A 225,664-nucleotide genomic window follows, 5' to 3' on the forward strand; every position below is an offset into this window, starting at 1 on the left:
GGCGGAGGCGGGGGGGAGGTACGGCGGCGTGGACGTGCTGCTGAACAACGCCGGGCTTTACCTCATAATGCCCCTGGCCGACATCACAGTCGAGGACTGGAACAACCTGATGGCCGTCAACGTCACCGGCGTCTTCCTCGGCATGAAGCACTGCGCTCCGGTGATGGCCGAGCGCGGCGGGGGCTCTATCATCAACCTCTCGTCGGTGGCGGGACTGATGGGTGTCGCCGGGCACGCTCTTTACGGCGCTTCCAAGGGGGCGGTGAGGATCATGACCAAGGACGTGGCGATGGAGTACGCCCGCGCCCAGGTGAGGGTCAACTCCGTCCACCCCGGCTACATCCACACCGGCATGGCCGAGTACGGGGCCGAGACCGCGGGCACGACCATCGAGGAGCTCGGGCGGCAGATGTACCCTTTGGGCAGGATCGGGGAACCCGAGGACGTGGCGAACACGGTACTCTTCCTCGCCTCCGATGAGTCGAAGTACACCACCGGCGCAGAGTTCGTCGTAGACGGCGGGGGATCCGCGGGTGTGGTCGTTGGGGAGTAGCGGAGGCGCAAGGGGGGCCACCGGGTTCTCCCTCGCCGCCGTTGCATCTTTTACCGAGCTCCTGTCCTCCGTGGGTAGAATCGTCACCGTGAATCGGTCGGCGAGTCCCACCGGCGGGGTGGTAGGTCCGCCCTCCACGCTTCGTAAGGAGGCAAGGATGAAATTTCGGGGACGGCTCTTGTCGGGAACGGTCGCCACCGCCGCTCTCCTCGTGGCTTCGGCGGGCCGGGCGCACGCCCACGAGAAGTGGTTCGTGGGGGAGGCGGACGGCGGGCTGCGCCTGGACCTCCTCTTTCGGCCGCTGCCCCTGACGCTCGTCGGGGCGGTGCTTCTCGCGACGCTTGTGGGCGGGCTCCTGTGGAAGACACGGGGGAGGGGCTTCTTGCCGGGACCCGAGGCGTTCGGAGCTACCGACGGGGGGCGGAGTGTGCTCTACGGGCTGGTGCCCCTGATCCTCGGCATCCACGTCGCTGTGCCCCTTCTGGTCAACGGCGTGCAGGGGACGCTCTTCTCGCCGGACAACGTCATGCCGGGCGTATGGGGGAACTTTCTCGGCCTCGCGGAGACCGGCATCGCCCTCGCCCTCTTCTACGGCGGCCTGACGCGGGTGGCGGCTGCGGCGCTCGGCCTGCTGTGGTTCTTCGGCATCTTCCTGGTGGGATTGGAGCCGATGCTGGAGAACGTACTTTACCTGGGCTTCGCAGCCTTCTTCCTGCTGGCCGGACGCGGCCCCCTCTCGGTGGACCGTCTTCTCTTCCCGCGTTTGGAGCCGCGGGCGGAGCTCTCGCGCTACGCCGTACCCGCCGTGCGGATAGGAGTCGGCCTGAGCCTCGCCATCGTCGCCTTCACCGAGAAGTTCGCGAACATCCCGCTCGGGCTGACCTTCCTTGAGGAGTACCCGCTCAACTTCACGGGCGCTTTGGGCGTGCCGCTTTCTGATGAGGTGTTCGTGCTGTGCGCCGGGGCCGTGGAGCTGCTGGTGGGACTGTGGATCGCGCTTGGGATCTTCGTGCGCGAGATCGTCGTCGTCGCATGGTTCCCGATAAACCTGACGCTCACACTCTTCGCCTGGGAGGAGCTGATCGGCCACCTGCCCATCTACGGCGTGATGGCGGTGCTGCTAATTTGGGCGACCGGGCCGAAGAACATCTCCCTATGGACGAAGGGCATGCGCGAGCGGCTGCTGCCGCTCGACCCGTCGACGGGGGACGACGAACGCTAGGCGACCGGGACCGGCTTCGCTCCTACTTGCGCCCGCCTGGTGGTATGGGCCGGAAGTGAGAACCGGCCGGGCTCGCCCTCTCGTTGTACCGAAGGAGGCTCGTCCGTGGGCGGGAAACCACCCCGTGTCCCAGAACGCTGCCTACCGTTTACCGGCCTGGTTCGAGGTCCACCGAGTAGAGGGTGGCACCCGAGGAGTCTTTGAGCCGGACGGTCATGACGCCGGTATCTCCGGCGATGGTGGCCGATCCGCCCGGTCCCGTGAAGACCCGTCCGCGTCGGCCACCCGTTCTGATATGCTCGCGGCCGTAGGCAAATGAGGTACTGCGTGCCGTCCTCCCACGCCCCCGGCGCGGCGTGAGATTACAGTTGGGCAGGCGCGCTGTTCCGGCGCGGAAACATACTTCGATGAACACGCGCTTCGCGAAACGCTCACTTCTGATGAAGAGGCTGCCTACGTCGTGCGGGTTGACCGTGAGACGCAGCACGGTAATCGTTCAGGCTACCGGCGTGCACTCCGCGAGTGAGTGGCAGCGGCTCGGGACGCTGCCGACCCAGACTCCTCGCCCTCGCAGTAGAGAGTAGGAACGTAGGCGGGTACCATGCCCGTAACGAAGTTACACCATAGCTATTGCGTTGTTACGCGTGCGTCTGGGTTAGCAGAGGGGACCCGTTTACCTCTCCCCCAATAGGCCCGACGCACCAGTTTGGGGAAGTCGGCCCAGCTCATCTCTGTGTCGTACAAAGCGCTCCTATCTCCTGCGTCCTCTCCCGCCGCCGATCTTAACGCGTTTGGGGTTGAGGGCGACGTACACGTGGCCGTCCTCCACCTTCACATCGTGCTTCGGTACGGGTCTGAGAGCGGGCAGGCTCTTGGCTTCGCCGATCCTCACGTCGAATAGGGCGCCGTGGCGGGGGCATTTGATCCGGTCCCCCTCCAACCCACCCTCGCTAAGGTACGCGAACTGGTGGGTGCAGATGTCCTCGAAGGCGTGGAACTCGCCCCCCACGTTGCACAGCGCCACGGGCCTCTCCTCCACGCGGTACTGCTTGACCTCGCCTGGGGAGACCTCGTCTACGCCCGCTATCTTGTGGAACTGAGCCATCGCCTCGTCGAGCCTCCCACTTCCTGTTCGAAACCCGGGCCGATCTCGGTCCGCGTCGTCCGGTCAGACTTCTGCTAGGATAATATTACCAAATCAGTAATAGACAAGTACGCCCGTTCCGGCGGCAGGTCGGCCCCGTGCCGAGCTCGGAGTCGGTGGAGGATCGGGCACGGAACGCGGGCGAGATCTCCAAGGAAGGCCACCGGTGAACCAAATGCAGTTGGCATTCAACGTCGCGCTGATCGTTTCGGTCGCGATCTTCGTGGGGCTCTTGGGGGCCCTGATCTGGGCGATACGGCCCTACAAGAACTTCGAGCGGGGGGTCGCCACCCTGGTCTGGGCCTTCCCCGCGAGCGTCCTAGTGACGATGGTCCTGGTGTACCTGGATACACCCTACATCTTCCTCTCGCTCTTCGGCGGCCCCGGCCTCTCCGCCCTGATCGCGCCCCCCGCGCGTTCGAGGGCGTGGTGCGTCCTGGGAGGCGTTCTGCTGGCTCTCTCCGTCTTCATCACGCTGGTCACCACCGGCGTCCTGGAGGTGCCGGAGAGGTAGTCGTCGGAGACTCTGTCCCACGGCGAGGGCGAGGTCCGCTCAAACCGTGTGGTCCGAGAACCCCGCGGTCTCCCCGTCGGGCATGATCAGCGCGCGGCGGACGGCCTCGGCGCACCGCCCGGTAGCATCCGGACGGAGCGGGTCCGACAGCGCGACCTCACTCGCGCGGATTCTCTCCTCATGGAACTCGCGGCCGAGTTCGCGCAAGAGCACGCGCGCGGCGGCCTGGCCCATATCGCAAAGCGGGTCGGGAGCATCCGGGGCCGCGCTGAAGTAGACCACGCACCCTCCACCGCCCCCGCGCATGATCGGAAGCGCGGCCGTGACCGCGTACAGAAAGCCCTTGACGTTCACGTCCACCGAACGCTCGAAGGCCTCCACGTCAAGGCTCGCCAGCGGCGGAGCGGAAGCCCGGGCCATGAACAGCAGTGCGTCCAGGCCGCCGAACCCCTCCACCGCGGCCTCCATCAGGTGGTCCAGGTGGTGGCGCTTGGCTAGGTGGGTTCCGACGACCAGAGCCCGCCCCCCGGAGTCGGTTATCTCCTTCTCCAGCGCTTCCAGCCTGTCCCGACTGCGCCCTCCCAGCACCAGGTTCGCGCCCTCGTGGCCCAGCATCCTTGCCGTGGCGGCCCCAAAGTGGCCCGTGGCCCCGAGGACAACGGCGGTCTTGCCGGCCAGATCCCCACCTCCGACCATCGCGGGGTGTTCCGTCGCTCGACGAGCATCGTCTACTGCCACAGGGTCCTCCTTCTCGTCTCTCGCCGGTGGTCTCCGGGACGCACCCGTCGGCCTCCGGCCCGCTTGAGCCGGAGGACAGTGAGGGGAAGGGCAGACGTCACGAGAACGGCGCTCGCCACGCACCACTGACAGATGGCCCGGATCACGAAGAGTTCCAGCCAGGTCAGATAGGCGCTGAACAGGGTGCCGATCAGGGCGACGAACAGACCGAAGAGCACCGCCCGCTCGCCCCTCGTCGCGGCCGAGAGCAGCAGCCCGGCATAGGCGAGCAGGCCGAGGGCGGCGACGGGGACACCCAGTATCTCGGAGTAGCGGCTCGTCTGGACCGTCTCGCAACCGCTACCGTCGCCGACGCAGACGGGCACGGTCCCCCGCAGGTGACCCCACGTGAGGTAGGCGCTGATCAGGATGCCTGCCAACGCGAGCAGGGCGAGCAGGACCCGGAGGCCGCGCTCGCCCACTAGCCCTTCACCTCCTCGATGGCCTTCTCGATCTCCTCCATCGGCACCGCTCCTCTCAGCTTCCTCTCGCCCTCGGGGCCGGAGATCACCAGTGTCGGCGTGCTGTTTACGCCGTCCTCGTTCGCCTTCGTCTGGACGGCGTTCAGTTCCTCCTCGACTAAGTCCTCGCCCCGCGCCTCGTCCCACTCGCTCACGTCGAGATCCTGCGTCTCCTCCGCCAGGTTCGTCAGGAACTCCTCGGTGGCGTAGCCGCTGTTCTCCGCGCCCTGGTTCTGAAAGAGAAGGAAAGCGTACTGCCAGTAGCGGTCCTGCTCCCCGGCGGCGATGGCCGCCCGGGCGGTGGATACCGAGTCGGGGCCGAGGAAGGCGAGCGTCTCGGAGACGAGCTTCGCCTCCCCGGGCTCCACGTGGCGCTCGACCACCTCCGGCAACGTCTCGCGCGCGAACTGGGCGCACGCGGGGCACTGGAAGTCCTCGTAGAGCCGGATGGTCACCGGCGCGTCCTCCTCGCCGAGCCTCGTCCCGTCCTGCGGGATGCCCGCGAAGACGTCCTGAGAGCCGCCTCCGCCCCCCAACTGGCTGAGGACCACCATAAGCCCGGCCACGACGACCGCGACCACGACCATGCCGACCGCGAGCCGCGTAGTTCCTCTCTGCATCATCGATACCTCTCTCCGGAAACTCCTCTTCACGCCGGGGCAACCGTCGATCCACGCAGACACCGACAAACAAGCCCCGGAAAACCTGCCGACCCGTCTAGGTCCGGGGCGGCTCGAGCTCCGGAGAGAGATAGACCTCGGCGGGCTTCCGATCGGAGGCGAAGCGGCGCCGAATGCGCCCGGCGAACGCCGGCGCGGCCGGGATCGCCCTGACCAACGCGACGACCATCCCGGCAGGCAGCTCGCTGGAAGCCGGGACGTGAGCCTGCGAGAAGTGCGGGCACCCGGGCTCGCCGCAGGAACCCGTGGCCTCCAGGTACGGGTAGAGAGCAGCGAACGCGAGTACGAGCGCCGCGAGCGCCCCCAGAAGCGCTCGACGCAGGCTCGCGCAGGACGCCCAGATCTTTCCTCTCGACTCGCTGCTCAACGCGGTGTCCGCCCTCTTGGTGCGTCCGCTCTCCGTACTCTACTCCGATGGGGTCCTCGTCGCGCCACCGGAGGTGCTCACCGGCCCCCTCTCCCACTCGCCCATCTTCCCGCCGAAGAAGCCTCCGAGGAGGTTGAGGACGAGGAGTGCGAGGCTCGCCAGCAAAGCGCCGCCGGCGAACCCGAGCGTTACGGAGGGGAACGGAATCCCCCCTTCGACCAGGAAGAGCCCGGCGGTGGCCAGGAGGATGGCCGAGACCACCGCCACGGCGACCACCACGAAGAGGAACCCGAGGATCGCCACCATCACGCCGTGCAACCCACCGGAGGCGCGCGCTCTCCTGCCTGCCACGTAGCCGCCCGCGAAGTGGGCCAGGAAACCGGAGATCAGCGAGATCGTCACGACCCCGGTCGTGGGGTTCGCGGCGTCCAGCGCTTCTCCACCGAACAGCAGAATATGGGCCGCCTCGAAGAGGAGATTGAGCAAGATGCCCGTCACGATCGCGGCGGCCCACCCCACGATCACGGCCCTCCAATCCATCTTCTCCGACACCCTGCGGAACATGGGCTTACCTCCCGAAGCTCATTCGACGCGCCGGCTCTGCTCCACCCCGGGAGTCGTCTTCCCCGACTTCCGCGCCCTCTCGCGGGTCAGGGTCGCCTGGGGGTTGGAGCTGCGGTACTGGACGGGGCTGCGGCGCAGGTAGCCTAAAGGTACGCTCCAGGCATGCACCAGGCTGGAGAAGGGCCAAAGGGCGAAGAGTAAGAAGGCCGAGAGGGTGTGAAGCTGGAAAATCAGGGGCGCCTCGACCATCAGCTCGGGCTGCGGGGAGAAATAGAGGAGGCTGCGGAACCAGGGGCCGATGGTGTCCCGGTACTCGAACTCCTCCTGTAGCTCGTACTGGCTGACGTACACTCGGTAACCGATGGTGGCGGCCATACCCAGCAGGATCACCACCAACAGCAAGGCATCCGTCACGAACTTGATCGTCTCCGTGTTGCTCCTGATGCGCCCGATAAACCAGCGGCGGAGATTCAGCAGCAGGATGTCGATCAGGGCGACGACCCCGACCACCGAACCGGCCCACAGCGAGAGCAGATGGTAGTCGTGGTCCGAGACCCCCATCGCTCTGTAGACCTCTATGGGTACGAGCAGGCCCATGACGTGACCGCCGAAGACGAAGAGCAGCCCCCAGTGGAGGAGTAAGACGCCCCACATCAGTATCCGCCGCTCCAGGATCTGGCTGGACTTCGGCGTCCAGCCGTACTGGTCGTAGCGGTAACGGTAGACGTGCCCCAAGACGAAGGTCATCAGGGAGAGGTACGGGAAGATTACCCACAGGAACTGCTCCCAGAGGTTCAATGCTTCCTCCCGTGGAAGGTGACGTTGCTACCGGGGGAGCTACCGGCCAGGGTCCCACCCGCGGGCGAGTCGGCCGCGTAAGGTTCGAGACCGACGGTCTCCTGTGGCGGCCCCTGCACGATGAGCTTCCGCATCTCCATGACGGTCTCCTCGTCGAGCTCCGGCAGGAAGAAGCAGAGCGCCTCGAGGAGATGCGCGCAGGGGCTCCGGTCATGGTGCAGGGACCGACGGATCACCTCTATGGCCCCCCGGTGCCCGGCGAGCATCGTCAGCCCCTCCTCCGGGGCAACGGCGGCGAACTCCAGCACGAGCGGGAGGTAGTCGGGAAGCTCGGTCGTGTCGAGCGGGTAGCCGGCCCTCTCGTAGGCGGCCTTCATGTCCGCGAGGACCTGGCCGCACGCCCTCTGGTCGCCGTAGCGGTAGTAGCTCAGGTACAAACAACCCCGCCGGTTGAAATCGAAGGTGGCTGTGTACCTCTCCTGCAAACGCTGCGGGGACTCATTCTGCCAGTAAGCGAGGAACTCGATCATGGCGTTCCTGGCGGGGGAGTCCGGCAGCTCGCGCACGGCCCCGACCACCTCTTCGCGGGCTTCGAGTATGGCGGCGTCAGGGTAGCGCAGCAGGATGGAGAGCAGCTTGAAGATCACGCTCCAGCCCCCCTGGGCTTGAGGTGAAAGGACTGGAAGTCCTTTTTGCTCTTGATCGTGACACTGGTCGTTTGCGCTTGCCCGCCGACCTCCCTGGCCTTCTTCTCAAGCTCCACCTCCTTCTTGCTCTTGAACGTTACGTTGGGCGCCTGCACCCGCCCGCCGACCTTCTCGAGCTCCGCCTTCATCGCGTAGAAGGCTTCGTTGCGGCCTCCGCCGTTGGTACCGTGCCCGTCCGTGGCGGGCTCCGCGCAGCTTCCGGGGCCGCCGGCGAAGTCGAGGCCGCAGGAACCCTGCTGCTCGTCGAGCTCGTGGGCGAGTTCCTTGTGGGCCAGCGGGATGACGTAGCGGTCCTCGTACTTGGCGATGGCGAGCAGGCGGTACATGTCCTCGATCTCCCGCGGCGTCATGCCGACGGAGGCGGCGATGTCAGCCTCGGACGCGCCGGAGATGTTCTTCTCGCGCATGTAGCCGCGCATCGCGGCGAGCCGCTTGAGGACGTGCCGGACCACCTCCTCGTCGCCGGCGGAGAGCAGGTTAGCGAGGTACTGGATCGGTATCCTCAAATCGTCTATCGCCGGAAAGACGTCGTCGGGGTCGGCCTCAGAGCCCTCGCCCTCGACGAAGCCCATCACCGGCGAGAGCGGCGGCACGTACCAGACCATCGGGAGGGTACGGAACTCCGGGTGCAGCGGCAGCGCGATCCCCCACTCTATCGCCAGCGGGTAGATCGGGGACCGCTGCGCGGCCTCGATCCAGTCGTCCGGTATCCCGTCGAAGCGCGCCTGCTCGACCACCGCCGGATCCTTCGGATCCAGGAACACCGACCGCTGCGCCTCCAGGAGGTCTTTGTCGTCGGGCACGGAGGCGGCCTCTTCTACCCGGTCGGCGTCGTAGAGGACGAGCCCGATGTAGCGCAGACGTCCGACGCAAGTCTCAGAGCAGATGGTCGGCTGGCCAGCCTCGATGCGCGGGTAGCAGAGTGTGCACTTCTCGGCCTTGCCAGAGTCCCAATTGAAGTAGACCTTCTTGTAAGGGCAGCCGGAAACGCAGTAACGCCACCCCCGGCACTGCTCCTGGTCCACGAGCACGATGCCGTCCTCCTCGCGCTTGTACATCGCTCCGGAGGGGCACGACGCCACACAGGACGGGTTGAGGCAGTGCTCGCAGATGCGCGGCAGGTACGCCATGAAGACCTTCTCGTACTCGAAGCGAACCGATTCCTCCAGCTCGCCCCGGATGTTCGGGTCGAAGCGGGCGGTTTCGGGGGCGCCGGCGAGGTCGTCCTCCCAGTTGGGTCCCCACTCGAGCTCCATCGGCTCGCCGGAGAGCTGCGAGATGGGCTGCGCGACGGGCTGGTGCTCCGAGAGCTTCGCCTTGGTGAGGGTCTCGTAGTCGTAGGTCCACGGCTCGTAGAAGTCGTCTATGGAGGGGAGGTCGGGGTTGTAGAAGAGGTTGGCGAGTTTACGGAGCTTGCCGCCGGCCTTGAGCTCGAGCTTGCCGTTCTTGCCTAGAGTCCAGCCGCCCTTCCACTTCTCCTGGTCTTCCCACTGCTTCGGGTAGCCGACGCCTGGCTTGGTCTCGACGTCGTTCCACCACATGTACTCGGCGCCCTCGCGGTTGGTCCAGACGTTCTTGCACGTCACGCTGCACGTGTGGCAGCCGATACATTTGTCCAGGTTCATCACCATGGCGATCTGCGCTTTTATGCGCACTAGTACTCGACCTCCTTCAGGCGCTTGCGGATCACGGTCAGCTCGTCGCGCTGCGACCCCGTGGGACCGTAGTAGTTGAAGCCGTAGGAGAGCTGGGCGTAGCCCCCGATCATGTGCGTCGGCTTGACGTAGATCTTGGTGAGCGAGTTCTCCGTGCCGCCGCGCGTTCCGGATAGCTCCGTCAGCGGCACGTTCAGGTGCCGGTCCTGGGAGTGGTACATGATCGAGGTCCCCTCCGGGATGCGATGGGAGACGACGGCCCTAGCCGAGACTACCCCGTTCCGATTGAAAGCCTCCAGCCAGTCGTTGTCCTTGACACCTATCTTCTCCGCGTCGCGGTCGCTGATCCAGATGACCGGTCCGCCCCTAAACAGGGTGAGCATCCTCAGGTTGTCCTGGAACTCGGAGTGGATGGACCACTTGGAGTGCGGCGTGAGGTACTTGAGGACGACCTCGGAGCGGCCCTCCTCGCCCGAGGTGAGGTCGCCGAGGTGCTTGGCGAGCCTGAGGGGCGGACGGTAGATCGGCAACCCTTCGCCGTACTCGAGCATCCACTCGTGGTCCACGTAGAACTGTTGCCGCCCAGTGAGCGTGCGCCACGGGATCGACCGGTCTACGTTGATGGTGAACGGGGAGTAGCGGCGCGTGCGGCTCTCGGTGCCCGACCACTCGGGGGAGGCGATCACCTTGCGCGGCTGGGTCGTGATGTCGGCGAAGGTGATGAGCTCCTCGCCCCGCTCCTCGGAGAGGTCGGCCAACTTCACGCCGGTGCGCTTCTCCATCTGCTTGAAGCCCTCGACCGAGAGCCGGCCGTTGGTCGTCCCGGAGAGAGCAAGTATCGCCTCGCAGACCTGATCCGCACGCGCGATGGACGGACGTCCGTCCCCGGCGCCGCCACGAACGGTCCCGTTCTTCTTTCCGAGGTACTCGATCTCCGGCACGGGCTTCCACAGGTTGCCCTTGGCCCCGATGCCAACTTCCTCGATCGCAGGGCCCAGAGCTTTCATCTTCTCGGCGATGGCCCCGTAGTCGCGTTCGATCACAACCAGTTTCGGCATCGTCTTGCCGGGGATGGGCTCGCACTCGCCCTTCTTCCAGTCGAGCACCCTCCCCGAGGGCTGGGCCAGCTCGTCGGGGCTGTCGTGCATCAGGGGTACGGCGAGCAGGTCTTTCCTGACCCCCAGGTGCTTCTTCCCGAGTTTGGAGAACGCTTCGGCAACGTAGTTGAAGATGTCCCAGTCGCTCTTGGCCTCCCAGGGAGGCGTTATCGCGGGGTTGAATGGGTGGACGAACGGGTGCATGTCCGTGGAGGAGATATCGTGCTTCTCGTACCAGGTCGCGGTCGGCAGGACTATGTCCGAGTACAGTGACGACCCGTTCTTGCGGAAGTCTATCGTCGTTAGCAGGTCTAGCTTGCCCTCCGGCGCCTCCTCCCGCCAGACTACCTCTTCCGGACGCATCCCTTCGGGCATCTCTTCGCTGCGCACCGCCGCGTCGGGCACGCCGAGGAGGTGCTTGAGGAAGAACTCGTGGCCCTTGGCCGACGACCCCAGCAGGTTCGAGCGCCACAGGGTCAGCACGCGCGGGAAGTTCTCCGGCGCGTCCGGGTCCTCGGCGGCGAAGCGCAAGCGACCCGCCTTCAGCTCCCGGACGACGTACTCCTTCACGTCGATCCCCTCGCGCTCGGCCTCGGCCGTGATCTCCAGCGGGTTGCGGTTGAAACCGGGGAAGGACGGCAGCCAACCAAGCCGGGCCGCCAGGGCGTTGCAGTCGGCGAAGTGCTTGCCGGCCAGCTTCCCCTTGCCAAGAGTGGTGACCAACTCGTCGGCCGCGAACGTCTCGTAGCGCCACTGGTTCGTGGCCAGGTACCAGAGAGGGGTGCCGGCCATGTGGCGGGTGGGCCTCGCCCAGTCGAAGGCGAAGGCTATCGTGGACCAGCCGGTTATGGGCCGCACCTTCTCCTGGCCGACGTAGTGCGCCCAGCCGCCGCCGTTCTTGCCCTGGCAGCCGCATAACAGGACCAACGTGAGCATGGCGCGGTAGATCTGGTCGGAGTGGTACCAGTGGTTCGTCCCGGCGCCCATGATGATCATGGACCGCCCCTCCGTCCGCTCGGCGTTGCGGGCGAACTCGCGCGCGATGCGTACGGTCCTTCCGGCGTCCACCCCGGTGACCTCTTCTTGCCAGGCCGGCGTGTAGGGTTCGGGATCGTCGTACCCCTCGGGCCACGCGCCCGGCAACCCCTCCCGTCCCACGCCAAACTGGGCGAGGAGCAAGTCGAAGACGGTCGTGACGAGGTGCCCGCCGACGCGCCTCACCGGCACCCCGCGCCTGAGCACGCCGCCGCTCTCCGTCTCACCCTCGTCGAAGCGCGGGAGGTCCAGCTCCACGAGCTCGTCGTGCCTTCCCAGCAAGCTAAGAGCGGGCTCTACCGCGCCGAGCTCCAGGTTCCACCGACCCTCGCCTTCGGCGCCGTACTTGAAGCCCATCGAGCCGTCCGGCACGACGGGCTCGCCCGTCTTCGCGTCGATAAGGGCGGTCTTCCACTCGGCGTTCTCGGAGGTCTCGCCGAGGTCGGCCGCGTGCAGAAAGCGGTCGGTGACGTAAGCGCCATCGCGCTCGCGCAGGGTGACGAGCATCGGCAGGTCCGTGTACTTCTTTGCGTAGTCCACGAAATATGGGACCTGGCGGTCGACGTAGAATTCCTTGAGGATGACGTGGCCCATCGCCATCGCCAGGGCGCCGTCGGTGCCGGGTTGGACCGGGAGCCAGTGGTCGGCGAACTTGGTGTGATCCGAGTAGTCCGGGCTCACGACCACCGTCTTCTGGCCGTTGTAGCGGGCCTCGGTCATGAAGTGGGCGTCGGGGGTGCGGGTGATGGGGACGTTCGAACCCCACATCATCAGGTACGAGGCGTTCCACCAGTCGGCCGACTCGGGCACGTCGGTCTGGTCGCCCCAGATCTGGGGCGAGCTGGGCGGCAGGTCCGCGTACCAGTCGTAGAAGCTCGGGATTATCCCCCCGATCAAGGACATGAAGCGCGAGCCGCCAGAGTAGGAGACCATGCTCATCGCCGGGATCGGCGAGAAGCCGATGACACGATCCGGTCCGTACTTCTTTATCGTGTACACGTGCGCGGCGGCCATGATCTCCGCGACCTCCGGCCACGAGACGCGTACGAGCCCACCCTTGCCCCTGACGGACTTGTATGCCCTCGCCTTCTCCGGATCCTCGACTATGGAGGCCCATGCTTCCACGGGATCACCGGTCTGTGAGAGCGCCTCGCGGTACAGCTCCATCAGGACACCCCGGACGTAGGGGTACTTTATGCGGATCGGGGAGTAGGTGTACCAGGAGAAGGACGCGCCCCTCGGGCACCCACGCGGCTCGTACTCGGGCATGTCGGGGCCATTGGACGGGTAGTCGGTCTGCTGGGACTCCCAGGTGATGATGCCGTCCTTGACGTAGACCTTCCACGAGCACGAGCCCGTGCAGTTCACGCCGTGGGTGGAGCGCACGATCTTGTCGTGCTGCCACCGCTGGCGGTAGGCGTGCTCCCACTCCCTATCGCGGGCGTTGATCTCGCTGTGACCGTCGCCGTGCTTCTCCCCCCTGCGGAAGTACTGCAAATTCCTCAGCAGGGGGTTGGTGGTCTTCCCCACTACCTCACTCTCCCTTCCGTAGCCGCGCCTCCGCTGGCCGGCCTCCTCGTGACGTACAACAGATTGACCAGTAGACACCCGACGGCGAAGAGTGCCAGCAGAACAAAGCCTATGGCGTAGGAGCCGGTCGCGTCTCGCACCACGCCGAGGACCAGAGGCGGGAAGAATCCGCCCAGTCCGCCGGCCGCCCCGACGACGCCCGTGACCGCGCCGGTCTTGCCCGGGTAGTACTCGGCCACCAGCTTGAAGACGGCCCCGTTCCCGAGCCCGAAGAGTACCGCGCTAGTGAGGGCGCCTATCGTGAACAGGACTATGCCGGGCTCGAAGCTGAGGATGAAGGCCATAAGGGGGAGAATGGCAAAGCTGATCATGAGGGTACGCGGGCCTCCGATGCGGTCGGCGAGCCAGCCGCCCACCGGACGCGCCAGCACCGCCAGCACCACGAACCCGGCGGCCCGCAGCCCCGCGCCGGTCTGGGTGTACCCGAAGAGGTCGACCAGGAGCTTGGGCAGGTAGATGCCCATGGCCACGAACCCGCCGAAGGTAAGAAAGTAGAAGAGGCTCAACACCCAGGGCATCGCCTCTTGCCGAAACAACGCGACGCCCGCCGCAAGAGACGGCCTCGGTCCCGTGGAAGGCGCATCCCGGCCCACCACCCAGAAGATGACCGCCATGATGATCAGCGGGACGATGAACACCCAGAACGCCCACTGCCAGCCGTAAAAGGCTGCTATCGCCGGGGCGGTGTACGCGGCGATGGCGGTCCCGATAGTGCCGATACCGTAGATCCCCAAAGCCAGTCCCTGCATGTGCGGTGGGAACCACTTGGAGACGAAGGGAACCCCGACGGCGAATGAGCTACCGGCCAATCCCAGGAAAAAGCCCCAGAAGAGCAACCCTGCAAAAGAGCCGCCCAAGATGCCGACAAAGAGCACCGGCACGATCAGAATGAGCATCAGCACGGGGAAGACCATCCGCCCACCGAACCGGTCCGTAAGCAATCCCATCGGGATGCGAAACAGCGCCCCCAACAGCATCGGCGTCGCGATGACGACGCTGATCTGGGTGCTCGACAGCCGGTACAGCTCCTGAAACTGCGGCGCCAACGGCGCTACGAGCCCCCACACCGAGAAGCACAACGCGAAGGCCAGGGTGGAGAGGACCAGCGCCCGGTATGCTCCGGGCCGCACCTCGTCCGTCCCGCCTATGGTTTCCCGAAGGTTCGTCCCCGCCATGTCTACCTCCGCGCTCCGTCCGTGCTCACCGTCACCTCGCCCGATCCTGGCGGTTCGCTCCCAGGTCCCGCTCCCAAAATCCTTATGATCCCGAAAGGAGCCCGTCCCGACGACGTCAAAATGGACCGTTCGACAGGTCAAATTTGACCAAGCGATCCCCGAGCATTACCCGGCCAGCAGGCCCGTCTTCCGGGCTTCGGCGAGTACCTCTATCTGCGAGTGCATCCCAAACGCTCGCAACAGGCCCCGGACGTGGCCGCGGACGGTGGCCTCCGCGATGCCCAGTTCTCGACCCACGGCTCTGGCGGACATGCCTTCGGAAAGCAGCCTCAGCACCTCCAACTGACGGGAGGTGAGCTCCGGCGTGTTCCCGGCCGTGTCGAAAGCATCCCCGTTGGACCCTCGGACCAGAGCCCGGGCCATCTCCAGCGCATCGTGCATCCGTTGGGAATCGCGCAGCAGGTTGATCAGGTACGGCCCCTCTTCGGCGTCCACGTTCAGCACCGTGACGCTCACCCATCGCTTCTTGCCCGTGGGAGAGCACAGGCGCACTTCGTGAGAAGGAACCGACTGCCCGGCCCGGGCCAACCTCATCGCGGAGCACCCACAGTGGCAGAAGGGCGTACCGTCCTCCCTCTCGCCCGCCACTGTCTCGTGGAGAGGTTTGCCCACCACCTCCGCGCCAGCGAGCCCTGTGAGAAACTCGGTCCGGGGATCCCAGTAGACGACGCGATGGTCGGGCCCAACCACGAACACCGCGTCGTCCGTGCGGGCCCCGGCAAGAGCCTCGACCGCCGCGGGAAGTCCATTCCCACAGTTACCCGCCATCATCCCTGACCGTTCACGGCGAGCACCACGAGGACCACGCTGACGAGAAGGTCCAGCATCGAGACCCGGAAAGACGTCCTCTGTAGTAAACGTCTCTGTCCGGCCAGCGAGCGGACCTCCTCGGCGTCGGACGCCTCACGCTCGGCCTCCGCGAGCCTTCTCAGACGCCGCCCGAAATACGCCCCGTGCGCCGCGACGAGCCCGAAGAGCAACACGAGCAGGACGTACTCGGCGTAGAGCACGGTCCCGAAACCTCCGAGCGCGCCGTCCAGAACGGCGAAGACGAGCAGCAGCGCCAGGTTGGCCGTCCCCACCCTGGCGTACTGACGCCCGATGGCCGACCTTACCCCCACCCGCTCGGCCTCGCCCCACTTCATCGCCTTCAGGGCCGGCGAGACGACGGTCGTCGTGAACACCACTCCGCCGAGCCAGACCCCGGCGAGTAGAACGTGAAGCGTGTGAACGATCGCGTCCAAATACCGACCTCCTCTACACAGCACCTTCTCCGAACACAGAAAATATTACCATTATAGTAATAGTATATCCAGAGGCGGTTGTGGAGAGAGACACAACCCGGTGAGAGATGCTGGGCCGACGCCGGACCTTCGGGTAGAAGAGATTTCGGGAGACGTTTGACGCGGATCACTAACCCAGGTCACATCCGCGGCCCAAAACCCTTGATCGAGCAACGCTTACTATAGTAGTAATAGTAATCTGACAGGGATCTTCGTAGGAGGTAGTGATGCGCATCATCGAGCCTGAGAGCGGGACCACCCGCGCCGCTCCGGTAGAAGGTGGCCCCACGGTAGAGGTGCTGGTCGGTGGGGACGGTGCGGAGAGCGGCAATCTGGCCGCGGCGCGCGTGACGGTACCACCTGGTGGGAGGATGCCGGAGCACGACCACGGGGAGTCCGAGGCGCTCATGATCGTACAGAGCGGACGGGTAGTGATCCGGGAGGGTGGGCGCGAGGAGACGCTCGCGCCGGGGAAGATGGCCTCGATCGGGATCGGCGAGAGGGTAAGCCTCGAGAATCCCTCCTCTTCGGAGCCGGCCTCCCTTCTGGCCTTCTTCGCGCCGCCGGCATTCGCCAGGACTTTCGGGGCGTGGCCGTCGGCGTAGCGGACTTCCCGAGCGCGAAACCCCGAGCGCGGGGTCTTGAACGCGGGAAGGGACTCTATGCCCGGGCCTCCTCCTGACCCCCGGAGGGGCCGGCCCTCGATGCGGTCCGTGAGACGAACTCCGAGAGCGTCTGGGCCTCGAGATAGTCCAGGATGGCCTCCTGCCCCTCCTCCCAGGCCCCGTGCATGGCGCAGGGTGCTCCCTCGCCGCAGGCCCTGTCCTGCATAATGCACTTGGTGACCTCGAAGGGACCCTCCATCGCCACCACGGCGTCCCTCAGCGTTATCTCCTCGGGCGAGCGGGCCAGTCGCGAGCCCCCGCCCCGCCCCTCCTGACTCGCCACCAGCCCGGCGCGCGAGAGCCCGGCCAAAACGCGGGCCAGCAGGCGGCGCGGAATCTTCGCCTCGGCGGAGATGGTGTCGGCGGTCGCCATCTCCCCGATCTGCGCCAGGTAGACCAGCGCTCTCAAACCGTAGCGCCCCTCGCTGCTAAGCTCCAGCCTCAAGGCCCACGCTCCTTTCGGACGGTCTTTCCAATCCGTTCGCTTAACTGTTACCATTTAAGTATAGATTATGCCATTCCGGAGGACACTCGGCATTCGTCATTGACGCCCGATCTCCGCCAGCCTCTCGGGATCCAGCAGGACGATGCGTCCTCCCTCCATCTCCAGGATTCCCTTCTTGCGCAAGCCGATCACCGCGGCGGTTACCGACTCGCGGGTAGAGGCGACCATCGTCGCCAGGTCGCCGCGGGTGAGCCGGAGCCCGATTGCGACCCCGACATCGGTCGTCTCTCCGAACTTCCGGCCCAGGATCGGCAGCAGCTTCGCCAGCCGGACTTCGGTCCTGCGGGGCAAGAGACACCCCAACAACTCCTCATACTCGACCAGCCTCGTTTCCAGGAGCGTCGCCATCTCAAGCGCCACCTCCGGCCGCCGGCGTATCGCACGCTCCACCAATGCCCCGGGTACCTTGATCGCCTCACAGTCGGTTACGGCCCCCGCCGAGAACCGGCTCTTACGCCCGTCGGCGAACGCCGAGAAGCCGAAACACTCCCATGGCCCAAGCAACAGAAAGGTGGCGTCCTTGCTCCCTACGTAACCCGCGTAGCCGACGAAGAGTTTCGCGACACCTCCAGTGAGCACGTAGAGCGTCCTTCCCGCATCGTCCCCACGGTAGATCTCCTCCCCGCCATCGTAGGACCGACGCACGAGCGGCGTCCCCGTCTCGCGCAGCGCCGCCAGCAGCCTGCGACACCCTCGCCCCTCCGGCGCGGCGTATTCTCCAAGCGCCACCGCAGCCCCCGAAAGCCTCATCATCGGCACCGATCCGCTCCCGTCCCACTTTCTCCTTATCCTTCTACTATGACGATTTTTGTAATATTATAACGGTCGATCGAGTAACTCACCGTCTGCGCCGGCAGACCGACGGAAGGAGAAGGCAGATGTCGACCCGTCCCCACCCCGAGTCCGAGCGGCCACTGCATGGTCCGCTCCAGAGCTTCGATCTGGAACAGGAGGTCGCCCGTCTGCGGGCCGAGAAGGCCTGGCGGGATGGCAAGCGAAACGCCATAACCCTGCGTAAAGGCGAGGGCATGAACGTGGTGCTTCTGGTCATGAAGGCCGGCGACAGGCTCGAGGAGCACGCCGCGCCCGGTCCCTTCAGCCTGAGCGTCCGGGAGGGGCGCGTACGCTTTGCGACGGGTGAGGAGACAGTCGAGGCCGGGCCCGGAGTTCTGCTTACATGCGACACCGGGGTACGGCACACGGTAGAGGCGCTCGACGACGCGGTGTGCCTGCTCACCGTCGCGGGATGACGTTCTGGGGCAGAAGCCTCCGCAGAGGTAGAGTGTTTCGATCCGTACATCGGGAGGGTTCATGAACATCACTTCCGAGACGCTTCTGGAAGACCTCCTGGAACGCTACCCGGCGGCGAGGGTGGTGCTCTCCCGCTAGGGTCTCGACGCCTACGAGGAGGCCGATCCCCCGCGCAAATCGGTCGCGCGGTTCGCTGCGGGCAGGAGCATACCGGTCGAGCGGCTCCTCGAGGAGCTGAACCGTGTCGTGGACATCTCTCGGCAGGAGCCTCCCCCCTCGAGCTTCCTCTCTCTGCTGGAGACGCACGAGTGGCTGGACGAGCACTTTCTCCTGCACCAGGAGGCACTCCTCGCGCAGGATCTGCTCCTCGCGCTCCAGATCCTGGAGAAGGTCGAAGAGGGACAGAGGGAGCACATAAGGGTGGAAGAAGAGATATTACTGCCCGTCTACGCCCGGGCAGGGCAAATCCCGGGCGGAAACCCCGAGTTCTACATAAACGAGCACCGGAAGATGCTCACGATCCTCGACGGCTTCAAGGAGACCCTGCCTCGCCTCATCGAGAAGAGCCCGGGCGAGCGGCGGCGAGAGATCATCGAGCTGTTCGACCAGGGCTATTGGTTCAAGCGACTCCTCGAGCACCACGACAACAGGGAGGAGAACATCCTCTACCCGGTGCTCGATGGGGTGACGAGCGAGGAGGAGCGCGAGGAGCTCCTGGAGAAGTGCTTCCCCGAGTAAGAGCGCCGACCGAGCTCCAGATAAGAACCCGGGAGGATGCAGGACCTCGGGTCTCCCCACCGCGCCTTGGGGACAGCGTCCGTCGCTCTGCTCCGTGCGAATCAGGACCGAACCAGACCGGCCATCCCTCGAGCTCGTTGGCCATCTTCCAGAACAGGCACTCCATCCGGCAGCTTGTAATGAAGTTCTCTTCCATCCTTGCCCGCTCGCTCGGCCAAGCCGTCGGGGCACCTCGCGAACTCGCGGCAGATGTCCCCGACCACCGGGTCGGCGTGGAATTCGATCCACTCTTTGAACGGATGAGACTCCTCGGGCTTGACGTCGTCTTTCAACCTGAGCCCGATCTCCCGGTACGTCAGCGGGCAGGGGTATAGGGCGCAGAGCAGCTCGCCCAGGGTGCCGCTGTGGGCCGAGTAGAGCGTGTGCCGGGTATAGTTGCGGGCGGTGGGAGCAAGCTCGTCGGCACGCTCCAACTCCTCCATCGGGTATAAGGTGCCCGAGTGATTCATCGTGGGGCACCGCAAGACGCCGACGGGCAGGCCGAAGGGCGCGAGTCCTTCGCGCCCCCGTAAGCCTTACAAGAGAAAGAACCTACCTGCGGGTACCTAGAGGGCGTTATAAACTTGGGCCAAAACCCCATAGGAATGCGGGTTTCAGGGTCGGGCTATGGTCCTTGCGATCCACGTTTTCCGCATTCCTAAGCTGTTCTTGATTGGGTTCATGACACCCTCTAGATACCCGAATGCGGCCCGATCATTGTCATGGTCACAATCGCGTGCTCAGTACCCGCGGCGCCTGAGTAGCACCCCGCCAGCCACGAGCAGGGCGCCGGCGAGAAGCCCCAAAAGCGCCGGGACGCCGGTGTCCGGCAAAATCAGTCGCTTGATGTAGTCTATGACTTCCTGCATGACTTCCCGCAGCTCGGGGTAGTCGCGGGTTGCCGGGTAGATTACCAATTGGGTCCACAGCATCGCGATGCTGAGCGTCAGCCCGAACAGCACGGCAGAGACAATGAGTCCGGCAACGGCGAGTCCGGGCCTGCGGTCCTTCCGGCTAAGACCGATGCAGGCGAGCAGGCCACCTCCCGCTGCCAGGACGGTCGGGACGACGCCCACGACCGGGAGCAAGAGCAGGAACGGGGCGGTCACGAACGCTCCGGTCGCGAGGCCGAGGGAGGCGATGCCGTAGCCGTTCCAAGACCGGTCCGTAGGCCGAGGTATCGGTCCCGGGTCGGCGTCAGGCACCGGCGAGGGTGAGGTCGTTGGCGTGCCCTCAGGCTGAGATACGTTGGACATGGTTGCTCCTTCCGATGATCGGATCGTCGACGCGCTGAGCGCGGGTTGCTGCGGCGATCGCTGGTCACACACGGGTGTTCACGCGCGGATGTCGAGGCGGTTCAGGATCGCTGATGTGCCAGCCACAATCGCGACCGTCAGCGCCGCGGACACGAGCACGAAGAACAGCACGCTGTCGGGTGTGATCGCGTATACGTCGAAGCTCGTCCCCTCGCCTGATACGAGGATAGTGCCGAGCTGCGTGGCCTGGGTAAGGACGGCGTAGGGCAGCACGGACGACACGGCCTTGATGCCGACCAGGAGCGCCATCGTCGAGACGCCAGTGACGACGAGTGCGATCGCGACGGGTGCGGCGAAGGAACGGAAGAAGGTGGAGAGGGCCGATTGCAGTGCAGCGACGGGTATGCACGCCACAATGACGACGGCGCTGCTGAGCCAGTACTGCGCGGGCAGCATCCCGGGCAGCCCGAAGGCGAGCTTGCCGAGGGCGATCACGACCGTGACGAATACGAGCTGCATCGCCGCGGCGAGCAGGGAGATGGCCGCGACCTTGCCGATGACGACCTGTACGGTGGAGACCGGACGGCTCATGAGGGCGTTCCAGTTGCCGTTCTTGTGCTCGACGCGCCAGACGAGGGAGGCGAGGATGGCGATGCCGACGGGCAAGATCGCCATGCCGTAGAACCCGATCGATCTGGGCCAGAGGGTGTGCCAGCCGTCGGCGAACTCGCCTTCTCCGGCGAAAGTGCTCATCGCACCGGCGAACACCATGATGACGGGCAGGAGCACGACGACGGCCCAGCTCATGGAACGCTTGAGCTTGAGGAACTCGGAGTAGATGGAACCCATGGGTCAGGCCTCCTGACGGTCGAATCGGCTGGTGACGAACAGGAACAGGACACTGCCGACGACGGCGAGAGCCAGGACGCTCGGATATGGCAGATCAAGGTAGACCAACTCCATCCCCACGTAATCCGCCGGCATGGCAAGCGCGTAATAACCCCAGGGCGTCAGATGGGAGAGCCAGTCAGGAAAAGCCTGTCCGAAGGTGCCGAAGAAGATGCCGACCACACCGATTCCGAGGCACACGAGCTGGTTCTCGATCTTGGCGGACAGCAGAATGTGGAATGCGAGCACTACAAGGTTGATGACGACTGCGGAGGCGGTGTATCCCAACCAGTGTTCGAGGGGAAAGGGGGACGTGATTCCCGCCAGAAGTCCGAAAGCGATCAGTATGAGGCTTTGAAGGATTGTGGCGGCGACGACAAGCGTGCCGAGGGCAAGGAACTTTGCCCGGCAGAGGCGCCCGGAGGTCACGCCCGAGGTGGCCGACAGTAGCCAGCCGTTGCCAAGATGTTCCATCTCAACCTGCCGGCTGGCCAATACCGCCAGGAGGACGGGTGCGATCAAGGCCACCGCGAAGCCGTCCAACAGGAGCTTCCACGCAAAGCCGTCCGGGTCGTCCAGGCGGGAGAACAGGCCCGAACCAGATGCCTGAAATGCTGTGAGACCGGCCACACCGAATAGCAATAGGCCCACGACCAGCCAGACGCGCAGACGCCTCATCTTGGCGAACTCGTTGATGATGACTTTCGCGTTCACAGTCCGCCGCCTTCGGTGAGATCCATGAACACCTTCTCGAGCGACTGCTGATCACGTCGTACTTCGTAGATACCGATCCCGGCGCCGACGAGGGTCGAGACGACTCGGGCGGTTGCCTCGTTTCCCAACCCTGGGAGTCGCACTGCCCGGTCATCGAGGCTGCTGTCGAGCTCGCGTTCGAGCAGTCCGTGCGCTCGTCGCGGGTCGGAGCAGTCGATGAGCAGGTCGGGGATGGATCGGGCAAAGAGCTCGTCACGTGTGCCCTGGAAGATCATCCGCCCGTTGCTGAGGATGCCCAGCACGGTGGCGGTCTTGTCGATCTCGCCAAGCAGATGGCTGGAGACCATCACCGTGACCCCGTCGTCGGCCAGGCGCCAGAGAAGTTCGCGGATCTCCTCGATGCCGGCCGGGTCGAGCCCGTTCGTCGGCTCGTCGAGGATCAGCAGCCGGGGTTCGCGGGCCAGGGCCATCGCGATCCCCAGCCGCTGCTTCATCCCCATCGAGTAATTGCGGACCTGCTTATCGAGATGGTCCTGCAACCGCACCGTGCGCACCGCGCGGGCGACCTGCCCGTCATCGAGACCGAGCAGACGCTGCACCAGGCGCATGTTCTCCCGTCCGGTAAGGTGCCCGTAACCGGGTGGGGATTCGATGAGCGAGCCGATCTTCCCCAGCAGCTCCCGCCTCGTCGCGCGAGTCATCGGACGCCCCATGACCCGGACCTCGCCGCTCGTGGGCCGGACCAGGGACAGGAGCATCTTCATGGTGGTGGACTTACCCGACCCGTTCGGACCCAGGAAGCCGTACACGCATCCTTGAGGGATGCGCAGGTTCAGATTCTCCACGACGTTGCGTTTGCCGTACCGCTTGCTGAGTCCATCGGTGGCGACGATGTAGTTTGTGTCATCCATGGTCTCGATATTAGTAGCGTTAGCAGCGCAAATCGTCTTCCTTAATGCAGATCTTTCGCGTCTTACCTGAGATAGACGAATCGGCGCGTGTACGCCTCAGGGACTACGCCTCAGGGACTACGCCTCAGGGACGACCCGTCCGGGCGTGGAAGCCGCGAGACGCGCCCGGTATGTGCCGGAGCCGACCGTCGTCGCTCAGCGGTCGCCGGCCTCGACCAGGCCGGTCTCGTAGGCGAGGACGACGGCCTGGACCCGGTCGCGGAGGCCGAGCTTGGCCAGTATCCGGCCCACGTGCGTCTTGACGGTGCCCTCCGATAAGACCAGCTCCCGGGCGATCTCCGCGTTCGACAATCCCCGGGCCACCAGCCGCAGCACCTCGTGCTCCCGCGGCGTCAGCTCCTCGAGCCGGTGCCCTTCCGGGACGGGGCGCCGTTCGCGCGCGACGGGCGGGTCGCTCGCGAAGCGGTCCAAAAGACGGCGCGTGGTGCTGGGCGCGACGACCGCATCGCCGAGGTGCACGTGGGTGATCGCCGAGACCAGGTCGTTTAGGGGCGCGTCTTTGACGAGAAAACCGCTCGCGCCGACCCGGAGCGCGTCGTAGGCGTATTCGTCGAGGTCGAAGGTCGTCAGGATCAGCACTCGCGGGCCGTCACCGGCGCAGATCCGCCGCGTCGCCTCCACCCCGCTCATCCGCGGCATCCGGACGTCCATGAGCACTACGTCCGCCCGCACCGTCTCCAGCAGCTCCAGCGCGGTGTCGCCATCGTCGGCCTCACCGACGACCTCGATCTCCGGGCGGGATTCGAGGATCATCCGGAAGCCCGCCCGGATCATCTCCTGGTCGTCGACCAGCACGACGCGAATAGTCAATCTCCACCTCCGATCGGCAACGTCGCCACCACCTCGAACCCTCCGCCCGGCCGGGGACCGGTCCGAAGCTTCCCGCCGTAGGCGGCGACCCGTTCGCGCATCCCCACGAGCCCATGACCGCCACCCGGCTCGCTGCCGGGACGGGCACCCGGGCCCTGCCCATCGTCGGTGACCCGCACCTCCAGCGAGTCGCCCCCGTAGCGCAACCGCACCGCAACCTTGCTGAGCAACGGACCGGCATGCTTCCTCGCGTTGGTCAACGCTTCCTGGATCACCCGATACACCACGAGATCCACGCCGGCAGACACCTCGACGGGTTCTCCCCGCAACGTCATCTCCACGGGGAGCCCGGAGGTCCTCGACTCCTCGATCAAGCGCCCCAGTTGCGCGATGCCCGGCGAGGGTGCGCGCGATCCCGGCTCTCCGTCCCGCAGGACGTCGAGCATCCGCCGCATCTCCGCCAGCGCGTCCCTGCCGGTATCGCGCACCGTCAGCATCGCCTGCTCCGCACGTTCCGGCTCACTGTGCACCTTCAACGACGCACCTTCCGCCATGACCACAACCACGCTCAGGCTGTGAGAGACGATATCGTGGATCTCGCGGGCGATCCGGGCACGCTCCGCTGCGGCCACGATCCGCGCCTGACTCTCTTGCTCGCGCTCCAACTGGCGTGCGCGCTCCTTCAACCCGTCCACGTAGTCACGGCGGATGCGGACCGTCGTGCCCCACGTCCATGCCGTGACGACCACAAGAACCAGCAGGCCCAGATCGCTGGGCGACAAGTAGTACTCCTCCAGCCGCGGCCCCACCGCGAGCAGCACCCAGAGCACCACCGCGGCGGCCGCGGGCGCCGAGATCGGCCACTGGAAACGCACGGCGACGTTGTAGAGAGCAAACGCCAACATGATGTCGGCCGGGATAAAGCCCACGCCCAGCACCAACTGCAACCAGGCCGTAAGGAGGATGATCCCGAACACAGGAAGCGGATGACGCTGGCGAAGAACATACGGCGCGCACAAGCCGACCGCAACGACGGTACCCGTGCCGGGCCACAACCCGTCGGGGACATACCTGACCTGGATCGGCAGGTTGTAGGCGAACACGGCCAGGGCCACGACCACATCGACGAGCCACGGGCGCTCCCGCAGCCAGGAACTCGAAGCCCCCTTCAACCCCGGTCCGACGTCCGTGACCCCCTCGTCGCGCTGTTCACCCGTTCGTGCCGTGCCCCTCATCCGTCACGAGTTTACCGTCGATGGACCGCGGCAACCGGAGAAGCGCTGCTCGCCATCGTCCCCCCTCGGCCCGCGGTCGCTTCCCCGCGGACCGAGAAGTACGCCACAACCGGGCTTACGCGGCCGGGCTATGTCCCGCTATGCGTCCCAGACATTACGGGTCGGTCTGCTCTGGGGTTCTCGTACTGTTACCGGAACCGCGTTCTGGCCCTTAACTGGGGGCGAATAGCGCATTATCGAAAGTGGTGCCGTAGATTCACGGGATATAACGACGATTATCGGAACCAGATCCAAGGTCGTCGGAATTTACCCGTTCACTATCCGTACCCCGGCCTGCGCTCCCGCTTCTCATGTCAGGCCAGTCGTGCGTCCGGCCCCATCTCGACGTTACCCTTGAGAGCGTTCGATACAGGACAGAGTTTCTCGGCCTCCTCTGCCATCTTCCGAAACTCCTCGGCGCCCAAACCCGGCACCGCGCCCCTGCCTTCCAGATCCGCGGTCGTGATCCCGACCTCCTCTCCGTCCAGGACACACGTTGCGCCCACCGCGGGCCGCTCGGGGTCGCTGCCCTTTTCGGACAAGGTGAGGGAGAGCGCCATCGCGTAGCAAGAGGCGTGAGCCGCCGCCACGAGCTCTTCGGGAGAGGTCTTGCCATCCGACCGCTCGACGCAGGAGGCCCAGGTCACCGGCGAGCCCCGAAGAATCCCGTTGCTTCCGAGCGATAGCGGCCCTCCGCCATCCGCGAGACTACCTTCCCACTCAACTCGGACCCTGCGCTCCACGTTGGAGATGCCTCATCCTCCCTTTCTGCCGTGCCTTCTTCCGGTGCACGATGTGGTCGGTAAACACTCTTTACCGAACCTTCCTCTGGAGCGTAGCCTGACGACGCTTCACATCTTCAGAAGGCCGTGACCAAGGGTCCGACGGACATGATGATGAAGAGGAGTATCATGATCGTGATTACTATCGCCACGAAGGTATTCCCGCTCATCGGACCGCACCTTTCAAAACTCGGCTTTGCGCGCATCGCTCTCGTTTCTCTCAGTAGCAAGAAGAACTCAGGAGAACGGGAAGGTGGCGAGAATCTTCGCCACCTTCTTTCCCTCTACTCGAAGTAGTTGGCGGCCTTGGCGATGTAGCTCTCCTGGTCGTCCGGGACCTCGTCCTCGGGGTAGATCGCCTCGACCGGACACTCCGGCTCGCAGGCGCCGCAGTCGATGCACTCCTCGGGGTTGATCATGAACTGATCGCCTGCGTCGTAGATGCAATCGACCGGGCACACCTCCACGCACGACTGGTCCTTCGTGCCGATGCACGGCTCCGTGATTACGTAGGTCACGCTTTCTCCTCTCTCGGAACGCCTCCAGCAACTATTACTAATTTTGTAATTTTAACTGTACCCTACCCCACCGATGCCCGAAAGCCGATGTTGACCGACGTCACATACGCGCGTGATCCCGTACCTCGCGGCTCGTAGTCCTCGTGCCTGCTAACGGCCGAAGAAGAGCTTGGCGGCCGGGCTCATCATCTCCGGGCTCCACATGGGGTCGAAGGTGAGCTGTACGTTGACCGTCTCGACGCCCTCCACGGTAAGGGCCTCGGCCTCGACCTGGGCCTGGAGCTGGTCCCCTACCGGGCACATCGGACTCGTCAGGCTGAACGTCACGTCCACGTGGCGCCCCTCGTCGCGGACTCCGACGCCGTAGATCAAACCGAGCTCCACGAGATCCATCCCGAGTTCGGGGTCCACTACGGTCCTTAGTTGGTCCCTCACCCGCTCCTCGGTAACCACCGTCCCGCCCCCTTCTACAATCGGTTAAAGCGTTCCGCGCCACGAAGCCCTACCGCTCTGACGGGGTCGAAGGCTCCAGGTGAACGGTCCTAGTCCCGCCCGTGCGGTCCACCATAAGCCACAACTCCTCCCCTCCTCCGACTAGCCCGGCCAGCTTCTTGTGCAGCCCCGAACCTGCGAGGCCTTCAGAGAGCACCAAGCGGTGGGATCTCGGGGTTTCCTCTCGCGGACCGCCATCCCCTACCATCAGGACGCTCCCGCAACCGGAGCAACGGGGGCCATGCTCGTCGGCATACAGGAAGGGCAGACTCGCCCCGGAGTACACGCCCCCGCATCCAGGGCATCGGGCTTCGAGCATCGTCGAGACTTCCGGGTCGGCTAGCATAAGTCCTCACTTTCCTTGGGGACACTTGTCAGGTACGCAGGGCGAAGGCGGAGACTAGGGCGGGAGCCTGCTCTCGCCCATCAGGTAGAGGTCGGCCTGGCGGGCGGCCTTGCGGCCCTCGGCTATGGCCCACACGATCAGAGACGCACCCCTCCTGGCGTCCCCGGCGACGAACACCCCAGGCACGCCGGTCCCGTAACGGTCGTCCGAGGCGATGGCCCCGCGCTCGCCAAACTCCAGCTTCAGGTCCTCGAGAAGCCGGTCGCGCACCGGTCCGGTGAAGCCGATGGCGAGCAAGACCAGGTCCGCGTCCACCTCGAACTCCGTACCGGGGCGGCGTCTGACCCGGCCATCGGAACTTCTCTCGACCTCCACCGCGTGCATCTTCTCCACGCGACCGCCCCCACCGGAAAAGCCCGTAACTGTCACGTTCCACCCTCGTTCGCCGCCCTCCTCGTGGACCGGGTAGGTGTGCAGAACGAAGGGCCAATCCGGCCACCGGAGCGGGTCGGGGGGCTCCGGCGGCCTCGGGCCGTGGGTGAGCACCTTGATGGAAGCGGCCCCCTCGCGGTTGGCGTTGCCCAGGCAGTCGGCGCTGGTGTCACCGCCGCCGAGGACGATCACCCGCTTGCCCCTGGCGCTGATCTCCTTCCCCTCCACCGGCAGGCCTGCTACGCGCCGGTTCTGCTGCACCAGGTAGTCCATCGCCGGGTGGATGCCGTCGAACTCGCGACCCGGCAGATCAATGTCGGCGCCCTGCAAGGCACCGACGGCCAGAACGATCGCGCCGAACTCACACCCGAGGTCGTCGGTCGTCGGGTTCTCGCCGACGTGGGCGTTCGCGCGGAACTCGACGCCCTCCTCTTCGAGCTGCGCGAGGCGCCGATCCACCACCCGCTTCTCCATCTTGTAGTCCGGGATGCCGTACCGGAGGAGACCGCCTATGCGATCGTCCTTCTCAAAGACGACCACCGTATGCCCGGCCCGGTTGAGCTGCTGGGCCGCAGCCAGGCCCGCAGGGCCGCTGCCCACGACCGCCACCCTCTTGCCGGTCCTCTTCTCCGGCGGCGGGGGCCTGGGGACCACCCAGCCCTCCTCGAAAGCCCTCTCTATGATCGAGCGCTCTATCTCCTTTATGGTCACCGGCCCGTCGTTTATGGAGAGGACGCACGCCGCCTCGCACGGCGCCGGGCAGAGTATCCCGGTGAACTCGGGGAAGTTATTGGTCCTGTGGAGGCGGTCTATGGCCTGCTTCCAGTGGTCCTTGTAGACGAAGTGGTTCCAGTCCGGGATCAGGTTGTTCACTGGACAGCCGGTGTTGCAGAACGGCACCCCGCAGTCCATGCAGCGCGAGGCCTGATCCCGCAGTTCCTTCTCCGGCATCGGCTCGTAGACCCACCGGTAATCCCGGACGCGCTCGGCGATGGGACGCTTGGGGATCTGCCCGCGCCTGTGCTTCAGGAAGCCTTTGGGGTCCCCCACCTAACCACTCCCCGTCCGTCTGACGCTCAACGTCGTACCCTCGTACCGCCGGGATGCTCCGCCGCCAGATGCGGGAACGCCGCACGCAGTTCCTCTTCGGAGAAGAGACCCATGTAGCTTTCCTCTCCCTCCTCCACCGGTGCCAGCCATAGCGTCTCTTCGCCCCCCTCCCACCGCTCCTCCATGCGCACCCGATACCCTCCGGGAAACCGGTGGGCGATGAAGCTCATCCCCTCCACGCCGGAGTGCGGGCTCGCGGAGAGGCGGACGTAGCCCGACGCCGCCTCTCCGCCTCTACTCGGGATCTCCGCAGCACCGAGAAACTCGCCCTTCCGGGACCAGATGCCTACCCTAATCTCTGCCCCGCTTGAACTCATTCGAGCGCTACCCCCGGCGCCTCCATCAGATCTTCACCGCCTCGGCAAGGCGGCCTCGGCGGCCATGGCCTTGGGGAAGAGAACGTTGTTCTCTTCGTGGACGTGCAGGTGCAGCCTCCTCTCGAGCCCGGCCAGGCCCTCGAGCATCGTCCGGTGGGCGTCACAAGCATCGGCAGGCGGCTCGAAACCCGCTGCCAGCTCGCGAAGCTTCGCCAGCGCTTGAGCGATCGCTTCGTGCTCGGCCGTCATCACGCCTATGGGGTTCTGCACGGTGCGCCAGTAGAAGTCCGGTCGAACGCTGGCGGCATCCAGCTCCCGGCACATGGGGAAGAGCACCTCCTCTTCCTTTATCCGGTGTTCCTCCAGGTCGAGCTTGAGGCTGCCGAAGACCCGGCGTAGCTCGACCAGCTCGGGACGGCGATCCCCGTGTACGCTTGCGACCCTGTTCACCAACGACTCGAGCCGGGGCAGAGCATCCTCCAGGTAGCCGTAGTGGGATTGCAGGATGTGGTCCGCAAGCTCCGTCGCGGAAACCTTCGACCAGTCGATCTGGTCTTCCGGCTCGGCATTGCAGGTCTCGAGATCCCGCAGCACCGCCCGCGGATCGAGGCCCCTCCCAACGCACGCCTCGCCGAGCGTCTCGTGCGCCCGGCAGCAGTAACGGATCCCGAACCGCTCGAAGACACCTACCGCGCCGGGACGCTCGATCATCACCCGGCCGACGGTGGCGTCCTCCGAGATCAGGACCGCAGCCCTCCTTCTCCGAAATAACCTGTTCATCATTGCCTAGCTCCAGCATATTCGCCCGGTAGGTTGCGCCTAAAACGTCAGGTCTTCGCTAGCGCGGCCTCGGCAGCTGCCGCCTTCGGGAAGAGGATGCTGTTCTCCTTGAAGATGTGGTAGTGGGTGTCGCGCTCTAACTCGGCCAGGCCGTCGAGCATCGCCCGGTAGGTGTTGCAGGCGTCCTTCGGAAGATCGTAGTCCCACGTCAGCTCCCGGATCCGGCCCAGTCCGCCGCCAGCCTCGACGTGCTCCCGCATCATCGCCGCGATGGGATTCTTGACGGTCCCGAAGCGAAGGTCCGGCATGGTCTCCGCCCCCTCAAGCTCCCTGCACGCCGGGAAGAGCATCCGCTCCTCCTTCGCCGTGTGCTCCTCCAGCTCCACGCGCAGCCCCTCGAATACCTCACGCAATTCCAGCAGCTCCGGATGGGCGCCCCCGTGAACGTTCGCCACTTTATCGACCAGGAAGCTCAGGCGAGGCAACTCCTCCTTGAGATAGGCGTGGTGGGTCTCTACGATGTGGTCCACCAGCTCGCCCATGCCCATGCTCGTCAGCCCGGCCTCGTCCTCAGTCTGCCCGGCCTCCCGGCGCTCCAGCTCCGCGATCACCTCACCCGGGTCCAGCCCTGCACCGGCGCAGGCCTCGGCCAGCGGCGCCCCTCCTCCGCAGCAGTAGTCTATGCCCAGGGCCTCGAACACCCGCGAGCGGCTCGGCCGCTCGACGACGAGGTCACTGACGGTCGTCTCCACAGAAAGCATCTACTCTCTCCTCTCGCTCAAGACCTCGACGGCCCAGTTACTATTACTAAAATTGTAATTGTATATTCGCACGTTCGGGCCACGTCCGCAAGGCGTTTTGTGAAGGGTTTATCCGACGCTACTATCGACGGCGGCTTCGGGCGACGGTGTTTCGTGGGTTTCGGCGGCGGGATTGACTGTTCCCGGGGCCGGCCGGATCTCCCGTAGCATCTCCTCCGGGTGCGGGAGCTGGTCAGGCTCCGAGCGCCACGCGAGCTTTCCGTCGGTCTCCACGAGCACGACCGGGATCTCCGTCTCTCCTACGCCGTAGCGTGTGGAGACCATGCTCCGGTCGTCCCACAGAACGTAGAAGGGGAGTCCCATACTCTTCTGTAGCTCCCTCACCGGCCCCATCGAGGCAGCGCGCACCACGATGGCCACCGTGGTCCCGGAGCGGGTCGAAGGGACACCGCCTTCCCGAATCTCCGGGTTGGGGTACGGGTAGTTGTATGCCCCGGCGCGCCGGAACCCTCCCTCGTGCTCTTTCAGGCGCTCCAGCAACTCGCGGCTCTCCTCGCCCACGTTCACGAACGCCAGGAGTACCGGGCCGTGCGCGGCGCGCATCTCCAGCCGGAACAGACCACCCTGCACCGAGGGGAGTTGGAAGTCCGGGGCCCTCTCTCCGGGGCGCAACGGGACGGTCTCCGGCCGCTTCTTCCTGAAGAACATCGCGCTACCCCCTGCCGTAGAGCTCGTCCTCACGGTGAGTCCGGATGGCGCAGTCGCTCAGGGCGTGGCCGATGCACAGCAACACGAAGCCTTCTTGGAGCTCGTCTTCCTCCAGGGCCTCGCCTTCTTCCTGGTCCATCTTCCCTTCGAGCAGCTTGCCAACGCAGGTCGTGCAGACTCCTGCCCGGCAGTCGTAGGGGAGATCCAACCCGGCCTCCTCGCCGGCTTCCAGGATGTAGTCGTCTCCGGTTACCTGGATGGTCGCCTCGCCATCGGGCATGATCAGGCGGACTCTGTGGTGGCCGTTCTCGCCCATGGCCTCTACCTCCTGTTCTGGCTTACGTCAGGTTCAGGGTAGGGCCGGAGCGATGGCCGGACCGAGACGTTCGTTACGGGCGGCCGTGAGGTTCGTCACGCCCCGAGCGACGGCGCAGGAGATCGGGCTCGAGGATGGTGAGACAGTCGCCTTCGAGGGAAATGATGCCGCGCTTGACGAGCGCCGACAGAGCGCGGCTCACGCTCTCCCGCGGGGCTCCCAGAGACTCGGCCATCTCGGTACGGGTCAGCGGCAGCTCGAGCGTTATGCGACCTCCGGGGCCGACACGCCCCCACTCCTCGGCGATCCGCAGGAGCAAGGCGGCCGTGCTCTGCGGGACGGAGCGGTAGGAGAGCTCGCTCCAGAGCCTCTCCTGCAAATCGCGGGATGAGCCGCACAGTTCCCGGATCGCCGCAAGCATAGCTTCCGGCGAGATCCGTAGCCGCGCCATGAGTACGCGGCGGGGGAAGACGGCCAACTCCGAGTCCGGCAGGGTCATGGCCGAGGCCGGGAGCGGCCTCCCGTCGAGGGCGGGGACGACCGCGAAGGCGCGTCCGGGCTCTATAACCTCCAGTATCCGCTGGCGACCGCTCGGCAGATCCCGGTACACCTTGACCGCCCCGGAGACCACCCCGTAGAGCGCCGTCGGCTCGTCGCCTTCGTGGAAGATGGCCGTCCGGCGCGGGTAGCTCACGATCCGCGCGCTCCGGACCAACGCATCCCGCGCATCTTCCGGAAGCCCCTGCAATACCGGCGCCCACGCGACAAACTCCACGAGCCGCGCGTCGAGGTCCGGCTCACCTGGCGGCCTCAGACGCGTCCTCTCCGCCAGGACCTCAACCATCGGGTCCCCCGCCGTTTGCAGCTCCCTGTTCCCGCTTAACCCCGACCATCGCGACCCCCGCCAGGTGGGGCCGGTAACGCCGAAAGACCCCGGCGCATCGCCAGCACCCTGCGCCGGGCCTCGCGGTCCCGCAGCACGTTCCACAGGAACCGCGCAGCGCCCCGCAGCCCCTCGTCCTCGAGGAGACGTCCCGGCTCCAGCAGGCGCATCGGCGCCGTCACCGTCTCCACGACCTCGAAGCCCTCCGATTCCAGAAGTGCGCGCCACTCCGAGAGGGTGAGCGGCCTAGCCCCAACCCGGATGGTCCCGGAGAGCGCCGCGCGGATCTCCTCCTTCGTCTGCTCCGCCAGATCGTCCGGGACCAGACACATCTCGTGTACCCCGTACCTCCCTCCGGGGACGAGCAGCCTGTGCGCCTCTCCCGCTATGCGGCGTTTCTGCTCCTCCCGCTGCATCGTGAGCATCGCCTCCCCGTAGACCACGCTCGCGTACCCGCCTTCCAGGCCCGTCTCCTCCGCGCTCCCGACGATGCACCGCTGACGTGGACCCCGCAGGTAGCCCCACACCACCCCGGCAGCCGCCTCGTCGCGCTCCACCCCCGTATACGAGCAGGGACCGTGTTCCAGCACCAGCCGGGCGGTGCTCCCCAGCCCCGGTGCGAACTCCACCACGCGATCCACAGTCCCGATACCGAGCCCATCGAGCATCTCGCGTGTCAGCCCGATCCCTCCAGGACGCAGCACCCTCTTCCCCAGGCGTGCCAGCAGCCAGTGCCCCGGCATACGGCCCGCCTGCAACCGCCCGCCCGGAAACCCATCCATCCTCTTCCCAACCTCACCCTCGATACGCTCCACAGCCAACGCCCCCCAAATCTCTTTTATTATTACTATTTTTGTAATAGTATAAATGGGCATCGAGTAGATGCAAGTTCGTAGAGGTTGGATGAAGATAGGGGGCACTCAACAACGTCTCGAAAGCGGGAGGGCGGATGGAACTCAAGGAGATCTCGGCTGACGCGAGAGGGCGCAGGGGGACGGTGTGGACCCTGGAAGGAAGCGAGGACCTCAACGCCAACCTGGTGCGGTTTCCTTCCGGAGGCGGCGTCGGCGAGCATGCCAACGAAGAGGTGGACGTGGTGATGGTGGGCATAGCCGGTCACGGAAAGGTCACGGTGAACGAGAAGGAGCATCACCTCTCTGCCGGGATTTTGGTGTTCCTCCCGAAGGGCGCGCGCCGCTCGGTGAGGAGCGACTCGGACGGGTTCGCCTACCTGAGCGTCCACCGCCGCCGGGGGCCGGTGCGGATCGACGAACGGCCCGAAGAGAGGAGCAAGGCGTGAAGCGTCACCCGAACCTGAGAGAGTTCTCGGATGACCATCACGGGGGTCTGGTGCAGGCGCTCCGCCTCCGCCGGGCGGCGTCCGGAACGGGTGAGGAGCCCACGGAAGGCGCCCGGGCCTTCCTGGAGTTCTGGCGAGAAGATACCGCGCCCCACTTCCGCAAAGAGGAAGAGGTGCTCCTGCCGGTAGCAGCCATCCATGCGGGAGAGCTTCTGGACCGCGAGCCCGTGCTGGAGATGCTCGTGCAACACGCTCGCATCAGGGGCCTCGCCATGCGGCTCGGTGGCGAGGCCGAAAGGGGCAAGGTTCAGGGGGAGACGCTGCGGCGGTTGGGTGAGTTGCTCGAGGCCCACATAAGGCTCGAAGAGAGGGTGGTCTTCCCCCTGATCGAAGAGTCGCTCTCCGAACGCGCGCTGCGCGAGGTGGCCGACCGGCTCGCAGTCTTCGACTAGCATCCTCACCTTCGGGCTTGCGACCACTACCCCATTCTTCCGCACGGTACAGAGATAGCAACTGGCTCGTCCGCTAAGTTCGGTGCATACTGGGCGGCATTTCGAGTCGGGGAGGAAGAGATGCGGATCAAGAGCCGTGGCAACGAACCCGTCGTGGACGCCTCCGCGTTCGTGGCTCCCACCGCCGTCCTCGTGGGGAACGTCCGCGTGGGAGCGGACTGCCGGATTATGTATGGGGCGGTACTGGACTCCGAGGGATCGAGGGTCGAGGTGGGTTCGACCACCATAATCAACGAGCACGCCGTGCTGAGGGCGACGGCGGTGGGCGACGCGGAGCACCCCGTGATGGTCGGCGACCACGTCCTCGTCGGACCGCACGCCTCCCTGCTGGGCTGCACGGTCGAGCCCTGCTCCTACGTGGCCACCGGCGCGACCGTCCTGCAAGGGGCGACGGTGCGTTCGGGGGCCAACGTCGCGGTCGGGGCCGTGGTGCACGCGAACGCCGTGGTCCCGCGCGAGTTCTTCGTCCCGCCGAACACCGTGGCCGTGGGCGACCCTCTGGAGGTCTTCGCGCCGGGGGACGAGGGGCTGGCCGAGGCCATAAAGGCCGCCGGGTTCGCCGCGAGCGCCTTCGGCGTGCGGACGCCCTTCGAGGACCGCATCAACAGGTACAGGGCGTCCACGGAGGTCAGGGCGGAGGAGTTTGGTGCGCACCTGGAGGACACCGTGGTCGACGCCGAGCGCTGAACGGCGCGCGTCGGGGGCTTCAGACACCGTCTACGGACGCCATCCTCGGCATCGCTCCGACGCCCTGACCTCGAGGAGCACGGTGCCTCCTGCGCCTGCCCCACACGTACGGATGGCGGTGCCCGTTCCAGTAGTCCAGCGCCTTCGCTATCGCCTCTTCTATCTGCTCCCAAGTCTCGAAAAAGCGCCCCTTGATGGCTAAAGACTTGAGCGTCTTCCACCAAGGCTCTATGAGGTTCAGGTAGGCAGCGTACTTGGGCTGGAAGACGAACTCCCACCTCGGGCGGGCCACATCGAATAGCAGGACGTCGTATGCCTTGTGGGCCCTGAGGTTGTCCATGATAGCGTAGATCCTCCCGACGTCCTTTGGCACCCACTCCTCGACCTTCCCCAGGAAGTCCAGGAACGTCACGATCGAGCGACTCGTGTAGGTGGCGGTCAAAGCCTCTCCGGTGGCCGGCACGAACGCTCCGAAGACGTACCCCCCGAGCTTGCGGTCCCGGTCTCGCTGCAACTCCCACCTGGCCCTACCGGCGAGGCCTTCTTGCCGACCGCGAACCAGTTCCTTGCCGGGGTACGACCGGACGCTCAAGGGCCCCATCTCGTCTATGCAGATGACTACGCTGTTGGCAGGAGAGGATGTGTAGAGCCGTTCGATGGCCCTCTTTTTTCCGCGAACTCCGGGTCGACCCTCTCCCTGAACCACCCCTCCTGCTTCCTCCACCTCAAGCCCTCGTGCGAGAGCACCTCCGCCACCCTCGTTCGCCCCATGCCGATCCCCTTCTGCTCGGAGAGGTAGACCACCAGTCGGTCCAGGGTCCAAGAGGCGAAGGGCAAGCCGAAATCCTGTGGAGGGGTCAGCGCGGCCTGGATCACGGCACCGACGTCCTCAGGGCCGTAGACGCGGGGCCTGCCCTCGCGCGGCCCCTCTTCCAGGCCAGCCACGCCGTAGCGGTTGAAGCGGCCTATCCACTTCAGGGCGGTCCTCTCGTTGCACCCGAGCCTGGCGGCGATCTCTGTGGCAGTGTAGCCCTGGTTGGAGAGCAGGACGATCTTCGCCAGCCGCGCCTTGCCGGCCGCGATCTTGCGGCTGGCGACCGCCCTCTTTAGGATCCGGTACTCGTCGGCGTTGAGCATCTTCACTCGCTTGAACGGTCGTATCAGCACCTCCCGAGGCTAAGGAGCGCCATTGTGCAACGAATTTAGCGGATGTGCCAGTTACTATCTGTACCTCGGTACACGCCAGGATGTCCGAAGGGCTGATGGAGGCCCACAGAAGCGGCAAGGTGCGGGTCGCCGCCGGGCGAGCATCGGACTTTTTCGGGCCGCGTCGGCGCAGACCGGGGGCCGCGCGTATGTCGCCGGAACGGCCTACCGATCCGGTCGCGCGTTTCGGGGGGTTGCGCCGCGCTCGGGACCGGCATTACGATGGGTTTTTCTCCGGTCATCGTCCGAGTGCAACGGGAGAGGAAGGATGGGTTGGAAGGGACGTCGCAAACCCTCGGAGCGCCGCGGGAGCGGCCTGCGCGTCGGCGGAGATTCTGGCTTCTGGCGAAGCACGAACGCGGGCGGTTGGAGGTGCTGGCCGCCGAGCTTTCCGGCGGCGAGAGGTCCCTGCCCGTCTTCAGCTTCGCCGAGGAAGCCGAGTTGTTCTTGGGGCTCGGCGCCTTCGGTAGCACCATCGGCGGCGACTGGCAGGTGCGGGAGACTGAGGTAGGGGAACTCGCCTCGATCCTGCTCGGGCCCTGCCGCGGCGTCGAGCGCGTGGCCCTGGACCCGCTGCCGGGGATCGGCGCCGAGCCGGTGAACCGCCTCGCGAGCCTCGGCCGCGAACGCTTCGTACGGTTCCTGCTGCGCGGGGCACCCGGCACCCACCCAGGGTGATGGGCGGGAAAGGGAAAGCAGGAGACAGGTCCCATCAGCAACGCACGTGTCCACCCCCCTCAAGCGGCTGGACCCCTCGTGGGTCCGACGAAGGGCGAGCGGCGCATCGTCGCTCGGCATTCGCGCGCCCGGCGTTCCACGCCCTTCTGGCCGTGGCGCTCGGTCGCGGGCCCCCGACGCGTCGGGGCAGAACTCTATCCACCTTGTCCTGGCCTCTTCGTAATGGAACTATTCGGTTGGCCCCCATTCTGGCAGGAGGCCGAGGGGGACGGAAGCTTGCGGCGAGTGGGATGCTAGTGTAGGGTGCCTTTCGTGTAGCGAAACGGGGAGCTCCCGGCAGGGGGCTGAGAGGGTGCCGAGGCCGCGCCGACCCGAGGAACCTGATCCGGGTAATGCCGGCGGAGGGACGAGCGGGTGAAACCGAATCTTTCGAGGACGGCGTTCCGGTACCTTTACGGCCGGGCGCTTTCTCTTTGCCGCCCCTCCTCCGGCGTCTCGGGCCGAGAGGAGGCAACACATCATGTCTGCGACCGAGAGGTCCACGAGCTTCACCGAGGAGTTGCGTAGCAAGGCCGACCCCGTCTTCGAGGCCATCTTCCGTCACCCGTTCGTCAGGGGCATCGCCGAAGGTAACTTGAGCGGAGAGCAGCTCGCCCACTACGTGAGGCAGGACTTCCAGTACCTCACCGTCTTCTGCCAGGTCTACGGCCTCGCCGTCTCCAAGTCCACGCGGCGGGAGGACATCGCGTTCTTCAACGAGCAGATCGGGTTTGTCCTCGATTCCGAGAACCATCCCCATCAAAACCTGGCTCGGGTCTCGGGCTACCCGATGGAGGAGTTGGAGGGGGCAAACGAACTCTTGCCTACCGCCCGCAACTACACCCGGCACACGCTCTACTCGGCCCACAGCGGCACTTTGGGCGAGCTGCTCTGCGCCCTGTACCCTTGCCCGTTGACGTACTGGGAGATCGGGCTGAGGCTCAAGGAGGAGGTCAAGCCCGACGACTCGCACCCGTTCAAGGAGTGGATCGAGTTCTACGCCGACCCGATCGTGGGAGACATCTGCCGCGAGTTCGCTCGCCGCATAGACCGCCTAGCATCCGATGCTGGTAAGGCGGAGCGGGCCAATATGGAGGAGCACTATCTGACCAGTTGCCGGATGGAGCACATATTCTGGAGCATGGCCTACGACCTCGAGGAGTGGCCGGTCTAGGGCGAAGCGCGTAAAGGAACACACGATAGAAGTGGACTAGGCCGCCTCGAGTTCGGGCGCTCCCTCAACCCGTGGGTCACCGTCCTCGACGGCCTCTATGATCGTCCTGACGGTCTTCTGGATGTTGGAGAGGGCCACCCTGACCACCTCCTTGCTCTCGGCCCAACGCGCCACGTAGGCGAAGGAATACCCCGAGGCGTCGATGCCGAAGTACGAGAGCATCGCGTACGCGACTCCTTCGGCCTCAGCCTCAAGCATAGGACGATCTTCCTCTGAAGCCGCCGCGTCGCAGTGCAGCAGGTGGTGGGCTAGCTCGTGGGCGAGCGTCTTCGCCCTCCCATCGGTCGGGAGCGTGCTCCTCAGGAGGATCCGCTTCTCCCGCAGGTGGTAGAGGCCGTTGGCGCCAGGGGAGAGAGCGTCGAGCTCCGCGTCGTCCTCCGAGACGGGCACGCCCTGCGACTTACAGAAGTCGAGCAATGATCGCCCGAGCGCACGTGCTACGTCGGAGTCACCACGGAGTGCCCTCGGCCTCGGCTTCTCCGGCATCGGCTCGGCTCCGGGGACCGGGTCGGTCTGGGAGACGTCGAAGATCTTGACGACCTTGAAGGAACAGAGCACGCGCGCCTCCTCCCCGCTCTCCTCGTCCTCGACGGTGCGGAAGATGGGCGCCAGTATCTTGAGTCCCTCCTCGCCGCGCCTCACCTGCCGACCGAGTTCTTGCCACCTCCTGTACCCTGCTACCCGGGTGGCGTTCGGCCTCTGGACCAGGACCAGCAGGGAGTTGTTCGCCGAGTACCGATGGAACCTCGCGGCGAAGGCGAGGTAGCGCTTGAACTCGTCCCCGTCCAGTATCCTCTCGACGCCGGCTTCGAGTAACTCCGTCGCCTCGCGCACCCTGCGGTCGCGCTTCTCGCCGCGCTCCATAGCCTTCCGTTCGTCGTTCGCCACGATGGTCCTTTCGTCTCGGTGGTTTCGCTCGTCGTGCCGCGTCACCGCGCGTCGTCGGTGCGCCGCCCTTCCGCGGCGGTCTCATCCGGCGGCCACGGTCCGCGGTGGCCCTTCAGCCGCGGGTACAGGTAGGAGAGGGCCCTTCCGGTCCCCTCGCAGTCGGGGCAAGGGGCGGTCCTCACCTCCGTCGGCGAACCGACGTGGACCACGCCGCCGAGGCAGCGGAGACACTCCCTCTCCACGTACTCGCGATCCGATGCTGCCTTCCTGCTCATGGCCGCGCTCGGTACCTCCTTCCGAGGCTTCCCGGGGACTCTCAGCGGTAGGCGGAGTCCCCGGGAAGTCGCTCCTCAGGCGATCTCGCGTTCTCCCATGCGCAGCACCAGTTGTTCGTAGGGGTTCGCGAGGGCCAACTTCTCGACCGCGACATTCCGATCAGGTGCAGCGCGCTCGCCCGAAATCCGGTAGCCGCCGGGCAAGACCGTCGCGCGTTTCTCCAGGCCCGTCAGGTACCGCAACAGCAGGGCCTCGTTATCCCGCATCCTGTCCCGGATCCAACGCAGTCTCTCGCGGTGGTAGTGGAGCTGCCTTGCCGCCAGCGCCGCCTGCCTCTCCGTCGGCGGGCCCATCACGCCGCGGCCTTCCGCGCCAGCCGCAGACGCTCGCGGACGAGCGCGAGCTCTTCGGCGGAGATCCGTCCCCACCTCCGATGTGACAGAAATCGGAAGTACCGCCGGCCGTAGCGGGCGAGGGTCGTCCTACCGCCCCAGGAGCCCCACTCGCGCCAGTCGGGCGCGTGCGTCTCCCGGTGCTCTTCTCTCGGGAGTTCCACGCGGGAGGACTCGATCCCCTCGACCAACTCCTCGCGGGTCAGGTAATCGGTGTCTTCGATGCCGTAACGCATCGCCAGCTCATCGAACTCAAGAGCCAGCCCTATGCCCTCGCCGTCGAACTCGGTGTGCGCCGCCATCCTGTCGTAGGCCCGAAGCAGGTGCTGCGGCACCCTGTGGTGAACCTCCTTCGCGTCCAACCGTCTCCTTCCTCCTCCGCTCGGGCCGCTCTTCGGCTCCTTCGCTTTTTGGAGGAGCCGGAGAGTCGCGATACGGAAGGCGGGGAGGAATGGCGGGGACAAACTTCGCCGCGTCCAGGACGCGTGTGGAGCGGGGTGGGTCTGCCCCGGGGACGGCCTAGCCCGCGCTTCGCGCCAACGCGCGGGCCTTACCGACGGTGAGCGAGAGATACGCGTCGCCGTGGCGGCCCTTCTCCAGATACTTCTCCGAGATGCCGTGGGTAGAGTCGGTCATCACCGCCCAGACCTCCGCCTCCGTGTACCCGGCCGTGGACATGGCGAGGCACACGGCGAAGTCGGCCTCCGAGCGGCTCGGGTAGGGTCTCCTTAAGCCGCGGTTGCCGCGTGAAACCAGATGTCGCATCCGGCCCGAGAGCCGGGAGACGTCGGGCGTCGGGTAGGGGCCGGTAGGACGACCACTCCGCGATACCGGTCGCGGCGGCTCCTCCGGCGGCAATGCCAACTCCAGCTCGCGTGGGTGGTAGCGGTCGTCGTTGAGCTCCAGCAGCCTCACGAAAGGTGCGGGTCCGTACTTGCGATTCCGGGTGCCGGGGGGCCTGAGGAGCTGCCCGAGGTCCCACCCCGACCGGTCGGCGCCGACCGCGAGGAGGAGCCTGCGGTTGAGCTCCTCGGCCCGCAGCGGTGAAACCGACCTTGTGAGGCGCCAGAAGAGGTGCGCGCGGCCCGGCGAGGACTCGACGATCGCGGTCGGTTCTGGCGCATCGAAGCCGGGAGCCACGCCGTCGGCGTCGGCCCAGAGAGCCAGGACCGGGGCGGCGTTCGCCTTTACACGCCTTTTGGCGAGCAGGAGATGGGCGCAAAAGTAGGTCTCAAGGCCCACCTCGGAGTTGCCAAGGCACCAGTCGGCCGCCGCACAGGCCTGGTGCGGGTAGTCGAAGAAGCGGGAGCGGTGGCGGTAGAGGCGCTTGGAGCCCGGGGCTAACCGGAGGCAGAGTGGACCCCAAGCAGGCCACGCTGGGGCCGTAGAGGGCGTGCCACAGGGCGGCGACATTGGTGTTCATGGCGCGGGACATCTCCTATCGGGATCGTCGTCGGCTTCGGACGTCGGGAGGGGCGCAGGGAATGCCCGACCTCCGGTTGATAGGCTCCCGCTACGCGGCGTCGGGCCGTACGGGGGCTGCCGGCTGCGCCGCCCGGCACCTAGCTTGTGGGCGGGGGAGCCCGGAAGCGAGGTCTTCCCGCAGGGCGTCCAGGGCCGCGCGCAGGATCTGGGAGATCCTGCCCTCGGTGAGGCCGAGCTCGGCGCCGATCTCCCTTAGCTTCATCCCCCGGTAGAAGTAGGCGGTCACGACGAGGCGCGACCTCTCGTCGAGGGCGTCGAGGGCGCCGGCGACGCGCTCGCGCTCCTCCGAGCGGTCGAGGGCCTCCTGCGGGTCGTCGGTGGGATCGGCGAGGAGCGCGTGCAACCCGGCTCCGGTGGCCGTGTCGGCCGACGGGAACACGGGGGCGTCCAGCGACGCGGGGCGGACGGACGCGAGCTCCCGGCGGGCGAGATTCCGGAGCAGGCGGGGTTGGGTGCCTAAAGCCGCGGCGACCTCTTCCTCGGTCGGCGCGCGGCCGAGGGTTTGCCGGAGACTTGCCCGGGCGGCCTCCGCGGCGCGTGCTCGGGATCGGGCCGAGCGGGGCAGGGGGTCGGCCTTCCTGACCTCGTCGAGGACGCGCCAGCGTACCTTGTTGAACGCGTGGGTCTCGAAGCGGGCGCCCCTGTCCGGCTCGAAGGTCTCGACGGCGTCGAGCAGGCCGCCCATGCCCCAGGAGACGACATCGTCGGCGTCGAGGGGAGGGGGCGGTTTCGGCGCCGCGCGACGTGCCGCCGTGGCGGCGAGCGGGGCGTAGTGGGCGACGAGGCGATCCCGGAGAATCCGGAGGCGCCTGAGCCGGGCGTCGGTGAGACCCGCGTCGGGGTCTTCGCGGGCGGCGAGGTAGCGCGACCAGAGGTGCGTGGCGTTCACGGAGGTCTCCTTTCGAAATTGGGGGACGCTGGATCTCTAGAGAGAGGATGGGTTGCTGCGGTTGGCCTCCTTATCGCGGGGACGACCCCGCCGGGGAAATGACGGGGACGCGCGGGATCCGGTCGCGCGCATCAGGCGTGGCGCGACCGGATCCCGCAGGGAGGAGAACCCTTAGGGGCGAGAACGGATAGCCGAGAGATCTTCCGCTACGGAATGGGCGTAACGGCCACGCGACCGGCCGCGGCGGTTGAAACGGGCGAGGGCGCAGACGTGGCGGAGCCGGGCGCCCTCGCTCGAGAGGGAGAAGACGTGGGGTCCCGAGAGCCAGAACTCCGTGCCGGCCCGGTCGGCGCCGAGGTGGGCCGAGCGGGCTCTCGGCGAACGCTTCATGGCTCGACGCGTTCGAGGCGCGCCCCGGCCTCCGGCAAGCCGAAGCAGCCGTTCGGGCTTCCTGCTATTCCCCCTGCGTAGTGGACGTCCTCGTCTAAGAACCGTCTGCCCTTACTCAAAGGACGGAGGGGTCGGGCGTGGTAGGCAACGAGGGCCCGCTCCAGCGACGGCACCTCGCACATGGAAGAGGGCCCGCGGTACCCCGGGGACGGCCGGTTGACGACGCGCCAAGACGTCGTGCAATCCCCATCCTGCGCCACCGGATACTCCCCCCTCGGGGGATGGTGGACCACGCAGGAGATGGCGAGAGTCCTCGACGGGTTGCCCTCTTGCTCGCGCGACCCGACGGGGAGCTCGAGCGTGACCTCGTCGGCCCGCGTCGCCCCCAACCGCAGCGCCGCCGCTTCCAGGCCGAGCCGTCGGGTCCGGTGCCCGGAGAGCCTCTTCTCCAGCCGCCGGGCCTTGCGCTCTTCGTCGCAGAGCATCAGGTGATTGCCGAGGTCGAGCAGGGCCGCGGCGATCCTTAGCCTGGCCCTCTCCCGTGCCCGGCCTGAGAGCCCGGAGACCCACCCGCGGAGGTGCTTCCCGCGACGAATCACGAAGGTCGGGTACGCCAGCGCGCCGACGATCGAGAACAGAACTGCCACCGCCAAAACGACGCCCGTGGTTCCGCCCAAAGCTTCCTCCTTTGTAATCCGATCCGTGCCGGCACCCCGCCCTCTACCCCTCACCGCAGGAGAAAGGGCGGTGTTTTGGCGCCGCCCCGAGTGGGTTATTCGGAGGAGCCGTTGCTGGCTCCGCCCCCGAGGAACTGGACGCTCTCGGCGACGACGTCTACCTTGCTCCTCTTGGAGCCGTCCTGGGCCTCCCAGGTGCGGTACTGGAGGCGCCCCTCGACGAGGATGGGGTCGCCCTTCTTCTTGTGGTTGGCGACGGCCTCTCCCTGCTCCCGCCAGACGCTGACGTCGAAGAAGTCGACGGCGTCCTTGTCCTTGGACCTCACGCGGTTGACCGCCAGGCCGAAGCCGCATACTGGCACCCCCTGCCCGGTGAACCGGATCTCCGGATCCCTGGTGATGTTTCCCGCCAGGATCACCCTGTTTAAGCTAGCCATGCGGCTAACCCCCTTCTCGTCGCTGGGCCGCCCTTCGGCCCCTTCGTCCGCAAGAGGGGCCGAAGGGATGGTCTCGTTGTGAAAGCCATCGTTAGAGGGAACGGCCGGACGCAGGAGGCTGCCGTCCTGGCGCTGGCCGGATACCACGCCGCCCTGTGGCTGCATGCCGACAGCCTGATTCTAGAGTACGAGGGTCGGGCGCTATCCCGCTACGACGTGGAGCGCGCGGCCGGCACCGATCGTCTGGCCTCCGTCCGCCGCCCGAGGCTCTTCCGGACACCCTACACGCTAGCCCAGGCTCTTCGGGCTCGACGAGGCCGGCTGGCTCAAGGCGCTCAAGCTGCGCGAGTATGCGGCCCGCCGAGGCGGCCCGCGACCCTGCAGGAGGCGCTGTTTGCTTGCCTTGGCGCGCTCTAGGGATGCCGGCCGCTACGTTGGCGACGGTCCGCCGCTCGGCGGCGGAGGGATGTCCTTGACGGAGACGACCCCGTCGGTCCCGTCGAGCCGGCCGGGTTCCAGGGCGAAGCAGCCCTGGTCGGTTTACGTGTCCCTGCGCGGCGTCGGTTCCGAGCCCGTGACGCGGAGGGCTCCATCCAGATCGCGAAGCAGCTTCCCGACGCGCCTTCCACCGGGCGGTGCCGCAGGATAGCGGCCGAGCACGTCAATGACGGCCGGCGTCGCGCGCCGACGGGCTCTCTCGATGCGCTTGGCGCCGACGTCCCGATCGTCGCCGGCGACGAGTTCGGCCGCCCTCGCCGCGTGAGCCGCCGCCCCCAGGATGTGCTTCACTTGGTGGGCGTCGGCCAGCGGGTGCAGGTACGCGGCGGACGCCGCGCACATCGCTGCTCGCGCCGCATCGCCCGCGGCCGCGGTATCCGCGTCTCGGGCCGCCTTGAGCGCCGCCCACGCGGTGTCGCGCAGCGCCTTCCCGCGCTTACCACCTTGAGCGAACGTCCACGCGGCGTCGATCGCGTCGCGGGGGCGGGGGTCGGCCGGGTGCGCCCTCTCGAAGATCTCCAGCACTTCCTGCGCGCTCTCGGCGGCGTAGCCGCTGACCTCACGAAGGTCCTGCATGCTCAGAACGATCGCGCCGGTTTCGTTCGCCACGGTTACCTCCTCGTCCACCACACCGGACACCGCCACTCGGCTACTCGATAGGGGAATCATGGGACCTCGCCGATCACGCAGACTACGGGAGGCTCGAGCTCCGCCGTTGGGTGGCTGCATGCTTACGCCTGTTGAGCGACTCCGATGTTCCGAGCGAGCCGGTCAGCAATCGAACACGGACCAGCACACCTCGTTGCGTAGCCTCTGGTCGTCCAGCACGAGTTCTCGGATCTCGCCGGGAAGCCGTGCCCGCTGCCACCGGCACTCCAGGCGACCGGCCCGCCCTTGCTCCCCTTCGGAGGCCGCCGCGCGCGCGGCCCTGATCGCGTAGGCCGCCGCGCCCAGTTCGTGGGCCGGCACGTGGGACACCGCCACGGCTTGACCGGCGGCGAGAGCCGCTTGCTTCGCGGCACCCGACGCCTCTCGGGCCGCCGCGTTTGCGAAGGCGGCCTTGCGGGCTTGCGTCATCGTGATCTCGCCCCGCGCCCAAGCACGCGCCAGTTCGATCGCGTGGCGCGGCCGGTCGTCACTGGGTCGCGCGTGCTCGAAGAAGGGCAGCACGTGCTCGGCACAATCGGCCGCCCACACCGCGAGGCGGTGATGATCGGCGTCCTGTAGGGTGCCGCCCCGACGCACGGTCACGAGCCGAGGGTCCCGCTCACCGAAAATCATGGGCCTACGTCACCGTGGAAAGCGGTACCGCCGTCCCTCGCTCCGCGCGGACGTTGCATGATTTTTGGCGGGGTTTCGGGCGTGCGTTCCTCCTCCAGTCGGTCGCCGGTCGAGGGTCGAGCGGGCATGGGCGAACTTCCTTGTCCTTGACCACAACACTCCTTAATTGTATCTTTGAACCTTCCGTGACAACTTTGATGGGTATACTGGCCGAATACGCCAAAAAGTTTCAAAGGGGAGTATAAGGTGAGCAAAAGGCGGCTGCGGCCGGTGGATCTCGCCCGCGAGCACGGGCTGTCCGCGCAGGCCGTCCGGAACTACGAGGGGGAAGGCATTCTGCCGACGGCGGGGCGCACCCGGCACGGCTACCGGGTATACACCCCGCTGCACTCTCGGGCCCTGCGCGCGTTCGTGGCGCTCGTCCCGGCGCACGGCCACCGGACCGCATCAGACGTCATGCGCGCGGTGAACGCCGGCGACGTCGACGGCGCCCTCGCCCTGCTTGACGAGAGCCACGCGCAACTCCTCCGGGACAGGGAGACCTTAGCCGCGGTCGAGAAGGCGTTGCGGGACCTGGCGTCGTCGGAAGCCGGGAGCCCGTCGCGGCGTGGGGTCGTCTTCATCGGGCGGCTTGCCAGGGAACTGGGGGTCGGGCCGGCGACCCTGCGCAAATGGGAGAAGGCGGGCCTGATCGGGCCGCGAAGGGACCCGGAGACCGGCTACCGCGTCTACTCCCCCGCGGACGTCCGGGACGCGCGCCTGGCACACCAGCTGAGGCGCGGGGGATACCTGCTGCGCCAGATCGCACCCCTGACAGAGCAGGTGAGGCACGCCGGAGGGGTGGGGCCGCTGGAAGCGACCCTCGACGGGTGGCGTGCCAAGCTCACGACGCGCGGCCTTTCGATGCTCGCCGCCGCGGCGGAGCTCTCCGCTTACTTGGGACATCGCGGCCACCCGATGTCCACGCTCACATCACCGTAAAGTGCTGCCGGCCTACTCTTGCTTGTTAGACGACTTGTCCTGCCGCCGTGGCTCCGGCTATAAGCTGAGGATTTATCGCGAGGTCTGCGGCGCGGATACCTGACCCAACTCGTAAGCGTAACCGTCGAAGCGCTGTAGCAACTCGCAACGCTTCGAGCTAACCCCCTGGACGACACGACGTCCGCCGCTCTTGAGGTCAAAGTAACCCGAGCTTCTGACCACCGCTGTGCCCTCGTGCCTGCCGCGCCTGGTCCTGGACCGCACGAGGTCCCCCGACCGGAAACCCGACACCGACTTCCTCCGCGTCCTGTAGGCCCTCGGGAAGCCGGACGCGTCCGTGTCGGTGCGACGGTACTGTCCACGACCAACCGCACGTATCACGAGGGCCGAGAATCCTCGCGCCCCGCTCAACCTCGCGGGCGTCGACGTCCCGACGCACAGGGCGTCGTTGGCGTGGCTCTTTGGCATGTGCAGGCGTGATCGATTGTACTTCGTCATCCCGCCGGTCCCCGTCTCGACGGACAAACCCGTTGCCACAAGCGTTTGTAGTATGGCCGAGCGCGTCGCGTTCATCGCCGCGGCGTGCGGGAAGGCGCGGCCAGCGAGACGTTGGACCTCGGAGTGGCCGAACTCTTCGGCCGTACGGTTGCCCTTGGCGAGGTTGCACGGGCGGCACGAGAGCGTGAGGTTGCCCACCCGGTCGGAGCCACCGCGGGATTTGGGCACCACGTGCTCCATCTCTAGCGCCACGTCCCGTGCCCCGCAGTAGGCGCACGTGCGTCCCCACTTTTCGAGCAGGTACTCACGCACCTCGTAGCCGAACAGCTCTCCCCTCTGGTACTCCGACCGGAGATTTCCGGGTCCCGCAACTTTCGGGCGTCGAAGCGCGCCGTTTCGACGGAGAGGTATTTCACAGGCACTAGACGGCGGTAGCGTTCGATCCAGGCCTCGACGTTGCGCACCCTAGCCGACAGCGAAGGCGGGAGCCATCCCTCCGGGCGAGCACGATTGTCGAAGCGCGGCGGACGGTAGCGCAGGTTGGCGCAGCGCCTTCGGCGCCGGTGGTTGCGGCGCTTCAGCAACGCCTTACTTATGCCCGGCTTGTGGTGCATCTCGGCCAGGTGCAAGACGGCAGCCTCGTCGCCCTTCTCACGTAAGATGGCGACTCCAGTGACCCTACTGCCGGGGTCAAGTTTCAGCCGCACCGGCTGCACCGTTCCGCCCCTCCGGTGTTTGAGCCGAATTGTGAAAGGCACGCGCTTGTGAACGACCGCGCGACCCTCCCGCAGCAGGCGCCGCGCCCGGGCCGGGTGAGCGGGCATCAAGGGCGCACCGCAACTGTCCAAAACGAAAACCTTGAACATCGTGTGGAGTTACCTCCTACTTCTCCGCTTTCGCGGGTGACGCCCCCGGTCCGGCAAACCGGAGATCTCCCCTCGGGAATGTTGGACGCCGGCGGGCACCGGGCGTCCGGCGCCTGCACACGATCCGTTTCGCGCCTGCCCCTAAGGACTGTCTGCAACCGTGCGTTCCAGAGCGGCGGGCTGAGGAAGCACCCGCAGATGGGTCTTCTGCCCCACGTCCAACGTAGCCGGGTCCAAGCTTGCCAAGCTATCCGACTTACCCTGGTCAACCGGCTCCATAGGGGAAAGCCCCCGGAGCCGCGGTTTTATCCGCGGGGCGGTTGACTGTTCATGCTCGCCATCGTCGTGGCCTCCCTTCTCCCCGCGTCCGACCGGATCGACCATCCGCCGCCGAACGCGCCGTTTGCCGCGGCCCCCTCGCGGGACCTCCTTCGCCTTCAGGAGGAGGTCCCGTGGGGCCCCGCCGATCAACCGCCCCCAGTCCCAACCACGCGAAGCTCTTCTACATGAATACTATGTTTGCCAGTAGGCAAACAAGGGGAATGGTGTCTTTCTCTTGGTCGGTCGGAAGACGGGGGCTCGCTGGTGGTAGCGAACCCCCGTTCCTCCGACGCTCAGGCGGTGAGTGTCTCGATCTCCTCTTGGGCGCCCTCGTCGGCGACATGGTCGAGGAAGGCCTCGCGGCCGGTCTCCTCGGGGAAGACGTCCTCGTGGCCGCTCGAAAGCAGGGCCTCTTCGTCCTCCTCGCCTTCGGGCTCGACGCCGTCGGCCTCGGTCCAGGGGCTCACGATCCCGAACCTCTCGTCGCGGATCAGGCCGTTCAGGCCACGCCGGAACCTCACCTCGTCGAGGGGCTCGGTGGCGGCGATGAAGACCTCGGCGGACTTCCGGCTCCGCAGACGCCTCATCTTCCCGGCGTCGGCCAGCTCGCGGAGAGCTGCCAGGAGGGCCGCCTCGGGTAAAGCCGCTCTTGCGCCAGCGAGCTTCGCGTGCCGGGAGACGAACTCACGCTCGCGGATCGCGCCGCCCTCGCGCCTGAGGAGGTGCAGCAGCCTGTGGGTGGGGGACGGGAGCTGCCGGAGGTAGACGGCGCGGGCGGTGTCGTAGGCCACCCGGCCACTCTTGCGCGCCCGCTCCGTGCGGTGCTCGAGTTCCGCATCTTCCGTCCAATGAGGCTCACGCGACGCGGTCCACGAGTCGTCGATTTCGCGGGCGGGCCTCACCACAAGTTTCTCTCCGCGACGGCGGCGTGCGATGAACTCGGCGCGCAGGCGCTTGCGGTTCGCCTCGATCCTCCGGCGCTCGGCCTTCGTCTCGGCGACGGCGAGCGACCCTCCGTCGCGGGACGCGCGGAAACGTTCGGCGGCGGCTTCGAGCTCCCTCTCGGGGGAAACCTTCCCGGTCTTCACGGTCAGGCCCCAGCCCTCCTCTTCGGAGTAGTGGGAGCCGGCATCCCCGGAGTCGAGGAGGACGCCGAAGACCCGCCGGGAGGCGAGGGGACGTTCGGCGGAGCGCGGAAGCGTCTCCACCGCCCGCCTCTTGTCGCCTGCGGTGGAGCCGGCCATCGCCAGGACCACGCCGCCGGCTTCGCCCGCGAAGAGGTGGGCGATGCCCGCCTCGGAGAGCCTCGCCACCCGGGCGAGCATCTCGGGGGCGAGGTCGCTGACTCGTCGGGCGGCCGGGACCGCCCAACCCGAGGACTTGACGGCCTCGGCCAGGAAACCGTCGCGGGCGTCGTTCGAGGAGTAATCGGAGACGGGCGGATTCTCGTCTGGGCCGGCAATCGGTGTCCTGGCCCTCGCGCCGCGGAGCGCGTGCGCGGCGGCCGTCCTGGGCGAGAAGTGGGCGTCGAATGTAGCGTCGGCAGTGTTCTCGCTGCCGACCGCGAAGGAGACGAGACCTTCCCAGTCCACGGCGACGCCGGCCGAGAGCCGGCAGTTGCGGACCGCCGGGACCCACAGGGCGTCGCCCGATTCGAGAGCGACGCCCGCCAGCGCATCAAGGCGCTCGGGGACGGGCAGGCGGGTGATGAGCCCCTCCAGTTCCTCCAGGGTTTCTACGGCGTTCGCGAGGTCTTCCTCACTCGGGGCCTCGATCTTCGTCGGCTCGAGCCCCTCGATCAGGGCGCGCACCGACCTTGCGGTATACTCGGCCATGTTGCTCTCCTTTCTTGGGAGACGAAGGCCGGGAGGGTTCAGCTCCCGGCCTTCAGCCTTTCTTCTTGCGGAGGCCCTTTGGCGGGGTCCTCCTTCTCCTCGTTGGAGGAGGTCCCCGGCCGCACCGGTCGGGGGTCCTCGTTCTCGAATCACCGTCTCACCGTTTCCTCCTTCCTATCTCGAACCTTCCGTATCTTTGCGGGGACCGGGTCTCCCCCAACCGAAAAGACCCGCCGCCCCTTCCGGGACGACGGGTCCGTACTCGACTCGCTCTTTCGTGATGGGCTCTAGCCGGCGTCCTCCCGCCAGGCCGGCGGGCGGGCGGTAGAGCGTTCGGTTTCTCGTCCGTGGCTCAGCCGGCCAGGCGCACGCCTCCGATGAGTTTGGGTGTGCTCCTGGGGTCCCGTTCCCCTTCGGGGACTTGCTCCGAAAAACTCAGGTTCGCCTCCGCGTCCTGCCCGCGGGCGAGGTGCTCCACGATGCCGACCTCGTCCTTGTAACGTGCCCGGGCGACCAGGCGGTCCACGGTGTGGCCGGTGCGGACGCTGAACGGCGTCACGGCGAGCAGCACCTCCTGGTTGTGGGGGGCTTCCGGGTTCTCGCGGAGCGCCAGGATCTCGCCCCTGAGGGCGTTCGGGCCGTCCGGGCCATCGAAATCCCAGGGCTCGCCCACGGAGATGCTCACCGACCGTCCCACGAGTAGCCTCCCCACCTCCTCCTCACTCAAGGTAATCAACCGAAACCACCTCCGCTTCGACGCTCTCTTCGCTCACGTACTCCGTGCCCCCGCCGGGCTCGTCCTCGTCGGGCTCGACGCGCGTGCCCGCGAGCAGCAACCCGGGCTCGCTCGTAATTCTAAACTCCAGCCTCGCCTCGGGCAGGTACTCGAGGGCGAGGCGACTCTTGGCCTCGGTCGGGCTCCCGTACAGGTCGGTGGTCCAGTACGTCCTGCCCGGCCTGCCGCCCCGCAGCTTCCCCGTCCTCACGACTGCCTCGACCTCCGCCCGGCTCATGTACCGGTAGAACACGCGGCCGGCGACCGGAGAGCTCCGCTCCTCGCTCACGCCCTTACACCTCCCTCCCTTTTCTCCTTGTGATCTACGCACCCCAACGGCTACAACGGCGACGGACAGACTCTATGGGGAACGGCCTTTCGGAAGTACCGCACAGGACGTCCATTCTGAAGATTCCCTCTTACCGTTCAGCTTCGTGGCCTCGATGCAGCGGTACCCGAAGAGGCCCGCGTTCCGGAATCCCGTTGGGTGAGGAAGCGGATCCCTCGCTCCCCGAGGTTCTTTTGGCGAGAACCCCGAAAACCCGAACACCCCGGAAGTCTTTGTGGCGAAGACCCGGAAAACCAGCGACAAGTACGATTGCCGCGGAGCCTACACCCCTGCGGAGGACGCGTAAAGGGCAGTTCGGGAGAGCTTCGACCGCGGCTTCAAAGGAAGGGAGGGATCCGGGTTTGTAGGGATCGGAGGATAAGTGAAAGGGAGTTTGTCGGGAGCATTGAGGGCTATTTGTCCTCGCACCCTCCGTGAAACCTTGTAGGTCGCAGTGCCGCATATACAAAGGGATTCGGTCCCAAAACCACGCCGGACCAGAGCGTGGCAGCCGTGTGGCGGCCAGCCTTCGGAGGGGTGCGACCCGGGCGCAACGCGGTTGCTACGCCGTTGCAACGGCCCGAAAGTATCGCAACCGGGTGGCGGCCGGTGAAAGGTAGAGAGGCTCGAACGTGTTGCGCCCGGAGCAGATCGGGGTCGAAATTGGCCCTATTCTCTCGCGTGTTGATCCTTGCGAACGACACGCCGAGCCCTTAGACGAGCAGTTTGCCACCGTCGATGTGTAGCACCGTGCCGGTGACGAAGCCGTTGCCCATAAGGAACATAGCCCCATCAGCAATGTCCTCTGGCGTGCCTATCCTCCCGACCGGCAAGCGAGCGGTCAGCTCCCTCACCGCCTCATCTCGTTCATCGCCATAGTAGGCGTCCAGGAGCGGGGTGTCCACGAACCCGGCGCAGATGGTGTTCACCCGGATCGGCGCGAGCTCCAGGGCGAGCGCGCGGGCGAATGCCTCTATCGCGCCGCCCGAAGCCGCCACCATCGCCGCACCGGGATAGGGGCGATGGGAGGACGTGCCCGACATGAACGTTATCGAGCCTCCGTGCATCGCGGGCGCGGCGTGCTTTGCCGCGAAGAACCCTCCCCACACACGGATGTCCAGCGTCGGACGCACGTCGGTCTCTTCGGCTTCGACCACTCCTACGGCCGCCGTCTCCGCGGCGGCGACCAGCAGGTGGTCCACTCGCTCCACCCGCCCGAAGAGATCGCGCACGGAAGCTTCGTCGGTAACGTCCGCAACGAGTGTCCGAACGTCGGCACCGATCTGCGCCTTCGCGCGCCCCAGCTTCTCCGGTGAACGACCGGCGATCACAACCGAGGCGCCGGCGTCACGCGCCGCTTCCGCGCAGGCCAGCCCGATGCCCGAGCTGCCACCGATGACCATCACCATCGACCCGTCGAGCTTGCGTTCACCCATGCCGGTAGCCTACACGCATATCTTCCCGCTGTGACGGTCACCGGGACTGTAACCAGCGCCCAAAACCTGCTTCGGACTCGGCAGCAGGTTCGGGCTAGGGACCGCGTACGTGGTCGCCGCGACTCTAATCCTGCCGAACTTGTCCACTCCTCCTAGGGAGCACGGACGAAGCGAGGACACGCATTGAGCGCTGGGGCCTCAGGGGGAAAGGCGCAGGGCGGCGTTGTAGAGGTAGTCGGCGATGCCAGTGACGTCCCGACCGACGACCTCGATACCGTGCTGCTCTCCGGCGCGCCTGGCCGCGTCGATCATAGGCGAGTCACCATGGTCGAAGACGAAGAGGATCTCGGCCGGCTTGCGCAGGCGTAGCTCGACGAAGCGCTTGTGGTCCTCGACCTTCTCGTAGATCTTCGCCGGCCCGACCTTCGACTCGGCGGTCTGGCGTTCGATGATGAAGACTTGATCGCAGAGGAGCACGTGGGCGTCCGGCTTGTGCTGGTAGGGCACGTTCTCGTACTCGCCGGTGTAGAGCACCCGCTTCTCATGACGCCACTCCCAGGCCGGGTAGGGACCGAGCTCGTCGTCGAGGCGGTGCTTGACGGCGGCGTAGATCTCGGCGGCCCTGACGTAGTGGCGGGCCTGCCTGGGCAGGAGCGGCTTGGGCACGTAGGCCTCATCCAGCTCCAGGGTCTCCGTGACGGAGTCGAAGCCGGACTTGGTGAGGTGCCACACGCCCTGGGCGGAGACGCGCTCGTCCCAGCTCGTCGGCTCGACGACGTACATGGTCCGGTTCGTCACGTAGCCCTTCTTGAGGAGCTGCGCCAGGCGAGACCGGGCCTTGCTGGCGCTTGGGAAGAACAGGCGGGTGAGCTGCGGGGTGGACATGTAGCGGCAGAAGAAGAGCGCCAGGAATACCTCCTTGTCCCGCTCCGTGATTGTCCCCTCGCGTCCGACCTTCAGCGCCATAGACAAACCGTCCCTTCTAGTGTCGAATCTTGCCGGCGAGCATCCTGGCCTCCGCGGACCTCATGGACCGACGCCGCCAGAGGACGAACACAGACAGAGCCGTCGCGGCGTAAAGGGACGTCGGGCCGGGGTCCGGCACGAGCGGCCCGACCCCCGGCGTCATTCCGAGGCTCGCGGCCAGCCCGAGAATGCCCTCCAGCACCGCGAGCAGCCAGCCGGCCAACAGGTAGCCCGCCGACCACGCGAGGACGCCCCACAGCGCCTCCCCACGGGTGAAAAGGGCTGCGGAGTGCCGTGACCCCTCGGGGACCTTATGGAGCTCCCAGCGTTCTTTGAGGCGCAATCGGGAAGATCTCCAATGCACCAGGTGTCGGGCGCGAGCCTTCGCGATAAGAAGTAGCGCGAAGCCGAGGACTGCGAGGGCCACTACGACCGGGTAAAAGTCGTAAAGGATGCGGAAGGGCGCCGCGTCGGCCAGGCGCCTGAGCGACCCCAGCGGGTCGGGGTACAGGACCGGCTCGCCGGCGGGCGTGGTCGAGACGTGCCCCGCGAAGTCGCGTAGGCGCAAAAGGATGGCCCCTAGCGCCAGCCCGAGCACCGCGGCGACGGCGACGCAGACCAAAATCGCCTTCGTCGGGAGGGGCGGCACGGGCTCGTCGGCGGGTGCCTTGGCGGCGTCCGGGACTTCGACGGAATCGGAGACGTCCGCCTCTTCCCGGGCGGAGCTCTCGGGGAAGATCTCGCGGAGCCGGTCGTGGGCTTCCTCGTCTGAGAGGGTGCCTATCCACGCTCCGAGCGAGGTCGGCCCGTCGCGGCCGTTCTCAGCGGGATCCTCCCCGCAGGCGAGCCCGACCACCGACGGGTCGCCGCCCTGGCGCTCCACCAGCCAACGCGCGGCCTCCGGCGCCTCGTGGTAGCGGGCATTCGATTCGCCCACCGTCGAGCGCGGCACGTAGGCGAGCCGCCTGTCGGCGAGATCGACGCCTTCGAGCTCGGGCAGCACGGCTTCGGCAGCCTGACGTCCCTCCCCCGGGCCGGAGGCCGCCCTGTAGCGACGGAAGCCGCCGATGGCCCCGACCACGACGTCTTCCTGGGCGGCGAGCATCGCCCCCAGCGGGCCCTCGCAGAATCCCTCGACCTCGCCGGGCGAGTAGTGGGCGAAGACGTAGAGATGGCTGCCGGCGCCCTTCAGCGGGACGGTCTCCTCGGCGTCCAGCTCGCCACTCTTGGGGTCGAACGGCAGGCCTTCCACTCCCGCGAGGAGGCCTTCGACATCGAAGCACGGGATTAGTATGTGCTCCTCCGCACGCCCCGTCGTCGGACAGAGGCGGATGTTGTTGCCCTTGTATGCCTCGAAGCCGGGGACGGTGAGGAGCCTCTTTGCGCCGAAGCGCTCCGCGAGGTCGGAGACGGCCTTCGTGGCGGCGCCCGCGTCCAGGGAGGCGAAGCGTCCGACCTTGGCGGTCGCGCGCATCAGACCTTGTTTCTCGAGCGCCAAGAGATGCTCCTCCTTAGGCGGCAGTTTTTCGATCAGGGCCCGGTAGACCTCGTCGCGAAGCTTGCGCGCCCCGCGTGAGACTCCGCGCCCCGCGGTCTGCAGGGACTTGTCGTCCAGGTCGGGCGCGTCCCACAGGCCGGGCTGGGACCCCTCGCCGGCCGCATCCGTCGCGGCGCCTTTACGGGAGGACTTTTTGGAAGTCTTCGCCTTCGACGTCTTAGCACCGCCCTTGTCCCGGCGGACGTCCTCCTCGGTGAGCACCCGCCCGCGACCAGGGTACGATCCGTCGTCGCTTCCCACGTTTTTCTTGTGGTCGAGGGACTGTGGAGACGGTCCGGCGGAAGACGAAGTAGAAACCTCCGCGGCGTGGGCGGACGCCAAACCACGAGTGTCCTTAGGGCCAGGCGTAGGCGCGTCGGTTTTCTTCTTGGTTTCGCCGGCGTCGGCGCGGGAGGCGGGCGGCCGAGGGAGGGATTGGTTGTCTTCGGGGGGGCTTGTGCCGGCGAGGAGTTCGGCGAAACGGTCGTCGCGCTCCTTCGGGCCGATCGAGAGCAGCCACTCGTCCAAATCCACCCCTTTCGGGAGGAGGCAGACGGCGGCTTCGGCGTTCTGCGGCTCGGCGATCCAGCGCGCCGCCTTCGGCGCGGCCCTCAGCACGTTGGGGTTCGGGGGATCGTCGGCGTCCGGGATGTAGGGCAGCGTCCGGCCGGCGAAATCCGCGCCCTTGAGCTCCAGGAGGGGTTCACCCGGTGCGCCGTCGAGCATCTCTGGAGAGAGGCTCGCGCGGAAGCGTTCGCAGCCCATGATCGCCCCGACGGTGATGCCGCACTCGGCGGCCACGATGGCCCCCATCGCCCCCTCGCAGACGGCGACGAGGTCCTCGGGCCGATGGCCGGGAAAGAGGTAGAGGTGGTTACCGGCGCGTCTGAGGGTCACGTACTTGCGGCCGTCCGTCGGCTCGCCGACGACCCGACCTTCTATCGTTGTGACACGGCCTCGCGCGTCGTGGTACGGGATGAGAACGTAGTTGCCGGTGAGGGTCCACTTGATGAGCCCGGTCTCCTCGTCTTCGGAGAAGCCGGGCACGGACAGCAGCGCCTCGCGGCCCAGCTCGCGCTGGAGTCGCGCCTTCACCTGGCCAGCGCGCGGGGCGGTCATCGTGCCGAAGCGGCCCCGCCTGATGGTGGCACTTGAGAGCCCGCGTGTCTTCAAGTAACGGCGATCTCTCGTCTCCAGCGGGCAGATCTCGAGTATGCGCTCGTACGCCCGGGCGGCGAACTCGAGGCGTACGTCCAGGTCCTCTAGCCCGCCAGAAGGGTCGGTCGTAATCTCCGTCCGCCGCCCGACCGGCACCGCCCGCGGACCGGCGCCAGTCTGATGGGCCCCCTTATTGGCTGGCCCGGCAATACGGTTCTCGTCGCGGGCCTCCGCGTTCGGCGCCGATTCTTCGTTGCCGGTTCCGTTGGCGCCGCTTCTCGCCGCGTGTTGCGAGCGTCCGCGAGGATCGGAACAGCTGTCGGCCGGCTCCATCCCGAGGAGTTCGTAACTTCTGGTGAGGACCGCAAGGAAGTCTGCTTTATAGTCTAGGTCCTCGAGGCTGGCGAGCATGACGAAGACGTCGCCGCTCCCGGCGAGGCGGCAGTCGGCGACGAGGCAGCCTCCCTTGCCGCTGGCTTTCACCACCGAGTATTTCTCCCGCTTTCCGCAGGCCGGGCAGTCCCACACCACGCGGGCACCCTGCTCTCTTGCAGTGCCCAACCGGGCGGTAAGCAGCTCCAGCATCCGATCGCGCACCAGGTCCTTGTCGTAGCGTCTGGGACGCTGCGAGCGGGTAGAGGTGGCGCCCCGCTCACCGGCTTCGCTGCCCACTAGCGTCCTCCTTCCTCTGGAACCCCGAACGGCGGTCGTCCGTAGACCTTTCGGACGAGGTCGGCGAGTTCCTCTACGTCCGCCGGCGTGTGCTTTTCATCGGCCTCGGCGAAAGCAAGCGGGAGGTCCCAGGTCGGGCAGATTCCCCAAAGAACGTCCTCGTCCTCGCCCAGGTACTTGAGCTCCGCACGCGTGAAGCAGACGACGTGGAAAGCTTCCGCGTCGGTCCCCTCGAACCTGGCGTTCACGTCCGCTGCCATGTCGGCGGCCTGTCGCTTTGGATCGTCCGCGAAAGGCCGCGCGTTCAGGTACAGGGTGGCGTCGACGTCGGCAGTGACCGTGCCGGCTTCGTCTCGCACAACAACAACGCAGGCGCCGACCGGTCCCACGGCTAGGAAATCGATCATCCCGGCCCCCTCGGTCATGAGCTCGTCGAAAACGTAGTAGCCGTGGGCCGACGCCGAGCGCAGGGCCAGTCGGACGTGCTCGCGCCGCTCCGCACGGGCGATCCTCTCTTTCCTAGCCGAGTAGCGCGGTCGCCCCCGCCCCGGTCCGGCCGGGAGCGCCAGGAGAAGCAACGACATGGCTGTATAGAGTGCGCGGATGGTCAATCCTCTCGCATATCGCCCACGCTACGCTTCGTTGTCAGACGCGGGAAACAGCCGCCCCTGCTCAGCGGACCGACTCCCGGAACGCGCGCCCGAACGGCTACCGGCCATCCCGGGTCCCCTTGGGTTTCGGGAACGCCCTCCTCGCATGAAGCGCTCCTTGTGTTCCTCGTCGCGATCCCGCTGCCTGGCGTACTGGGAGTGCGCTTTGGAGACGTTGGCGGCCTGGCGGTCACGCTGGCCTTGCACGCGAGTCTGCTGGATCGTGCGCGCGGCGTTGCTCTTGCCTGCGCCGTCCTTGCCCGGCAACCCTTTCCGCGTCGGCTTCCCGGTGCCGGTCCCGGACCCGTCGCCCTTCGGTTTGGGCACGGACGCACCGCCGGAAGAGCGGTTCATAAGGTTCTTCGTGGCTTGGGTGATGGCGGTCTTGGCGGGGATGCCGACCGCGAGCGCGGCCCCGGTCTTCGCGAGGCTCATAAGCCCCCCGCGGCCCGGCAGTTGCACGTTGAAGGCCCACTCGACGCACTTGAAGGGCGTCTTGTACATGATCCACATTGTAATTATGGCGCCGAGCGAGACCACCGCGTTCTCGGAGACAAACCCCAAAGAGTTCGTCATGCTCCCGAAGATGGACTCGGGCGAGGTTACCGCGAGCGAGCCGACCCCGAGCTCTATGGACCAGAGCGCTGGTATCGCCGCGCTGGCGAGGATGCCGCGGAACCAGGAGCCCGCCAGCGATTGCAGGCTGGGTACGATCGAGGCGGTGAGAGCGAAGGCGCCGGAGACGAAGAGGACCGCGTAGAGGACCTTGTTGAGGAGGCACACGATGACGAGCAGCCCCCCGACCCAGACCGCCCCGATCAGCAGTATCAGATTCAGGAAGTTCGTCACGGCCATGTTGCCGATCGAGGCTTTGAAGAGCTGCTGGCCGGCGGCGTCTATGTCCTGCCCGCCCGGGTAGAAGGCGTCCGTGATGCCGCCGGTTATGCGGGATAACTCGCCCATGAACTGCGGCAGGAAGGCCAGCGCCATCGCGATGCCCATGAGGCGGGGAAGCCCCTGGAAGCCGGCGTAGGCGAGGTCGTAGTTGTCCGAGCGGACCGTCATCAGGATACCCAGGACGAGGATGCCGACCAGGATCGCCGGCCGGAGCGTCTCCACCGCGCCCTTGTAGTAGCCGAGCAGGTCGCCGCGGCCCTCCAGAGTCGGCAGGGAGAGCAGGTCCGTCTCGAAGGCCTCCGACATCTCTTGCAACGCCCAGCCGAAGGTCCAGTCCCAGATGAAGCCCATGACGCCCTTGAAGCCGTCGAGGAGGAGGCCGGTGATGCCGCCCGTGTCGCTGCCGCCATCCGAGGGCGCCGCAACGGTGGGCTCGTCGTTGGCTAACTGTCCGCTGCCCGCGAGGCACCCCTCGTACTCCTGCTTCTCCGCCATCGACGCGTCGTCCGGGGGCGCCACGCACTCGGAAGAGCCGTCGTCGGGCGAGGTGGCCTCTCCACCGGCGTTCTCGTCCCCCGATCCGTCGTCTGAACCGGTACGGGCGAGGCAGTCGTCGTAGGCTTCCTGCTGCTCGACGTAGTCCGCTCCCTCGACGGCGCCATCGCCGTCGGGAGTCTCCGGCTTGACGCACTCCTCGGGCTGGGAGGCGTTCTCGTTTGCGGCTATGGGATCGAGGCCCGTGCCGCCGGAGTCCTCCCCGGAATCGCCATCGTCCCCAGAATTGCCCTCTGTCCGCTCCAGGCACTCCTCGTAGAGTTGTTTGCTCTCGTTGTACGCCATCGCCCCCTCCACGTCTAGATCACCGCCTCCGGGCATCTCCGGCCTCACGCACTCCTCGGGGCTGACGGCGTTCTTGTTGGTGTCGTCGGTCTCCTCGAGGCCCGTCTGCGCCAGAGCCGGGGCGACGGGAAGCAGGACTAGTACGACCGCGAACAGCACGAGGACGAGCGGGCGCATCCCCGAGGAGTGCCCGAAACTACGCACGGAGGTGATGGTCGGGAAGTTCGCGGCGGGCGCTCCTTCGTGCGCCGGGAGGGTCGCGCGGCCTAGAGGGGCGTCCACTCGACCATCCTGTCGTAGAGGAACCACCCGAGGAGGCACAAGAAGAGGCCGGCGAAGACGCCCTCGGCCACCTTGGCGGCCAGGGCGTGGCGGTCGCCGTTGGTGGCGGCGACGCCCTTTATAAGGATCGCGACCATGAGCCCGACCCCCGAGGCGGCCAGGCCCACGGCCCTGAGCGTCGAAACGATCGGCGACCAGAACCCGTAGCCGCCTTGCTGGGCGAGGAACGCCAGGGTTTGCAAGGGTGCCGCGTGCTCCAGCAGGGCCGCCGCGAGCAGGAAGGTCGGGACGTGGTGGATTATGGTTTACGTCTCCTCTATCTCGTCGGTGTGCTTCACGACCCAGTCGCCCCCGGAGCGCACGAGGGTCATCTTCTGGCGGTAGGAGAGCTTCCGGCCGGTGAGCCCGCCGTCCGGGCCGTAGCCCTCCCCGGTCTCGAAGTGGGCGTAGCCGGAGGCCGTCGGACCGCCGCTCCTCGTAAGCTCGAAGCGGGAGAGGAGGGCCGCGCTCCTGGTACCGCTCTCCCCCACCTGGGCGGCGTAGCGCTCTATCTCCTTCGAGCCCGGGGACTCGTAGAAGACGGGCCAGGCCACCGTGGAGCCGACGCCTTGGTTGTAGGCATCCTCGTCGTCGCCCGAGTAGCCGTAGGCGGCCGTCACGAACCTGGCCGCGGCGAAGCGCACCCTCTCCTCGTCGGTGGGGGCGAGGTCTCCTGCGGAGGCCCCGGTGCCGAGGGGGTCGGGCCGGTAGCCTTCGGGCTCGGACGACCCTTCTTCGGTGCCCGTCCGCGATGGATCGGCCACGCCGGCGGCCGGGTCTTGTTCTGGACGCGCGCCACCCGCGACGTCGCCGTCCGGCCGCCCCCCGGCGCCGTCTTCCACGTAGGCGGTGTCGTCCGGGACCGCCTCGCGCCCGGTTTCTGGGGCGTTTCCGGTAGCCTCGCTGGCACCGTTATCTGAGGGGACGGTGCGGGCCTCCGACGGCGCGGAGCCGCCGGATTCGCCGCGCCCGCCGTATGAGAGGACCGCGTAGCTCCACGCGAGTAGGAGGAGGAAGAGGACGCCGCACGCGACGAGGATCCTGCGCCGTCCCGATTGCCCGCGCTGCCGGAAGCCTCCCTGAGGCAGACCGCTCATCTCGAAACCCCTTTCCTCGTAGAACGGATGCGGACGGCCTGGATCAACCGACGAGCCTCCGGGCGCCCATGTACTCGGGCGAGTCCCACATGGGGGTGACGGAGGTGTCCATCGTCCCCATGTTGGCGTGGATGATCTGGCCTTCGCCCGTCGAGATCGCGACGTGGCCGTAGGTGCCGTCTCCGGGGTCGTCCCAGACCAGCAGGTCGCCCGCCTGCGGTTCCCCCTCCACCGGGTCGCCGTAGTCCGCGTTCTCCGTGGGCATGTCGGGCAGCTGGTAGCCGAACTCGGCGAAGACGGTGGTCGTCAGGCACGTGCAGTCCATGGCCTCGCCGGGCACGCAGTCCTCGGGTGGGCCGAGCACGTAGGGCACGCCGAGGTACTTCTTCGCCTCCTCCACGACCTGCTGGCCCGTGGCGCTCCCCGACACGGCGCCTCCGGTCTGCGAGGGGGTCGCTCCGACGAACTCCGTGCCCATGGGGGAGGGACCGCCCGAGTTCTCGGCGACGGTCGGGACCAGGCCGAGGAGCTGCAGGGGGCGGCAGTGGGCCGGGAGGTCGGCCGTGGAAGGCGCGGGCGCCAGGGACCCCTCGCCGCCGGCCGCGCCGCCGTTATCGCGCAGCCACTCCAGCAGGGGGTACGGGTTCATCGCCCCCGAGCCGGCCTCGGCGCGCGAGCCGCTCCCGTCCGTGTACCAGCCGAGGTGCAGGTGCCCGCCGCGGCCGTCGGGGAGTACCGAGCCCGGCGGCCCTTCCCCCGTCGAGCCGACCTCGCCGATTTGCTGGCCCGCTTCGACGACGTCGCCGGGCTTCAGGCCCGTCGGCCCGTTCATGTGGGCGTAGAGGAGCGTGTCGCCGGCCTCGACCGGCCCGACGCCCTCGGTGGCCTCGACCATCACCGTCCAGCCGCCCAAGTCGTCCCAGCCCCGCGAGTCCGAGCCCGAGACGGGAACTACCTTGCCGCCCGTGATCGAGTAAATCGGGGTACCGTCCGGGGCGAACACGTCCGTGCCCTCGTGGGTCCGACCGTCACTGCGGGACGCCCCCCAGGTATCCTCGTAGTCGTCCAGGTAGTCCTCGGGGAGTGGGAATACCGCCCGGGCGTCGCTCGCGGCCTTGGGGGTGCCTCCAACGGACCCATCCCCGGCCTCGGGGACCGGCCGGGTGGTGTCGTCCTCGTCGGAGCCGAAATCCGTGACCCAGAACGAGTCGTAGGAGGCCGATCCGCCGGCGACGAGCCCGACTCCGATCGTGGTCATCTCGGGGTTGAGCATCATGTCGTTGTGCGGGGGCGAGTTGCGCCAGGCGTCGAAGACCTTCTGCCCGGTGTCCTGGCCGGCGGCGATGTTCTCGCCGTAGTGGGAGGCGTAGTAGCCTTCTCTGTTCGCGCGGTCGGTGAGCGTCGCGCCCTCGAAGTAGTAATCTGTGGGCCCGCTCACGTGCGGCTCGGGTACCTCGTAGGCGTCGTACTTCGCCATGTCGTGGGCGTAGCGGGCCGACGCCGTGGAGAGCTTGTCCGAGAGCTCTAAGGGCCGGAGGCCGTTCTCCTCTCGGTAGTCGTTGATGAGGTTGAGGGCGTCGATCTCGACGGGAGAGTAATCGGTCTCTCCGGGGCTGCCGACGGTGCCCGAGGTCTCCTCCGCGTAGGCCGGTTTCGTGGCGAGGAGTGAGAGCAGGGCGGCGAGGGGCGACCGGTTCTCGCCAGCGGGCGTCCCGCCGGAGGCCATCTCGCCGCCCTCTCCCCCACCGCCGGAGCCGCGGTACTCCTCGGCCTGGGCGACGACGTCCTGGTAGTACCATTCGGCCTGGTTGTAGGCGAGGATCGCGGAGCGGTAGTCCTGCGGCGCCCCGCTCAGCTTGAGGTAGTTGGCCGCCCCCGGGATCGCGTCCTCGGGATCGTAGCGGTCTTTTATCCCGTCGCCGTCGCCGTCCACGCCGACGTTCGCCCAGGTCGAGGCGAGGAACTGCATCGGCCCGCCCGCGCCCCACGGGTTCTCGCCGCTCGTGACACCGGGCGCGTCGAGTCGCCCGTGGTCGGTCTCGATCTTCCCTATCGCGGCGAGGATGGCCGCGTCGAGGCCGTACTCCTCCGCCACCGACTCGTAGATCCGGAGGTACTCCTCCGGGATGTCCGAAAGCGCATCCTCGCCCCACCCTTGGGAGACGTAGGAGGGGCTCGCGTAACTCGAACCCCCGCCCCCGGGCAAGGCCGTGGCGTTCTCGGCGGCCCGGGCGTCCGCCCGACACGAGGCGGTGACGGCGTTGACCGAGCTCAAGAGCACGACGACGATCAGGCCGAGCGAGAGCACGACGCCGGCCGCGAACGCGAGCAGCATCCGCCGCCCCCGGCGACTCCGAAGGACCGCTATCGCCGCCCTGGCGGCTGCCGTGGCTGCGGCAGAGACCGGCAAGGAGGCTAGCCCCCGTCCGCTTCGTTTGGCTCGAGCGCGCTCCGCACCTCCGCCTACCGCCTGTCGGGGTGCGTGGGCCCGAGGAACGCGCGTACGGCCAGAGAACCCATCGCAATTCCGCCCAGCAGGGCGACACCAAGGCCGAGGCCCAGGGTGGACAGGGACGGGCCGCCGGTCTCGGGCAGCACGGTTATGGGTGCCGTGGACGCGGTCTCTGCCGGCAGGACGCTGGTCGGCTCGGATGAGGCACTCGCCACCGGGTAAGCGCTGATCCCGGGACTAGACGGGGTCTCCAGGACGGCGGCCTCGTCACCGCCGGAAGGCGCAATGGATTCCTGAACTTTAGGTTCCTGGATCTCCGGCTTCTGAACCTCCGGCCCAGGAGAGCTAGCCTCGGATGGCGTAGACTGCTCGTACTGAGCTTCGGTCGGCGATGGTCGGCGCTCGGACCCCTCGCGGGCGAGGCCCTCCGGCGTCGGAGTCTCCTCCGGCGTGTTCTCGGCAGAGTTATTCTCAACCGGGGCGGTGTCTGAGGAAGGGGGATTCTCCGTGGTCGTCTCTTGGGTGGTTTCCTCGTCGTACTGCGTCTGGGAGGGCCCAGCGGAGGACTCGTCGTCGGCCCAAATACCAACGCCTGCTGCGCGGGCGTCCCGCTCGGCGTCCTCGAAACACTCGGCATAGAGGTCGTTGGGCTCTATCGTCAGGACCTCGGCGTAGCCTTTCTCCAACAGCTTATGGTTGAAGAGCTCGGCTTCGCCCATGCCGACCATGCGCTTGAGGCCGCCCACGAAGCCGTCATCCGGTGCGGTCCAGACGTATGCGATCAGGCGCCCGTACTCGTCGGTCTCATCCGCGCCAACCTGGAGCAGGACCTCCATCCCCTCCAGCTCCTCCGCCGTGAAGTCGGAGGCCTCCTCGGCGAGCGGCTCGGGCCTGCCGTCCTCGCCGTTTAGCTCCGGGGTGTCCACGCCGATCAGGCGGACCGTGCCGTGCCCGTCCACCTCCTCGGCCAGCTCTACGGTGTCCCCGTCCGTTGCATCCTCGATCGTCGCCTCGACGGCGTCTTCGGGCGGACCGATGGGACAAAGATCCGTCCTGGCCGGGTCAGGGCTTGCCGTACTCGTGGCCTCGCCCTCGGCGGTGCCTTCGAGTAGCGTTGTCTCTTCCTGGGTGACCTCGGCGGCCGTGGTCTCCGGTACGATGGTTTCCTCATCGTCCTTCGGTCGCCCGGGGTTGTTGGAGGGGCTGTCGCTGGAGCCACCGTTGCTAGAGCCGCCTCTGGAGGCCTCCTCTTCGCAGTCGCCGGCGGTTACGTCGCCGGCCCTGGCACAGCCGTTGCCCGCGTATGCGTCCCCCGCGGTGGCCTCGCCCGCGCCGACCTCGACGTTGCCAGGCGCGCCGGATTTACCGGAGGAGCCGCCCGCGGATGTACGGTCCCGGACAACGGTCTCTAAAGAGTTCTCCAACCCGGACGCGTCCTCCTGGGCCGAGGCGATCCCGGTCGCGGGGCCGAGCACGAAGAGGACGGCGAGCGCTAGCAGGAGCGCGCCCGTAGGCCGGCGGGACCGGACCGTGCGATAGAGAGAAGTAGGCATGGAGCTCCTCGGGGTCGTCGTGGTTTGCCGGTTTGCTCTGCGGGGTGTCCGGAGGGACGTGATTGGCGAGTGGTCCTGGCGTGAGGATAGGTCGGACACCGGCGTTCGCGCCATCTTGCGAGTCTTCGTCACGATCACCCCTATCTGCCGACGGACCGGTTGGCGGACTTGCTCACTCGCGCGACGCCGCTAGCCTGGCCGGCGGCACCTCCCGACCCGAACGGCCGTCGGATCCGGGACTCGGCCCGGACCTGCGCGACCGGTTCTTGCCGTGCCGGTGGAAGATCCGCCGCGGCGGGCTGCTCGACCGGGACGAAACGCCTTGCCGACACCTGCCGGACCGGGTCCGACCCCACCGCCGCGGACTGCGGGACGGGGTCCTGGTGGGCGGGCGCGTTCCGGCGGCCCGCAGGGGGCGCGGCCTCCCGGACATCGAACGCTCCCCCGGCCGCCGGGCGGTTCTGGCGCCGCTGCTCGCGCACCGCCGCCCGCTCGAGGGCGGCTTGCTCTACCGCCGCTTGCTCCTTGGCCGCTCGCCTGGTGGCGATGCGGACCGCCTTGCGTTCGGCTTTCCTCTCGGCCACACGCGCGGCGAAGCGTTCGGCCCGACGGGCCTCCCGACGCTCTTCGGCGCGCTCTGCCGCGGCCCGGCGATCGGTAGCGAGTGCCTCGCTGCTCCGCGGGCGGCTGGGCGGCACGTCCTGGCGGTCCCACATTGGCGGGGTACGCTGGGCGCGAACCTTCCCGTCCGCCGGCCGGGTCTCCGGAGTCGCGGTGACTTCATCGACGGCTGACTGCGAGGCCACGGGCCCCGTGTCGGACCGCGGCCGAGCAGGTTCACCGGCCGTTCGTTCCTCAGGGTGCGGTTCGGCGGACCTGTTGGTGGGTGCCGGCTCCTCCGCGCCTCCGCCGACCCCGGAGGCCGCGCCCCTGTCGCGCTGCTCGCCGCTGAACCACCCCGTGTTCTCGTGCACCTTCTCCTGGACGGCCTCCCCGCCCCCGTCGTTCTCAATGCGGCGCGACCGCTCTTCGGGACTCCCCGCGCCGGAATGGCCGCGGTCGCCGCCGTCATCTCTGTGGTCCTCGCGCGGACGTTTCGATCTCCGATCTGCGCCGCCCAGGGGAGCGTCGTCTTTCGGACGCGGATCGGCGGTGCCCTCAACGACCCGGCCGTCGCCGTGCGGGGTGTCCGCAGCGGGCCCCTGCGTGTCCGCTTTTGGAGAGGACGAGGCGGTTTCCCCGCAACCGGTGTCGGTCTGATCGCTGGGTTGTTCGTCCGGGAACTCCGGTGTAGGCACAGCCTCCTCGTCAGCACCGTCGTCCGTCGACTCCCCCGCCGGCAACTCCTCTGCGGGCGGCCCGGGCTCAGTTTCCGTTTCGTCCGACGACGGCGCTCCGATAGCCGTTGTGGGGTCGTCCTCAATATCGTCTCCCGGAAGCGCAAAGTTCGGGGGCTGTGTGATCGTCGAGTCCGCTCCCTCCGCCCCCTCCCCTGTGTCGGACTCCTGCACGACCACGACCTCGGAGATTTGCTCTTCGGAGACCTCCGCCTCGGAACCGTCTTCCGGCACGGTCACCTCCGGCGCGGACTCCTCCGGCGCGGACTCCTCCGGCGCGGACTCCTCCGACGCGGGGCTGGCGGAAGCGAGGTCGTCCGGGCCGTCGTCCTTGGGCGGAGGCGAAGACGTTGGCGCGAGGGCGACGTCGCCGCTCTCGCCGCTCGTCGGGCCGGTATCGGGCGTCGTGGCCGGATCGTCGTAGGCTGGCTCCTCCGCCGGCTCTGGATTCGAAGCCGGGTCTTCGTATGCTGTTTCGTCCGCGGGCCCGGGGCTCGCGACCGGCACCGCGTCCGTCCCGGCGAGCTCCCCGCCGTCGTCCTCGGGTTCCTGGATTTCTTCGTCCTGGGTTTCCGGTTCCTGCAGCTTGGGTTCCTGGATCTCCTCTTCCTGCGTTTCGGGCTCGGCAGAAGGCTCCGGGGTTGGCACGGGCCCGGAGATCGGTCCCATGGCGCCGTAGTCCGGCTCGGTGTCGAGGGAGATCTCCGGAGCCGGAGAAGCGTCCTCGCTCGGCGCGGCGGCAAGCTCCGTCTGAGCCGGCGCCGTCTGCGTCGGGACCTCGAGCGCAAGGCCCTTGTCGCCGCTCGGCTCCGCGACCGGCACGACGGGTTCTGGCGAAGAGGCGGGATCCGAGGTAGTTGGCTGCTCGGCAGGCGGCGCCTCGTAGTCCGCGGAAGGCTGTCCCTCCGAGGCCCGCGTGCCGTCGCCGAGCTCTGGGCGGACGGCGCCGGCCGCGGCCAGCGCGTCCTCGTCCGGTCCCCCGTCTTCAGCGGGCGCTCCGTCCTCGACCTGGGCGAGCATGGTCTCTCCGGCGGCGTAGGCCGCCTCCGCGGTGATGCCGGGTGTGTCTTCGGTGTCCGGGGCGGTCACGGAGGCGAAGGCGCCCGCCGCGTCTTGCGGGGGCGCTTCTGTGTCGTCTCCTCGCGGTCCCCGGACCCCGAGCCAGGCCAGGGCGTCCGGGGACACCGACGAGCGGGGATCGGAGTGGTGGGCCTGTGCGGTCTCCCCCGCCCGCGTGGCGCGGTCCGTAGAGACGGCCGGGGCGTCCAGGTACAGGACGGTCCCCTCCGCCCGGGCGAAGGCCTGGTTGGCGGTATGGCCCGCCAGTCCGACCATCACGACCACCAAGGCCGCCGCGAGCCGGCACCTGCGGGTGCCGATCCCGAACAGGGTAGCTACCGTCTGGGCAGCGCCGGGCTTGCGCGACGATGGCCGAACGGCTCCTTCGTGGCCTGGTTTGCTTGCACCGTGAGGTTTCAAGGGCCGTTTCCTCCTAGAAGAAAGAGTTGTTGCCGGGCTTCTTGTTCGGAGAGCGCCGGGTGAACGGGTCGCCGTCTTTCTCGATCGATGGGGTGCGGCCGAAGACGCCGTGGCCTTTGGGCATCATCGAGGGATCCTTGCCGAGGCCTTTGCCCCGCTCCATGCTCGGCCCTTTGCCGCTCGGGCCGCCGAGCTTGCGCTTCATCCGGTCGGGACCCATGCTGCTGGCCCCACCCGTCCGTCCCGGCCCCATGCCCCTGCCGGGACCCACACTCGACGGTGGTACGTGGTCGCCCACGGCTACCCTCCCTGTCTCGTGGTCCGGGTATCCTCGAAGCCGCGCCATCCGACGAGCAAGGGCACGAAGGCGCCGTTGCGGTCTCCCTCCCCGGTGGCCTGCGTCACCGGGGCGTCGTAGGAGACGCGGTAGCTGCTCTGGCCGGGGCGGACGTAGGTGCGGACGACCCTGTCGGAGCCAGCCTCGCGCCGGTCCAGGTAGAAGGCGTAGCCCGAGGGCTTCCCGTTGGCGAAGGCGTGGACGGTGCCGAGCGTCAGCTCGTCTGCCGCGGCCTCTTGCTCTTGGGGGACGAGGGTCTGGGTGGTGACGTGCAGGACCTCGCCCGTGTCCTCCTGGGCGACGGCGTAGACGCCGGTCTCGACGTCGGAGGAGCCGAGGTCGAAGCCACGCTCCAGCTGCGCGGCGGTCGGCCCGTCGAGCGTAACGGTCTGTCCCCGGCCGTCCTCCTTCTCGGAGACGGAGCCGGCCCACTCCAGGCCCGCGCCCGTGAGCGCGGCCTCCCGCCCAGACTCCCGCATGGGCTCGAACGCGACGCCCGAGTCGGTCACCGGGCCGCCGACGAAGGCGTCGGCCGGTAGTCCCTGCGCGCCGTTCGCTCCCTCAGACAGGCCGCTATCTGCCGACGATGAGTCTTCACCGCCGCCGAAGACGATCCAGAGAAAGCCGACGGCGACGAATAGCGCGACCGCCGCGATGACCAGCGGCATGGGGTTCGCGCGCAGGCGCCCGACGAGTTCCCCGAGAGGGTTGCTGCCGGGCGCGGCGGCGTCCCGTCCGGGGCAGTTGGCGCCGGGCTCGGGCATGGGGATGCGGGGCACGGTCCGGGTCTGTTCGTCGTCCGCAACGGCTTCGTGCACGCGGTCGGCGGTTAGGATCTGGCCGGTATCGTCCTCCGCGAGCGGTCCCTTGCGGGAACCCGCTCGGGGAGTCTGCTGCTGGACGGCGGTATCGTCCGAAGGCTCGCCGGTCAGCCAGGCCGGTTTCTTCTTCTCAGCCATTCGCCTCCTCCTCGGCGTCCATCTCTCGTGTGGCGGTGCCGTTCGCGGACCCGTTCGCCTTCGGGCCAGCGTCGGGCGCGGTGGGGTCGTCTTTCGGGGCGACGAGGGCGCGGGCGAGCGTTCTCAGGCCCTTGTCGGCCTGGGTGCCGCTGCTGGCCCCGGGGCCGAGGGAGTAGAGCGGCCTGAGCGGTTCGCCGTCGCCTTTGGGGAAGGTCGCGACGGGCGGCCCACTCGCGCCGGTGACGGCGAGGATGGTGCCGTTGGAGGCAAGAGTCTCCTCTGCAGCGAGCGCCGCCTCCAGGGCCTCTTCCGCGCCCTCCGTCGAGCAGGCGACCACCTCGTCGGCGGCCTGAAGCCAGTCCTCGGCGTAGGCGCTCTCCGTGCCGCCGCAGGCGACGACGCAGAGGTCGAAGATCTCGCCCGCGGCCTCGTGCAGCGAGGAGGCCGGCAAAGACCCGTTCTCCGGGGGGTGGACGACGCGCAGGGCGGAGAGGGAGGTGAGCGAGGCGTGCTCGCCCAGCCCTTCTGGGTCCGGGGAGCCGCGTCTGAGGAAGGGGTCGGGCGGGTTCGGGACGGACGCGGAGGAAAGCTTGTCAGAGAGCGCCCCGCCGCAGGCGTCGACGGCCAGGACGTGGAGGCGCTCCTTACGGGCGGCCCGTCCGTAGAGCTTCGCCACGGCCGCCGCGGCGTCTGCCGCGCCGTCTCCGGTGAAGGCGTGGACGCGCATCGGCTCCCCGCCGCGCGGCATGCCAGGCATAGCGGACTTTTCCCTGCGGCTCGCCTCGGCCGCTCCGTCCCGCTCGGCGTCCTCGACCCGCCTCTGGGTCTCGGCGCGGTTGCGGCGCTTCTCCTTGTAGGCGGCCTCCAGGCGCGGGGAGGTGTTGTAGAGCTCCTTCTCCTTCTCGGAGGCGAGCACCTCCATCGGGACGCGGGCTTGGTCCACGATCAGGTAGCCCTCCCCGGGCTGGAAGTTCAGCAGCTCGTCGATCTCCTCGTCGGAGAGGTCGTGTATGGACGCGGTCGCCCTCGCGCTCTTCTGGTGCTCGTGGCGGAAGATCATGTGCGTCGCCGCGAGGTCCAGGATCACGTTCCCCTGGCGGCTCTCGACGAACTCGTTGACCGCCTGGCTCGCAAGCCACATGCCGTTGTCGCGGGCGCGTCCGGAGCGGTACATCGTCTCGGTGAACTCCGCGCTCATCGGGAAGGCCAGGAGAGCCCACCCCTCGTCTATCCAGCAATCCGAGGGCTCGTTGCGGTTGGAGAGGACGCCGTTCAGGAACTCGAGGATGGCGTGCATGACCGGGGCCTTCTGGCGGTCCTTGACCTTCGAGATCTGGAAGACGAGGTACTTGTTCGAGAGGTCGACGTTGGTGGGGGCGTCGAAGATCTTCGAGAGGGACCCCGAGTGCCAGCTCCAGAGCTTCTCCAAGAGGTCGGAGACGATGGTGTTGGCCTCGGCGTAGCCGCGCATGATCTCCCAGAACTCTGGGAAGGTGGGCGCGGGCAGCTCGTGGGTGGCCGGGTCGTCGGACCTGATCCCCGCGTCCTCGTAGGCCTGGTAGACGGCCCGCTCGACGAAGCTGGCCTCCGCCCCCGAGAGGCCGCCGACGGCGCCGGTGTTGGTCTCGTCGGTGACGGCCATGAGGGAGACCATGCGCGTGATCTCCTGGGCCTTGCCGTCGAGCGCCGCCGCCTTCGCGGCCTCGACGGCCTCCTCGACGTCCTGCTCCTCGCCGTCCTCTTCGTCCTCGTCGCCGAAGATGTCCTCCAGCAGGTCGAGGTTCATGTAGTCCTCGTGCAGGTCGAACGGGTTGATCTTGTGCTTGGAGCCCGGCGCTATGACCGCGTAGGCGCCGCCGACGGCCTTCGCCACGCGCACGTAGCGGCTGTTGCCCTCCGGGTCGATGATCACCTGGCGGTTGCCGAACATGAGCTGTCGGGTCGAGACGCTCTTTATGACGAAGCTCTTGCCCCCGCCCGTCTGCCCGAGTATCACGCCGTGGGGGTTGACGAGCCGGCGGGTGTCGAGCGTCATGACGGAGTTGGAGCGTGTGTCCACCCCGACGAAGACGCCGTCCTCGTGGTCTATCTGCTGGGAGCCGTACGAGAAGAGGCACGCGGCAGGACGGCTGAGCATCCCGAACTCGCAGTAGCGGTCCGAGAGGTAGTTCCTGCCGAAGGGGCCGGACGAGAGGAGCCCCTCCCACGCCTGCTCGCGAGCGAGTTGGCTTGAGACGTTCCAGCCGGCCAGGGTGTCCTGGACCTCCTGGGCCATCCCGTAGAGCCGCTCCTCGGAGTCGGCCTCGACGTGGATCAGGACGGAGAGGGCGAGGTAGCGTTGCCTGCCCGAGTTGATCTCGTAGAGCGCCTGCTCGTTAGTGTACTCGGCGATCTCGCGCTGCTGCTCGGCGTTGACGTTCCCGTCGTCGGCGGTGCTCTTCGATGCCCGGAGCGCCGCGACCCTGCCGCCGAGGATCTGCTGCGCCTCCTTCTTCGGACGGGGGTCTATGAACTTCACGACCTTGACGCGGCCCTCTATGGCGTTCAGGTCGGCGAGCATCCCGAAGAAGACCTCGTCGGGCCAGCCGGAGGCGAAGAGGGTCGTGTGGTAGCGGCCCTCGACCTTGAGGAACTCGGGGAAAATCTTGGCCGTGTCGGGGGCGATCTTGTCCGCCACGAGGTCGCCGATGCCGAGCGCCGGCGGAGCCTCCTCGCGCCAGGCCTCGGCCTCCCGGATCATCTGCTCGCGCTTCTCCTCCGGGATGGCGTCGTAGCCGCCCGGGTCGAGGGAGACGTGCTCGTAGAGGGTCGGGGGCTCCTCGGAGTCCTCGTCCCAGTCGGTGGTCTGCCCGAGCACGAACGCGAGGAACTCCATGTCGGTCAGCGCGCTGATGCGGCACCCCAGCCGGACGAAGCCGTTGTAGAAGGAGTTTGCCCTGGTCGAGAGCACCCGGTAGGCGGCCTCCGCCTCCTGCTGGCGCCTCCGGGCGTCCTTCCTGGAGGCGCGTCCTCCGGGGGTCTTGCCGCCCTTGCCGAAGCCGACAAGCTTCGCGACGGCGTCGAGCGGACCGAAGCCGGAGGCACCGCCGGCGGCCCTAGCCTTCTCGGCGGCGGGGTTGTAGTGGAGGACGGCGTAGCCCTTGCGCTCGAAGATGGAGAGCCCGGGCAGCTCCTCCTCGAGGTAGGCGGCGTGCTCGGAGGCGAACCTCTTGAGCTTGCGCTCCTCCGGCGGGATCGCGGAGGCGACGTTGTTCTTGAAGCGTCGGGTGTAGCGCCCCGTCGAGCCCTCCTTGCTCCTGGTGATCTCCATCCACGGAAAGTCCAGGGAGTTGTAGAGCTCGGTGGCGCTGCGGAAGACCCGCATACGCTCGGTGTCGCCGATCAGGGAGAGGTTCTTCGGAACCACGCGGAACGCGACGACGTAGGTACCGTCGTCGCAGCGGAGCATCTCCCAGTGGAACTCCTCGGCCGGGATGAACCGCTGGACGACGTCGCGCATCGAGCGCCACCCGCCCTTCGCGTTGTCCCTGGGCCGCTTGAAGAACACGTCCGGTCGCGTGAAGGAGACGATCTTCCTCCAGATCACGAAGTCCAGGTGGTAGCCGTCTCGCGAGCGGTAGAACGCGAAGAGGAGCGCCACGGGGACGATCGGCGAGAGCCAGACGGCCGCCCGGGTGGTGGAGAGGCCGAAGAACCCCGCGAGGTAGTAGCAGAACGTGGCGAAGAAGACGAGCGTGCCGGCCAGGATTGCGGCCTGGTGGGTCTCGACGGCCACGCCCATGATCTTCGTGGTCTTGCGGGCGCCTGCCAGGTCCTTCACTACCGGCTCGCGCATACGGGGCTCAGCCGCCCCCGCCGCCGGCCGCGAGGCCCGAGGCTATGGTGAGGATCGGGGTGACGATCACGCCGGCGACGATGCACCACAGCGAGCCCTTCATCCCCATCGCGGCGTAAGCGTGGGCGTTCTCGTTGATCGAGGCGTAGCCTTTGACGAGCAGGGAGGCGACGAAGCCTATCCCCCCCACCCCGAAGGCGAGCCCCGCCAGGTAGTTGCGGACGTTGTCGAGTGTCTGGCTTATGGCGTCGCCTCCACCCTGGCCACCCTGCTGCTGGGCGAGCGCCTCCCCGGCGCCGACGCCGAGGACGACGCTTGCGACGAGGGACGCTACGAGCGCCCAGAACAGGTAGCGGGGCAGCTCCCTGTTGACGGCCGCGGCCGGCCCTCCACAGGCCGAGAGGACCTTTCGGCCGACCGATCGCCAGAACGGCCCGCGCAAGGTGTCTCCCCGGCGCCCGACCTCCGGCGTCTGCGTGTGGCGTGCTTGCATGGCGTCTTTGCCTCCTCCTGTCGTCGTGTCTGCGGTTCGATCGTTTGCCGCGGTCGTGCTCGCGAAGCCGTCCCGGTTGGGCGTCCTCGCGCGGTCGCCTCGTGCCGGCCCGCGGCGCGTAATGGGACCCGCGCTCAGCAAGGTGCGAAGGCGTCGCGGTGGGCGGCCGGGGGCGCGGGGGCCCTGCCGGCCTTCACCGGCACGGGGCGCTGCTGCCTACCGCGCCTCACGCGCGAGAGGTGCCACCAGCCGCGCGGAAGGTAGACGAGCTCCTCCTCGCTGACGCGCGGGACGGTCTGCCTCCTGCGGCCCACCGAGAACGTGCCAGGGCCGCCGAGCAGGCCCTTGCGGGTCGTGCGGTAGTCGCGGACCTCCTCCTCGGTCTGGCCGAGCATCCGCACCGCCTCCACCGCGTCCTCGCCCTGCAACCCGCCGGAGATCAGCTTGTTGCGGGCGTTGGTGGCGAGCGACTCCCTGAGAGGAGAAGGCAGCAGCGAGAACGACTGGTAGGCGAAGTTGAAGGCCACGTGACGCCTCCTGGATTGGGTAACCAGCGAGGAGAACGCGAGAGCGGCCTCGGAGTTGGCGTGCCCCAGCATTGAGTGGACCTCGTCGAGGTACGCGGAGACGGGATACCCGCCTTCCCCGCGGGCGAGGACCGCCTGGCGGAAGTACTCCATCACCCAGGTCGAAAGCATCCGGCTCGTCGCCGGCGCCGCCCCCTGCGGGACGCTCACGAGGGTGAGTCCCGGGGAGTCCAGCGCCCCCGGCAGGTCCAGCACCGGGTCTTCGGGCCCCGGCGAGAGCGCGACCTCGACGACCTCCTGGGCGAGGAGAGCGTCCATAACGGCGTGCAGGCCCGCGACAAACTGGGTGCGCTCCCTCTGGCCGTACTGGCCGTAGTAGAGGTCCTGCCAGTAACCGAGGGTTCTCCTCGGCAGGCCCTTCGCGTTCACGGTGAAGCGCTTGCCCTGGGCGTCGCGTTCGACGCCCAGGACCTTCCTGCGGAAGCGCTCGTTCTGGACGAAGCGGTCGAGGTCGGCCATAGTCGCGGCACGCCCCTCCCGCTCCGCGAAGGTGCACACGGCCAGGACCGCGTGCCTGAGGAACATGGAGTTGAAGTTCTCGAAGAACTTCTCGTCGCCGCTCGCCGCCGCCGACTGGAAGGCGACGACCGCCCTCTCGGCGGCCTCGACCTTGTCGCCGGCCAGCGGGTTCCACCTCATGGCGGGCCCGGAGCCGGCGTAAGTGAAGTAGCGGATCGGGACGCCGAGCCCGTAGGCGAGCGGTAGGAGCTTCCTGCCGAGGTCCCCCTCGGTCTCCACGACGAAGACCGAGAGCCCGTTCCTCAGGTCCTGGTAGGCGAGCCACTCCATCGTCGAGGTCTTGGCCTGGCCCATCGGCGCCACCATCTGCAGCCCCGTGAAGCGGTCGGGGAGCGGGAGGTAGAGCGGCGCCGAGCCGAACGACCCCAGGGAGCGGTGGCCGACCAGGACCTCGCCCGGGCGCCGGAACAGGGCGCGGTGGCCGAGGTCGAGGAGCGGCCCCGAGCCCTTGTGGGCGCCGGCCAGGCAGGCGCCGGCGAGCGCCAGGCCCACGGTCACGAGCGCCCAATTGGCGGGGTCCTGCGTGGCGGCCAGCATCTCCGGGCCGTGCTCGCGCAGCCTCACACCCAGCTCGTAGAAGCGGTCGCCTTGTGCGTCCTCGAGGTATTGGCTCGAGAGGCTCAGGATAGGCCTCCGCACCCGCCAAGTACTTGGGCGCCGGGCGGGCTCCCGACGTGGAGGGGGGTGGGAGCCCGCCCGGCGATCTCGTTGTTTGTCTCCGTCTGCATCGGTTCGCTCCTTTCGGGGTTGGGGCCGGGCGGCCCGTTGGGGTCTGGCGATCTGGCGTTCCGCCCGGCCAGTTGTCGGCAACCGCGTCGTTCGATGCTCCGTGGTCTGCTGCCTGGTCGGCCTCCTTTCGCCTCAAGTTGCGCTTGGGAGTCTGCGGGCAACGGGGGGAAGCCCACATCACAAGAAATGGTGGGTTCCGACTACGAGAAGTGGTTGGGTCGGCAAGATGGGGTGCGGCCCCTGGAGGCCGCGTCGCAGCGGGCTAGCGGTCCGAGGGGCCCGCGTTCGGCGGGCGCAGCAATCCCATCTCGGCGGCCCGCTTGAGGGCCGCGGTCGACGAGCCGACGCCCAGGGCACGGTAGAGGTTGCGCTGGTGGAAGTGGACGGTGTGGATGGAGAGTCTGAGTTCCGAGGCGATGCGCTTGGCCGATCGACCGTCGGCCATGAGCGTCAGCACGTCCGACTGGCGGGCGGTTAGCGTGGGGACCTCGTCCCCGAGTGCGTCCACGCGGAGGCTGTCAGGCGGCGCGCCGAGGCGACGCTCGGCCTCCTCCGCCCTGCGGCGTAGCTCCTCACGCTCCTCCAGACGCCGCAGGGCACCGCCGAGGAGGTAGGAGATCCGGCCCAGGGTGAGGGCGTGTCCGGCGTCGAACGCGCCGGCCCGCGCGGCGTAGGCGACCAGCACGCCGGCGTCGCCGCCAGACGAGAAGGGCGCCGCGACCGCGGAGACGGGGCCTTCCCGTCGCGGCGCCCCCACGGCGCCGAACCGCCTCTCCCGCTCCAGGTCTTCGGAGACGACCGGCGCGCCGTTCAGCAGCGCGTAGCCGGCCGCCGAGGAGACGCCGGAGGGAACAGCATCGCGACCGCCCCGCCCGGGGTCCTCGCCGCAGGAGGCGATCCTGAGCAGGCGCTTTCCGCCCGGCGCCGGACGCAGGACCTCGCAGCGGTCGGCGTCGAGGGCCTTCGCGACGGCCAGCACCGCCTCGCGGGCCAGCCTGCCGGCGTCGTCCCCCGCGAGCACGAGCCGGGCCAGCGTCACGAGCACCTCCGACAGGCGGCGGTCGGAGGGCCGGTCGGCGGACCGGTCCGGCGGCGTCCCGGCTGCGGACCTGCCTACCATTCCCACGCCTCCCGCCTGCGGTCCTCGCCCTTGACGACGAACCGCTCGCACATCGCCCGGAGCCTGGAGCGCACCGCCTCGTCGTAGCGGTCGGAGAGCGTCGGGCCCCGGTAGCCACCCTCGCCCGTCGCCGGGACGTTGGTCGCGGCCACGAGGGTGACCCGGGCCAGGAAGAGGGCGTCGAAGAGCTCGTAGACGATCGACTCCACGTTCGCGGAGGCGTGCTCCTTGCCGAGGTCGTCGAGCAGCACCACCTCGTGGGAGGCCACCGACTCCACGACCGCGCGTCTGGTCTCGCCGCCGTTCTCCCCGTAGGTGTCCTGGACGCGGGAGACGAGCCGGGCGGCGTTGTAGTAGCCGGCGTCCCGCCCACGCCCGAGGAGGGCCCTGCCCAGCCCTACCATGAGGAACGTCTTGCCGCGCCCCGGCGGCCCCATGAGCAGCATTCCGCGCCTCCTCTCGCAGGCGACGATCCCGCGCGCTGCCCCGAGGGCGGCGGAGACGGTCGGCTCGGAGGCGTCGAGCGCGCCGAAGGTCATCCGACGCTCGGGGTCCGCCGCGTCCAGGTAGGAGAGCAGGCGCCCCTCCCTCCCGCCGCACCGGCACACCCGGTCCGCGTGGCTCTCGTGGTCGCGCCCGTCCCTCAGCCCGCCGCACCTCCCGCAGCGTTCCGGCTCCCGCCCGGCCCCGCCAGCGGAGTCCGCGCCCAGGCGTTGGGCCGCCAGCTCGCGCCCTATCCGGCCTGCGAGGTCGCCCGTCGCGGGCTTGGCGAGTACGTTGTTGAGGACGTCGGCTATCCCCGTCGGGTCCCCCGAACCCACCTCAGAACTCCCCCTCGTAGGCGTCCTCCGAAGCCCCCGTGACGGCGATGGACCGTCGGCCACGCCCGTTCTCCCGTCCGTCCGCAACCACGTCGGCCCAGGCCTGGGACGGCCCGATCTTCGGGTTCTCGGCGCGCCGGGTAGCGTAGCGCGCGGCCCACCGCAGCATGAGGAGCGGTCCGGCGCCCTGCTCTTCGATCAGGCGCCCGGTGTAGGCGAGGAGGTTTCGCAGCTCATCCGCGTCCAGCGGGACCCCCAGCAAGCGCGATTGCTCCCCGACCATCCCGGCGTAGGTCTCCGGGCGGTGCGGCAGCACCCCTGGCGGTTCTCCTAACGGTTCAGTCCCCTGACGGTTCCCCGGAAAACCCTTCCGCCGGCCCGGCGGCAAACTCTTCCGCCCGTGCGCGCGTTTCTCTCCGGCGGAAAACTCTTCCGCCGGTTCGGCCTCGGCGGCCTCTCCCCTCTTCGGTGGCCTCAGGCGGTGCGCCGGGGCTAGCAGCCAGATGCCGTCGCTGGTGAACTCGCCCCTGCCCCTCCCGGAGCCCTTCCGGCGGTGCTCGCGTCGGATCTTGCCGTAGGCGTGCTCCAGGTTGTGCAAGTGCTCCCTAACCGAGCGCTCGGTCATGTCCGTCATCTCCGCGAGGGTGTCCTGGCCGCAGTAGGCGTAGCCGTTCTCGTCGGCGAAGGTGGCGACCGCGGCGAGCACGCTCTTGGCCCCAGGGTCCCCCTTCCACGACCTCCTCCCCCTCTTGGTTTCGCGCCACCTGCCGAGTCGCTGCTCGTAGGCCCAACTCTGCGCCCAAACGCTCACGGCCCGCGCCCCCCCTCCAAGCTTCCTGCTCCGGCAAACGCAACGTCACGACGGTCCCCCGGCCAAGCCGGTACGCCCGTCGCCGGAGTCCACGACCATCGCCCTGCCCCGGCCCCCGCACACGGGACAGTTCAGTCCGGCCACGGGTCTCCCGTCCTGTCCCCGCGGCCCCTGCACCGTTTCCTTCCGGCCCCCGCACGCGAAGCATCTCCCGCCCCGCCCGACGACGCACAACCTCCTCTTCCCACCGGAGACGACGCGTCCACTCATGGCCGCCCCCCGTCATCCTTCCTACCGCACCGGCGTCGCGCTGCTCCCCCCGCAGACCCAACCCCCATGCTCGAAACCTCCTTAACAACGTACTCGGTACCCCGTCGCCGTGCATATTACCGACAATATCGGTACAATACCACCATGACGCTGTCGGGCAGCACGGAGGGTCTGCTAGAGACCTTGAGCCGCTACCGCCGGGCGGGTATGCTCGTGTCGGGTCAACCTAAAGGTCTGGAGCCGGGTCTGGCGGACGGCAAATACATGTACTTCGGCCACGTCTTCGACCGGCTGCTGGAGTCGAGGGGGCTCAACCAGAGCACCTTCGCGGCGGAGTGCCGGAGGCGCGGCTTCAAGATCAGGGCCATGTCCGGCAGGCTGAGGGACGTGAACCAGAGGAGCGTCTCGGACTGGATGCGCGGCGTCACGGCGTGCCCGCGCGAGATCCCCGTCTACGCCGACGCCATCATGGCCTTCAGCGACGAGGAGTGGGAGTTGTTCGGGGCCGCCTACGCCTACGGGCAGACGGTGCCGAAGGAGGACTTCGAGGACCTCATGGAGTTCAGGAAGTTCTACCGTGCGAGCCTGCCGGAGAGCGGGCCAGACGGAGCCGAGAAGACGAAGAAAGGCTAAGCCCGCGGCGTGGGCTACACCACCTGTCCCAGCAGCCGCCCCGCCGTCCCGCGGTCCAGGCCCTCCCACACCGCGGGATTCTCTATCTCCGGGCGAACCTTCTCGCCCTCGCCGCGGACTACCGTCTTGACCTGGTGATGCGCGAAGACGTCACTTGCTTGCTCCCATGCTGAACCGCGTCCCGGACCTAGCGGTTCATTAGCCACTCGTCTAGCTCCCTTGCGTTGTAGAGGATGCCACGCTCGCTGACGTAATGCCTCGGGAGGTGCGGCGCGATCCTCTCGAACTGCTTCCTAGTCCTCTTGAGATGACGCCGGGCCCCCTCCGCATCCAACCACTCCTCCCGGCTCACAACGGCAAGATCTCGGGTGGTGTGCGCCAGGCTCTCCGCGACACCCGAGAGGATATGCGCAACGTCGGCCAAGGCCGAGGTTTCGTACTGGCGTAGAGCTTCCCTGGTCTCCGAAAGCGTCTTTGCCACCTCCGTGGAAGAGAAAGCACGACTCGCCTCTACGAATCCTTCGTTCCTCCCCTCTCCATCTCGCATGCGGACATATTACCGACATTATCGGTAATTGTCTACGTGGGCGGCACCGACGCGAGGCCCAAGCCCGAAACCGGGCGCCCAATCACCTCGGCGGCTTGCGCAGAGGCCCTTAGAGGCGAAGTCAAGCGTTAGCAAAATGGCATACGATGCCAAAGTCGTGCTACCTTACCCGAGGCCGCCCCCAAGAGCGCCGACGAAGGGTACTAGTAGCAAACGGGTAATGGACAACGACCTTCAGAATTCTTGACCAAGAGCGGTCGACGACCACGAGAGTTCGGCGCGGCCACCCGCCTCCGCCCGCAGCAACGCCGCCGTGCCCCCTCAACCGCGCCGGAGCTCCCGCGCTCACCCGGCACCCCTCGACTTGCGGGGCAAATCCAGGATCCACGGAACAAGACGCGTCCTGGCCCACCGCGCGGGGAGCCACTGCAGATGCCAGCGGACCACCTCGATGTACTCTTCTCGCCGTCGCTCCATCTCGGGGAACGTCAGGCCGACGCCGAGGGGCATGCCTTCGTCCGAGGCGATGGGGTCCGTCCTCCACGCCTGCGTCATGGCCTGGCCGGCCTCCCTTCTCGCGGCGCCGACCAGCGCGTCGTAGGCGTCGGCGACGCGGGCGTCCTGGACCCGCACCCAGCTGCGGTGGAAGAGCAGGTCTTGCTGAACCTCGTGGATCGCCTCGGAGAGTCGCCCCCGCGTTTCGGCGTCGGATGCCTGTCTGCGAAGGATCCGGTAGGGCAGCTCGGCGTACCGCTCCACGGCCGCGAGGGCCTCGGCGAAGTCTTTGCGGAGCCGGTCCTGTCGCGCCAGGAACTGGTTGGCCGCCACGGTGGCGAGCACGCCGGCGAGCGCGAGCACCGACGCGACCACGGCGGCGCTCACGGGCACCCCGCTTCAGATTGTCCGGCCCACCGTTTCATCCGTTCGCGCCCTTTCCTTCCCCGTCGAGATGGACCTCGGGACCCAACCATACTCCCGTTTCCCGCCAGTAAGCCTCCCTGAAGAGGTGGCGGCGGGCCATCTCTATCAGGTCCGCCAGCCCGCGATCCGGCACCCACCTGAGCTCGGGCGGGTCGTCCGGGTGCCACATGCACAGGCTGCCGTCCTCGTAGCGGTGGCGGGAGCACGCCGGGCCGTCGGCGAAGACCCGGGCGCCGGCGGCCGTGTGGCGGGTGCCGAAGACGATGGTAACGCGCCGCGTCTCGTAGCACGGGACCTCCAGGTCCAACACGTAGGTCAGGCTCCTTCGTGACCTCCGTTTCTCGATCCCGGGGTGGCGCGCCTTGAGGCTCGCCTGCATGCGCAAGACGGCGCCCACGTCCTCGCGCCACCACGGTAGCACCAGGCCAGCCTAGCGGTCCGCGGGCCTCTCGCCCCCGTAGGACCTGCCCGACGACACCGCGCTGCCCAGGCGGTCCGAGACCACCATGCCGCTCACGCCCTGGCGCACGCGCCCGTTGCTCTTGCCCAGCCCCTTCGCGTACTCCGCCTTGAGGTCCTCGTCGTCGGGGCGATCGACGGCGTCGGGCAGCAGCTGCGACCACGCCTTCTGCGCCTGAGCGTCCTGACCGTCGGCCTCCAGCTGCACGGCCTCCTCGGCGAGCCCGGCCAGCTTCTCGAGCCTGGCTGCCGCGTCCTTGCGCCGCGAGGTGTTCACGCCTATCGCGCCGGAGACGCCGGCCGGGTCTTCGGTCAGGCCGTCCTTGAGGCTGTCAGCCCCGTGCCGGAACAGAACGGCGAGCCCATCCTGCATCGAGGCCTTCTCCTTGAGGCACTCGAGCCCCAGCGCGGTGAGGTTGAACGAGCAGACCGTCTTCCCGTGCCTCTTGTTCGCGTGCTTGGCCAGCCGGATGACGCGCGCGAAAGTGGACTTGGTTGCCTTGTTGCGGCCCCGGACGAGCCGCGTGTGCTCTTCGGGATGGGATGCCTCCCAGGTGTTCTTCTTGAGGTCCGGGATCCACAGCCCGCCGTCCTCCCTCGTCAGGGCCACGATCACGTCGGCGGTGAAGTCGTCCGCGTCGGGCCCGACGGGGTCGTTGAACGTAACCTTTATGGCCCTGCGCCCGCCGACGTAGAAGCGCGCCTCCGGGTAGTCCTCCTTGAGGCGCTCCCTGAGGCGCTTTCGCACCTCCTCCACGATCCCCTCGGGGCCATCACCATCGGGGCCCAGTTCCGGGTAAGCCCTCCTGTCCAGGACGACGCCGAGATCCGCGTCTGCCAGCGGGCTGTTCTGGGTGCCGTGGGCCAGCGAGCCCGAACCGAACGTGCGCAGGGTGCGGAACTCCTCCTCGACGATCCTCCTTATGAGGTCGCGGCGGTCCCGCGCCGCCGCGAGCACCTCGTCGTCGACCGCTATGCGCGCCCTGGCTTCCTCGAGTATCCCGGTCATGCCCATCCCATCCTCCTTACGTTCTCTAACCGTTCACCAATCGTACTGAGAACTGATTTTAGCAGACGCGGAGGGCGGCGTCCGGTCGCGACCACAGCGATGGGGGTGAGCGCAGTTTGTGGGCGGGGTCTGCCTGATTTCGGCTAACATCCCGGGCATGGGCGAGCGGCCGACTTGCGGTGCAGAAGCTTGAGTTGGGAACTCACGATGGATGGGGTGCGCGCCAGGCTTTCTTCGGGCGCGATGTTCTCTTCCGGCGGGGTCGACCTTTCGGGCGTGCGCTTCGTGAGGCCGGGCGGGCTGGTCGCGCTGTCTAGTTTGATCGAGGCCTGGACCGCGGAAGATCGGCCGCTGGTCGTAAGGCTGCCGCCGGACGGCGTCGCCGGATACATGCATCGCATGGACTTCTTCGCGCGTTTCGGCGACAGGCTGCTCTACGACAAGGACGTGACCCGCTTAGAGACGGGCGCCCGTCACGCCGGCGCGTCGCTCTCCGAACTGCGCACCGTGCGCACGGAAGACGAGGCCGCGCTCGTGACGCGGGACTTTCACCGGCTCCTCTCAGAAGGCAACCTGGCGAGGGCCGAGGTCAACCGCTGCTGCACGGTGCTTTCCGAGTTCTTGGAGAATGCGGTCGTCCACGCCGAGTCGCGCTGCGGCGCCTACACCGCCATCCAGACCTACCGGATGGGGGGCGAGAGGGTCTGCGTCGCCGTCGCCGACGCCGGCATCGGGATACCCGCCACGCTGCGGGATCATCCCCAGGCCGCCATGCGCGGCATTTCGACGGACGGCGGACTCATCGAGCTGGCCGCGGTCGACGGGGTGTCGAGGCTGGGAGACGCCCGCGGCGGTGGCTTCGGCAGCGCGCTCAGGTCGGTCGGGCGCGGGAACGGGGCGATGACCGCCTGGTCCCACGGGGGGTGGGTGAGGTTCTCGGGGACGTCCGGCCCGCGGACCGAGACGGCCCATCCCCTCCGCGGCACCTGCGTGGAGGCCGAGTTCCCGCTCGGGTGATATTTGACACTGGGCCGAACCGATGCCTAAAGTAAACTGAGCGTTCAATGATTGCGATGAAAGGAGCGCCATGACCGCCTTGAGCACGCCCGCCGTGGACCTGGGGTTGCTGGACGACGTCCTGCCGTTGACCGGAGCGGACGCGTCGGGCGGCGTCTTGGCGGGGCGCAAGAGCGGCGGGGCGGAGCGGGAGCTCTTGCGTAAGAGACTCGAATCGTACCCGCCGGGGTCCGCGCTTGGCGTGGACTTCCGCTCTCTGGACTTCATGAATTTCTCCTATGCCGACGAGTGCTTCGGCGCGCTGGCCCAAGAGATGTACGCGGGCGGGATCAAGGACCGCTACGTGGTGCTGATCGTCTCGCCCGGCGATCAGGAAGACATCCTCGAGGAGATCCAGGTGTCCCTCGAACGGAGGAAGCTGGCGATGTTCTGCGCCGGGAAGGCGGAAGGCGTGGCCGACCTGCGCGTCGTCGGCGAGCTGCCGGACTACCTCGCGCACACCCTCGAGTCCGTCCGGCCCGGGGACACCAACGAAGCCCTGGCCGAGAGGCTCGACATCAAACTCACCACCTGCAGCAACCGCACCGACCGCCTCGCCAGGCTGCGGCTGCTGCGCAAGCAGCGCCGCCAGGGGGCGCTCGGCTACAAGCAGTTCGAGTTCTTCCCGGTGTTGCCCGCCGTGGGCTTCGAGAGCCCGCAACCGGAATAATCTGTCACACGAAAAGTAACTCTGGGACACCGTTTCCGACGAAACCCTTTAGGAATCGGCCAAAACTCCTCTTCGTCGTGTAAGATTATGGGTGTAATCTGCTTTTTGGTGTTCGATACGCGGGAGGCCCGCTTTTGACCCATTACGCGCACGCCCGGGACATAGACCCCGGTGACGCCATCGACGCCGAGGAGGTGGACGATCTCGTTGCCCGGGTGGTGAACCCCCTGGCGCTTTCGTTCGAGCATTCGGCGGATCTGGGGGCGACGTTCGGGGCGCTGATGGCGGACATGCTCAGGCAGTTTCTGGGCACGCACCAGAGCATAAGGATGCTCATGAGGAGCCGCGGGGAGAACCCGCCGGCGATGGCGGACGCGATGTCGCTCGCCCGGGAGCAGATCGAGAAGGTCTACGTGGTGGCGTTGCTACTGGAGGACCCGGAGCATTGGACCGAGCGCTATCTCAAAGACGAATGGCGCAAGGCCTACGAGCGCCACCTGCTGGAGGCCGACGAGCGTTCCGGTTTGGCGAGGTACGACGACTTCCTGAAAGAGCAGGCGTCCGGCTTGGAGAACGAGCGCAAGGGGCTAGGAATCTCCGACGAGGAGAAGGAGTTCGTGGAGTGGCGCTACCGCAACCCGCCGGGGACGACCACGCCGCCGCACTTGAAGGCCGCCTCCAAAACCATGGCCAACTTCCCGATGCCCGCTGAGGTGATACGCGAGGTATCCGACCCACAGCTCAAAGACGCTCTGCGGCGCTGGCAAAGGGAGTACGGTTATTTCTCTGGATACAGCCACTCGGGGTTCCGCAAGCTGATGCCCGGCTTCATCGAGGGCAACATGAAACTCACCACCGCCGAGAAGGAGAAGGTCGTCGAGACCGAGTACGCGCAGAGCATCATGATCAGCTACCTGGCCGCGGGTCTCGCCTGCGCCGAGGCGGCGTCGAGGGCGTTGCCGCGGCGGGGCCCGACGGGTCCTTTGACCGCCCGGGCGGTCGGCGACGCCGACCTCTTGGTCAGGTTGTCGGATCTATGGGACCTGCTCGATCGGTCCTCCCTCGTCGGGAGGGCCCTCTACGAGATGCGCGCCCGCAGCATTCTGCCGCCGAAGATCGGGGCGCCCTAGATGTCGGCGCCCGAGACGACGAAGGGTTCCGGTTCCGCGGCCCAGACCGCGGCCGACCCGGCCCCGCTCTTCCTCGGCGACGCGATCGCCTTCTTTCTCGACGCCAAACGCGCCGGCGGCCGCGGCGAGAAGACCATAGACGACTACCGCAAGAAGCTCGACCTCTTCCAGCGCTGGCTCGCCTCGCGATCCGGGCTCGGGGAGGTAGACGTCCCATATGCCTCGGCCGACGCCGACGCCGTGGAGGCCTACGCCGTCTACCTCAAGAACGAGCGCACCCTCAAGGACGGCAAGCCCCTCCAGGACTCCACCGCGAAGAGCCATCTGGCCGTGCTAAAGAGCTTCTTCGAGACGGCCTCGAGGAGGCTCAAGCTAGAAAACCCCATGGACGACCTCGACGAGGTCCGCTTCCGCCAGGCGACCCCGAAGAGGCTCTACCTCACCAAGGAGGAGGCCGGCAGGCTCTTCGCCCCCATCGATCGGGCCGCGAGATCCGCGCCCGGGGAGGGGCCCGACGGGGCGCCCCCCTCCCGCCGCGCGCTTTTGGCCCCCGTGCTCGCCGCGCGCGACCACGCCGCCTTCAGCGCCATGGTCTACGCCGGCCTCAGGATAGAGGAAGCGGCCGGCCTCGCCGTCTGGGACCTCGACCTCTCTCGCGGCGCCGAAGAGGTCCGGGTGGCCAAGGGCAAGGGCAACAAGGAGCGGGCGGTCCCGATGGCCCCGAAGCTCAAGCGCTCGCTCTCGCGCTACCTCTCGGTCAGGGGAGATCTCGTGCCCGCCGGGGAGGATCCGTCCCACCTCTTCCTCAACGAGCGGGGGAGGCGAGTCTCGGAGAACACCCTGAGGCGGCGGCTCTACGGGTGGGTGCGCGAGGCGCGCCTCGCGAAGAAGGCCGCCCTCAAGCCCCACGACCTCAGGCGCACCTTCGGGACCTGGTACCTGCAGGACAACCCGGGGCAGCTGAGGGAGCTCGCCGAGCTCATGGGCCACTCCGACCTCTCCCAGGTGATGAAGTACGCCCTCTCGGACGCTGAGCGGGCCCGGGCCGGGGTCGGCAGGCTGTGAGCGGACTCCACGCCGGATCGGCCGCCCTCTCGGACCACGCCAAGCTCCTCAGGCCGAGGAGTGGCCGGCGCTCGCCACGCTCGTCCAGCGTGCGGGCGAGCCGGAGGCCCTCGGGGCCCTGGCCTCCGCCGCCGACGACTGGAAGGCGTTCGCCTGGATGTGGTCGGTCTTCAACGAGGCGGACGCCCGCTACCTGCAGCAGCTCTCGGAGGGGCTGGCCGAGGGCGCCGCGGTGCCGGAGAACCTCTGGGACGCCGTGGCGACCTTCGTGCTCTCCCGGGTCCCGGCCCCCCCCCACGGCCATGCCCTCGGCCACAGGCAGCACTCGGCGGAGCAGCTCGCCCGCAGGGAGGCCCAGGAGAAGGTCCTCCGTAGCCTGGCCCCCCGGACGGGACGATAGTGGCGGCGCTCATCGGCGGGGAGCGGGTTACGGTCAAGAGGCTCTTCCGGGAAAGCGAGAACGTAAGGCTGCGGGAGGAGAACGGCGAGCACAAAGACGTAGTAGCGCCGGCTGCAGACGTGGAGGTGCAGGGCCGGGTGGAGCTGATACTCCGGCGGCCGTGGAGGCGGTGATGCTCAGGTGCCCGGATAAGGTTTGGTGCGGCGGTAGGCTGGCGGTGCTAAGGGGAGGCGGTCGTGACGAGACGGCGGAAGACGAGAACGCGGCAAGAGTGGGAGGAGGCGGACCTTCGCGCCTGGGACGAGTTCAGCCGTAGGCTGGAGGCCGCCGAGTCGATGGGCGACGCGCTAGCGCTTTACGCGAGCACCCCACCGCCCGACTCGCCCGGCCGCCGCTACTACTCGAATCTCGGCTTCTTCCTCCAAAGCTTCGATGTGCCAGGAGGATCAGATTACGATGAGAGAGCGATGTACCTCCGGTTCGTAAAAAAACTGGACGATTCGGGCGCGCTGAAACCGGGGGCCGGTCGGAAGGTTCGGGACAAGCTGCGGCGCTCGATGGAGGCGTGAGGCGGCACCCGTGTCCTACTGTTCTCGCGAGCCCTCAGGCCCAACGAACGCCTCGTCGAGGCGGGGCTTGCCCAGGTTCTAGCGGCGACTAACTATTTCATGTGTTGCACTGTAGTAAGAGGATGCGGAATGAGTCTGGTTTGCTCTCCTGGAATCTTCCTTAACCTTACTTCGACTCTGCATATCAGCGTACTATGTGCATCACCTTCCTTAGCCAGGACGCGTCCCGGTTTCCAGGTAGCGCTCTAACTGCGCTCGGATTAGTCGTGGTGGCCGCCTTTCTTGGTCTTGCAGGCTACGGTACTGCATCCATGCCTCCTCCGAAGAGAGTAGCCCTATGCTGAACGCTCGGTGCAGGACGTAGAGCGTGCCTCTGACGGAGACGTTGTGTCTCCTTCCGAGGCGGACAGCGTGAGGGTCATTGCTGAGTACGATGGATCCGGGCCTGGAGTGGCGCGCCACATGCACCAGGCTCGCCTCCCCGGCGGCGTCACCCGCCGCCGCCCTTCGACGGCCCATGATGGCGATTTGGTCGCGCTCTATCTGGGGCAACAGACGCGCGTCCACGGGATCGACCTCGAGGAACGGGAACAGGCTCGCCGCGCCGCCCCCCGCTTGTTCCAGCGGGTCGCCGAACTCCGCGTCGACGAAGGTCGTGGTCCAGCCCTCGCCGTCGAGGACGCGCGCCAGCAAAGGCTCTAAGCCAAGTAGGCGGATGTCTATCAGCACGTTAGTATCGAGACCGGAGAGCACCCCTGCGGCTGCCCGCTACAGCGGCGCTTCCGCCGCGTCCAGGCGGATACCGATCTGCGCCACCCAGCGGTAGATGTCCTCGGGTGGTTGATGCAGCATCTCCGCCGCGCCGTCCACGGTGATCGCGCCCTCTTCGAGCGCCCGCGCAACCCGCGCCCTCATGGCCGGCCCGACCTCGGAGGCTCCGCGCTCCGCGTCCGCGGTCACGGGCGAGAGCCCCAGACGCCTCTTGGCCTCCCTGAGCATCTCCGGATTCTCCGACATCTCCTTTATGGAGTCGGCGGTGGTTCCGCCAACAGCGTGGATGCGTCCGAGGTTCACCAGTCTGTAGGCCGCCGCTTGGTCGCTTACCCCGAACGAGGCGGCGAGCCAGACGATCCAATCTATAGGACTGGGACGTTGGCCCAGCCGACGCTCCAGGCGTTGCCAACCGTCCGCGACGCCGGCTTCGGGCATCAGCAGCCCCGCGGCGAAGGCGTTGGCCTCGCGTTCCCGAGGCGACCTGCCCCTCACGGTTTCGTCGACGACCATCTCGCCGCCGTGGAGGTGACCTAAGGCGAGATGCCCCAGCTCGTGGGCAATGGTGAACCGCCTTCGGACGCGCGGCTTGTCGCTGTTGATAAGAACGTAGGCTACCCCCGTCTGCGGGTCCAACGCGGAGCACCCTTCCGGGGATCGCTCGTCGCCGCCCAACGGCATGCGGGCGACGATCACGCCCAACTCGTCGGCCAAGACGGCGACGTCCGCTATGGGCGAATGCCCTAGCCCGTGGCGCTCCCGGAAAAGATCCGCGCCCTGGTAGCCCCTCTCCAAATCCTCCAAATCTTTGGGCAAGTCGAGCGCAGGAAAGTCCTGCGCGTCGTACGCATCGTCTTCGTCCTCGCGCAGCCAACGATCGTCAGCGACCAAGCGCTGTAATCGCCGTTTCATGGCTCCAGCCTTCGGTCCCAGGGCTCCCGCCGTGGCCCTCATGGCGACGGTAAGGGGAACCTCGCCCTCCGCTGTGGGATCTTCCAGCAAGTCCTCGGTCGAGGTGCCATAAAACGAGGCGAGCCGCTTAACCTCAAGCGCCCCCACCCCCCGCTTGCCGCGTTCCATCTTCGCCACGGCCGTGTCGTCCAGCCCGATGGCGCGTCCCGCCTCCTCTTGCGTGTATCCCGCCCTCTCCCGAGCCCTACGTAGCCGTCCGCCCAGTTCCTCCTGCGTAATCATCGGCACCCTTCCTTTCCTGTCTGCTATAATAGCAAGTAGTTGCTGATATGTACGTGACCCGTGTCACAATGCGGTCACCCGCCACAGGAGGTTATATGCCCAAGAACAAAGAAAAGCTGACCATCGTCGTCAACGGCCACCCGACCGAGGTCGAGGCCAACGAGAACGCGCCGATCCGCACCGTGATCCCTAAGGCCCTCGCGGAAAGCGGAAATACCGGCCGGCCCCCCGAGGATTGGAAGCTGACGGACGAGGACGGGAACCCTCTCGATCTTGGTCGCAAGATCGAGGACTTCGGGTTCGCCCCGGGCGTGACGCTCGTCTTGAGCCTCAGGGCCGGCGCGGGTGGCTGAGGAGGTCTTGGTCGACCCCGCGGTATCGCGGGCAAAGTTCGACAGAGAGGTGGCCCAATACCGGGAACGCGAGGACGAGTACGTCCGCCGCGGCTGGTTTCTCGTAAAGGCGGAGTACCCAGAGGTGTTCGTCGTCTTCGGGGCGCCTCAGCTTAGCCCGCCCGCGCTCGTCTTTGGGGCGCTTCTCGACTTCACGGACTACGACCTGTGGCCGCCCTCCGTGAAACTGGTCAACCCCTTCACCAAAGAACCCTACAAGAACAAGGATCTGCCGCGTCGTCTTCCTCGCCAGCCCACCGTACCCGCCGATCAAGCGCTAGCAGGGCAGGTGCAATTCATACAACCTCAAGACTTGATGGTAGCCCACGACCCTGAAGACGTTCCGTTTCTGTGTATCCCGGGCGTACGCGAGTACCACGAGCATCCGGCGCACTCCGGCGACTCTTGGCTGCTCCACAAAGACAGCGGCGAAGGCACGCTCTACTTTCTGTTGGATCAGATCCATAGGTACGGTGTCCAGCCCATCGCGGCTTACAACGTGGTCATGCAGCCGATCATTCAGTACGCGCAGAACGAATTGCCGGAATGACGGGTCTCACGTCGGTGGCGTCGGTCAGGGTTCCGCGGGAACTGGCGTTGGAGGCCCACGACTACTTGCGGCGCGTCGGTCAGCACGGGGCGGAGGGTTTCGCGCTTTGGGCAGGGGAGCTCCGAAACGGCGTGTTTCTCGTCACGCGCACCCGCATCCCCGAGCAACGCCACCTTCGTACGGAGTCCGGCGTCCTCGTGCTGGTCGAGGCGGAGGAGCTGTTCAGGACTAACATGTGGCTCTACAGGGAGGGCTTGACGCTCATCGCGCAGCTGCACAGTCACCCGACCGACGCGTACCATTCCGAGACCGACGACGCGATGCCGATCGTGGCCGCGGTCGGCGGGCTCTCCCTGGTTGTGCCGTACTTCGCGCGCCATCCTTTCTCGCTCGCGGACTACGCGGTCTACCGCCTGACACCCGGGGAAGGCTGGGTCGAGTTGGCGGACGAAGAGGTAGCTGCCCTGATCGTGATCGAGGACTAGGCGCGTGGCGCTGGCGGACTTCTTCGACAAGACGGCGCGGGCGGCGTCGCAGGTCTTGTCGGGGTACGATCGGGGGGCCTTCGAAGACGTGCTGAACTCTTCCGTCGTTGCCGTGACCTTCGACGACGCGGCCACGGGGTCGCCAGAGGGCAGGATCACGCTGGAACTCGCTGTCAACCTCCTCTCGCGGCTCTACCCCCGGCTGGCCGTGGTGCCCTCAGGAGGGGAAACAGAAGGGCTCGCCGAAGATTTGGTGTCCTTGGCACGATCCATCAACCCGAAGATCGACATCGAATCGGGCCTCGAAGGGGCCGATATCTGTCTGTCGGTGGGCAGCACCCCAGCCACCGGAACGACGCCGGTCGTCTATCTCGGCTCCGACGGGTGGGTGGCGCAGATCTCCACCAAAGACCCGCAGGGATCAGGCCCTACGGAGAACCCGTTCGGCGCCGCGGCGGCCGCCTGTCTCGGCGCCGCGAACGCCTTCCGCGCCGTCTTCTCCTCGCAGCTACCCAAGGGTAACCTCGACGACGACCTATCCCTCTCTTTGCTTGACTACAAACCCTTCGCGGCAAAGCCTATCAACACCGAACTGGCGTCCGTCGACTTGAGCGAGAGTCACCTGATCGGCCTCGGGGCCATCGGCAACGGGGCCGTGTGGACGCTCTCGAAGGTGAAGGGAGTCAGCGGCACGTTACACCTCGTAGACCACGAAGAGGTGGACCTATCCAACTTGCAGCGCTACGTTCTGACCACCGCGGCGGACGTGGGCGCCTCGAAGGTTGCCTTGGCAGCGGACATGCTGCAGGACACCGGGTTTGCTGTACGCACGCACCCCGAGCGCTGGGGCGTCCACTTGGCGGCTCGAGGCGACTGGGACCTCCAAAGGGTAGCCGTGGCCGTGGATTCGGTTGAAGACCGAATCGCAGTGCAGGCCGCGCTGCCCCGCTGGATCGTTAACGCCTGGACGCAGCCAGACGACCTCGGCATCTCCAGGCACGCTTTTCTGGGCGATCAGGCCTGCCTAGCGTGCCTATACCTGCCCGAAGAGAAGCGCAAGAGCGAAGCCGAGATCATGGCAGAGGTCTTCGGTTTCTCAGAGGAATGGCGGGTGGTCGGAGAGCGTCTTTACAAGGGCACACCGACGGACAGAGCGTTTCTGGAGAGCATTGCCGCGGCTCAGGGCATCGCAATAGAGCAATTGCTGCCCTTTGAGGGCAAGCACCTGCGAACCTTGTACCAAGAGGGCGTGTGCGGGGGCGCGGTTATCGGTTTTGGCGACAGAGCCGACGACGAGCAGGCGGAGGTGCCCTTGGCGTTTCAATCCGCCCTCGCGGGGGTGATGCTCGCCGCCGATCTGGTCACCAACGCTGGCGGACTAAATACCCTCCCACCCCCCGTCACAACGAGGATGGACCTGCTGAGGCCTCTGGGTACGGTGTTGTCGTCTTCGCGTCCAAAGCACCCGTCAGGAAGGTGCATTTGTCAAGATGATGACTACGTGAGGGCATACCAACTTAAGTATGTGTAGATTGCCGCAACCAGCCGCTATTGACCAAAGAACAAGCTCGGAGCTTATGTTTGCTTTCACCTGCAGCAATTCGTCAGCATATCTGGCTGCTCCCCCAACTACGGTGAATAGGATCGCCGCTTTCCTAATACGGCCCTGCAAGCCCCTTCGCGGCCCGCAAAATCCACCCATGTAGGATAGGGGTTCAGCCGGGATACGTGTGAATTTGCGCCATTTTGTATGTCACACCTTGCTACAAATGCAGTATCGCAAAATACACATGTAGCAAGTCAATTTTTCCGCGGCCTAGCCAGTCCTGCGTCCCATTTCAGCCCGAAAGGGGAAGCGTACGCAAGGGCGTACGCATGAGAAAGCCAAGCAACGGGGTGGGAAGCAGGGCGGCTCGGTCCAACTCCTCGCGGATTACCTCGACGGCCGCCTCCCGTTCGGCATCGCTTGTCAGAGAGCGGATTCGCCGCAGCGTCGCCTCCAACCTCTCGGCTAAATCCCGTAGCTCATCGATGCGCACGTAGTAGAGGTCGCCGGCGTTTTGAGCGGCGTTCTCCTTGATGGTGGTGCGGGGTGAGGCGAGCACGGTGATTACCTCGGCGTCCGTGGCGACGTGGCAGTTGTTGCCTACCCAGTTGGAGTGGGTACCGGCTTGGCGCACTGTGTTGATCGAGATAGCGTTTTCGGGGGTTTCGTCGCTCTTCGCCTCGAGCGCAACCGCGAGCCCATCGCCGAGGAGCCACACGCCGTCGGGCGCGCCGTCTTCGTCGCTGCGCCTAGAAGACTCGAACCCGAGCAAACTGCCCAGCATCTCCAGCCCGCGCTCGAAAGAAGAGCTGTCGTCCTTTCCGATGAGATCGTTGAGCTCCGCCACCTTCCTATCGAACCGTCTGCCATGGAAGCCGAGCCCGGACAGCGTCTGGAAGACGGACTCGCAAGCGCGAGCCGTGCGGACGTCCGACGAGGAGGGCCGCGCGCCAGGGTCTACTTCGCGGGACAGCTCCGCGAACCAGCTGACGGACCTGGAAGCGCGAGCCGCCCGTCCGAAGAGATCCCTGGCTTTGGCGAGCAGGTCCTGGTCTTCCTGCTCCTGGCCCGCCATCCAGGCCGCGCTCCCGGCGAGGTAGTGCCACCAAGCCCGATACGCGGCGGTCTCTCGACCGCCCGACAGGGAGTCGGAGACACCCCTCGCCTTTTCTAGCGCCTCCGCGTAATCCTTCCTCCAGAGGTCGTACGCGAAAGAAACCTCCTTGGGCGCGGCCTCCATGAGGACCCCGGCCACGGGATCAGGAATCTTCTGCGCTTTCTCCCGAAGGTCACGGATGTTTTGGTCGACCGTGTCCGCTTCTTCGCCTTGTTCGCGGAAGAGTCGGACCAACTCCAGCAGGCCTTCGGGATCGAGGTCGTAGCTGTTCTCGATCCCGTACTCGAGCTCGGCCTGCAACTCGGGGTGCATCCCCGAGCGGTTCTCCCGCTTCGCGCAGAAATCGAACAGCCGTTGGCCGACGGCCAGCACGACCGCGAAGTCAGAATCGTTGCGGCTGCAACGGCCGGCGCCTTGGGTGAAGCGGGTGCGCAGGCGATCCCTCAACAGAGAGTCTGCCCCCAGCCTCGTCAGAAGGAAACGCTCCTGGAGGTTGGTGGCGGCCGGGAGGCCGTCCATGACAAGCAACCGGCACGCCTCGTCGGGCAGGTCTATGCCGTCGTAGCGGTTCGCCAGGACGAGAGCGACGTTCGTCCGAGAGGTGAAGGGCTCGAGCGATTCTCCCACGTCCCCGGACGACAGGACGGTGATGCCCCGAGAAGAGAACCGCTCTTTGGCGACCGACGCGGCAGACGCGGTCGGGGTCAAAGCGAGCGTCCTGCCGCTCTCCGTCGCCGCGAGCGCGGTCGCCTCCTCGACGTCTTCCCCGCCCATTGACAGGTTCGGGAACAGGAAAAGCCGTCTTCCCGAGCCCTGCTTCTCCCAACCCTTCGGAGCCGGTATGCGCTCTATGCGCGGCACGCCGATGATGCGCTCCAACTCTCCGCCCTCGCCCAATGTCGCCGACATGTAGACCCGTTGGTTCGCCGACTCGAAAGGGGGATGGGTCAAGGTCGGGGGGACGAGGGGCCGCAGGAGAAGCCCTTGCCAGGATACGAACAGGCAGCAGGCGTGGAGGTGCCCGCGGATCATGGACCAGGGGTATCGTTCGGCGGTCCGCTCATCGAGGCCCTCATCGAGCAGCCCGCGGATCTCTGCGGCGCGCTCCGAGAACCTGGGATGCGGCAGCATGTCTACCCTCGCGCGCACAGCCGGGGAAGCGTCGTCGTCGAGCATGCCCTCAACAAAAGCCTCTTCCATCTCCGGCTCGAGCAGCCGGAGACAGCGACGGTACAGGGGCCCCATCTCGTTGCGCGAGATGCTCACCGACCAAAGGCTCGCGACGTAGTCCTCCGCGGCGTGCGCGTCGTCGAGGACTACGGTCTTCGGTTCCTCGATGCGGGGGTTGGTGTTGAAGATCGCGCTGTAGGTGGACACGCCGACGGCGTTGCCGAGGTGGAAGTCGTTGAGGCCTTCGTACTCGCGAGGGAGAAGGACGCGGGCCTCTATGCCGTAAGTCCTGGCATGCTCGCCCACCTGCCAAGCGAGCTGGCGCGTCGGGCACAGGTAAAGCGCGCGCTCGTCGAACTTACGGCGCCGGTACTCGGCTATGAGCAACCCGATCAAAGTCTTTCCCGTCCCGGTGGGAAGTTCCAGGGCGACGTCGCGTTTGTTCGGGTAGCGTTCGTCGTACTCACGCAAGATGTCGGCCTGATGCGACCAGAGGTACTGGATCCCGGGAGCCTTTCTCAAGTCCTTGAAAAGCGTCTCCGGGTCCGGGGGCCTCGTGGTCGAGGCGCCTACCCTTCGGAAGCCGGATCTCCTCGGCCGCTGTTCCGTCATTTCCTCACACTCCCGTCACGCGCCCACCGGTCGTGGGACCGACTAGTTTGGCTAGGACCACGCTATCTCCTCGACCGCCCTTTGCAGGTCGCCTTGTGTGCCCCGCACGTAGACCTCGCCGTGTCGAGAGAATCGTGGCCCATGATCTGCGCCAAATCTGTGCAATGGTACCTTCTCGGCCATAACGTACCCGAAGCGGTGCCTGAGGTCTTGCGGGCTGACGTCCTCCACATAGGCTAGACCCGCGTACTTGGCGACTACGTACCCGAGCGCATCGCCTTGTATGCGACATTGCTACCGATTGACTTTCCCTCTGCCGGCCTCCGACAGGCGTCCGAACGCTGCGCGTCATGCGATCACGGGCCCGTTCCGATCGACGGTAGGGCGACGACGGAGCCCGCCGCCCTTCGGTAGTTCTCGTCCAGCGCCGGGCCTAGGAGGAGTAGCGCCGAGATCCTCCCGACCGTGGCCGCGAACTCGCGTGCTTCGTCCGGCCGCAGGTCGCGGCCCAGGAGCCTCTTCTCCCTGTACGACAGCCACTTCTTCAGGACTTGGTAGCCGCCGACCGTATAGGCCCACGCTCGCTCGGGCACCCCCGACCACGCCGCGACGTCGTTCAAGTGTATCTCGAGCACCTGCTCTCCCAGAAGCTCCAGCGCCGCGCCCGGCTCCAGGCCGAACGCCTCCGCGGTTCTACCCAGCGCCTCGAGCTCCTCCGGGGTCCGGTCCCGCTCGGAGAGGGTGCCCCCGCCGGGCATCGCGATGCCGCCGGTCCCCGGGTAGCCCCAGCCGGCCGTCACGGCCAGGTCGCCGCGGGCGGGGTCGAGCATCGCGCCGTCGCGCCGGCGGACGGACCCGAGGCCGCGGACCCCGCGAGATCCCTCCAGGTCCGCGTAATCTCCCGCCCCCAGGAGCCCGGCCACCCGCATCCCGAGCGCCGCGGAAGCCAGCAGCGCCTCTCGGCCGTCGGGGAGCGGGACGCGCGGCCAGCCTATCCACAGTCCGCCCGAGTTCTCCGAGAGGTAGGCCGGAGAGTGGCCGACGGCGAGCGCGTGCATCCAGAGCGCCCCGGCCTCCTCCGGGCTCGCATGCCCGCCTTCTATGCCGAGGCTGCCGAGGTAGTCGCACGCCGCCGGCGAGATGTTGGCCGCGCCGGCGGCCGGGGCCTCGTGGTCGGAGAACAGGTCCTCCGCCGCGAGCTCCGGGGACTTCAGCGGGAAGCAGGCGCTACCCGGACGCGTCAGGTGCCAGTCGGGTAGATCGGCGGTCGCGTAGAACGGCGTGCCCTCGCGCGAGCGCTCGGCCTTGCGGCGGCTCGTCATGAACAGGTTGTCGGCCCCGAAGGCCCGGAATAGAGGCTCCCTCTTCTCGTCCAGGAGTTTGGTCTCCGGGTGCCAGTAGGCCCACCGCGCGTCGAAGGGTCTGTAGGCGTACCGGACAACTTCGCCGCTCTCGACGCCGCGCCCGAGCAAGCGCCGGCGCGTCTCGGCCGGGTCGAAGCGCGCGGACCGCTTCATGAGCGAGGGAACGATCCTGCGAACCTCCGCGTCGCTCATCTCGCCGTCGAAGTAGGCTTCCAGCCGCTCCTCGAGCCTGTCCCGGTCTATCGCCACCAGGTCGAGGTCCCGGCTGGTTTTCACGCCCGGGTATATCAGCGGGAAGAGGGCCGGCAGCGGAGCCCACGCCGCGTAATCCTCGTTCATCTCCAGCGCCGCGAACGGGAGTCCCAGCGCGAGCTCCGGCTCGACCTCCTCGTAGTGGTCCCCGTCCGTCGCTTGCCGGGCCGGCGCGAGGAGCTGCTCGCGCTTGTGCCGGCCCCAGAGGTCCCGGTAGCAGACCGTCTGTACCCCCTCGTGCTCCGCCTGCGGCCTGCGCGCGAGCGTCGCGATGGCGGTGCCGATCCCGATGCCGGCGGGGTTGGACGCCGTGGAGAAGACGCTCGGGTCCGGATCACCGTCGGGCGTGCGCTTGCCGGTCTTGTAAGCGTCTCCGTTCAGGGAATCGATCCAGATCTCGTCGAACGCCTCCAGGTACCGCTCGCGCATACCCGGGTGTGAGAGCCCGTCGAGCCAGGAGTAGTTGGAGATGAAGGAGACCACCCCCCGCCCCGTCCCCTCCACGATCTGGCGCTCGGCCATCCTGAAGAACCTAACGTAGAGGTCGTTGAGGCCGTGCCCCTCGGGAGCGGGCGCCCGCTTTGTGGTCCTGTAGGCGTCCGAGAGCGTCCGCTCTTCGTCCATCCCGAGGCCGGCGAAGGCGTTGTAGGGCGGGTTGCCCAGGACCACCAGGATCGGCCTCCCGCGCTTGACCTCCTCCGCGGCGTCGCGCTCCTCCTCGAACTCCGGCAAAGGCAGGCGCCGCTTGGCCCCTTCGCGCGGGTCCCAGCCGGTGAGGGCGTTCGTGAGGTAGACGCCGGCGCGCTCGCCCCGGCGTTCCCCGTCCGTGCCGGGGGTATCGCCCGGGGCGTCGCCGGCGAGCGGGGCTCCCATGTTCTGCAGCAGGAGCCCCAGCTGGAGGTGGGCGACCACGAACGGCGCCGGCAGGAGTTCGAAGCCGAAGACCCTCTCGGTGGCCGCCCTCTTGAGGTCTTGAGCGATCAGGCCGTCGTCCTCCCCTTCGGCGAGCGTCTCCCGGATCTTCTTGAGGACCTCAACCAGGTAGGAGCCCGTCCCGGTGCAGGGGTCGAGCACGTAGACGTCCTCGTCGGCGAGGCCGTCGTCTATGCCGAGCACGTCGCGCAGCACCCTGTCCGTCCTCTCGACCTGGTACCGGACGACCTCCCGCGGCGTGTACCAGACGCCGAACTGCTTCCTGAGGTCCGGGTCGTAGGCTTCCAGGAACGGCTCGTAGAAGTATTGGACCGCCCCCTCCTCGTCGAAGTTGGCGAAGAAGGCGGCCCGGTCCACCCGGTTGAGCACCCCGGAGGTGCGCGTGAGCATGCCGTCGAGTCCCAATGCCCCCACCCTGGAGGGCATGACGAGCTGCTCGAAGAGCGCTCGAATCATCGGCACGTTCAGGATGTACGCCGCCACCCTCCAGTCGAAGGCCTCTTCGGAGTCGTGGGGCCGCTGCTTGCTCCACAGCACCCAGGCGCTGAAGACCCCGTAGAAGAGCGTCTGCACCAGCGTCGATCTGAAGAAGTGCTCGCCCCTGCCCCCCTCGAAAGCGACGCCCAGTGCCTCCTCGAGCGCCTCGCGCACCTGGGAGAGCGCCCGCAGCTCCCCCGCCCCCTCCACGAGCGCCAGCGCCTCCCTGGCGTGGGACGCCAGGAACCACGCGAGGTCGCGCGGCTGGGAGAGCGGCGCGCCGTGGAGCATCGCCCTCTTCAGGAACTCCCACAGCGCGGGCCCGTTCTCGTCGGCCGTCCGGCGGTGCGACTCCGCCGCCCGCCAGAAGCCGGCGGCGTCCCCGGCCAGGCGGAAAGACTCTATCTCGACCGGGTCGCCCGAGCGGTCGCGGCCCACGAGGACGAACTCCCTGTAGTTCGTGACCAGCACCTGGCCGTACCGGTCCAGGTACCTGCCGACCTGCTCGCCGCGGGAGACCTCCCCCGCGTCCTCGCGCACGCCCTTCACCTCGATCGCGCCGCGGGCGGGCAGCTGGGCCGGGAAGCCGGTCGGGCCGTCCGTGGTCGGGTCAGCGCTTCCCCGGCGCCGGCGCAGCTGGTCGGCCGTGAAGAGGCCGCCGTCGGGGATTCCGGCGCCGCGGTTCCTTATGTTCACGATCGCCCTCACGGACGGGTCGAGCTCGCGGCCCGCGTCGTTCAGGAGGCCCTGCAGCGCACCGTAGCCGGAAGTCTCAGCCACCGCCTCGCCCGAGGCGTGGTCCTCCCACAGGCTCCTCAGATACCTCCCGACGCTCTCGCGCACGCGCCCTCCCCGCCTTCCGACCGGCCCTGACTGGGCACATCATAGTGCCCTGCCGCGCCCGGCGCCCGGTTTCGCGCCCCCGTGCCGCGAGGGGTGGCCCTATCCGGGGCACCGATAGTAAACGGACCATAAACAGCGATCTTCACAAACCTTAACGGCGGGCGCACGAACCCTAGAGCAGCCGGACATGCATTATCCGTTCGTAGCGAAATTCGTACGTCTCGCGGTCTACTCCTATGGTTTGGGGCGTCTCGACCTCCAGGGCGATCCCGCGGTCGGTGGCCTCCACGACCCGTCCGACGTAATCGGAGTGGTACGCGGTACCGCCTCCTCGGGGTACCTCGCTGAGCCGGTATTCGATTCCGAGCGTCTTGCCCTGCCAATATTGGGGGACTAGTCGCGGTGGGTTGGCATCGTCCAGGTTCGCGGGCTCCAGCAAGACCTCGACGGTGCCCCCCGGGTCGGGGATACCATCTGCAAAATGGCTGCGTACGATGTGGGAGTTCCAATACAGCGTTTCTCCCTCCCGGACGCGCAGGCGGTTGGTCCAGACTAGTTCGGCGTTCTGCGGGACGTTCGCCGGGAGGTAGAAGGCGCTGGTCTGGGCGGACGTATCGGCGAGGTACCGACCCCCGGGTTCGTCGAACCTTCCGACGCGCAGCTGCATGTAGCGCGGGCGGTCCCAGTCCCCGCGTATGTCGCCGGCCGGGGTGTAGACGACGTTGGCGATCAGCATGTCGCCTGGGGCCGTGTAGACCTCGGTCTCCCTCTCCTCCGTGGGCTCCGACGCAGGGATCTGCGCCCGGACGATCTCTTGGACCTCGCTCACGCCGACCTCCTCGGTATCCGCCCTGCCCCTAAGCGTACTGCCGCCCTGACGGAATCCAAACCCCCTTGACGCACCCGACCGGATCTACTCCGTCCCGTGCGCCCGCGGTTTCCGCGCGTCGGTCGCGACGCGTTGGGGACCGCGGCTAAATCGTCCAAGGGTTCATCGACGTCACCCACTTCGCGTACCTGAGGTCGTCCCAGAGGAGGTGGCGGCACGTCTTCGTGACGGGCGTCGAGTCGAACAGCTGGCCGGAGTGCAGCTGCTCCGTTACGGGGGCGAGCCAGCCCGCCGCTTGGGGCCGCAAAGCGGCGATCTTGGGACGCAGGTACGAGGCGCGTGCATCGTACTCCTCCCATAGCCCCGGCCTAGCTGCCTCGGGTCTGGTTTCTAGCGAGATCTCGGAGGTGTTCCGGTACCCTGGGGGTAGCGGCTCCACGTACCAGCTCACCAAAGGCTCGCGGCGCTCGGTGTCCGAGCGAACGTCCAGGTACCCCACGATCCTGCCGGGGAGCGTCGCGGCCATCGGCATGTGGGGCCGCAGCGCGGGAACGAGCGTCTCCGCGACCTTGGCGTAGGCGTGCAAAGTCTCCTGGACCAGTATCCGCGCCCGCTCGAGAAGGCGGCCTTCCGAATACCAGTCCCACGTGTACATCGTGTCGTCGTTCCCCATGGCCCGCCTTGCTTCGTCCAAGGTCCGGTCTTCGATGGGCGCGGGAGAGGCCATCTCGCTCTCTCCAGAGTCCCTGAGCCGGCGCACCTCCTCGACCAGGTGGCTAGCACCGTAGATCACGGGCCGCAGACTGGTGCGGGGCGGCGGTCTCCAGATCCACCCTCCGTCCCAGACACCGCACTCGTCGAACAACGTCTCGATCTCCTCGAGGGCAATAGGTTCATCGCTGTAGCGCGACCTCCTCTTCTCCTTGTGCAGGAGATCCTTCGCCGTGCGCCAGGCGGCTTCCCGGGCCAGCATCGGCGTTACGGCCGGCAGCGTGCGCTTCTTGAGGGCTTTCTCCAGGTCGCCGCGGAGATCCTTGAAGGTCCTTCCCCACGGCCAAGAGGCCTGCCGCCCGACAACGTAGGTGCGCTGCGGGATCCCGTACTTGAGTTCGGAGTCGACCACGCGCGAGTACGGGACGACGTCCGGTAGGTCCACCTCGCCAGCGTACCAGGCGTACTTGCCCATACCCGGCTCCCAAATAGAGCCGGTAATCGCGAGTGTCCCCAGGGAGCCGTCTTCCCTGATGGGTGCGAAGAGCGGGGCCAACGGGCCGAGGCCCTCTACCCAGGCGCCCATGGCCTCCCTTAATCTCGCCGTTACCACCGCCGCGTCGTCGGCCGGACCACCCTCCGCGCTTCCGTAACGGTCGAACGCCGCGTCTGCGACCTGGGAGGCGAAGGCCGGCGCGGCCCTCACGAGGGGCCCGAATATCCTCGACACACGCTCGTATCCGAAGTTGGAGACCGCCATGACGAGGGGGTAGCGCCAGCGCTCCAAGCGCCCGAAATCCGAGGCGAGTTCCTCCGCGTCCACCTCTCCCAGTTCCAGCGCCTGGGCGGCGAACCACTCCGAGAGGATCTGCAGGGAGAAGCGCAGCGTGCCGTCCACCTCATGCACCAGCCCGGTGGCCCGCATACGCCCGACCTGCGTCCAGGTGCCTACGTCCCCGGCCCTCACGCGTCCGGACGCCGAGTCGGTGACGGCCACGGCGAGGTCGCGAAGCTCCTTGAGTTCGACGGCCTCCCCCGATTTCTTCAAAGCCCGCTCGACTAGGTGGGAGAGAAGTTCGCCCACGGACCGGGCATCGCGGCCGTAGTTGTTCCTCATGTTGAGGCCGACGAGGGTCGCGAACAATGGCCTCCTTACGGCCTTGCGCACCGACTCCGGCAGCCCGTGGAGAAGCGCGTCCAGCACGCGGTCGTCCCCCGAGAACCTGCGGATCAGGGACGCCGTCTCCGCGGCGGTGAGTTCCGGCAATTCGATCGGGTCCCCGTGCTCCTTCTCCTCCTCGAGCTCTTGCAGCGGGCGGCCCGCGACCACGACCGTGGTGCTGGGCCAGACGTCCGGAAGGTAGTGGGCCTCCTCGAGCAGTCGACCGGCCTCCGAACGGCCCGCCTCTTCGAGGCCGTCCAGGAAGACCGCGGCGCCGACTTCCTCCGGCCTGCCGAGCGACCGCGTCCCGTGCACCACCGCCTCACGCAGCTCGCCCCGCACCCTGGCCACGTCGATAAAGACCGGCAGAGGCGCGTACTCCTCATCCCGGTAGCGAACTATGGCCCGCTGCATCAGCCTGTCCAGGAGCAAAGATTTTCCTGACCCCGCTTCGGCGGCGATCACGTTCACGGGGCGGCCGAGCTGCTCCCGCACGTCGGGCCCGGGCGCGCCCACCGCCGGGTTCCTCGCGAGGATTTCGGCCTCGTCGGGCGCCACCCCCAGGGTGGTCCAACGCCGTCTGCACCTGGTCCACGACGCGCGCTCCAGCTCGTCGGCCTTCGGCCCCGAAGGCTCGGTCCTCCGAAGCGTCTCCGAAACCATTCCTTCGAGCCCGTAGAGCTTGGAGATCTCGACGAAGTTGTGCAGCGGGTGTTCGGGGGCCGAAGCCTCCTCCCTGATCCGTCGGGCCAGGTGCAGCGCGCACGTCTCCATGGCCCGCTCGAAGGTCACGGGGAAAGCCCCTGGGTCGTAACCACGCCCCTCGTAGATCTCGCGGAGCCTCCCTACCGGGAGCGGCTCGGAATCCACGGCCACCGAGACGAGCGCGTACGCCACTTCCTCCGAAGAGAAAAAGTTGGACAGCTTGGTGCGCAGGCCCGACACGTAGTCGGGATCTTCGGCGAGCTCCCCCGACCTCGTCAATCCGTCCAGCAGCGCCCGGATGGATTCTCCGAGTAGGGCCTTCAGCTCGCGCTCCTGGGCGGGACCGAAGGCGGCCTCAGCGAGGCGACCGGCGGCCTTCGAGGCCGCCACGTTAGCGAGGTCGGTCGCCAGAGCGCCGAGCGTGACGCTAGCCATCGTTGAGCCTCTTCAGGTACTTCTTGACCGTGTTGTAGGAGAGCCCGGTCTCCCGGCTCATCCTCCCCTGCGAGAACTCCCGCTCCCTCATCCCCGCCAGCACCGGCGCCCACCTCTCGAACCCGTCCGGCCTCCCCAAGACCTTCCCGCTCCTCCTGGCCCGCTCCAGCCCCGCCTTGGTCCTGTCGGAGATCCTCAGGGCCTCCTGCTGGGCGTAGTAGCTGGTGACCCCCAGCACGATGTGCGCGATCAGCTCGTTGTCGGTGTCCAGGAACGGCTCCGTGTAGGACTTGAAGGCCACCCCGCACGCGTCGAGGCGCTCCAGGTAGGCGATGGTCTTCCTTATCCCCTCCCTGCTGAATCTATCGAGCGCCCAGAACAAGAGCACGTCGAACCGGCGGCGGACGGCGTCGGCAAACATCCGGTCGAAGTCCTTGCGCTCGCGGCGGCCCCTGGTGCCCGACTCCCTGTCCACGTACTCGGCGACGAGCCCGTGGCCCTCCCAGCCCTCGCAGAACTCCCTGAGCTGCAGGAGCTGGTTGTCGGTCTCCTGGGAGCCGTCGTCCTTGGAGACCCTCAGGTAGATCGCGACCCTGGTAGGCTTCGTCGGCATCCCGGGATTCTACCGGAGCCTCTGGCAAAAAAACGCCCGTTTCCTGACACCCCTTATCGGTGGAAGCGAAGGTCGCTCGCAAAGCGGATTTCGGGCCGCCGAGGACGTGCCCCTTTTCTGACACCCCCTCCGCACACGATTACGTGGCCGGCAAGTGGGGGGTGCCCGGGTCGACGGTGAGGCGGTGGTCGGCGGCGCGGCGGAAGAACTCTGCCGGGTTGAAGAGCTGCTCGATGTGGGAGATGCTGGCCGCGCGCGGGGAGGTGTAAAGGCTTTCCGCCGCGAGCGTCGCCACGATCCCGGTGGCGTGGCCTACCCCGTGACCGTTTACCGAGCAGGCGTGGGTGCGCCCGTCGGCCCCCTCGGCCTCCGCCTTGACCGCGAACCCGCCAGTTCCCATACGGATCCGCGTCAGGAGCGCCACGAGCGCGTCCCGCAACTTCGGGCGCGCGAGCCCGCGGAGCACCCCCGCCCGCTTGAGCAGCGCGAGGAGGCGCGTCGACCACGCCGGGTCGAGGCACAGCCGCGTGTCGACGTTCTCGGGTCATCGCATGATTCCGGGGAATTGTACGGTAGAGAAGGCACTCAGTCCGGGGCACGCTGCTGTGAGTAGCCAACGAAGTCGGCTTGTGCTTGGGCCGCGCCCGCAGGGTCTAATCCAATAATTCTTGCGTCGCTCAGATCATCGCCGACAGCGACGCGGAGGCTTTGCGTTTACCATGGTGGCTGTTGCTTCGGTACGCAAGAATTGGACAAACGTAACCCGGAGGAGATCGTGCCGGTACGGTTTAACGCAAGCGAGAAACGCCTCGTTGGCATCGAGGAAGAGTTGCAGATAATTGACCCCGCCACTGGGGGGCTCGCCCCCAAAGTGGAAAAGATCATGTCTTCTCTGCAGCCAGAGTTAGAAGGAGCGGTAGCTCGGGAGCTCTTCCAATCGATGGTAGAGATAAGGACGCCGCCGTGCGCCAGCGTGGGCGAGGCTGCCGCGAGTTTGCGGGAGAGGAGGAGGCGGCTCGGGACGCTTTCCGCGGCCCGCGGCGTCGCGTTGGCGTCCGCCGGCACCCATCCCTTCTCCCACTACGAGGACCAAGAGATAACCGACCGAGAGCGCTACCGGAAAATGGTGCGCGTCCTGCGCTGGGTGGCGGAGCGGGAGGTGTGCTTCGGTCAGCACGTCCACGTCGGCGTGCGCGACGAGGAAGAGGCGATAGAGGCACACAACCGCCTCTCCGAGTCGTCCCCGCTGCTGCTGGCGCTGTCTGCCAATTCCCCCTACCGCCACGGCAGGGACACCGGCTACGAGTCCACGCGGGTCAAGATCTTCGAGACCCTGCCCCGGTCGGGGATACCCCCGACCTTCGCCGACTACGAGGCTTTCGAAGGCTACGTCGACCTCATGGTCGAGATGGAAGCCATGGACGACTACACCTACTGCTGGTGGGACGTCCGCCCGCACCCGAACATAGGTACCATAGAGCTCCGCATCCTCGACTCCCAGACCGATTACCGGTATGCTGGCGCGCTCGCCGCCCTCACTCACTGCCTCGTCGTGGAGGCGTGCTCGGAGAGCCCGAAGGGACCCTTCGACCGCGAGATCGTCACGGAGAACAAGTGGCGCGGCTCCCGCCTCGGTCTCGACGCGACGATCTACGATCGACGAACGCGCGACTCGCTCCCCGCCCGGGCCGCGGCCGTCGCCCTCGTCGAGCGGCTGCGCCCCGTCTCCCAGACCTTGGGGTGCGAAGACGAGCTCCTCGGCATCCTCGAGATAGTGGAGAGGGGCACGGGCAGCCAGCACCAACGCCGCGCCTACCAACGCAAGGGGGACTTCCGGGACGTCGTCTCGTACCTCGTGGAGGGCACCCACTCAGTCGAGCCGACCGCCGCTCATGATGCCCGAGGTAGGTCGGGAGGCGGGCGGCCTTCGGCCTGACGGTTCGCCTTCCTCAATCTCCGTTGCGACCGGGTGCCGGCGGCATCCCCTTGAACATCCTGGCGCAAACGTCGGCCAAGCCGGCGCGTTTGTCGCCCAGTAGCGAGCGCACCTCGTCCAGCGAGGCACCGAAGGCATCCTCGTCGTCCCCGTCTGCTAGGGCCGCCAGTCGACGGACGCCATCCAGCAGTGCCGCCCGAGCGGCCGGGGCCTCCGGGTTGGCCGACTGTATGTCCCAGTAGACCTCCGGGGCACCGGAGGCGATCCTGGCCAGCACGGCGAGCATCGCGAGGTGCGGCGGCGGCGCAAGCGCGCACAGGTCGTCGATGTCCGCTTCCAACTCGCGTAGGGCGTACCCGAAGGCCAGCACGGCGCCGTGGGTCGCGACCTGCATGGCCGAGGCCAAACGGTCGTGCTCCTCCGGCCCGATCGGGACGACCCGGCCCCCCCAGGAAGAGAGCAGCCGGCGCATCGTTTGGGCCCTGGGGCCGTCCGCCAAGATGCTCACCGCGATCGGCCGCCCGGCCATGCCGAGCGACGGGTGGAACATGGGGTCTAGGCTCAACGCCTCTACCGAAGGAGCCTCCTTGCGCACCGAGGCGGCGATGCGGCTCTTCACCGACAGCGTGTCCACCAAAAGGGCTCCGCGACGCATGCTGCGGGCCACCGGTCCCACGGCCGCGAGCGCGGCGCGCTCCGGCACCGCCAGCAGGACGAGGTCGGACTTCCCTATCTCCCGAGAGACGCGCTCCGGGGGGGCCGTGATGTCCGCCCGCTCGTAGCGCACCCGCGGGATCCGTTCTCCCGCCGGCGGAGCGTCGACGTCCACCGACGTCACCCGGGCGCCCGAGCCCGCCAGCAAAGAGGCGAACATCCGGGCGACCTGCCCGTTTCCGCCCGCCACCACGCAGCGCGTGATCTCCTCGCGGGACGCTTCTTCCCGGCTCCGCGCGTAATCCGCCGGCACGCCCTTCACGTCGGCTCCCCGGCCGCGGGATCCGAAAGGAGCCGCAGGGCGGTGGCGGAGATGGCGGCGTTCATGGCCCTCGCCTTGACCAAGGTCTCCTCGAACTCTTCCTCCGGCTCGGACAACGCCACGATGGCTCCCCCTACTCCATAGGTGACCGCTTCCGGCGTAGAGACGATAGTGCGGATGACGATGTTGAGGTCCACGGCGCCGCCCAACGCGAAGTAGCCGAGCGCGCCGGAATACACGCCCCGGGGGCCCGCCTCGAGCCTATCTATGATCTCCATGGTCCTGATCTTCGGGGCGCCGGTCATCGACCCGCCGGGGAAGGCGGCCTTTACGCAGTCCACGGCGGAGACCTCGGGCCGCAGCGAGCCGCGGATGGTGGAGACCAGCTGGTGGACCGTGGCGTAGGATTCGACGGCGAACAGTTTCGGGACGTGCACGCTACCCACCTCGCACACCGAGTTGAGGTCGTTGCGGAGCAGGTCCACGATCATGAGGTTCTCGGCGCGGTCTTTCTCGTCGCGCGCGAGGTTCTTCCTCAGCGCATCGTCCTCCGCGGGCGTCGCGCCGCGGGGCCGCGTGCCCTTGATCGGTTTCGACTCGACCTTCCCGCCGGCGGAGACGGTCATGAACCGCTCGGGGGAGGCGCTCAGTACGGCCAAGTCGGGGAACCTCAGCAGCGCCCCGTAGGGCACCGGGCTTATCTTTCTCAAGCAGGCGTACGTCCGCAGCGGGTCCAGTGCGACGCGCGCGGACGCCATGTTCGTGAGGCAGATCTCGTACGACTCGCCGTTCCTTATCTCCTGCAGGCACTCTTCCACCAGCCCCAGGTAGGCCTCGCGCGGGTGCCTGAGCGTGCCCGAAACGGGGTCTTGGGTGTTGTCGATCTCCACGCTGACGGTTTCCGTTCCTCCCGACGACCCCTCGGCGGCGCCAACGGCCCGCACCCGCCGGGACGTCTCGTCCAGCCACCTGTCCGCGTCCCGATGATCGTCTCCCTCGCTCAGGCACAGAGCGTAGCTGGCGCCTTCGGCGTGGTCGAGCACGAGCATGCGATCCGAGAATAGGAGCGCGGCGTCGGGCGTCGGCGACTTGTGCGCTCGGGCCCCGCCGCACTCCGCCTTCAGCTCGTAGCCGAGGTACCCCACGTAGCCCAGGTCGAATTCGAACGGGAGTTCGGGCGAAGCCACCGAGCGTCGGCGGAGAGCCCCGTCCAGGTACTCGAAGAACCCTTGGCGGCGCCGGGTGGTGCCGCCCTGGCCCCGGATCGTGACCGTCCGCTCCGCCAAGCTGTAGGTGACGAACTCCGCGTGCGGGCCGGAGCCGTCGCCCATGAACGAGAAGCGCGATAGCCCTTCTATCGCGGCGCTGCTGTCCAGCCAAAAACTGTACCGGGATGCCCCGAAGAGCCCCGCGTAGAGGCGCTCGGCGTCGGGCAAGAACGGGATCTTGCGCACCCGGAGGGTGTAACGCGGCGCGCCGGCCTCCTCGGGCGCCGGTTGCGGTGGCAGGCTTGGTGCGATAGGTGCCGGGTGCGACGACGTCCCGCAAGGCTCGGCGTGGCGTCTCGTCAGGTCTTGGAAGTTCTCGATCAGGCGCCGGCCGTGCTCGGTGCAGATGGACTCCGGATGGAACTGCACGCCCCACAGCGGCCTCGAGCGGTGGCGCAGACCCATCAGGACGCCGTCTTCCGTCCAGGCCAGGGGTTCGAGTTCCTCAGGAAGCTCCGCGACGGCGAGCGAATGGTAGCGTACCGCGGAGAACGGCGAGGGGATGCCGGCGAAGACATCCTGCCCCGTGTGGTGGACCGGGCTCAGTCGTCCGTGCATCGCCTCGGGGGCCAAGTCGACCTCGCCCCCGAAGAGGTGGCCGATCCCCTGGTGGCCAAGACAGACGCCCAGGACCGGAACCTCGTTCTCAAGCACCGCGCGGGCACTCTCGCCGAAGTCGCGCCGCCTCTCGGGGCGTCCCGGGCCGGGCGAGACGACCACGTTGTCGAACTCGGATATCGACAGGTCGGCCCAGTCCTCGGCGTCGTTGCGCACGACCTCGGGCGGCTCGCCCGCCACCTCGCCGAGCAGCTGGTAGAGGTTGTAGGTGAAGGAGTCGTAGTTGTCGATCAGTAGCGTCCTCACGCCCGCGCCCCCGAATCCCGTCTGCTCGCATCGCCGTGGTGGTCGCCGCGTGCCCCGATCACCTCGTCCTCGACCCTGCAGCTCTCCTCGATGATGAGGTCGTAGAGCCGGCGCAGGTACGAGGGGTCCAGGCCGTTGGCGGCCGCGAAGGTGGCCGCGCGCTCGTGCTTCGACTCGACCCTCTGCGGTTGCATCATCGGTATGCCATGTTCTCGCTTATGTTCCGCGATTCGGACGATCATCTGGATGCGTTCGCGCACCAAACGCAGCATCCTCTCGTCGATCTCGTCCAGTTGCGCGCGAAGCTCCTCTAAGCCGGTGGCTTTGTGCTCCTCGGTCATCTCCCCTCCCGTGTGCGTTGCACTCAAACGCCTGTCCTGGTGCCTCCTCGGGGCGTTTTAGGCCCTTGGCCGCGTCGGGGAAGCATCGGTCCCACAAGCTGTTCCCTCCTCACGGTAGCCGGACGGGGACCCTCAGTTGTGGCGTAGCTGGGCACGATGATATATGCTCGGGGGGTACGCCGCAAACGGAGCCCGGCTGGACGGGACGGTCTCGCGCCGGCGGGCATGGGGGGCATGTATGCTGTTTGGAGAAGATCCGCAGCGCGTCGACGCCACCGCACGGGCCGACGCCACCGCGGTGGTCAACTCGCACAATGGGTGGGCCCCGCTGGAGGAGGTGATCGTGGGGGCGCCTTTCCACCTCGATTACCAGAACGACGTCAGCTTTCGCGTCTTTTTCTTCGGGAATCTGAGGAGCGGCCTGAACCCCAACGGGCGCGGGCCCTGGGTGATCTCGGCGGATTCGGAGCTGGAGAAGCGGGTCCGGGCGGAGCTCGAGGAGGACCTGGCCGAGTTCATCTCGCTGCTCGAAAGGGAGGATGTGGCGGTCAGGAGGCCCGAGATCCCGTCCGCGGCGCAAGAGTTCCGCACGCCCGACTGGACGAGCAGCTCCGGGCACTCGGTGATGCCCCGCGACATGCTGCTGGTAATCGGTAACGAGGTCATCGAGACCGCTCCGATGGTCCGCAGCCGCTACCTCGAGTCGAACCTCTACAAGAGGCTCCTCGTCGAGTACTTCAACCGGGGGGCGAAGTGGACCGTCGCGCCGAGGTCGCGACTGCTGGAGGAAAACTTCGACTTCGGCTACGTGCGCGGGGAAGGCTACGACGACCCGCTGCCCGAGGAGCCCTTCTACGAGATCATGTTCGACGGCGCCCAGGTGCTCAGGCTGGGGCGCGACCTCCTGTTCAACTGCTCGACGGAGAACCATCGCATGGGCATGAGGTGGCTCCAGCGCCAGCTGGGCGATGACTACCGGGTGCACGAGATCAACATAACGGACCACCACGCGGACGCGAGGATGCTCCCGCTGAGGCCGGGGACGTTGCTGCTGCACCGGGAGATAGAGGAGCACCTCCTGCCGCCCTTCCTCAGGGACTGGGAGATCGTCCGCTACGCGCCGCCGGAGGAGGACCTCGAGCCCGGGACCTACGGGGGCAGGCCGATCCTGGCGTCGCCGGGACTCGGCATGAACGTGCTGTCGTTGGACGAAGAACGCGTCGTCGTGCAGGACTCGCAGGCGGCGCTCATCAGGGACCTAGATAAAGCCGGCTTCAGCCCGATCCCCTGCAGCTGGAGGCACGGCCGGATAGTGGGCGGCGGCTTCCACTGCATGACCCTCGACGTCAGGCGCCGCGGCGGGCTGGAGGACTACTTCTCGGGGTGACACAGGGCCGGGGCCTACCCCCCCGCCCCCGCGGCGGCGCGCAGGGACCGCCGACCCGCCAGGTTGATTAGCAGGGCCGCGGCCGCGGCCCCCGCCGAGAGCAGGAAAGTACCCAGGGCGCCCGCGGAGTCCGCGAGGGGGCCGCCTGCGGCGGCGCCCGCGGCGGTGCCCACCGCGATGGCGCTCGAGATCCAGGCGAAGCTCTCCGTGAGGCTCTCGGGCGGGACCAGGGACTCCACCAGCATGTAGCCGGAGATCAGGGTCGGCGAGATGGCCAGGCCCGCGACAGCGGCGCAGGGCGCCATGAGGGCAACCGAGTTTGCGAGGCAGAGCGGGACGGCCCCGACAACGAGCACGAGCGTCGACAGGAGGAAGCGCGGCCCGGGTCCCACGCCCGCCGGCAGGGCGCCGTAGGCGAGGCCCGAGACCAGGCTGCCGGCGCCCACGAGCGCCAGAAGTAGCCCTGCGGCGGCGGGCGAGCCCTGCTCCCTAGCGAAGGCGACCACCCCGATGTCCACGGCGGCCAGGAAAGCGCCGAAGGCGGCAAAGACGGCCACCACAACCCACATCCCCCGTTCTCGTACCACTCCGCCTACTAGGTGCGCGGCCCCGCGCGTATCCGACCGCCGGGCAACCGTCGGCTCCGTGCTTTTCTGGGCGGCGAGAGCGAGCGAGCCGACGGTTACCAGCACCAGGGCGCCGAGCAGGCCCGCCTCGGGGGCCACGCCCACCGCGAGCGCGGTGACCAGCGCGGGCCCGGCGACGTATATGACCTCGTCGAGCACGGACTCCAAAGCGTAGGCCGTGCTTAGGCCCGGCGTGCCTGCCGACGCGTCCGGTGGCTGATCCGGGTCGTCCTGAGCCGCCTTCTTCACGAGTGCGGTCCACCGTGCACGCACGAGGGGTCCCAGAGACAGCGCGGAGGCGCCGACGACCGCCGCGGCTACCAAGAGCGCCCAGGCCGGCGCTTCCTGCCGCGTGAGAAAGACGAGCCCGAGGACCCCGCAAACATGCACCACCAGGGACGCGAGGATCACCAAGCCTTGGCCCCGATTGTCCGCCAAACGGCCCAGAGCCGGCGAGAATGCGGCCTGGGTGAGTGTGAAGGCCGCGACCGCGGCGCCGGCCAACGCGTAGGAGCCGGTCAGGGCAGAAACCATCAGCAGGCACCCCAACGAGCGCATGGACATGGGAAGCCGACCCAGAAACCCGGCCGCCACCATGGCGGGGGCCCCTGGCAAAGCCAGCAGGTAACGGTAGGCTTGCATCGCGGCGCCCTCCTCGCCTTTACGGACTCGTACGGTCCTACTGACGGCACCCCCCCGGACGCACGAGGATCTCGAGCGGCGCGGTGGACCGTCACCCGTCAACTACCATAGGGTACCGTCCCGCGAGCAACAGGCAACCGGCCTGGGCTCCCCGACGTAGACGAAGCCGAGCGTCTCGAGCTTACGATTAGCTAGGAGCGCGCCGACGGACGGTGACGCGCAAGGGGCGAGGGGAGGTAGCAGGAGTTGTGACCCCGGTCTGCTACCAGAGGCCCGGTGGGCCAGACCGAGGTGTGTGTAGGAGGCGTTTTGAAGGCCCGCACCACCCTGTTAGGCTCCCACGGTCGCGAGCTCCCGTTCTTCGGCTACAACGATGTTCGAGTCGGCCTTGAAGACAACTCGATGGTCACCAACGACACGCCGACTTCCTGAGTTGTTATGCGAGATTTAAGACCTCTTGAGCCCTAAAGAGGCTACCGGCTGAGTTCTCAGCGGGCCGACGTTACAAAGGTTCATGAAGATTCAGGGCGGTCGAGCGCGATCTGATGCATTGAGCCGTGCAACCATCCCCGCAAGGCAAACTGCCTTGCCCTTGGTTCATAAGCGGTAGCAACGTCCGTGTTGCCTTCTAAGATGTCGTGAGCGAGGTGGACTCACGATACCGAGGCTCTTGAAACGTGGGGCAGCGATCATTCAGAATCCGACCATAGTTTTGACCATAACCGCGACCATAACCCGGCGCGTGTCGAGGCGGGTCCACGAGGGTCCGGGATCAGCGCCCAAAAGAGAAAGCCCCGTAGAATGGGGCCTAAGCGGGGCTGCCGGACCAGGATTCGAACCTGGACTAAGTGATTCAGAGTCACTCGTGCTGCCGTTACACCATCCGGCAAAAATACAGCGGGGCGTATTGTAACGCGTAGTCCGCTTTGCGTCGAGGCGTTTAGCCGATGCTTTCTGCGGTGCCGCCGGTCTCCATGGCGCGTAGGATCTTGATCCTCTCCCCTATCGGCGGGTGGGTGGAGAAGAGGCCCTTCGCCCGCTTCTCGAAGCGCTTGATGGGGTTGACGATGTAGAGGTGGGCCGTAGCCCGGTTGGCGACCTCCAATACTTCTCTATCGCCGCTGATCTTTTGCAAAGCGTCGGCGAGGCCGTCGGGGTTGCGGGTGAGCCTGACGGCGGTCGCGTCCGCGAGGTACTCGCGCTGGCGGCTTATGGACATCTGGAGGAGGCGGGCGAAGAGGGGGGCCAGGATGGCGAGGACTATGGCAACTACCACCATAATTATCTGCACGTAGCCGCCGCCCTCGCGGCTGCGGCCGCCCCCGAACCAGAGGCCGCGCAAAAAGAAGTCCGAGATGAGGACCGTGGTCCCCACCAGGATGCCGACGAGCATGGCGTAGCGGATGTCGTAGTTGCCGACGTGGGCCATCTCGTGGGCCACGACGCCCTGAAGCTCGTCCCGATCGAGCTTTTCGAGAAGCCCGCTGGTGACGGCTACGGAGGCGTGCTCGGGGTCGCGGCCGGTGGCGAAGGCGTTGGGGGCCGAGTCCTGGATGATGTAGACCTTCGGCATCGGGAGGCCGCCGGCTATGGACATCTCCTCCACCACGTTGAAGAGCTGGGGGGCGTCTTCGTGCGTGATCTCCTTTGCCCTGGATGCCGCGAGCACCATTTTGTCGCCGGCGAAGTAGGAGACGAGGCCGGCGATGGTGCCGACGACGAAGGCCAGGACGAGGCCGAAGATGGCGCTTCTCGGGTCGCCGAGCCAGGCGTAGCCTATGACGTAGCCGAGCACGAGGACGAAGACGAAGAAGGCCAGGATCAAAAACAGGCTGTTGCGCCGGTTGACGCCGATCCTGTCCCGGAAGGTCCCCTGGGCTGGTCCGGCCATCCGTGCCCTACGTTCTCTCGCGGAGAAGGCTACAGGCTGCAGGTCGCCTCCTTCGGAGGCTCTCAGGTATCAGGGGTGGTTGGCGGAGCAGGGTCCCGAACACGCACCCCTGATGCCTGATGCCTGATGCCCGAAACCTCTCGGAAAGGGGTTCCTCGACCCGCCCGGCGTCCGTCTCTCTTCGCCCGTGGCTTAAAGTCACAGGAGGCCTCGCTCTAATCGTAGGAGACCGTGACGGACTCCCGCTCGGGCCCCTGGGCCTCGAAGTACTCCTTCTCGGTGAAACCCATGGCCCTCGCGAAGATCACGGCCGGGAAGCTCTGTATCTTGGTGTTGTAGGAGCCGACCGAGTCGTTGTAGTGCTGCCTGGCGAAGGAGATCTTGTTCTCCGTGGAAGACAGCTCTTCCTGGAAGTCCACTAGCACCCGGTCGGAGCGGAGCTCGGGGTAACTCTCGGCCACCGCGAAGAGGTTGCCTATGGCCCCCGAGAGCCGCGCTTCTGACTGGGCCTGTTCGCCGACGCCCTGGGGCTGCATGGCACGGGAGCGGGCCTGGGTAACCTGTGTCAGGACTTCCTGCTCCTGGCGGAAGTACTTCTTCACGCCTTCGAGGAGGTTTGGGATCAGGTCGTAGCGCCGCTTTAGCTGGACGTCTATCTGCCGGTACGCTTCCTCGGTGTCGTTCTTGCGCCGCACGAGCCCGTTGTAGGTGACGACCGCGAACACCACGACCACCACCAGCACGATTATCAAGATGATCGCCGTTACGCCCATCCAGGACCTCCGAAACGAGTGCCTACGACGACCATTATATATCCACGCGGTTGGATGCTTTCGGGTTCGAGGTTCTGGGGTTTTGGGGTTCTAGGTCTTGGGGTTACTGTACAAAGAGGGGTCCCGAGCTCCCACCCCTCAAAACCTTGATGCCTCAACGCCTCAAAGCCTCCGGTTCCAAGAACTCCAACCTGTTCCCAAACGGGTCTTCCCCGTAGAATCTGCGCCGCGGCGCGAGGTCGTCATCCCACCGGACGGCCAGCCCCACAGCCTCCAGCTTGCGGGCCAACTCTTCGAGGGCGGGGACGACGAAAGCCGGGTGCGCCTTCCTGCTCGCCCGGTAAGGCTCCTCCACCCCGAGGTGCAGTTGCCGCCCGTCCGGAAGGGCGAACCACGCACCGCCGCGGGCCGCGAGCGCCGCGGGTTTCTCCAGCTCCCGCAAGCCGAGCAGGCCGGAGTAGAACTCGCGTGCCTTTTCTTCCCTGCCGGCGGGCATCGCCACCTGGACGTGATCCAGGGCATCTATCATCTCGTCTCCTCCAGAACTGTTCTCCGCCCGCAGGCTATCATGAAAGCCGAAAGGAGCCGCCCTGCCAGGATACGATCCTCTAGCCGACCTCTACGATCTCGAGTACGTCCACGACCATGACGTGCCCTTCTGGCTCGCCCTCGCAGACCGCGAACCCGGTCCCGTCGTCGAGTGGGGCGCCGGAACCGGCCGCATAGCCGTCCCCCTCGCCGTCGCGGGCCACGAGGTGACCGCTGTCGAAGCATCCGGGACGATGGTCGAGAGGGCCAGGGAGAAAGACGCCTCCGCCAGTTGGGTAGTCGGCGACATGCGAACGGCGAGGCTTGATCGCCGGCACGGCCTCGCCATCTGCGCCTTCAATTCCTTTCTCTGCCTGCTCTCCGTGGATGATGCGCTGTCTTTCCTTCGCAACGCGCGAGAGCACCTGGAGCCCGGAGGCCTGCTCGGCATCGAGGTCTCGGCCCTCTCCCCGGAGGAGCTCGTGGACCCGCCCGGCGGCCCCGCCATCCGTCACGACTTCACCAGGGACTTCCCGGACGGCGGCCGGCTCGACCGCTTCTCCCTCTCGCGCTACGACGCGGCCACCCAACTCATGGAGATGCGCCTCTTCTACGAACTCTATAAACCCTCGGGCGCGCTGATCACCCGACGCGCGCACGACCTGACGATAAGGATCACCAACCGCGACGAACTGCTCTTGATGCTGCGCCTCGTGGGCTTGGACGTCGAGGCCGTCTACGGCGGGTTCGAGGCGGAACCGTTCACCGCCGAGAGCGATCACCTAATAGTCCTGGCGAGGGGATAGGCTACAAACTACGGCGGGGCCGGAACGCCGCCGCGCCTGCCCCGTCCGCCTCGGCGTCCCGACGCGTGCGAGAGCGCTGATCGACCCGAAGGAGCCGGGCACGACCTCCACACGGGGAGGTCTCTTTCGGGACTTTGTCGCGCACAATGGGCCGATATGTGCAGGCATCCGGCGCCGCGGGGGGCGACCATAAGGCCGTGTGCGGCGGAAAGTCGCGCCTGGAGATCCTAGAAGGAGAGAACATGGACAGAGGAAGAGACGCGGACGGGGGCAGGCCGGTGGAGCCGGGGAGGGCCCGGACGCACGGCAACGACCCGGACGCCGTGGAGACGCACCGGGCGGGAAGCTCGGTCCCCGGCGAGGGCCGGTCCAGGGCCGAAAACCTCGGGCCGAATATCCCCGCCTCCGGGCCGACGGATGGCCGGAGGCACGAGGAAGAGGTCCTCGTCTCCCGCGGGTCCACGGGCACCGGCGGCTCGGGCGCCGGGGTGCGGCGGTACAGTGGCGACCACGGTGGCGGCGGTGAAGACCTGGCCTCGGCCCGACGAGACAGCATCCGCTGGGGGCCGATCTGGGCGGGCCTGATCACGGCGCTCACCACCTTCCTCTTGCTGCAGCTCCTCGCCATCGGGCTCGGCCTGGTAGACGTCGGGCCCGGCTCCGACGGCGGCGGTGGCTGGGTGCCCGGTCTTATTGGCCTGTTCGCCTTCTTCACCGGCGGCGCCGTGGCCGGTATGACGAGCGCCATCAGGGGCCCCGGCTCGGGCCTGTTGAACGGCTTCATGGTGTGGGCCTTGGGCACGGTGCTGATCCTGCTGCTCTCGGCGCTCGGGTTGGGGCAGCTCTTCGGCGCCCTGGGCAACGTGGCGGGCCAGGTCGGGCCCGGCGCCCTGAGCGGCGCGGCCCAGAGCGCCCAGGGGGCCGCGCCCAACGTCAGCCCCCAGGAGGCCGAGCAGGCCCTGCAGACCGGGGCCATAGGCGCCTTCTTCGGGCTGCTGCTCTCGGCGCTGGCGTCCATGTTCGGGGGCCTGCTCGGGGGCAGGAGCCGCGACCCCATAGGCCGGCCAACAGACGCCAGCAGGGACTAGCCGTTTCAAGAATCCCCGGACAACGAACGCGGGAGCAGGAAGGACCCTGCTCCCAGCGAACAGTTGGAGTCCGGAGGGTTCGTTATTCCTCGCCCATGGGCATACAAGACGTGTATCTCCGTAGAAGGAGGCGAGAGCGCATGGGCATAAACCGCTGGAGCAGCGCAAGAGGAACGAGGCGGAGGCCAGGGCCGGAGACGAACTCGCCAAAGACCGGAAGTGGGACGCCTCTTCCCGGCCGCAAGGTTCCGGGGGGCCGGCCGGGGACGAGGAGAAGCGCGACGTCGTCGAGAAGCTCAGGAAGCGCGAGAGCGATTCTTGGCCCGTCGGGGCGTTTCGAGTCGTCGCGCCCGGCCCGGATCGCCGCTCCGCCTTCCGGCCGCGAACCCGTAGGGGCGTTCGGCGGCGAGGGGTGAGCGCTTCCATCGAGGAACACACCATCGAGGTCGGGGGGATGACCACCCGCTACTTCGCCGCGGGCGCCGGCCCGCCCCTGGTGCTGCTCCACGGAGACGGCGAGAGCGCCTTCGACTGGTCCTGGACGTTGCCGGCCCTCGCTCGCTCGCGCAGGGTCTACGCGCCCGACCTGCCGGGCTCCGGCGAAAACGCGAAGCCCGCCGCCGACTACTCCCCCGCTTTCCTGGAGCGCTTCGCCGCCTCGTTCCTCGACGCCGTGGGGGTGGGGCGGGCCGCCGTGGTCGGCAGCTCGCTGGGGGGGCTCGTAGCCCTGCGCCTGGCCCTCTCTGAGCCCTCGCGCGTGGGGTCGCTCGTCCTCGTCGCCAGTTCCGGCCTGGGGCGAGCCGTAAACCTGGGTCTGTCCTCGCTCATCATACCCGGCTACGGCGACCTGGCGACAGGATGGGCCGGGACGAAGGCCGGCGCCGCCCAGAGGGCACGGTCACGGGCGCGGCTCCTGTTCGCGCGCCCCGGCCGCGCCCCCAAAGCGTGGATCTCCGAGCAGTACCGGCTGGCGCGGATGCCCGGCTTTTTGGCGGCCCAGCTCGCCGCCCTGCGCGCAGAACTCGACCCCCTCGGGCAGCGGGAGGTGCTGCTCGACGAGCTCCCCCGCCTGACGATGCCGACGCTCCTCGTGTGGGGGGAGCGCGACCGCATCCTCCCCGTCTCGCAGGCGCGGGCCGCGCTAGCGCGCCTGCCGGAGGGTTCGATCGAGATCATTCCCGATTGCGGCCACCTGCCCCAAGTCGAATGGCCGGACCGTTTCGTGCGGGCGCTCGACGGGTTTCTGGGGGATGAAGAGACCCGCGATCCCGAGCTCCGCTAAGACCACGTCCACGTAGGGAGAGAAGATGACACTAAAGCCGTTGCGGGAACAGGTAGTAGTCGTGATGGGGGCTTCGAGCGGCATAGGCCGGGAGGCGGCCCTCCGCTTCGCCGGGCGGGGCGCGAAGGTCGTCGTCGCGGCCAGGGGAGAGCCGGGGCTTCACTCGTTGGCGGAGCAGATCCGGGCCGGCGGCGGCGAGGCGACGGCCGTAGTCGCCGACGCGGCCGAGTTCGACCAGGTCAAGGCGGTGGCGGACCGCGCGGTGGAGGAGTATGGCAGGCTCGACACCTGGGTGCACATAGCCGGCGTCGGGCTGTTCGCCGCCTTCGAGGACACCACGCCGGAGGAGTTCCGGCGCGTCATAGACGTCAACCTCGTGGGACAGGCCCACGGAGCGATGGCGGCGCTGCCCCACATAAAGCGCGAGGGACGGGGCGCCCTCATACACATGTCCTCCATGGGGGCGAAGCGCTCGGTCCCGCTCCAGAGCGCCTACTGCGCCTCCAAACACGGCATAGACGGTTTCCTGGGCGCCCTGCGCGTCGAGCTCGGGCACGAGGGGCTGCCGATCAACGTCACCAGCATAGAGCCCGCCACGACCAACACGCCGTTCTTCGATAAGGCCCGCACCAAGCTGGGGGTCAAACCGGTCGCCCCGCCCCCGATCTACGCGCCCGGCATCGTCGCCGGCGCCATCCTCCACGCCGCAGAGCACCCGGCCCGCGATATCGTGGTCGGGGGCGCCGCAAAGGCCATGATCCTGGGCCAGCGCCTCTCACCCCGGCTGCTGGACGCCTTGATGGAGAGGGGGGCTTTGAGGTCCACTACACGGATGAGCCCAAGCCCGAGGACGCTCCGGACAACCTCTACGACTCCCTGGGGGGCTACGAGGCGGTCGAAGGCTCCTTCGGCGACCGCGCCCACCCCAGTAGCCTCTATACCTGGCTAGAGATGCGTCCGGCGGCGAAGGGTGTCGCGGTCGCTGGAGCGGCATTGGGCGCGCTGGCCTTGCTGCGCGCGAGGTCGTAGGGTCCCAGAAGGTCAGCTGTCTGACAGCGGCTTTCATAAACTTTGAGCCTCTTGCTGGACGGGAGGATAATCTGCTAGGTCGAGGTACTCGGAGGCGCAAGGCTTTGAGGTTCTGGGTTTTTGAGGTTTTTGCTGATGGCTGAAGCCTGGACCTTCGGGGTCATCCTTTCTGCAAGCCGCTGTGAGAGCGGTTTGCGGAGGTATCGAGCCTACCGCGAGCAGGCATCCGGGTTCTCAGGTCTTTAGGGGCGGAAACCTTCCTACTCGAGTTCCTGCCGGTCCACGGGCCGGAGCCTCGGGACGAAGCGCGGCACGACCTCGCAGTAGCGGCGGTAGGGTTGGCCGAAACGCTGGCGCAACTCGCGTTCTTCGAGGGGGAGTTGGAGGGCGAGTTGGGCTGCGTAGAGGGCGGCGAGAAGGACGAGGAACCAGTTCGAGGTGAGGAGCGCCGAGCCCAGGATCAGGGCGAAGTCCGTGTCGTAGAGGGGATTCCTCACATACCTGTACGGCCCTTCGAGGACGAGCCTCTGCGGGACGTTATTCTCCTCGGCACCGGCTCCAGGCGGGAAGAGAGCCCCGGCGAAGAGCAGCCGTGCCCACCCCATCTTCGCCACGGCCCACGTCCCGACCAATACGGAGACGAGGGCCAGGATCGCGCCGATCACCCTAACCAACAGCGCCCCGTCCCAGCCCCAACCGAGCCACCAAGGCGAGAGCACGAAGAGCAACACCGTGGTCCCGCCCCAGAGCCCGACGACCTCGACCAGATACCACGCCAAGAGACCCCGTCGCCTGAGCCATCCCCGCCAGAACGAGAGCACCGGATACGTCACCAAATCTATGACGATCATGCCCCCGTAAAACGCCGCCACGAACAGCGGCAACAAGACCCACCGCCCAAGCAACGCATCCCCGACCACGCAAACCGCGAACGAAGCGGCCCACGACACTGCGGGCACCACGTGCCGCTCGCCGCCAGCTCCGACCCTCACCTCCACGCGGGCATGTTAGCACGCTCGCTTCGCGAGCTTGTCAGCGCGCTGCGGCCTATGGCCTCCGCTCTCGGCACGCTTCGGGCCTACGGCCCTCGCTCTCAGCCCGTCAGCTTTGTCCGCCGATGACCCGACCCCGTCGCGCGGGAGCTTCTCTCCGACGGCCCCGAACGCTTCGGCCCGGACTAAGGCTGAGAGCGAAGGCGGAGCCGGAGCGGGCTGATCGCTGACGTCGCGGGTCGGGCGCCGGGTCATCGCGGGCCGGCGTCTTTGGGCAGACGGAGCAGGACGAGGGCGATGGCGGCGCCGAGGATGACGCAGCCCGCGCCGGCGAGGAAGGCGGCGTGGTAGCCGGAGTTGAGGGCGGCGCTGGAACCGGCGCCGCCCGTTACGAGGGCCGCGATGGCGGCGAGCGCGGCGAGGCCCAAGGCGCCGCCCATCTGCTGGGAGGTGTTCACCAGGCCCGAGGCCAGGCCCGCTTCGTGTTCCGGGACGCCGGCCGTGGAGGCCAGGATCACGGCCATGAACCCGAACGCCGCCCCGACCCCGAGCACGAGCATCCCCGGCAGGACGTCGAGCAGGAAGCCACCGTCGACCGGCGTCCTGGCGAAGAGCAGGAGTCCCAGGCCCATCAGGCCCAGGCCCGAGCCTATCGTCGGCTTGATGCCGAAGCGGTTGACCGCCCACGCCGCGGGACCCTGGGAGATGACCCCGAGGGCTACCGTCGCGGGCAGGTAGGCGATCCCAGTCGCGAGGGAGTCGTAGCCGAGAACCCTCTGCAAGTACAGTGCGCTGAAGAAGAACCACCCGACCATCCCGACGACGGCGAGCGCCATGACCACGTTGCTCACGGCGAGGTTGCGCGAACGGGAGAAGACGCCGGGCGGCACCAGCGGCGCCTTGCTCCGCCGCTCGACGGCGACGAACGAGACCATGAGCGCCGCGGAGAGCAGGAGGAGGAGGGTGGTGAGGGCCGGCGGGTTCTGGGCGGCCCCGACGATGGCGTAGACGGCCGTCACGATGGAGGCGGTGACGAGGAACGCGCCCGGCAGGTCGAAGCCGCCACGCGTCTCTGGCTTCGGGTCCGGTTCCAGCAGGGGGCCGCAGAGCGCCAGGGCGACGAGCCCCACGGGACCGTTGACGAAGAAGATCCAGGGCCACCCCATCGTCTGCGTCAGCACGCCGCCGAGCAGGACGCCTATGGAGGCCCCGCCCGAGACGACGAAGGCCCAGATGCCCATGGCCTTCGCCCTCGACTCGGGCTCCTTGAAAGTGGTGATGATGATCGAGAGCGCGGCCGGGGCGATGATAGCGCCGCCTATCCCCTGCAAGGCCCTCGCGGCGACGAGCAGCACCTGGGAGCCCGCGAACCCGCAGAGCAGGGAGGCGAAGGTAAAGAGGGCCAGCCCGAAGACGAAGACCCGCCTGCGCCCGAACAGGTCGCCGGCCCTGCCGCCCAAAAGCAGGAAGCCGCCGAAGGTGAGCAGGTACGCGTTGACCACCCACGAGAGCCCGGCCTCCGAGAAACCCAAGGAGCCCTGGATGGCGGGCAGCGCGACGTTCACGATGGTGCCGTCGAGTACGAGCATGAGCTGCGCCGCGCACACCAGGTAAAGGGCCAGCCACCGCCGGCCCGTCGGACGCCGCTTCCGGTAGGCTTTTTGTTCGGGTTCGATCACGTTCTCCTCCGCCATGCTATGTAATGTCCTTCGAAGTCGTTTGACTCTCCGGGTAGTTATAGGCCATCGCCGCGCCGATCCCCTCGTCCAAAAGATGGATTATCGGGTGGAGATGCGGACCCGCAGGGCGGCTTCTCCGACTCGATCCAGGGCCTCGATGGCCGTCCCGTCGTCTACCGAGTATGGGGCACCCTCAGCCTTCTTTCACGACGTGGAACGTGAGGTGCGTGACGCCCGGGGCTTCCACGACCCTCGGGCCCTCCAGCCGGATGGGCGCGGTCCCCAGGTGCTCGAACAGCCGGACGCCCCCTCCGAGCAGGACGGGGACCAGGTTGACGTGGATCTCGTCGAGCAGCCCGGCCTCGATGCACTGCTGCGCGATGCTCGCGGCGCCCACGGCCACGCCCCTGTCCCCCGCGGCCCTCTTCGCCTGCTCGACGGCGCCCTCGACCCCGTCCGTGACGAACGTGAACGGAGATCCTTCGCCGGCCCACTCCTCGGGGACCGTGTGGGTGACGACGAAGGTCGGCACGCCTAAGGGGGGTCTGCCGCCCCACCCGTTGGCGATGTCGAAAGTCCTGCGTCCCGTCACGAACGCCCCCATCGTTCTCTCTACCTCCCGGAGGAGATCGGCGCTCTGCGGCGAGATCTTGAACACCATGTCGGTACCCGGCAGTTCGTATTCGGTCTCGCCGCTGGAGTACCACTCGAAGAGCCGCTCGCCGCCCTCGCCGAGGGGCAGTTCGGGACTATCGTTCGGCCCGGCGATGAAGCCGTCTAGCGACATCGTGAGCCCCGTAGAGACTTTCCCCACGCTCGTTCTCCTTTCGATCGCTCAACCGCGGGCTGGTATCTGTTGCACGCACCAGCGGTTGCCGTCCGGATCGCTGAAGAAGACGCATCCCACGTTGTCGAGGGACTCTCCCTCGCGGGCCTGGCGGTACGCACCGTCGTCGAAGATTTGCACCTCACCGGCCTCCACGCCCCGCGCGGTGAGTTCCGCGTGGGCGGCGCGTACGTCCGGGACCACGAGGAACACGCCGGAGAGCGAGCCCGTCTCCATGCCCATCCCCGGTGTCGCGAGGTGGATCGAGCACGCCGAGCCGGGAGGGGTCATCTGAACTAGGCGGACCTCGTCGCTAACCCTGAAATCTATGTCCACCGCGAACCCGACCTTTCCGGCGTAGAAGTCTATGGCGCGGTCCTGGTCCGAGACAGGGACCGTCACCACCTCTATCTTCCACTCCACTTCCGTCCTCCTTTCGTTCGCCTGCTAGAAACGCCAGCGGGTCTGGCTGAACGGCCCGCCCTTGCCGAAGCCGAAGACGGTCTTCGGCGCCACCTCGTACACCCAGGCCGCGCCCGGGTCCTCCCCGTCCAGAGATCCCGCGTCGTGGTAGAAGGCGCCGCCGGGCACCGCGAAGCGCCAGTCTTCGCCGTATTTGGAGAGGTAGGCGCCGGCCACGCGTCGAAGCTTCTCGTCATCGGTCGTCCTCACCGCGTCGCCCTCGACCACGACGTCGAGGCCCTCGCCGAGCTCGTTGCACCCGGTCGTGACGGCGCAGCGGGGGTTCCGCGCCAGGTTCTTCGCCTTGCGTTCGTCCGGGCCCGTGCAGAAGTAGAGCGCGCCGTCGAGCCAGGCGGCCAACAGCGGCGTGACGTGGGGGCTCCCATCCGGGCGCACCGTCGAGAGCCAGTACACCTCGGCCCCTTCCAGTTGCCGGCGTCCCTCCTGCCACGCCTTCGGGGTCGCGTCTTCGCTGCTGAACCGCGCGTCCAACTCGGTCACGGGCTGCCTGTTCGCCATCTCCACTCCTTTGTTCGACGATTCGCGGGCACGTCCGCGCCTACCCCGCCTCGTCGGCGAAGTCGAAGGTGAGCCATCGGTCGGGGCGGACCGTGAAGAGCACGAACTCGGAGGCCGGGTGCCCGAACTCCGCCTCGACGAACCCCCTGGCCGCCTCCTCGGGCATGTACCGGCGGGCGACGGTGAGCGCCCGGTCGAACGACGGCGGCCTCTCCTCCCCGACCACCGTCCCCTCGACCGTGACGTACCCGTAAGGGAACTCCTCCCGCTGGACCGTCAGGCTCAACGTCCCCGCGTCGTGCACGAGGCCGGCCTTCCTGGACTTCCGGCCCTGCGTACCGGTGAAGAAGGTGACCTCCCCGCCGGGCTCGTAGGCGTACCAGACCGGGGTGGTGTGCGGCGGCCGGTCGCCGCCTCTGGCGACACTCAACACGGCTACATGAGGTTCGGACAGGAACTCTTGGCGCTCCTGTTCGGTCATCTGTCTCGGCATAGACCCTCCTCGGATAGATGGTCTGGTCAGGGATCGGCCCTACGTGCTTTCCCGGTCGGGGCCCTCGTCGAGCGCCCGGCGCACCACTTTCCCCACGTCAATCCCCCTTCACGATGCGGTACATCAGGTGCGTCACGCCGGGGGCGTCGATCACCCTGGTCTTCTCCAGCTCGATCTTTCCAACACCCGGAAGGTCGAACAGCCGGATGCCTTCCCCGAGCACCACGGGCACCAGATGGACCTGTATCTCGTCGACGAGCCCGGCCTCCAGGCACTGCCCGGCGATGCTCGCACCGCCCCCCACTGCGACGTTCCTGTCTCCGGCCGCCACCTTAGCCCTCTCGACGGCACTCTCGATACCTTCGGTGACGAAGGTGAATTTCATCTCCCCTCTGGCGATCCTCTCCGGGAGATCGTGGGTGAGCACGAAATGCTCCACCCTGTACGGGCTGTGCGCGAACCCGTTCATCCTGTCTCCCAGGTCGTAGGTTCGCCTGCCCACCAGGATCGCCCCCGTGTTCCTCACCGATTCGTCCACGGCCTCGACGCCCGCGGGCGAGAAGAACCAGTCGTGGAGCCCCCCGTCTTCGTCGTTCGGACCGGCGACGAAACCGTCGAGCGTCATGGCCATGTCCAGCAGTACCCTACCCACAGGGACCTCCCCCTTTCGAGCCTGCACGTCAGTCCTCCAGCCACTCGGTGACGAACCGGCCGGCCGGGTGGATGTCTATCTGCCGCAGCGGTCCCGTGCCGGAGTTGACGAACTTGTGGGGGACGCCGGCCGGAACTACCACGACCTGCCCGCCCGACGCCTCGACGACCTCGTCTCCAGCCGTGAACGTGACGACGCCCTCTTGCACCACGAAGACCTCTTCGTAGGGATGCCTGTGCAGCTTCGGGCCGCTTCCCGGCGGCGCGTCGATCACCATGAAGGACACCCTGGCATCGTATTGGTGACCCTGGAACTCGCGGGCGGTTTCGCCTCGTGCAAGGTCCGCCTCGTCGAGGACGCGCGTCACGCCCCGCTCCCCGCGTCCGGCCCGGTCTCCGGCACGGGCGCGTCGAGGAACCCGCCGACCATCGGGAGCAGCCACCCGGCGCGGTCCAGGACCCCGCTGCCGGGGGGGACGAAGTGGGCGGTTCCGGGGAGCACCACGAGTCGGGATTTGGAGAACCCGGCCAGATCCCCCATGGCGCCGCCGCCGAGCAGCCGGAACATCTCGACGGCGTGTTCGAGGCGGATCGCGTCGGCGTCTCCGACGACGATCATGGCGGGGGCCTCGATCCTCCGCACGTCTTCGGCCGGCCAGGAGAAGGGCGTTATATCCAGCCTCTTGAGCTTCTCGACCAACGTGGGAAAATCTCCGGGGTTCGGCGCGACCTCTTTGTAGGCCGCCTCGATCGGGGACCCGGCGAACATCTCGGGCGTGATGCTCGGGAGCATCTCGTGCAACCCGGGCTGCATGCCTTCGCTCGTGTAGGAGGCCGAGGCGATCACCAGCTTGCGCACCAGGCCGGGGTGTCGGATGGCGAGCTGCAGCGCGACGCCGCCCCCCATGCTAAAGCCGAAGACGTCGGCCTTTTCGGTACCCAGATGCCGCAGCAGGGCCGCCACGTCGTCGGCCATCTGCTCGTAGGTGATGGGACGATCGACGTCGGCGGTGCGGCCGTGCCCTTGCAGCTCGACGGCGATCACCCGACGGGTCTCGGCCAGGCCGGGCAAGATCTCTCCCATGGCGTCGACCGTCATGTAAGCGCCGTGGAGCAGGACCAGCGGTTCGCCCGTGCCGTGGATCTCGTAGTACATTTCGAGCCCGTTTACGGGGGCGTATCCTGCCTGGTGGTCCGCGTTTTTCATCGGGACTCCTTTCGGGGTTCGGTAGCTGTGTTGGAAGCCTCGCCGTCGGCGAACGACAGACCTCTGGCGTCGAGGGCGCGGCGGAGCCGGCCTAACGCCTTGGGACCCATCCCGTGCAGCCGGAGGACCTCGGCCTCGCTGACGGAGGCGAACTGATCTAGCCGCGAGTATCCGGCCCCGACGAGCGCCCGTCGTGCCGGCCTGCCCAGCCCGTCCGGAAGGTCGCTCTCTGGCTCATCGCTCTCCCCGCGCGAACCGCCTCCCTCGCCGATCGCATCCGCCACGAGCCGCGCGACTCTCTCAGCGGCGCCGAAGTCCGGGGTGAGCCTGTTCTTCGTCAGCGCGAACGCCACCCCGATTTCGGGGTCGGCGTACGCGTAGCTTCCACCGACCCCGCCCATCCCGAACGAGGTCGAAGGCCCTTCCGGGTCGCCCCCGGGGCGTCCGAGGGCGTAGCCGAGCGCCCACGAGACCGGGTTTCCCATGATCTCGTCGACGCCGCTGAACGCCGCGGCGGAGACCTCGCGCAGCCTTGCGGGCGTGAGGAGCCGCACGCCGTTCACCTCATCCATCAACGCGGCGTACATGCGCGCGATGGCGCGGGCGGACGTCTTGCCGCCGGCGGGGATGTCGGCCATCAGCACGTCGGGGCGGTTGCCGAACTCGGCGGTCGGGACGGTAGCGCGCGGACCCCACTTGAAGAACGGGGAGTCGTCCGGCATCGCGGCGAGGAACTCCGCGCTGCCTTCGGCGTCCTCCAGCCGCGCCAACCGGCCGAGCTCGGATTCTGGAACGCCGAAGTAGAGTTCGTCTGCTACGCCCAGCGGTTCGGCCACGTCCTCCCACAGTACCTGCGAGATCGGCTTACCGGTGGACCGGCGCACGATCTCGCCGACGATGTAGCCGAACGTGTAGGCGTGGTAGGCGGTCCTGGTCCCCGGCTCCCACCAGGGCTCCGAGTCGGCGATCGCGGCGCACATCCCATCCCAGTCGCACAGGTCCTCCGGCGTGGTGCCGGCCGGTATGCCGGGCACGCCGACCGTGTGCGTCAGCGCGTGGCGCACGGTCGCGGCCTCCTTGCCGTGGGCTCCAAACTCGGGCCACAGCTCCGCGATTTTCGTTTCGTAATCGAACGCGCCGCGCTCCACGAGCACGTGCGCCACGGTCGCGGTCGCGCCCTTTCCGGTCGAGTAGGCGTAGAACGGCGTGTCCGGGGCGACGGGGCGTCCGGTCTCCGGGTCGGCGACGCCCGCTGTGGCCTCGACCACCTGCTCGCCGCGCCGGTAGACGGCTACCTGCAGGCCCCTCTCTGCTCCAGACTCGACCAGCCCGTCTATGGCTTCCTGGACCTGCTGTTGAAGCATTCTCAAAACGGTGTCCCTTCTTCCGGGGCCCCGGTTGACGCCAGTATCTCGTGCAGCCGCCAGGCGAAGACCTCGGGTTGGCTCCCGATCCCGGAATGCCCGCCGGGCAGGACGGCGGGTCTCTTCCCCAGCCGCCCGGCCAGGGCCAGTGCCGCACGGTGGGCGAGTTGCCCCTCCGAAGCCTCCCCCACGGCCACCGCGATCTGCCGCGTCCGCAGCCGATGAATATCCGGCGCGTAGTCGCCGAGCGGTAACCACATGTGCCCGAGGAAGTAGTCCATGTTCCCCTGCATCCGGGCCATCGCCTCGGCCATCTCCGGCGTCGGCCCGCCGGGCGCCTCGGGCGGGTCCAGGGGCAATCCGGCGGAGGCGAGGAACTTCTGCATCGCGGGACCTGTCCCCTCTGCCAGATAAGTGTCGTAGACCTCCCGCGCGAACCTGGCGTGCTCGTCGGCGTCTTCGAGCAGGCGGGTGAGGGGCGGCTCGTGGGCGACCAGCGCCCGCACCTGCTCCGGGTGCCGGACTGCCAGTTCGATGCCGACCAGGGCGCCGCCGCTGTCGCCGAGCACGCACGCCGGTCCGGTCCCGAACGACGCGAGCAGCCGGTGCGCGTCGTCGGCGAACGTCCGGACCGTTACGTCCAGAGCATCGCCATCCAACGGGCTGCGGGACAACCCCCGGGGATCGTAGGTGACCACCGTGTACCGGTCGGAGAGGATGTCCCTGATGGGCGCGAACCCGCCGGCGTCCGCCGGACCGCCCGGGATCATCAGCAACACGGGGCCGGCGCCGCGCACCTCGTAGTAAAGCGTCGCGCCCGGAACCTTTAACGTGCCCGTGCGGGACTGGTTCATGCAAACCTCGTCTGATTCCAGATTGTCGGCGCGTTCATCCGGGCGCCCGGTTCCGCCAGCTGGTCACGGAAAACGAAGAATTCTCCACCGGCCTCCAATAGGTGCCAGTACCAGGAACCTCCCCCGACGCCAGGGATCAAGACGTATGTCTTCACGGCAGATGGTCCTCCTTACGGGCAGCTAGTCGACGACCGTGCCGCTGGTCAGGTTGAAGACGGTCCCGGTCGTGGCGGCGGCCCGGTCGGATGCCAGAAACGCCGCCGCGTTGCCGACGTCGGCGAGCGTCGTCGTCCGCCCAAGCAAAGAACGGGCCTTTATGTGGGCCTCGATCTCGGCGGTAGGGGCGGACCAGTCCTCGGTCGAGGCGTCCTTCCAGCTCTCCGGTATCCCCTCCGACCGCAGGCACACGGCACGGACGCCTTGCGGGCCGAGCTCGGCCGCCAGCAGCTTCGTGAGGGCCTCGATGGCCGTGCCCGCGATCCCGAATCCCCCAAGGCGGACCCCGGGCACGAACCCGCGAACGGCTGAGGATGAGAGCGTCAGGATCACGCCCGATCCCCTCTCGGCCATGCGCCGCCCCGCAGCCCGCGCCGTCAGAAAATGGGTGGTCGTGCCGGTCAGGATCGGGCTCATAAAATCCCCGCGAGATATCTCGACGAACGGGACCAGCTGCACGTCCCTGATCGAGATGGCGTTGAAGGAGACGTCGATGCCCCCGGCCTCCTCGACCACGGCCCCGGCGTGCTCCTCGACGGCCCGCTCGTCGAGCGCGTCCACAACAGCGGTCTCGGCCACACCGCCGTTCGAGCGGATCTCACCAGCCACCTCGTCGAGCTTCGCCAGCGTGCGGCCGGCGAGGAAGACGCGCGCCCCCTCGCCGGCGAAGGCACGGGCGACGGCCCCGCCTATCGCCCCTCCCCCACCGTAAACCACGGCGTTCTTGCCCTCTAGCAACATCCCCGTTCTCCCATCCCTCACCCCGGATAAACTGGGTTTGTGTACAGCGTTCACAATGACACAGGGGTAGAATACGGCGCGTGTACGGTGTTCACAATAGGAGATTTACGCCGGCGCGGGCAAAGAGCGGCGCCTGTTTGGGGGGGCCATAAAGAGCCCCGAAACCGGTCCGCCGAGACGCAAGACATACCGTCACGGGGATCTGCGTCGCGCGTTGGTGGAGGCGGGTACGGAGCTTGCGCGCGAGGGCGGGCCGGACGCGGTGGTGCTGCGCGAGGCGACCCGGCGGGTGGGCGTGGCGCCGAGCGCCGCGTACCGGCACTTCGCCGACCGGCGGGCGCTTCTGGACGCGGTCTGCTCGGCCGCCCAGTCGGCGCTGGCCGTGGCGATAGAAGATGAGTTGGCCGGTCTGCCGCGCGGGAAGGACCCCGCCGAGGCCGCGCGCGCGGGCCTGCGCGGCGTCGGGACCGGCTACCTGCGGTTCGCCCGGTCCGAGCCGGGCCTGTTCCGGACGGCCTTCTCAGCGTCGGACAACCTGCGGAGCGCGGCAAGCCCGGCCAGGGCCGGGGAGGGCGGGCTGACCCCTTTCCAACTGCTGGGCGCGGCCCTGGACGAGCTCGTCGAGGCGGGTGTACTGCCCCCCGGGCGTCGTACGGGCGCGGAGTTTCTGGCCTGGTCCGCGGTGCATGGTCTCGCCATGCTCCTCATCGACGGGCCCCTGCGCGGTCTAGACGAGGCCACGGCGCACAACGCCGGGCAGCGCCTGATCGACATGGTCGAGCGGGGCCTGTAGACGCCGGGAGTCCGGCCCGCTACCCGGTCGTGAAGGAGGTAGTTCCCCTCAGGTCGACCACGTGGCGATTGCGGTTGTGGGCCAGCCGGATGAGGGCGTTGTCGCAACCCGGGCAGCGGACGATCACGCCCATCTCCCTCACCTCGTAGACGACCGCGCCCCCGAGCGTGCCCGCCCTGCCGCAGCCGCCGCAGGCGTACTCGGCGGTGGTCGCCTCGAAGGAGAAGACCTCCCCGAGCACGCCCGCCGCGGCGTTCCCGTCCAGCCTGAGTAGTTCGTCCACGATTCCTAACCTCCCGTTGCTCCGAAGCGTTCGGTCCTGACGCGCGCGGGTGCGTGTCCCAGGCCGACGAGCGCGGTCCCCACTTCTTCCACGAGCGGCGTGGGGCCGCACACGAAGGCTAGCGGGCGCTCCTCCGGGGGCCACGCCACCTCGGAGAGCATCCCGGCGTCGATCCGCCTGTCGTAGCCGGCCCAACCCTCCGGCGTGGAGCGGGTAAGGGTGTGAATGATCTGCAGCGAACCGTCCCGGGCCGCCAGGCTCTCCAGCTCCTTGCGGTAGATGATGTCTTCGTAGGAGCGGGAGGAGAGTAGCAAGCGGGTCGGCACGTCGCCGCCGACGGCCGCCCTGTGACGGATCATGGCCATCAGCGGCACCACGCCGGAACCGCCGCCGACCAGCAACAGCGGCCCGCCGCTCGCGGCCTCCCAGACGAAGTAGCCCCCGACGGGGCCCCTCAGCTCCAGCCTGTCCCCCGCCACGAGCACGTCCGTGAGGTAGGGCGAGACCTCGCCGTCCTCCAGGCGGTCGACCGTCAGCACGAGCCTCCCGCCGTCCTCGGGGCGGAGGCTATGGAGTAGCTCCTCTGGGCCCGGTAGCCGTCGGGCGCGGTGAGCCTCACGTCCACGTGCTGGCCGGCCCTGTGGCCCTCCCACCCCGGGACTTCGAGCACCAGGCTCTTGGTCCTCGGGGTCTCGGGCACGACGTCGACGACTCGCGCGAGGCGCCAGGAGATCCCGCGCGGCTGGGCGGCCGCCACGCTAGTCCCCCCAGTAGCGCTGCTCGCGCCAGGGGTCGCCGTGGTTGTGGTAGCCCAGGGATTCCCAGAAGCCGGGGACGTCGTGGGCGGTTAGCCGCAACCCCCTCACCCACTTGGCGCTCTTCCAGAAGTACAGGTGAGGGACCAGGAGGCGGGCCGGCCCGCCGTGCTCGGGCTCCAGGGGCTCGCCGTCGTAGGCAAAAGCGACCCACGCCCTGCCCCCGTCACCTCCTCCAGGGGCAGGTTGGTGGTGTAGTCGCCGTCGCAGTAGGCCGTGACGTACTCGGCGGCCGTCTCCGCCCCTTCCAGCAGCGTGTCCACCGAGACGCCCTCCCAGCGCGTGCCTAGCTTGGACCATTTTGTGACGCAGTGGATGTCCGCGGTGATCCCCTCGGAGGGCAGCGCCCTGAACTCCTCCCACGTCCACCGCTTCGGCTCGTCCACCTCCCCGACGACGGAGAAGTCCCACTCCGAGAGCGGGGTGCGGGGCGTGGGCCCCGCGGAGAGGACCGGGAAGCCGTCCTCCAGGTACTGGCCCGGGGGCAGCGTCGTGTCCTGGTCTCCGCGGCGCCCCCTGAAGCCCCTGGAGAAGAATCCCTCGACCATGCTCTGAACCTCCTCGTTCTCTGGCCTTCACTCTAACGCAGTCCGCACCCCCGCGGCCACGAGATTGACCCGTTCACAGGGTGGCGACCGGTCCACCGTCGACGACGAATCCCGAGCCCGCGACGTCACGTGCGCCCTCTCCGGCGGGCGGCACTACGGGTTCGGTGGCAGACTCGGGCGCCTTTACGGTCCGCGTCGAGCGGTCAGGATTCGCCGGGACCTTTCATCTCCTCGACGCTTCGGACACAGACCGGAGCGCCCCGGCGAGATCCGGCGGGTCGGAGCGGCGCACCACGACCTCGGGCGTGCCGTGCCACGCCGCGCAGTCGCGCAGCGTCCCGGCGAGGCCGGCGATGAGATCTTCTTCGGCGTTCACGCCCGGCTCCAGGTGGAGCGCCTTGACCTCGAACGTCCCTTGCTTGCGGTGCGCCTTCGCGTCGAGCCTTCCGACCAGGGCTCCGCGGTGCAGGATAGGAAGCGAGTAGTAGCCGTGGCGGCGCTTGGCGGCCGGGGTGTAGACCTCGATCCTGTACTCGAACCCGAAGAGCTCCAGCGCCCGCGCCCGGTCCCAGACCACGGGATCGAACGGCGAGAGCAACGTGGTGATGCCAGCGCGCAGGCCACCGGAGACGGCCTTCTCCGCTAGACCCGCGTTCTCCGGGTGGACGTAGGCCGGTCCGTCCCTACCCTCTATCCTGGCAGGGATAAGTGATCCCTCCTCGGCCAGCCCTTCGAGCAGTCCGGCTATGCCCTTCTTCGGCGTGCGGAAGTAGTCCGGTACCCAGCGCGCCACGGCGACGCCGAGCGCCCGCACGGCCTTGAGGGCGAGCGTCCGGCGGACCTCTTCCGGCGTCGGCGCGAGGGCGTCCTCCCACTCGGGCAAGGCGTGCTGCAGGACGCGTTCGCGCAGGTCGTAGACGCGGTGGAAGTTCGGGTCGCGGCGCGAGATCATGAGCTCTCCGGCCGCGAACAGGTGCTCGAGCGCCCGCTTCTCCGGTTTCCACTCCCACCAGCCGCCGGCCTTCCCGTCGGTACGGGCAAACTCCGCGGAGCGCACCGGCCCTCTCTCACGGATACGCTCCAGCACGCGCCGGACCTCCTCGGGGTGGGCCGAGAACCAGGCGCGGCTCTTCTCGCCGCCTTCCAGCATGAACCGCCGGTACAGCCCGTAATCTTCGACGGGAACGAAGCAGGCCGCGTGCGACCAATACTCGAAGAGCTTGCCCTCGGCCAGCAACTCATCCAGCCAGATAGGTTCGTACGAGCCGAGCCGACTCCACAGCACCAGGTATGGGCTTCGGGCGACCACGGAGATGGAGTCGATCTGCAACACCCCCATACGCCGGATCGCCCCGAGAACGTCGCCCTTCCCGGCCGGCCGCTCCAACCTCCGGTTCAGCCCTTGCGCCGCGAGCAGCAGCGCCCGCGCCTCAGACATCGAAAACTCTATGACCCCTCCTCGCAGGGAACCCCGGCGACCATGGTCCTCACTCGCCACCCCTCCCTTCGGCGGTCGATGCCCCCTAGTTATACGGTGGCCGAGGTGGCCCGACGAGTACCAGTGTGGTCGGTTGCCAAGGGCTTTACGTCCGGCCGGGCAACCTCACCGGAGCAAAATCCTACCGCCCGTAAAAACCAACCTCGAAGGTCCCGGCGCCTCCGGGCCCTGCCACGAAACGCAGCAGCCGCTCCCCTTCCTCGGCCAGCGCGTCGCGATCCTCCTTCGGCAGCCGCTCGAACGGCTCGATCGAGAGCGTCGCCTTCCCGCGGGTCACCTCCGTCCTCCACGTTCCGCTGACGAAACCGTCTACGAGAAAGGTGGCCGGGACCATACCGTTCATGGAGGCAATCGCCTTGCGGTGATCGTCCGCCATCACGCGGGCGCGGTCGGCGTGGGAGAGGATCAGGTTGTCGAAAGCGGGCACGAAGCGCGCCGGGGCCGAAACCCCCGGATCGGGCCTCGGGGCGTCTGGCAGGTCGAACAACTCCCTGCCGCCTTCGTCGCGAAACGTCTTCAGGCGCGGTCGCAGCCGCTCGAATACCTCGCCCAGCCGGGTCAGGCCCGACCAGGTCTGCGCGTCCTTGACGCTCGCTGGTCCGAACGCACCGAGGTAACGCAGGACCAACTCGTCCAACGAGGGGTCCGGGTCGAGCGAACGGCCGAGCCAGGCTTCTACCGTGGTGTGAGAGACGGGACCGCTCCTACCCCACAGACCGCGGGGCGGTACCTGGACTAGCGGCACCAGGTGGCGGATAGCGCGGGCGAGAGGAGCGGCGTCGTTGTCGGGCCATCGCCCCCGCAGGAGCCCTCCGAGATCCTTGGCGGTAAGCGGTCGTTCTTCCAGCAGCGCACGCCCGGCGGCGACGAGTTCCCCGACGTCCACCCCCTCCAGGGCCGCACGACGGGCCCGTCCCGCGTAGAGGTTGCGCTCGATGGCGGGCCGCGTCAGGGGGCGCAGCGTCAGGCAGTCGCGGGCGGAGACCAGGTGCAAGGTGTTGCGCATAAGCGCGACGCGCACGGCCCGCCGCCCGACGATCTCCCGGGAGAGCTCGTCGGGACGAAAGCCTTCGAGGCGCATCCACAGGCCAACGTAGGGCGGGTCGGGAGCCTGGGCTTGTAGGCCGACGAGGTGCTCGATCGCGTCGAGGACGGGCGTCTCACGGCGATCCAGCAGCATCTGTCGCTCGAGCAAAGCGCGGTTGAGCGCGCGCGGGCCAAGTACCTCGTTCGATCCCCGCGACGTCATCGGGGCCCGTCTGACGCGACGAAGACGGGCGCGACAGGCGGCCCACCGCGGCCAACGCGAACCCCGGCCACGGACCATGACGCTGGAGTCAGGACGATGAACGCGACGATCCTCAATGGCGACCTCGACGACGCCGTTACCCGGGCAACAAACTCCTGCCCATCAAGAACTCGTCGGCCTGACGGGCTGCCTTGCGGCCCTCGGCGATGGCCCAGACTATCAAGGACGCCCCCCGCTTGGCGTCGCCGGCGACGAAGACGTCCTCCTGCCTGGTCCCGAAGCCGTTCTCGGAGTGGATGGCGCCCCGGTCGGTGTATCCGAGGTCCATCTCCTCCTGGAGGCGATCCTTGACGGGGCCCGTGAAGCCGATGGCGAGAAGGACGAGGTCGGTCTCCATCTCGAAGTCCGTCCCCTCCTTCGGGACGGTCTTGCCCTCGGGTGTCCGCTCGGTCTCGACGGCGTGCATCCTCTCGACGTGGCCGTTCGAGCCGGAGAAACCCTTGACGGCGACAGAGAAGCCGCGCTCACCGCCCTCCTCGTGCGCGGGGTAGGTGTGCAGGATAAGCGGCCAGTCCGGCCAGACGAGGTGGTCCGGGTTCTCGGGTGGCTTGGGGCCGTGGGTGAGGACCTTTACCGAGGCGCAGCCCTCGCGGTGGGAGTTGCCGAGGCAGTCGGCGCTCGTGTCGCCGCCGCCCAGGATGACGACGTTCTTGTCCTTCGCGCTGATCTCTATCTCGGCGTTGGTCGGGAGGCCGGCGACGCGGCGGTTTTGTTGCACGAGGTAATCCATCGCGAGGTGGATGCCCCCGAGCTCCCTGCCCGGCACGTCGAGGTCGCGGCCCTGCAACGCGCCCACGGCGAGGACCGTCGCGTCGAACTCGCTCTTGAGCTCTTCCGTCGTCGGGTTCTCGCCGACGTGGGAGTTCGCGCGGAACTCGACGCCTTCCTCTTCCATCATGGCGACGCGACGGTCGACCACCCACTTCTCTATCTTGTAGTCGGGGATGCCGTAGCGGAGGAGGCCGCCGATCTTGTCGTCCTTCTCGAAGACGACGACCGTGTGCCCGGCCCAGTTGAGTTGCTGCGCCGCGGCCAGGCCCGCCGGTCCGCTGCCGACGACCGCGACCTTCTTCCCGGTCCGCCTCTCGGGCGGCGGGGGTTTGGCGACCACCCAGCCTTCGTCGAAGGCGCGGTTTATTATGGAGAGCTCTATCTCCTTTATGGTTACCGGCTTGTCGTTGATGGCGAGGACGCAGGCCGCCTCGCACGGGGCGGGGCAGAGCATCCCCGTGAACTCTGGGAAGTTGTTCGTCTGGTGGAGGCGGTCTATCGCCTGCTTCCAGTGCTCACGGTAGACGAGGTCGTTCCAGTCCGGGATCAGGTTTCCCAAGGGACAGCCGGTGTTGCAGAAAGGCACCCCGCAGTCCATGCACCGCGAGGCCTGGCCCTTGAGCTCCTCCTCGGGCATGGGCTCGTAGACGTAGCGGTAGTCCTGGACCCGCTCTTCGACGGTCCGCTTGGGGGTGGGCTTGCGCCCGATCTTGAGAAAGCCTTTGGGATCCCCCACTAGCGCGCCACCTCCAACTCCGCCTCCTGCCGCTCCTGCAACACCCGCTTGAGGTCGTGCGGCATCACTTTGATGAACCTGGGCAGCAACTCGTCCCACTCGCCCAGCACCCGCCGCGCCCGCTCGCTCCCGGTCCATTCCAGGTGCTTTTCGACCATCTCCCTCAAGAGCGCCTCGTCTTCCTCCGATTCCACGGCCTCCAAACCGACCATGTCCTTGTTGCAGAGCGTCTCGAAACGCCCCTCCTCGTCGAGCACGAACGCCACCCCGCCGCTCATACCGGCCGCGAAGTTGCGCCCCGTCTCCCCGAGCACAACGACGACCCCGCCGGTCATGTACTCGCAACCGTGGTCCCCGAGGCCCTCGACGACGGCGTGCGCCCCCGAGTTACGGACCGCGAACCGTTCCCCCGCGAAGCCGCGGAAGAAAGCCTCGCCAGCCGTGGCGCCGTAGAGCGCGACGTTCCCGATGACGACGTTGCGGGCCGCCCTGTAACCCGCCACTTTCGACGGGAAGACCGCGAGCCGCCCCCCCGAGAGGCCCTTGCCCACGTAGTCGTTCGTGGTGCCTTCCAGGGCGAACGTAATGCCCTTCGCCAGCCACGCCCCGAAGGACTGGCCGCCGACGCCGTTCATGTCTATCCGGATGGCGCCGTCGGGCAGCCCGTCGTTGCCGTACCGCCGCGCGAGCTCGCCCGAGAGCATCCCCCCGACCGTGCGGTGGGTGTTCAGGACCTCTCGCGAGAACCGGACGGGCTCCCCGTTTTCGAGGGCCGGCATGCACCCCTCGATCAGCTCGTTGTCCAGCGACCTGTCGAGGCCGTGCTCCTGCAGCTCGGTGTGCCGGATGGGCTTCCCTTCGGAGTCCTCGTCGTGGTGCAGGATCGCCGAGAGGTCCACGCCCCGCGCTTTCCAGTGCTCGATGGCCCCGCGCATCTTGAGCCTGTCCGTCCGCCCGACCATCTCCTCGAACGTGCGGAAGCCCATCCCGGCCATGAACTCCCGCACCTCCTCGGCGAGGAAGAAGAAGTAGTTCACGACGTGCTCGGGCGTCCCCCTGAAGAGCTTGCGGAGCTCCGGGTCCTGCGTCGCTATGCCGACGGGGCAGGTGTTCAGGTGGCAGACGCGCATCATGATGCAGCCGGTCGCCACGAGCGGGGCCGTCGAGAAGGCGAACTCCTCGCCGCCGAGAAGCGCCGCCACCACCACATCCCGGCCCGTCTTGAGCTGGCCGTCGGTCTGCAGGACGACGCGCCCGCGCAGGTCGTTTCGGACCAGGACCTGCTGGGTCTCGGCGAGGCCGAGCTCCCACGGAAGTCCCGCGTGCTTTATGGAGGAGAGCGGTGAGGCACCCGTCCCGCCGTCGTGGCCGGAGATCGTTATGTGGTCGGCCTTCGCCTTCGCCACACCAGCCGCCACCGTGCCGACCCCGACCTCGGCGACGAGCTTCACGCTCACGTCGGCGCGGGGGTTTGCGTTCTTGAGGTCGTGGATAAGCTGGGCGAGATCCTCTATCGAGTAGATGTCATGGTGGGGCGGCGGGGATATGAGGCCGACGCCCGGCGTCGAGTAGCGGACCTTCGCTATGTCTTCCGAGACCTTGTGGCCCGGGAGCTGGCCGCCCTCGCCAGGCTTGGAGCCCTGGGCCATCTTTATCTGCAAGACGTCCGCGTTTACGAGGTACTCCGTCGTGACGCCGAACCGGCCGCTGGCGACCTGCTTGACGGCGCTGCGGCGGTTGTCGCCGCCCGGGTCGGGGGTGAAGCGCGAGGGATCTTCTCCACCCTCACCGGTGTTCGACTTGCCGCCGATGCGGTTCATGGCGATGGCGAGCGTCTCGTGGGCCTCTTTGGAGATCGAACCGAACGACATCGCGCCCGTCACGAACCGCTTGACGATCTCCTTGGCAGGCTCCACCTCTTCTAGCGGTATCGGCGCCTGCTCGAACTCGAAGAGGCCGCGCAACGTCGAGTAGCGCGCGCTCTGCTCGTCGAAGTGGCGGGTGAACTGCTTGAAGGTCTCGAAGTCTCCGGTCTTGACGGCCCGCTGCAGCGGGACGATGCTGTCGGGGTTCCACTGGTGGTACTGGCCCTGCTGGCGCAGCTGGTACTCGCCGCCAATCTCCAGCTCCTCGGCGTTGTCCTCTGCGGCGGCGAAGGCGGCCCGGTGGCGCTCCAGGGTCTCGCGGGCCAGGGCTTCGATGCCGACGCCCCCCACGCGCGAGGCCGTGCCGACGAAATGTTTGTCGATAAACTCCTCGTTCAGGCCGACGGCCTCGAAGATCTGGGCCCCGCAGTACGAAAAGAGCGTCGAGATCCCCATCTTGGAGATTACCTTCAAGAGGCCCTTCCCGACGGCCTTGACGTAGTTCTTGGACGCCTCCTCGGCGTCCACGCCCTCCGTGAGGTGGGATTCGGTGAGCTCCTCGATCGTCTCGAAGGCCAGGTACGGCGCTATGGCCGTCGCCCCGTAGCCGACGAGCAGGGCGAAGTGGTGGACCTCCCGCGCCTCGGCGGTCTCGACGACGAGCGTCGTCGCCGTGCGGATGCCGGCCCGCACCAGGTGGTGGTGGACGGCGGCAGTGGCGAGCAGGCTCGGTATCGGGGCCTGCATCTCGTTGACGCCCCTGTCGCTCAGGACCAGGACGGCCGAACCGCCCCTGACCGCGCCCTCGGCCTTCTCGCACAGGACCGTGAGCGCCTTCTCCATCCCGGCCTCGCCGGCCGAGACGGGAAAGAGGGTCGAGAGCGTCGTGGAGCTCGCGCGCTCGTCGCCCAAGGCCCGGATCTTTTCCAGCTCGACCGCCGTGAGCACGGGCTGGTCTATAAGGACGCGCCGGCAGTGCTCGGGCGTCTCGTCGAACAGGTTCTTCTCGGGCCCGAGGCTCATCTTGAGCGACATGACCAGCTCTTCGCGCAAGGGGTCTATTGGCGGGTTCGTCACCTGCGCGAAGTGCTGCTTGAAGTACGAGAACAGTAGCTGCGGCCTCTCGGAGAGGACCGCGAGCGGGGTGTCCGTGCCCATGGAGCCGTCCGGCTCCTTGCCGTTCTGGGCCATGGGGGCGAGGATTATCCTCTGGTCCTCGATGGTGTATCCGAAGGCCCGCTGGCGCTGCAGCAGCGTGGCCGGCTCGGGGCGCGAGGCCTCGCCGGGGTCGGGTAGCTCGTTCAGGTGGATCTCACCCAGATCCAACCACTCCCGGTAGGGCTGGCGCCCGAAGAGCGGCCCCTTCACGTCCCCGTCGTGCAACAACTCGTGCCGCTCCGTATCGACGACGAGCATCTTGCCCGGCTGGAGCCGCCACCGCTCGATAACGTCCTCGGCCGGTATCCGCAGGGCCCCGTCCTCTGAAGCCATCACCACCCTGCCGTCCTTCGTGACGGAGTAGCGGGCCGGGCGCAGACCGTTCCTGTCCAGCGTCGCCCCAACGAGGCGGCCGTCGGTGAAGGCGACGGCGGCCGGTCCGTCCCACGGCTCCATGAGGGCCGAGTGGTACTGGTAGAAGGCGCGGCGGTCGGGGTCCATCAGGTCGTCGTTCTCCCAGGCCTCCGGGATCATCATGGCGACCGCGTGCGGCAGGCTGCGCCCCGCGAGGTGCAAGAGCTCCAGCGCGTTGTCGAAAGCGGCCGAGTCGCTCTGGCCCGGCGCGATGACCGGAGAAAGCTTGCCCAGGTCGTCGCCGAAGAGCTCCGAGCGCAGCCGGCTCTCGCGGGCGCGCATCCAGTTGACGTTGCCCCTTATGGTGTTGATCTCGCCGTTGTGCGCGATAAAGCGGTAAGGGTGGGCGAGCTCCCAGGAACCCAGGGTGTTCGTCGAGAAACGCTCGTGGACCAGCGAGATCGCGCCGGCGAAGTTCGGGTCCCTGAGATCCGGATAGAACCGAGCCAACTGCCGGCCCTTCAGGAGCCCCTTGTAGATGACGGTCCTCGAAGAGAGGCTGACGACGTAGCAACCCTGCGACTCCTCGGTCTCCTTGTGGAGCCGGCGACGGATCACGTACAGCTTCCGCTCGAACGACGTCTCGTCCCCGCCCCGCCGCCCGACGAAGAACTGCCTGATGCGCGGCATGACGCTGCGCGCGACCTTCCCGACGGCCCCGGGCTCGACCGGAACGTCCCTGAACCCCAGAAGCTCCTGCCCCTCCCGGGCGCAGATCTCCGCGAGCTTCCCCCCGCAATCCGACTCCATAGCCTCGCCGGACTCGAAGAGCATCCCGACCCCGTATCCCCCGGCGGCCGGAAGCTCGATGCCGAGCCCCGCGCACTCGCGCCGGAAAAAGGCGTCGGGGATCTGGGTGAGAATCCCCGCCCCGTCTCCGGTCTCCGGGTCGCTACCCGTGGTGCCCCGGTGCTCGAGGTTGTGCAGCACCTCCAACCCCTGCTCGACCGTCTCCCGCGTGGGCCGGCCGTCGATGCGAGCTACGAACCCGAGCCCGCAAGCATCGTGCTCGTACAAGGCATCGTATAGTCCGGCTTTGTGGGTCAACGAATCCTCTCCTTCGACGCCTGGGGTACGGAAGCAACCCACTTTTTACACGAATGACGAACAGAGCACAAGGGCGTAACAAACGCGTTGCATACTAGCGCGATTGAAGGCTTGTGGAAAAGGCTTCAGGCTGCAGGCCGCCTTCTTCGAAGGCTGTCGGGCTTCAGGGGCGGGAAGTCGGGACACCGCCGCGCCAACCATTCCTGATGCCTGTAGCCTGATGCCTTCAATCTAGAGTTCGTCGAGCGCGGCCCGGAGCTTCTCCTCTTCCTCCAGCAGCTCGGAGAGCCTGACGCGCAGTTCGGCCGACTCGGCCTCCACCTCGGCGAGGCGCAGGGTGAGTTCCCTCTCCTTCGCGGCGGCTTCGGGGGTGCGGCCTTTCTGGCGGTAACGGTCGCGGATGTTCTTGAGGCGGCGGGCCGCCTCCTGGCGGACGCGTTCGCGGTCGGACTTGAAGTCCTCACCGCCCACGTACTCCCGCACGCGCTTCACCTTCGCGTCCGAGAGGAGGCCGGATATGATCTCCGCCGAGCTCTGCTTGAAGTATTTAGCCACCGTCGTCTGTCCTCCTGTCGATGCCCCGCGTATTGTAACCCGGGGACCGAAACCGTGGAGACTACAGCAGTTTGCGGGAAGACTTATTCCCGTTGCGCGTGAGGCACTGAGGCATCGAGGTCTTGAGGGAAGCGCCGCGAAACCCGGGGCAAGCCCAAACCCTCCACCCCCAAGAACCTGAGAACCTCAAAGCCTGGGTCATGAACGGGCTCGATACTTCTGCAACCCGTTTCAACCGTCCGCGGCCTTCATCACGTCCTTCACCAGAACGCGGCCACCCGCCCCCGTGCCCTCCACGGCCGAGAGGTCGAGCCCAAGCTGTTTGGCCTTCTTGGTGGCGGCCGGGGTCGCCTCCGGTCCCGCGCCGTCGGCGCCCGGTTCTTCGGCTGGCCCTCCGGGGCCGGTCTCCGGTCCGGCGGTGAGCTCGCGAGGCCGTTCTTCCTCACGCGGTTCTTCCCGATCCCCGCCCCGCGACCTCCTGAAGTCGGGGTCGAGGAGTTGGGGGTTGTTGTCTATGGCCTGCAGGGCGCGGTCGATGCTGCCGAGGATCCTCTCAAGCTTCACCTTCAACTGGACCTGGGCCTCGACGCCCTTGATGTTCAATTTCACGTTGTCGACGTAGGCGTCGACGCCAACGCTGATGTTCAGGAAGCTCGCAAGCTCCGCCCGGGCCGAGATGTGCGCCCTGAGCTCCTCGACCTCGAGGTCGAGCTCCTCGATGTTGAGGACGGGGACGTCGAGGATGACGTCGGTGTCGTCGTCGGCCTCCCTGGCGGCCTTCGCCCGCGCCTCTTCTTCCATCCGGCCGTCGGGCTCTCGCTGCGTCACGCCGGTTTACCCATAGGAGAATGCACCTCTCCGTAGTGTCTCGGTCTTAGTGCCCCCGCCATACCAGGCATAAACGCCTCCCACCGTAACGATCCTCGCCCCTTCGTGGTCTAGTTTGGGGCTACCGCGGGTAGAAAGCGTACCGGACCGGAAAGGGCGCGAGTACGCGAACCGCGGCCAAAAATGCGAGGGAGAGGAGACCCCGTGGCAGAAGGCGGTCAGCAGCAACAGGGCGGGCAGCAGCAGCAAGGCGGGCAGCAGCAACAGCAGCAGCCGAGTCCGGTGCAGCTCATGGGAAGGGCGTTGACGGACATCCGCAAGGTCCAGAACATGCTGGAGCTTCAAAACCCTGGGCAGACCGAGGCGATCAAGATGCAGCGGGAGGCCGGGGATCTTGTGTGGCAGGTGATACAGACCATGCAGCAGTCCCAGCAGCAGCAACAGTCCCAGTAGACACTCACGTTTGGCGGTCGTTCCTTTGAGAGTGTAGTTCAGACCGGGCGACCGCGGTGGGGCCTGCGTAGCCCCTCCCGGTTGCGCGACGCCCAGGAGTCCATGCCGCCCCGCCAGCGGGAGAAGGCGTGGTCCGGGCCGGGCGCGGCGCGGCGCTTCCCGCACACGCTCTCCATCAGGGCGCAGGCGAACAGGAAAAGCTCGTGATCCCCGCCGGCGTCCGGGTGCAGCCGGGCCAGGAGCAGCCGCCACGCGCGGCGATCTTGCAGAGACTTCTCCCCCCCGGGGAACCCTTCGGACATCCGTACCTCCACGCTTTTCCGTCATTCTAAGCGGGAAAAGGCCGCGCCGTAAACACGTTTCTTCCGGGACCACAACACCTGGGGCAGTCGGGGCGTTCCCCGTCCAGATGCGGCTCGGGTGTCCGGCGGTGACCCCTGGAACCATACCTCCGCCGCGCACCGGGGCCTATCTGCCGGGTTCGTCGCGGTTCGGCAGGGTCTTTATCTCCTTGATCCTCTGCTCGAACTCTTCGGCGGAGTTGGAGTTGCCGAATGCCCAGGCCAGGTCCTTTATGTTCTGTTCGTTCATCCGGACAAAGAGCATCGCCTCCCTGAGCTGCATGTCCTCGAAGGCCGCGACCGCCAGTCCCGTCACGTCCATCGGCTCCGGGACGCCGGCCTTCTGGGTCATGGCGTACATCCGGGCCGCCTTGACGAGCTGCGCCTTCTGCTCCCGCACCATCGCTTCCCCGCGTCCCCCGTTTGCTACCACGAAACCTCCTCATGCTCTCTAGTAGATCCAGGCCACGTTAGATGTTGCCGCCGTACAACCCGTGGGCGCCGGGCGGGGGCTCCTGGGAGCCGCCACGCCCGGCGCCGTCCGGGGCATCTTCAGGCCGGTTGGGCCGACCTTAACCCTGCGCGGCGCCCAGGACGTCCTTCACGGTTATGCGTCCGCCGGCGCCCGAGCCCTCTATCTGGGAGAGATCCACGCCCATCTCCTCGGCCTTCTGCTGGGCGGCCCCTGTTGCGTTCGGGCCTTCTTCCTCACCCTCTTCCTCTTCGCCCCCGCCGCCCTGCTGCTGGGTCGTCTCCTCCGAGGACTCCTCGGTCTCCTCCGTGACCTCTTCGGTCGAGGGCGGGATCTGGAGGTCCAGGATGCTGCCGTCGTCGCCGAGCTTCAGTTCGATGAGGGTGCCCGACTCGTCCTTGACGGTACGGACCAGCTCGCCCGCCTCGTTCGTGATCTCGTTGACGGGTTCGAGGTCGGTGAGGTTGCCTGCTATGTCCTCGTTCACGAGGTTCCCGGCGTCGTCGAGCGTGGTCTCGACGATGTCCCCGGACTCGTCCACGGCACGCTGGATGGTCTCCCCGGCGTCGTTGGTGGTCTGGCTCAAGAGCTGGCCGCCGGGCAGGTTCTCTGCGACCTGTCCCACGGTATCCTGCGCCTGGTCCGCGACCTCGCCGACCTGCTCCGTGGCCTGCCCGACCGCGCCCGTCGCGGCGTCTGCGGCCCCGCCGGCCGCCTCCTGGGCCTGACCCGCGGCATCGCCAGCCGCCTCCTGGGCCTGCCCGGCCGCGTCCTGGACCTGGCCGACGGCGCCGTCTGCCGCCTGCTGGGCCTGGTCCACCGCGCCTTGCGCGGTCTCCTGGACGGTGTCCGTGACGCCCTGGCTCTCGGCGGCCTCGTCGAGGGCGCCGGTTATCGATTCGTAGGAGTCGATGAGGCCCTGGATCTCGTTCCGCGCGTCCTCCTGGGACTCGGGGATCTGCTCCAGAAGCTCCTCGAGCTGGGAGCGGCTGCTGTCGAGCTGTCCCTTTACCTGGCCTAGAGAGTCGCCGTAGAAGTCCTTCGCGCTGTTCACGGTCTGCTCCTGGATCTGCTGCTGCAGGTTCTGTACGCCTTCGGTCATTGCTTCCTCCTTGTTGGTCCTTCTTTGCCTTCTTCTCGGGTCTCCTCGAACCACTTCCGCAGGTCCGGGTCGTCCCTGGCGAGCGCGCTGGCGATCCGCAACCGTACCTCCGGGTCGCGGTAAGTAACGCCGGGCTCTACCTCCTCGGGCAAGTTCTCCCTGTCGGTGCCGGAGGCGGACTCGCGTTTGGGATGGCCCGAGAAACGCACCTCCGTCTCGGGGACTTCCTCGAAGCGGAGCTCCTTCGCCTTCACGTCCGCGGTGAACTCTATGTCGGGGTTCTCGGGCTTGTCCGGGCGTCCTCTAGTCACCTTAACCCTTCACCACGTCCCTGATGGTTATGAGGCCGCCGGCGCCCGAGCCCTCTATCTGGGAGAGATCCACGCCGAGCTCTTCGGCCTTGCGCTGCGCCGCGTTCGTGGCCTTTACCTCCCCGTTGCCGACCGCGTCCGTCGCCTGTTGGACAGCCCCGTCCACGCTCTCCGCGGCCTGGCCGGCGGCCTGCTGGACCCCCTCGGCGGCGCCCTGGGCGGTTTCGGTCGCCTGATTCGCCGCGCTCTCCGCGAGGTCGGTCACGTCCTTGACCGTGATCATGGCGTTCGAACCGGTGCCCTCGATCTCGGAGAGGTCGAGGCCCAGTTCCTCGGCCTTGCGCCGGGCGGCGTCGGAGGCCTGGATCTCTTTCTCCCCGTCCCCCTGCTGGCTTTCGGCGAACTCGACCACGTCCACGACGGTGATGCGACCGCCCGAGCCGGTCGGCTCGACCTGCGTGAGGTCCACGCCGCGTTCCCTGGCCTCGCGGCGGGCCGCGTCGGTTGCCTCGACCTCGCCCTGCTTCACCAGGCTCTCGGTGTCCAGGTTGGCCACGTTCTGCTTCGCCTCTTCGAGGGCCTCTTCGACGGCCGAGTAGCTGTCCATCAGCTCCTGGAAAAGCATCTGGAACGCCTCGTCCTGGCCGCCCGGGACCTGATCCGGCAGGTCCTCCAGGGTGGCGCGGCTCTCCTGGATCTGGCCCTTCATCTGCTCCACCGAGTCGGCGAAGAAGTCCTGGGCCAGCCCCATCGTCTGCTGCTGCACCATCTGCCTGGACTCCTCGATGCCCCGGTTCAGCTTCTCCAGCGCCTCGTTTGACTGCTTCTCAGACACCTCTCTCCTCTCCGTCTATGAACTCCGCCTGGTACGGGATCAGACAGCCCGGGCCTCGACGAGGTTCCCCTCGTCGTCGAGCACCTGCTCGTAGGCGTTCCCCGCGTCGTCGGTAACCCGGCTGACCACCCGGCCCTCGTCGTCTATGTACTCGTCCTCGACCGGCAACTCCGAGACGTTGCCAACGAGGTCCTCCCCGACGACCTCGCCGTTCTCGTTGGTCACGGTCTCCAGGATGTACCCGCTCTCGTCCACCGTGCGCTCGACGACTTGCCCTGCCTCCTCCGCCGCCTGGCCGGCCGTATCCTGCGCCTGGTCCGTCGCACCCCCGGCGGCCTCCTGCGCTTGACCAGCGGCGCCCTGTGCGGCGTCTTGCGCCTGGCCGGCCGTATCTTCGGCGGCCTCCGTGGCCTGACCGGCAGTCTCCTGCGCCTGATCGGCAGCCTGACCCGCCGCCTGGGTGGCCTGATCCGTGGCGCCCTGAGCCGTCTGCTGGGCCTGGTCTACGGCCTGACCGGCGGTGTCCTGTGCCTGCTCGACCGCTCCTCCGGCCGTTTGCTGGGCCTGATCCACGGCACCGCCCGCCGTCTCCTGGGCACCTTCTGCCGCCTGACCAGCCGTATCCGCGACCTGCCCGGCCGCCTGACCGACCTGCTCGGTTGCCTGTCCCGCGGTCTCCTGGGCCGCGTCCGTGGCACCTTCCGCCACCTGCCCGGCCTGCTCCGTCGCCTGGCCGGCGGCGTCGGTTGCCCCTTCGGCCACCTCCCCGACCTGATCCGTTGCTTGACCGGCGGCATCAGTGGCGCCCTGGGCGACTTCTCCGACCTGTTCGGTCGCCTGCCCAGCGGCCTGGGTTGCCTGCTCTCCTACCTGCCCCACCGCGTCGGTGGCACCCTGGGCTACCTCTCCGACCTGTTCGGTGGCCTGACCGGCCGCGTCGCCCACGCCCTCGGCCGCCTGCCCAGCGGCCTGACCAGCTTCCTGGGCGGCCTGGCCAGCACCCTCGCCGACCTCGCCTACCGCCTGACCGGCACCTTCGCCAACTTCGCCTACCGCTTGGCCAGCACCTTCACCGACCTCTCCCGCCGCCTGGCCCGCGCCTTCTCCGACTTCCTGTACAGCCTGGCCTGCGCCTTCGCCCACTTCTCCGACGGCCTGACCGGCGCCTTCTCCTACCTCACCGACGGCCTGGCCTGCTCCTTCACCGACCTCGCTCACGGCGTCGCCGGCGCCCTCGCCGACGTCCTCCACGGCTTCGCCCGTGCTTTCGACGGCCTGTCCTGCACCTTCTCCGACATCCTCTACAGCCTGACCGGTGCTCTCCACGGCCTGGCCTGCGCCTTCGCCGACATCCTCGACCGCAGAGCCCGCGCCTTCACCGACATCTTCCACCGCTGAACCCGCGCCCTCACCAACGCTCTGGACCGCCTCGCCGGTGCTTTCGACGGCCTGGCCGGCACCCTCGCCCACGTCCTGCACCGCCGAGCCGGCTCCCTCACCGACATCTTCGACAGCCGAGCCGGCGCCTTCGCCCACATCGGCTACGGCAGAGCCCGCGCCCTCGCCCACGTCCTCCACGGCGGAGCCGGCACCCTCGCCTATATCCTCAACAGCGGAACCGGCGCCTTCGCCTATATCTTCCACGGCGGATCCGGCGCCTTCGCCTATGTCTTCCACGGCAGAGCCGGCACCCTCCCCGATGTCCTCGACGGCGGAGCCCGCGCCTTCTCCTATATCCTCAACTGCGGAACCGGCGCCTTCGCCGATATCCTCGACGGCGGAGCCAGCACCTTCGCCTATGTCCTCCACCGCGGAGTTGAGGCCCTCACCGACCAGGTCTCCCGCGCCCTCGCCGATATCTTCGACGGCGGAGTTGAGCCCTTCACCGACGAGGTCTCCGGCGCCAGATCCGATGTCCTCGACGGCCGAGTTGAGGCCTTCTCCCACGAGGTCGCCCGCGCCCGCGCCGACGTCCTCCAGGGCGGAGCCAGCGCCGGAGCCGACGTCCTCTACAGCGGAGCCCACGCTCTCGACGAGCTTCTCTATGATCTGGGGGTTGCGGTCTATGGTGGTCAGGACGCGGTCGAGGATGGCGGTGACGTTGTCCAGCCTGACCTTCAGAAGGGCCTGCGCCTCGACGCCGGTGATGACGAGCTTCACCCGGCCGAGGTAGAGGTCGACTCCGACGGAGAGCTCCACCAGGTCGAGCACTTTGGCGAAGAGGTTCACCTTGGCGCGCAGGTCGTTGAGCTCGAAGTTGATCTCGTCTACCTTCACGACCGGTACGTCGAGCAGAACGTCCGGGATCTTGCCGTTCATCGCCGCGTCGTCCTCGTCGTACTCGAGAACGTAGTCCGCGTACGCCTTCTCGGGGATCGTCTGGTCGCCTGGTATGTTGTTCGCGAACCGGTACTCTTCGGTCTTCTGAACCGAGGTGCGCGGGTCGTTCTTCCTAACCGGAGCGTTGTCCTTTATCTCGTCGTAGTCGTAGGCCTCTTCTCTACGCTCCCGACGGGACTGGCCGTCCGATTGCTGATCTTGCTGGCCCTGTTGCTGGTTTTGCTGCTGGTTCTGCTGGTCCTCCTGCCCCTGCTGCTGGTCTTGCTGCGACTCCGTCGCCTGATTGGAGCTTTCCGATGCCACCCGAGGACCCCCTGTCGCTGATTAGAGACCGACTTAGTTGTTATTGTGCCATGTCGCACACGCTCGCAAACCCGCCTGTGATCCAAAACCAGGTCTGTTGCGTGTCGCTTTTATGTGCTTCGTAGACTTGGACGACGCGGGACTCTCTTTGGTTACGGTCCGGCGGGCGCGGCCCGGAGACCGGCGCCGTCCGCCCATGTGCATGGCCCCCTGCGGAACGCCGCTAAACGAACTTTTTGTAGACGCCTATATTGGATGTGTCGCGGACGCCGAGGGCCTCTTTGAGTTCGTTGAGGGTGGCGCCGCGGCGGAGCAGCCGGATGGCGAAGGTGTGGCGCAGGATCATGGGCGAGACGCGCCACATGCCGACTTGGTCGCACCGTTTCCAGATGGCATTCTGGAGTGATTTGGACGTGGTCACGGGCCGGGCGGCCCTCCCGACTATCAGCTCGGGCGTCTCGTCCCGGCGCATTCCGAGGTAGCGGCGGAGGGCCTCGACGGTCTCCGGGGAGAGGCGCCTGGCGCGGGCGGCGAGGTGGGAGCCGGGACCGCCCAGCTGTATTTGGGCGGCTTCGAGGTCGAGGTCGCTCTTGAGGAGGCCCCGGATCTCCCCCACCGTCACGCCCGTGTCGAGCATGAGCCTTATGACGGCGGCGTCCCGCGCCGCGTCCAGGGTCCCCACCGGGAAGGAGAGGAGCTGTTCGGCTTCTTCGTCTTCCAGAGAGACGATCTTCTGGTCCAGTGGCTGGTGCATGGGCTCGATGGGATCGAAGTCCAACCCCGCGTCCGAGGAGGTCCTCGCCCAGTCCAGAAAACGCCTTACCGCCGCGTCCTTGCGGTAGACGGTGAAGCGCTTGCGGTTCTCCCCGAGAAGGTGGTTGCGGAAGTCCATAACGGCCCCAACACCGAGGTCTTCAGTCTCCACCACCCCCCTGCCGGAGAGAAAGCGGGCGAACTCGCGTAGGTCGGCCAGGTAGAACTCAGCCGTGCGGGGGCTGGTGCCCGGGTCTTCCGAGAGGTCGTCCGAGAAATCCTCGATCAGCGCATCTATCTTCATGCGTCCATTCTAACGGTAAAAGTGGGCCTGCTGTTATACTCCCGAAGGGTGTTTGGCGGGCGTAAAGCGTCGTTCTTCGTGGCCTCCCTGGTGGCGCTCTGCTTCTTTTGCCTGCCGATCTGGCCCGAGAGAGAGACGTCGTCGGTCGAGCTCCGCACTCAGCAGGTAAGGAACACCGGCAACCTCCTCGGCGAAGGAGCCCGCGGGCCCGAGACTCCGCCCCCGGACGCGCCCGCCTCCCCCGATCCGTCAAGCGCGAAGAACATGACGCTCACGGTCCCGAAGCTCGGCCTCAAGGACGTCGCGGTGCCCACGGGCTCCCGGCAGGCGGAGCTAGACCGGGCCGGGGTGCTGCGCATGAAGGAGAGCGGCCTGCCGTGGGAGGAGGGGTCGAACACCTTCATAGCGGGGCACGCGCTCGGCTATTCGTGGACCCGCGTTCCCCGCGCCTTCTACGACCTCGAAAAGCTCATGCCGGGGGATGAGATCTTCCTGAAAGACGCGGACCGCGAAACTTACACCTTCAGGGTCTACGACCGGATGACCGTCGAACCCGACGACACCTGGGTCACCTACCCCGTCGAAGGCAAGACTACGGTCTCCCTCCAGACCTGCGTCCCGATACCAACCTTCGAGAACCGGCTGATAGTGCGCGGCGAACTCGTTTCCTAGCTCGCTGCCTTCGGCAGCTTGTCAGCACGCTGCGCCCTTCGGGCTCCGCTTTCAGCACGCTTCGGGCCTACTCCGCAGTCCTCGCTCTCAGCGCGCTTCGGCCCGCTTCGCGGGCCTCGCTTTCAGCCGGTGTTGTTTTCTGGCGACGATTTCCCACAGTGTTTTTTCGCCGCCGTAGGGGTTCGTGGTCCGTTCGGCGATGCCTACCGGGTGCCAGCCGCGGGCGAAGAGCGCGTCTACGCTCTGGCGGTCGAAGAGGCGTTTGGGGTGGCCGTCTACGAGGTAGAAGTTTGGCTCTATCTCCTCTTTTTGCGCGGCGGTGTAGTGGGCGTCGCTCGTGGAGTTGAGGCGGGCCAGGAGGTGCCGGTCAGGCGTGAGGCAGCGTCGTGCGTCTTCCAGGATCTCCTCGGTTTTTTGCCAGGGGAAGTAGTGCAGGGAGAGGCTGGCGACTATCGCGCCGAAGGACGAATCGGCGAAAGGCAGGCCGCGGGTGAGGTCCACGTTCTTCGTCTCGGCCTTCGGTGCCAGCCGGCTCGTTCTCTCCAACGCCTTCTCGGAGAAGTCGGCGGCGACTACCCTGAAACCCCAGCGCGTGAGGGTTCTGGCATCGTATCCGGCGCCGCAGCCGAGGTCGAGGATGGGCGCTTCGCGGTCTGCTTCCAGGAGGCCTCTCCAGCGTTCCAGCCAGGCGTCTTCATCGCCCGGTTCATCGCCCGGCCGGGAGAAGATCCCGTCCCACTTCTCCCTGAAGCTCACCGGCGCACCTCTGTTCGGGGCCGCTATGAGGTCCGGGGTGCGTGGCCGGTTAGCGCCCCCACGCACGAGAGTGCGGCGCGCATGACCCTCCCGCTCGTGTCGAAGGTCGGGTCGTAGGAAGCAATGCCGCAGGCCGCCACGTCGAAGCGCCCGCGGACGAGGCCAAGGGCTGCCTCCAAATCTTCGGCGCTCAGGCCTCCTTCGGAGGCGAACCCGTTCGCCCGGCCGACCTTTTTCGCGTCGAGAACGTCAAGATCGAGATGCACGTAGATCCTGCCGACCCTGGCCCTCAAGGCGTCAAGGGTTTCCGCGAGCACCCGCGATCCCCCGCGCTCGATCGACCCGGCGTCGACGACGGCCACCCTGGATGCGGCGAGCCGTTCCTTTTCGGCGGCCCCTACGTCCCTGATCCCGGCCAGCACCACGTTCTCTTCGGGCACGGGACAGAAGCCGGGCACGCCCCCGGCCATCGCCCTCCAGCAGTGCCCCACCGCGATGGCGAGACCCATCCCGTCCAGGAAGCCGGTGGTGGTCGTCTCCGGGGTGTTGAAATCCGCGTGGGCGTCGAACCACAAGATCCCCAACCCCGCCGGGCCGGCGCCCGCGAGCGTCCCCACGGAGGCGTTGCAGTTGCCGGAGAGAACCAGCGGCAACTCACCCCCGGAGAGGGCCCCGCGCACCTGCTCCGAGACCAGGCCATCCAGTTCGAAGGCGGTCGCCACCTCGGCCAGCGGCCCGCTTTCGGGACGTACGGTCGTCGAGCTCGGGCTTCGCCCCTCGGTCCTGAGCGCTTCGCCCAGCCCGTTCTCGAGGAGGTGCTCGGGGCCCGCGCCCATTCTCAGACCACGGTGACCTGAGTCGTAGGGCACGGCGATGAGGCGTACTTCCTGGCGGCCTTCCATGGCCGCATTCTACGGTGTTTTGTGGAGCGCGGCCCCGGACGTCGCGGGGTTACTGGCGGAACCTCTGCCGCCGCTGCCAGTCGGCCTTCGTCAGCGCGTACTCGACTTCCCCATGCTCGGATCCCTCGATGCGCCCGGGCCATTCCTGATGGAACGTTCGCGCGTGCGTCAATCCAGATTTTTCCATCACGCGGCGGGAGGCGACGTTGGCGGCCATCGTCTCGGCCACGACGCGACCGACTCCGAGGTCTGTGAAGCCCTTGCGGATCAGGGCGCGCGACCCTTCCGTGGCGTAGCCCTTGCCCCAGGCGGACCTGCGCAGCCGGTAGCCGAGCTCGACCTCGTCGGGGTCCCCGGAAGGCCGGAAGTGAAACCATCCCAGGAACTCCCCGGTCGACCTCTCGATGGCGGCCCAGAAGCCGAACCCCGCGAAACGCTCGTAGTAGCCAAGAAACGCGGGCAGAACCTCGTTCTCGATCTCGTCGCGCGGCGTCGGTTTGCCCCCGGTAAGGAAGCGCATGACCTCGGGGTCCGCGTCGAGGTCGCATAGGGCATCCGCATCGGCTTCGGTGAACCGGCGCAACAACAATCGTTCGGTCTCCAGAAACACCTGGATGATCCGGTCCTCCAGCGGCGGGGCCGCTCGGTCGAGCAACGCACCGGCTTCGAGCGGCCTCTGGTTCGCAACCCCGCGTAGCTGACAGGCTGAAGTGCTGACTAGCTGACCAGCTAGCTACCTCCGCGCGTGACGTTCGATGGCGTCGTGGGCCGCGTTGATCTCGGACGTCACCTTTTCGGCGCGGGCGCGTTTGTCCGGGTCGGGGAACCTGTCTGGGTGGAACTTCTTGACGAGGTCCCGGCGCTTGCGGTCCACCTCTTCCATCGGCACGCCGGGAACGAGGCCGAGCCTGTCGTAGGCGGAGAGCACGTTGGGCGGGTACTTGAGCGGGGCGAAGGTCGGGGACGAGGCCCACCCGGAGGCGCGGTTACCGAAGCTCTGCCGGCTACTTCTGGTTCCGGCGGAGGTTCCACCAGAAGACCCGCCCCCCTCGGCGCGGCGGCGCTCTTCGGCGCGGCGCAGTTCCTCCTGGGCCCCCCTGAGGGCCGCCTCGAAGGCCCCCCTCAAAGTCTCGCCGCGTTCCCGGCCGGTGCGGAGACGTTCGCGGACGCGTTCGTCCTCCTGGAGGGTGGAGAGAAAGCCGCTGGCGAGGCGGCCGAGGCGCCGGGGAATGCTCACTGCCCGCGTTCGTCCCTGTTGTTCCAGTAGTCCTCGGAGTCGGAGAGCGGGCCCGGCTTTCTCAATACCTGCGTGTCGTCCTCGCCCACACCCTCTATCACTTGGGTCTCGTCGCCGGCGGTGGTGTCCTCGGCGGGTTCATCAGGCTCATCTTCCGACTCGCTCTGGGGGAGGCCGAAGAAGCCGCGGACCATGTCGATGTCTTCAAGGCCCGCCTCGGCGGCGTCTATCTTGCGCTCCTGCTCGGCGACGCCGAAGTTGCGGGCCTCGCGGGCCTTGCGGATCTGGTCTTCGAGGTTCCGGATCACGTCTTCCGTGTCGTCCTTGAGCTTGCGGATGCGCTCCTCGCTGAGGTCTATCTCGGACTCGAGCCTGGATTCCCTGGCCCTCGTCGAGGAGTCGAGCTCGTTTATGTCTATGCCCGCGGCCTCAAGCGTCTGGCGCACGATGCGGACGGCGGCCGGGCGCGGCACCTCGGGCGGGAGGTTCTTTATGACCTCGGCGGCCCGCTCGACGGTGAAAGCCCGCGAGTGGGGGCCGGATTCCGACTCGTTGGCCCGTTCTGATCCGATCTCCTGCCTGGAGTAGATAGAGGTCCCTTCGCCGTCCCCCTCGTTCTCCTTGAACATCCTGGAGAAAAAGCTCTGCCGGTTGGTCCGTTCTTCGCTCATCTCGCCGCCATCCTCTCCGTAGCGGGCAGTGACTCCACGCTTCTCGTAACCTCGTCCAAACCGCGCCGGAAGTACGCGACCCGCTCCTTGAGCTGCTGCAAACGCGGATCGAGCGGGCCGGACGAGAGCCGGTTGTCCACCGCGAGCAACTCGCCGCGCAGGTTGCCGAGCAGACTTTCGGCGCTCTCTAGCTGGGCGTTTATCATGCTGATGCCGTCGAGGATGTCCCCGTAGCCGGCGAGCTCTTCTTTACGCCCTTCGAGCGCCGCCTCGAACGAGGTCCGGAGGGGCGAATCCTCCTCCAGACGGGCCAGGTCTTTCTCGAGGCCTTTTATGCGGCCGGAGATCTCACGCCGGTCCAGATCCTCCAGGTGCCGCCGCAAGAGCGCCCGCCGCCGCGCGAGCCGGGCCGCGTCACCCACTTCGCCCACGATGGTGAAGATGTCCTCGTCGAGCAGGGGCCTGTACTGCTCGGGGAGGAGCTCCCAGCTCTCGATGACCCCGGCCTGAAGCTCCGCGAGGCGCCTGGTCTGGGGCGCCGCGATGCGGTCCTCCCTGGCTATGCGCCCGAGCTCTTTCACGTTCTCCCGCGCCCGGCGCGAGAGCTCCCGGCGCGCGTTTCCGCGCCGGTCGAGCAGCCGCTTGCCCGTGAACGCGGCGCCTGCCCCGAAAAGGCCCGCCAGCCAGTAGACCGGCTCCGAACCCGTTGCAGTCAACACGGCGAGGCCGGAGAAGGTTCCGAAGGGGACGAGCCTGGTCAGGTGCCTGGAGACGCCGTTAGACACGGGGCTCTTCCTCCGGACGCGGCCCCTCGGGCGCCTCTTCGGTGGGGGCAGCCTCTATGGGCTCCGGTTCGCGGAGGCCCATCTCTATCTCCATCATCTCCAGCTCGCGTTCGGCGTCGAGGCGTTTGATGTCGACCTCGGCGGCGGCGATCTGGCGCTCCGTCTCGCTCGTGCCGAGCTCGCCCACGGCCTCGGCCTCGTAGGAGGCCTGGCGGATGGACTGTCGGGCCTTTTCGAGGTCGCGGGAGGAATCGGAGAGGGAGATCTGGGCCCGCGCGTCGTTGGCGGTGCGGAGAGCCCGGGCGCGCTGGTGCTCCTCCATGAGGGCGGCACGCTCGCGCACAACGTCGTTGTAGCGGCGCTCCTGGTCGCGGAAGGCCCGCTCCATCTCCTGGGAGTTCTTGCGGGCCTCCTCGAGCCTGCCCTCTATCTCGACGAGCTGGGTCTGGGCCTCCTGCTTCTGCTGGACCACCTCGACGGCGGCGGCCCGCTGGCCCCGGCTCGCGAGCTCGCGCGCCTGGCGCTCCTTGACCGTAAGGGTCTTCTGCTTGCTAGCCGCGTCGTTGGCGAGCATCTTCTCGTAGGCCATCGTGCGGGCCGCCGCGACCTGGAGCTTCTTCAGGTTCTCAAGCTCGTCCTGTACGGCGTTCTCGAGCAGTATCTCGGGATTGCGCTGCTCGACCCCGGAAAGAAACTTCCCGAAAAAGCCGCGGATCGCTCTAGTAAATCTTCCCATCTGGGACGCCCACCCCCGGCTGTCGTAGAGCCTGCAAAGTCATCTGCGAATTATATCATCGGTACGAACAGCCCCCGAAAGAGTTTCGGGGGCTGTAGCACGCTTGCTCCCTTCGGTCGCGCTTGTCAGCACGCTCCGCCCTAAGGGCTCCGCTCTCAGCACGCTTCGGGCCTTGGCAGGCCCTCGCTCTCAGCCTGTCAGCTTTTGGCCGCCCAAAGCCCCACTGGGCAGCGCTATGCGCGGCGGTTCAAGTGTCGCGAAACGTAACGCCCTCAGACAGCTTGCTGAAAGCCGTCGTCAGGCGGCGTGCTGAAAGCGAGGGCCGCGGAGGCGAAGCCGGAGCGGGTCGAAGCGTGCTGACAAGGCGCGGAGCGCCGGGCTGAGAGCGGAGCCCGAAGGGCGTAGCGTGCTCTTATCGGGCCGCTCTGTAGCCTTGGGGTGAGTTCCGGCCGGCCAACACTATGGCGCTCGGGCCTTCGACCTCGAAGGAGGCTTCGAGGGCTTTTCCGGCGGCCATCAGAAGGTCCTGGGCGGAGCGGGCGTCGCGGGGGTAGATGGCCGCGCCCGCCCGGGTCTCCCCGGCGCCCAGGGAGCTTGCCGCCGCCAGGGTCCGGCGGGCCGCGCTTTCGGCGCCCCCGTCGTCCACGCCGCCCACGACCATCCCGAAGAGGTTGCCCTCGTCGAGCGGGACGGGCTCGCCGACGCGCGCCTCGACCCGGTCGAGCAGCAGGTCGAGGTCCCTGACGTCGCCTGGGTCTATCAGGATCACGGCCACGGGCGCCCCGCCGTGGGCCGAGATCTCCTCGTCGACCTGCTGGACCAGGACGGAGCCCCCGTCTTCGGGGAGTCCCTGGTCCCCCGCCCCCGACCCGGCGACGCCCCGCGAAGCGTAGGCCAGAAACAGCCCCGTGAGCGCCAGCGAGCCGAGCCTATAGAAGACGGTAGCCGCCACCTCCTCGCCCGTCCCCGACTCCAGAAGCCCGGGCAGGACCGCAAGCCCGTAGCAGAACAAGGTGGCGGCGAGTACCGCCAGCACGATCCTCCAGGACCCGTGCAGCGCGGAGGCGAACATCAGCGGAAAGAGCATCACGTAGAGGTCGCTGGATACCCCGCCCGTGAAGAAGACCATCATGGCGACGACGGCCGCGTAGAGCGCGTACGCACCGCCGCAGAACCCGCCGGTGAACTGCTTCGCCGGCAAGAGCGGCACTACCACGGCAGCGACGACCACGCCTACCGAGGCGACGAGGTAGAGCGGGACGAAGGAGACCGGGGGATCGTAGGAGGAGGTGTGGACCAGCAGCAGCGAGGCCGCCACGAGCACCACGAACAACAGCGAGAAAGCCTTCAGGCCCCGCGCGTCTCTCCGATAACCGGTTCCGTCTCCCACGCCGGAGATCATACGCGGATAAGACCAACCCCGCCACCAAAGGAGCGCGGATCATGCCTCCCTGGTGGGTCTTCCTTTCTGGGCGTGATGCTGCTAAGAATGGTCGCCAATGCCCGTTCGAGATTACGACGTCGTCTTTGTCGGTGGTGGCCTGGCCGCCGCGTTGCTCTTGAAAGAGCTACGAGGGGGGCTATCCGGGCGGGTGGCGGTAGTGGATCCCTCCCCCCTACCTACCGACCCAAGCGTCCACTGGAGCTACTGGAGCGACGGACCGACCCCGTACGACCGCTTCGCCATCAACTCGTGGCGGCGGGCCAGGGTCGGGGATATGCCGCCACAGTCCATCGCCCCGTACACGATGAGGCTCGTACGCTCAGGGGACGTCTTCGCCGACCTGGCAACACGGCTTGAGTCCGTGCCCGTGGACTGGCTCCGCACCTCGGCCCGTTCGATCGGGGCCCGCGATGACGATACGTATGAGGTCTCGACCGACGCCGGCACCCTGCGCGCCCGCTGGGTCTTCGACAGCGCCTGCGGGGTCGAGCCGGTTTTTCCGGCGCCGCACGGGCCCCGGGCGGTCCTGAGCGGAACGGGTATGCGTGTTGCTTCGGACCGCCCGGCGTTCGATGCCGAGACGGTCACGCTGTTCGACCCGCTGGACGACCGGTCCTTCGCGTACCTGCTGCCGCTTGGCCCCGGTGAGGCCCTGCTCGAGTCCGCCACCTTCGGACCGGTCGCGGAAAAGACGGACGCGGCACCGCTGCTACGGTATCTCAAAACCCGTTATCCAGGGGCTAGCTTCGTCGCGACCCACGAGGAGAGCGGGACCATACCCCTTGGTTTCCCGCCCCCGCGGACCGTGGGTCCCCGGCACGTCCTTCTGGGTACGAAGCGTGGCCTGGTCAAACCAAGCGCCGGCTACGGCGTGGTCCGCATCGCCAGAGAGAGCGAGGAGTTGGCCCGTCTGTGGCGTAAAGGTCTCCCGCTGCCGCCGAGCCGGCAGGGTTCCAGGCGGTGGAGGTTTCTGGACACCGGGTTCCTCCAGCTCGTCCAGAAGGATCCCCGCCTGCCGCTGGAGTTGCTCGGCAACGTAATGCGGGACGTTTCGCTTGCCGGATCTCTGGGTTTCATAGACGAGAGGCTCCCGGCGCGGCAACTGGCTTCGATCTTCTTCTCCGCCCTTCCCGTCGTGCTACGACGCGCGACTAGAAAGTAGTGGCGAAAAAAGGATCGAGGCTTTCACCCTGCTTTCATACCCCTCATGTACCGGACGAGCATCCACGAACTCGCCACGGCGAGCAGCCCGAAGATGGCCGCCGGTGCCACGGAGGCGGCCTGCCCGTAGAGGGCCATCGCGAACACCATGACCACGATGGCCAGGGCGAGCAGCGGTAGGAAAGTAAGGAGTGCGCCCGCCAGCGCGTAAGCCACGGCCCGCTTTCGCCGCAGCCAGACGCCCGTTATGGCGAGGGAGGGGAGGATCCAGGCCATGTCCAGCACGTGGACGCCGTTGGTAGGAGTGCCGTTGTCCGCGATGCTCTGGGGGACGTTGCCGGAGAAGAGGGCGGGTATCACTTCACCCAGCCACACGAAGTAGAAGAGGACGGAGACCGCCAGGAGGAACGTGCCGGCCGCCTTCGCGGGCCTTTCTCGCGCGTAGCGCGCTTTAATCCCCTCGAAGTCGGTCGTTGCGAGACCCCCGATCAGGGCGTACAGCGAGAACCCGAGGAGCGCCACGTAGACCAGGAAAAGGGGGTTGAACCGTATGTGGAACGCGTAGATCACGTACGTGTAGACCAGGTAGACGAGGACGCCCAGCCAGACCAGCCTGGCCCGGTCCGAACCGCGGTATGCCAGTGCCGCCCCCACCACCAGGGCGGGGAGCGCTACCAACAACGTAACGAGGTCCTGGCCTACGGCCTGGGCGATCAGGTAAGGCGAATCGCCTCGAAAAACGTCGAAGAGCAATTCGCCCCCGGCCGCTGCCACCACGAGGACGGTGATGGGTACGGTCAGCCACAACCACGCCCTGGAGTGGGAGGCGCTTCCGCCCCTCCCGCCTCCCCGGGGCCCGGATTCAAGCACGGCCATTAGTAGCCTCCCTCGTAGTCTCGCGGGGCGTCGGTGTTCGAGTTGCCCGAGTTTTTCGGAGATCTTCGTCATCCGCGACGAACTTCCTTCCGGTAGGTGACGAAGCCGAGCGCGTGGATCAGGCCATGCAGGAAAAGCAGTGCTTCGAAAGTGATCCGCAAGAGCATTCGATTCTCCTTTCACCGGGCTGTCAGCCTGAAATTGACCCTAGAACAAGGAAGGTTTTGTGCCTAGGCGCGAATAAACCATCTTCATGAGCAGTATTGTCCATAGAGTTCTACAGGCCCCCACCCCTGGCCTGGACGCCGATACCCAAAACTCCCGCACGAAGCGACGGCCTCCGGTCGCTCATGGGACGTGTGGGGTCACGCCGAGTAGCCTGCTGACCCTGGGGTGCTCAATCGTGACCAGATAAACGACACTTTTTGCCCATGGCACGATGGCCTCCCTGGTCCAGACTTGGGGTAGGGGTAAAGGTCGGTGTCAAAGGTAGGTGCCAAGGAGGTGCTGCGATGGCGTTGTCTAGATCGCGAGCTTTCTGGGGTGCCGGGTTGTCCGTCGCGGGAGGCCTGCCCCTGCTCCGGTCCCCCGGCGCCCCGACGAGAGCGGAGATCTCTGGCCGGCCTTCCTCGGGGCAGCCGGCATCAGGTTCCCCGACCGACGCCGAGGGGCGCGGGACGTGACGTACACACTCCGGTTGGACAGGATACACAAGGAAGACATCGCGCTCGCCGGCGGCAAGGGCGCCAACCTGGGCGAGCTCGGCCGCGCCGGACTTCCCGTGCCGCCCGGCTTCGTTATCACCACCCGGGCCTACGACGCCTTCGCCGATGCGGGAGGGCTGGGTGACGAAACCCTGGTCCTCGCGTCGCGGGCGGATAGTCCGGCGGCGTTCGAGACGGCGGCGGAGAGGATCCACGCGCTTTTTGACCGGGCCGGGATTCCGGAGGGCGTGGAGGCCGAGATCCGTGACGCATACGAGAGGCTGGGCGAAGACGGTCAGGCACCCGTCGCCGTCCGTTCTTCGGCGACCGCCGAGGACCTGCCCGGGGCGAGCTTCGCCGGCCAGCAGGAGACCTACCTGAACGTCCGCGGCCCGAAACCGTTAATGGACGCGGTCAGGGGTTGCTGGGCCAGCCTCTGGACGGCGCGGGCGATGGCCTACAGGCAGAAACAGAGAATAGACCCCTCCTCCGTCAGCCTGGCGGTGGTGGTGCAACGGATGGTCGATGCCGACGCCGCCGGGATACTGTTCACCGCCGATCCCGTAACCGGCAGGCGCGACCGGATCGTTATCAGCGCGACCTGGGGGCTCGGCGAGGCCGTGGTCGGGGGCAAGGTCACCCCGGACACGCTCGTCGTCGACGGTTCAAGCGGGCGCGTCGTCTCCCGCGAGACGGCGGACAAACAGGTTATGACCGTCTACACGGATGACGGAACAGCGGAGAAGCCCGTGCCGGATGCCCGGCGCCTGGAGCCGGTGATCGGAGATGGGGAGGCGGCGGAGCTTGCGCGCTACGGGACGCGGATCGAGAATCTGTACGGGACCCCGCAAGATATCGAGTGGGCACTCTCGGGCGGGAGGTTCTTTGTGCTACAGGCGCGCCCCATCACCGCCCTGCCAGCGGAGAGAATGGAGCCGCCGAGCGACTGGACCGTCCCAGATCCGAAAGGCTTCTACTCACGCAACAGCATCGTCGAGCTCTTGCCCGACCCGCTCTCGCCGCTGTTCGCCTCCCTCGCGGCCGACCCGGTTGCGCAAACACTCCAGCGAGTCTTCGACGAGCTACTAGGAGAGAATGTCTTCGCAGAGAAGGGTATCGAGTTCGTCACGATCAACGGCTACGCCTACTATTACATGCGGATCACACCCCGGGTGGCGTGGCGGATGACGCGCGTGATCCCGGGGGCGATGCGAGAGATGGTCTTTCGCCAGTCCGGCGAGAGGCTCTGGCGCAAGGAGTACCGTCCGCGCTACGCAGGGGCGGTCGAAGAGCGGGCGGCGAAGTCGCCTGAGGAATTACCGGCGACAAGGCTTCTCTCTGGGGTGGAAGAGTTACTCTACAGCGGGGCCGAGTACTACACGTCCGTGCAGATGGTCCTCCCGGCGGCTTACGTGGGCGAGGCACTCTTCGCCTGGTTCTACGACCGGCTGATCAAACGCGGCGGGGATCCCCCCTCGCAGGCCTTCCTGCTCGGCTTCGACAGCGCGCCGATCCGGGCCGACAAGTCCCTCTACGACCTCGCCGAATGGTGCCGCAACCGTCCCGCCCTCGCCGCCGCGCTGATGGATACGCCATCTGAGAGCGCGCCCGGCCTGACGGAGATGGTCCTTCCGCCTTCCGGGGTGGACGATGCCGCGTGGCGCGAATGGCGCTCGCGCTTCGGACGGCACCTCGACCGTTACGGGCGCATGGTCTACGACCTCGACTTCGCCAAGCCGGTCCCGGCCGACGATCCCGGGCCCACCTTCGATACGCTCAAGTACTACCTGCGGGGTGAGGGAAGGAACCCCCACGAACGCCAGCGCGACGCCGTTCGCCAGAGAGAACGCCACACCGGGGAGGCGATCTCCCGCCTGGGGGGCGTCCGCCTGCGGGTTTTCCGCGGGCTCCTCTCCTGGACGCAGAAGTACGCCCCGCTGCGCGAAGACGCCCTGGCGGACGTCGGGCTGGCCTGGCCCCTGATGCGCGAGATGCTCCTCGAACTCGGCCGCCGGCTGGTCGCGGCCAGCGCCATCGAGAAGCCGGATGACGTTTTCTGGCTGGACGGAGACGAGTTGAGAGGCCTGGCCGTGGCCCTGGACGAGGGCCAAAGAAGGCTCGAAGACCGATCCGAAGTCGTTCGCGGACGGAGGGCGCGGTGGCGGGCGCAGAAGCTCGTCACGCCCCCGAACTTGCTCCCCGAAGGGAGGCGGTTCATGGGCCTCGATATGGAGCGCTGGATGCCCGCCCGCTCGGGGGAACAGGACGGGAATGTTATCGAGGGCGTGGGCGCGAGCCCGGGAACGGTCACGGCCCGCGCCCGTCTCCTCGAAGGCCCGGACGACTTCGGAGAGATAGAGCCGGGCGAGGTGCTGGTTGCTGGTATTACGACCCCGGCCTGGACGCCGCTCTTCGCCGTGGCCTCGGCCGTGGTCACAGACATCGGCGGCCCTTTGAGCCACGGCTCTATCGTGGCGCGCGAGTACGGCATCCCCGCCGTCCTCGGTACCGGGGCGGCGACGAAACGCATCTCAAGCGGCCAGAGCGTCAGGGTCGACGGCGACGCCGGCACGGTCACGCTCCTGGACGGGACGGACGAGGATGAAGCCGGACGGCCTTCGCCGGAGATCGCGGCCAGGACGCGTGGCGCCTTGACGCCCTGGAGGATCCCGCTCTCCATCCTCGCTATCGGGGTCGCGGCCATCGTGTGGTGGAGGGCCCGAAAACGGAGCTAGAGCGGTTTGTGGAAGGACCGAGCCAATCCAGGACTCAGGCTTTTAGGTTCTGAGGGGTGGGGGCTTGCCCCGGGTTTCGTGGCCCGCCCCTCGAAACCTCGATGCCTCGAAACCTCACCAACATCGAATCCAGTCCTTACGCAAACCGCCGTAGAGGCAGCACCGGGACGCCGCTTACGCACGGGGCTTCTTCGCCGTTTCGTTGGGAGCCCTCACGGCGTCGAGGCGGGTGCGGAATTCATCGTTGCCCATCACGGCCTTGCAGTGTTCAAACCGGTCGGTGGCGTAGGCCCAATAGTCGGTGGCCGGGCTGCCGTTCGCGTGCTGAACGAGGCCCCAGAGGCCCCAGAAGTAATCGCTGATCGCCTTGTGCAGAACCACGCGGTCGTAGAGTCCCGGCGGCACGGCGCCACCGCAGTAGGCTTCCATCATCACCCGGTCCTGTTCGGGGTCGAAGCCCGTCTCCACGGAGAGGTTGCCGAGGTCGCACATGGGGTCGTTCATCCCCGAGTACTCCCAGTCGATGAGGTAGACGCTTCCGCCGACCTCCACGAAGTTCTCGGGGCACGTGTCGTTGTGACACGGGGCGGCTGGTACGGAGGCAGCCTTGAGCACCTGACGTACCGCCTCCGCCCCGTGCTTTACCTCGTGGAAGACGTCCGGCAGCGGGGAATTCAGGCCGCGAAGGAGTTCGAAGTAGTAGTCGATCGGGGCGTAAGGGCCGAAGCGGGACTTGAAAGCCTTACCGATACCGTGGACCCGCCTTAGCGTCAGCGCGGCGCGGGCGATAGCCTCCGGGTCGTCGTGGAGCCCTATCCTGTCCATGTGCGGACCCTCGATAAACCGGGAGAGCATGGTGCCGTCGTCCGGGTCGAAGAAGAGAACCTCCGCGTTGAGCCCGGCCTCCGTCGCGATCCTGGCGTTGTGCTCCTCGGCGCCCCGGTCTATGTAGGATGATGTCCCCTTCCCGGCGACCCGCAGCACGTAAGCGCTGCCGTGCGCTGTCAGCTTGTAGCTCAGGTTCGTGAAGGAGTCGAGTGGCTCGACCTCGACGTCCTCCCACCGGGTGCCGGCGAACACAGGCACACACCCCAGCGCGGCCTGGATCTTCGCCAGCGTCTCCCCCGCCGGCGCCGCGGTCACCGGGCGCGCCTCCCTGAAAGCCCCCTCCCGACTCTCGACATCCATTTGTTTCCTCCGTGATAAGTCCCTGCCGACCGGAACTACGGCGGGCGACCAGTCGTCTCGGAGCTCCCGGCCCCTCGTGTCAGGCCGGACGCCCGGACGCCCCGCCGTCCAGGCGGAGAACCGGCCATTCCCGGGCCTCGGCGTGGGCGCCCAAGACGGGATCTGGGTTCACGGCGACAGGGTTGTCCACCAGTTCCAGCAACGGCAGGTCGTTGTGGGAATCAGTGTAAAAATGGCTGCCCGCGAGGTTTCGACCGGTCTTCCGCATCCACTCGACGAGCCGCTTCACCTTGCCCTCCCGAAAAGTGGGGGTTCCGAGGACACGTCCGGTATAGCGATGCTGGTGGTGCTCTAGTTCGACGGACAAGAGCGAGGGGATGCCGAAACGGTCGGCGATGGGTTCGCTTACGAAGCTGTTGCTCGCGGTGACGATCGCCAGGTCTCCCCCCGCGTCGCGGTGTCCCTCTACCAGATCCACAGCCGCGTCCGTGATCATTGGCTCGATGCGCGAGGACATGAACTCTTTACGCCACCGGCGGAGGGCCTCGGGCGGGTGCTTGATGAGGGGCTCTAGCTGAAACTTCAACGACTCGTGGATGTCCAGGGTCCCGGCCTCGTACTCGCCGTAGAGGCGTTCGTTCTCGGCGCGGGCGTCTTCCCCGTCGAGGACGCCCGCGTCGACGAGGAACTCGCACCAGGCGTGCTCGCTGTCGCCGGCCAGCAGGGTGTTGTCCAGATCGTAAAGAACGAGCGCCACAACCACGACACTATACCAACTCCGGGTCGGCACGAGCCTGGCCGGTCGGACGGAGCTCCTCTCGTAGAGCTCCTCGTAGTACGGCAGGCAACGCTCGTAGACGTCCTCCAGACCGGCCGGCACCTCCGTGTCGTCTTCGAGCGGCTGGTCCTTGATACCGGTGCTCTCCTGCGCCTCGCGGTGCCACTCGGACCACATCTCCCACCCAGGGACCGTGCCAGGCTCCCAGGAGAGAGCCTCCGGCATGAACGGCACGCCAAGCTTCTCGCAGTAGGCCCGTATCGTGCCCTCGGGGTTCGCCGTGAGGTCGGAGGCGTCCACGACGGCCGGATCTTCCCCGTTCTCCACGGCCAGGCCGAACAGCCTGTGTTGCTGTTCGTAGCCGGCCTCCTCGAAAGTGAAATCGGGCCAGAAGCCGTAGATCGAGGCGATAACCGGCGCGGGCTCCCGGATGATGAACGTGTTGGTGAACTCCGAGACGAACTTCCTGCTCATGAAGCCGGCCACGTGGGAGGCCATGTCCTTTAAAAACACGGGCTTACCCCGGCGCCCGAGCAGCCGCGCCAACACCTCGTTGGGCTCGTACTCCTCCTTGGGCTCCGTGCCGGCGAAGCGGTCGCTGCGGCGCGAGGGCGAGTAGTAGTAGGAGACGGAGAAAGGCTCGTGGAAGACCTCGAAATCCCCCCGCTCGACGAAGACCCGCTCCAGCGCGGTCGAGACGGACCGGGGCACGGCCCAGAGGGCGACCGGCTTGCATGTCATCAACGCGCCTCCCCGGATCTCTCCCGTGCCGGACAGACCAGAACCGGGCAGCGCGACGCCCTGACCACCTTCGTGGAGACGCTGCCCAACCTGGCGTAACCGCGTTTTATGGTCTCGGCGCCCCCGAACCCGCGGCTTCCGACCGCCACGAGGGCCGGTTCCGTCTCCCGGGCCACGCCCAGGATGAGCGCGGCGGCGTCGCCCACACCGACCTTGACCTCCGGCGCGCGTCCCAGGGGTCCCTTCAACGCCGCGGCCCTCTCCCGCAGGGTCTCTTCCGCCCTTCGCAGCGCATCCTCGACCACGCGGGCGTCCGGAGTCTCCTCTTCCGAGACCTCCGGGAGCGAGGGATAGGCGTGGACCAGGAAGCCCCGGGCGCCGAACAGACCGCCGATGCCCGCGGCGAGCTTTCCGGCCTCGGTGGACTCCCGGGAGGAGTCGTCACCCGTAACGACGCTGGCCGGCGGCCAGGGTTTCCCATCCCCGCGCAGGATGAGGACCGGACAGAAAGACTTGTAGACGAGGTCCTCCGAGACGCTGCCCATGACGAGGCGCTCCACCGGCCCCCGCCCCCGGCTGCCGACGAGGATCATGCCCGCCTCGAGGTCTTTGGCGAGGTCCAGTATCTCCTCCGACGGCCGCCCGAACCTGAGATGGGCCCGGGCGACGACACCTCCGGCATCCTCGATGCTCTTCGTCTGCCAACCCAACAACTCCTCGGCCTCCCGGGCGAACAGGAAGGAATAGTCCTTCGGTATGCTCTCCGGCCGGTCGTGGTCGGACAGGCTCCTGCCGACGTGTACGACGTGCAACCCGGCCCCGCTTCTGGTCGATAGGTCGACGGCGGCCGTGGTCGCGAGTTCGGCATCCGGCGAGCCGTCGGTGGCCAGGAGGATCTTGCCCGGTAGCACGCTCATCCGTCCCCCTTCCGGCTAGGGTTTGTCGGAGCCCCGCGCCCGACGACTTGCCCCCGGGCGCGAACCGCCTTCCGATGCTTTACGAAAGGTTAGTCGACGGTCGCGCGCCCCGACTGGTCAGGTTGGCCCAAGACGCTGGTCACTATTGTCCAAAAACGACCTCGCGGGCGACGAGTTCCGGCACTAGTCAACCTTGACCAGCAAGAACGGCAAATCTTGTCATGCAACGGGGGCCGCGGAGCGTCAGAGTAGTAGCGGTACAGAGATGCGGAAAGGGGTAGTCGTGCAGGCCGACAGGCAGAACCACGGATCCACGGGCGGTGGAGGCCTACGGGCGATGAGCGCGCAGGACGAGAGGACCTGGTCGATGCTCGCCCACCTGAGCATGTTCGTAAACCTCGTCACGGGGTTCCTTGGCCCGGTGGCGGCCCTCGTCATCTGGCTCGTCTACAAGGACCGCTCGGAGAAGGTGGCGTTTCACGCGCTGCAGTCGATGTGGTACCAGATCGGGTGGCTCGTGATCCTGGCCGTCGGCTGGACCGTGACGGGCCTGCTGATGATCGTCATCGTCGGCTTCCTGCTCGTCCCGGTGATGGCCATAGTCTCCATCTTGCCGTTCGTACACGCCGGCTACGCGACCTACAAGGTGAACCAGGGCGAAGACTACCGCTATCCGTTCGCCGCGGATATCGCCGGGCCGCGCTAAGGGAGATAGGTAGCCGGTGCTGCGTCTCCCGAGCGGGGAGCGCGGTGAACGCGCCCTTCAGGAGCCGCGCCGATAACCGACCAGCCCTTGGACCTCACCGTAGTGACGGATCTCACCCGAGGAGGCGAGCATGGCCGTTCAGACGAAGCGGGGCGGGGCGACGGGTGTGTGGGCGAGGTGGGTGATCGCCAACTCCCTGGCCGAGACCGTGGGGCTTGGCTCGGCCTTGGGCATTGGCGTCGTTCTTTTCCCGTACCTGCAGGCGCCGGGCGTTCTCGCGGCCCTGACGACGGCCGCGGCGGCGATACTGGCCGGCACCCTCATAGAGGGCGCGGTGGTCGGGACGGCACAGTGGTTCGTTCTCCGCCGCCCGCTTCCGGACATCAGGTGGCGGTCCTGGGCGCTCGCGACCGCCGTGGGAGCTTTCATCGCCTGGACCGCGGGCATGCTGCCGGTAACCCTCCTGGGCGCGGACACGGAAGCGGGCGCCGGAGGCGCCGCCGAGCCGTCCGCCGCCGCGGTGTACGGCCTGGCCGCCGCGATGGGACTCCTCGCCGGCACGATACTCGGCACGCCCCAGTGGCTCGTGTTGCGGCGCCACGTCCCCCGGGCCGCGCTCTGGATACCCGCGAACGCCCTCGCCTGGGCGCCCGGGATGGTGATGGCCTTCGTCGCCGCGGACTTCCTGTTTTCGGGCAGCCCGGGGGCGACGATCGTCCTACTCGCCATCGCCACACTCGCCGCCATCGGGGCGGTGGTAGGGGCGATCCACGGCCTCGCGCTCGTCTGGCTGTTGCGTCTCGCCCGGCCGCTCGGTCCTCCCGTGTCTTTGTCCGCCGGCTAGCGGAGACGTGGCCCGTGCCGAAACCCTGGCGGCCAGGTCACAGAACGCTAGTTCCCGCGAGCCCGTCCTGGATTCTTCGCCGGTTCCGGGCCTCACCCTCTCCGGCGGTGCATGCCCGCCAGGGTGAGGGCGAGGTCGTACGTGTCCTCGTCGAGGTGTTTCTTGCCGGCGGCGACGTCTTCGAGGGGGAAGCGCTCCAGACGACGCCCCGAAACCCCGACCATGATCCCGGGCTCGCCCTCGGCCAGCGCCCGCAGGGCGGCGGCACCGAGGCGGCTGCCGAGTAGACGGTCGTAGGCGGTGGGCGACCCACCCCTCTGGACGTGGCCGAGAATCGTCAGGCGCGACTCGAACGTGTCTTCCGCGGCGTTGACGTACTCGTGGAACTTCCGCGCGGGGAGCCCGGACCCCTCCGCGGCCACGACTATGAAGTGCGGTTTGCCCCGCTCGTAGGACGAGGCGAGCGCCCCCAGCAGGTCCTCGGGGTGAGGTTCGTGCTCGGGGAGCAGGACCGCCTCCGCGCCCGCTGCCAGGGCGCAGGCGAGGGCCAGGTAGCCGCAATTACGACCCATCACCTCGACCACGTGGGCCCGGCGGTGGGAGCTGGCCGTGTCCTTGATGCGGTCTATGGCCTCGAGCGCAGTGTTGAGCGCCGTGTCGACGCCGATCGACATGTCCGTAAACGGGACGTCGTTGTCGATGGTGGCCGGGACCCCGACGGTCGGCACCCCGAGTTTCGCGAGCGCGAGCGCCCCCTTGAGGCTGCCCCCGCCGCCGATGACGACGAGGCCCTCAACCCCGGCCCGTTTCAGGGCCGCGAGCCCCTGTCTCTGGCCCTCTTCCGTCAGCAGCTGTGGCTCCCTGGCCGTGCCGAGGATCGTGCCGCCCCGGTGCAGGATGCCGCCCATCGTCCGGTCCGTGAGGCGCCGGAAGCGGCCTTCGAGGAGCCCCCGGTAGCCGTCCGGGACGCCAAGCACCTCCCAGTCGCGGACGAAAGCCGTGCGGGTCGCCGCCCGGATCGCGCCGTTCATCCCCGGCGCGTCGCCCCCGCTGGTGAGGACCGCGACCCTCACGTACGGTCCGGGGCGGCGCGCGACCCGGCCTCGCGGGGTCGCGCCGCCGCGAACAACGTGCCGGCAGGAAACACGACAGCCTCCCAGATCGCCCGCATTGCGGTCCCAGGCTAACCCACCGGGGAGACTCCGCCCTGACCAGGGCGGGCCATTTGCCTGGTCAGGATTGACCAACGCCGCGCGCGATCTGCCGGCGAAAACCCGACATACGGCCCGGCTGCCGCCTAGCCCGATCCGAATTGGCCAATACGTGCCACCGAACAGGCAAGTCTTGTCCATGCCGCCGGCCGTCGGCGGAGGTAGGTTGTGCCCGAAGACGTCCGGCGACAGGAGGGCGAGATGGTTGGCCGGCGGCAGCCGGAGCGCGTATAGAGGAGGCGCAAATGAAGAGCCACGTTCGCGAGGACCTCGTAACCCTCCCGCAGGACGCCCCGCCGTGGGACAGGTTCTTCACGGTAAACCCGCTGGTTCTGGTGGGTACGCGGGAGGGGGACGGCGGGTACGACCTTGCCCCCAAGCACGCGGCGTTCCCGCTGGGTTGGGGGAGTTTCTTCGGCTTCGTGTGCACCCCGCGCCACAACACCTACCACAACGTCCGCCGCGAGGGGGTCTTTACCATCAGCTATCCACGCCCGACGCAGGTGGTCCTCGCAAGCCTCGCGGCGGCGCCCCGCGAGGACGACGGCTCCAAACCGGCGCTCGGCGCCCTGGGCACCTTCCCGGCGGGCGAGGTGGACGGCCTCTTCGTCGAAGATGCCTACCTGTACCTGGAGTGCGCGCTCGACCGGGTGGTCGACGACTTCGGTGAGAATAGCCTGATCTGCGGCCGGATCCTGGCGGCCCACATCCATCAGGACTACCTCAGGGTCTCGGAGAGGGACGACGGGGACCTGATCCACGCCTCCCCCCTCCTCGCTTACCTGAGCCCCGGACGCTACGCAACCGTAACGGAGAGCTTCTCCTTCCCGTTTCCGGCCGGGTTCATGCGGTAGGGGCCGGCGTTATGGGGATGGCCCGCGACCTGTCGGATTACCTTTGCGAGCACCGGCGGGCGATGGTCCGTTTTCTGGAACGTCTCGCCCTGGCCGAATCCCCATCCTCCGAGCCGGGGCGGCAAGGGGAGGTGCTTGCTCTCCTATCCGGCCCTCTCGCGGAAGCGGGCTACCGGGTCCGAAGAGTACCTGGCCGCCGGGGCGGCTGGCACCTCTACGCGAGGCCCAGCGGTCGGAGGCCCGGCGGTCCCGTGCAACTGCTGCTGGGCCACTGCGACACGGTCTGGCCCGTAGGAACGGCAAGGGGGATGCCAATCGTGGCCGGTGACGGGGTTGTCAGGGGGCCCGGCGTCTACGACATGAAGGGGGGGCTTACGCAGATGGTCTTCGCGCTGCGCGCTTTGCGGGCGCTGGGGCTGGAACCCTCCGTCGCCCCGGTCGTCTTCGTCAACTCGGACGAGGAGGTCGGAAGCCGGGACTCGACGCGCCACATCAGGCGCCTTTCGCGCGTGGCGGAGCGGGCTTTCGTCATGGAGCCCTCGCTGGGCATCTCGGGCAGGCTCAAGACGGCCCGCAAGGGCGTCGGCCGGTTTTCGGTGGTGGTCAGGGGGCAGGCGGCCCACGCGGGGCTCGACCCGGGGCGGGGAGCGAGCGCCATTCTGGAGCTTTCGTACATGATCCAGGCCCTCTTCGCCCTCAACGATCCGGCCCGGGGCGTGACCGTGAACGTGGGCACCATAGACGGCGGCCTCGGCCCGAACGTCGTCGCCCCACAGAGCCGGGCCGTGGTCGACGTCCGGGTGCCGACCCGCGCGGATGCCCGCCGCGTGGAGGAGGCCATACTGAACCTCGCGCCCGTGACGCCGGGCGCGAAGGTAGTGGTCGAAGGGGGCGTCGGCCGGCCGCCCATGGAACCCACTCCCCGCAACAGGAGGCTCTGGGAGGCCGCCCGCCGGCTGGGCGAAGACCTCGGCCTGAAGCTCGAAGAGGGACTGGCCGGCGGCGCCTCGGACGGGAACACCGCGAGCCTCTTCACCGCCACCCTCGACGGGCTCGGCGCGGTCGGCGACGGCGCCCACGCCAGCCACGAGTTCGTGTACGCGGACAGGATGGTCGAGAGGTGCGCCCTGCTCGCGCTGCTCGTGATGGAACCGCCACTCGGGAGAGGAGAACGCCGATGAACCCCAGGTACTTCTTTGCCTCGCTCACCAGGATCTCCGACCTTCCGGAAGTCTCGTTTTCGGTGGAGCGGCTACCCCGCAGGGCCTGGGGCACGGGAGACTACGTCGTCGGGGAGGTTGGTCTGCCCGCGAGCAGTCTGTCCCGGATCGAGCTCTCGACGGGCCGCATGGTCGAGGTCGCCGAGGGAGACCTCGTCGTAGGGGCCCTAGGCGTGCGCTACGCCACCCTGGAGGCGGTCGGCGGCTGGCAGAACGTCGGGAACGACGGGCGGATGGAGGCGTTGACCGGCGCGGGCATCTTCGGAAAATCGACCTCAAGATCCGCCATGCTTCCGTCGCTCCTCTCGCTGGCGTACAAGGGGCACGTCCTGGTCGGGGAAGAGAAGGTGGCGATGGGGGACTACGTGACGCCAGCGCCCGGGCGCGCCTTCGAGCTGCCGGTGGTGCTCCTCATCGGCACGTCCATGTCGGCGGGCAAGACCACCACGGCCAGGGCCGTAATAAGGCTGCTCAAGGGGGAAGGGCTGGAGGTGATCGGGGCCAAGCTGACGGGGGCCGGCCGCTACCGGGACATCCTCGCCATGCAGGACGCGGGCGCCGACCACATCTTCGACTTCGTCGACGCGGGGTTGCCCTCGACGGTGGTCCCCGAGCGGGAATACCGGAAGACGTTGCGCAACCTCCTCTCGCGCATGGCCTCAGTAGAGGCGGACGTGCTCGTGGCGGAGATCGGGGCCTCGCCCCTCGAACCGTACAACGGCACCGCCGCCATCGAGGAGATCGGTCCCAACGTGCGCTGCACCGTGCTCGCCGCCTCCGACCCTTACGCCGTGACCGGGGTGACGGCGGCCTTCGGGCACAACCCCGACCTCGTCACGGGCCTCGCCACGAGCACCCGGGCCGGCACCGAGCTTATAGAGAAGCTCTCGGGCGTAAAGGCCGTCAACGTCCTGGACCGGGACTCGCTCCCGAGGCTGAAGACGACCCTGGAACGAACGCTGGGTCTCAAGGCGGCGGCCCGGGCGTGAAGGAGCGTCGCCGTCACGTTCGTCAATCCTGCTCAAGAAGGTAGTCAGATCCGATCAGGGCAGCCGGGACTTGCACCGATAGATTGGAGGGGAAGAGAAGCGAGGAGGTTAGATCGTGAACGACGTCGTAAAGGTGGCGCTTGGTTTCTTTGGCGGCGTGCTCGCGCTGCTGGTGCTGTTCGCCCTCTTCCCCGGTGGCTCCACGTTCGGCGCGATGCCGATGATGCAGGGTTTCGGGGATGGTCCGGGCGGCATGATGGGCGGCGGGTTCGGCTCCTGGTGGATGCTGCTGCCGATCCTGTTCTGGGCGGGGCTGCTGGCGCTCATCGCGTGGGCGGTGATCAGTATCTTCCCGGCGAACCGCACCCGGGACCATCATCACGATTCGGCCGAGGATATCCTGCGCGAACGCTTCGCCCGCGGCGAGATAGACCGCGACGAGTACGGGCGCGGCCTGGAGACCCTCCGAGGGGAAGAGTCTCCCAGGGCCGGTAGCCATAATCGGTGAGCGGGACGCGAACAGGGTGAGGACCGCCGGAGATCGCGGGCCCCGAAGGCCGACCCGAAGGGAGTTTCTCGGGCTGGCCGGCCTCGGGGCGCTCGCCGTTGGCGGCTGCGGCCTCCTACCCGGTGGGGAGAGCGACCCGCTGCCAGGAATCCCCCGCCCAGGCAAGACCGGGCACGTAGAGAAGTACACTTTCGGGGCCGCGCCGCTCGACTTCGACGTGGCGGGGCAGTCGTTCTCGACCTGGGGCTACAACGGGGACGTGCCAGGGCCCGAGGTACGGGTCAGGGAGGGCGACACCCTTCGCGTGAGGGTAGAGAACCGGCTCCCGGAGGAGACGACCATCCACTGGCACGGCCTGCCGGTTCCGGACGATATGGACGGGGTACCGGGCCTGTCGCAGGCCCCGATCCGGCCCGGCGAGGACTTCGTCTACGAGTTCGTCGTGCCGATGTCGGGGACACACATGTACCACTCCCACGTCGGGCTTCAGCTCGACCGGGGACTCTACGGGCCCCTCATCGTCGAGCCCAAAAGCGAGGACCTCTCCTACGACCGCGAGTACACCCTCATACTCGACGACTGGCTCGACGGCGTCTCGGGCAGGGATCCCGAAAGGGCGCTCGAAGACTTGAGGAACGCCGGGGGCGGCATGATGGCCGGGGGCATGGGCGGCATGATGGGCGGGGGCCGGATAGAGTACCCGCTCTACCTCGTAAACGGCCGCCCACCCGAAGACCCGAAAAGTCTCCCGGTCAGGCGGGGGGAGAGGGTCAGGCTCAGGCTGATGAACCCCGCGGCCGAGACGATCTTTCGCTTCGCCGTCGACGGCCACCCGCTGACGGTCACCCACTCGGACGGCCTGCCGGTCGAGCCCGTCGAGGTTGACGCGCTGACGATCGGCATGGGCGAGCGCTACGACGTGCTCCTCGAAGCAAACGACCCCGGCGTCTGGCAGGTCGCGGCGGCCCCCGAGGAGAAGCCGGGCCTCGCGCGGGCCCTGCTCCGGTACGAAGAGGTTGGACAGTCGTCCCCACCGCCGGACCACCGGCCGCCGAACCTCGCCGGCAGGCTCCTCACGTACGCGGACCTCCGGGCAAAGGGGCTCGACTCGTTCCCGGGCGACGGGGGACCCTTCACCGGGCCGGACCGCGTCCACCGGCTCACGCTCTCCGGCGGCATGGGCGCCTACGAGTGGAGGATAGACGGCCAGGTTTATCCGGGGGCGGAACCCCTGGAAGTGCGCGAGGGCGAATGGGTTAGGATCGAACTCCAGAACCAGAGCATGATGCGCCACCCGATGCACCTGCACGGCCATTCTTTCCAGTTGCTCAACGGCACGGGCCGCGGCCCGTTCAAGGACACGGCCCTCGTCCAGCCGCACATGGGCGGGTTGGCCCTCGACTTCCACGCGGACAACCCCGGCGAATGGTTCTTCCACTGCCACAACGCGTACCACATGGAGAGCGGCATGGCGCGCGTGATCTCCTACGAAACCTGAACCACGGCCCGGATGGTCAATCCTGTCCGGACGAATGGGCACTCCTGCTCATGGCACGGCAATCCATAAGAAACACAATCCACGCACAGAAGCCGCCGGCGACGGAAGAGGGGTGACGGGCATGGAGCAGTTGGTACCTTCGTTGGTGTTCTACCTGTTCGTCCTCGGTATCTGTCTCGTCAGGCCCGGCGCGGGGCGCGTCCTCGTCGGGGTCTTCTTCCTGATCATGGCACTCGGGGTGAACGTGGTGCTGGTCCTGACGGCCCCCGAACTGTTCGTGGCGCTCGGGGCGGAGGCGCCCCTCGTTCCGCCCTACGGGTGGTTCTTCGAGAACGTGGTCGCGCTTGCGCCGCCGTTGTTCGGGCTCCTTGCCGCGGCTTTCGAGACAACCATCGCGCTGATGATCCTGAGCAGAAGCAGGTACGTGAAGTGGGGGCTCGTCGGCGGCGTCGCGTTTCTCGTAGGGATAACGCCGCTCGGGGTGTGGACGCTCGCCAACCCCGTGCTGGCGCTGGCGCTGGCCGTGCTGCTCAGGAGGGAATATATCCGGGGCCTCCCCGAGATGATCGGCGACGCGGTCCGTCCGGCCCGGTCCCACGCATCGGCGACGGTGGCCGGCCGGAGGGGAGAACGGTGACGGTCCTTGGCCGGCGGCGCACCAGATCTCGACGCTGACGATCTGCGTCGTGCGCCACCGACGGCCGCCAGACGGCCCGTGGAAACCAACGCGACCAGGCCGCGCCTTGGACGACCACCGGCACTCCAACCCGGTTCCTCGAAGAAGGTCAATATCGGCTACAAGCTTGGGCAGCCTTGCTCACGCTGCGTCTTCCCGGCGGCGCTAACCTCGGTTACAGAACATGAAGCGGAGGCCGGCGAAGGAGATGCGTGATGGCCGAGAAGGTTCGGGAAGCGGTTCGGAAGCGCGGGCGTGGACCCGCCTCGCAAGCGCGGTTCCGCACGCCCCACAAAAAGCTGGCCGGGACGCTTTTGGCCGTCGCGGGGATGGTCGTCTTTATGGGGATCATCACGGCCGAGGCCTTCATGCCGGCCGCGGCGGACTACAGCGCCTCGGCGAGCGACATCAGCCACCTTGCCGGCACGGACCCACCCGACAGCGTAATCGTCCAGCCCTCCGCGGCCATCTTCAATGCGGCGATGATCTCGGGCGGGCTCATGATCATGGCCGCCGCGTACTTCGTCCAGCGGGCGTTCGGTAGGCTCGGGGTCACGATACCCCTGACGGTCTGGGGGATCGGCGTCCTGGGCGTCGGCATCTTCCCCGCCCCAACCGGAGGCGTACACGACATCTTCGCGCTGCTCACCTTCTTCGTGGGAGGCCTGGTCGCCGTCCTGGCCTACAAGGTCGAGGCGCCGCCGCTCAGGTACATCTCCGTGGTTCTGGGGGCGATCCCCATCTCGATCCTGGTCTCCATGACCGTGCTCGGGGGGTCGGGCGGGCTGACGGCCCTGCTTGGTCCGGGAGGGGCGGAGCGGTGGGTGGCCTACCCGATCGTGCTCTGGCTCGTGGCGTTCGGCGGCTACCTGATGGCAGGCCCGGACCAGCCACGGCGGAAGAGGCGGCCGGGGTGAACGCGGCGGGCGCCAGGGGGGCATCGGTGGGGAGCTTTCCCGGCACGAGGAGCGCGACGAGGATAGGGGTCTCGACGTTCGGCGTCCTCGCGGGGCTGGCGGGTATCGAGCACGGTATAGGCGAGATACTCCAGGGCAACGTCGCGCCCGTCGGGATCGTGATCGAGTCGTGGCCGAGATCCGAAGCATTCCGCATCCTGGCCGGGGAGCCGGCGATGACCGTGGTTCCGAACCTCCTCGCGACCGGAATCCTCGCCACCCTCGTCTCCCTGGTCTTCCTCGTGTGGGCCACCATGTTCGTTCAACGCGAGCACGGCGGCCTGATCCTGGTATCGCTGTCCGTCGTCATGCTTCTGGTTGGCGCGGGCTTCGGACCACCGATACTCGGTCTCGTGCTGGGAGCGGCCGCTACCAGGATCAACGCACCACTAACCTGGTGGCGCTCGCACCTTTCCGCAAACTCGCGACGTCTCCTGACAAACTTGTGGCCGTGGTCGTTCGCCGCCAGCTTTACCGCATGGCTGCTGGTGATGCCCGGCACCATCATCCTCGACCGCACCGTCGGCGCGCCAAACCCGGACCTTCTCGTTCCGGTCCTCACGTTCTCCGCCCTTGGATTGCTTCTGTTGACGATCCTCGCCGGGTTCGCGCGGGACATCGGGCGGCGGGATGATCCAGCCCCGGAAAGGCGGTGAGCGATGGGTTTGAATAGATGGTTGTATCGTGGTGGACGGCCCAATCGGGTTGCGCGCGCCCTCAACCGGTGGGGGGCGGCGGTCTACGCGCGCGGGGTCGCCCCGAACTACCTGGTGACCCTGGAGGTGCCCGGCCGGAGGTCTGGCCGGATCGTCCCCTTGCCGCTCGTCATGGTCGTCGTCGCGGGCGAACGCTATCTCGTGTCCATGCTTGGTGAGGGAGCGAACTGGGTTCGGAACCTGGAGGCAAACGGGGGCAACGCAACCCTCCGTCACGGTAGTCGCGAGGAGGTCCGCCTGGAAGAGGTGGCGCCGGATCTCCGGGCGCCCGTGCTGAAGTCTTACCTGCGGCAAGCTCCGGGAGCGCGACCCCACATTCCAATAGATAAGGATGCGCCGCTCGCCGAGTTCGGGCGGGTGTCCGGCCGGTTCCCCGTCTTCCGGGTCGCACCAAGGAACGCGGGCGTGCCGAACGAAACGTTTCACGGGTCTGGCGGGCTTCCCGCATCCAAGACTGCCGCCTGGCGCGGTGCGGCGATCTTCGCCGTGAAGCTGGTCCACTCGGCGATCTTCCTCAGCGTCGCGGCCAGCATCCTGCAGTTTTTCTACGCCGGCGTCACCAACCGCGGGTCCCGGTGGACGAGGTTCTCGCTCGCCCTCGCGGTGGGCGAGAGCCTCGTGTTCGCGGCGAACCGCTTCCGCTGCCCGCTCACGGGGCTGGCCGAGAGCCTCGGGGCCGAGAGCGGGCAGGTCACGGACATCTTCCTTCCCCGCTGGCTTGCTGAGAGGATACCCTGGATCTTCACCCCGCCGCTCATCGCCGGAATACTAGCCCTGCTCTGGCACCACCGGCGTCCGACAGCACCCCGTCGAGGCAAGAGTTCCATAACCGCGAACGTCCGAAGGCGCGAGGTCTCATGAAGACCGCCCCCCAACCCACCGACCTCCCCGTCGAGCGGGACCTCACGCTCGCCTACCGCCTCTCGCTCGCCGTCGCGGCCCTGATGGCCGTCGCCTCCCCCGCCGGCGTCGTGATGGGGATCGCCGGGCTCTACGGCGCCGACCCGAAGCTCGCCCTCGGCGTTACCGAGGCCGAGGCAGGGCTTCTCTTGCCCGGCTTGCTGGGCCAGGACATCTTCGACCTCGCCGTTGGCCTACCGGTCCTGCTCGGCTCGATGTGGCTGGCCCGGCGCGGCTCTCTCGTGGGCCTTCTGTTATGGCCCGGCGCGCTCTTCTACGCGCTCTACTGGGGCCTGCTCTACCTCGTAGGCGCGCCGTTCAGCGCGCTGTTCCTGCTGTACGTGCCCCTCGTCACCCTGAGCGCGTACGCGACCGTCGCCGTCGTGTCGAGCATCGACGGTGAGGGCACCCGGCGGAGGCTCGGCGGTGCCGCCCCGGCGCGGCTCGTCGGCGGCATCCTCGTCGTGCTCGGGCTCCTGACGCTCGGGCAGGACGCGGGCGGGGCCCTCGTCACCGCGCTTGCCAACGACGCGCCGGTAGACCCTGCGGCGCGCCCGGTCTGGATCTCCGACCTCGCCATCGAGGTCCCGGCGGTCCTCGCCGGCGGGGCGCTCCTGTGGCTGCGCAAGCCGCTGGGGTACGTGGCCGGCGCGGGCCTGCTCCTCCAGTACGGCCTCACCCCCGTGGGCCTCGCAGCGGGCATGGGACTCGCATCCGTCCTGACCGGCTCCCCGCTCGAAGTCTCGACCGCCGTCGTGCTCCTCGTCTTCGGGGCCGTCTGCTTCGCGGCGCTCGCTTTCTTCGTCCGCGGCGCAAGGGCCACCGGGACGCGGAACGTCGCCGCAACCGGGGCGGAAAGGGAGGAGCTGACGCCATGAAAGCACCCGACGCTAGAGTCGAGTTCGTGGGCCGCCCGCACGCGAGTAGGGCCGCGGGTTCGGGCTGGGGGGGTCTATACAAGATCGGTGGTGCGGCGGCCATGATCGGCGTTCTGCTCGTTCTGCTGGACATTCTTGCCGGAATATTGCTGCCGGGAGGAGAGGTGGAGCCGGGCGCCCGGTCCGCCGTCGAATGGTTCGAGCTGTTCCGGGACGACGCGTACCACGGGTTCCGGGAACTCGGCCTCCTGAACGTGCTGAACATCATCCTTGGCATCCCCCTGTTCCTCGCCCTCTACGCGGTCCACCGGCGGGTAGAAGGGGCGTACGCGACGCTCGCCCTGGTGCTGTTCCTATTCGGCGGCGCGATCTACATATCCAACAACGCGGCCGTTCCGATGTTCGTGCTGAGCGAGGAACACGCGGCCGCCACTACCGATGCCCAGAGGGCAGCACTGGCAGCCGCGGGAGAGGCGGTCCTGGCCCGGGGCGCGGACTTCACGCCGGGCAGCCTCGTCGGCTTCGTCCTGCCCTCGCTCGGACAGATTGTGATGTCCTTAGTCATGCTGCGGGGCGGAGTGTTCGGCAGGGCAACCGCCTACATGGGGATCGCGGGCTTCGCGCTCCTGCTCGTCTTCACGGTCTGGACGACGCTCGTTCCGGGGGCGCTGGGCGCGGCGATGCTGATCGCAGTTCCCGCGGGACTCCTGGTAGTGGCGTGGAACGTCCTCGTGGCCCTGCGTCTGTTCCGGCTGTCCGGGACGTCCTGAAAGGAGGAACTCGCCGTGGCTAGACACCAGACGTCCGATACGAAAGCCCCGTCCACGAACCTCTCCCGCAAAGACAGGGCTCTGCTCCTGCTGGAGCGCGAAGGAAACAGGAGGCTCAGGAGCCTGGGCACGGTCCTGTACCGGCTGACGGGTGGCCGGTTTACCCCCCGAGATCGGGACGTCCTGCTCCTCACGACGCGCGGCCGGAAGTCCGGACGGGAACATACCGTCCTCCTCCAGTCCTTCCCGGACGGCGAGAACAACATGGTAGTCGTGGCCACCAACAGCGGCAGGTCATCCCACCCGGATTGGTACCACAACCTGAAAGCCGACCCCACGGCCCGGGTCGAGATCATGGACCGCACCCTGCGGGTCCGCGCCGAAGATTTACCGGACGAGGAGGCGGCTGCCTTCTGGCCGCGCATCCTGCGCCGCGCGCCCAGCTACACCCGCTACCGAGAGGCCGCCAGACGCGACATACCGCTCGTGCGGCTCGTTACCCTCGGGCGAATCGAAGGAACCAGGCCATGAAGCCGTCCGACCACGGAAGCGCAGATCTCAGCCGGCGTTGGCTCTACGAGGTCGGTGGTTTGGCCGCGCTATTCGGGGTGGCGATCATACCGGTTCAACTGGTCGTCTTCGTCGTTTGGGGCCAGCCCAACACGGTACCCGGCTGGTTCGATCTATTTGGAAGCAACAGGCTCGGTGGGCTCCTGGCGTTCGAGGTCCTGTTCGTCGTCAACGCGGTAGTCGGAATCTCGACTGCCCTCGCCCTCTACGTGATCCTCAGACGGCTCAGCGAGTCGTTCATGGCTATCGCCCTGGCCCTCGGCCTCCTGCAGGCCGTGTCCTTCGTCATGGCGCGTCCGGCCCTGGAGATGCTTTACTTGAGCAACCAGTACGCGGACGCGACGACCGACGCCCGGAGGGCCGCGCTGCTGGCGGCGGGGGAGACGATGCTGGCCACCTTCCACGGCACCGCTTTCCACGTCGGCATCAACCTCTTCAGCGTCTACTTCCTGATAGTCCCGATCGTCATGCTGCGGGGCGAAGTCTTCGGCAGGGTCACCGCCTACGCAGGGATCGCGGCGGCGATACTCAACTGGGGCCTCTACGTGCCCGGGGGGATAGGGGTGTTCCTCCTCACCCTCTCGGTCATCCCTCTCGCGGTGTGGAACGTCCTGATCGCCCGGAGGCTCCTCCAGCTCGGGCGGGGAACCTTCGAAACGAGGAGTCTAGAGGTACCGACCTAGAAGGAGGAGGCATCGTGTGGTGGGCAGATCTGTTGTGGGGATTCTGGAACGGCCTTACGGCCTGGATCGTCTTTATAGTCCACGTCTTCGGAGGCTGGGACCAGTTCCCGTTCTACAACTCCGCCAGGAGCGGCAACTGGTACGACCTGGGGTTCCTGCTCGGCGCCGGCTCTCCCCTTCTTGGCAGGTTGGGCGGACGGAGCCGGGGAGGCTCCGACCACCACGGCTGAGCCAGACCGTGATGCCGGGCCCGAGCAACTCGAAGATCTCGCCGGAGAGTGGATCTACTCACCGGCGCACAGACGCCTCGCCGCATCCGTTATCTCGAGTACGCTGACGCACTTGCTCAACACGCCGGCAGCCCCTCGACCGGCTCCGAGATCAGGCCAATACCGTTGCCCTCGGGGAGCTGGAGGCCCACTATCGCCAGGTCGGCATCGCCGGGCGGCCCGCGCGCCTCCGCGAAGGTTCCGGCCTGCCCGATGACGATGATGTTCGGTTCTAAAGCGGTTTGCAAGGAGGTTGGGCCTCTTCGCAAGGCTATCAGCCTTCGGCGGTCAGCGGTCAGCTTTTTGCTCTTTCTGAAAGCTGATAGCTGAAAGCGTAGGCGAAGCCGGAGCGGGCTGACTGCAATCCGCTTTAGTTCCGATATAAGGGCCAACGCCTCTCTGAGGGCCGAGTGGTCCTCTATGAGGAGCACGCGATTCAATCCGGGGACCCGTCTTTTTGTGTTGGGTCGTGCCACGGCGTAGCAAGCGCGACCTGGCGTAGTGGTAGTAAACGGGTAAACGGCAACGACCTTCATATTTCATAACATCATCTGCCGTGGACGCGCAAGCCGGCGTGAGAGGGCGCCAGGTCGGGCACGCGGAACGGGGAGGTACGCGGGGTCAGAAAAAAGCGGGACGGATCTGCCGCCTGCGGCCCCTTTACGAAGACCGTGCCCGATCCGGGCCGGAAGACCGGGAGCGTCTCCTCGCGCTCGCGAGGTGGTCCATGAAACGGTCCCTGGCGAAGGTGACGAGGCCGACTGTCCCCCGGGCCACCATCTCCGGCAGTGGGTCGAGGGCCACCTCCTTCACGCATGCGCAGGGCCCGTAAAGAACGGAGATGAGACCCCCGGCCCGGATCTCGGTCACCCGCCATTCGTCGCCCGCTTGCCCGAGACGGAGGAACATCTCGGCCTCCTCCGCGTGGCTGAAGACCGGCAGCGTCTCCTCGCCGTCGTGGTAGAGGGTGTGCACCTCCATACGGGCGTCGGCGATCCTGGAAATCAGCCAATACGACGTCTCCGTCGGCCGACGGGTCGCCCGCCCGGTCTTTCTCCCCGTCCTTGGCGTCTCGGTCTGGACCATGTGTCAGCTTGCCCCTTCCTCTTCCCAGTCGTCTTCGAAATCGCGCATGACGCAGTCCGGTACGCCCGGAGAATCGCTGTCGCGGTCGGTGGAACCCCTCTTCGTCCGACGTTCCTCTCCGCGATTTGTCTCGGGTTCTGGAGGTCGTTTTTCGGCTCCTCTGTCCGCCTTTTCGGCGTCCAACGGTTGTGTCGCCTCCTCCCATCTCGTATTTGGGTGCGTGATCGGGGCGAGGCGGCGTCCCGCTCGCGGAGGGGGGAAGCGGCGGAGAGCGCCGGCCTGCCCCGATCTTCCTCTCGAAGCCTGTGCTTCGAGGGACCCGGGTCCGTCCCTTTTGCGGAACAGCCTCTCAGGGGTCCCTACGTTACCGCCGGGGGAGACGCCGGTCGTCGGTCAGATGCGTCAATTCTCGCTAAGTCACATTCCCTAGAGCGGTTCGCAAGGCGAACCGCTCTGTCAGCCGTCATCCGTCAGCGGTCAGCGTTTGCCCCAAGCTGACGACTGATCAGACGACAACGGTCCTTGATCGTGAGCCTGAGCTCCCCACGGCCGTCCGCGAAGCCGCAGGCCCCCACGGGAGACTGCCGCCAGAGTCCCAAGAAGCTGACCGCTGATAGCTGACCGCTCTAAGAAATCTCTACGGCTCCGTGGCGCACGGCGAAGACCAGGGCCTGCAGCTGGGAGTGGACCCGGAGCTTCGTTAGGATGCTCGCCACGTGGTTGCGTTCGGTTCGGACGCTTATGTGCAACGTCTCGGCGATGCCCTCGCTGTCGAGGCCCTCGGCGAGTTTCTGCAGGACCTCCATCTCGCGGGGGGTGAGGCTCTCTAGGGCCCGGTGGGCTTCGTGCGCTTCGTCCTTCTTGGTCCCGGCGAAGCGGAGCAGCCCGACGACTTCCTCCAGGGGCATCAGCGTCTCGCCCGCCCCGAGCCGTTTCACGGCCCCGACGACCTCGTCTAGGTGGGCCGTCTTGTGCAAGACGCCCGCGGCCCCGCTCTGGACCGCGCGGGCCGTCTCGGCGCGGTCCAGGCTCGCGGAGAGCACGAGCGTCTGAGCCTCGGGGTTGGCGGCGCGGAGGTCCTCTATCAGGTCCCCCCCGTAGCCGTCCGGGAGGCCGAGGTCGACGACGGCGACGTCCACCCCTTCCTCGTCGATTACCCGGTGCGCCTCGGCCAGGGACCCCGCCTGACCCACAACCTCGAAGCCGGCCTCCCGCTCGAACGAGGCGGCGACGGCCTCGCGGACGGCGACGTGATCCTCGACCAGCAGGACCCGCACGTCCGACTCCGGCTCCTCTCTCTTCCGCTCCAGGGCCATCTCGAAGCGCACCTTCGTGCCCATCGCGGGCTCGCTCTCGATCTTGAGTTCCCCGCCGAGGGCGCGCGCCCTCTCGCGCATCCCCTTTATCCCCACGCCGCCGGCGGGGGACGGCTGCCTCGGCGGGTGCACACCGCGCCCGTCGTCGGAGACCTCCGCAAAGAGCCTGCCGTCGGAGGTCGAGACCGAGACCCGGATGTTGCGGGCCGCGGAGTGTCGCCTGGCGTTGGTCAGCGCCTCGCCGACTATGCGCAGCGTCTCCCTGCCCACTCTCTTGAGGGGGCCTTCGAGGGCGCCGTCGCGCAGGTCCAGACGTATGTCGAGATCCGGGGCCATGGCGCGGTGCAGCTCGACGAGCGATGCCAAGAGCTCCGAGAAGGGTTTGTCGTGCTCCGCCTCCAGGCGCAGGTCGTAGATGGCGCCGCGCAGTTGCTGCTCGACGCGCGTGAGCGCAGCGGCCAACCCGACCGAACGGTTCGCGGTCTCTTCGCCCGCGGGCGCGGCGTGTACGATCTGGGCCTGGGTCATCGCGTGGGCCAGGTCCTGGAGGGCCTCGTCGTGGAGGTCGCGGGCTATGCGGCTGCGCTCGGCCTCCCTGACCTCGCCCAGCTCCCTCTCGGCCGTCTCGCGCTCGATCGCCGTGGCGAGCACGTTGGCTACCGCCTGCAGGAAGTTCACGTCGTCGACCGAGAAGACCCGGCGGGTGCCCGTGTGTGCTCCCAACGCCCCGAAGGGTCCGTGCCTGCCGGGAACGAGGACGGTCATGCCGCTTACCACCCCGTGCGACAAGAGCACGGGGTCCGGCTCGAAGCGCGTCTCCGTTTCGAGGTCCTCGAAGATCACGGGCTCGCTCGCGTCCAGGGTGTAGGAGACCTGGGGGTCTGTCTCGGCCGTGCTCCCGACGGCCCCCTCCTGCCAGCCAAACCCCGCGCGCAGCGTCAGCTCTTCGCCTCCGGGCAGGACCTCAACGATCTTGCAGAACTCCGCGTCCAGGGTCCGGGCTACGAGGGCCACGGTGTCGTCCAGCAGAGACCCGAGGCCGTCGTTCGCCAGCGCCCTAAGGCCCAGGTCCGCGACGACCGCCTGCTGGAGAGTCCGCGCCCGGATCGCCTCCTCGGTTCGCTTGCGCTCCGTTACGTCCTGGAAGTAGATCGACAGGCCCTGTTCTGAGGGGTAGGCGTGCACCTCGAAGATCGGGCCGCCCCCGGGGTAGGGGTATTCGAAGACGGCGGTCCGCCTCTCGCGGACGGCGCGACGGTACTCGTCCTCGATCGAGGTGCCCACGGTGGCGGGTAGCGTCTCCCAGAGCGTTCGGCCGATCAGGTCATCCAGCGTAAACTCCTCGCCCGCCAGTTGCGAGGCGAAGCGCAGCGCCCGCCCGTTTAGGTAGGTGAGGCGCCACTCGTGGTCGAGGGTGTAGAAGGCGTCGGTTACGCTCTCCAGGATGTTCTCGGTGCGCCGGCTCGATGCTCTGAGCGCCTCCTCGTCCCGCTTGCGCTCGGTGACGTCCCTGACGAGGACCTGCACCGCGGGGTCGTCCTCGCGGACGATGGGTATCGCCGACACCTCCACGTCCACGGCGCCCCCGTCGGACCGGAGCGCCCTCGCTTCGAACGGCCCCACGGTCTCGCCCCCGAGCGCCCGCGATACCCCCGCTTCCACAGCCGCCCGCGAGCCCGGGTGGAAGAGGTCGAGGTAGGGCACGCCCAAAAGCTCGCCCGGGCTTCCCGCGCCGACGAGCCTCGCCCCGGCGGGGCTCACGAAGGCGATGCTGCCCTCGGCCAAGACGGCTATGGCGTCCGGGGAGTTCTCGACCAGCCGCCGGTAGCGCTCCTCGCTCTCGCGCAGCCTCTCCTCTGCCTCTCTGCGCCCACCTATGTCTCGCATGATGCACAGGTAGCCCGTGGTTTCGTCCCGCCCTCCGCGCAAGGCGACGGTTATCCCTTCGGCCTGGACCGGCGCGCCGTCCTTTCGGTACCAGGTCCTCTCGCCACGCCACCGACCCGTCTCTGTCAACTCCCGGAGCTCCTGGGCAAGTTCCTCGTCGCCGTAGTCTCTGGCGATTACCTCAATTACCGAACGACCCAGCGCCTCGTCGGCCGTCCAGCCGAACATCCGCTCTGCGCCCTTGTTCCAGGCCGTCAGCACGAACCGCGCGTCCGTGGCCAGGACGGCGTCGTGGATGTTCTCCAGCAGGCCTGCGTCGTAGCGGCGCCTCTCCTCGGCCCGCTTCTCCTCGGTCACGTCGCGCACGAGGAGTACACCAGCGACGACGCGCCCCTCGTCGTCGTAGATGGGCGAGGCGTCGCAGCGCATCGTGCCCCGGGTGCCGTCGGCGGCGACGTAGTCGTACTCCTCGTCGCTCACCTCCTCGCCCGTCCTGATGGACCTCATCACGGCCCACTCTTCGAGTTCGTAAGCGTCTCCGTCGGGGCGGTACAGCTTGAAGTCACCGGCGTCGCGAAGATCCCTGAAATCTTCCAACCTCGAGGGCACGGGCGCGGTCAGCATCCGCCTCATCATGGCCTTCGCCTCTTCGTTGGCGAGGATGACCTCCCCCGAGGCGGCCTCGACGATGGTGACCGCCGCGGGCACCTGCCGGATCGCTTTTTCCAGGCCTGCACCCCGGATCTTCTGAAGGTCAAACACGCCTAGCCCTCTCGTCCCGCGCACGCGGGCGTCCGAAGCAGAGCGCCCGGTCGTATTCGTCCTGTTCGCTGCTCGAACCGCCTACCCCGGCCGTAAGATGCTTCGTCAGGGGTGGCGGTCTGAATGGGCTCGACGCCGTGGCGGAGTCCTTCCGGAAATCGGAGAGGCGGGGGGGTGATCTAGCCTCCCTTCGGGATCTGCCTTGCACAGATCGTCTCGCAACTTCATCTTATTAGTCTACAGTTCTGTGTGTAACGTTACAATTTTCTGTGTCGGATCTACCCCATGTGAAACCTCCGCAGGCCCCCTCCGGGATGGATATACCGGTGTTTCGTGGGTGATCTGTCCCGCACAAACATGAACTCTCTTCTTCACGACCGTCCGACCCTCCGGGTGGAATATATGTCCGGAGCACACTGTCCCGGCGAAGCGAAGTGGTCGGACGTGGCAGGCGTTCGTAGTGAATTTACCCCACACGAAAACGACACATATTGCTCACTTTAGATCGCCCCTCAAAGGGTAAGCGTTGAAATAGGCGGGGGGGTGGCGTTTGCCCTTCGCTGGACAAGGTAGGCCGGACACAGAGGAGGACGGCGTGAAAGCACTCGTGTACCACGGGCCGCGCAAGGTGAGCGTGGACAACGTGGACGACGCGAAGATCGAGCATCCCAACGACGCGGTGGTGAGGATCACGGCCACCAACATCTGCGGCTCGGACCTGCACATGTACGAGGGGCGGACCGACTTCGAGGAGGGGCGGACCTTCGGCCACGAGAACGTCGGCGAGGTGGTCGAGGTCGGCGACGGGGTAGACAAGATACAGGTCGGCGACATGGTCTCGGCGCCGTTCAACATCTCCTGCGGCCACTGCCGCAACTGCGAGCACGGCCTGACCAACTACTGCATCAGGATGCAACCCTTGGAGGGCTGGGCCGGTGCCGCCTACGGGTTCGCCGACATGGGACCCTACCAGGGCGGTCAGGCCGAGTACCTGCGCGTCCCTTACGCGGACTTCAACCTCCTGCGCCTGCCGGAAGACGCGCGGGAGAAGCAGGACGACTACGTGATGCTCTCGGACATCTTCCCGACCGGCTACCACGCGACCGAGATGGCCGACGTGAGTCCTGGCGACTCCGTCGTGGTCTACGGCTCCGGGCCCGTGGGGCTCATGGCGGCGTACTCGGCGACCATCAGGGGGGCCGGCAAGGTCATGGTCGTGGACCGCCACCCCGACCGCCTCAGGCTAGCCGAAGAGATCGGCGCCATCCCCATCGACGACTCGAAGGGCTCTCCGGTGGATGCGGTATTGAACGAGACCGACGGTGTGGGCGCGGACAAGGGCTGCGAGTGCGTGGGATACCAGGCGCACGACCCGGATGGCAACGAGGACCCCGCCATGACCATGAACAACCTCGTCAACTCCGTGAAGTTCACCGGCAGGATCGGCTGCGTGGGGGTGTTCGTACCGCAGGATCCCGGGGGGCCAGACCAGATGGCCCAGCAGGGAAAGGCCGCCTTCGATTTCGGCATGTTCTGGTTCAAGGGCCAGCAGCTGGGCGTCGGCCAGGCCCCGGTCAAGCGCTACAACCGCCAGCTCCGGGAGCTGATCCACCTGGGCAAGGCCAAGCCGTCGTGGATCGTCTCGCATAATCTCACGCTTGACCAGGGACCCAACGCCTACGAGCACTTCGACAAGCGCGAAGACGGCTGGACCAAGGTCGTCCTCCACCCGAACGGGTCGTAGAAGGGCGATCTAGAACGAACCCGGGTGGGTTTCGAGGCCGAGGCAAGGGCGAGGCCCACCCGTACACACCGGACGACGGAAGACGCGTACTAGCAGCACCCGCCCGCTATCTCGGAAGGAGTCATGCATGGCTAACGAACTACAGGGGCGCAAGGTCGCCATCCTCGCCGCCGACGGGGTCGAGCGCGTCGAGCTCGAGCAGCCGCGCCAGGCGATCGAGGACGCCGGCGCCCAGACCACGCTCCTCTCCATCCACGAAGGCGAGATCCAGGCCCGCAACCACGACATCGAGGAGGCCGGGACCTTCACGGTCGACGGCCTCGTCTCCGAGGCTTCGGTCGCCGACTACGACGCCCTGCTCCTCCCGGGCGGCACGGTGAACCCCGACCAGCTACGCATCGACGACGACGCGGTGGGCTTCGTGCGGGACTGGTTCGAGACCGGCAAGCCGGTCGGCGTGATCTGCCACGGCCCCTGGACGCTCATCACCGCGGGCGTCGCCGAGGGTCGGCGGCTCACCTCCTGGCCCAGCGTCCGCGTCGACCTGGCGAACGCCGGCGCCGAGGTGCTCGACCAGGAGGTCGTCACCGACGAGGGCCTCGTCTCCAGCCGCAGCCCCGACGACCTGCCGGCGTTCTGCTCCAAGATCGTCGAGGAGTTCGCCGAGGGCAAGCACCCGGTCAAGGCGGGCAGCGCCTAGAGAGTAGGAGATCCGTAAAGGAGCAGGACCGGCCCGAGACCGTCGATTTGGTCTCGGGCCGGGCTGCCCGAACACCACGCGCCCCACGAGAGGCGCGGAAGGGACGAAGGATGAAGGTAAAAAAGGTCGTGGCTATAGGCGGGCTTGCCGCCGCGGGCGGGGGGGCGGCCCTGCTGATTGGGCGCCTCACCGGCAACAGGTGGGCCGGACGGGTAGTCGGCAATGGCTACCGCCCGACGGGCACGGCGCGCGCGTTCTCCGTGAACGGAGAGTCTTCCGCCGACAGTAAGACGGACCGTTGGCTCGCCGTCACGGTGAACCGCCCGCCGCAGGAGATCCCGACAGAGGACGGCCTGCCTGGGCCGCTCGCGGATCTTGGCGACGGGGTAGAGGTGCGGATACAGCCCGCCCCCGCTGACAAGGGGACAGAGATCTCCGCCCTTCCGCGTGGCTCCTCCAGCAAGGACTACCGCCAGAAGGTGCGAAAAGCGCTCAGGGAAACCAAGCAGATCCTGGAGACCGGCGAGGTCTTGAGCCCGGACTGGCCGCCGACGACGAAGGACACACCGGGCGGGAAGCTACTCGGCGCGGCAACCAGCCGCTCGAGAAGGGAAGGTTTGCTTTGAAGGCGCTCGTCTGGAACGGCATAAACGAGCTCGGCGTGGAGCAGGTCCCCGACCCCCAGATACTGAACTCCGGGGACGCCATCGTGAAGGTGAAGCTGAGCTCGGTCTGCGGCTCGGACCTGCACCTGCTGGGCGGCTACATCCCGGCCATGCGCGCGGGCGACGTCCTGGGACACGAGTTTCTCGGCGAGATCGTCGAGGTCGGATCGGGGGTACAGAAACACTCCGTCGGCGACCGGGTGGTCGTCTGCTCCTTCATCGCCTGCGGCGAGTGCTGGTACTGCAAGAAGGGCCTGTACTCCTGCTGCGACAACGGGAACACGAACCCCGCGATCACCGAGGCCTTATGGGGCTTCGCCCCCGGCGGCTGCTTCGGCTACTCCCACGCCATGGGCGGCAACGCCGGAAGCCACGCCGAGTACATCCGCATCCCCTACGCCGACGTGGGCGCCTTCTCCGTGCCCGAGGGCCTCTCTGACGAGACGGCCCTCTTCGCCTCGGACGCGGCGCCTACCGGGTGGACGGGCGCCGACGTGGGCGGCGTCCAGCCCGGCGACGTGGTCGCCGTGTGGGGCTGCGGCGGGGTCGGGCAGATGGCGGCCCGCGCGGCGATGCTCCTCGGTGCCGAGCGCGTCATCGCCATCGACCGCTACCCGGAGCGTATGTCGATGACCGAGCGCTTTATCGGGTGCGAGACCCTGGACTACACCAAGCAGGACATCCAGGGCGAACTCAGGGAGATGACCGGCGGGCGAGGGCCCGACGTGTGCATCGAGGCCGTGGGGATGGAGGCCCACTCCGACAGCCCTTCGTTCGCCTACGACTGGATCAAGCAGCAGGCCTTCCTCCAGACCGACAGGCCCACGGCGCTGCGCGAGGCCATCTACGCCTGCCGCAAGGGCGGCTCGATCTTCGCGCTAGGCGTCTTCGCCGGGGCCGTGGACAAGTTTCCGATGGGGGCACTCATGAACAAGGGCTGCACGCTGCGCGGAGCCCAGCAGCACGGGCACGGCTACATACCGATGATCCTGGAGCGCATGGCCGCCGGGGAGATAAAGACGGACCACCTCATGACCCACCCGATGTCGCTCGACGACGGTGCCCGCGGCTACGACATGTTCAAGAACAAGATCGACGGCTGCGTCCGCTCGGTCTTCACGCTCGACGGCCACTCCAACGGTCACTCTTGACCCGAGGGCTCGGACCTTTTGTCCTCGGCGCTACGGCGTCGGGGGCAGGGGTGCCGAGACCATTACGAAACAGAAAGGGGAACTTAAAGGAGATGGAGGATGGCCGAGAACACCGTCACCGTAGGCTTGTTGCTCCAGCTGGAGGCGACGCCGGGAAGGGAGAACAACATCCGGAGCCTCCCGGAGGGGGGCGATCTCGATGGTTAACGAGGAGCCGAAGGCCATGGCATGGTTCGGGGTCCGCTTCGGTCCCTCAACGTTCGGCGTCTTCGACGTCCTCCCAGACGTAGTGGGCCGCGAAGCCCACCTCTCCGGCGGCGTGGCCCAGGCGACCCAGCACAACGCCGCTCTCTTCGCGGACCCGCCCGGCATCCAGAGGATAGACGTCCTCGCGTCCAAGCTGCCAGAGTAGATGAGCTCCGCAGGACATCCGGGTTCCGCCGGGGAAACCGACGCGACCTCCGGGGCACACAAGCGTCGTCGGGTGGGCCGTCCGCGGGCAGACCATCCTGGCGAGACCGTGGTGCTGGGTCTGTTGGCGCCCCCACAGGTGCCCAGGGAGGTCGTCGAGGATCTCGCGGCCGAGCTGCCCAGGGCGCTCTCCGAGCGCATCAGCGAGCGCGTTTCCTGGGAGGTGCCGACCATGCGCGACCCGCGCCTCCCGGACGCCGAAGACACCGAGGACGACAACGGAACAGTCGACGACCTCCGTGAGTGGAGGCGGCAGGAAGGGTGGGATTTCGCGGTCTGCGTCACGGACCTGCCGCTGCTGCGTGGCGATGGGCGGGCCGTCGTGGCCGAGGCATCCTCCGAGCGGGACGCGGTGCTGGTCTCGCTGCCAGCCCTCGGGGTACTGCGCAGGCGCGCGCATGCCCGAGAGGCCATCGTCCGATTCGTCGGCGAGGTCCTTGGAGACCGGATAGGGATCGGCCCGGAGGACGCGGCGCGTGACGGCGACGGCCGACGCCCCAAGCAGCCGGCGACCACCTTCGGTAATGCCGCGCGGGGCGGCGAAGGTGGCGACAACTTCCAGCTCGCCATGCCGGCGGGGCTCGGCCAGGCACGTCTTCTGGCCGGGATGGTGCGCGCCACCCGCCCCTTCCGGGTCGTCCTCGGCCTCTCCTACGCGCTCACCGCGGCCCTCGGCACGGCGGCCTTCACGCTCATCACCAGCACCATATGGCAACTGAGCGGCGCGTTTAGCTGGGCGAGGCTCTCAGGGCTGGTGGCCGCCTCGGTGGCGACGATGATCGCCTACCTCATCGTCCGCCACGGCATGTGGCACCGTTCGGACGGCCAGACGAACCGGCAGCTCGCGGTGCTCTTCAACGCGACGACCCTGATCACGCTGACCATAGGAGCGTTGTCTTTCTTCGCCGCTTTGTTCGTGCTAACACTCGCCGCGGCGGGGTTCCTCATAGATGCCGGCGTGCTCGGGAAGACCATCGGACGTCCGGCCGGCGCGGGCGAATTCGTGGCCCTGGCCTTGATGACGAGCTCGCTGGCCACGCTCGGAGGCACCCTCGGCTCGGGACTGCAGACCTCGGACGACGTGCACGAGGCCGCCTATACCTACCACAGAGAGCGCCGCCACAAAGAGGGTCAGAGCCAGGACGGTTCGGGCTGACGCGACAGCAGCCGCCGCGGAGGAGGTGCTGAGATGGTCTCGTAAACGTCCAGAACCGCCAAGACAAAGTGAATGTACCAGCATCTCGGGCCGGGTCGCCGCGGCGCTGATGGATGATGTCGGCGAGCTTTCCCAGGAGCCCATCATCGAGAGGATCGACATCGTCGCGTCCAAGCTTCCCGGGTAGATGCCGGAGACGAGGAGGGGAGAAAACGTGGCCTCTACGGACCCCAGGGAGGGCGAATCGCGAACGGTACGCTCGCGCGGGAACCAGTCCGCAAACGGTAGCACCGTCACGCTGGGGTTGATACCCGCCCCCGAAATCCCGGAGAAGATCGCCAGGGAACTCGCGGCCGAACTGCCCCAGCTCCTCGACCGGCGCGTCGACGTCCGCCTTTCCTGGGACGTGTCGGTTTTTGTGGACCCGCTCACGGGCAGCGCGCGGGACGCCCCGGAGATCCTGGACGTCTGCCACGACCGCAGGGTGCGGGAGGGCTGGGACATGGCCGTCTGCCTGACCGACCTGCCGATCTACAGGAACGGGCACCTCGTCGTGGCCGACGCGAGCGCTTCGCGGGGGGTCGCCGGGCTCTCGCTGCCGGCCCTGGGGACGTTCAGGCTGCGTTCCAGGGCCAAGGAGGCGACCCTCCGGCTCGTCGAGGAGCTGCACGCCAGGATGCTCGGACCCGAGGAGAACGCCGACACGTCCGGGCGACGGGAGGGCGGGTTCCTCGCCCCGTACCGTCGGATAGAGCCCCCCGACGAGGACATGAAGAACATGGGCGTGGACGTGCGTTTCGCCGCCCCGAGGGTGAATGGACACCCGCGGCTTTTGGCCGGCATGGTCCTAGCCAACCGGCCCTGGAAGCTCTTCCCCAGCTTCAAGGGCGCGCTCGCCGCCGCTTTCGCCACGGGCGCCTACGCCCTTATAACCCCGACCATCTGGACCCTGAGCGACGCGGTCGGCTGGGCCCGCCTCCTGCTGCTCATGGTCGCGGCGGTAGTGGCGATGGTCGCCTGGGTCGTCGTCGCCCATGGGCTCTGGGAACGCCCCGGGGACGGGGAGCCCCGGCGCTGGGCGAGGCTGTACAACGGCGCGACCGCCCTCACCGTGACGGCGGCGACGCTGCTCTCGTACGCCACGCTCTTCTTGCTGGTGCTCGTCGCGGCCTGGGTCTTCGTGCCGGGCGGCTACCTCCAGAGCACCCTCCGCCACCCGGTCGGCTTCGGGGAGTACCTGATCCTCTCTTGGCTCACAGCCTCGCTGGCCCTGGTCGCGGGCGCTCTGGGGTCCTCGCTGGAGGACGAGGACACCGTGCGCGAAGCGGCCTACGGCTATCGTCAGAGACGCCGCAACGAGGACGCCGACGAAGACGGGTCCGACGCGTCCTGACCCCGCCCCCTTAGCGCACCGCTGCACGCCGCAAGACGGGCCCGAGAGGGCCCGGACCGACTGTCGAGGAATTAGCGGTCCACGTCGACCGGAGACCCGTCGGCCTGGCCAGGCCCTTGCCGGTGACGACGATGGGCCCGAGAGGCCGGAGTTCGTGTCTTCCGACTCGTCCACGTGGGAGTGGTACATCCACATCACCGAGCTCGGGGCCATCGGGCCGGGGCCGGCCCGGTCCGGGATCTTCCAGGTGTAGGTGTGGGTTCCACCCGGCTCGACTATGTCGTCTGCCTTGTTCGCGCCGGAGGTTCCGTCGTTGTAGGGAGCGCCCTCGGAGTTCTTGTTGTAGAAGACGCCGTGCGGATGGACGCTCGCTGGATGGTTGGTGTTGTTCTTGAACACCACCTTTATGGTGTCCCCCACCGCCCCCCGGAGCACAGGCCCCAGCGTGCCCAGGTATTCCTCGCTGGCCGGGCGAGGCTTGAGCCTGGAGAAGCTGGCATTGGTGTATTCCCTTTAGAGGGACTTGGTGTAGACCTTGCCGATGCGGTCGGGGCCCTGCTGGGCAAAAACGTTCTCGTCCTCGCCGAAGGACTGGCCGGTGATCTGGTTGGAGCCCGTCGGCGCGTAGTCCCACTCGACCTTGTCCGCCCCTATAAAGTAGGTGCGGGTCACCGGGGCCGCCGCGGCCCGTTGCCGGGTGGTCTGGGTAGCGCCTTCTTCTTTGCCAAGCAGGGTGAACGCCACGACCGCGAGCGCAGCGAACACGAGGCCCAACAACCCTCCCACCAGCGGCCCTGACCTGCGTCGGCAAGATGCTGCTCGGCATAAGGGTCGTTCGGGAAGGCGGGGGGACGCCGGGCCTAAGGGCCGCCGTCGTCAGGACGGCGCTCCGCCTGGTGGATAGCCTGTTCGGCTATCTGGTGGCCTTCGTGACCGTGCTGGTCTCGGGCAAGAACCAACGCCTGGGAGATATGGCGGCGCACACCCTCGTGGTTCGCCGGTAACGCGGCCGGGCGGTGCGCGTGGTCCTTCGGTTCGGGCGTGTGGTCGCGGGATCTTGCCCCACCGGCAACCCCGCTAATTGGTTTATCTTGACCGGAAGATTGGTTCGGCCTGCTCAGGTCGGCGTTCCTCGCGTGGCCTAGTCTTCCGCTATGAAGCTAGAGGCGCGAAGGACGCGTCGTGTTGTAGAGAAGGGGACAAGGAGGCGCAAGATGGACGAGAAGCGCAGGCCCGTCATCGAGAGGATCCTGAAGAGGATCGAAGACCACGTGGAAGAGTACCGCGCGCAGGAGAAGACCCGTCAGGCCGAGGCGGACGCCCGCAGGGCCGAGTTGTGGGAAGAGGCTGCCGAGCGGCAACGGCTCCTCGCCGAGGCCGTCGCCGAGGGCGAAGGCGACCGGGCGTCCATCGAAGAGATGACCAAGCAGCAGCGGGTAGTCTTCGTCCTGCACAGGGAAGACCTTACCGGCACGCTGGAAGACTTCGCCGGCGAGGGTGATCGCCTGGTGAAGGTGGTGCCCGGAAAGGGCGACTTCGGCGGCGGGCGGGGAATCGAGGGCATCAAGGGCTCGTGGCTAGTGTTCGAGGCTCCTGAATAGGGGAGCGCCGGATGCGGTAGCCGGGGAGCGGATAGGGAACTTCGAACAAGGGGGCACGGCCTTGGCGAAAACCAGGTGGAGCGAACTGAGCGACAGAGAGAAAACCGCGGTCCTGACGGTAGGTTCGGTCCAGATCTCGCTGCTCCTGACGGCCCTCGCGGACATCTACCGGCGTCCGGCGGGGGAGATCCGGGGCAACAAATGGGCGTGGGTGGCCGTCTCCTTCGTCAACTTCATAGGCCCGATCTCCTACTTCACGTTCGGGCGCAAGCGGTGAAGTAGACTCAAGGAAAGACCCCGGATCTGCCGATGCTCCGGCGCGCGCGTCCGACCTCGAAAGGACGTACCACGTGAACAAGGATTACCGGCGCCGCAAGAGAACATTGGGCGTCTTCCTGGCAGCGGGCGTACTGGGCTTCGTCGCCGTCCTATTGTGCGTTCGTCTCTACGGAGAGTACCGCTGGAACGCCGGCACAAGGGAACTGCGCGGCCAACTGGACGCGGCCAAAGAGTCCATCCGGCCTCAGACGGTGGACTTCGACGAATTGGAAAGGTTGCCTGCGCCGGTCCAGCGCTACTTGGGCCGGGTGCTCGAAGAGGGCCAGCCGATGGTGGCCGAAGCAAGCGTGCGGCACACGGGCACCTTCAACATGGGCGAGACCACCGACAACTGGAAGCCCTTCACGTCCGACCAGAAGGTGATCACCCAGCGCCCCGGCTTCGACTGGGACGGGCGCGTCGAGATGATGCCGCTCCTGCCCGTGCACGTGCACGACGCCTATGTCGCGGGCGAGGGTATCCTCAACGGCTCTATCATTGGACTCTTCTCCGTGGTCGACATGGGCGGCACAGGAGAGGTGGCCGAGGGGGAGCTTATGCGCTTCTTCGCCGAGGCGGCCTGGTACCCGACCGCGTTGCTACCGAGCCAGGGGGTGCGCTGGGAAGCCGTCGATGGCCACTCGGCCCGGGCCACGCTGGCCGAGGGCGAGACCTCCATAACCATGCTCTTCACCTTCGACGAAGAAGACCTCATCGACACCGTGCGCGCGGAGGCGCGCGGCCGGACGGTAGGCGACAAGATCGTCCCTACGCCGTGGCACGGGCGCTTCTGGAACTACGAAGAGCGCGGCGGCATGCGAGTGCCGCTCGACGGCGAGGTGGCCTGGCTGCTCCCTGACGGCGCGAAGCCCTACTGGCGGGGTCATATCACCGAGATCGACTACGAGGAAGCGCTGTAAAGTATCGCAAGCCCCTTCGTAACCGCCGCGTACCACCTCGGGTACGCGGAGTTCCGCGGTCCGGAGTTGGCGAGCCCCCTGATCGGGAACGGCATCATGACGCTCGGTTACCTGCTCACCTTCAACCCGCTCACCGCGATCGGCGCGCACGCGGCCCTGCACGTGGCCTCGGTGCTGCACGGCGTGGACACCACCGTAACGCTCCCGCCCCACTACTAGCGGACCCGTGCCTCTTCCGCCCAGGATGAAGGCGCCCGCCACCAGCAGGAAGCACCGGTTGCGGGGCGGCCCGTGGAAGATGGTCGATCTTGTCCATGCGGATGGGCAAGTTTGCGCTGCCCCCAACCAGACCGCGCTGCTACCGTTCCCCCGATGCAAAGACGACCACAGATCGGACGCCACGAAAGTGGCGGGGCGAGGCCCGTGAAGGCGCGAATCCTTCTGGTCCTGGTAGCGGGCATGTTCCTCGCCAGCAGCGCCCTTTTCTCCGTAGATGCTTCGGCCCAGGAAGGGCGGCGCAGGGCCCTCCCGATCCAGAAAATCGTTTAGGCCGCCAATGCTATGCCCGCCAGGGCCATTCGGGTGACATCCAGGACCGGCTCGAACCTCGCCCCTTCGAAAGAGATTCGGATGTAGCCTTTGGGAGACGCCCGTCCGCCCAACCCGCTTCCACCGCCGCTGCCCTCGTCCGCGCCCGGAGCGTCTTCTGCGGAGCGTCCGGAGCCGTGCCCGTAACCGAGGCGGACCTCGGCCACGGGGATGACCGTAACGTCACCTTCCCTGACGGGCTCGCCGAAGACGGCGTTGACCCCCAGGCGCTCCACCGCCTTCTCTACGGGCTCGAGGTTCGGTTTCGCATCGTCTTTCATCTCACCACCTCCTACGAGTTGTATAGTGGCTCCAGGGGCTCACCGTATAGAGCAGATTGCGGGGAGGTTGGACCTCCCCGCAATCGTTGTCAGCTTTCAGCGATCAGCTCCCTTTTCTTTGGCCGATGGCTGTTTGCGTGGGTTGCGGTGGTTCAATACCACCGCAACCCACTTCAAGATATCTCGACCGCGCCGTGGCGGGCGGCGAAGATGACAGCCTGCAGCCGGGAGTGGGCGCCCAGCTTGGATAGGATGCGCGACACGTGGTTGCGCTCCGTCTTGGCGCTGATGTGGAGCCGGGCGGAGATCTCCGCGGCGTCCAGGCCCTCGGCCAGTAGGGCGAGTACCTCCCGCTCGCGGTCCGTGAGGCTTTCCAGGGCCCGGCGGGCTTCCTGCTCCTGCTCCTTGTGGGTTCCGGCGAAACGCAACAGCTCGACGACCTCCCCGAGCGGCAGGATCGTCTCGCCGGCGCCGAGGCGTCTTACGGCGTCAACTATCTCGGCCATGCTCGACGCCTTGTGGAGCAGCCCCGCCGCCCCGAGTTCGACGGCCCGGGCGATCTCGGCCCGGTCGAGGGTTGCGCTCAGGACTACGGCCTGCGCCCGCGGGTTGGCGGCGCGCAAACTGACTATGATCTCCGCGCCGTAACCGTCCGGGAGCCCGAGGTCGATAACCGCAACGTCCACCGGGGGCCCCGACGCGAGCGCCTCCCGCGCCCCGGCCAGCGACCCCGCCTGGCCCACCACCTCGATGTCCGGCTGCGCCCGCAGTACCGAGGCGACGCCCTCCCGAAACGAGGCGTGATCGTCTATCAGCAACACCCTGGCCCGCTGGGCCGGGGCTTCGGCGACGCCGTCCGCGCCGTAAGGCACCTCGGCCGTCACCCGGGTACCATCGCCGGGGGCGCCGGTGACGGTGAGGTCACCCCCCAGGGCGCGCACCCTCTCGCGCATCGCCCTGGTCCCTATCCCCGCCAGGACCTTCTCCGGGTCGAAGCCCTTCCCGTTGTCGGAGATCTCAACCCTCAGCTTCCCAACCCGGTCGGTCCCGGCGAAGACTTTGACCCTGTCCGCCTCGGAGTGCCGGCGGGCGTTCGCGAGGGCCTCCTGCACCACGCGCAGAAGCTCCTTGGAGGTCTTGCCGGGCAACTCGCCCGGGAACGATTCGTGTACCTCGAGGTCCACCCGGCAGCCCGGGTTCATCTGACGGTTGAGCTCGACGAGGGCCTCCACCGAGCGGCGGAACGGCCCGCCCGCGTCGGGCTCCAGGCTCAGGTCGTGGACGGCGGATCTTAGCCCGCGGACCGAGCGGTTCAGGGCCGCCTCGGCCTCTTTCAACCCGGCGACGCCTTTTCCTTCGGGCGTGGCCGCCGTCCCGGAGAGCTGCACCTCCTGCAGGGCGTAGGTGAGGTCCTGTAGGACCTCGTCGTGCAGGTCGCGGGCTATGCGGTTGCGTTCGGCCTCCCGGATCTCCTGCAGGGCGGCCTCGGCCTTCTTGAGCTCCGTGATGTCCGAGGCCACGCCGATCAGGCCCGCCACCTCGCCGCTGTCGCCCCGGTAAGGGGCCTTGGTCGAGAGGAACGAGCGGACCGCTCCCTTGACCGGCACCTCCTCCTCCACCCTCCGCGTCTCCCCGGACGCCATGATCTCGCGGTCGGCCTCCATCAGCGGGCGGGCAACCCCGGCCGGCAAGAATTGCGTGTCGTCCTTGCCGATGACCTCCCCGGCCGCGCACGGCCGGCCGGCTATGATCTCGGCGGCGGCGGAGTTGACCAGAACGTACCTGCCGTCCAGATCCTTGACGAAGATGGCCTCGCTGGTTCCTTCGATGACGGAGTTCAAGAGGGCGTTGCTCTCGCGCAGCTCCTCCTCCGTCTTTTTCCGGTCCGTGATCTCGTGCCGGATCGCGACGTACTGGTACGGCTTTCCCCTGCTGTTCAGGAACGGAACGATGGTCGTGTCGACCCAGTAGACCGAGCCGTCCTTGGCGCGGTTTCTGAGCTCACCCCGCCAGACGCGCCCCCGCGCTATGGTCCGCCAGAGGTCCTTTATGAAATCCTTTGGATGGAAGTTGGAGTTGACGATCCGGTGGTCCTGGCCGATAAGCTCGTTCCTGGAGTATTTGGAGATCTCGCAGAACTTGTCGTTGACGTACGTGATCCTGCCGCGCTGGTCGGTGAAGGCCACGATGGTCGACTCGTCGAGGGCGAACTTGAGGTCGGCGAGCTCCTTGAGCGTCTGATCCAGCCGCTCCCCCGATTCTTTGCGCCGCGTGATGTCGCGGAAGTAAACGGACAGGCCTTCTTCGGAGGGGTAGACGGTCACCTCGAACCAGGCTTCGAGGGGCTCGTAGTACTCCTCGAACTGTACGGTTCTTCCCTCCGCGAGCGCCCTGTGATACTCCCGGTGGAACTTGAGATCCGAGGCCTCCGGGAACTCCTCCCAGATGTTCTTCCCGAGCAACGTCTCCCGACTGCCGGACAACAACCGCTCGGCCGTCTTGTTGAGGTAGGTGAAGCGCCACCCGCGGTCGAGCGCGTAGAAGGCGTCCGTGATCCCCTCGACGACGTCCTGACCCCGCGCCCCAGACGGACGCCAACTCTCGTCGGCCTCACCCATCACCGCGGCAAAGCCGCGCAGAAGACCCGCCCCATCCCTCAGCGCAAAGACGAGCACGTTCGCCTGAAAGCCGGCACCGCGCTTGCCCACCCACGAGGCCCCCTCTTCGTGGTCGCCCGCGGTTTCGGCGCCCGTGAGGACCCGGTGCGCCACCTCGACGCCACCGGCAAGGAGGTCGGATAGGTGCCACCCGAGCACTTCTTCGGCCGGGTAGCCCGTCGCCAGGCGGGCGGCCTCGCTCCACGAGTCGACCCGCCCTTCTGCGTCGAGCGTAAAGACGGCGCGTCGTTTCATTCCTGCCCACCCCCGGCATCCACCGCCGACCCCACCGCCTCTCTCTTCGCCCGTGATCCCCCAAAAGCCCGGACGTGAAGGTAGATAAGGTCTCTCGCCCCGCCGGATCGTCTCCGGGCGGGGCTGTTTCCTACGCGTCAAGGATAACCCACGACACCGCTCGTGGGCAATATTGCCCACGGGTCGACGGGCGTTGCGCCCCCGCAAAGATGACCACCGTTGCCCACGACGGGCGGGGCCGGACGAGGGATCATACCTTCAGAAGGAAGCGAGAGTAGAGGGAGAGGCGCGATGCTCGAAACGATCATCCAGCGGGGGACCACGAACCCGGCCGAAGGATCCCGGAGCGTCGTCTCCGCGCCGCCCCCGGCCGTCGAGTGCCTGATAAACGCCCGGACGGCGGACGCCGTCTTCGTGGTGGCGCCCGACCACCGGATAGTCCACTGGGACGCCCGGGCCGAGGCCCTCACGGGGCTTTTGGCCGAAGAGGTGGTCGGCAGGCGGTGCCACGAGACTTTGCGCGGTGAGTGCGAAGGCGGAGGCCGGCTGTGCGCCCAGGGGTGCCCCGTCATGGCCCTGGCCCGCACGGGACACGCGGTCCCGAGCTACGACACGCGCATCGAGACCAGGGTCGGCGGGAGGCGCTGGGTGAACGTGAGCGTGCTCTGCGTGGACTCCGAAGAGGGTCCGTACCTGATCCACCTCCTCCGCGACGCCCAGGGGGCGCACGAGGCTCTGGAGATGGCCCGCGACCTCGTGCGGCTCTCCTCGGGCGGCGGGGAGGCCCGCGCCCCGCGGAGGGTGGACGTCCCCGATCTCACGCCGCGGCAGGCCGAGGTCCTGGCGCTGCTGGCCGGTGGCAAGTCGGCCCGCGAGATCGGCCAGGAACTCTACCTCTCGCAGGCCACGGTTCGTAACCACATCCGCGCGCTGCTCCTGGCCCTCGGGGCGCACTCGCAACTCGAAGCCCTGGCCCGGGCGCGCGAGGCGGGCCTTCTGGCCGGGTAGACGAACCGCGACCGCCACCATCGCACCCGGCGCAGAAAGGAGCAAAGAGATGACCGGAACCCAGGACGGCATCCTGCGCCCGAACAGGATCCTGCTCGCCACGGACGGCTCGTCCGACGCGGACCTCGCCGCCAGGGCGGCAACGGACCTCGCCCGCAAGATCGGCGCCGAGCTGCACGTGGCCCACGCCTGGCACCAAAACGTTCAGGGCATCGGCTACCCGGCGGTGGCGTGGGCCGACTACTCGCACCTGTACGAGCGGGAGGCGAGGAAGCTGCTCGCCTCCCAGGTGGACGCCATCGAGGCGGCGGGCGGCGCGGTGGCCGAACCGCACCTCCTGCAAGGCCGGACGATAGACGTCCTGCTCGACCTCTGTGAAGAGCTGCAACCCGGCCTGCTGGTAATGGGCAGCCGCGGCCTCGGTCCCGTGGGACGGCTGGTGGTCGGCAGCGTCTCCGAGGGCGTCGTCCACCACGCGCACGTCCCCGTGCTCGTCGTGCGCGGCGGCGAAGCGGCCTGGCCTCCCCTGCGTGTGATCTCGGGCGACGACGGCTCGGAAGGCGCCGGGCGGGCGGCGAAGCTGGGTACGAGCATCGCCGCCCTGTACGGCGCCGGGAACCTTCTCGTGCGGGCCCACCGCAACCCCCCGGAGCCGATCGGCGGGTGGAGCGCCGAAGACCGCCGCAGGCTAGACGAGGCGAGGGCGGGTATCGAGAGGAACCTCGACGAGCGGGCCGACGCCCTCGGCCGGGAATCGGGACGAAGGCCGGAGATCAGGGCGATGGATGGCGACGCCACCCTGGCCTTGCTCGTGGCCGCCGAGGATAGCGACGAGACGCGGACCCTGATCTCCGTGGGCAGCCGCGGGCTTGGCGTAATCGGGCGGGCGAGGCTCGGCAGCGTCTCGACCAACATCCTGAGGGTCGCGAGGGGTCCGGTCTTGATCTGCCCGCTTCCGAGGGAGCCCGCGACGCGGGCCGACCGCGAGGCCGCGCGCGGCGCCCAACCCGTGCGGGCGGCGCCGTGAAGGCGTCTGCCCACGAACCGGCGCGCGGAGAAAGCAATTTCGGCAGCGAGGAAAGGGCCCAGGCATGACCGAAGCGTTCCCCACGAGCATCCTGCTCGCCACGGACGGCTCCGACAGCGCGGCGACCGCGGGACGTGCCGCGGCCGACCTGTCGGCCAGCACCGGCTCGGAGTTGCACGTAGTCCACGCCTGGCATTACCCGGGCATGGTAGACCCGGCGCCGGTCCCCACCGAACTCTTCGAACAAGACGCCAGGAGGCTACTCGATAGGGAGGCCGAGCGTATCGCCGCCGGCGGCGCGGCGAGCGTCTCCCAGACTCACCTCAAAAGGGACTACCCGGTAGACGCGATACTCGGTCTCGCAGACGAGCTGGGGGTTGGCCTGATCGTCGTCGGCAGCCGCGGCCGGGGCCCGCTCGGGCGGCTCGTCCTGGGCAGCGTCTCCGAGGGCGTCGTCCACCACGCGCACGTCCCCGTGCTCGTCGTGCGAGGCGGCGAAGCAGCCTGGCCGCCGGGGCGCATCGTGGTGGGCGACGACGGCTCCGAGGCGGCGCGGGCGGCCGGAGACCTCGCGGCCCGCATCGGCAAGACCTTCGGGAGCCGGGCCGTCCTGGTGCGCGCCTCCTCCAGGCAGCCCCTCCCGATGGCGTTGCCCGAGTACGAGCAGGATCTCTACGAACGGCTGATCGAAGACAACAGGCGTATAGGCGAGAGGGCCCTCAAGGAGAGGGCAGCCGAGCTGGAAGAACTCCTCGGAACGACCCCGGAGACCGCGCTAGTGACGGGCGACGCGACGGTGACGATCCTGGAGGCCGCCGCGAGAGAACCGGCGACCCTAGTCGCCGTCGGCTCCAGGGGCCTCGGGACGGCCAAGAGGGTCATCCTCGGCAGCGTCTCGACGAAACTGCTGAGGACCACGGAGGGATCCATCCTGGTCAACCCCCGCCCGGGCGGCGACTGAAGTGTCCAGTGGAGTGCGTTGAGGCCGCAGATCCGGAGGGGTCGAAGACGATGCGGGCCATGATCCTGGATGCCCCAGGGAAGCCGCTCCGGGCCGCGGAGGCGCCGAAACCGGAGGCCGGGCCGGGACAGGTCCTCGTCCGGGTCCGGGCCTGCGGCGTGTGCCGGACGGACCTCCACGTCGTCGACGGGGAGCTTCCGGGGCCGAAGCTGCCCCTGATCCCGGGCCACCAGATCGTCGGCGTCGTGGAGGAGACCGGCGCCGGCGCGGAACGTTTCGCCATGGGCGACCGGGTGGGCGTCCCCTGGCTCGGCCACACCGACGGCACCTGCCGCTACTGCCTCTCGGGCAGGGAGAACCTCTGCGACGCGGCCCGCTTTACCGGCTACGAGATCGACGGCGGCTACGCGGAGTACGCCACGGCCGACGAGCGTTTCTGCTTCCCGATCCCCGACGGGTATCCGGACCTCCAGGCGGCACCCCTACTCTGCGCCGGCCTGATCGGCTACCGTTCCCTCCGCTTCGCCGGCGCCGCACAACGCCTCGGCCTTTTCGGCTTCGGCGCCTCGGCCCACATCGTCGCCCAGGTCGCCGCCCACCAGGGCCGCCGCACCTTCGCCTTCACCCGTCCCGGCGACGAGGAGGGACAGCGCTTCGCCCGCGAGGTCGGCGCCGAATGGGCCGGCGACTCCGACGAGTATCCGCCCGAAGAGCTGGACGCGGCCATAATATTCGCCCCCGTGGGCGCCCTGATACCGGCCGCGCTCCGGACCGTGGCGAAGGGTGGGACCGTGGTCTGCGCGGGCATCCACATGAGCGACGTCCCCTCGTTCTCCTACGATCTGCTGTGGGGCGAGCGGTCCGTCCGCTCGGTCGCAAACCTTACCCGTAAAGACGGAGAGGAGTTTCTTGCCCTCGCCCCCCAGGTGCCGATACAAACCGAGGTTGCGACCTTCCTACTCGAGGAGGCCAACGCGGCGCTCGGGGCGTTGCGGGCCGGCGAAACAAAGGGCGCCGCCGTGCTCGCCGTGGAACCTTCGGCGTGAGACCTTTGAGGCAAAGAGCCCGCGCTGATGGCAAAGGCCCTCCATCAGCCCATCACCGGGGGAAAGCCCGGGATGATCGAACGCAACCAAGCCCCGAGAGGCGGGCGGGTCTCTACAGGTTGACGGATGACCGGCGGGCTGGACAGCGGCGCGCGGGCCCCCGAGCCGGCACCGGGAGCTCTGACGAGGTTGTTCCCGGCCTACGGGTGGCTCAAGGGATACGGGCGGGAGGACCTCTCCAAAGATTTCACCGCGGCGCTGGTCATAACCGTGCTGCTGGTCCCGCAGAGCATGGCCTACGCGATGCTGGCGGGCCTGCCGCCCATCTACGGCCTCTACGCCTTGATCGTCCCGACGGTCGTCTACGCCCTGTTCGGTACCTCCAGGCACATGCCGGTGGGCCCGCCGGCATTGATGGCCCTCCTCACCCTGACGTCGGTCTCGGCCCTCGCAAGGCCCGGAACGGAGGAGTACATAGGACTCGTCCTCCTCCTCGCGCTGATGGTCGGGGTCTTGCAACTCGCCATAGGGCCCCTCGGGATGGGCTTCATCACCAACTTCATCTCCCGCCCCGTCTTGAGCGGGTTCGTCTACGCCTCCGCGGTCATCATCCTGCTCAGCCAGGCGAAGCACCTGCTCGGGATACGCCTCCCGGACGAGCCATCGACCCCGATGCTTGCCGTCGAGATCTCACGCAACATCGTCTCGAAGTACCGCGCCGCCGACATCGAAGTCCTGTTTACCCACGTAAAGCTCCAGGTCCGGGAGCCCCTCGAAACCGCCGGATGGTAAGAAAATTTCGAAAGCAGCACGAGGTACCCCACCATGAGAGACGCCCTCCGACGCATCGGCCGGCTCGACCAACAGGACACCAGCAGCACCCAAAGCCCCCACCGGAACACAGCAAGAAGGTTGCCCCTGTACCCGCAAACCCCCGGAGATTGGGCCATACGTTTATATTACTATATTGAAATATAATAATAAATAGCTATCATGAGGTCGACGCCGAACGGGTGGGTCGAGGGCGTGAAAGGAGACGGGGATGTTGTTCGAGAGGATTTACGACGAGGATCTGGCCCAGGCCAGCTACTTTATAGGTTGCCAGCGGGCCGGTACGGCTGTGGTGGTGGATCCCAGGCGAGACGTGGGGGTTTACCTGGACGTGGCCGAGAAAAACGGCATGGAGATCGTCGCCGTGACGGAGACGCACATCCATGCCGACTTTCTCTCGGGCTCGCGGGAGCTCGCGGCCGCCACGGGGGCGACGCTGTACCTCTCCGACGAGGGCGACGCCGACTGGAAGTACGGCTTCGAGGGCGAGAAGCTCCACGACGGGGGTGAGATCCGGGTGGGCAACGTGGTGCTCCGGGCGGTCCACACGCCGGGCCATACCCCCGAGCACCTCTCTTTCCTCGTCACCGACGGCGCGACGAGCGAGGAGCCCGGGTTCATGCTAACGGGCGACTTCGTCTTCGTTGGCGACCTTGGCAGGCCCGACCTGTTGGACGAGGCCGCCGGCGGGAAGGACACGCGCTTCGTGGGGGCGAGGCAGTTGTACGCCAGCCTTCGCGACAAGTTCCTGGTCCTGCCGGACTACGTCCAGGTCTGGCCGGGTCACGGCGCGGGGAGCGCCTGCGGCAAGGCGCTTGGGGCCGTGCCGGCATCGACGGTCGGCTACGAGCGGCTCTTCTCGTGGTGGGGCGCCCACCTGGAACGTCGGGACGAAGAGGGGTTCGTCGAGGCCCTTCTCGAGGGGCAGCCGGACGCGCCGGTGTACTTCGGGCGCATGAAGCGCCAGAACAAGTCCGGCCCCGCGCTGCTCGGGGAGAGGTCTGCGCCCGTCCACTACGACGCCCGCAAGCTCGGGGAGAAGCTGGAGCGGGGCGAGGTCGCGTTCATCGACACCCGGTCCCGTGAGGCCCTCGCCGGGGGTATGGTGCCCGGCGCATTGAACGTCCCGGCCGGCAGCAGCTTCGCCACCTGGGCATCGTGGGTGATAGATCCCGAAGAAGACGAGAGGCCCATCGTGGTGCTCGCCGACGACGAGGCCGACGCGAAGGCCCTGCGCGACAGGCTCTCCTACGTCGGCATCGACGGCGTGGAAGGCTACGTCACGGGCCTCGAAGGACTCGAAAAGGAGCCCGTGCCCACGATCCCACCATCCGAGCTCGACGAGATGGAAGACCCGTTCGTGCTCGACGTGCGCGCCAGGAGCGAGTACGAGGCCGGGCACATCCCGGGGGCGACGCGCCTGCACGGCGGGCGCGTGATGTGGCACCTCGACGAGCTGCCGACGGGCGGGACCATCGTCATACACTGCCAGTCCGGCGCGCGCGCAGCCGTGGTCGCCAGCGCCCTCAGGGCCGCCGGGTTCCGCTCGGTGCTCGAGCTCGAAGGCAGCTACGAAGGTTGGGAGAACACGCGCAAGCAGCGGGTCTCTGCGTAGGACGCGACCTCGTCAGGGAGGCGTCGCGGGATGGACTTTCACCCCGCGCGGAGCCTCCCGTGCGTTTCGACTTCTATACAACGGAGGCATGGACATGTACCAGAGAGAACCTGTCGGAGAAGGAGCCCACCAGGAGATCTTCCCCGAAGAGGTCGAACGGTGGCGGCGGAGGGGCGCCAGCATCGTCGACGTGCGCGAGGGCTGGGAGTACGAGCGGGGCCATCTGCCCGGCGCGGCAAACGTACCGCTCGGTGAGCTGCCCGAACGTATGGGGGAGCTAGGTAAAGGCCCTATCGTCCTCGTCTGCGCCAGCGGGAACCGTTCGGAGCAGGGCGCGCGCTTCTTGAGCCGCAGCGGCTTCGGCGAGGTGGCGAACCTCCTCGGTGGCACCGTCGGTTGGGCGCGACGCGGCCGTCCTCTGGAGTAGGGTCCGGGAGGTCTGGGCGTGTTGGAGAAGATTATCCCGGCGGCCGGCTGGCTGCGCCGCTACCGGCGCGAGGACCTGGCCGGGGACCTCTCGGCGGGCCTGATCGTGGCGGTAATGCTCGTCCCGCAGGGGATGGCCTACGCGATGCTGGCGGGCCTGCCGCCCGTGTTCGGGCTGTATTCCTCGATCATGCCCCTGTTCGTGTACGCGCTGTTCGGCTCCTCGCGCCAACTCGCCGTCGGGCCCGTCGCCATCGTCTCCCTCTTGACGCTCTCGGGCGTCTCGGCCGTGGCCGAGCCCGGCTCGGGAGAGTTCGTGGCCCTGGCCGCGCTGCTAGCGTTGATGGTGGGGGTCATCCAGTTCGGGCTCGGGCTCGTGCGGGCGGGGTTCGTGGTGAACTTTCTCTCGCACGCGGTCGTCAGCGGGTTCACCTCGGCGGCGGCGGTCGTGATCGGCCTGAGCCAGCTCGGGCCCCTGCTGGGCGTGAAGCTCGAAGCCGGCCACTCGGTCCTCGCGCAGTTGTGGGAGGCGGGTGGAAGGCTCGCGGAGGTCAACCCGGTCACCCTCGCCATCGGCGTCGGGAGCATCGCCGCGCTTGTCCTGTTCAAGAAGATCTCGCCGCGCTTCCCGGCGCCGCTCCTCGTGGTGGCCGCCTCGGCGCTGGCGGTCTACGCCTTCGGCCTGGAAGGGCGGGGGGTGGGCATCGTCGGCGAGGTCCCCGGCGGCCTGCCGGGCCTCTCCGTGCCAGCGCTCGATCCCGGCTCCGTAGTCGCCCTGATCCCCACGGCCCTCACCATCGCGTTCGTCGGCTTCATGGAGTCCATAGCCGTCGCCAAGTCCATCGCCGCTAAAGGGAGGTACGAGGTAGACGCCAACCGGGAGCTTGTGGGGCTCGGGCTCGCCAACGTCTTCGGCTCGGCGTTCTCGGCCTACCCGGTGACGGGCGGGTTCTCGCGCTCGGCCGTGAACTACGCGGCCGGGGCGCGCACGCCGCTGGCCTCGGTCATCACGGCGGGGCTCGTGTTGCTGACGCTCGTCCTCTTTACCCCGCTCTTCTACTACCTGCCGGACGCGGTCCTGGCGGTGATAGTCATGGTCGCCGTCTACGGCCTGATCGACGCGGGGGAGCCCGTACGCCTCTTCAAGGTCAAGCGGGCCGACGGCTGGGCGCTCGTCGTGACGTTCGCCGTGACGCTGCTCGTCGGGATCGAGCAGGGGATAGTCGTGGGTGTCGCCTTCTCGCTGCTGGTCTTCGTGTGGCGCAGCGCCCGGCCGCACACGACGGAGGTAGGCTACCTGCCCGAGGAGGACGTCTTCCGGAACGTGAACCGCTACCCCAAGACGAGAACCTTCCCTGGGGCCTTCATCGTGCGGGTCGACGCCTCACTCTACTTCGCGAACATGGCGTTCCTGAAGAACTGGCTCGAGGATGCGGTCTCGGCCCGGCCTGGGTTGAGCTACCTGATCCTGGACTTCTCCGCCGTCAACGACGTCGACGCGGTGGCGATCGAAACGCTGGCAGAGTTCGCCAAGGACCTCCGCTCGCGCGGGATCATGCTTCACGTGGCCGGCATGAAGGGGCCGGTGCGGGACGTCGTTGCCAGGTCGGGATGGCCGGATGGGCTGGGGCAGAACGCGTCCCACCTCTCCGTGAAGCACGCGCTGAGGCATCTGGACCTCTGGCCGGAGCCGAACGTCGCGAGACTACCCACGGCATGAGCCCCGCAAAAAGCGTGCCACCCCAGGCCCCGGCACGACCTGCGCCGTCTGGCTCCCCGCCTCGTGGCCTCGATCTGCCGGCGCCCCGTACGAAGTGGATGGTTTTGTCCAGAGCAGGGGCGAACTCGGGGGCTGCTGAATCCCAAGATGGGGACCATCGTCCGGACATCACCTCGGGCGATCAGACCCAACCGATCCAGAACCACTTTACTCAGCGAGGTTGACTTTTGGCCGTTCCACGGGGTCGCGCAAGAGGGCGACGGCCAGCACCACGACCCAGAGCATGTAGGCGTAGATGTTGACGCGCTCCCAGACCCCCATCCACGGCGTGGGCCCGTTTGTCGCGAGTTGCGGGGCGTCCAGTCCCGTCAGGAGGCCGCCCACGAGAAGGAGCAGGATGGTCCCGATCGAATAGAAGCGGAACCGATTCCCGAACGCCGCGGCCCCGGACCCCAATGCCAGCAGCATAAAGAGGACGCCCGCGAACGTGAGGGTTCCGTGCATGGTGTCGGTGAGCGTTGCCTCGACCCCGCGCAGGTGCATCGGGAAGTAGAGCGTCACCACCAGGCCGAGCACCTCCTTCCCGGCCAGCCCGACCGCCGCGAAGCGCAGGGCGCGCTTGCGGCCGGCCGATAGCCAGACGCCGAACCCGAACGCGATCACGAGCGCGCTGTACGCGACGAAGAGGGGAACGACGAGCGGCCTCGTCGGGGCATCGATGGCGATCAGCTCGCTGACGGTCTGGGAGGCGGAACTGTAGCCTTCCCACTGCGCGGGCGAGAGCACGACCGTAGCGACGTAGACCAGCGAAGAGAGGATGCCGCAGACGAGCAAGACCTTTCGTGCCATCGTTTATCCCCTTCCGCTGTTTACTTGTTCCTCTTTAGTCGCCCTATCAAGCCACTCGCCTCCGCAGCGATTCCCGCGAGAGTCGCCCGCCGTTGGCCGCGGCGGCCGTCGCGACGAAGGCCCACAGCGCGGCGGCCAACACCAGGTACGAGGTCAAGAGGGGGATTCCTCTTGCCGGAGGCAGGAGGATCAGGGGCAAGCTCGCCGTGAGGCTCGCGTGCATGAGCATCGCCACGGGCAGGCTGCGGGTACGGTCGTGGACCCACACCATGAGCACCCTGTAGGCCGGCAGCACCCCCACGTAGAAGAGGAGCTGGGGAAGGAAGAGGAGCAGGGAGAACGCCCCGGTGGAGGTGCCGCTTCCCCAGAGGGCCACGAGGAAGTGCCACGCTCCCCACACGAGGCCCAAGGTGAGCCCGGTGGCGAGGATGCCGTACCGTAGCCTCAGCCCGGGCACGGCGAACCCCGTCCAGCCCAGCTCCTCGAACACGCCCGCCGCCAGCCCTCCCGCGATACCGACGAGTAAAAGGGTGGCCTTGTCGTCGGATGTGAATGCCGCGGGGAGGAATACCGGGGAGGTTAGCGAGAGCGCAAGGAGTACCGCCGTTGCCAGGAGCGGGGCGGTCAGGAGCGCCACCGCGTACCAGCGAGCGCCCACCCGCCATTCGAGCAACCGGTATAGAAGGTCGCGAAGGCCCGCCCTCCCGTAGACGAGGCCGGTCAAGAGGATGCCCGCCACGCTGGGGCCGACGAGCATCGCCAGGACCACTAACGGGAGCAACGCCTCGGTTTGCTCAGTGGAGCCCGGGATCCTGCCGGGACCGACCACGACGAGGACGCCGCCCCACGAGATGGCGAACGCCAGGACAAAGTAGGCCGCCACCGGGTGCCTCTCGATGGAAGACCTTATGGCCGTCACGACACCCTCCTTTCCGGCCAGAGGTATGTTCGGTACCAGAGTGCTACAGAGAAGATGCGCTGCCATGGTTCACCTTGACGTTTACAATGGTCAATCCTGATCAAATCCTCGATTAGGCGGCCACCAGGACCAGCCATCGGGTTGCCCAGAGGCCGCGCCTCTCCTGTATCGAGCGCGCAGGTATTCCGCAGCAGGACTTACGGTGCACCGCCGCCGGCCATCTCGACGGCGTTCCGGGTCCACGGGCGGGGACGCCTTTAGAGCGGCTCCTTTACTGCCGATCCCGTGGCACGCACGCGCCGGACAAGCCACGGCCAGGTTCGAGGAGCCCGGGACCCCGGGGGTTCCGCCGTCCTGCTACGCGGTCTCTTGCCCAGTGGTGGCGGGTGAGAAGCCCTCCAGTTCGCCGGAGAGGCGTTGTTGCAGGGAGCCGCAGACCAGGTCGCACAGATCGTAGACGGTATCGTCCGTGATCCTGTAGAAGGAGCTAGTCCCCTGCTTGCGCCGGCCCACCACCCCGGCGTCGAGCAGCAGACCCAGATGCTTGCTGACGTTTGCCTGCAACCCTCCGGTCTCCCCTACAAGATCCGAGACCGTCTTCTCCCCGCCCATCAAGGCCCGCAAAAGCTTCAGCCTCATAGGCTCCGCCATGACCTTGAACCGCTCGGCAACCAACCACAGAGCGTCGTCGGAGAGCCTCTCCATCCTAGTGCCCGTTCCCAATCTCGCCTTCCCTGCCGATCGCCGACCGCCCGACTCACGGCGGATTGTACCATTGCCGCATGGCAATAGAGTGTTGAAAGGACGGACGGGTGCCGGAACCTATCGTCGGTGCAGGGTCGTGAAGACGTAGACGACGGCCGCGACCAGCAGCGCGGCGAGCGCCGCCCACAGCAGCAGGGCGAAAAGCCCGCCGCCCATCATGCCGCCGCCCATCATGCCGTAGCCCGTGGCGTTCTGGAATAAGCCGACGAGCAGCAGCGCCAGTAGCGCGCCGCCCGCCGCGCCGAGCAGGACCTTCAGGTAGTCGCTCATGGGGTTACTCCTTTCTCTCTCGCCGGAGACGCACCTCCGGGTGCGGCCTCACTTCGCCAGCAGGCCGCTCATGGCCTTCAGGCCTGCCTCCATGCCCTTCCAGGGCACCCCGGCGTGGAACGGGTTGCCGAGGCCGAAGCGGAACGGCAGGTAGTAGGCGAGCATCTTCTTGCCCAGCCGCCAGGCCGGGTACGAGCCGACCTTGTAGGCTTCCGGCGCGTCCGGGTCGACCTCGATGGGCCTCTCCGGTACGCCCGTCAGCCTGAGCGGCACCTGGGCAAAAGTCGCCTTGTCGAACTGCTCCATCACGCACATGCTGGTCGGCTCGAAGGCAAGCTCCGGCTCCACGCCGAGCACGCGGGAGGAGATGTGTTCGGCCGCCGCGTCGGCCTGGAGGAAGGCCAGGAAGGCCTGTTTGACCGGGAAGTTGCCCGCGTCGCCCACGGCGTAGACGTCCGGGTGGCCGACGACCTGTCGGGTGCCGAGCTCCGTCTCTACGAAGCCCCGGTCGTCGCCCGGCAGCGTCGGGTAGTCGACCTCGGCCACGTAGGGGGAGAAGGTGATCAGGAGGTCGTACGGAAGTGTCTCGCCGTTGGTGTAGTGGACCTCGCCGCTTTCGACCTTCTCGGCCGCGTATTCGGTGTGACCTGCGACTACCCGGCGCTCGAACTCGCCGGTAACGACCTCGTGCAGCCTGGGGCCGAAGGCCTGGATGTAGGTCTGCTCGTAGGTGGACCAGGTGAGATCCACGTTGGCGCGGACCTTCTTGCGCCGGAGGTGGGTGTCGAGCATGAAGACGAGTTCGTAGAGCGGGCCCGCGCACTTGTTGTTCGGGGCGACCAGGAAGAGGACCCTCTTGTGTTCGCCGCGCCGCGCGGCCTCGATCAGATCGTAGAGCGCCAGCCTGAGGCGCAGCATCTCGCGCGGCGTCCAGATGGTCTGGGCGTTCTCTTTGAGGCCCGGCACCTCCTCCGGGCGCATGTCGGCGCCGGTGGCGACCACCAGGAAGTCGTGGGGGATCTTGCGGCCTCCTTCGGTGGACACGGTCCTCGCATCCGGGTCTATCTCGCGCGCGCGGTCCTCGACGAAGGCTATGTTCTTGCGGCGGGTGGGCCGCTGTAGGCCCACCTTCAACTTGTCCGGGTCGAGGCCGAAGGGGATGTAGATGGTGTTCGGCTTGAACAGGAAGTAGTCCCGGTCGGAGACGAGGGTTATGTTCGCCCGGTCCTCGAGCTTCATCCGCAGGTAGAAGGCCGCCTCCAGGCCGCCGAAGCCGCCGCCAAGGACGGTTATGTTGGTCTTGCTCCCGTTCAGCATCGCCGATGCTCCTTTCGATCATCTAGAAAGAGGGCCGGCCTCCCCGGAGGCCGGCCCTCTTTGCCCCACCTACGCGGTGGTCGCGCCACCGGCCTGGCTTCCGCCGCGGCGACCGCGGAATGCCCTGCCCGGGGCTCCGGGGACACCGAGGAAGGGGAGCGCCCACCGGTCGAGGCCCCAGTACCCGGCGACCCGCCAGGACAGCATGAGCCCGATCGCCAGGATGAACATCAGCGGGTTCGCGCCGGCGGTTCCGGCGAAGATAAAGCTCGCGTTCATGAAGCCGCCGAAGAACGCGGCGATGCCGGTGAAGAGGCCGAAGATCAGGCCCAGACCCACCGCTATCTCGCCGAAGACGACCAGGTAGGAGAACAGGGCGGCGTTGGGCATGACGACGCCCTCCAGGAATCCCGCGTACCACTGGGTGACCTGTGGGTGCTCGCCCGTGGTCTGGGCGATCGCGCCCTGCGCGAAGCCCTGGACGGCGCCGCCCGCGCCCTCGCCGATCCAGCCGCCCTCCGTGACCTTGCCCCATCCGGCCAGCAGCCAGAGGGCGCCGAGGTAGACCCGGGCGATCAACCACACAGGCGCCATCCGCGTGTCCGCGAACAGGAACCTGGTTATGTTCGGCTCGGGGACCTGAGTCTCCCTCATATTCGTAGCCGCGCTCAACGTCGCTCCTCTCTGTTGGGGGCGGGCCGCCCACGGCCCGCCCCTTTACCGTCTCAGTGCTGGGGCGACCCTCGGTGGCGCCCTTCGGGCGCGACGCCCTCCAGGTTCTTGCGCCCGTCGAAGTAGCCGCCGATCAGCGGCCCGACCAGGCAGAAGTTGAAGACCCCGGCGGCCACCGGCACGAAGCCGATCAAGCCGACGACCGTCCCCGCCGTACCCCCGATGACGAAGAAGCCGATAAGGATCAGCGCCAGTCCCGCAACCGCCCGGATGACCCGGCCCGTCGGCGTGGACATGAACCTTGCGAACGCCATTTCGGCACCTCCTGGTTAGCCGACGTTCTCTCTGATCCAGAGTCTATTCTGGGGGAGTCTTCCGACCCTGAGCATCCTTGCCCCTTCCGCTGGTCAGGATTGACTATTCACCCATAACTGCGCCTCGTTCCCCGCGTGGCGCAAGGGGCGAACGGCGGCCGAAAAGGTCCGAACCTCGCGGGACTGCCTCTTGCCGAAGACGTTCCCGCCGGATGAGAACGCCGCCCGGCGGAACGCGCCGGCGAAGGAGGTCCTGTTCGTGCCGGGCCACGTTCGGGGATGCCGCCGGGACCGCCCCGGGTCGCCTCCTGCGTCGGACCGTGACGGCCCGTATAATCGTGACGTAAGGCACTTGCTCTTGCGCGTCAGCCGGGTGGGTTTCTGGTGCCGTCGCCGGGGCGACACGGGATACTCTTTCGGACGGGGAGGGTGGTTGTGGATCGGGCACTGCAGCGGGCGGACGCGGGCCACGGACACCGCAAGCTGGCCGTGGGTTGGTTCTCTTTCACCTGTTGCGAGGACAGCACCATCCTCCTGGCGGAGCTATTGAACGACCACCTCGACGAATGGACGAAAGTGGTCGAGTTCCGGCACATGAAGACGCTCAAGTCCAGGAACTCTATGGAGGACCTCGACGTGGCGTTCGTCGAGGGGGCGATCTCTTCGGATTCACAGGCCGAAGAGGTGCGGCGCATCCGGGAGAACGCGCGGTACGTGGTGGCGATAGGCGCCTGCGCCTGTACCGGGAAGCCTTCGACGAGCCGCAACCAGTTCGTCGACGAGCAGATAAACGAACGCATCAGGTGGTACCTGGACCACTTCGACTACGGCAGGGACGTGAAGCCCCTGGACGGTGTCATAAAGGTCGACGACATGGTGCGCGGTTGCCCGATGAAGGTGCAGTCTTTCGAGCAGACGTTGAACAAGTACCTGGAGCTGTTCGAGGTTACCCGGCATGGCTAACAGGAACATAGTCATAGACGCCATCACGAAGATCGAGGGCAACGCCGGGCTCGAGGTGGTGGTCGAGGACGGGGCGGTCAAGGACCTGCGGTTCAAGATCACGGACTACAGGCGGTTTTTGACGGTGGCGGCCAGGGGCAAGCGGACCGTCGCGGTCCCGTCTTTTCTCTCCCGCATCTGCGGCACCTGCTCCGTCTCCCACCTCTTCGCCTCGCTGATGGCGATAGAGAGCGCGCAGGGTATAGAGGTTACGGAGCAGACCAGGACGCTTCGCCGGCTGGCTTACGACGGGCTCATGATCCGGGACCACGCCCTGCACCTGTATTTCTTCGTGCTGCCCGACGTCCTCGGCGTCGATTCGATCTTCGACATCCCGGACGACCCGGGCTCCTTGGGCCACACGCTCCTGCGCGACTCGTTCGACATCAAGCGCCTCGGCACGGATATATCCAACGCCGTCGCGGGCGCCGCGATCCACGCCCCCCTTCCGACCGTGGGCGGGTTTCTGAGGAACCCAGATCAGACGAAGTTCCCCGACCTGGCCACGCGCCTGGAAGCCGTCCGCCCGCAAGTGCTGAGGGGCATAGAGGCGTTCCTGGAGTGGGACGCGAGCCTCGTCCGAAACTCGGACTACCTGTGCCTCCGGAACGACGAGCGGTTCGATTTCCTCGAAGGGGACGTGCTGAACTCGAACGGCGAGAGGGTCTCCGAGTCCCGGTTCGCGGACTACCTGCAGTACGTACGAATCCCCCACTCGCAGGCGGAGGGCTACCGGTTCTCCGACACCCAGGAGGACTACCTCGTTGGCGCGCTCGCGCGGATCAACCTGAGCCGGGACATCCTCCACCCGAGAACGCGGGCCGACGCGGCTGACGCCCTCTCGGCCTTCCCCTCCGACAACATCTACCACAATAACCTCGCCCAGGCCGTCGAGGTCCTTCACTGCGTGGACGAGGCGATAGACATCCTGAACACGATACGGGTGGCCGACGAGGGGCCCGTGCGAGATCCCGCGCGGTCCGGCAGGGGCGTGGCCCTGATCGAAGCCCCGCGGGGCCTGCTCTGCCATTCTGCGACGGTAAGCGACGAAGGAATAGTCGAAGACTACGACGTGGTGGTTCCGACGGCCCAGAACCAGATAAACATCGAAAACGACCTGAGGTACCACTTCGAACGGAACCTCGACAAAGACGACGACAGCCTGAAGCTGGACGCCGAGGGCATCATCCGCGCCTACGACCCCTGCATGTCCTGCGCCACCAACTTCCTCAAGATGGACCTGACGCGGAGGTAGTCGATCTCCCCCTCCTGGGGCAAGCCGATAACCGCGACATCCCCCACCCTGCCTATCTTCTTGAGGTACCTGAGCTGGAAGGCGAGGTCGAAGTCGTGGACGGTCCCGCGGGGGGATAGGGCGAACCCGTGTATCTCGTCGTCCGGGATCAGGGCCACGCCCGGTATCCCGCGGACCGTATCGAGGATCACCACGCGGTCTTCGCCCGCGAAGGGGACGTCCTCGTTCGGTTCGACGAAGACGAACGAGACGTCCCCCATGGTGCCCTTCAAGTGTTCAGCGACCTCTATCGCCTTACTATCTTCCGGGACGTCCGGGTTTCCGAGAACATAGACCTTCATCCGGCCTCGATCCTAACCGCGGGGCATGGATCGTGCCACGGGCCGAATCCCGGGGGTCCCCCCCGGGGGTCCCCGGGCCCGTACTCCGGGCCCGGTCCGCCGCCTTGCGGAAGCTCCGAGCGCTAGCCGCCTTCTATCTCTATGGTCTTCGGTCCTTCCTGGAGCGGCTTACCGGCGGCCTTGACCTTGACCTCGAGCACGCCGTCGGAGAAGCTCGCCTTTATGTCGTCCTCCTGGACGCCCTCCGGCAGGCTCATGCTCCGCCGGAAAGACCCGTAGCGGCGCTCCCGGATCAGGTACCCAGATCCGGACTTCTTTTCTTCCTCTTCTTTGCGCTCTCCTGAGACCGTCAGGACGCCGTTGTGGAAGTCCACGTTTACGTCCTCGCGCTTTACTCCGGGCAGTTCGGCCCGGATCTTCAAATCCCCGTCTTCGGTGACGACGTCCATCGCGGGGCTCCATTCGGCGCCACCGGTCGTCATCGCCGCGCGACCGAAAGCCTGGCCAAACAGACGATCCATCTCGCTCTGCATGTCTCTGAATCCCCTGAAGGGGCTCAACATGGTCTCTTCTCCTTTACTCGCAACGAATCGTTGGCCTGGGTCTTGCTCCCAGGGTTATCGATACCCGGCCTCCTTCCGCCGCTCGGGTTTTCGCGGCGCGGGCCGGCAAAGAGGGAGGGGAAACGGTCGTATGCCGGCCCGCGTCATACCCGCATTCTGGGCCCGCGCGCCCCGCGCTCAATGAGCAACCTTGACCAATGTTCCGGCCAAGATCGACCATCCGGCGTTCGGGACTGCCGCCCCCTCGCGGCATGGGCAAGTACGCCGGTCGGGATCCAGGCGAAGTGGAGGGACGTCGAGGTCTCGCCCCCGGTTGCCTCGGAGCGGCCGCGGCAGGGGGTGGTCTACCCCCCGACCGGCATGGTGCCGGACTTCTCGCCGACCTCCTCCCCGCCGGTCCCGCGGCCCCGACCCCTCTCCCTGACGACCAGGACGGGGCAATGGGCGTGGCGCACCACGGCCTCGGAGACGCTGCCCGTGAGGGCCCGGGCCAGGCCGCCGAGGCCGCGGCTGCCGACCACGACGAGGCCGGCGTCGAGCTCCTCGCCGAGCCTCACTATCTCCTTCTGGGGCTCGCCCAGGACGAGATGGGCATCCTTGAGGGTGACGCCTGCGGCCTCTAGCTCCGCAGCCTTCTCGTCCACGAACTGTCTGGCCGCGCGCCTGGCCCGGTCGTTCTGCGCCGCCCACTCCTCGCGGGTGAAGGGGAAGGGCGCTATCGGGTCGGTCGGCAGGGCGAAGGCGACGTGCAGCTCCGAGCCGGTCGCGGCCGAGATCTCCGCCGCGACCCCGGCCGCGGCGTCCGCCTCTCCCGAGCCGTCCACGGCCGCCAGGATTCGCCCGGACAAGTTGCTGTGCCCGCCGTCCCTGACCACGAGGACCGGGCAGGGGGCGTGGCGCACGACGCTCGCCGAAGTGCTGCCGAGCAGCGCGCGCCGGACGCCGCCGAGGCCGCGACTGCCGACGACTATGAGGCCGGCGTCGAGCTCCTCGGCCAGACGCACGATCTCGACGTCGGGCCTGCCGATCCTCGCGTGGGCGCCCGACACCTCACCCAGGCCCCCGACCTTCATCGTCTCCTCGTCGAGCCTCTCGTCGGCCCTTTGGCTGGCGGTCTCACGCACCGGCGGGAGGTTTTCGGGATTGTAGAGCGTTGCCTGGACGACCGGGTACGGGTCGTGCAAGGGCTCGACGTAGACGACGTGCAAAGGAGAGTCAAGCCTCTCCGAGAGCCCGACGGCCACGCGCGCGGCGCGGGCCGCCTCCTCCGAGCCGTCGGTTGCGAGCAGTACCTTCGTGGGGAACATCCGTCTCCTCCGTATCGCCTTTTCGCCCGGTCCTTCAGCCGCCCTCGGCGCCCGAGAGCAGGTGCGCGGTCCACGTCCGGATCACGGCCTCGAAGCTCCTCGTCTCCCGCGACCCCACCCGGCATTCGTCCCTGAGCCTCGCCAATCGGGGCAGACCGTCAGGGGTGGCCGCCAGTAGCCTGGCGCACTCGCCAAGCTCCAGCCGCGCCACGTACTGGGCTATCTGGTGCTCCCCCTTGAAGCGCGCGTGGGCCGCCCGAACGTGCCGCCCTACGACGTCGCCCCCGGTCCGTCCTCCCCTACCGAGTCTACCGATAGTCTCCATGGTTCACCGTGCCTCCGCGCTTCTTGCTCGTCTACCGGGCCACTGTAGCGCGGCGGCCTGGTCGTAGCCTGAACAAATTGGCCCAAAGGGGTGGCAAGAATGGACCAGATGCGCCACAGCCCAAGGATCCCGGCAGGAGCGGCGCGGCCCAGCTCCTTGCCAGTTGCCAGTTGGGCCATTTTGACCCCAACGATGCCCGATATTGCTCATGCCGGCACGGCCGGGTTCCGACTAACCTGATGTGCAAACAAAGGAGGTGCGCGTTGACGAAGGTGAAGGTGAAGATAGAGGGGCATTACGAGGTCGAGGAGATCCCTTACGGCAAAGACTACAAGTGGGTGCCGGCCCACGCTCTCATCGAGTGCGACTGCGGGCGGGTGATGGACGCTGACTCCCACCACACCGTCTGCCCCGGCTGCGGCTCCGACCACGCGGCGGTGATGAAAGAGATCGCCGGGCGGCATCTTTCGGACGAGGACCTGCGGCCCTGGCGCCGGGACTACGAGGCCTGGGTGAGGAGCGGGAAGGGCCACAGGGAGGACCAGGAGTGGCTGGAACAAAGGTCGCTCGATTAACCCCGTGACCCCGTAGTCCCCGACCCGAAGGAGCGATAGGCGCCGTGGAGCCGCGCGCGGTCGAGGATCGCTGGCGGGGCCTGACGTCCTCCCAGGCGGCCGCCCGCCTGCGCAAGGATGGCCCGAACGTACTCCCCACCGCGCCGCCCCCGCCTGCGTGGCGCCTGCTCGCGGGCCAGATGGTCCACTTCTTCGCCGTCCTGTTGTGGGTCGCGGGCGGCCTCGCGTTCGTGGCCAGGATGCCCGAACTCGGGGTCGCCATCTTCGCCGTGGTGATCATCAACGGCCTCTTCTCCTTTTTCCAGGAGTACAGGGCCGAGCGCGCGGCGGAGCGCCTGCGCGACCTGCTGCCCCGCCGCGCGACCGTCTTGCGCAACGGGGAGCCCGTGGAGGTGGACGCGGGCGGGCTGGTGGTGGGCGACGTGGTCCTGCTCTCGGCGGGGGACCGGATCTCCGCCGACCTGCGGGTGGGGGTGGCGCACGCTTTGAGCCTCGACACCTCGACCCTGACCGGCGAGAGCGTGCCCGAGTCCGTCGGGGCCGGGGACGACGCCCCCGCCGGGACGTTCGTCGTGGAGGGCGAGGGGGTCGCCACCGTGACGGCGACGGGATCTGCGACCCGGCTCGCCGGCATCGCGCGCCTGACCGGGGAGAGCCGCCGTCCCAAGAGCCCGCTCACGAGGGAGCTCGACCGGGTGGTGCGCTCGGTGGCCCTCATAGCCCTCCTCGTCGGCACGACCTTCTTCGTCGTCGCCCTCCTGGTCGGCACGCCGGCGAGCGCCGGGTTCCTCTTCGCCATCGGGGTCACGGTCGCCCTGGTGCCCGAGGGGCTGCTCCCCACCGTCACCCTCTCGCTCGCCATGGGCGGCCAGCGCATGGCCGCGCGCCACGCGCTCGTCCGGCGGCTGGAGTCCGTCGAGACCCTCGGCTCGACCACCTTTATCTGCACCGACAAGACCGGCACCCTCACCCGCAACGAGATGTCCGTCGTCGAGGCGTGGACGCCGGACGGGGCAGCGCGGGTCTCGGGCCGCGGCTACGATCCGGAGGGAAGCGTCGAGGCGGGGGAGGCGGCCTACCCCGCGTTGCGGGGCATGGCGCGGGCCGCGGCGCGGTGCTCGACCGGCAGGGCCGTCAGGGAGGGCGACGGGTGGGTCGCCCGGGGGGACCCAATGGAGGCCGCGCTCGACGCGTTCGCCCGCAGGCTCGGCGTGGACGTCGCGGCCGACGAACGGAGCGCCCTGGAGACCAGGCGTTTCCCGTTCGACCCCCACCGCAGGAGGATGTCCGTGGTGGCCGGGGACAAGCTGCTGGTCAAGGGCGCCCCCGACAGCGTGCTTCCCCGTTGCCGAGAGGCGGATGGTGCCGCGGACGCGCTGCGGAAGATGGCGCGCCGGGGGCTGCGCGTGATGGCCGTCGCCGCCCGGAGCGCGGACGGAATCCCCGGCGACGCCGGGGGGGCGGAATCCCGCCTGGACCTGCTCGGCCTCGTCGGCCTGGAAGACCCGCCCCGGGCCGGGGCGGCCGAGTCCGTGGCCGCCTGCCGGGGGGCCGGAATCCGGGTCGCCATGGTCACCGGCGACCACCCCGAGACCGCCAGGGCAATTGCGCGAGAGACCGGGCTGCTCGGAGAAGGGGGCCTGGTCGTAGAGGGAGGCGAGCTCCCGCGAGACGAAGCCCTCCTCGGCGCCCTCCTCGACCGGGACGGGGTCGTGGTGAGCCGGGTCGCGCCCGAGGACAAACTCAGGATCGCGCGTGCCCTCCAGCAGCGGGGCCACGTCGTCGCGATGACGGGCGACGGGGTCAACGACGGGCCGGCGCTGCAGCAGGCCGACATCGGCGTCGCGATGGGACGCTCCGGCACCGACGTCGCCAGGGAGGCGGCGGACCTCGTCCTGCTCGACGACGATTTCGCCACCATCGTCGCCGCCGTGGAGCAGGGCCGGGCGACGTTCGAGAACGTCCGGCGCTTCCTCACCTACCATCTCACCGACAACGTCGCCGAGCTCACGCCGTTCGTGTTCTGGGCCCTCTCCGGCGGCAGCTTTCCGCTCGCCCTCGGCGTCCTGCAGATCCTCGCGCTCGACATCGGCACCGACCTGTTGCCGGCGCTCGCCCTTGGCGCGGAACCGCCGAGGAAGGACGCGCTGAAGAGGCCGCCTGGGGGGAGACACCTGGTCGACGGCGCCCTCCTCAGGCGGGTCTTCGGGGTGCTCGGAGCCGCCGAGGCCCTGGTCGAGATGGCCGCCTTCGTGGCGACGTTCGTGGCCTTCGGGTGGCGCCCGGGAGAAGGGTTTCCGGGCGGAGGCGTCCTCCTCGCCGCATCCGGGGCGGCCTTCTCGGCGGTCGTGCTCGGCCAGATGGCGAACGCCTTCGCCTGCCGCAGCACCACGCGGTGGCCCGGCTCTTTGGGCTGGACCACAAACCGGCTCCTGGTGGGCGCGGTCGCGACGGAGCTCGTGGCGCTGGCCGGCTTCCTGTTCGTTGGACCCCTGGCCTCGTTGCTGGGCCACGCGCCGCCGCCCCTCTGGGGCTGGGCCGTGGCCGCGCTGGCCGTACCCGCCGTCCTCGCCGCCGACGCCGCCCACAAGGCGTCGAGGTCCGGGGGCGGCAAGAAGGGCGCGAACGCACCAAGAGGCCGAGCCCAGAGCCCGGGCAGGTAAGACCGGGCCGCACATCGTGGGACGCGCGGCCGCGATGAACGGCCTCCGGGTGGACGAAGCCCCGGACTCCCGGCAGTTCCCCGCACGCGGCCTTCGCCATTGGGCAATCCTGACCACGACGATGAGGCGAGTTGCTCATGACCGGTCGCCGCGGCGGCCGTAAGGTTGGGACGGGCCACATCCCGAGGGCGAAGGAGAGGCTATGAGCGCACAGCCAAGAAAGATACTGCTCGCAACCGACGGCTCGGAGGAGGCGGACCTGGCGGCGAAGGCGGCGTCAGACCTCGCGGAGGATCCGGGCTCGGAGTTGCACGTGGTGATCGTGGGGCCGGGATACCCGCTGTACATGCTGCCGGACAGCACGGGCCGCTTCCGGGAAGTCTACGAGGAAGAGCAGCGGCAGACCAGGGAGGTGCTCGACGCGCAGGTGAGCAAGATCGAGGCCTCGGGAGGAAAGGTTCACGAGGCGCACCAGCGCTCCGGCAGGCCGGACAGGGAGATACTCGCCCTGGCCGACGACCTCGACGCGGACCTGGTGGTGATCGGCAGCCGGGGCCTCGGCGGCCTGCGCCGGGCCCTCATGGGGAGCGTCTCGACCTCCGTCGTCCGCCACGCCCACTGCCCGGTTCTCGTCGTCAGGGGGAAGGAAGACGGGAGGGTTGAACAATCCTGATCAGGGGATTGGACGATCCTGGTCAGGCCGCAGAAGCCGTCTCCGAATAGGGTTCGGTCGAAAACAGGACCGGGAGGTCGAGCCGGAATGTTGAGGACGCGATGGACGCGCCGGTTGGGGGAACTTGGGATAGACGACGTGCCCGTCGTTGGCGGGAAGAACGCCTCCCTCGGCGAGATGACCCGCGAGCTCGGAGACCTCGGGGTGAGGGTGCCCGACGGGTACGCGGTCACGGCCGACGCGTACCGGCACTTCCTCGAAGCCAACGGGCTGACGGGCCGTATCCGCGAGACCATGGCCGGGCTCGACGAGGACGACGTCGAGGACCTTACCCGCCGCAGCCGCGAGGTCCAGAACCTGGTGCTCGGCGGGGCCTTCCCGGATGACCTCAAGACAGAAATCATCGCCGGCTATGAAGAGCTCTCGTCCCGGTACGGGGCGAAGCACACGGACGTCGCGGTCCGCTCTTCGGCGACGGCCGAGGACCTGCCGACGGCCAGCTTCGCCGGGCAGCAGGAGAGCTTCCTCAACGTCCACGGCGACGCGCAGCTCCTCGAGTCCGTCAAGAAGTGTTTCGCCAGCCTCTTCACGCCGCGGGCCATCAGCTACCGCGCGGACATGGGCTTCGACCACTTCGCGGTGGCCCTCTCCGTCGGCGTGCAGAAGATGGTCCGCTCGGACCTTGCCAGCTCCGGCGTTATCTTCACGTTGGATACGGAATCGGGCTTCCGGGACGTGGTCTTCGTAACCTCGACGTGGGGGCTCGGGGAGAACATAGTCCAGGGGCGCGTGGTCCCTGACGGCTTCTACGTCCACAAGCCGACCCTCAAGGAGGGCTACCGGCCCCTGATCCGGCGCCGACTCGGCACCAAGGAACTGAAGCTCGTCTACGACAGGTCCGGCCACCGCCTGGTCGAGAACGTCCCGACCACGCCGGAGGAGCGGGCCGCCCTCTCCGCCTCCGACGACGACGTGCTCCGGCTCGCCGAATGGGCCGTCGCCATCGAGGACCACTACGGCCAAAAGCACGGGACGAAGACGTTCATGGACGTCGAGTGGGCGAAAGACGGGATAACCGGCGAACTCTTTATCGTGCAGGCGCGCCCCGAGACGGTCCACGGCCGCAAAGAAGCCCCGACGGTCAGGCTCTACAGGATCAAGGAGAGGTCGGAAGTCCTCGTCGAGGGGCTCGCGGTCGGAAACGCCATCGCCTCCGGGGAGGCCAGGATTCTCGCGGATCCGAGCCGCATCCGCGACTTCAGGCCGGGTGAGGTGCTTGTCACCGAGATCACGGACCCTGACTGGGAGCCGATCATGAAGGTCGCCTCGGCCATCGTGACCGAGCGGGGCGGGCGCACCTCCCACGCGGCCATAGTGGCCCGCGAGCTCGGAATACCTGCGATCCTCGGCACCACCGACGCCACCCGCAGGCTCCATACGGGCCAGCCCGTTACGGTCTCCTGCTGCGAGGGGGATGTCGGCCGGGTCTACGAGGGCATCCTGGACCACGAGGTCACCGAGGTAGACCCGGCCTCCGTGGTCCGCCCGAGAACGAAGATCATGATGAACGTCGCCAACCCAGAGAGGGTCTTCGAGCTCGCCCAGATCCCGAACGACGGCGTCGGCCTGGCCCGCATGGAGTTCATCTTCGCCGGCTGGGTCGGCGTGCACCCGCTCGCCCTCACCCGCTTCGACGGCCTTCCCCCGAAGGTAAGGCTCGAAGTACAGCGCCTCACCGGAGGCCAGGAGGACAAGACCGAGTTCTTCATCGACAGGCTCGCCCAGGGCATCGGCACGATAGCGGCGGCCTACTGGCCGAAGGACGTGATCCTGCGCTTCTCCGACTTCAAGACCAACGAGTACGCCCACCTCCTGGGCGGCGACCTCTTCGAACCGCACGAGGAGAACCCCATGCTCGGCTGGCGCGGCGCGAGCCGCTACTACCACCCGGACTTCAAGGAGGGCTTCCTGCTGGAGCTGAAAGCCATTAAGCGGGTGCGCGAGACGTTCGGCCTCAAGAACCTGAAGGTGATGGTCCCCTTCTGCCGCACGCCCGAGGAGGGCAAGAGCGTGCTCGAGGTAATGGAAGAAGGCGGCCTCGTGCGGGGCGAGGACGGCCTGGAAGTCTACGTGATGGCCGAGATACCGTCGAACGTCGTGCTCGCCAGAGACTTCGCGGACCTCTTCGACGGCTTCTCCATCGGCTCCAACGACCTCACCCAGCTCGTCCTCGGCGTGGACCGAGACTCCGAGAGGGTGGCCCCCCTCTTCGACGAGCGAAACGGGGCCGTAAAGAAGATGTGCGCGACGCTGATAGAAGAGGCCCACGCCGTGGGACGGAAGGTGGGGATCTGCGGCCAGGCCCCCTCCGACTACCCGGACTTCGCCGCCTTCCTGGTCGAGAAGGGCATCGACTCCATCAGCCTCAGCCCCGACGCGGTGGTCCCGACGACGCTACGGGTACTGGAAGCGGAAGGGACAGGTCACGATGCGGGCGACGGACGGGAGGAGCAGCCGTGAGCGATCTACCGAGAAAGATCCTGGTCGCCACCGACGGTTCGCCGGACGCTGCGATGGCGGCCCGCCGGGCGGCCGACATCTCCCGCGCGTTCGGCTCCGAGTTGCACGTGGTCCACGTGGTGCCCGTGTCCGAGCCTTACCACCTGTTCGCGGAAGAGGCCGATGGCCCCAGCATCTACGAGGAAGACCGCCAGCGCGCCAGGAAGGTGCTCGACGGGGAGGTAAAGAAGGTGAGGGCGGCGGGCGGCGAGGTCGCGAAAGACTACCTCCAAGAAGGGGACCCGGACGCCGAAGTCGTCAACCTGGCCGAGAGGATCGGGGCCGACCTGATAGTGGCCGGCAGCAGGGGCGTCGGTACGCTGCGCCGGCCCATAGGAAGCGTGTCGAGCAGCATCACGGCCCACGCCCACTGCCCGGTATTGATCGTGCGTTCGGAGCGGCAGTGAGCCCGAACGACGGACAGGCCTGACGCCGGGGCGAAGCGAGGGGCCTGAGAGGAGAGGGATGTTCCCGACGAAGATCCTGCTGGCGGTCGACGGGTCGACGGGTTCCGATCACGCGGCCCGGACGGCGACGAATCTCTCTAGAGCCCTCGACTCGGAGCTGCGCGTCGTCCTGGTCGGGGCGCGGGCGGTGGATCCGGGCACGCTCGCGGCCATCCCGCTGCTCGGCGGGGAGCCCGGCACGCGGGCCCGGGAAGCTCTGGAACGGGACGCCCGCGCGAGGCTCGAAGGAGCGGTGGAGAAGATCCGGGCCTCGGGCGGCGAAGTCTCGGAAGCCCGCGTCGAGTTCGGAAGCCCGGACGTCGAGATCGTGCGCCTCGCCGAGGAGCTCGACGCCGGCTTGGTCGTGGTCGGCAGCCGCGGCCTCGGCCCCCTGAGGCGCGCCGTGATGGGGGGCGTCTCCCGCAGCGTCGTGAGACACGCCCACTGCCCGGTACTGGTCGCCCGAGGAGGACATTCCGGGCCCTCCTTGGGACCGATCCTCGTCTGCCTCGACGGTTCGAGGCGGTCCGCGGTGGCGGCCGGGGCGGGGGCCGAGATCTCGGCCGCCACCGGCGCCGCTTTGCACGTCGTCTACGTCATGCGCCCCGAACGGTACAGGCCCCAGTTCGGCCCCGAGGCCTGGGAGGGCTGGCAGGAGAACCTGAAGCGGGCCTCGCGCGATGCCGCATCCTGGGTCGAGGAGCGGGCGGCTCGGCTTCGCGAGGAGGCCGGGGTGAAGTCCGCGGAGGCGCACCTGGCCTTCGGCGAGCCGGCCCGCGAGGTCGTCCGCCTGGCGGAGGAGGTCGGGGCCGGGATGGTGGTGGTCGGCAGCCGGGGCCTCGGGGGAGTCCGCCGGATGCTCCTTGGCAGCGTCTCCGATGCCGTTGTCGAGCACGCCCCCTGCCCGGTTATGGTCGTGCGCGCCGGCGTGCCGGGACGTAAGACGGAGGGGTGAGCATCGTGGGTGGGCGCGGTTCGTCGGACTCCCCGCCTGGAGGGACGCCACGCCGGGCGCTCGCCTGGCGACTCGGTGAGGGCCCGAGGCTGGGGAGCGGCCCGCTGGCGGCGCTGGATACGCTCGCCCGCTCCGGGTTGCCGGTGCTCGAAGGGGTTGTGCTCTCCAGGGAGGCCCACGAAGTGTACCTGCGCGAGACCGGGCTGGCGCTCGCCCTGCGTTCCTGCGACCCGGCCGGGGAGCTTCAAGGGCAGGCCCGGCTCCTCCGCCAGGCCTACGCCCCGGCCCCGGTCGGGAGGGTGATACACGAGCTGATCACGGAGACGCTAATCGGTCTCGAAGCCTTCAGCGTCCGCGTCCTGTCGGAAGACGGCGCGTGGCAGGACCTGCGCGCCATCCCCGAAGTCCGGGACGCCGTGAGGGAGGCCTGGCTCCACCCGGCGGGCCTGAAGCGGCAGGTGCGGGCCGCCGCCGCCGGACCTCCCCCGACCTGGCCCGTGCTTATGCAAAGGGAGGCCCGCCCGGACCACGTGGGCTGGACGCTCGCAGGAGGCGAGAGGCCCGGGGCGCTGTACGACGTGCGGCCCGCGCGGGACGATTCGCCCCCAGGGCGGGGCCTCGAGGATCTCACGGTCGAAGCGGGCGCCGCGCTCGAAGGCCCGGCCAGGCTGCGCTGGGGCCTCGAAGGCGGGAAGTGGTACGTGCTCGGCGTGGAACCCGGATAAGCCTGTTTGGTTCACAGGAATGATCGAATCTGTCCAGGAAGGGACCGGTATTCCGGGGCTACATGAGGGAAGGTCATCCGGAGGGTGGAGACAGGACCAGGGCCGTGGCACCGGAGGCGGCGTGTTTGGCGGGGCTGGAGCCCGTGGCTCCGGCCGGAGCCTTCGGGGGGTAGTCTCTCGGTAGGAGGAAGCGGGCGGCGGTAGTTGCTGGTCCCCAGGGGCCGGGTACAGGCGGCCTCCCGACGCTCCTGCGCGCCCCGGACGGGCCCTAAAGCGGTTTGCGAAGAGGTTGGGCCTCTTTGCAAGGCTATCAGCCTTCGGCGGTCAGCTTTCTTGCTCTTGCTGAAAGCGGAGGCGAAGCCGCAGCGGGCTGATGGCTGATAGCGCTGATCGCAGTGGCTCAATGCCACTGCAATCGGCTTTATTACGGCCCCGTCTTCCGGCGGGGCCGTCGAGTGTCGAGCATGGTCTTTACTACTGGTGGTTGGGGCCGTGGGTGTTGCGGCGGTGGTGGCGGCGGCCGTGGGTGTGGCGCCTCCTGCGCCTCCTGCCGTCCTCACGCCTGCGCCGAGAGCCAGACCGGCCCGCCGGTGCCATCCGGGTGAATTTTGCCATCTTGCTTACCTCCTTTCGTCTCTATCTGTACGTTACTCTCCGTGGCCGGGGGAACAAGGCCGGGACGATTAACTTCCTGTCATAAGCGTCTGCTGGCGATTAATAGGTTTTCATGGAACCGAGAACCGCCCGATCTGCGCAGATCGGGCGGCTCCACAGCGGTTCGCGGAAGGATGGGGCCCGTGGCGAACGGGCCACGAGGTAGGGAGGTTTTTAGGCTTTCAGGTTCTGGAGGCTTTTAGGGGTGGAGGGTCGGGGCCCCCTTTCGGTTTCGTGACGCACCCCCCAAGACCTCTATGCCTCAAAACCTAAAAACCTTACCAACACCAGGGTTCGGTCCTTACGCAACCCGCTATCAGGACCCTTTTGGGGTGGCGTTAGCCGGGCTGGTGGACTATCAGGACCGGGCGTTTGGAGTAGCGCGCCAGGCTCTCCGATTCGCTTCCGATCAGGGCTCGCTCCAGCGAGGTCATCCCGGTGGAGCCTATGACTACAAGGTCGGCGTCCACCTCGTCGCAGACCTGGATGATCGCGCGGTGGGGCCTGCCGGTGGTGAGGATCTCCTCGCACTCCACACCGGCCGAATCTGCCATGGCCTTGACGGCCGCGGTCGCCTCCCTACCGTTCTTCTCGAGCTCGGCCACCGCCTCGCCGAAGTGTATGCCCGCCGAGAAGGCCCGTTCGACGTTGACGGAGTTGACGGCGTACAACCGCGCGCCGAGTTCGCCGGCCAGGTAGACGGCGTGCGCCGCAGCCCTCTCAGAGCAACCGGAGCCGTCGGTGCCAACGAGTATCCTCCGGTACGGAACCGAAGCTCCGGCCGTCTCCGCGATGACCTTCTCTTGCCGATCCATGTAGTCAGAGCTCCTCTCGTTTTGGCTGAAGCCGCGAACGAGCAGTGGCCTCGTAATCGGGGCCGGTCCTGGTCTCCGGAAG

At 67.6% G+C, this 225,664-nt stretch carries 227 protein-coding genes, 1 tRNA gene, 7 pseudogenes and 1 riboswitch (1 of these 236 only partly in view); of the genes and pseudogenes, 82 read left to right on the forward strand and 153 right to left on the reverse strand.

Features of this window, described 5'->3' with window-relative positions:
- Nucleotides 1-553: the 3' portion of an SDR family NAD(P)-dependent oxidoreductase gene (locus GBA63_RS19605; protein WP_166178856.1), read on the forward strand. 224 nt of this gene lie to the left of the window's left edge; only the last 553 of its 777 coding nucleotides appear in the window; its start codon lies off the left edge, out of view; the stop codon is at nt 551-553.
- Nucleotides 554-710: 157 nt separating this feature from the next.
- A complete protein-coding gene (locus tag GBA63_RS19610) occupies nt 711-1,775 on the forward strand; it encodes a DoxX protein (protein ID WP_166178858.1) in 1,065 nt (354 codons plus the stop codon).
- A gap of 751 nt (nt 1,776-2,526) precedes the next feature.
- Here the strand turns inward: GBA63_RS19610 and GBA63_RS19615 are convergent.
- The gene (locus GBA63_RS19615; RefSeq protein ID WP_166178860.1) at nt 2,527-2,880 is read right to left on the reverse strand and encodes a non-heme iron oxygenase ferredoxin subunit; all 354 of its coding nucleotides are present in this window, start codon (nt 2,878-2,880) and stop codon (nt 2,527-2,529) included.
- 205 nt (nt 2,881-3,085) lie between these two features.
- Between GBA63_RS19615 and GBA63_RS19620 the strand changes: the two genes are divergently transcribed.
- On the forward strand, nt 3,086-3,433 hold the full coding sequence (locus tag GBA63_RS19620) for a hypothetical protein (RefSeq protein ID WP_166178862.1): 348 nt from the start codon (nt 3,086-3,088) through the stop codon (nt 3,431-3,433).
- Between the two features lie 39 nt (nt 3,434-3,472).
- Here the strand turns inward: GBA63_RS19620 and GBA63_RS19625 are convergent, their stop codons facing one another.
- From GBA63_RS19625 to GBA63_RS19680, 12 genes are all read right to left on the reverse strand, one after another.
- Nucleotides 3,473-4,171 (reverse strand): SDR family oxidoreductase, encoded by a 699-nt coding sequence (locus tag GBA63_RS19625; RefSeq protein WP_166178864.1) that lies wholly within the window; start codon nt 4,169-4,171, stop codon nt 3,473-3,475.
- Nucleotides 4,162-4,632: a vitamin K epoxide reductase family protein gene (locus GBA63_RS19630; protein ID WP_166178866.1), complete on the reverse strand. Its 471-nt coding sequence runs from the start codon at nt 4,630-4,632 to the stop codon at nt 4,162-4,164. The genes GBA63_RS19625 and GBA63_RS19630 overlap by 10 nt, the downstream gene beginning before the upstream one ends.
- Entirely contained in the window at nt 4,632-5,294 is a 663-nt protein-coding gene (locus tag GBA63_RS19635; RefSeq protein ID WP_166178868.1) for a DsbA family protein, read from the reverse strand. Before GBA63_RS19635 ends, GBA63_RS19630 begins: the two co-directional genes overlap by 1 nt.
- 94 nt (nt 5,295-5,388) lie before the next feature.
- Complete coding sequence (locus GBA63_RS19640; RefSeq protein WP_166178870.1) at nt 5,389-5,718, reverse strand: hypothetical protein; 330 nt, start codon at nt 5,716-5,718, stop codon at nt 5,389-5,391.
- A gap of 39 nt (nt 5,719-5,757) precedes the next feature.
- Nucleotides 5,758-6,282 (reverse strand): hypothetical protein, encoded by a 525-nt coding sequence (locus tag GBA63_RS19645; RefSeq protein WP_166178872.1) that lies wholly within the window; start codon nt 6,280-6,282, stop codon nt 5,758-5,760.
- An 18-nt stretch (nt 6,283-6,300) separates the two neighbouring features.
- Nucleotides 6,301-7,080, reverse strand: coding sequence for a respiratory nitrate reductase subunit gamma (narI, locus tag GBA63_RS19650; RefSeq protein ID WP_166178874.1), 780 nt, complete (start codon nt 7,078-7,080; stop codon nt 6,301-6,303).
- Nucleotides 7,077-7,727, reverse strand: a complete 651-nt coding sequence (narJ, locus tag GBA63_RS19655; protein ID WP_166178876.1) for a nitrate reductase molybdenum cofactor assembly chaperone — start codon at nt 7,725-7,727, stop codon at nt 7,077-7,079. Before narJ ends, narI begins: the two co-directional genes overlap by 4 nt.
- Nucleotides 7,724-9,442 (reverse strand): nitrate reductase subunit beta, encoded by a 1,719-nt coding sequence (gene narH, locus GBA63_RS19660; protein WP_166178878.1) that lies wholly within the window; start codon nt 9,440-9,442, stop codon nt 7,724-7,726. The genes narJ and narH overlap by 4 nt, the downstream gene beginning before the upstream one ends.
- Nucleotides 9,442-13,104: a nitrate reductase subunit alpha gene (locus GBA63_RS19665; RefSeq protein ID WP_166178880.1), complete on the reverse strand. Its 3,663-nt coding sequence runs from the start codon at nt 13,102-13,104 to the stop codon at nt 9,442-9,444. The genes narH and GBA63_RS19665 overlap by 1 nt, the downstream gene beginning before the upstream one ends.
- The gene (locus GBA63_RS19670; protein WP_166178882.1) at nt 13,104-14,339 is read right to left on the reverse strand and encodes a nitrate/nitrite transporter; all 1,236 of its coding nucleotides are present in this window, start codon (nt 14,337-14,339) and stop codon (nt 13,104-13,106) included. Before GBA63_RS19670 ends, GBA63_RS19665 begins: the two co-directional genes overlap by 1 nt.
- A gap of 165 nt (nt 14,340-14,504) precedes the next feature.
- On the reverse strand, nt 14,505-15,170 hold the full coding sequence (locus GBA63_RS19675) for a helix-turn-helix transcriptional regulator (protein WP_166178884.1): 666 nt from the start codon (nt 15,168-15,170) through the stop codon (nt 14,505-14,507).
- Nucleotides 15,167-15,643: a DUF4149 domain-containing protein gene (locus GBA63_RS19680; protein ID WP_166178886.1), complete on the reverse strand. Its 477-nt coding sequence runs from the start codon at nt 15,641-15,643 to the stop codon at nt 15,167-15,169. Before GBA63_RS19680 ends, GBA63_RS19675 begins: the two co-directional genes overlap by 4 nt.
- Before the next feature lie 266 nt (nt 15,644-15,909).
- Here GBA63_RS19680 and GBA63_RS19685 point away from each other — a divergent pair, with 266 nt between their 5' ends.
- Nucleotides 15,910-16,287 carry a cupin domain-containing protein gene (locus GBA63_RS19685; RefSeq protein WP_166178888.1) on the forward strand — a complete coding sequence of 126 codons (378 nt, stop codon included), beginning with the start codon at nt 15,910-15,912 and terminating at the stop codon, nt 16,285-16,287.
- 55 nt (nt 16,288-16,342) lie between these two features.
- Here GBA63_RS19685 and GBA63_RS19690 read toward each other — a convergent pair whose 3' ends face one another.
- Both GBA63_RS19690 and GBA63_RS19695 read right to left on the reverse strand, forming a co-directional pair.
- A complete protein-coding gene (locus GBA63_RS19690) occupies nt 16,343-16,792 on the reverse strand; it encodes an RrF2 family transcriptional regulator (protein ID WP_166178890.1) in 450 nt (149 codons plus the stop codon).
- A gap of 96 nt (nt 16,793-16,888) precedes the next feature.
- On the reverse strand, nt 16,889-17,605 hold the full coding sequence (locus GBA63_RS19695; protein ID WP_228282631.1) for a Crp/Fnr family transcriptional regulator: 717 nt from the start codon (nt 17,603-17,605) through the stop codon (nt 16,889-16,891).
- A 125-nt stretch (nt 17,606-17,730) separates the two neighbouring features.
- Between GBA63_RS19695 and GBA63_RS19700 the strand changes: the two genes are divergently transcribed.
- Nucleotides 17,731-18,102 carry a cupin domain-containing protein gene (locus GBA63_RS19700; protein ID WP_166178894.1) on the forward strand — a complete coding sequence of 124 codons (372 nt, stop codon included), beginning with the start codon at nt 17,731-17,733 and terminating at the stop codon, nt 18,100-18,102.
- Nucleotides 18,103-18,349: 247 nt separating this feature from the next.
- On the forward strand, nt 18,350-18,841 hold the full coding sequence (locus tag GBA63_RS19705; RefSeq protein ID WP_166178896.1) for a hemerythrin domain-containing protein: 492 nt from the start codon (nt 18,350-18,352) through the stop codon (nt 18,839-18,841).
- A gap of 101 nt (nt 18,842-18,942) precedes the next feature.
- Here the strand turns inward: GBA63_RS19705 and GBA63_RS19710 are convergent, their stop codons facing one another.
- The 19 genes and pseudogenes from GBA63_RS19710 to GBA63_RS19800 all read right to left on the reverse strand — a co-directional run bounded on the left by GBA63_RS19710 (nt 18,943) and on the right by GBA63_RS19800 (nt 33,020).
- Nucleotides 18,943-19,323, reverse strand: a complete 381-nt coding sequence (locus GBA63_RS19710) for a thiaminase II/PqqC family protein (protein WP_166178898.1) — start codon at nt 19,321-19,323, stop codon at nt 18,943-18,945.
- A 297-nt stretch (nt 19,324-19,620) separates the two neighbouring features.
- Nucleotides 19,621-20,136 carry an LPXTG cell wall anchor domain-containing protein gene (locus tag GBA63_RS19715; protein WP_166178900.1) on the reverse strand — a complete coding sequence of 172 codons (516 nt, stop codon included), beginning with the start codon at nt 20,134-20,136 and terminating at the stop codon, nt 19,621-19,623.
- A gap of 78 nt (nt 20,137-20,214) precedes the next feature.
- Nucleotides 20,215-20,985 carry an ABC transporter permease gene (locus GBA63_RS19720; protein WP_166178902.1) on the reverse strand — a complete coding sequence of 257 codons (771 nt, stop codon included), beginning with the start codon at nt 20,983-20,985 and terminating at the stop codon, nt 20,215-20,217.
- Nucleotides 20,986-20,988: 3 nt separating this feature from the next.
- Nucleotides 20,989-21,738: an ABC transporter permease gene (locus GBA63_RS19725; RefSeq protein WP_166178904.1), complete on the reverse strand. Its 750-nt coding sequence runs from the start codon at nt 21,736-21,738 to the stop codon at nt 20,989-20,991.
- Nucleotides 21,735-22,649, reverse strand: a complete 915-nt coding sequence (locus GBA63_RS19730) for an ABC transporter ATP-binding protein (protein WP_166178906.1) — start codon at nt 22,647-22,649, stop codon at nt 21,735-21,737. The genes GBA63_RS19725 and GBA63_RS19730 overlap by 4 nt, the downstream gene beginning before the upstream one ends.
- A gap of 195 nt (nt 22,650-22,844) precedes the next feature.
- A complete protein-coding gene (locus tag GBA63_RS19735) occupies nt 22,845-23,519 on the reverse strand; it encodes a response regulator (protein ID WP_166178908.1) in 675 nt (224 codons plus the stop codon).
- Complete coding sequence (locus GBA63_RS19740) at nt 23,516-24,691, reverse strand: sensor histidine kinase (protein WP_207956933.1); 1,176 nt, start codon at nt 24,689-24,691, stop codon at nt 23,516-23,518. The genes GBA63_RS19735 and GBA63_RS19740 overlap by 4 nt, the downstream gene beginning before the upstream one ends.
- A 416-nt stretch (nt 24,692-25,107) precedes the next feature.
- Entirely contained in the window at nt 25,108-25,536 is a 429-nt protein-coding gene (locus GBA63_RS19745; RefSeq protein ID WP_207956934.1) for an OsmC family peroxiredoxin, read from the reverse strand.
- 323 nt (nt 25,537-25,859) lie between these two features.
- Nucleotides 25,860-26,093, reverse strand: coding sequence for a 4Fe-4S dicluster domain-containing protein (locus GBA63_RS19750; protein ID WP_166178912.1), 234 nt, complete (start codon nt 26,091-26,093; stop codon nt 25,860-25,862).
- A gap of 150 nt (nt 26,094-26,243) precedes the next feature.
- Nucleotides 26,244-26,546, reverse strand: a complete 303-nt coding sequence (locus GBA63_RS19755; protein WP_166178913.1) for a metal-sulfur cluster assembly factor — start codon at nt 26,544-26,546, stop codon at nt 26,244-26,246.
- 49 nt (nt 26,547-26,595) lie between these two features.
- On the reverse strand, nt 26,596-26,745 hold the full coding sequence (locus GBA63_RS19760) for a hypothetical protein (RefSeq protein ID WP_166178915.1): 150 nt from the start codon (nt 26,743-26,745) through the stop codon (nt 26,596-26,598).
- A gap of 240 nt (nt 26,746-26,985) precedes the next feature.
- Nucleotides 26,986-28,413, reverse strand: coding sequence for a glutamate synthase subunit beta (locus GBA63_RS19765; RefSeq protein WP_166178917.1), 1,428 nt, complete (start codon nt 28,411-28,413; stop codon nt 26,986-26,988).
- A 26-nt stretch (nt 28,414-28,439) separates the two neighbouring features.
- A complete protein-coding gene (locus GBA63_RS19770) occupies nt 28,440-28,790 on the reverse strand; it encodes a hypothetical protein (protein WP_166178919.1) in 351 nt (116 codons plus the stop codon).
- Between the two features lie 33 nt (nt 28,791-28,823).
- Nucleotides 28,824-29,573 (reverse strand): DUF542 domain-containing protein, encoded by a 750-nt coding sequence (locus GBA63_RS19775; protein ID WP_166178921.1) that lies wholly within the window; start codon nt 29,571-29,573, stop codon nt 28,824-28,826.
- Between the two features lie 44 nt (nt 29,574-29,617).
- Complete coding sequence (gene ric, locus GBA63_RS19780; RefSeq protein WP_166178923.1) at nt 29,618-30,331, reverse strand: iron-sulfur cluster repair di-iron protein; 714 nt, start codon at nt 30,329-30,331, stop codon at nt 29,618-29,620.
- A 108-nt stretch (nt 30,332-30,439) separates the two neighbouring features.
- Nucleotides 30,440-31,039, reverse strand: coding sequence for a peroxiredoxin family protein (locus tag GBA63_RS19785; RefSeq protein WP_166178926.1), 600 nt, complete (start codon nt 31,037-31,039; stop codon nt 30,440-30,442).
- 4 nt (nt 31,040-31,043) lie between these two features.
- On the reverse strand, nt 31,044-31,355 hold the full coding sequence (locus tag GBA63_RS19790; protein WP_166178928.1) for a 2Fe-2S iron-sulfur cluster-binding protein: 312 nt from the start codon (nt 31,353-31,355) through the stop codon (nt 31,044-31,046).
- 73 nt (nt 31,356-31,428) lie between these two features.
- A complete protein-coding gene (locus GBA63_RS19795; RefSeq protein WP_166178930.1) occupies nt 31,429-32,199 on the reverse strand; it encodes a Crp/Fnr family transcriptional regulator in 771 nt (256 codons plus the stop codon).
- Nucleotides 32,192-33,020, reverse strand: a pseudogene (locus tag GBA63_RS19800) (methyltransferase domain-containing protein). The gene GBA63_RS19795 and the pseudogene GBA63_RS19800 overlap by 8 nt, the downstream one beginning before the upstream one ends.
- A gap of 167 nt (nt 33,021-33,187) precedes the next feature.
- On the opposite strand from GBA63_RS19800, the gene GBA63_RS19805 reads away from it, so the two are divergent.
- The 3 genes from GBA63_RS19805 (at nt 33,188) to GBA63_RS19815 (ending at nt 34,737) form a co-directional block, all read left to right on the forward strand.
- On the forward strand, nt 33,188-33,538 hold the full coding sequence (locus GBA63_RS19805; RefSeq protein ID WP_166178932.1) for a cupin domain-containing protein: 351 nt from the start codon (nt 33,188-33,190) through the stop codon (nt 33,536-33,538).
- On the forward strand, nt 33,535-33,990 hold the full coding sequence (locus GBA63_RS19810) for a hemerythrin domain-containing protein (RefSeq protein ID WP_166178934.1): 456 nt from the start codon (nt 33,535-33,537) through the stop codon (nt 33,988-33,990). Before GBA63_RS19805 ends, GBA63_RS19810 begins: the two co-directional genes overlap by 4 nt.
- 120 nt (nt 33,991-34,110) lie before the next feature.
- On the forward strand, nt 34,111-34,737 hold the full coding sequence (locus GBA63_RS19815) for a gamma carbonic anhydrase family protein (RefSeq protein ID WP_166178936.1): 627 nt from the start codon (nt 34,111-34,113) through the stop codon (nt 34,735-34,737).
- A gap of 19 nt (nt 34,738-34,756) precedes the next feature.
- Here GBA63_RS19815 and GBA63_RS19820 read toward each other — a convergent pair whose 3' ends face one another.
- Nucleotides 34,757-35,395: a transposase gene (locus GBA63_RS19820; RefSeq protein ID WP_407690861.1), complete on the reverse strand. Its 639-nt coding sequence runs from the start codon at nt 35,393-35,395 to the stop codon at nt 34,757-34,759.
- The gene (locus GBA63_RS19825) at nt 35,356-35,874 is read right to left on the reverse strand and encodes a helix-turn-helix domain-containing protein (RefSeq protein WP_166178939.1); all 519 of its coding nucleotides are present in this window, start codon (nt 35,872-35,874) and stop codon (nt 35,356-35,358) included. Before GBA63_RS19825 ends, GBA63_RS19820 begins: the two co-directional genes overlap by 40 nt.
- 342 nt (nt 35,875-36,216) lie before the next feature.
- On the opposite strand from GBA63_RS19825, the gene GBA63_RS19830 reads away from it, so the two are divergent.
- A complete protein-coding gene (locus tag GBA63_RS19830; protein WP_166178941.1) occupies nt 36,217-36,621 on the forward strand; it encodes a hypothetical protein in 405 nt (134 codons plus the stop codon).
- Between the two features lie 313 nt (nt 36,622-36,934).
- Nucleotides 36,935-37,046, forward strand: a riboswitch (TPP riboswitch).
- Nucleotides 37,047-37,141: 95 nt separating this feature from the next.
- Nucleotides 37,142-37,834, forward strand: coding sequence for a thiaminase II (tenA, locus tag GBA63_RS19835; RefSeq protein WP_166178943.1), 693 nt, complete (start codon nt 37,142-37,144; stop codon nt 37,832-37,834).
- Nucleotides 37,835-37,870: 36 nt separating this feature from the next.
- On the opposite strand, the gene GBA63_RS19840 is transcribed toward tenA, so the two are convergent.
- The 10 genes from GBA63_RS19840 to GBA63_RS24210 all read right to left on the reverse strand — a co-directional run bounded on the left by GBA63_RS19840 (nt 37,871) and on the right by GBA63_RS24210 (nt 45,107).
- The gene (locus GBA63_RS19840; protein ID WP_166178945.1) at nt 37,871-38,782 is read right to left on the reverse strand and encodes an ArdC-like ssDNA-binding domain-containing protein; all 912 of its coding nucleotides are present in this window, start codon (nt 38,780-38,782) and stop codon (nt 37,871-37,873) included.
- Nucleotides 38,783-38,823: 41 nt separating this feature from the next.
- Nucleotides 38,824-39,057, reverse strand: coding sequence for a hypothetical protein (locus GBA63_RS19845; RefSeq protein WP_166178947.1), 234 nt, complete (start codon nt 39,055-39,057; stop codon nt 38,824-38,826).
- A 75-nt stretch (nt 39,058-39,132) separates the two neighbouring features.
- Nucleotides 39,133-39,414: a hypothetical protein gene (locus GBA63_RS19850; RefSeq protein WP_166178949.1), complete on the reverse strand. Its 282-nt coding sequence runs from the start codon at nt 39,412-39,414 to the stop codon at nt 39,133-39,135.
- A complete protein-coding gene (locus GBA63_RS19855; protein WP_166178951.1) occupies nt 39,411-39,812 on the reverse strand; it encodes a hypothetical protein in 402 nt (133 codons plus the stop codon). Before GBA63_RS19855 ends, GBA63_RS19850 begins: the two co-directional genes overlap by 4 nt.
- A gap of 157 nt (nt 39,813-39,969) precedes the next feature.
- Nucleotides 39,970-40,692, reverse strand: a complete 723-nt coding sequence (locus tag GBA63_RS19860; RefSeq protein ID WP_166178953.1) for a DNA-primase RepB domain-containing protein — start codon at nt 40,690-40,692, stop codon at nt 39,970-39,972.
- A gap of 271 nt (nt 40,693-40,963) precedes the next feature.
- Nucleotides 40,964-41,824 carry a sigma-70 family RNA polymerase sigma factor gene (locus GBA63_RS19865; protein WP_166178955.1) on the reverse strand — a complete coding sequence of 287 codons (861 nt, stop codon included), beginning with the start codon at nt 41,822-41,824 and terminating at the stop codon, nt 40,964-40,966.
- Nucleotides 41,825-42,210: 386 nt separating this feature from the next.
- Entirely contained in the window at nt 42,211-42,891 is a 681-nt protein-coding gene (locus GBA63_RS19870; RefSeq protein WP_166178957.1) for a hypothetical protein, read from the reverse strand.
- 95 nt (nt 42,892-42,986) lie between these two features.
- A complete protein-coding gene (locus GBA63_RS19875) occupies nt 42,987-43,328 on the reverse strand; it encodes a single-stranded DNA-binding protein (protein ID WP_166178959.1) in 342 nt (113 codons plus the stop codon).
- A gap of 540 nt (nt 43,329-43,868) precedes the next feature.
- Nucleotides 43,869-44,435 carry a putative immunity protein gene (locus tag GBA63_RS19880; protein ID WP_207956937.1) on the reverse strand — a complete coding sequence of 189 codons (567 nt, stop codon included), beginning with the start codon at nt 44,433-44,435 and terminating at the stop codon, nt 43,869-43,871.
- A 162-nt stretch (nt 44,436-44,597) separates the two neighbouring features.
- Nucleotides 44,598-45,107 carry a putative immunity protein gene (locus GBA63_RS24210; RefSeq protein ID WP_166178963.1) on the reverse strand — a complete coding sequence of 170 codons (510 nt, stop codon included), beginning with the start codon at nt 45,105-45,107 and terminating at the stop codon, nt 44,598-44,600.
- Between the two features lie 246 nt (nt 45,108-45,353).
- Between GBA63_RS24210 and GBA63_RS19890 the strand changes: the two genes are divergently transcribed.
- Nucleotides 45,354-46,088 (forward strand): TioE family transcriptional regulator, encoded by a 735-nt coding sequence (locus tag GBA63_RS19890; protein WP_166178965.1) that lies wholly within the window; start codon nt 45,354-45,356, stop codon nt 46,086-46,088.
- A gap of 72 nt (nt 46,089-46,160) precedes the next feature.
- On the opposite strand, the gene GBA63_RS23405 is transcribed toward GBA63_RS19890, so the two are convergent.
- The 23 genes from GBA63_RS23405 to GBA63_RS20000 all read right to left on the reverse strand — a co-directional run bounded on the left by GBA63_RS23405 (nt 46,161) and on the right by GBA63_RS20000 (nt 77,317).
- Complete coding sequence (locus GBA63_RS23405) at nt 46,161-46,898, reverse strand: HNH endonuclease (RefSeq protein WP_207956939.1); 738 nt, start codon at nt 46,896-46,898, stop codon at nt 46,161-46,163.
- Nucleotides 46,829-47,452: an RNA-guided endonuclease IscB gene (iscB, locus tag GBA63_RS24550; RefSeq protein ID WP_207956940.1), complete on the reverse strand. Its 624-nt coding sequence runs from the start codon at nt 47,450-47,452 to the stop codon at nt 46,829-46,831. The genes GBA63_RS23405 and iscB overlap by 70 nt, the downstream gene beginning before the upstream one ends.
- 614 nt (nt 47,453-48,066) lie before the next feature.
- Nucleotides 48,067-49,608 carry a hypothetical protein gene (locus GBA63_RS19900; protein WP_166178967.1) on the reverse strand — a complete coding sequence of 514 codons (1,542 nt, stop codon included), beginning with the start codon at nt 49,606-49,608 and terminating at the stop codon, nt 48,067-48,069.
- Nucleotides 49,609-49,960: 352 nt separating this feature from the next.
- Nucleotides 49,961-50,344 (reverse strand): hypothetical protein, encoded by a 384-nt coding sequence (locus GBA63_RS19905; RefSeq protein ID WP_166178969.1) that lies wholly within the window; start codon nt 50,342-50,344, stop codon nt 49,961-49,963.
- Complete coding sequence (locus GBA63_RS19910) at nt 50,328-50,672, reverse strand: hypothetical protein (RefSeq protein ID WP_166178971.1); 345 nt, start codon at nt 50,670-50,672, stop codon at nt 50,328-50,330. Before GBA63_RS19910 ends, GBA63_RS19905 begins: the two co-directional genes overlap by 17 nt.
- Before the next feature lie 752 nt (nt 50,673-51,424).
- The gene (locus GBA63_RS19915; RefSeq protein WP_166178973.1) at nt 51,425-52,147 is read right to left on the reverse strand and encodes an SDR family oxidoreductase; all 723 of its coding nucleotides are present in this window, start codon (nt 52,145-52,147) and stop codon (nt 51,425-51,427) included.
- A 198-nt stretch (nt 52,148-52,345) separates the two neighbouring features.
- Nucleotides 52,346-53,113 (reverse strand): replication-relaxation family protein, encoded by a 768-nt coding sequence (locus GBA63_RS19920; protein ID WP_166178975.1) that lies wholly within the window; start codon nt 53,111-53,113, stop codon nt 52,346-52,348.
- 16 nt (nt 53,114-53,129) lie between these two features.
- Nucleotides 53,130-56,480 (reverse strand): hypothetical protein, encoded by a 3,351-nt coding sequence (locus tag GBA63_RS19925; protein ID WP_166178977.1) that lies wholly within the window; start codon nt 56,478-56,480, stop codon nt 53,130-53,132.
- Complete coding sequence (locus GBA63_RS19930; protein WP_207956941.1) at nt 56,480-57,091, reverse strand: hypothetical protein; 612 nt, start codon at nt 57,089-57,091, stop codon at nt 56,480-56,482. The genes GBA63_RS19925 and GBA63_RS19930 overlap by 1 nt, the downstream gene beginning before the upstream one ends.
- Nucleotides 57,092-57,112: 21 nt before the next feature.
- On the reverse strand, nt 57,113-59,149 hold the full coding sequence (locus GBA63_RS19935) for an ICP22 family protein (RefSeq protein WP_166178981.1): 2,037 nt from the start codon (nt 59,147-59,149) through the stop codon (nt 57,113-57,115).
- Nucleotides 59,134-59,391 carry a hypothetical protein gene (locus GBA63_RS19940; RefSeq protein ID WP_166178983.1) on the reverse strand — a complete coding sequence of 86 codons (258 nt, stop codon included), beginning with the start codon at nt 59,389-59,391 and terminating at the stop codon, nt 59,134-59,136. Before GBA63_RS19940 ends, GBA63_RS19935 begins: the two co-directional genes overlap by 16 nt.
- Nucleotides 59,392-59,454: 63 nt before the next feature.
- Nucleotides 59,455-60,285 (reverse strand): hypothetical protein, encoded by an 831-nt coding sequence (locus GBA63_RS19945; RefSeq protein WP_166178985.1) that lies wholly within the window; start codon nt 60,283-60,285, stop codon nt 59,455-59,457.
- Between the two features lie 43 nt (nt 60,286-60,328).
- Nucleotides 60,329-62,620 carry a CAP domain-containing protein gene (locus tag GBA63_RS19950; RefSeq protein ID WP_166178987.1) on the reverse strand — a complete coding sequence of 764 codons (2,292 nt, stop codon included), beginning with the start codon at nt 62,618-62,620 and terminating at the stop codon, nt 60,329-60,331.
- Nucleotides 62,621-62,748: 128 nt separating this feature from the next.
- Nucleotides 62,749-64,290, reverse strand: a complete 1,542-nt coding sequence (locus GBA63_RS19955; RefSeq protein WP_166178989.1) for a thermonuclease family protein — start codon at nt 64,288-64,290, stop codon at nt 62,749-62,751.
- A 140-nt stretch (nt 64,291-64,430) separates the two neighbouring features.
- Entirely contained in the window at nt 64,431-67,106 is a 2,676-nt protein-coding gene (locus tag GBA63_RS19960; protein WP_166178991.1) for a hypothetical protein, read from the reverse strand.
- Nucleotides 67,107-67,119: 13 nt separating this feature from the next.
- Complete coding sequence (locus GBA63_RS19965; RefSeq protein ID WP_166178993.1) at nt 67,120-67,404, reverse strand: hypothetical protein; 285 nt, start codon at nt 67,402-67,404, stop codon at nt 67,120-67,122.
- A 2-nt stretch (nt 67,405-67,406) separates the two neighbouring features.
- Entirely contained in the window at nt 67,407-68,402 is a 996-nt protein-coding gene (locus tag GBA63_RS19970) for a hypothetical protein (RefSeq protein WP_166178995.1), read from the reverse strand.
- Entirely contained in the window at nt 68,395-72,237 is a 3,843-nt protein-coding gene (locus GBA63_RS19975; protein WP_166178997.1) for a VirB4 family type IV secretion system protein, read from the reverse strand. The genes GBA63_RS19970 and GBA63_RS19975 overlap by 8 nt, the downstream gene beginning before the upstream one ends.
- Before the next feature lie 7 nt (nt 72,238-72,244).
- Entirely contained in the window at nt 72,245-72,730 is a 486-nt protein-coding gene (locus tag GBA63_RS19980; RefSeq protein ID WP_166178999.1) for a hypothetical protein, read from the reverse strand.
- A 134-nt stretch (nt 72,731-72,864) separates the two neighbouring features.
- A complete protein-coding gene (locus GBA63_RS19985; RefSeq protein ID WP_166179001.1) occupies nt 72,865-74,475 on the reverse strand; it encodes a type IV secretory system conjugative DNA transfer family protein in 1,611 nt (536 codons plus the stop codon).
- A gap of 352 nt (nt 74,476-74,827) precedes the next feature.
- Nucleotides 74,828-75,685, reverse strand: a complete 858-nt coding sequence (locus GBA63_RS19990; RefSeq protein WP_166179003.1) for a LuxR C-terminal-related transcriptional regulator — start codon at nt 75,683-75,685, stop codon at nt 74,828-74,830.
- Nucleotides 75,679-76,506, reverse strand: coding sequence for an ATP-binding protein (locus tag GBA63_RS19995; protein ID WP_166179005.1), 828 nt, complete (start codon nt 76,504-76,506; stop codon nt 75,679-75,681). The genes GBA63_RS19990 and GBA63_RS19995 overlap by 7 nt, the downstream gene beginning before the upstream one ends.
- A gap of 1 nt (nt 76,507) precedes the next feature.
- Nucleotides 76,508-77,317 carry a helix-turn-helix domain-containing protein gene (locus GBA63_RS20000; RefSeq protein ID WP_166179007.1) on the reverse strand — a complete coding sequence of 270 codons (810 nt, stop codon included), beginning with the start codon at nt 77,315-77,317 and terminating at the stop codon, nt 76,508-76,510.
- A gap of 414 nt (nt 77,318-77,731) precedes the next feature.
- On the opposite strand from GBA63_RS20000, the gene GBA63_RS20005 reads away from it, so the two are divergent.
- Nucleotides 77,732-78,220 carry a hypothetical protein gene (locus GBA63_RS20005; RefSeq protein ID WP_166179009.1) on the forward strand — a complete coding sequence of 163 codons (489 nt, stop codon included), beginning with the start codon at nt 77,732-77,734 and terminating at the stop codon, nt 78,218-78,220.
- Between the two features lie 14 nt (nt 78,221-78,234).
- Here the strand turns inward: GBA63_RS20005 and GBA63_RS20010 are convergent, their stop codons facing one another.
- The 5 genes from GBA63_RS20010 to GBA63_RS20030 all read right to left on the reverse strand — a co-directional run bounded on the left by GBA63_RS20010 (nt 78,235) and on the right by GBA63_RS20030 (nt 81,156).
- Nucleotides 78,235-78,426, reverse strand: coding sequence for a hypothetical protein (locus tag GBA63_RS20010; RefSeq protein WP_166179011.1), 192 nt, complete (start codon nt 78,424-78,426; stop codon nt 78,235-78,237).
- Nucleotides 78,408-78,767, reverse strand: a complete 360-nt coding sequence (locus GBA63_RS20015) for a hypothetical protein (RefSeq protein WP_166179013.1) — start codon at nt 78,765-78,767, stop codon at nt 78,408-78,410. Before GBA63_RS20015 ends, GBA63_RS20010 begins: the two co-directional genes overlap by 19 nt.
- A gap of 345 nt (nt 78,768-79,112) precedes the next feature.
- Entirely contained in the window at nt 79,113-79,649 is a 537-nt protein-coding gene (locus tag GBA63_RS20020; protein ID WP_166179015.1) for a hypothetical protein, read from the reverse strand.
- Between the two features lie 34 nt (nt 79,650-79,683).
- On the reverse strand, nt 79,684-80,109 hold the full coding sequence (locus tag GBA63_RS20025) for a hypothetical protein (RefSeq protein ID WP_166179017.1): 426 nt from the start codon (nt 80,107-80,109) through the stop codon (nt 79,684-79,686).
- A 9-nt stretch (nt 80,110-80,118) separates the two neighbouring features.
- Nucleotides 80,119-81,156 carry a nucleotidyltransferase domain-containing protein gene (locus tag GBA63_RS20030; RefSeq protein WP_166179019.1) on the reverse strand — a complete coding sequence of 346 codons (1,038 nt, stop codon included), beginning with the start codon at nt 81,154-81,156 and terminating at the stop codon, nt 80,119-80,121.
- A 189-nt stretch (nt 81,157-81,345) separates the two neighbouring features.
- On the opposite strand from GBA63_RS20030, the gene GBA63_RS20035 reads away from it, so the two are divergent.
- The 4 genes from GBA63_RS20035 (at nt 81,346) to GBA63_RS20050 (ending at nt 85,077) form a co-directional block, all read left to right on the forward strand.
- Nucleotides 81,346-82,173, forward strand: a complete 828-nt coding sequence (locus GBA63_RS20035; protein WP_166179021.1) for an ATP-binding protein — start codon at nt 81,346-81,348, stop codon at nt 82,171-82,173.
- Between the two features lie 70 nt (nt 82,174-82,243).
- Nucleotides 82,244-82,882: a hypothetical protein gene (locus tag GBA63_RS20040; RefSeq protein ID WP_166179023.1), complete on the forward strand. Its 639-nt coding sequence runs from the start codon at nt 82,244-82,246 to the stop codon at nt 82,880-82,882.
- Nucleotides 82,883-83,016: 134 nt separating this feature from the next.
- Entirely contained in the window at nt 83,017-84,012 is a 996-nt protein-coding gene (locus GBA63_RS20045; protein WP_166179025.1) for a hypothetical protein, read from the forward strand.
- Nucleotides 84,013-85,077 carry a tyrosine-type recombinase/integrase gene (locus GBA63_RS20050; RefSeq protein WP_166179027.1) on the forward strand — a complete coding sequence of 355 codons (1,065 nt, stop codon included), beginning with the start codon at nt 84,013-84,015 and terminating at the stop codon, nt 85,075-85,077.
- 48 nt (nt 85,078-85,125) lie between these two features.
- On the opposite strand, the gene GBA63_RS24105 is transcribed toward GBA63_RS20050, so the two are convergent.
- Nucleotides 85,126-85,251, reverse strand: coding sequence for a hypothetical protein (locus tag GBA63_RS24105; RefSeq protein ID WP_266096284.1), 126 nt, complete (start codon nt 85,249-85,251; stop codon nt 85,126-85,128).
- Between GBA63_RS24105 and GBA63_RS20055 the strand changes: the two genes are divergently transcribed.
- The 3 genes from GBA63_RS20055 to GBA63_RS20065 all read left to right on the forward strand — a co-directional run bounded on the left by GBA63_RS20055 (nt 85,235) and on the right by GBA63_RS20065 (nt 86,046).
- Nucleotides 85,235-85,477: a hypothetical protein gene (locus GBA63_RS20055; RefSeq protein WP_166179029.1), complete on the forward strand. Its 243-nt coding sequence runs from the start codon at nt 85,235-85,237 to the stop codon at nt 85,475-85,477. The genes GBA63_RS24105 and GBA63_RS20055 overlap by 17 nt on opposite strands.
- Nucleotides 85,477-85,650: a LexA family protein gene (locus GBA63_RS20060; protein ID WP_166179031.1), complete on the forward strand. Its 174-nt coding sequence runs from the start codon at nt 85,477-85,479 to the stop codon at nt 85,648-85,650. The genes GBA63_RS20055 and GBA63_RS20060 overlap by 1 nt, the downstream gene beginning before the upstream one ends.
- 63 nt (nt 85,651-85,713) lie before the next feature.
- Nucleotides 85,714-86,046 (forward strand): hypothetical protein, encoded by a 333-nt coding sequence (locus GBA63_RS20065; RefSeq protein ID WP_166179033.1) that lies wholly within the window; start codon nt 85,714-85,716, stop codon nt 86,044-86,046.
- 210 nt (nt 86,047-86,256) lie between these two features.
- Here the strand turns inward: GBA63_RS20065 and GBA63_RS20070 are convergent, their stop codons facing one another.
- On the reverse strand, nt 86,257-86,739 hold the full coding sequence (locus GBA63_RS20070) for a hypothetical protein (RefSeq protein ID WP_166179035.1): 483 nt from the start codon (nt 86,737-86,739) through the stop codon (nt 86,257-86,259).
- A gap of 75 nt (nt 86,740-86,814) precedes the next feature.
- The gene (locus tag GBA63_RS20075) at nt 86,815-88,011 is read right to left on the reverse strand and encodes an XRE family transcriptional regulator (protein WP_166179037.1); all 1,197 of its coding nucleotides are present in this window, start codon (nt 88,009-88,011) and stop codon (nt 86,815-86,817) included.
- A gap of 95 nt (nt 88,012-88,106) precedes the next feature.
- Here GBA63_RS20075 and GBA63_RS20080 point away from each other — a divergent pair, with 95 nt between their 5' ends.
- From GBA63_RS20080 to GBA63_RS20095, 4 genes are read left to right on the forward strand one after another with little or no spacing between them, the layout of a single operon-like run.
- The gene (locus GBA63_RS20080; protein ID WP_207956942.1) at nt 88,107-88,364 is read left to right on the forward strand and encodes a DUF2604 domain-containing protein; all 258 of its coding nucleotides are present in this window, start codon (nt 88,107-88,109) and stop codon (nt 88,362-88,364) included.
- Entirely contained in the window at nt 88,357-88,953 is a 597-nt protein-coding gene (locus GBA63_RS20085; RefSeq protein ID WP_166179039.1) for a putative metal-binding protein, read from the forward strand. Before GBA63_RS20080 ends, GBA63_RS20085 begins: the two co-directional genes overlap by 8 nt.
- Nucleotides 88,950-89,438, forward strand: a complete 489-nt coding sequence (locus GBA63_RS20090) for a Mov34/MPN/PAD-1 family protein (protein ID WP_166179041.1) — start codon at nt 88,950-88,952, stop codon at nt 89,436-89,438. Before GBA63_RS20085 ends, GBA63_RS20090 begins: the two co-directional genes overlap by 4 nt.
- A gap of 4 nt (nt 89,439-89,442) precedes the next feature.
- Complete coding sequence (locus GBA63_RS20095) at nt 89,443-90,969, forward strand: E2 ligase fold family C protein (protein WP_166179043.1); 1,527 nt, start codon at nt 89,443-89,445, stop codon at nt 90,967-90,969.
- A gap of 307 nt (nt 90,970-91,276) precedes the next feature.
- Here the strand turns inward: GBA63_RS20095 and GBA63_RS20100 are convergent, their stop codons facing one another.
- The 6 genes from GBA63_RS20100 to GBA63_RS20125 form a co-directional block, all read right to left on the reverse strand.
- Nucleotides 91,277-93,883 carry a DEAD/DEAH box helicase gene (locus GBA63_RS20100; RefSeq protein ID WP_166179045.1) on the reverse strand — a complete coding sequence of 869 codons (2,607 nt, stop codon included), beginning with the start codon at nt 93,881-93,883 and terminating at the stop codon, nt 91,277-91,279.
- Between the two features lie 356 nt (nt 93,884-94,239).
- Nucleotides 94,240-97,752, reverse strand: coding sequence for a type ISP restriction/modification enzyme (locus GBA63_RS20105; protein ID WP_166179047.1), 3,513 nt, complete (start codon nt 97,750-97,752; stop codon nt 94,240-94,242).
- 172 nt (nt 97,753-97,924) lie between these two features.
- The gene (locus tag GBA63_RS20110) at nt 97,925-98,581 is read right to left on the reverse strand and encodes a hypothetical protein (RefSeq protein ID WP_166179049.1); all 657 of its coding nucleotides are present in this window, start codon (nt 98,579-98,581) and stop codon (nt 97,925-97,927) included.
- A gap of 145 nt (nt 98,582-98,726) precedes the next feature.
- Nucleotides 98,727-101,594, reverse strand: a complete 2,868-nt coding sequence (locus GBA63_RS20115; RefSeq protein WP_166179051.1) for an NACHT domain-containing protein — start codon at nt 101,592-101,594, stop codon at nt 98,727-98,729.
- Complete coding sequence (locus GBA63_RS20120; protein ID WP_166179053.1) at nt 101,587-102,207, reverse strand: recombinase family protein; 621 nt, start codon at nt 102,205-102,207, stop codon at nt 101,587-101,589. The genes GBA63_RS20115 and GBA63_RS20120 overlap by 8 nt, the downstream gene beginning before the upstream one ends.
- A gap of 139 nt (nt 102,208-102,346) precedes the next feature.
- The gene (locus GBA63_RS20125; RefSeq protein WP_166179054.1) at nt 102,347-102,673 is read right to left on the reverse strand and encodes a hypothetical protein; all 327 of its coding nucleotides are present in this window, start codon (nt 102,671-102,673) and stop codon (nt 102,347-102,349) included.
- 309 nt (nt 102,674-102,982) lie between these two features.
- Between GBA63_RS20125 and GBA63_RS20130 the strand changes: the two genes are divergently transcribed.
- Nucleotides 102,983-104,143: a glutamate--cysteine ligase gene (locus GBA63_RS20130; RefSeq protein ID WP_166179056.1), complete on the forward strand. Its 1,161-nt coding sequence runs from the start codon at nt 102,983-102,985 to the stop codon at nt 104,141-104,143.
- Between the two features lie 13 nt (nt 104,144-104,156).
- On the opposite strand, the gene GBA63_RS20135 is transcribed toward GBA63_RS20130, so the two are convergent.
- Genes GBA63_RS20135 through GBA63_RS20145 form a run of 3 tightly spaced genes read right to left on the reverse strand, consistent with a single transcriptional unit; the run spans nt 104,157 to nt 107,592 of the window.
- Nucleotides 104,157-105,119, reverse strand: coding sequence for a prephenate dehydrogenase dimerization domain-containing protein (locus GBA63_RS20135; protein ID WP_166179058.1), 963 nt, complete (start codon nt 105,117-105,119; stop codon nt 104,157-104,159).
- Nucleotides 105,116-107,251: an aminodeoxychorismate synthase component I gene (pabB, locus tag GBA63_RS20140; protein ID WP_166179060.1), complete on the reverse strand. Its 2,136-nt coding sequence runs from the start codon at nt 107,249-107,251 to the stop codon at nt 105,116-105,118. Before pabB ends, GBA63_RS20135 begins: the two co-directional genes overlap by 4 nt.
- Entirely contained in the window at nt 107,248-107,592 is a 345-nt protein-coding gene (locus GBA63_RS20145) for a chorismate mutase (RefSeq protein ID WP_166179062.1), read from the reverse strand. Before GBA63_RS20145 ends, pabB begins: the two co-directional genes overlap by 4 nt.
- Nucleotides 107,593-107,830: 238 nt before the next feature.
- On the opposite strand from GBA63_RS20145, the gene GBA63_RS20150 reads away from it, so the two are divergent.
- A complete protein-coding gene (locus GBA63_RS20150; protein WP_166179064.1) occupies nt 107,831-108,979 on the forward strand; it encodes a glycine amidinotransferase in 1,149 nt (382 codons plus the stop codon).
- Between the two features lie 14 nt (nt 108,980-108,993).
- On the opposite strand, the gene GBA63_RS20155 is transcribed toward GBA63_RS20150, so the two are convergent.
- Entirely contained in the window at nt 108,994-110,247 is a 1,254-nt protein-coding gene (locus GBA63_RS20155) for an MFS transporter (protein ID WP_166179066.1), read from the reverse strand.
- Nucleotides 110,248-110,556: 309 nt separating this feature from the next.
- Here GBA63_RS20155 and GBA63_RS24110 point away from each other — a divergent pair, with 309 nt between their 5' ends.
- The gene (locus GBA63_RS24110; protein WP_266096285.1) at nt 110,557-110,679 is read left to right on the forward strand and encodes a hypothetical protein; all 123 of its coding nucleotides are present in this window, start codon (nt 110,557-110,559) and stop codon (nt 110,677-110,679) included.
- A gap of 386 nt (nt 110,680-111,065) precedes the next feature.
- Here the strand turns inward: GBA63_RS24110 and GBA63_RS20160 are convergent.
- From GBA63_RS20160 to GBA63_RS20175, 4 genes are all read right to left on the reverse strand, one after another.
- A tRNA-Gln gene (locus GBA63_RS20160) sits at nt 111,066-111,136 on the reverse strand.
- A gap of 51 nt (nt 111,137-111,187) precedes the next feature.
- Nucleotides 111,188-112,138 carry a M48 family metallopeptidase gene (locus GBA63_RS20165; RefSeq protein WP_166179068.1) on the reverse strand — a complete coding sequence of 317 codons (951 nt, stop codon included), beginning with the start codon at nt 112,136-112,138 and terminating at the stop codon, nt 111,188-111,190.
- 215 nt (nt 112,139-112,353) lie between these two features.
- Nucleotides 112,354-112,911 carry a LemA family protein gene (locus tag GBA63_RS20170; RefSeq protein ID WP_166179070.1) on the reverse strand — a complete coding sequence of 186 codons (558 nt, stop codon included), beginning with the start codon at nt 112,909-112,911 and terminating at the stop codon, nt 112,354-112,356.
- Between the two features lie 154 nt (nt 112,912-113,065).
- A complete protein-coding gene (locus GBA63_RS20175) occupies nt 113,066-113,440 on the reverse strand; it encodes a VOC family protein (RefSeq protein WP_166179072.1) in 375 nt (124 codons plus the stop codon).
- Between the two features lie 121 nt (nt 113,441-113,561).
- Here GBA63_RS20175 and GBA63_RS20180 point away from each other — a divergent pair, with 121 nt between their 5' ends.
- The 4 genes and pseudogenes from GBA63_RS20180 (at nt 113,562) to GBA63_RS20195 (ending at nt 117,644) form a co-directional block, all read left to right on the forward strand.
- Nucleotides 113,562-114,245 carry a class I SAM-dependent methyltransferase gene (locus GBA63_RS20180; RefSeq protein WP_166179074.1) on the forward strand — a complete coding sequence of 228 codons (684 nt, stop codon included), beginning with the start codon at nt 113,562-113,564 and terminating at the stop codon, nt 114,243-114,245.
- A gap of 242 nt (nt 114,246-114,487) precedes the next feature.
- Nucleotides 114,488-115,333: a hypothetical protein gene (locus tag GBA63_RS20185; RefSeq protein WP_166179076.1), complete on the forward strand. Its 846-nt coding sequence runs from the start codon at nt 114,488-114,490 to the stop codon at nt 115,331-115,333.
- A 412-nt stretch (nt 115,334-115,745) separates the two neighbouring features.
- The gene (locus tag GBA63_RS20190) at nt 115,746-116,615 is read left to right on the forward strand and encodes an alpha/beta fold hydrolase (RefSeq protein WP_166179078.1); all 870 of its coding nucleotides are present in this window, start codon (nt 115,746-115,748) and stop codon (nt 116,613-116,615) included.
- Between the two features lie 25 nt (nt 116,616-116,640).
- Nucleotides 116,641-117,644 (forward strand): annotated as a pseudogene (locus tag GBA63_RS20195) (SDR family oxidoreductase).
- Nucleotides 117,645-117,904: 260 nt separating this feature from the next.
- Here GBA63_RS20195 and GBA63_RS20200 read toward each other — a convergent pair.
- The 12 genes from GBA63_RS20200 to GBA63_RS20255 form a co-directional block, all read right to left on the reverse strand.
- Nucleotides 117,905-118,642 (reverse strand): methyltransferase family protein, encoded by a 738-nt coding sequence (locus GBA63_RS20200; protein WP_166179080.1) that lies wholly within the window; start codon nt 118,640-118,642, stop codon nt 117,905-117,907.
- A gap of 245 nt (nt 118,643-118,887) precedes the next feature.
- On the reverse strand, nt 118,888-120,330 hold the full coding sequence (locus tag GBA63_RS20205; RefSeq protein ID WP_166179082.1) for an MFS transporter: 1,443 nt from the start codon (nt 120,328-120,330) through the stop codon (nt 118,888-118,890).
- Nucleotides 120,331-120,508: 178 nt separating this feature from the next.
- Nucleotides 120,509-121,129: a dihydrofolate reductase family protein gene (locus GBA63_RS20210; RefSeq protein ID WP_207956944.1), complete on the reverse strand. Its 621-nt coding sequence runs from the start codon at nt 121,127-121,129 to the stop codon at nt 120,509-120,511.
- 21 nt (nt 121,130-121,150) lie between these two features.
- Complete coding sequence (locus tag GBA63_RS20215; RefSeq protein WP_166179084.1) at nt 121,151-121,564, reverse strand: VOC family protein; 414 nt, start codon at nt 121,562-121,564, stop codon at nt 121,151-121,153.
- 24 nt (nt 121,565-121,588) lie between these two features.
- On the reverse strand, nt 121,589-122,122 hold the full coding sequence (locus GBA63_RS20220; protein WP_166179086.1) for a pyridoxamine 5'-phosphate oxidase family protein: 534 nt from the start codon (nt 122,120-122,122) through the stop codon (nt 121,589-121,591).
- Between the two features lie 40 nt (nt 122,123-122,162).
- A complete protein-coding gene (locus GBA63_RS20225) occupies nt 122,163-122,615 on the reverse strand; it encodes a pyridoxamine 5'-phosphate oxidase family protein (RefSeq protein WP_166179088.1) in 453 nt (150 codons plus the stop codon).
- A gap of 97 nt (nt 122,616-122,712) precedes the next feature.
- A complete protein-coding gene (locus GBA63_RS20230) occupies nt 122,713-123,267 on the reverse strand; it encodes a dihydrofolate reductase family protein (protein ID WP_166179090.1) in 555 nt (184 codons plus the stop codon).
- 28 nt (nt 123,268-123,295) lie between these two features.
- Complete coding sequence (locus GBA63_RS20235) at nt 123,296-123,634, reverse strand: cupin domain-containing protein (protein WP_207956945.1); 339 nt, start codon at nt 123,632-123,634, stop codon at nt 123,296-123,298.
- A complete protein-coding gene (locus tag GBA63_RS20240) occupies nt 123,631-124,473 on the reverse strand; it encodes an alpha/beta fold hydrolase (protein ID WP_166179092.1) in 843 nt (280 codons plus the stop codon). Before GBA63_RS20240 ends, GBA63_RS20235 begins: the two co-directional genes overlap by 4 nt.
- Nucleotides 124,470-125,837, reverse strand: a complete 1,368-nt coding sequence (locus GBA63_RS20245; RefSeq protein ID WP_228282634.1) for a serine hydrolase — start codon at nt 125,835-125,837, stop codon at nt 124,470-124,472. The genes GBA63_RS20240 and GBA63_RS20245 overlap by 4 nt, the downstream gene beginning before the upstream one ends.
- Before the next feature lie 2 nt (nt 125,838-125,839).
- The gene (locus tag GBA63_RS20250) at nt 125,840-126,691 is read right to left on the reverse strand and encodes an alpha/beta fold hydrolase (RefSeq protein ID WP_166179094.1); all 852 of its coding nucleotides are present in this window, start codon (nt 126,689-126,691) and stop codon (nt 125,840-125,842) included.
- Between the two features lie 180 nt (nt 126,692-126,871).
- Entirely contained in the window at nt 126,872-127,648 is a 777-nt protein-coding gene (locus GBA63_RS20255; protein WP_166179096.1) for an SDR family NAD(P)-dependent oxidoreductase, read from the reverse strand.
- Between the two features lie 214 nt (nt 127,649-127,862).
- Between GBA63_RS20255 and GBA63_RS20260 the strand changes: the two genes are divergently transcribed.
- Entirely contained in the window at nt 127,863-128,441 is a 579-nt protein-coding gene (locus GBA63_RS20260) for a TetR/AcrR family transcriptional regulator (RefSeq protein ID WP_207956947.1), read from the forward strand.
- Between the two features lie 19 nt (nt 128,442-128,460).
- On the opposite strand, the gene GBA63_RS20265 is transcribed toward GBA63_RS20260, so the two are convergent.
- The 9 genes and pseudogenes from GBA63_RS20265 to GBA63_RS20305 form a co-directional block, all read right to left on the reverse strand.
- The gene (locus tag GBA63_RS20265; RefSeq protein ID WP_166179098.1) at nt 128,461-128,724 is read right to left on the reverse strand and encodes a DUF6510 family protein; all 264 of its coding nucleotides are present in this window, start codon (nt 128,722-128,724) and stop codon (nt 128,461-128,463) included.
- Between the two features lie 5 nt (nt 128,725-128,729).
- Nucleotides 128,730-129,481 (reverse strand): annotated as a pseudogene (locus GBA63_RS20270) (ferredoxin reductase).
- A gap of 1 nt (nt 129,482) precedes the next feature.
- Nucleotides 129,483-130,087, reverse strand: a pseudogene (locus tag GBA63_RS23805) (sulfite oxidase-like oxidoreductase).
- Nucleotides 130,088-130,310: 223 nt separating this feature from the next.
- A complete protein-coding gene (locus tag GBA63_RS20280; RefSeq protein WP_166179100.1) occupies nt 130,311-131,525 on the reverse strand; it encodes a winged helix-turn-helix domain-containing protein in 1,215 nt (404 codons plus the stop codon).
- A 181-nt stretch (nt 131,526-131,706) separates the two neighbouring features.
- On the reverse strand, nt 131,707-132,834 hold the full coding sequence (locus GBA63_RS20285) for a winged helix DNA-binding domain-containing protein (RefSeq protein ID WP_166179102.1): 1,128 nt from the start codon (nt 132,832-132,834) through the stop codon (nt 131,707-131,709).
- Nucleotides 132,835-132,970: 136 nt separating this feature from the next.
- The gene (locus tag GBA63_RS20290; RefSeq protein ID WP_166179104.1) at nt 132,971-134,401 is read right to left on the reverse strand and encodes a glutamate synthase subunit beta; all 1,431 of its coding nucleotides are present in this window, start codon (nt 134,399-134,401) and stop codon (nt 132,971-132,973) included.
- Nucleotides 134,401-138,885 carry a glutamate synthase large subunit gene (gene gltB / locus GBA63_RS20295; RefSeq protein ID WP_166179106.1) on the reverse strand — a complete coding sequence of 1,495 codons (4,485 nt, stop codon included), beginning with the start codon at nt 138,883-138,885 and terminating at the stop codon, nt 134,401-134,403. The genes GBA63_RS20290 and gltB overlap by 1 nt, the downstream gene beginning before the upstream one ends.
- 231 nt (nt 138,886-139,116) lie before the next feature.
- Complete coding sequence (locus tag GBA63_RS20300; RefSeq protein WP_166179108.1) at nt 139,117-139,440, reverse strand: hypothetical protein; 324 nt, start codon at nt 139,438-139,440, stop codon at nt 139,117-139,119.
- Nucleotides 139,441-139,671: 231 nt separating this feature from the next.
- A complete protein-coding gene (locus GBA63_RS20305; protein ID WP_166179110.1) occupies nt 139,672-140,268 on the reverse strand; it encodes an E3 binding domain-containing protein in 597 nt (198 codons plus the stop codon).
- Between the two features lie 204 nt (nt 140,269-140,472).
- Here GBA63_RS20305 and GBA63_RS20310 point away from each other — a divergent pair, with 204 nt between their 5' ends.
- On the forward strand, nt 140,473-140,721 hold the full coding sequence (locus GBA63_RS20310) for a hypothetical protein (RefSeq protein ID WP_166179112.1): 249 nt from the start codon (nt 140,473-140,475) through the stop codon (nt 140,719-140,721).
- Nucleotides 140,722-140,759: 38 nt separating this feature from the next.
- Here GBA63_RS20310 and GBA63_RS20315 read toward each other — a convergent pair whose 3' ends face one another.
- The 7 genes from GBA63_RS20315 to GBA63_RS20345 all read right to left on the reverse strand — a co-directional run bounded on the left by GBA63_RS20315 (nt 140,760) and on the right by GBA63_RS20345 (nt 147,482).
- Nucleotides 140,760-141,023: a hypothetical protein gene (locus tag GBA63_RS20315; protein WP_166179114.1), complete on the reverse strand. Its 264-nt coding sequence runs from the start codon at nt 141,021-141,023 to the stop codon at nt 140,760-140,762.
- 166 nt (nt 141,024-141,189) lie between these two features.
- On the reverse strand, nt 141,190-141,495 hold the full coding sequence (locus GBA63_RS20320; protein WP_166179116.1) for a hypothetical protein: 306 nt from the start codon (nt 141,493-141,495) through the stop codon (nt 141,190-141,192).
- 139 nt (nt 141,496-141,634) lie between these two features.
- Entirely contained in the window at nt 141,635-142,636 is a 1,002-nt protein-coding gene (locus tag GBA63_RS20325) for an E3 binding domain-containing protein (protein WP_166179118.1), read from the reverse strand.
- On the reverse strand, nt 142,633-142,947 hold the full coding sequence (locus tag GBA63_RS23430; RefSeq protein ID WP_207956952.1) for a hypothetical protein: 315 nt from the start codon (nt 142,945-142,947) through the stop codon (nt 142,633-142,635). Before GBA63_RS23430 ends, GBA63_RS20325 begins: the two co-directional genes overlap by 4 nt.
- 1 nt (nt 142,948) lies before the next feature.
- Nucleotides 142,949-143,782, reverse strand: coding sequence for an E3 binding domain-containing protein (locus GBA63_RS20335; protein ID WP_166179120.1), 834 nt, complete (start codon nt 143,780-143,782; stop codon nt 142,949-142,951).
- Nucleotides 143,783-143,821: 39 nt separating this feature from the next.
- Complete coding sequence (locus tag GBA63_RS24115; protein WP_207956953.1) at nt 143,822-146,425, reverse strand: apolipoprotein A-IV repeat region-like domain-containing protein; 2,604 nt, start codon at nt 146,423-146,425, stop codon at nt 143,822-143,824.
- A gap of 223 nt (nt 146,426-146,648) precedes the next feature.
- Nucleotides 146,649-147,482, reverse strand: a complete 834-nt coding sequence (locus GBA63_RS20345) for a tyrosine-type recombinase/integrase (protein ID WP_166179122.1) — start codon at nt 147,480-147,482, stop codon at nt 146,649-146,651.
- A gap of 21 nt (nt 147,483-147,503) precedes the next feature.
- Between GBA63_RS20345 and GBA63_RS20350 the strand changes: the two genes are divergently transcribed.
- Nucleotides 147,504-148,154 (forward strand): class E sortase, encoded by a 651-nt coding sequence (locus GBA63_RS20350; protein ID WP_166179124.1) that lies wholly within the window; start codon nt 147,504-147,506, stop codon nt 148,152-148,154.
- Nucleotides 148,155-148,241: 87 nt separating this feature from the next.
- On the opposite strand, the gene GBA63_RS20355 is transcribed toward GBA63_RS20350, so the two are convergent.
- From GBA63_RS20355 to GBA63_RS20390, 8 genes are all read right to left on the reverse strand, one after another.
- Nucleotides 148,242-148,910, reverse strand: a complete 669-nt coding sequence (locus GBA63_RS20355) for a class I SAM-dependent methyltransferase (protein WP_166179127.1) — start codon at nt 148,908-148,910, stop codon at nt 148,242-148,244.
- A gap of 23 nt (nt 148,911-148,933) precedes the next feature.
- Nucleotides 148,934-149,812, reverse strand: coding sequence for an arginase family protein (locus GBA63_RS20360; RefSeq protein ID WP_166179129.1), 879 nt, complete (start codon nt 149,810-149,812; stop codon nt 148,934-148,936).
- 49 nt (nt 149,813-149,861) lie between these two features.
- Nucleotides 149,862-150,428, reverse strand: coding sequence for a GNAT family N-acetyltransferase (locus GBA63_RS20365; RefSeq protein ID WP_166180443.1), 567 nt, complete (start codon nt 150,426-150,428; stop codon nt 149,862-149,864).
- A 117-nt stretch (nt 150,429-150,545) separates the two neighbouring features.
- On the reverse strand, nt 150,546-151,049 hold the full coding sequence (locus tag GBA63_RS20370; RefSeq protein ID WP_166179131.1) for a J domain-containing protein: 504 nt from the start codon (nt 151,047-151,049) through the stop codon (nt 150,546-150,548).
- On the reverse strand, nt 151,046-151,720 hold the full coding sequence (locus tag GBA63_RS20375; RefSeq protein ID WP_166179133.1) for a hypothetical protein: 675 nt from the start codon (nt 151,718-151,720) through the stop codon (nt 151,046-151,048). The genes GBA63_RS20370 and GBA63_RS20375 overlap by 4 nt, the downstream gene beginning before the upstream one ends.
- On the reverse strand, nt 151,717-152,505 hold the full coding sequence (locus GBA63_RS20380; protein ID WP_166179135.1) for a hypothetical protein: 789 nt from the start codon (nt 152,503-152,505) through the stop codon (nt 151,717-151,719). The genes GBA63_RS20375 and GBA63_RS20380 overlap by 4 nt, the downstream gene beginning before the upstream one ends.
- Nucleotides 152,498-153,241, reverse strand: a complete 744-nt coding sequence (locus GBA63_RS20385; protein WP_166179137.1) for a PspA/IM30 family protein — start codon at nt 153,239-153,241, stop codon at nt 152,498-152,500. Before GBA63_RS20385 ends, GBA63_RS20380 begins: the two co-directional genes overlap by 8 nt.
- Nucleotides 153,242-153,653: 412 nt before the next feature.
- Nucleotides 153,654-154,631: a hypothetical protein gene (locus GBA63_RS20390; RefSeq protein WP_166179139.1), complete on the reverse strand. Its 978-nt coding sequence runs from the start codon at nt 154,629-154,631 to the stop codon at nt 153,654-153,656.
- 109 nt (nt 154,632-154,740) lie between these two features.
- On the opposite strand from GBA63_RS20390, the gene GBA63_RS20395 reads away from it, so the two are divergent.
- The gene (locus tag GBA63_RS20395; protein WP_166179141.1) at nt 154,741-155,847 is read left to right on the forward strand and encodes a lycopene cyclase family protein; all 1,107 of its coding nucleotides are present in this window, start codon (nt 154,741-154,743) and stop codon (nt 155,845-155,847) included.
- A gap of 23 nt (nt 155,848-155,870) precedes the next feature.
- Here GBA63_RS20395 and GBA63_RS20400 read toward each other — a convergent pair whose 3' ends face one another.
- Nucleotides 155,871-156,722, reverse strand: coding sequence for a hypothetical protein (locus GBA63_RS20400; protein WP_166179143.1), 852 nt, complete (start codon nt 156,720-156,722; stop codon nt 155,871-155,873).
- A 679-nt stretch (nt 156,723-157,401) separates the two neighbouring features.
- Between GBA63_RS20400 and GBA63_RS20405 the strand changes: the two genes are divergently transcribed.
- Nucleotides 157,402-160,161: a PEP/pyruvate-binding domain-containing protein gene (locus GBA63_RS20405; protein WP_166179145.1), complete on the forward strand. Its 2,760-nt coding sequence runs from the start codon at nt 157,402-157,404 to the stop codon at nt 160,159-160,161.
- A gap of 174 nt (nt 160,162-160,335) precedes the next feature.
- Here the strand turns inward: GBA63_RS20405 and GBA63_RS20410 are convergent, their stop codons facing one another.
- The 3 genes from GBA63_RS20410 to GBA63_RS20420 form a co-directional block, all read right to left on the reverse strand.
- Entirely contained in the window at nt 160,336-161,349 is a 1,014-nt protein-coding gene (locus GBA63_RS20410) for a choline kinase family protein (RefSeq protein ID WP_166179147.1), read from the reverse strand.
- Nucleotides 161,350-161,428: 79 nt separating this feature from the next.
- Nucleotides 161,429-162,868: an HAD-IB family hydrolase gene (locus GBA63_RS23440; protein WP_207956955.1), complete on the reverse strand. Its 1,440-nt coding sequence runs from the start codon at nt 162,866-162,868 to the stop codon at nt 161,429-161,431.
- The gene (locus tag GBA63_RS20420; RefSeq protein ID WP_166179149.1) at nt 162,868-163,785 is read right to left on the reverse strand and encodes a universal stress protein; all 918 of its coding nucleotides are present in this window, start codon (nt 163,783-163,785) and stop codon (nt 162,868-162,870) included. Before GBA63_RS20420 ends, GBA63_RS23440 begins: the two co-directional genes overlap by 1 nt.
- Before the next feature lie 265 nt (nt 163,786-164,050).
- On the opposite strand from GBA63_RS20420, the gene GBA63_RS20425 reads away from it, so the two are divergent.
- Entirely contained in the window at nt 164,051-164,491 is a 441-nt protein-coding gene (locus GBA63_RS20425; protein WP_166179151.1) for a DUF4870 domain-containing protein, read from the forward strand.
- 130 nt (nt 164,492-164,621) lie between these two features.
- Nucleotides 164,622-165,335 (forward strand): hypothetical protein, encoded by a 714-nt coding sequence (locus GBA63_RS20430; protein WP_166179153.1) that lies wholly within the window; start codon nt 164,622-164,624, stop codon nt 165,333-165,335.
- Between the two features lie 92 nt (nt 165,336-165,427).
- On the opposite strand, the gene GBA63_RS20435 is transcribed toward GBA63_RS20430, so the two are convergent.
- Nucleotides 165,428-166,408: an ATP-dependent 6-phosphofructokinase gene (locus tag GBA63_RS20435; protein ID WP_207956956.1), complete on the reverse strand. Its 981-nt coding sequence runs from the start codon at nt 166,406-166,408 to the stop codon at nt 165,428-165,430.
- A gap of 383 nt (nt 166,409-166,791) precedes the next feature.
- Between GBA63_RS20435 and GBA63_RS20440 the strand changes: the two genes are divergently transcribed.
- From GBA63_RS20440 to GBA63_RS20505, 14 genes are all read left to right on the forward strand, one after another.
- Complete coding sequence (locus GBA63_RS20440; RefSeq protein ID WP_166179157.1) at nt 166,792-167,400, forward strand: flavin reductase family protein; 609 nt, start codon at nt 166,792-166,794, stop codon at nt 167,398-167,400.
- 11 nt (nt 167,401-167,411) lie between these two features.
- Nucleotides 167,412-168,581, forward strand: a complete 1,170-nt coding sequence (locus GBA63_RS20445; protein WP_166179159.1) for a M20 family metallopeptidase — start codon at nt 167,412-167,414, stop codon at nt 168,579-168,581.
- Nucleotides 168,578-169,609 (forward strand): hypothetical protein, encoded by a 1,032-nt coding sequence (locus tag GBA63_RS20450; protein ID WP_166179161.1) that lies wholly within the window; start codon nt 168,578-168,580, stop codon nt 169,607-169,609. Before GBA63_RS20445 ends, GBA63_RS20450 begins: the two co-directional genes overlap by 4 nt.
- A gap of 115 nt (nt 169,610-169,724) precedes the next feature.
- A complete protein-coding gene (locus GBA63_RS23445; protein ID WP_207956957.1) occupies nt 169,725-170,117 on the forward strand; it encodes an SHOCT domain-containing protein in 393 nt (130 codons plus the stop codon).
- Nucleotides 170,118-170,133: 16 nt separating this feature from the next.
- The gene (locus GBA63_RS20460) at nt 170,134-171,615 is read left to right on the forward strand and encodes a multicopper oxidase family protein (RefSeq protein ID WP_228282199.1); all 1,482 of its coding nucleotides are present in this window, start codon (nt 170,134-170,136) and stop codon (nt 171,613-171,615) included.
- A 121-nt stretch (nt 171,616-171,736) separates the two neighbouring features.
- Complete coding sequence (locus GBA63_RS20465) at nt 171,737-172,252, forward strand: hypothetical protein (protein WP_166179163.1); 516 nt, start codon at nt 171,737-171,739, stop codon at nt 172,250-172,252.
- A gap of 254 nt (nt 172,253-172,506) precedes the next feature.
- Nucleotides 172,507-173,208 (forward strand): DUF998 domain-containing protein, encoded by a 702-nt coding sequence (locus tag GBA63_RS20470; protein WP_166179165.1) that lies wholly within the window; start codon nt 172,507-172,509, stop codon nt 173,206-173,208.
- The gene (locus GBA63_RS20475) at nt 173,205-173,903 is read left to right on the forward strand and encodes a hypothetical protein (RefSeq protein ID WP_166179167.1); all 699 of its coding nucleotides are present in this window, start codon (nt 173,205-173,207) and stop codon (nt 173,901-173,903) included. Before GBA63_RS20470 ends, GBA63_RS20475 begins: the two co-directional genes overlap by 4 nt.
- 3 nt (nt 173,904-173,906) lie before the next feature.
- Nucleotides 173,907-174,824, forward strand: coding sequence for a hypothetical protein (locus GBA63_RS23450; protein ID WP_207956958.1), 918 nt, complete (start codon nt 173,907-173,909; stop codon nt 174,822-174,824).
- Nucleotides 174,821-175,741, forward strand: a complete 921-nt coding sequence (locus GBA63_RS20485; RefSeq protein ID WP_166179169.1) for a hypothetical protein — start codon at nt 174,821-174,823, stop codon at nt 175,739-175,741. Before GBA63_RS23450 ends, GBA63_RS20485 begins: the two co-directional genes overlap by 4 nt.
- Nucleotides 175,738-176,511, forward strand: coding sequence for a DUF4386 family protein (locus GBA63_RS20490; protein WP_166179171.1), 774 nt, complete (start codon nt 175,738-175,740; stop codon nt 176,509-176,511). The genes GBA63_RS20485 and GBA63_RS20490 overlap by 4 nt, the downstream gene beginning before the upstream one ends.
- 15 nt (nt 176,512-176,526) lie before the next feature.
- Complete coding sequence (locus tag GBA63_RS20495) at nt 176,527-177,042, forward strand: nitroreductase/quinone reductase family protein (RefSeq protein ID WP_166179173.1); 516 nt, start codon at nt 176,527-176,529, stop codon at nt 177,040-177,042.
- Nucleotides 177,039-177,764: a DUF4386 family protein gene (locus tag GBA63_RS20500; protein ID WP_166179175.1), complete on the forward strand. Its 726-nt coding sequence runs from the start codon at nt 177,039-177,041 to the stop codon at nt 177,762-177,764. Before GBA63_RS20495 ends, GBA63_RS20500 begins: the two co-directional genes overlap by 4 nt.
- Nucleotides 177,765-177,778: 14 nt before the next feature.
- Nucleotides 177,779-177,994 carry a hypothetical protein gene (locus GBA63_RS20505; RefSeq protein WP_166179176.1) on the forward strand — a complete coding sequence of 72 codons (216 nt, stop codon included), beginning with the start codon at nt 177,779-177,781 and terminating at the stop codon, nt 177,992-177,994.
- A 116-nt stretch (nt 177,995-178,110) separates the two neighbouring features.
- Here the strand turns inward: GBA63_RS20505 and GBA63_RS20510 are convergent, their stop codons facing one another.
- The 4 genes from GBA63_RS20510 to GBA63_RS20525 all read right to left on the reverse strand — a co-directional run bounded on the left by GBA63_RS20510 (nt 178,111) and on the right by GBA63_RS20525 (nt 183,084).
- Entirely contained in the window at nt 178,111-178,281 is a 171-nt protein-coding gene (locus GBA63_RS20510; protein WP_166179178.1) for a helix-turn-helix domain-containing protein, read from the reverse strand.
- Nucleotides 178,282-178,693: 412 nt separating this feature from the next.
- A complete protein-coding gene (locus tag GBA63_RS20515; RefSeq protein ID WP_166179179.1) occupies nt 178,694-179,119 on the reverse strand; it encodes a hypothetical protein in 426 nt (141 codons plus the stop codon).
- 3 nt (nt 179,120-179,122) lie between these two features.
- Complete coding sequence (locus GBA63_RS20520; RefSeq protein WP_166179181.1) at nt 179,123-179,302, reverse strand: hypothetical protein; 180 nt, start codon at nt 179,300-179,302, stop codon at nt 179,123-179,125.
- A gap of 443 nt (nt 179,303-179,745) precedes the next feature.
- Complete coding sequence (locus GBA63_RS20525; protein ID WP_166179183.1) at nt 179,746-183,084, reverse strand: PAS domain S-box protein; 3,339 nt, start codon at nt 183,082-183,084, stop codon at nt 179,746-179,748.
- 595 nt (nt 183,085-183,679) lie between these two features.
- Here GBA63_RS20525 and GBA63_RS20530 point away from each other — a divergent pair.
- The 8 genes and pseudogenes from GBA63_RS20530 to GBA63_RS23815 all read left to right on the forward strand — a co-directional run bounded on the left by GBA63_RS20530 (nt 183,680) and on the right by GBA63_RS23815 (nt 190,364).
- The gene (locus tag GBA63_RS20530) at nt 183,680-184,828 is read left to right on the forward strand and encodes a glutathione-independent formaldehyde dehydrogenase (protein WP_166179185.1); all 1,149 of its coding nucleotides are present in this window, start codon (nt 183,680-183,682) and stop codon (nt 184,826-184,828) included.
- 127 nt (nt 184,829-184,955) lie between these two features.
- A complete protein-coding gene (locus GBA63_RS20535) occupies nt 184,956-185,528 on the forward strand; it encodes a type 1 glutamine amidotransferase domain-containing protein (RefSeq protein WP_166179187.1) in 573 nt (190 codons plus the stop codon).
- A gap of 110 nt (nt 185,529-185,638) precedes the next feature.
- Complete coding sequence (locus tag GBA63_RS20540; protein WP_166179189.1) at nt 185,639-186,154, forward strand: hypothetical protein; 516 nt, start codon at nt 185,639-185,641, stop codon at nt 186,152-186,154.
- Complete coding sequence (locus GBA63_RS20545) at nt 186,151-187,344, forward strand: zinc-dependent alcohol dehydrogenase (RefSeq protein ID WP_166179191.1); 1,194 nt, start codon at nt 186,151-186,153, stop codon at nt 187,342-187,344. The genes GBA63_RS20540 and GBA63_RS20545 overlap by 4 nt, the downstream gene beginning before the upstream one ends.
- A gap of 99 nt (nt 187,345-187,443) precedes the next feature.
- Nucleotides 187,444-187,756 (forward strand): annotated as a pseudogene (locus GBA63_RS20550) (antibiotic biosynthesis monooxygenase).
- Nucleotides 187,757-187,828: 72 nt separating this feature from the next.
- Nucleotides 187,829-188,971, forward strand: a complete 1,143-nt coding sequence (locus GBA63_RS20555) for a hypothetical protein (RefSeq protein WP_166179193.1) — start codon at nt 187,829-187,831, stop codon at nt 188,969-188,971.
- A gap of 85 nt (nt 188,972-189,056) precedes the next feature.
- Nucleotides 189,057-189,158 (forward strand): annotated as a pseudogene (locus GBA63_RS24555) (antibiotic biosynthesis monooxygenase); the annotation flags it as partial.
- Nucleotides 189,159-189,185: 27 nt separating this feature from the next.
- Complete coding sequence (locus GBA63_RS23815) at nt 189,186-190,364, forward strand: hypothetical protein (protein ID WP_166179195.1); 1,179 nt, start codon at nt 189,186-189,188, stop codon at nt 190,362-190,364.
- A 192-nt stretch (nt 190,365-190,556) separates the two neighbouring features.
- Here GBA63_RS23815 and GBA63_RS24560 read toward each other — a convergent pair.
- Nucleotides 190,557-190,799, reverse strand: a pseudogene (locus GBA63_RS24560) (multicopper oxidase domain-containing protein); the annotation flags it as partial.
- A 78-nt stretch (nt 190,800-190,877) separates the two neighbouring features.
- Nucleotides 190,878-191,138 (reverse strand): cupredoxin domain-containing protein, encoded by a 261-nt coding sequence (locus GBA63_RS20570; RefSeq protein WP_166179197.1) that lies wholly within the window; start codon nt 191,136-191,138, stop codon nt 190,878-190,880.
- Nucleotides 191,139-191,176: 38 nt separating this feature from the next.
- Between GBA63_RS20570 and GBA63_RS20575 the strand changes: the two genes are divergently transcribed.
- From GBA63_RS20575 to GBA63_RS20595, 5 genes are all read left to right on the forward strand, one after another.
- Nucleotides 191,177-191,368: an RDD family protein gene (locus GBA63_RS20575; protein ID WP_166179199.1), complete on the forward strand. Its 192-nt coding sequence runs from the start codon at nt 191,177-191,179 to the stop codon at nt 191,366-191,368.
- A gap of 210 nt (nt 191,369-191,578) precedes the next feature.
- The gene (locus GBA63_RS20580) at nt 191,579-191,965 is read left to right on the forward strand and encodes a hypothetical protein (protein ID WP_166179201.1); all 387 of its coding nucleotides are present in this window, start codon (nt 191,579-191,581) and stop codon (nt 191,963-191,965) included.
- A 61-nt stretch (nt 191,966-192,026) separates the two neighbouring features.
- Entirely contained in the window at nt 192,027-192,242 is a 216-nt protein-coding gene (locus GBA63_RS20585) for a PLD nuclease N-terminal domain-containing protein (protein WP_166179203.1), read from the forward strand.
- Nucleotides 192,243-192,315: 73 nt separating this feature from the next.
- Entirely contained in the window at nt 192,316-193,203 is an 888-nt protein-coding gene (locus GBA63_RS20590) for a DUF6920 family protein (protein ID WP_207956960.1), read from the forward strand.
- A gap of 66 nt (nt 193,204-193,269) precedes the next feature.
- Nucleotides 193,270-193,422 carry a hypothetical protein gene (locus tag GBA63_RS20595; protein ID WP_166179205.1) on the forward strand — a complete coding sequence of 51 codons (153 nt, stop codon included), beginning with the start codon at nt 193,270-193,272 and terminating at the stop codon, nt 193,420-193,422.
- Between the two features lie 326 nt (nt 193,423-193,748).
- Here GBA63_RS20595 and GBA63_RS20600 read toward each other — a convergent pair whose 3' ends face one another.
- Complete coding sequence (locus GBA63_RS20600) at nt 193,749-194,072, reverse strand: spore germination protein GerW family protein (RefSeq protein ID WP_166179207.1); 324 nt, start codon at nt 194,070-194,072, stop codon at nt 193,749-193,751.
- 173 nt (nt 194,073-194,245) lie between these two features.
- On the reverse strand, nt 194,246-196,984 hold the full coding sequence (locus GBA63_RS20605; RefSeq protein ID WP_166179209.1) for a PAS domain S-box protein: 2,739 nt from the start codon (nt 196,982-196,984) through the stop codon (nt 194,246-194,248).
- Between the two features lie 291 nt (nt 196,985-197,275).
- Between GBA63_RS20605 and GBA63_RS20610 the strand changes: the two genes are divergently transcribed.
- The 8 genes from GBA63_RS20610 to GBA63_RS20645 all read left to right on the forward strand — a co-directional run bounded on the left by GBA63_RS20610 (nt 197,276) and on the right by GBA63_RS20645 (nt 205,618).
- Nucleotides 197,276-197,992 (forward strand): helix-turn-helix transcriptional regulator, encoded by a 717-nt coding sequence (locus GBA63_RS20610; RefSeq protein WP_166179211.1) that lies wholly within the window; start codon nt 197,276-197,278, stop codon nt 197,990-197,992.
- A 49-nt stretch (nt 197,993-198,041) separates the two neighbouring features.
- Nucleotides 198,042-199,019 carry a universal stress protein gene (locus GBA63_RS20615; RefSeq protein WP_166179213.1) on the forward strand — a complete coding sequence of 326 codons (978 nt, stop codon included), beginning with the start codon at nt 198,042-198,044 and terminating at the stop codon, nt 199,017-199,019.
- 64 nt (nt 199,020-199,083) lie between these two features.
- Nucleotides 199,084-199,980: a universal stress protein gene (locus tag GBA63_RS20620; protein ID WP_166179215.1), complete on the forward strand. Its 897-nt coding sequence runs from the start codon at nt 199,084-199,086 to the stop codon at nt 199,978-199,980.
- A 50-nt stretch (nt 199,981-200,030) separates the two neighbouring features.
- Nucleotides 200,031-201,026: a zinc-dependent alcohol dehydrogenase family protein gene (locus tag GBA63_RS20625; protein WP_166180450.1), complete on the forward strand. Its 996-nt coding sequence runs from the start codon at nt 200,031-200,033 to the stop codon at nt 201,024-201,026.
- A gap of 189 nt (nt 201,027-201,215) precedes the next feature.
- Entirely contained in the window at nt 201,216-201,818 is a 603-nt protein-coding gene (locus GBA63_RS20630) for a SulP family inorganic anion transporter (protein ID WP_228282201.1), read from the forward strand.
- A gap of 250 nt (nt 201,819-202,068) precedes the next feature.
- Nucleotides 202,069-203,472 carry an MBL fold metallo-hydrolase gene (locus GBA63_RS20635; RefSeq protein WP_166179218.1) on the forward strand — a complete coding sequence of 468 codons (1,404 nt, stop codon included), beginning with the start codon at nt 202,069-202,071 and terminating at the stop codon, nt 203,470-203,472.
- Between the two features lie 94 nt (nt 203,473-203,566).
- On the forward strand, nt 203,567-203,899 hold the full coding sequence (locus GBA63_RS20640; RefSeq protein ID WP_166179220.1) for a rhodanese-like domain-containing protein: 333 nt from the start codon (nt 203,567-203,569) through the stop codon (nt 203,897-203,899).
- Nucleotides 203,900-203,917: 18 nt separating this feature from the next.
- The gene (locus GBA63_RS20645; protein WP_166179222.1) at nt 203,918-205,618 is read left to right on the forward strand and encodes a SulP family inorganic anion transporter; all 1,701 of its coding nucleotides are present in this window, start codon (nt 203,918-203,920) and stop codon (nt 205,616-205,618) included.
- A 207-nt stretch (nt 205,619-205,825) separates the two neighbouring features.
- Here GBA63_RS20645 and GBA63_RS20650 read toward each other — a convergent pair whose 3' ends face one another.
- From GBA63_RS20650 to GBA63_RS20680, 7 genes are all read right to left on the reverse strand, one after another.
- Complete coding sequence (locus GBA63_RS20650; RefSeq protein ID WP_166179223.1) at nt 205,826-206,467, reverse strand: DUF998 domain-containing protein; 642 nt, start codon at nt 206,465-206,467, stop codon at nt 205,826-205,828.
- 46 nt (nt 206,468-206,513) lie between these two features.
- A complete protein-coding gene (locus tag GBA63_RS20655; RefSeq protein ID WP_166179225.1) occupies nt 206,514-207,386 on the reverse strand; it encodes a CPBP family intramembrane glutamic endopeptidase in 873 nt (290 codons plus the stop codon).
- A gap of 357 nt (nt 207,387-207,743) precedes the next feature.
- Nucleotides 207,744-208,109 carry an ArsR/SmtB family transcription factor gene (locus GBA63_RS20660; protein ID WP_228282205.1) on the reverse strand — a complete coding sequence of 122 codons (366 nt, stop codon included), beginning with the start codon at nt 208,107-208,109 and terminating at the stop codon, nt 207,744-207,746.
- A gap of 99 nt (nt 208,110-208,208) precedes the next feature.
- The gene (locus GBA63_RS20665) at nt 208,209-208,421 is read right to left on the reverse strand and encodes a hypothetical protein (RefSeq protein WP_166179227.1); all 213 of its coding nucleotides are present in this window, start codon (nt 208,419-208,421) and stop codon (nt 208,209-208,211) included.
- A gap of 48 nt (nt 208,422-208,469) precedes the next feature.
- Nucleotides 208,470-209,738 (reverse strand): NAD(P)/FAD-dependent oxidoreductase, encoded by a 1,269-nt coding sequence (locus GBA63_RS20670; RefSeq protein WP_166179229.1) that lies wholly within the window; start codon nt 209,736-209,738, stop codon nt 208,470-208,472.
- Between the two features lie 69 nt (nt 209,739-209,807).
- On the reverse strand, nt 209,808-210,392 hold the full coding sequence (locus GBA63_RS20675; RefSeq protein ID WP_166180454.1) for a DoxX family protein: 585 nt from the start codon (nt 210,390-210,392) through the stop codon (nt 209,808-209,810).
- Nucleotides 210,393-210,463: 71 nt separating this feature from the next.
- A complete protein-coding gene (locus GBA63_RS20680; RefSeq protein ID WP_166179231.1) occupies nt 210,464-210,724 on the reverse strand; it encodes a YgaP family membrane protein in 261 nt (86 codons plus the stop codon).
- A gap of 435 nt (nt 210,725-211,159) precedes the next feature.
- Between GBA63_RS20680 and GBA63_RS20685 the strand changes: the two genes are divergently transcribed.
- Entirely contained in the window at nt 211,160-211,687 is a 528-nt protein-coding gene (locus GBA63_RS20685; protein ID WP_166179233.1) for an NADH-quinone oxidoreductase subunit B family protein, read from the forward strand.
- Complete coding sequence (locus GBA63_RS20690; protein ID WP_166179235.1) at nt 211,680-212,981, forward strand: Ni/Fe hydrogenase subunit alpha; 1,302 nt, start codon at nt 211,680-211,682, stop codon at nt 212,979-212,981. Before GBA63_RS20685 ends, GBA63_RS20690 begins: the two co-directional genes overlap by 8 nt.
- On the opposite strand, the gene GBA63_RS20695 is transcribed toward GBA63_RS20690, so the two are convergent.
- The 4 genes from GBA63_RS20695 to GBA63_RS20715 all read right to left on the reverse strand — a co-directional run bounded on the left by GBA63_RS20695 (nt 212,921) and on the right by GBA63_RS20715 (nt 215,517).
- Entirely contained in the window at nt 212,921-213,322 is a 402-nt protein-coding gene (locus GBA63_RS20695; RefSeq protein WP_166179237.1) for a hypothetical protein, read from the reverse strand. The two genes, GBA63_RS20690 and GBA63_RS20695, sit on opposite strands and share 61 nt — an antisense overlap.
- Before the next feature lie 122 nt (nt 213,323-213,444).
- Nucleotides 213,445-213,843 carry an Hsp20/alpha crystallin family protein gene (locus tag GBA63_RS20700; protein WP_228282209.1) on the reverse strand — a complete coding sequence of 133 codons (399 nt, stop codon included), beginning with the start codon at nt 213,841-213,843 and terminating at the stop codon, nt 213,445-213,447.
- Between the two features lie 386 nt (nt 213,844-214,229).
- The gene (locus tag GBA63_RS23820; RefSeq protein WP_228282210.1) at nt 214,230-215,192 is read right to left on the reverse strand and encodes a universal stress protein; all 963 of its coding nucleotides are present in this window, start codon (nt 215,190-215,192) and stop codon (nt 214,230-214,232) included.
- A gap of 34 nt (nt 215,193-215,226) precedes the next feature.
- Nucleotides 215,227-215,517 carry a hypothetical protein gene (locus GBA63_RS20715; protein ID WP_166179241.1) on the reverse strand — a complete coding sequence of 97 codons (291 nt, stop codon included), beginning with the start codon at nt 215,515-215,517 and terminating at the stop codon, nt 215,227-215,229.
- Between the two features lie 263 nt (nt 215,518-215,780).
- Between GBA63_RS20715 and GBA63_RS20720 the strand changes: the two genes are divergently transcribed.
- From GBA63_RS20720 to GBA63_RS20750, 7 genes are all read left to right on the forward strand, one after another.
- On the forward strand, nt 215,781-216,092 hold the full coding sequence (locus GBA63_RS20720; protein ID WP_166179243.1) for a hypothetical protein: 312 nt from the start codon (nt 215,781-215,783) through the stop codon (nt 216,090-216,092).
- Between the two features lie 44 nt (nt 216,093-216,136).
- Nucleotides 216,137-218,755, forward strand: a complete 2,619-nt coding sequence (locus GBA63_RS20725) for a cation-translocating P-type ATPase (protein WP_166179245.1) — start codon at nt 216,137-216,139, stop codon at nt 218,753-218,755.
- 202 nt (nt 218,756-218,957) lie between these two features.
- A complete protein-coding gene (locus tag GBA63_RS20730; protein WP_166179247.1) occupies nt 218,958-219,428 on the forward strand; it encodes a universal stress protein in 471 nt (156 codons plus the stop codon).
- A gap of 87 nt (nt 219,429-219,515) precedes the next feature.
- On the forward strand, nt 219,516-221,948 hold the full coding sequence (gene ppsA, locus GBA63_RS20735; RefSeq protein WP_166179249.1) for a phosphoenolpyruvate synthase: 2,433 nt from the start codon (nt 219,516-219,518) through the stop codon (nt 221,946-221,948).
- Nucleotides 221,945-222,394, forward strand: coding sequence for a universal stress protein (locus GBA63_RS20740; protein ID WP_228282211.1), 450 nt, complete (start codon nt 221,945-221,947; stop codon nt 222,392-222,394). The genes ppsA and GBA63_RS20740 overlap by 4 nt, the downstream gene beginning before the upstream one ends.
- Before the next feature lie 58 nt (nt 222,395-222,452).
- Nucleotides 222,453-223,388, forward strand: coding sequence for a universal stress protein (locus GBA63_RS20745; protein ID WP_166179251.1), 936 nt, complete (start codon nt 222,453-222,455; stop codon nt 223,386-223,388).
- Entirely contained in the window at nt 223,385-224,113 is a 729-nt protein-coding gene (locus GBA63_RS20750; RefSeq protein WP_166179253.1) for a hypothetical protein, read from the forward strand. The genes GBA63_RS20745 and GBA63_RS20750 overlap by 4 nt, the downstream gene beginning before the upstream one ends.
- 474 nt (nt 224,114-224,587) lie before the next feature.
- Here GBA63_RS20750 and GBA63_RS20755 read toward each other — a convergent pair whose 3' ends face one another.
- Together GBA63_RS20755 and GBA63_RS20760 are read right to left on the reverse strand one after the other, a co-directional pair.
- Nucleotides 224,588-224,728 (reverse strand): hypothetical protein, encoded by a 141-nt coding sequence (locus GBA63_RS20755; protein ID WP_166179255.1) that lies wholly within the window; start codon nt 224,726-224,728, stop codon nt 224,588-224,590.
- Nucleotides 224,729-225,105: 377 nt separating this feature from the next.
- The gene (locus GBA63_RS20760; RefSeq protein WP_166179257.1) at nt 225,106-225,582 is read right to left on the reverse strand and encodes a universal stress protein; all 477 of its coding nucleotides are present in this window, start codon (nt 225,580-225,582) and stop codon (nt 225,106-225,108) included.
- Between the last annotated feature and the right edge of the window lie 82 nt (nt 225,583-225,664).

It is taken from the genome of Rubrobacter tropicus, from assembly GCF_011492945.1.
Classification (GTDB): Bacteria; Actinomycetota; Rubrobacteria; order Rubrobacterales; family Rubrobacteraceae; genus Rubrobacter_D; species Rubrobacter_D tropicus.

Excerpts from the sequence above, each read along its gene's own strand:
- GBA63_RS19825 (WP_166178939.1), bottom strand. The coding sequence starts at position 35,874 with ATGCTCAACGCCGACGAGTACCGGATCCTAAAGAGGGCGGTCGCCAGC.
- GBA63_RS20670 (WP_166179229.1), bottom strand. The coding sequence starts at position 209,738 with ATGCTGAACGGGAGCAAGACCAACATAACCGTCCTTGGCGGCGGCTTC.
- GBA63_RS20165 (WP_166179068.1), bottom strand. The coding sequence starts at position 112,138 with ATGGCCGGACCAGCCCAGGGGACCTTCCGGGACAGGATCGGCGTCAAC.
- ric (WP_166178923.1), bottom strand. The coding sequence starts at position 30,331 with ATGCTTTCTGTGGAGACGACCGTCAGTGACCTCGTCGTCGAGCGGCCG.
- GBA63_RS20755 (WP_166179255.1), bottom strand. The coding sequence starts at position 224,728 with ATGGCAAAATTCACCCGGATGGCACCGGCGGGCCGGTCTGGCTCTCGG.
- GBA63_RS19635 (WP_166178868.1), bottom strand. The coding sequence starts at position 5,294 with ATGATGCAGAGAGGAACTACGCGGCTCGCGGTCGGCATGGTCGTGGTC.
- GBA63_RS20375 (WP_166179133.1), bottom strand. The coding sequence starts at position 151,720 with ATGAGCGAAGAACGGACCAACCGGCAGAGCTTTTTCTCCAGGATGTTC.
- GBA63_RS20005 (WP_166179009.1), top strand. The coding sequence starts at position 77,732 with ATGACGCTGTCGGGCAGCACGGAGGGTCTGCTAGAGACCTTGAGCCGC.
- GBA63_RS20440 (WP_166179157.1), top strand. The coding sequence starts at position 166,792 with ATGAAGAGCCACGTTCGCGAGGACCTCGTAACCCTCCCGCAGGACGCC.
- GBA63_RS19700 (WP_166178894.1), top strand. The coding sequence starts at position 17,731 with ATGTCGACCCGTCCCCACCCCGAGTCCGAGCGGCCACTGCATGGTCCG.
- GBA63_RS19795 (WP_166178930.1), bottom strand. The coding sequence starts at position 32,199 with ATGGTTGAGGTCCTGGCGGAGAGGACGCGTCTGAGGCCGCCAGGTGAG.
- GBA63_RS20220 (WP_166179086.1), bottom strand. The coding sequence starts at position 122,122 with ATGGCGAACAGGCAGCCCGTGACCGAGTTGGACGCGCGGTTCAGCAGC.
- GBA63_RS20695 (WP_166179237.1), bottom strand. The coding sequence starts at position 213,322 with ATGAAGGTCTATGTTCTCGGAAACCCGGACGTCCCGGAAGATAGTAAG.
- GBA63_RS19955 (WP_166178989.1), bottom strand. The coding sequence starts at position 64,290 with ATGCCTACTTCTCTCTATCGCACGGTCCGGTCCCGCCGGCCTACGGGC.
- GBA63_RS20465 (WP_166179163.1), top strand. The coding sequence starts at position 171,737 with ATGGAGCAGTTGGTACCTTCGTTGGTGTTCTACCTGTTCGTCCTCGGT.
- GBA63_RS20700 (WP_228282209.1), bottom strand. The coding sequence starts at position 213,843 with ATGGATCGTCTGTTTGGCCAGGCTTTCGGTCGCGCGGCGATGACGACC.
- GBA63_RS20575 (WP_166179199.1), top strand. The coding sequence starts at position 191,177 with ATGCTGCTCGGCATAAGGGTCGTTCGGGAAGGCGGGGGGACGCCGGGC.
- GBA63_RS20445 (WP_166179159.1), top strand. The coding sequence starts at position 167,412 with ATGGGGATGGCCCGCGACCTGTCGGATTACCTTTGCGAGCACCGGCGG.
- GBA63_RS20255 (WP_166179096.1), bottom strand. The coding sequence starts at position 127,648 with ATGTTGCTAGAGGGCAAGAACGCCGTGGTTTACGGTGGGGGAGGGGCG.
- GBA63_RS20500 (WP_166179175.1), top strand. The coding sequence starts at position 177,039 with ATGAAGCCGTCCGACCACGGAAGCGCAGATCTCAGCCGGCGTTGGCTC.
- GBA63_RS19805 (WP_166178932.1), top strand. The coding sequence starts at position 33,188 with ATGGAACTCAAGGAGATCTCGGCTGACGCGAGAGGGCGCAGGGGGACG.
- GBA63_RS20250 (WP_166179094.1), bottom strand. The coding sequence starts at position 126,691 with ATGAACCAGTCCCGCACGGGCACGTTAAAGGTTCCGGGCGCGACGCTT.
- GBA63_RS20245 (WP_228282634.1), bottom strand. The coding sequence starts at position 125,837 with ATGCTTCAACAGCAGGTCCAGGAAGCCATAGACGGGCTGGTCGAGTCT.
- GBA63_RS20470 (WP_166179165.1), top strand. The coding sequence starts at position 172,507 with ATGGCCGAGAAGGTTCGGGAAGCGGTTCGGAAGCGCGGGCGTGGACCC.
- GBA63_RS20240 (WP_166179092.1), bottom strand. The coding sequence starts at position 124,473 with ATGAAAAACGCGGACCACCAGGCAGGATACGCCCCCGTAAACGGGCTC.
- GBA63_RS20620 (WP_166179215.1), top strand. The coding sequence starts at position 199,084 with ATGACCGAAGCGTTCCCCACGAGCATCCTGCTCGCCACGGACGGCTCC.
- GBA63_RS20280 (WP_166179100.1), bottom strand. The coding sequence starts at position 131,525 with ATGTCTGAGGCGCGGGCGCTGCTGCTCGCGGCGCAAGGGCTGAACCGG.
- GBA63_RS20650 (WP_166179223.1), bottom strand. The coding sequence starts at position 206,467 with ATGGCACGAAAGGTCTTGCTCGTCTGCGGCATCCTCTCTTCGCTGGTC.
- GBA63_RS20615 (WP_166179213.1), top strand. The coding sequence starts at position 198,042 with ATGACCGGAACCCAGGACGGCATCCTGCGCCCGAACAGGATCCTGCTC.
- ppsA (WP_166179249.1), top strand. The coding sequence starts at position 219,516 with ATGTTGAGGACGCGATGGACGCGCCGGTTGGGGGAACTTGGGATAGAC.
- GBA63_RS20150 (WP_166179064.1), top strand. The coding sequence starts at position 107,831 with ATGCTGTTTGGAGAAGATCCGCAGCGCGTCGACGCCACCGCACGGGCC.
- GBA63_RS19900 (WP_166178967.1), bottom strand. The coding sequence starts at position 49,608 with ATGGCCGAGTATACCGCAAGGTCGGTGCGCGCCCTGATCGAGGGGCTC.
- GBA63_RS24210 (WP_166178963.1), bottom strand. The coding sequence starts at position 45,107 with ATGATTTTCGGTGAGCGGGACCCTCGGCTCGTGACCGTGCGTCGGGGC.
- GBA63_RS20205 (WP_166179082.1), bottom strand. The coding sequence starts at position 120,330 with ATGGCGGAGGAGAACGTGATCGAACCCGAACAAAAAGCCTACCGGAAG.
- GBA63_RS19730 (WP_166178906.1), bottom strand. The coding sequence starts at position 22,649 with ATGGATGACACAAACTACATCGTCGCCACCGATGGACTCAGCAAGCGG.
- GBA63_RS20325 (WP_166179118.1), bottom strand. The coding sequence starts at position 142,636 with ATGACCGAAGGCGTACAGAACCTGCAGCAGCAGATCCAGGAGCAGACC.
- GBA63_RS20345 (WP_166179122.1), bottom strand. The coding sequence starts at position 147,482 with ATGAAGATAGATGCGCTGATCGAGGATTTCTCGGACGACCTCTCGGAA.
- GBA63_RS20285 (WP_166179102.1), bottom strand. The coding sequence starts at position 132,834 with ATGACGTCGCGGGGATCGAACGAGGTACTTGGCCCGCGCGCGCTCAAC.
- GBA63_RS20535 (WP_166179187.1), top strand. The coding sequence starts at position 184,956 with ATGGCTAACGAACTACAGGGGCGCAAGGTCGCCATCCTCGCCGCCGAC.
- GBA63_RS19645 (WP_166178872.1), bottom strand. The coding sequence starts at position 6,282 with ATGTTCCGCAGGGTGTCGGAGAAGATGGATTGGAGGGCCGTGATCGTG.
- GBA63_RS19710 (WP_166178898.1), bottom strand. The coding sequence starts at position 19,323 with ATGGAGGAGTTGGAGCGTGCCGACGAGCTTGCTCCCACCGCCCGCAAC.
- GBA63_RS20385 (WP_166179137.1), bottom strand. The coding sequence starts at position 153,241 with ATGGGAAGATTTACTAGAGCGATCCGCGGCTTTTTCGGGAAGTTTCTT.
- GBA63_RS20490 (WP_166179171.1), top strand. The coding sequence starts at position 175,738 with ATGAAAGCACCCGACGCTAGAGTCGAGTTCGTGGGCCGCCCGCACGCG.
- GBA63_RS19920 (WP_166178975.1), bottom strand. The coding sequence starts at position 53,113 with ATGGCGCTGAAGGTCGGACGCGAGGGGACAATCACGGAGCGGGACAAG.
- tenA (WP_166178943.1), top strand. The coding sequence starts at position 37,142 with ATGTCTGCGACCGAGAGGTCCACGAGCTTCACCGAGGAGTTGCGTAGC.
- GBA63_RS20100 (WP_166179045.1), bottom strand. The coding sequence starts at position 93,883 with ATGACGGAACAGCGGCCGAGGAGATCCGGCTTCCGAAGGGTAGGCGCC.
- GBA63_RS19915 (WP_166178973.1), bottom strand. The coding sequence starts at position 52,147 with ATGGGTGAACGCAAGCTCGACGGGTCGATGGTGATGGTCATCGGTGGC.
- GBA63_RS20640 (WP_166179220.1), top strand. The coding sequence starts at position 203,567 with ATGTACCAGAGAGAACCTGTCGGAGAAGGAGCCCACCAGGAGATCTTC.
- GBA63_RS20090 (WP_166179041.1), top strand. The coding sequence starts at position 88,950 with ATGACGGGTCTCACGTCGGTGGCGTCGGTCAGGGTTCCGCGGGAACTG.
- GBA63_RS20155 (WP_166179066.1), bottom strand. The coding sequence starts at position 110,247 with ATGCAAGCCTACCGTTACCTGCTGGCTTTGCCAGGGGCCCCCGCCATG.
- GBA63_RS19975 (WP_166178997.1), bottom strand. The coding sequence starts at position 72,237 with ATGCGCGAGCCGGTAGTGAAGGACCTGGCAGGCGCCCGCAAGACCACG.
- GBA63_RS20145 (WP_166179062.1), bottom strand. The coding sequence starts at position 107,592 with ATGACCGAGGAGCACAAAGCCACCGGCTTAGAGGAGCTTCGCGCGCAA.
- GBA63_RS19845 (WP_166178947.1), bottom strand. The coding sequence starts at position 39,057 with ATGAGCAGGAAGGCAGCATCGGATCGCGAGTACGTGGAGAGGGAGTGT.
- GBA63_RS20580 (WP_166179201.1), top strand. The coding sequence starts at position 191,579 with ATGGACGAGAAGCGCAGGCCCGTCATCGAGAGGATCCTGAAGAGGATC.
- GBA63_RS20185 (WP_166179076.1), top strand. The coding sequence starts at position 114,488 with ATGGACAGAGGAAGAGACGCGGACGGGGGCAGGCCGGTGGAGCCGGGG.
- GBA63_RS23820 (WP_228282210.1), bottom strand. The coding sequence starts at position 215,192 with ATGTTCCCCACGAAGGTACTGCTCGCAACCGACGGCTCGGAGGAGGCG.
- GBA63_RS23450 (WP_207956958.1), top strand. The coding sequence starts at position 173,907 with ATGGGTTTGAATAGATGGTTGTATCGTGGTGGACGGCCCAATCGGGTT.
- GBA63_RS20665 (WP_166179227.1), bottom strand. The coding sequence starts at position 208,421 with ATGAGCGACTACCTGAAGGTCCTGCTCGGCGCGGCGGGCGGCGCGCTA.
- GBA63_RS19875 (WP_166178959.1), bottom strand. The coding sequence starts at position 43,328 with ATGGCTAGCTTAAACAGGGTGATCCTGGCGGGAAACATCACCAGGGAT.
- GBA63_RS19675 (WP_166178884.1), bottom strand. The coding sequence starts at position 15,170 with ATGATGGCGGGTAACTGTGGGAATGGACTTCCCGCGGCGGTCGAGGCT.
- GBA63_RS20635 (WP_166179218.1), top strand. The coding sequence starts at position 202,069 with ATGTTGTTCGAGAGGATTTACGACGAGGATCTGGCCCAGGCCAGCTAC.
- GBA63_RS20360 (WP_166179129.1), bottom strand. The coding sequence starts at position 149,812 with ATGGAAGGCCGCCAGGAAGTACGCCTCATCGCCGTGCCCTACGACTCA.
- GBA63_RS20040 (WP_166179023.1), top strand. The coding sequence starts at position 82,244 with ATGACCGCCTTGAGCACGCCCGCCGTGGACCTGGGGTTGCTGGACGAC.
- GBA63_RS20600 (WP_166179207.1), bottom strand. The coding sequence starts at position 194,072 with ATGAAAGACGATGCGAAACCGAACCTCGAGCCCGTAGAGAAGGCGGTG.
- GBA63_RS20515 (WP_166179179.1), bottom strand. The coding sequence starts at position 179,119 with ATGGTCCAGACCGAGACGCCAAGGACGGGGAGAAAGACCGGGCGGGCG.
- GBA63_RS20120 (WP_166179053.1), bottom strand. The coding sequence starts at position 102,207 with ATGCCGACGAAGCCTACCAGGGTCGCGATCTACCTGAGGGTCTCCAAG.
- GBA63_RS23440 (WP_207956955.1), bottom strand. The coding sequence starts at position 162,868 with ATGACATGCAAGCCGGTCGCCCTCTGGGCCGTGCCCCGGTCCGTCTCG.
- GBA63_RS20540 (WP_166179189.1), top strand. The coding sequence starts at position 185,639 with ATGAAGGTAAAAAAGGTCGTGGCTATAGGCGGGCTTGCCGCCGCGGGC.
- GBA63_RS20015 (WP_166179013.1), bottom strand. The coding sequence starts at position 78,767 with ATGCGAGATGGAGAGGGGAGGAACGAAGGATTCGTAGAGGCGAGTCGT.
- GBA63_RS20050 (WP_166179027.1), top strand. The coding sequence starts at position 84,013 with ATGTCGGCGCCCGAGACGACGAAGGGTTCCGGTTCCGCGGCCCAGACC.
- GBA63_RS19695 (WP_228282631.1), bottom strand. The coding sequence starts at position 17,605 with ATGATGAGGCTTTCGGGGGCTGCGGTGGCGCTTGGAGAATACGCCGCG.
- GBA63_RS19720 (WP_166178902.1), bottom strand. The coding sequence starts at position 20,985 with ATGGGTTCCATCTACTCCGAGTTCCTCAAGCTCAAGCGTTCCATGAGC.
- GBA63_RS19610 (WP_166178858.1), top strand. The coding sequence starts at position 711 with ATGAAATTTCGGGGACGGCTCTTGTCGGGAACGGTCGCCACCGCCGCT.
- GBA63_RS20030 (WP_166179019.1), bottom strand. The coding sequence starts at position 81,156 with ATGACCGGGATACTCGAGGAAGCCAGGGCGCGCATAGCGGTCGACGAC.
- iscB (WP_207956940.1), bottom strand. The coding sequence starts at position 47,452 with ATGTTCAAGGTTTTCGTTTTGGACAGTTGCGGTGCGCCCTTGATGCCC.
- GBA63_RS19945 (WP_166178985.1), bottom strand. The coding sequence starts at position 60,285 with ATGAGCGGTCTGCCTCAGGGAGGCTTCCGGCAGCGCGGGCAATCGGGA.
- GBA63_RS20485 (WP_166179169.1), top strand. The coding sequence starts at position 174,821 with ATGAAGACCGCCCCCCAACCCACCGACCTCCCCGTCGAGCGGGACCTC.
- GBA63_RS20395 (WP_166179141.1), top strand. The coding sequence starts at position 154,741 with ATGCCCGTTCGAGATTACGACGTCGTCTTTGTCGGTGGTGGCCTGGCC.
- GBA63_RS20410 (WP_166179147.1), bottom strand. The coding sequence starts at position 161,349 with ATGGATGTCGAGAGTCGGGAGGGGGCTTTCAGGGAGGCGCGCCCGGTG.
- GBA63_RS20055 (WP_166179029.1), top strand. The coding sequence starts at position 85,235 with ATGTGGTCGGTCTTCAACGAGGCGGACGCCCGCTACCTGCAGCAGCTC.
- GBA63_RS20715 (WP_166179241.1), bottom strand. The coding sequence starts at position 215,517 with ATGGAGACTATCGGTAGACTCGGTAGGGGAGGACGGACCGGGGGCGAC.
- GBA63_RS20605 (WP_166179209.1), bottom strand. The coding sequence starts at position 196,984 with ATGAAACGACGCGCCGTCTTTACGCTCGACGCAGAAGGGCGGGTCGAC.
- GBA63_RS20430 (WP_166179153.1), top strand. The coding sequence starts at position 164,622 with ATGGCCGTTCAGACGAAGCGGGGCGGGGCGACGGGTGTGTGGGCGAGG.
- GBA63_RS20730 (WP_166179247.1), top strand. The coding sequence starts at position 218,958 with ATGAGCGCACAGCCAAGAAAGATACTGCTCGCAACCGACGGCTCGGAG.
- GBA63_RS19785 (WP_166178926.1), bottom strand. The coding sequence starts at position 31,039 with ATGTTCTTCAGGAAGAAGCGGCCGGAGACCGTCCCGTTGCGCCCCGGA.
- GBA63_RS19775 (WP_166178921.1), bottom strand. The coding sequence starts at position 29,573 with ATGATGAACAGGTTATTTCGGAGAAGGAGGGCTGCGGTCCTGATCTCG.
- GBA63_RS20450 (WP_166179161.1), top strand. The coding sequence starts at position 168,578 with ATGAACCCCAGGTACTTCTTTGCCTCGCTCACCAGGATCTCCGACCTT.
- GBA63_RS20675 (WP_166180454.1), bottom strand. The coding sequence starts at position 210,392 with ATGAGGGAGACTCAGGTCCCCGAGCCGAACATAACCAGGTTCCTGTTC.
- GBA63_RS20745 (WP_166179251.1), top strand. The coding sequence starts at position 222,453 with ATGTTCCCGACGAAGATCCTGCTGGCGGTCGACGGGTCGACGGGTTCC.
- GBA63_RS19950 (WP_166178987.1), bottom strand. The coding sequence starts at position 62,620 with ATGCTGCTCGCGTTCGCGGCCGGCGTCGTGCTCTCGCTCGGCCTGATC.
- GBA63_RS20425 (WP_166179151.1), top strand. The coding sequence starts at position 164,051 with ATGCGGAAAGGGGTAGTCGTGCAGGCCGACAGGCAGAACCACGGATCC.
- GBA63_RS19790 (WP_166178928.1), bottom strand. The coding sequence starts at position 31,355 with ATGGGCGAGAACGGCCACCACAGAGTCCGCCTGATCATGCCCGATGGC.
- GBA63_RS19770 (WP_166178919.1), bottom strand. The coding sequence starts at position 28,790 with ATGAGTTCAAGCGGGGCAGAGATTAGGGTAGGCATCTGGTCCCGGAAG.
- GBA63_RS20225 (WP_166179088.1), bottom strand. The coding sequence starts at position 122,615 with ATGCCGAGACAGATGACCGAACAGGAGCGCCAAGAGTTCCTGTCCGAA.
- GBA63_RS20610 (WP_166179211.1), top strand. The coding sequence starts at position 197,276 with ATGCTCGAAACGATCATCCAGCGGGGGACCACGAACCCGGCCGAAGGA.
- GBA63_RS20625 (WP_166180450.1), top strand. The coding sequence starts at position 200,031 with ATGCGGGCCATGATCCTGGATGCCCCAGGGAAGCCGCTCCGGGCCGCG.
- GBA63_RS20115 (WP_166179051.1), bottom strand. The coding sequence starts at position 101,594 with ATGGCTAGCGTCACGCTCGGCGCTCTGGCGACCGACCTCGCTAACGTG.
- GBA63_RS20680 (WP_166179231.1), bottom strand. The coding sequence starts at position 210,724 with ATGGCGTTCGCAAGGTTCATGTCCACGCCGACGGGCCGGGTCATCCGG.
- GBA63_RS19615 (WP_166178860.1), bottom strand. The coding sequence starts at position 2,880 with ATGGCTCAGTTCCACAAGATAGCGGGCGTAGACGAGGTCTCCCCAGGC.
- GBA63_RS19815 (WP_166178936.1), top strand. The coding sequence starts at position 34,111 with ATGCGGATCAAGAGCCGTGGCAACGAACCCGTCGTGGACGCCTCCGCG.
- GBA63_RS20690 (WP_166179235.1), top strand. The coding sequence starts at position 211,680 with ATGGCTAACAGGAACATAGTCATAGACGCCATCACGAAGATCGAGGGC.
- GBA63_RS20760 (WP_166179257.1), bottom strand. The coding sequence starts at position 225,582 with ATGGATCGGCAAGAGAAGGTCATCGCGGAGACGGCCGGAGCTTCGGTT.
- GBA63_RS19990 (WP_166179003.1), bottom strand. The coding sequence starts at position 75,685 with ATGGTAGGCAGGTCCGCAGCCGGGACGCCGCCGGACCGGTCCGCCGAC.
- GBA63_RS19715 (WP_166178900.1), bottom strand. The coding sequence starts at position 20,136 with ATGTCCAACGTATCTCAGCCTGAGGGCACGCCAACGACCTCACCCTCG.
- GBA63_RS19980 (WP_166178999.1), bottom strand. The coding sequence starts at position 72,730 with ATGCAAGCACGCCACACGCAGACGCCGGAGGTCGGGCGCCGGGGAGAC.
- GBA63_RS19670 (WP_166178882.1), bottom strand. The coding sequence starts at position 14,339 with ATGGCGGGGACGAACCTTCGGGAAACCATAGGCGGGACGGACGAGGTG.
- GBA63_RS20400 (WP_166179143.1), bottom strand. The coding sequence starts at position 156,722 with ATGGCCGTGCTTGAATCCGGGCCCCGGGGAGGCGGGAGGGGCGGAAGC.
- GBA63_RS20080 (WP_207956942.1), top strand. The coding sequence starts at position 88,107 with ATGCCCAAGAACAAAGAAAAGCTGACCATCGTCGTCAACGGCCACCCG.
- GBA63_RS20315 (WP_166179114.1), bottom strand. The coding sequence starts at position 141,023 with ATGTCCGAAGGGTTCCCCGGGGGGGAGAAGTCTCTGCAAGATCGCCGC.
- GBA63_RS19970 (WP_166178995.1), bottom strand. The coding sequence starts at position 68,402 with ATGGCTGAGAAGAAGAAACCGGCCTGGCTGACCGGCGAGCCTTCGGAC.
- GBA63_RS20075 (WP_166179037.1), bottom strand. The coding sequence starts at position 88,011 with ATGATTACGCAGGAGGAACTGGGCGGACGGCTACGTAGGGCTCGGGAG.
- GBA63_RS20170 (WP_166179070.1), bottom strand. The coding sequence starts at position 112,911 with ATGGGCGTAACGGCGATCATCTTGATAATCGTGCTGGTGGTGGTCGTG.
- GBA63_RS19685 (WP_166178888.1), top strand. The coding sequence starts at position 15,910 with ATGCGCATCATCGAGCCTGAGAGCGGGACCACCCGCGCCGCTCCGGTA.
- GBA63_RS20420 (WP_166179149.1), bottom strand. The coding sequence starts at position 163,785 with ATGAGCGTGCTACCGGGCAAGATCCTCCTGGCCACCGACGGCTCGCCG.
- GBA63_RS20175 (WP_166179072.1), bottom strand. The coding sequence starts at position 113,440 with ATGATAGATGCCCTGGATCACGTCCAGGTGGCGATGCCCGCCGGCAGG.